Source organism: Sinorhizobium glycinis (assembly GCF_001651865.1).
Classification (GTDB): Bacteria; Pseudomonadota; Alphaproteobacteria; order Rhizobiales; family Rhizobiaceae; genus Sinorhizobium; species Sinorhizobium glycinis.
This window is the reverse complement of the sequence record NZ_LPUX01000055.1, coordinates 57,672-285,788: the sequence shown is the minus strand read 5'-3', so window position 1 is coordinate 285,788 and position 228,117 is coordinate 57,672. Positions and strand designations below refer to the sequence as shown.

At 62.5% G+C, this 228,117-nt stretch carries 211 protein-coding genes, 1 pseudogene and 1 riboswitch (2 of these 213 running past the window's edge); of the genes and pseudogenes, 101 read left to right on the top strand and 111 right to left on the bottom strand.

Annotated features, from left to right (window positions below; genetic code table 11):
- Positions 1-682, bottom strand: partial view of a sigma-54-dependent transcriptional regulator gene (locus tag AU381_RS12760; RefSeq protein ID WP_064242142.1) — the 5' portion only. 662 nt of this gene lie to the left of the window's left edge; 682 of the gene's 1,344 nt are visible here — the first part of the coding sequence; its start codon is at positions 680-682; the stop codon falls past the left edge of the window.
- Positions 679-2,505, bottom strand: a complete 1,827-nt coding sequence (locus AU381_RS12755; RefSeq protein ID WP_064242141.1) for a sensor histidine kinase — start codon at positions 2,503-2,505, stop codon at positions 679-681. The genes AU381_RS12760 and AU381_RS12755 overlap by 4 nt, the downstream gene beginning before the upstream one ends.
- A gap of 232 nt (positions 2,506-2,737) precedes the next feature.
- Here AU381_RS12755 and AU381_RS12750 point away from each other — a divergent pair, with 232 nt between their 5' ends.
- From AU381_RS12750 to AU381_RS12735, 4 genes and pseudogenes are all read left to right on the top strand, one after another.
- Positions 2,738-3,670 (top strand): VOC family protein, encoded by a 933-nt coding sequence (locus AU381_RS12750; RefSeq protein ID WP_064242140.1) that lies wholly within the window; start codon positions 2,738-2,740, stop codon positions 3,668-3,670.
- A 112-nt stretch (positions 3,671-3,782) separates the two neighbouring features.
- Complete coding sequence (locus tag AU381_RS12745; RefSeq protein WP_064242139.1) at positions 3,783-4,385, top strand: alpha/beta hydrolase; 603 nt, start codon at positions 3,783-3,785, stop codon at positions 4,383-4,385.
- 71 nt (positions 4,386-4,456) lie between these two features.
- Positions 4,457-4,696, top strand: coding sequence for a type II toxin-antitoxin system Phd/YefM family antitoxin (locus tag AU381_RS12740; protein ID WP_064242138.1), 240 nt, complete (start codon positions 4,457-4,459; stop codon positions 4,694-4,696).
- Positions 4,693-5,078: pseudogene (locus tag AU381_RS12735) on the top strand (type II toxin-antitoxin system VapC family toxin). Before AU381_RS12740 ends, AU381_RS12735 begins: the two are co-directional and overlap by 4 nt.
- Before the next feature lie 3 nt (positions 5,079-5,081).
- Here AU381_RS12735 and AU381_RS12730 read toward each other — a convergent pair.
- The 8 genes from AU381_RS12730 to AU381_RS12695 all read right to left on the bottom strand — a co-directional run bounded on the left by AU381_RS12730 (position 5,082) and on the right by AU381_RS12695 (position 14,307).
- The gene (locus tag AU381_RS12730; RefSeq protein ID WP_064242137.1) at positions 5,082-6,194 is read right to left on the bottom strand and encodes an ABC transporter permease; all 1,113 of its coding nucleotides are present in this window, start codon (positions 6,192-6,194) and stop codon (positions 5,082-5,084) included.
- Positions 6,195-7,346: an ABC transporter permease gene (locus AU381_RS12725; RefSeq protein WP_064242136.1), complete on the bottom strand. Its 1,152-nt coding sequence runs from the start codon at positions 7,344-7,346 to the stop codon at positions 6,195-6,197.
- Positions 7,343-9,088, bottom strand: a complete 1,746-nt coding sequence (locus tag AU381_RS12720) for an ATP-binding cassette domain-containing protein (protein WP_064242135.1) — start codon at positions 9,086-9,088, stop codon at positions 7,343-7,345. Before AU381_RS12720 ends, AU381_RS12725 begins: the two co-directional genes overlap by 4 nt.
- Positions 9,088-10,092: a secretion protein HlyD gene (hlyD, locus tag AU381_RS12715; protein WP_064242134.1), complete on the bottom strand. Its 1,005-nt coding sequence runs from the start codon at positions 10,090-10,092 to the stop codon at positions 9,088-9,090. The genes AU381_RS12720 and hlyD overlap by 1 nt, the downstream gene beginning before the upstream one ends.
- Positions 10,089-10,790 carry a CerR family C-terminal domain-containing protein gene (locus AU381_RS12710; protein WP_156528587.1) on the bottom strand — a complete coding sequence of 234 codons (702 nt, stop codon included), beginning with the start codon at positions 10,788-10,790 and terminating at the stop codon, positions 10,089-10,091. The genes hlyD and AU381_RS12710 overlap by 4 nt, the downstream gene beginning before the upstream one ends.
- Before the next feature lie 160 nt (positions 10,791-10,950).
- On the bottom strand, positions 10,951-12,090 hold the full coding sequence (locus tag AU381_RS12705) for an HPP family protein (RefSeq protein ID WP_244520056.1): 1,140 nt from the start codon (positions 12,088-12,090) through the stop codon (positions 10,951-10,953).
- Positions 12,091-12,283: 193 nt separating this feature from the next.
- A complete protein-coding gene (locus AU381_RS12700) occupies positions 12,284-13,636 on the bottom strand; it encodes a sensor histidine kinase (protein WP_064242131.1) in 1,353 nt (450 codons plus the stop codon).
- Positions 13,633-14,307, bottom strand: coding sequence for a response regulator transcription factor (locus tag AU381_RS12695; RefSeq protein ID WP_064242130.1), 675 nt, complete (start codon positions 14,305-14,307; stop codon positions 13,633-13,635). The genes AU381_RS12700 and AU381_RS12695 overlap by 4 nt, the downstream gene beginning before the upstream one ends.
- A gap of 366 nt (positions 14,308-14,673) precedes the next feature.
- On the opposite strand from AU381_RS12695, the gene AU381_RS12690 reads away from it, so the two are divergent.
- The 4 genes from AU381_RS12690 (at position 14,674) to AU381_RS12675 (ending at position 18,602) form a co-directional block, all read left to right on the top strand.
- Positions 14,674-16,356, top strand: a complete 1,683-nt coding sequence (locus tag AU381_RS12690) for a phosphoethanolamine transferase (protein ID WP_425288620.1) — start codon at positions 14,674-14,676, stop codon at positions 16,354-16,356.
- 140 nt (positions 16,357-16,496) lie between these two features.
- On the top strand, positions 16,497-16,877 hold the full coding sequence (locus tag AU381_RS12685; protein WP_064242128.1) for a hypothetical protein: 381 nt from the start codon (positions 16,497-16,499) through the stop codon (positions 16,875-16,877).
- 219 nt (positions 16,878-17,096) lie between these two features.
- Positions 17,097-17,756 (top strand): metallophosphoesterase family protein, encoded by a 660-nt coding sequence (locus AU381_RS12680; protein ID WP_064242127.1) that lies wholly within the window; start codon positions 17,097-17,099, stop codon positions 17,754-17,756.
- A 177-nt stretch (positions 17,757-17,933) separates the two neighbouring features.
- Positions 17,934-18,602: an HAD family hydrolase gene (locus tag AU381_RS12675; protein WP_064242126.1), complete on the top strand. Its 669-nt coding sequence runs from the start codon at positions 17,934-17,936 to the stop codon at positions 18,600-18,602.
- 6 nt (positions 18,603-18,608) lie between these two features.
- On the opposite strand, the gene AU381_RS12670 is transcribed toward AU381_RS12675, so the two are convergent.
- Both AU381_RS12670 and AU381_RS12665 read right to left on the bottom strand, forming a co-directional pair.
- Positions 18,609-20,675: an ATP-dependent helicase gene (locus tag AU381_RS12670; RefSeq protein WP_064242125.1), complete on the bottom strand. Its 2,067-nt coding sequence runs from the start codon at positions 20,673-20,675 to the stop codon at positions 18,609-18,611.
- Positions 20,676-20,849: 174 nt separating this feature from the next.
- Entirely contained in the window at positions 20,850-21,761 is a 912-nt protein-coding gene (locus AU381_RS12665) for a hypothetical protein (protein WP_064242124.1), read from the bottom strand.
- Positions 21,762-22,006: 245 nt separating this feature from the next.
- On the opposite strand from AU381_RS12665, the gene AU381_RS12660 reads away from it, so the two are divergent.
- Complete coding sequence (locus AU381_RS12660) at positions 22,007-22,252, top strand: hypothetical protein (RefSeq protein ID WP_064242123.1); 246 nt, start codon at positions 22,007-22,009, stop codon at positions 22,250-22,252.
- A 275-nt stretch (positions 22,253-22,527) separates the two neighbouring features.
- On the opposite strand, the gene AU381_RS12655 is transcribed toward AU381_RS12660, so the two are convergent.
- Positions 22,528-22,761, bottom strand: a complete 234-nt coding sequence (locus AU381_RS12655) for a hypothetical protein (protein WP_064242122.1) — start codon at positions 22,759-22,761, stop codon at positions 22,528-22,530.
- 624 nt (positions 22,762-23,385) lie between these two features.
- Between AU381_RS12655 and AU381_RS12650 the strand changes: the two genes are divergently transcribed.
- Together AU381_RS12650 and AU381_RS12645 are read left to right on the top strand one after the other, a co-directional pair.
- Positions 23,386-24,321 carry a sensor domain-containing diguanylate cyclase gene (locus AU381_RS12650; protein WP_064242121.1) on the top strand — a complete coding sequence of 312 codons (936 nt, stop codon included), beginning with the start codon at positions 23,386-23,388 and terminating at the stop codon, positions 24,319-24,321.
- Between the two features lie 351 nt (positions 24,322-24,672).
- Positions 24,673-26,574: a potassium transporter Kup gene (locus AU381_RS12645; protein WP_064242120.1), complete on the top strand. Its 1,902-nt coding sequence runs from the start codon at positions 24,673-24,675 to the stop codon at positions 26,572-26,574.
- Between the two features lie 30 nt (positions 26,575-26,604).
- On the opposite strand, the gene AU381_RS12640 is transcribed toward AU381_RS12645, so the two are convergent.
- Complete coding sequence (locus tag AU381_RS12640; RefSeq protein WP_064242119.1) at positions 26,605-26,799, bottom strand: hypothetical protein; 195 nt, start codon at positions 26,797-26,799, stop codon at positions 26,605-26,607.
- Between the two features lie 332 nt (positions 26,800-27,131).
- Positions 27,132-28,031, bottom strand: coding sequence for a sulfotransferase domain-containing protein (locus tag AU381_RS12635; RefSeq protein WP_162273422.1), 900 nt, complete (start codon positions 28,029-28,031; stop codon positions 27,132-27,134).
- Between the two features lie 207 nt (positions 28,032-28,238).
- On the opposite strand from AU381_RS12635, the gene AU381_RS12630 reads away from it, so the two are divergent.
- On the top strand, positions 28,239-29,339 hold the full coding sequence (locus tag AU381_RS12630; protein ID WP_064242117.1) for an NAD(P)/FAD-dependent oxidoreductase: 1,101 nt from the start codon (positions 28,239-28,241) through the stop codon (positions 29,337-29,339).
- Positions 29,340-29,436: 97 nt separating this feature from the next.
- On the opposite strand, the gene AU381_RS12625 is transcribed toward AU381_RS12630, so the two are convergent.
- The gene (locus tag AU381_RS12625; protein ID WP_064242116.1) at positions 29,437-30,642 is read right to left on the bottom strand and encodes a ZIP family metal transporter; all 1,206 of its coding nucleotides are present in this window, start codon (positions 30,640-30,642) and stop codon (positions 29,437-29,439) included.
- The gene (locus AU381_RS12620) at positions 30,639-31,766 is read right to left on the bottom strand and encodes a multicopper oxidase domain-containing protein (RefSeq protein WP_082909971.1); all 1,128 of its coding nucleotides are present in this window, start codon (positions 31,764-31,766) and stop codon (positions 30,639-30,641) included. Before AU381_RS12620 ends, AU381_RS12625 begins: the two co-directional genes overlap by 4 nt.
- A 177-nt stretch (positions 31,767-31,943) precedes the next feature.
- Here AU381_RS12620 and mntR point away from each other — a divergent pair, with 177 nt between their 5' ends.
- The 5 genes from mntR to AU381_RS12595 all read left to right on the top strand — a co-directional run bounded on the left by mntR (position 31,944) and on the right by AU381_RS12595 (position 37,518).
- Entirely contained in the window at positions 31,944-32,426 is a 483-nt protein-coding gene (gene mntR / locus AU381_RS12615; RefSeq protein ID WP_064242115.1) for a manganese-binding transcriptional regulator MntR, read from the top strand.
- 354 nt (positions 32,427-32,780) lie between these two features.
- Complete coding sequence (locus AU381_RS12610) at positions 32,781-33,590, top strand: SH3 domain-containing protein (RefSeq protein WP_064242114.1); 810 nt, start codon at positions 32,781-32,783, stop codon at positions 33,588-33,590.
- An 867-nt stretch (positions 33,591-34,457) separates the two neighbouring features.
- Positions 34,458-35,750, top strand: coding sequence for a CmpA/NrtA family ABC transporter substrate-binding protein (locus tag AU381_RS12605; RefSeq protein WP_064242278.1), 1,293 nt, complete (start codon positions 34,458-34,460; stop codon positions 35,748-35,750).
- Positions 35,751-35,812: 62 nt separating this feature from the next.
- Positions 35,813-36,706 carry a nitrate ABC transporter permease gene (gene ntrB, locus AU381_RS12600; RefSeq protein WP_064242113.1) on the top strand — a complete coding sequence of 298 codons (894 nt, stop codon included), beginning with the start codon at positions 35,813-35,815 and terminating at the stop codon, positions 36,704-36,706.
- An 11-nt stretch (positions 36,707-36,717) separates the two neighbouring features.
- Positions 36,718-37,518 carry an ABC transporter ATP-binding protein gene (locus AU381_RS12595; RefSeq protein ID WP_064242112.1) on the top strand — a complete coding sequence of 267 codons (801 nt, stop codon included), beginning with the start codon at positions 36,718-36,720 and terminating at the stop codon, positions 37,516-37,518.
- Between the two features lie 141 nt (positions 37,519-37,659).
- On the opposite strand, the gene AU381_RS12590 is transcribed toward AU381_RS12595, so the two are convergent.
- On the bottom strand, positions 37,660-38,283 hold the full coding sequence (locus AU381_RS12590; RefSeq protein WP_064242111.1) for a hypothetical protein: 624 nt from the start codon (positions 38,281-38,283) through the stop codon (positions 37,660-37,662).
- Positions 38,284-38,523: 240 nt separating this feature from the next.
- Positions 38,524-39,516 (bottom strand): YihY/virulence factor BrkB family protein, encoded by a 993-nt coding sequence (locus AU381_RS12585; protein WP_064242110.1) that lies wholly within the window; start codon positions 39,514-39,516, stop codon positions 38,524-38,526.
- 54 nt (positions 39,517-39,570) lie between these two features.
- On the opposite strand from AU381_RS12585, the gene AU381_RS12580 reads away from it, so the two are divergent.
- Entirely contained in the window at positions 39,571-39,873 is a 303-nt protein-coding gene (locus AU381_RS12580) for a hypothetical protein (RefSeq protein ID WP_244520055.1), read from the top strand.
- A 53-nt stretch (positions 39,874-39,926) separates the two neighbouring features.
- On the opposite strand, the gene AU381_RS12575 is transcribed toward AU381_RS12580, so the two are convergent.
- Positions 39,927-40,145 carry a hypothetical protein gene (locus AU381_RS12575; protein ID WP_064242108.1) on the bottom strand — a complete coding sequence of 73 codons (219 nt, stop codon included), beginning with the start codon at positions 40,143-40,145 and terminating at the stop codon, positions 39,927-39,929.
- Between the two features lie 485 nt (positions 40,146-40,630).
- On the opposite strand from AU381_RS12575, the gene AU381_RS12570 reads away from it, so the two are divergent.
- Positions 40,631-41,887 (top strand): cation:proton antiporter, encoded by a 1,257-nt coding sequence (locus AU381_RS12570; RefSeq protein WP_064242107.1) that lies wholly within the window; start codon positions 40,631-40,633, stop codon positions 41,885-41,887.
- A 23-nt stretch (positions 41,888-41,910) separates the two neighbouring features.
- Here AU381_RS12570 and AU381_RS12565 read toward each other — a convergent pair whose 3' ends face one another.
- On the bottom strand, positions 41,911-42,891 hold the full coding sequence (locus AU381_RS12565) for a LysR family transcriptional regulator (protein WP_064242106.1): 981 nt from the start codon (positions 42,889-42,891) through the stop codon (positions 41,911-41,913).
- 108 nt (positions 42,892-42,999) lie between these two features.
- On the opposite strand from AU381_RS12565, the gene AU381_RS12560 reads away from it, so the two are divergent.
- The 8 genes from AU381_RS12560 to AU381_RS12525 all read left to right on the top strand — a co-directional run bounded on the left by AU381_RS12560 (position 43,000) and on the right by AU381_RS12525 (position 50,720).
- Positions 43,000-43,479, top strand: a complete 480-nt coding sequence (locus tag AU381_RS12560; RefSeq protein WP_064242105.1) for a cupin domain-containing protein — start codon at positions 43,000-43,002, stop codon at positions 43,477-43,479.
- Positions 43,480-43,714: 235 nt separating this feature from the next.
- Complete coding sequence (locus AU381_RS12555) at positions 43,715-44,110, top strand: VOC family protein (protein WP_064242104.1); 396 nt, start codon at positions 43,715-43,717, stop codon at positions 44,108-44,110.
- 54 nt (positions 44,111-44,164) lie between these two features.
- Positions 44,165-44,599 carry a GFA family protein gene (locus tag AU381_RS12550; protein ID WP_064242103.1) on the top strand — a complete coding sequence of 145 codons (435 nt, stop codon included), beginning with the start codon at positions 44,165-44,167 and terminating at the stop codon, positions 44,597-44,599.
- 86 nt (positions 44,600-44,685) lie between these two features.
- Entirely contained in the window at positions 44,686-45,780 is a 1,095-nt protein-coding gene (locus AU381_RS12545) for a branched-chain amino acid ABC transporter substrate-binding protein (protein WP_064242102.1), read from the top strand.
- A gap of 82 nt (positions 45,781-45,862) precedes the next feature.
- Positions 45,863-48,322 (top strand): adenylate/guanylate cyclase domain-containing protein, encoded by a 2,460-nt coding sequence (locus tag AU381_RS12540; protein WP_064242101.1) that lies wholly within the window; start codon positions 45,863-45,865, stop codon positions 48,320-48,322.
- 119 nt (positions 48,323-48,441) lie between these two features.
- A complete protein-coding gene (locus AU381_RS12535) occupies positions 48,442-49,725 on the top strand; it encodes an SDR family oxidoreductase (RefSeq protein ID WP_064242100.1) in 1,284 nt (427 codons plus the stop codon).
- Positions 49,725-50,198, top strand: a complete 474-nt coding sequence (locus AU381_RS12530) for a DUF2269 family protein (protein WP_064242277.1) — start codon at positions 49,725-49,727, stop codon at positions 50,196-50,198. The genes AU381_RS12535 and AU381_RS12530 overlap by 1 nt, the downstream gene beginning before the upstream one ends.
- Positions 50,199-50,234: 36 nt before the next feature.
- A complete protein-coding gene (locus AU381_RS12525) occupies positions 50,235-50,720 on the top strand; it encodes a GNAT family N-acetyltransferase (protein ID WP_064242099.1) in 486 nt (161 codons plus the stop codon).
- Positions 50,721-50,764: 44 nt separating this feature from the next.
- Here AU381_RS12525 and AU381_RS12520 read toward each other — a convergent pair whose 3' ends face one another.
- Positions 50,765-51,673 (bottom strand): NAD(P)/FAD-dependent oxidoreductase, encoded by a 909-nt coding sequence (locus AU381_RS12520; protein WP_064242098.1) that lies wholly within the window; start codon positions 51,671-51,673, stop codon positions 50,765-50,767.
- 110 nt (positions 51,674-51,783) lie between these two features.
- Positions 51,784-53,310, bottom strand: coding sequence for an FAD-dependent oxidoreductase (locus tag AU381_RS12515; protein ID WP_064242097.1), 1,527 nt, complete (start codon positions 53,308-53,310; stop codon positions 51,784-51,786).
- A gap of 262 nt (positions 53,311-53,572) precedes the next feature.
- Between AU381_RS12515 and AU381_RS27710 the strand changes: the two genes are divergently transcribed.
- From AU381_RS27710 to AU381_RS12465, 11 genes are all read left to right on the top strand, one after another.
- A complete protein-coding gene (locus tag AU381_RS27710) occupies positions 53,573-53,746 on the top strand; it encodes a DUF1328 domain-containing protein (protein ID WP_064506655.1) in 174 nt (57 codons plus the stop codon).
- Positions 53,747-53,816: 70 nt separating this feature from the next.
- Positions 53,817-55,829, top strand: a complete 2,013-nt coding sequence (locus AU381_RS12510; RefSeq protein ID WP_064242096.1) for an AI-2E family transporter — start codon at positions 53,817-53,819, stop codon at positions 55,827-55,829.
- Positions 55,830-55,996: 167 nt separating this feature from the next.
- On the top strand, positions 55,997-56,209 hold the full coding sequence (locus tag AU381_RS12505; protein WP_064242095.1) for a hypothetical protein: 213 nt from the start codon (positions 55,997-55,999) through the stop codon (positions 56,207-56,209).
- Between the two features lie 112 nt (positions 56,210-56,321).
- Positions 56,322-57,155 (top strand): N-formylglutamate amidohydrolase, encoded by an 834-nt coding sequence (locus tag AU381_RS12500; RefSeq protein ID WP_064242094.1) that lies wholly within the window; start codon positions 56,322-56,324, stop codon positions 57,153-57,155.
- On the top strand, positions 57,152-59,050 hold the full coding sequence (locus AU381_RS12495) for a flavohemoglobin expression-modulating QEGLA motif protein (protein ID WP_064242093.1): 1,899 nt from the start codon (positions 57,152-57,154) through the stop codon (positions 59,048-59,050). The genes AU381_RS12500 and AU381_RS12495 overlap by 4 nt, the downstream gene beginning before the upstream one ends.
- Before the next feature lie 9 nt (positions 59,051-59,059).
- Positions 59,060-60,106: a glutathione synthase gene (locus AU381_RS12490; protein ID WP_064242092.1), complete on the top strand. Its 1,047-nt coding sequence runs from the start codon at positions 59,060-59,062 to the stop codon at positions 60,104-60,106.
- Between the two features lie 146 nt (positions 60,107-60,252).
- Positions 60,253-61,215: a galactofuranose ABC transporter, galactofuranose-binding protein YtfQ gene (gene ytfQ / locus AU381_RS12485; RefSeq protein WP_064242091.1), complete on the top strand. Its 963-nt coding sequence runs from the start codon at positions 60,253-60,255 to the stop codon at positions 61,213-61,215.
- A 152-nt stretch (positions 61,216-61,367) separates the two neighbouring features.
- Positions 61,368-62,885 carry a galactofuranose ABC transporter, ATP-binding protein YtfR gene (ytfR, locus tag AU381_RS12480; protein ID WP_064242090.1) on the top strand — a complete coding sequence of 506 codons (1,518 nt, stop codon included), beginning with the start codon at positions 61,368-61,370 and terminating at the stop codon, positions 62,883-62,885.
- Positions 62,882-63,907 (top strand): ABC transporter permease, encoded by a 1,026-nt coding sequence (locus tag AU381_RS12475; RefSeq protein ID WP_064242089.1) that lies wholly within the window; start codon positions 62,882-62,884, stop codon positions 63,905-63,907. Before ytfR ends, AU381_RS12475 begins: the two co-directional genes overlap by 4 nt.
- Positions 63,904-64,872, top strand: a complete 969-nt coding sequence (yjfF, locus tag AU381_RS12470; protein WP_064242088.1) for a galactofuranose ABC transporter, permease protein YjfF — start codon at positions 63,904-63,906, stop codon at positions 64,870-64,872. Before AU381_RS12475 ends, yjfF begins: the two co-directional genes overlap by 4 nt.
- Before the next feature lie 21 nt (positions 64,873-64,893).
- The gene (locus tag AU381_RS12465; RefSeq protein ID WP_064242087.1) at positions 64,894-65,637 is read left to right on the top strand and encodes a FadR/GntR family transcriptional regulator; all 744 of its coding nucleotides are present in this window, start codon (positions 64,894-64,896) and stop codon (positions 65,635-65,637) included.
- Between the two features lie 141 nt (positions 65,638-65,778).
- On the opposite strand, the gene AU381_RS12460 is transcribed toward AU381_RS12465, so the two are convergent.
- The 6 genes from AU381_RS12460 to AU381_RS12435 all read right to left on the bottom strand — a co-directional run bounded on the left by AU381_RS12460 (position 65,779) and on the right by AU381_RS12435 (position 72,013).
- The gene (locus AU381_RS12460; protein WP_064242086.1) at positions 65,779-66,930 is read right to left on the bottom strand and encodes an ABC transporter ATP-binding protein; all 1,152 of its coding nucleotides are present in this window, start codon (positions 66,928-66,930) and stop codon (positions 65,779-65,781) included.
- Positions 66,927-67,754 (bottom strand): carbohydrate ABC transporter permease, encoded by an 828-nt coding sequence (locus tag AU381_RS12455; protein WP_064242085.1) that lies wholly within the window; start codon positions 67,752-67,754, stop codon positions 66,927-66,929. Before AU381_RS12455 ends, AU381_RS12460 begins: the two co-directional genes overlap by 4 nt.
- The gene (locus AU381_RS12450; protein WP_064242084.1) at positions 67,751-68,653 is read right to left on the bottom strand and encodes a carbohydrate ABC transporter permease; all 903 of its coding nucleotides are present in this window, start codon (positions 68,651-68,653) and stop codon (positions 67,751-67,753) included. The genes AU381_RS12455 and AU381_RS12450 overlap by 4 nt, the downstream gene beginning before the upstream one ends.
- Before the next feature lie 115 nt (positions 68,654-68,768).
- Entirely contained in the window at positions 68,769-70,001 is a 1,233-nt protein-coding gene (locus AU381_RS12445) for an ABC transporter substrate-binding protein (RefSeq protein ID WP_064242083.1), read from the bottom strand.
- Between the two features lie 67 nt (positions 70,002-70,068).
- A complete protein-coding gene (locus AU381_RS12440; RefSeq protein ID WP_064242082.1) occupies positions 70,069-70,971 on the bottom strand; it encodes a sugar phosphate isomerase/epimerase family protein in 903 nt (300 codons plus the stop codon).
- A 13-nt stretch (positions 70,972-70,984) separates the two neighbouring features.
- A complete protein-coding gene (locus AU381_RS12435) occupies positions 70,985-72,013 on the bottom strand; it encodes a Gfo/Idh/MocA family protein (protein ID WP_162273421.1) in 1,029 nt (342 codons plus the stop codon).
- 133 nt (positions 72,014-72,146) lie between these two features.
- Here AU381_RS12435 and AU381_RS12430 point away from each other — a divergent pair, with 133 nt between their 5' ends.
- The 4 genes from AU381_RS12430 to AU381_RS12415 all read left to right on the top strand — a co-directional run bounded on the left by AU381_RS12430 (position 72,147) and on the right by AU381_RS12415 (position 76,572).
- Complete coding sequence (locus tag AU381_RS12430; RefSeq protein WP_064242080.1) at positions 72,147-73,184, top strand: LacI family DNA-binding transcriptional regulator; 1,038 nt, start codon at positions 72,147-72,149, stop codon at positions 73,182-73,184.
- A gap of 319 nt (positions 73,185-73,503) precedes the next feature.
- Positions 73,504-73,806: a hypothetical protein gene (locus AU381_RS12425; protein WP_064242079.1), complete on the top strand. Its 303-nt coding sequence runs from the start codon at positions 73,504-73,506 to the stop codon at positions 73,804-73,806.
- A 226-nt stretch (positions 73,807-74,032) separates the two neighbouring features.
- Positions 74,033-75,160 carry a site-2 protease family protein gene (locus AU381_RS12420; protein ID WP_064242078.1) on the top strand — a complete coding sequence of 376 codons (1,128 nt, stop codon included), beginning with the start codon at positions 74,033-74,035 and terminating at the stop codon, positions 75,158-75,160.
- Between the two features lie 167 nt (positions 75,161-75,327).
- Positions 75,328-76,572 (top strand): S41 family peptidase, encoded by a 1,245-nt coding sequence (locus AU381_RS12415; RefSeq protein WP_064242077.1) that lies wholly within the window; start codon positions 75,328-75,330, stop codon positions 76,570-76,572.
- A 26-nt stretch (positions 76,573-76,598) separates the two neighbouring features.
- Here the strand turns inward: AU381_RS12415 and AU381_RS12410 are convergent, their stop codons facing one another.
- Both AU381_RS12410 and AU381_RS12405 read right to left on the bottom strand, forming a co-directional pair.
- A complete protein-coding gene (locus tag AU381_RS12410; RefSeq protein WP_064242076.1) occupies positions 76,599-77,597 on the bottom strand; it encodes an ABC transporter permease in 999 nt (332 codons plus the stop codon).
- 29 nt (positions 77,598-77,626) lie between these two features.
- Positions 77,627-78,424, bottom strand: a complete 798-nt coding sequence (locus AU381_RS12405) for an ATP-binding cassette domain-containing protein (protein WP_064242075.1) — start codon at positions 78,422-78,424, stop codon at positions 77,627-77,629.
- 178 nt (positions 78,425-78,602) lie between these two features.
- Between AU381_RS12405 and AU381_RS12400 the strand changes: the two genes are divergently transcribed.
- The gene (locus tag AU381_RS12400) at positions 78,603-79,583 is read left to right on the top strand and encodes an NAD-dependent epimerase/dehydratase family protein (protein WP_064242074.1); all 981 of its coding nucleotides are present in this window, start codon (positions 78,603-78,605) and stop codon (positions 79,581-79,583) included.
- 45 nt (positions 79,584-79,628) lie between these two features.
- Positions 79,629-80,618, top strand: coding sequence for a sugar-binding protein (locus AU381_RS12395; protein ID WP_064242073.1), 990 nt, complete (start codon positions 79,629-79,631; stop codon positions 80,616-80,618).
- Positions 80,619-80,666: 48 nt separating this feature from the next.
- Here the strand turns inward: AU381_RS12395 and eglC are convergent, their stop codons facing one another.
- Positions 80,667-82,064 (bottom strand): endo-1,3-1,4-beta-glycanase EglC, encoded by a 1,398-nt coding sequence (eglC, locus tag AU381_RS12390; protein ID WP_064242072.1) that lies wholly within the window; start codon positions 82,062-82,064, stop codon positions 80,667-80,669.
- 175 nt (positions 82,065-82,239) lie between these two features.
- On the opposite strand from eglC, the gene AU381_RS12385 reads away from it, so the two are divergent.
- Positions 82,240-84,966, top strand: a complete 2,727-nt coding sequence (locus AU381_RS12385; RefSeq protein WP_064242071.1) for a PAS domain S-box protein — start codon at positions 82,240-82,242, stop codon at positions 84,964-84,966.
- The gene (locus AU381_RS12380; RefSeq protein ID WP_064242070.1) at positions 84,963-85,328 is read left to right on the top strand and encodes a response regulator; all 366 of its coding nucleotides are present in this window, start codon (positions 84,963-84,965) and stop codon (positions 85,326-85,328) included. The genes AU381_RS12385 and AU381_RS12380 overlap by 4 nt, the downstream gene beginning before the upstream one ends.
- Before the next feature lie 96 nt (positions 85,329-85,424).
- Here AU381_RS12380 and AU381_RS12375 read toward each other — a convergent pair whose 3' ends face one another.
- Positions 85,425-85,676 carry a helix-turn-helix domain-containing protein gene (locus AU381_RS12375; RefSeq protein WP_064242069.1) on the bottom strand — a complete coding sequence of 84 codons (252 nt, stop codon included), beginning with the start codon at positions 85,674-85,676 and terminating at the stop codon, positions 85,425-85,427.
- Between the two features lie 558 nt (positions 85,677-86,234).
- Between AU381_RS12375 and AU381_RS12370 the strand changes: the two genes are divergently transcribed.
- Positions 86,235-88,055: an ABC transporter ATP-binding protein/permease gene (locus tag AU381_RS12370; RefSeq protein WP_064242068.1), complete on the top strand. Its 1,821-nt coding sequence runs from the start codon at positions 86,235-86,237 to the stop codon at positions 88,053-88,055.
- 97 nt (positions 88,056-88,152) lie between these two features.
- Here the strand turns inward: AU381_RS12370 and queE are convergent, their stop codons facing one another.
- Genes queE through AU381_RS12350 form a run of 4 tightly spaced genes read right to left on the bottom strand, consistent with a single transcriptional unit; the run spans position 88,153 to position 90,302 of the window.
- A complete protein-coding gene (queE, locus tag AU381_RS12365) occupies positions 88,153-88,890 on the bottom strand; it encodes a 7-carboxy-7-deazaguanine synthase QueE (protein ID WP_064242067.1) in 738 nt (245 codons plus the stop codon).
- Positions 88,887-89,243: a 6-carboxytetrahydropterin synthase QueD gene (queD, locus tag AU381_RS12360; protein ID WP_064242066.1), complete on the bottom strand. Its 357-nt coding sequence runs from the start codon at positions 89,241-89,243 to the stop codon at positions 88,887-88,889. The genes queE and queD overlap by 4 nt, the downstream gene beginning before the upstream one ends.
- Entirely contained in the window at positions 89,243-89,953 is a 711-nt protein-coding gene (gene queC / locus AU381_RS12355) for a 7-cyano-7-deazaguanine synthase QueC (RefSeq protein ID WP_064242065.1), read from the bottom strand. The genes queD and queC overlap by 1 nt, the downstream gene beginning before the upstream one ends.
- 55 nt (positions 89,954-90,008) lie before the next feature.
- Positions 90,009-90,302: a hypothetical protein gene (locus AU381_RS12350; RefSeq protein WP_162273420.1), complete on the bottom strand. Its 294-nt coding sequence runs from the start codon at positions 90,300-90,302 to the stop codon at positions 90,009-90,011.
- A gap of 146 nt (positions 90,303-90,448) precedes the next feature.
- On the opposite strand from AU381_RS12350, the gene galE reads away from it, so the two are divergent.
- Entirely contained in the window at positions 90,449-91,429 is a 981-nt protein-coding gene (galE, locus tag AU381_RS12345) for a UDP-glucose 4-epimerase GalE (protein ID WP_064242063.1), read from the top strand.
- 110 nt (positions 91,430-91,539) lie between these two features.
- Here the strand turns inward: galE and AU381_RS12340 are convergent, their stop codons facing one another.
- From AU381_RS12340 to exoY, 3 genes are read right to left on the bottom strand one after another with little or no spacing between them, the layout of a single operon-like run.
- Positions 91,540-92,820, bottom strand: a complete 1,281-nt coding sequence (locus AU381_RS12340; RefSeq protein ID WP_064242062.1) for an O-antigen ligase family protein — start codon at positions 92,818-92,820, stop codon at positions 91,540-91,542.
- Between the two features lie 4 nt (positions 92,821-92,824).
- Positions 92,825-94,090, bottom strand: a complete 1,266-nt coding sequence (locus tag AU381_RS12335; protein WP_064242061.1) for a polysaccharide biosynthesis/export family protein — start codon at positions 94,088-94,090, stop codon at positions 92,825-92,827.
- Positions 94,091-94,144: 54 nt separating this feature from the next.
- Entirely contained in the window at positions 94,145-94,825 is a 681-nt protein-coding gene (exoY, locus tag AU381_RS12330; RefSeq protein ID WP_064242060.1) for an exopolysaccharide production protein ExoY, read from the bottom strand.
- A 216-nt stretch (positions 94,826-95,041) separates the two neighbouring features.
- On the opposite strand from exoY, the gene AU381_RS29685 reads away from it, so the two are divergent.
- From AU381_RS29685 to AU381_RS12270, 13 genes are all read left to right on the top strand, one after another.
- Positions 95,042-95,509 (top strand): hypothetical protein, encoded by a 468-nt coding sequence (locus tag AU381_RS29685; RefSeq protein WP_156528586.1) that lies wholly within the window; start codon positions 95,042-95,044, stop codon positions 95,507-95,509.
- 92 nt (positions 95,510-95,601) lie between these two features.
- Entirely contained in the window at positions 95,602-95,892 is a 291-nt protein-coding gene (gene exoX / locus AU381_RS12325) for an exopolysaccharide production repressor ExoX (RefSeq protein ID WP_064242059.1), read from the top strand.
- A 223-nt stretch (positions 95,893-96,115) separates the two neighbouring features.
- A complete protein-coding gene (locus tag AU381_RS12320; protein WP_064242058.1) occupies positions 96,116-97,141 on the top strand; it encodes a glycosyltransferase family 2 protein in 1,026 nt (341 codons plus the stop codon).
- 27 nt (positions 97,142-97,168) lie between these two features.
- Entirely contained in the window at positions 97,169-97,378 is a 210-nt protein-coding gene (locus AU381_RS12315; protein ID WP_064242057.1) for a hypothetical protein, read from the top strand.
- A 341-nt stretch (positions 97,379-97,719) separates the two neighbouring features.
- Positions 97,720-98,118, top strand: coding sequence for a thermonuclease family protein (locus AU381_RS12310; RefSeq protein ID WP_342028730.1), 399 nt, complete (start codon positions 97,720-97,722; stop codon positions 98,116-98,118).
- A 37-nt stretch (positions 98,119-98,155) separates the two neighbouring features.
- On the top strand, positions 98,156-98,413 hold the full coding sequence (locus tag AU381_RS12305; protein WP_064242055.1) for a hypothetical protein: 258 nt from the start codon (positions 98,156-98,158) through the stop codon (positions 98,411-98,413).
- 824 nt (positions 98,414-99,237) lie between these two features.
- On the top strand, positions 99,238-100,032 hold the full coding sequence (gene exoK / locus AU381_RS12300; protein ID WP_064242054.1) for an endo-1,3-1,4-beta-glycanase ExoK: 795 nt from the start codon (positions 99,238-99,240) through the stop codon (positions 100,030-100,032).
- A 109-nt stretch (positions 100,033-100,141) separates the two neighbouring features.
- A complete protein-coding gene (locus AU381_RS12295; RefSeq protein ID WP_064242053.1) occupies positions 100,142-101,353 on the top strand; it encodes a glycosyltransferase family protein in 1,212 nt (403 codons plus the stop codon).
- A complete protein-coding gene (locus AU381_RS12290) occupies positions 101,350-102,345 on the top strand; it encodes a glycosyltransferase family 2 protein (RefSeq protein ID WP_064242052.1) in 996 nt (331 codons plus the stop codon). The genes AU381_RS12295 and AU381_RS12290 overlap by 4 nt, the downstream gene beginning before the upstream one ends.
- Complete coding sequence (locus tag AU381_RS12285; protein WP_064242051.1) at positions 102,342-103,268, top strand: glycosyltransferase family 2 protein; 927 nt, start codon at positions 102,342-102,344, stop codon at positions 103,266-103,268. Before AU381_RS12290 ends, AU381_RS12285 begins: the two co-directional genes overlap by 4 nt.
- The gene (locus AU381_RS12280; protein WP_082909905.1) at positions 103,265-104,311 is read left to right on the top strand and encodes a glycosyltransferase family 2 protein; all 1,047 of its coding nucleotides are present in this window, start codon (positions 103,265-103,267) and stop codon (positions 104,309-104,311) included. The genes AU381_RS12285 and AU381_RS12280 overlap by 4 nt, the downstream gene beginning before the upstream one ends.
- A 4-nt stretch (positions 104,312-104,315) precedes the next feature.
- Positions 104,316-105,221 carry a UTP--glucose-1-phosphate uridylyltransferase gene (locus tag AU381_RS12275; RefSeq protein ID WP_064242050.1) on the top strand — a complete coding sequence of 302 codons (906 nt, stop codon included), beginning with the start codon at positions 104,316-104,318 and terminating at the stop codon, positions 105,219-105,221.
- A gap of 134 nt (positions 105,222-105,355) precedes the next feature.
- Positions 105,356-107,722 carry a polysaccharide biosynthesis tyrosine autokinase gene (locus AU381_RS12270; protein WP_064242049.1) on the top strand — a complete coding sequence of 789 codons (2,367 nt, stop codon included), beginning with the start codon at positions 105,356-105,358 and terminating at the stop codon, positions 107,720-107,722.
- 48 nt (positions 107,723-107,770) lie between these two features.
- Here AU381_RS12270 and thiD read toward each other — a convergent pair whose 3' ends face one another.
- Positions 107,771-108,589, bottom strand: a complete 819-nt coding sequence (gene thiD / locus AU381_RS12265) for a bifunctional hydroxymethylpyrimidine kinase/phosphomethylpyrimidine kinase (RefSeq protein WP_064242048.1) — start codon at positions 108,587-108,589, stop codon at positions 107,771-107,773.
- Between the two features lie 55 nt (positions 108,590-108,644).
- Positions 108,645-108,748: riboswitch (TPP riboswitch) on the bottom strand.
- 220 nt (positions 108,749-108,968) lie between these two features.
- Here thiD and AU381_RS12260 point away from each other — a divergent pair.
- On the top strand, positions 108,969-109,628 hold the full coding sequence (locus AU381_RS12260; RefSeq protein WP_064242275.1) for a peroxiredoxin: 660 nt from the start codon (positions 108,969-108,971) through the stop codon (positions 109,626-109,628).
- A gap of 117 nt (positions 109,629-109,745) precedes the next feature.
- Here AU381_RS12260 and AU381_RS12255 read toward each other — a convergent pair whose 3' ends face one another.
- From AU381_RS12255 to AU381_RS12245, 3 genes are all read right to left on the bottom strand, one after another.
- Complete coding sequence (locus tag AU381_RS12255) at positions 109,746-110,753, bottom strand: serine hydrolase domain-containing protein (RefSeq protein WP_064242047.1); 1,008 nt, start codon at positions 110,751-110,753, stop codon at positions 109,746-109,748.
- 219 nt (positions 110,754-110,972) lie between these two features.
- On the bottom strand, positions 110,973-111,605 hold the full coding sequence (locus tag AU381_RS12250) for a phosphoribosyltransferase (protein WP_064242046.1): 633 nt from the start codon (positions 111,603-111,605) through the stop codon (positions 110,973-110,975).
- Positions 111,606-111,716: 111 nt separating this feature from the next.
- Complete coding sequence (locus AU381_RS12245) at positions 111,717-112,859, bottom strand: CapA family protein (RefSeq protein WP_064242045.1); 1,143 nt, start codon at positions 112,857-112,859, stop codon at positions 111,717-111,719.
- Between the two features lie 449 nt (positions 112,860-113,308).
- On the opposite strand from AU381_RS12245, the gene AU381_RS12240 reads away from it, so the two are divergent.
- Entirely contained in the window at positions 113,309-114,277 is a 969-nt protein-coding gene (locus tag AU381_RS12240) for an AraC family transcriptional regulator (protein ID WP_064242044.1), read from the top strand.
- Positions 114,278-114,393: 116 nt separating this feature from the next.
- On the opposite strand, the gene AU381_RS12235 is transcribed toward AU381_RS12240, so the two are convergent.
- The 3 genes from AU381_RS12235 to AU381_RS12225 all read right to left on the bottom strand — a co-directional run bounded on the left by AU381_RS12235 (position 114,394) and on the right by AU381_RS12225 (position 118,906).
- The gene (locus AU381_RS12235; protein WP_064242043.1) at positions 114,394-116,403 is read right to left on the bottom strand and encodes a methyl-accepting chemotaxis protein; all 2,010 of its coding nucleotides are present in this window, start codon (positions 116,401-116,403) and stop codon (positions 114,394-114,396) included.
- 468 nt (positions 116,404-116,871) lie between these two features.
- Positions 116,872-117,648, bottom strand: a complete 777-nt coding sequence (locus AU381_RS12230; RefSeq protein WP_064242042.1) for a response regulator transcription factor — start codon at positions 117,646-117,648, stop codon at positions 116,872-116,874.
- 481 nt (positions 117,649-118,129) lie between these two features.
- Entirely contained in the window at positions 118,130-118,906 is a 777-nt protein-coding gene (locus AU381_RS12225) for a helix-turn-helix transcriptional regulator (RefSeq protein ID WP_064242041.1), read from the bottom strand.
- 770 nt (positions 118,907-119,676) lie between these two features.
- On the opposite strand from AU381_RS12225, the gene AU381_RS12220 reads away from it, so the two are divergent.
- The 4 genes from AU381_RS12220 to AU381_RS12210 all read left to right on the top strand — a co-directional run bounded on the left by AU381_RS12220 (position 119,677) and on the right by AU381_RS12210 (position 122,400).
- Positions 119,677-120,495 (top strand): LuxR C-terminal-related transcriptional regulator, encoded by an 819-nt coding sequence (locus AU381_RS12220; RefSeq protein WP_064242040.1) that lies wholly within the window; start codon positions 119,677-119,679, stop codon positions 120,493-120,495.
- Between the two features lie 488 nt (positions 120,496-120,983).
- Positions 120,984-121,559, top strand: a complete 576-nt coding sequence (locus AU381_RS31085) for a cupin domain-containing protein (RefSeq protein ID WP_342028729.1) — start codon at positions 120,984-120,986, stop codon at positions 121,557-121,559.
- On the top strand, positions 121,529-121,957 hold the full coding sequence (locus tag AU381_RS31080) for a helix-turn-helix transcriptional regulator (protein ID WP_342028728.1): 429 nt from the start codon (positions 121,529-121,531) through the stop codon (positions 121,955-121,957). Before AU381_RS31085 ends, AU381_RS31080 begins: the two co-directional genes overlap by 31 nt.
- A gap of 227 nt (positions 121,958-122,184) precedes the next feature.
- Entirely contained in the window at positions 122,185-122,400 is a 216-nt protein-coding gene (locus tag AU381_RS12210; RefSeq protein WP_064242274.1) for a hypothetical protein, read from the top strand.
- A gap of 46 nt (positions 122,401-122,446) precedes the next feature.
- On the opposite strand, the gene AU381_RS12205 is transcribed toward AU381_RS12210, so the two are convergent.
- The 6 genes from AU381_RS12205 to AU381_RS12180 form a co-directional block, all read right to left on the bottom strand.
- Complete coding sequence (locus tag AU381_RS12205; protein WP_064242039.1) at positions 122,447-123,523, bottom strand: ABC transporter ATP-binding protein; 1,077 nt, start codon at positions 123,521-123,523, stop codon at positions 122,447-122,449.
- Positions 123,524-125,446, bottom strand: coding sequence for a glycoside hydrolase family 127 protein (locus AU381_RS12200; RefSeq protein WP_064242038.1), 1,923 nt, complete (start codon positions 125,444-125,446; stop codon positions 123,524-123,526). It abuts the gene before it with no gap.
- A gap of 17 nt (positions 125,447-125,463) precedes the next feature.
- The gene (locus tag AU381_RS12195; RefSeq protein WP_064242037.1) at positions 125,464-126,327 is read right to left on the bottom strand and encodes a carbohydrate ABC transporter permease; all 864 of its coding nucleotides are present in this window, start codon (positions 126,325-126,327) and stop codon (positions 125,464-125,466) included.
- Complete coding sequence (locus tag AU381_RS12190) at positions 126,324-127,241, bottom strand: carbohydrate ABC transporter permease (RefSeq protein WP_064242036.1); 918 nt, start codon at positions 127,239-127,241, stop codon at positions 126,324-126,326. The genes AU381_RS12195 and AU381_RS12190 overlap by 4 nt, the downstream gene beginning before the upstream one ends.
- 63 nt (positions 127,242-127,304) lie before the next feature.
- The gene (locus tag AU381_RS12185) at positions 127,305-128,540 is read right to left on the bottom strand and encodes an ABC transporter substrate-binding protein (protein ID WP_064242035.1); all 1,236 of its coding nucleotides are present in this window, start codon (positions 128,538-128,540) and stop codon (positions 127,305-127,307) included.
- Between the two features lie 72 nt (positions 128,541-128,612).
- Positions 128,613-129,605: a LacI family DNA-binding transcriptional regulator gene (locus AU381_RS12180; RefSeq protein ID WP_244520054.1), complete on the bottom strand. Its 993-nt coding sequence runs from the start codon at positions 129,603-129,605 to the stop codon at positions 128,613-128,615.
- A 278-nt stretch (positions 129,606-129,883) separates the two neighbouring features.
- Between AU381_RS12180 and AU381_RS30305 the strand changes: the two genes are divergently transcribed.
- Positions 129,884-130,045: a Thivi_2564 family membrane protein gene (locus tag AU381_RS30305; RefSeq protein WP_014331478.1), complete on the top strand. Its 162-nt coding sequence runs from the start codon at positions 129,884-129,886 to the stop codon at positions 130,043-130,045.
- A 575-nt stretch (positions 130,046-130,620) separates the two neighbouring features.
- On the opposite strand, the gene AU381_RS12170 is transcribed toward AU381_RS30305, so the two are convergent.
- Together AU381_RS12170 and AU381_RS12165 are read right to left on the bottom strand one after the other, a co-directional pair.
- Complete coding sequence (locus AU381_RS12170) at positions 130,621-130,947, bottom strand: hypothetical protein (protein ID WP_064242032.1); 327 nt, start codon at positions 130,945-130,947, stop codon at positions 130,621-130,623.
- Between the two features lie 385 nt (positions 130,948-131,332).
- Positions 131,333-132,430: a DUF475 domain-containing protein gene (locus AU381_RS12165; protein ID WP_064242273.1), complete on the bottom strand. Its 1,098-nt coding sequence runs from the start codon at positions 132,428-132,430 to the stop codon at positions 131,333-131,335.
- Positions 132,431-132,842: 412 nt separating this feature from the next.
- Between AU381_RS12165 and AU381_RS12160 the strand changes: the two genes are divergently transcribed.
- The 6 genes from AU381_RS12160 (at position 132,843) to AU381_RS12135 (ending at position 136,300) form a co-directional block, all read left to right on the top strand.
- On the top strand, positions 132,843-133,094 hold the full coding sequence (locus AU381_RS12160) for a DUF982 domain-containing protein (RefSeq protein WP_064242031.1): 252 nt from the start codon (positions 132,843-132,845) through the stop codon (positions 133,092-133,094).
- Between the two features lie 200 nt (positions 133,095-133,294).
- On the top strand, positions 133,295-133,564 hold the full coding sequence (locus AU381_RS12155) for a DUF982 domain-containing protein (protein ID WP_064242030.1): 270 nt from the start codon (positions 133,295-133,297) through the stop codon (positions 133,562-133,564).
- 311 nt (positions 133,565-133,875) lie between these two features.
- On the top strand, positions 133,876-134,298 hold the full coding sequence (locus AU381_RS12150) for a low affinity iron permease family protein (RefSeq protein WP_064242029.1): 423 nt from the start codon (positions 133,876-133,878) through the stop codon (positions 134,296-134,298).
- Positions 134,299-134,541: 243 nt separating this feature from the next.
- A complete protein-coding gene (locus AU381_RS12145; RefSeq protein ID WP_064242272.1) occupies positions 134,542-134,919 on the top strand; it encodes a hypothetical protein in 378 nt (125 codons plus the stop codon).
- The gene (locus AU381_RS12140) at positions 134,919-135,701 is read left to right on the top strand and encodes an SDR family oxidoreductase (protein ID WP_064242028.1); all 783 of its coding nucleotides are present in this window, start codon (positions 134,919-134,921) and stop codon (positions 135,699-135,701) included. The genes AU381_RS12145 and AU381_RS12140 overlap by 1 nt, the downstream gene beginning before the upstream one ends.
- 290 nt (positions 135,702-135,991) lie before the next feature.
- Positions 135,992-136,300 carry a DUF6074 family protein gene (locus tag AU381_RS12135; protein ID WP_064242027.1) on the top strand — a complete coding sequence of 103 codons (309 nt, stop codon included), beginning with the start codon at positions 135,992-135,994 and terminating at the stop codon, positions 136,298-136,300.
- Between the two features lie 11 nt (positions 136,301-136,311).
- On the opposite strand, the gene AU381_RS12130 is transcribed toward AU381_RS12135, so the two are convergent.
- From AU381_RS12130 to AU381_RS12110, 5 genes are all read right to left on the bottom strand, one after another.
- Positions 136,312-136,593: a DUF982 domain-containing protein gene (locus AU381_RS12130; protein ID WP_064242026.1), complete on the bottom strand. Its 282-nt coding sequence runs from the start codon at positions 136,591-136,593 to the stop codon at positions 136,312-136,314.
- Positions 136,581-137,078, bottom strand: coding sequence for a CBS domain-containing protein (locus AU381_RS12125; RefSeq protein ID WP_064242025.1), 498 nt, complete (start codon positions 137,076-137,078; stop codon positions 136,581-136,583). The genes AU381_RS12130 and AU381_RS12125 overlap by 13 nt, the downstream gene beginning before the upstream one ends.
- Positions 137,065-137,250, bottom strand: a complete 186-nt coding sequence (locus AU381_RS12120) for a hypothetical protein (protein ID WP_064242024.1) — start codon at positions 137,248-137,250, stop codon at positions 137,065-137,067. Before AU381_RS12120 ends, AU381_RS12125 begins: the two co-directional genes overlap by 14 nt.
- 129 nt (positions 137,251-137,379) lie before the next feature.
- Positions 137,380-137,646 (bottom strand): hypothetical protein, encoded by a 267-nt coding sequence (locus AU381_RS12115; RefSeq protein WP_064242023.1) that lies wholly within the window; start codon positions 137,644-137,646, stop codon positions 137,380-137,382.
- A 75-nt stretch (positions 137,647-137,721) separates the two neighbouring features.
- Positions 137,722-138,000, bottom strand: a complete 279-nt coding sequence (locus tag AU381_RS12110; RefSeq protein ID WP_064242022.1) for a DUF1236 domain-containing protein — start codon at positions 137,998-138,000, stop codon at positions 137,722-137,724.
- Between the two features lie 292 nt (positions 138,001-138,292).
- Between AU381_RS12110 and AU381_RS12105 the strand changes: the two genes are divergently transcribed.
- Entirely contained in the window at positions 138,293-138,814 is a 522-nt protein-coding gene (locus tag AU381_RS12105; RefSeq protein ID WP_064242021.1) for a sigma-70 family RNA polymerase sigma factor, read from the top strand.
- 20 nt (positions 138,815-138,834) lie between these two features.
- On the opposite strand, the gene AU381_RS30300 is transcribed toward AU381_RS12105, so the two are convergent.
- The 4 genes from AU381_RS30300 to AU381_RS12090 form a co-directional block, all read right to left on the bottom strand.
- Positions 138,835-138,993 (bottom strand): hypothetical protein, encoded by a 159-nt coding sequence (locus tag AU381_RS30300; RefSeq protein ID WP_082909899.1) that lies wholly within the window; start codon positions 138,991-138,993, stop codon positions 138,835-138,837.
- Between the two features lie 200 nt (positions 138,994-139,193).
- A complete protein-coding gene (locus tag AU381_RS12100; RefSeq protein WP_064242020.1) occupies positions 139,194-139,382 on the bottom strand; it encodes a DUF3008 family protein in 189 nt (62 codons plus the stop codon).
- 140 nt (positions 139,383-139,522) lie between these two features.
- Complete coding sequence (locus AU381_RS12095; RefSeq protein WP_064242019.1) at positions 139,523-140,848, bottom strand: hemolysin family protein; 1,326 nt, start codon at positions 140,846-140,848, stop codon at positions 139,523-139,525.
- A 209-nt stretch (positions 140,849-141,057) separates the two neighbouring features.
- Entirely contained in the window at positions 141,058-142,398 is a 1,341-nt protein-coding gene (locus tag AU381_RS12090; RefSeq protein WP_064242018.1) for an MFS transporter, read from the bottom strand.
- A 272-nt stretch (positions 142,399-142,670) separates the two neighbouring features.
- Here AU381_RS12090 and cyoA point away from each other — a divergent pair, with 272 nt between their 5' ends.
- From cyoA to AU381_RS12065, 5 genes are all read left to right on the top strand, one after another.
- Complete coding sequence (cyoA, locus tag AU381_RS12085) at positions 142,671-143,831, top strand: ubiquinol oxidase subunit II (protein ID WP_064242017.1); 1,161 nt, start codon at positions 142,671-142,673, stop codon at positions 143,829-143,831.
- Positions 143,832-143,868: 37 nt separating this feature from the next.
- Complete coding sequence (gene cyoB, locus AU381_RS12080; protein ID WP_064242016.1) at positions 143,869-145,872, top strand: cytochrome o ubiquinol oxidase subunit I; 2,004 nt, start codon at positions 143,869-143,871, stop codon at positions 145,870-145,872.
- A 4-nt stretch (positions 145,873-145,876) separates the two neighbouring features.
- Entirely contained in the window at positions 145,877-146,506 is a 630-nt protein-coding gene (gene cyoC, locus AU381_RS12075) for a cytochrome o ubiquinol oxidase subunit III (RefSeq protein ID WP_064242015.1), read from the top strand.
- The gene (gene cyoD, locus AU381_RS12070; RefSeq protein ID WP_064242014.1) at positions 146,503-146,904 is read left to right on the top strand and encodes a cytochrome o ubiquinol oxidase subunit IV; all 402 of its coding nucleotides are present in this window, start codon (positions 146,503-146,505) and stop codon (positions 146,902-146,904) included. Before cyoC ends, cyoD begins: the two co-directional genes overlap by 4 nt.
- A 227-nt stretch (positions 146,905-147,131) precedes the next feature.
- Positions 147,132-147,893 carry an SURF1 family protein gene (locus tag AU381_RS12065; RefSeq protein WP_064242013.1) on the top strand — a complete coding sequence of 254 codons (762 nt, stop codon included), beginning with the start codon at positions 147,132-147,134 and terminating at the stop codon, positions 147,891-147,893.
- Positions 147,894-148,134: 241 nt separating this feature from the next.
- On the opposite strand, the gene AU381_RS12060 is transcribed toward AU381_RS12065, so the two are convergent.
- From AU381_RS12060 to AU381_RS12050, 3 genes are all read right to left on the bottom strand, one after another.
- Positions 148,135-148,665 carry a DUF992 domain-containing protein gene (locus tag AU381_RS12060; protein ID WP_064242012.1) on the bottom strand — a complete coding sequence of 177 codons (531 nt, stop codon included), beginning with the start codon at positions 148,663-148,665 and terminating at the stop codon, positions 148,135-148,137.
- 222 nt (positions 148,666-148,887) lie between these two features.
- The gene (locus tag AU381_RS12055; protein ID WP_064242011.1) at positions 148,888-149,484 is read right to left on the bottom strand and encodes a DUF922 domain-containing Zn-dependent protease; all 597 of its coding nucleotides are present in this window, start codon (positions 149,482-149,484) and stop codon (positions 148,888-148,890) included.
- Positions 149,485-149,574: 90 nt separating this feature from the next.
- Positions 149,575-150,027 carry an Lrp/AsnC family transcriptional regulator gene (locus AU381_RS12050; RefSeq protein ID WP_064242010.1) on the bottom strand — a complete coding sequence of 151 codons (453 nt, stop codon included), beginning with the start codon at positions 150,025-150,027 and terminating at the stop codon, positions 149,575-149,577.
- Positions 150,028-150,159: 132 nt separating this feature from the next.
- Between AU381_RS12050 and AU381_RS12045 the strand changes: the two genes are divergently transcribed.
- Together AU381_RS12045 and ctlX are read left to right on the top strand one after the other, a co-directional pair.
- Positions 150,160-151,209, top strand: a complete 1,050-nt coding sequence (locus tag AU381_RS12045) for an ornithine cyclodeaminase (protein WP_064242009.1) — start codon at positions 150,160-150,162, stop codon at positions 151,207-151,209.
- Positions 151,210-151,222: 13 nt separating this feature from the next.
- Positions 151,223-152,158: a citrulline utilization hydrolase CtlX gene (ctlX, locus tag AU381_RS12040; protein ID WP_064242008.1), complete on the top strand. Its 936-nt coding sequence runs from the start codon at positions 151,223-151,225 to the stop codon at positions 152,156-152,158.
- 35 nt (positions 152,159-152,193) lie between these two features.
- Here the strand turns inward: ctlX and AU381_RS30295 are convergent, their stop codons facing one another.
- On the bottom strand, positions 152,194-152,355 hold the full coding sequence (locus AU381_RS30295) for a hypothetical protein (RefSeq protein WP_082909895.1): 162 nt from the start codon (positions 152,353-152,355) through the stop codon (positions 152,194-152,196).
- A gap of 228 nt (positions 152,356-152,583) precedes the next feature.
- Here AU381_RS30295 and AU381_RS30095 point away from each other — a divergent pair, with 228 nt between their 5' ends.
- The 4 genes from AU381_RS30095 to AU381_RS12020 all read left to right on the top strand — a co-directional run bounded on the left by AU381_RS30095 (position 152,584) and on the right by AU381_RS12020 (position 159,444).
- A complete protein-coding gene (locus AU381_RS30095; protein ID WP_064242007.1) occupies positions 152,584-154,134 on the top strand; it encodes a M10 family metallopeptidase in 1,551 nt (516 codons plus the stop codon).
- Between the two features lie 341 nt (positions 154,135-154,475).
- Positions 154,476-155,084 carry a TetR/AcrR family transcriptional regulator gene (locus AU381_RS12030; RefSeq protein WP_064242006.1) on the top strand — a complete coding sequence of 203 codons (609 nt, stop codon included), beginning with the start codon at positions 154,476-154,478 and terminating at the stop codon, positions 155,082-155,084.
- Positions 155,085-155,124: 40 nt separating this feature from the next.
- On the top strand, positions 155,125-156,264 hold the full coding sequence (locus AU381_RS12025) for an efflux RND transporter periplasmic adaptor subunit (protein ID WP_064242005.1): 1,140 nt from the start codon (positions 155,125-155,127) through the stop codon (positions 156,262-156,264).
- A gap of 27 nt (positions 156,265-156,291) precedes the next feature.
- Positions 156,292-159,444, top strand: a complete 3,153-nt coding sequence (locus AU381_RS12020; protein ID WP_064242004.1) for an efflux RND transporter permease subunit — start codon at positions 156,292-156,294, stop codon at positions 159,442-159,444.
- A 168-nt stretch (positions 159,445-159,612) separates the two neighbouring features.
- On the opposite strand, the gene AU381_RS12015 is transcribed toward AU381_RS12020, so the two are convergent.
- The gene (locus tag AU381_RS12015; protein WP_064242003.1) at positions 159,613-160,059 is read right to left on the bottom strand and encodes a helix-turn-helix domain-containing protein; all 447 of its coding nucleotides are present in this window, start codon (positions 160,057-160,059) and stop codon (positions 159,613-159,615) included.
- 714 nt (positions 160,060-160,773) lie between these two features.
- On the opposite strand from AU381_RS12015, the gene AU381_RS12010 reads away from it, so the two are divergent.
- The 4 genes from AU381_RS12010 to AU381_RS11995 all read left to right on the top strand — a co-directional run bounded on the left by AU381_RS12010 (position 160,774) and on the right by AU381_RS11995 (position 164,460).
- Positions 160,774-161,799, top strand: a complete 1,026-nt coding sequence (locus AU381_RS12010) for an AraC family transcriptional regulator (protein ID WP_064242002.1) — start codon at positions 160,774-160,776, stop codon at positions 161,797-161,799.
- A gap of 198 nt (positions 161,800-161,997) precedes the next feature.
- Positions 161,998-163,353: a TadE/TadG family type IV pilus assembly protein gene (locus AU381_RS12005; RefSeq protein WP_064242001.1), complete on the top strand. Its 1,356-nt coding sequence runs from the start codon at positions 161,998-162,000 to the stop codon at positions 163,351-163,353.
- Positions 163,350-163,880 carry a TadE/TadG family type IV pilus assembly protein gene (locus AU381_RS12000; protein WP_064242000.1) on the top strand — a complete coding sequence of 177 codons (531 nt, stop codon included), beginning with the start codon at positions 163,350-163,352 and terminating at the stop codon, positions 163,878-163,880. Before AU381_RS12005 ends, AU381_RS12000 begins: the two co-directional genes overlap by 4 nt.
- A gap of 10 nt (positions 163,881-163,890) precedes the next feature.
- Positions 163,891-164,460 (top strand): TadE/TadG family type IV pilus assembly protein, encoded by a 570-nt coding sequence (locus tag AU381_RS11995; RefSeq protein ID WP_064241999.1) that lies wholly within the window; start codon positions 163,891-163,893, stop codon positions 164,458-164,460.
- A gap of 699 nt (positions 164,461-165,159) precedes the next feature.
- On the opposite strand, the gene AU381_RS11990 is transcribed toward AU381_RS11995, so the two are convergent.
- The 12 genes from AU381_RS11990 to AU381_RS11935 all read right to left on the bottom strand — a co-directional run bounded on the left by AU381_RS11990 (position 165,160) and on the right by AU381_RS11935 (position 181,101).
- The gene (locus tag AU381_RS11990) at positions 165,160-166,971 is read right to left on the bottom strand and encodes a methyl-accepting chemotaxis protein (RefSeq protein ID WP_064241998.1); all 1,812 of its coding nucleotides are present in this window, start codon (positions 166,969-166,971) and stop codon (positions 165,160-165,162) included.
- Between the two features lie 297 nt (positions 166,972-167,268).
- Positions 167,269-168,291 (bottom strand): capsular polysaccharide export protein, LipB/KpsS family, encoded by a 1,023-nt coding sequence (locus AU381_RS11985; RefSeq protein WP_064241997.1) that lies wholly within the window; start codon positions 168,289-168,291, stop codon positions 167,269-167,271.
- Positions 168,292-168,426: 135 nt separating this feature from the next.
- Positions 168,427-170,598, bottom strand: coding sequence for a hypothetical protein (locus AU381_RS11980; protein WP_064241996.1), 2,172 nt, complete (start codon positions 170,596-170,598; stop codon positions 168,427-168,429).
- Between the two features lie 2 nt (positions 170,599-170,600).
- Positions 170,601-171,599 carry a glycosyltransferase family 2 protein gene (locus AU381_RS11975; protein WP_064241995.1) on the bottom strand — a complete coding sequence of 333 codons (999 nt, stop codon included), beginning with the start codon at positions 171,597-171,599 and terminating at the stop codon, positions 170,601-170,603.
- Between the two features lie 90 nt (positions 171,600-171,689).
- Positions 171,690-172,037 (bottom strand): VanZ family protein, encoded by a 348-nt coding sequence (locus tag AU381_RS11970; protein ID WP_064241994.1) that lies wholly within the window; start codon positions 172,035-172,037, stop codon positions 171,690-171,692.
- 46 nt (positions 172,038-172,083) lie between these two features.
- A complete protein-coding gene (locus AU381_RS11965) occupies positions 172,084-173,430 on the bottom strand; it encodes a glycosyltransferase family 4 protein (RefSeq protein WP_082909893.1) in 1,347 nt (448 codons plus the stop codon).
- Between the two features lie 146 nt (positions 173,431-173,576).
- A complete protein-coding gene (locus AU381_RS11960; RefSeq protein ID WP_064241993.1) occupies positions 173,577-174,821 on the bottom strand; it encodes a glycosyltransferase family 4 protein in 1,245 nt (414 codons plus the stop codon).
- Between the two features lie 9 nt (positions 174,822-174,830).
- Positions 174,831-175,583 carry a polysaccharide deacetylase family protein gene (locus tag AU381_RS11955; protein ID WP_064242270.1) on the bottom strand — a complete coding sequence of 251 codons (753 nt, stop codon included), beginning with the start codon at positions 175,581-175,583 and terminating at the stop codon, positions 174,831-174,833.
- Complete coding sequence (locus tag AU381_RS11950; RefSeq protein ID WP_064241992.1) at positions 175,576-176,907, bottom strand: O-antigen ligase family protein; 1,332 nt, start codon at positions 176,905-176,907, stop codon at positions 175,576-175,578. Before AU381_RS11950 ends, AU381_RS11955 begins: the two co-directional genes overlap by 8 nt.
- A gap of 15 nt (positions 176,908-176,922) precedes the next feature.
- A complete protein-coding gene (locus tag AU381_RS11945; RefSeq protein WP_064241991.1) occupies positions 176,923-178,509 on the bottom strand; it encodes a GumC family protein in 1,587 nt (528 codons plus the stop codon).
- A 134-nt stretch (positions 178,510-178,643) separates the two neighbouring features.
- Positions 178,644-179,792 (bottom strand): hypothetical protein, encoded by a 1,149-nt coding sequence (locus AU381_RS11940; RefSeq protein WP_064241990.1) that lies wholly within the window; start codon positions 179,790-179,792, stop codon positions 178,644-178,646.
- The gene (locus AU381_RS11935) at positions 179,782-181,101 is read right to left on the bottom strand and encodes a lipopolysaccharide biosynthesis protein (protein WP_064241989.1); all 1,320 of its coding nucleotides are present in this window, start codon (positions 181,099-181,101) and stop codon (positions 179,782-179,784) included. Before AU381_RS11935 ends, AU381_RS11940 begins: the two co-directional genes overlap by 11 nt.
- A 272-nt stretch (positions 181,102-181,373) precedes the next feature.
- Between AU381_RS11935 and AU381_RS11930 the strand changes: the two genes are divergently transcribed.
- Positions 181,374-182,018, top strand: coding sequence for a HemK family protein methyltransferase (locus tag AU381_RS11930; protein ID WP_164476186.1), 645 nt, complete (start codon positions 181,374-181,376; stop codon positions 182,016-182,018).
- The gene (locus tag AU381_RS11925) at positions 182,015-183,133 is read left to right on the top strand and encodes a hypothetical protein (RefSeq protein ID WP_064241987.1); all 1,119 of its coding nucleotides are present in this window, start codon (positions 182,015-182,017) and stop codon (positions 183,131-183,133) included. The genes AU381_RS11930 and AU381_RS11925 overlap by 4 nt, the downstream gene beginning before the upstream one ends.
- A 19-nt stretch (positions 183,134-183,152) precedes the next feature.
- On the opposite strand, the gene minE is transcribed toward AU381_RS11925, so the two are convergent.
- The 7 genes from minE to asnB all read right to left on the bottom strand — a co-directional run bounded on the left by minE (position 183,153) and on the right by asnB (position 190,232).
- Positions 183,153-183,413 (bottom strand): cell division topological specificity factor MinE, encoded by a 261-nt coding sequence (minE, locus tag AU381_RS11920; RefSeq protein ID WP_037380620.1) that lies wholly within the window; start codon positions 183,411-183,413, stop codon positions 183,153-183,155.
- Positions 183,410-184,225: a septum site-determining protein MinD gene (gene minD, locus AU381_RS11915; protein ID WP_064241986.1), complete on the bottom strand. Its 816-nt coding sequence runs from the start codon at positions 184,223-184,225 to the stop codon at positions 183,410-183,412. The genes minE and minD overlap by 4 nt, the downstream gene beginning before the upstream one ends.
- 33 nt (positions 184,226-184,258) lie before the next feature.
- On the bottom strand, positions 184,259-185,008 hold the full coding sequence (gene minC, locus AU381_RS11910) for a septum site-determining protein MinC (RefSeq protein ID WP_064241985.1): 750 nt from the start codon (positions 185,006-185,008) through the stop codon (positions 184,259-184,261).
- 422 nt (positions 185,009-185,430) lie between these two features.
- A complete protein-coding gene (nadE, locus tag AU381_RS11905; protein WP_064241984.1) occupies positions 185,431-186,438 on the bottom strand; it encodes an NAD(+) synthase in 1,008 nt (335 codons plus the stop codon).
- Entirely contained in the window at positions 186,435-187,982 is a 1,548-nt protein-coding gene (locus AU381_RS11900; RefSeq protein ID WP_064241983.1) for a class I adenylate-forming enzyme family protein, read from the bottom strand. Before AU381_RS11900 ends, nadE begins: the two co-directional genes overlap by 4 nt.
- Positions 187,983-188,004: 22 nt before the next feature.
- On the bottom strand, positions 188,005-188,268 hold the full coding sequence (locus AU381_RS11895; RefSeq protein WP_064241982.1) for an acyl carrier protein: 264 nt from the start codon (positions 188,266-188,268) through the stop codon (positions 188,005-188,007).
- A 26-nt stretch (positions 188,269-188,294) separates the two neighbouring features.
- The gene (gene asnB, locus AU381_RS11890) at positions 188,295-190,232 is read right to left on the bottom strand and encodes an asparagine synthase (glutamine-hydrolyzing) (protein WP_064241981.1); all 1,938 of its coding nucleotides are present in this window, start codon (positions 190,230-190,232) and stop codon (positions 188,295-188,297) included.
- A gap of 188 nt (positions 190,233-190,420) precedes the next feature.
- On the opposite strand from asnB, the gene AU381_RS30090 reads away from it, so the two are divergent.
- The 3 genes from AU381_RS30090 (at position 190,421) to AU381_RS11870 (ending at position 195,765) form a co-directional block, all read left to right on the top strand.
- On the top strand, positions 190,421-190,696 hold the full coding sequence (locus tag AU381_RS30090) for a hypothetical protein (RefSeq protein ID WP_162273419.1): 276 nt from the start codon (positions 190,421-190,423) through the stop codon (positions 190,694-190,696).
- A gap of 720 nt (positions 190,697-191,416) precedes the next feature.
- On the top strand, positions 191,417-192,601 hold the full coding sequence (locus tag AU381_RS11875) for an efflux RND transporter periplasmic adaptor subunit (protein WP_064242269.1): 1,185 nt from the start codon (positions 191,417-191,419) through the stop codon (positions 192,599-192,601).
- Between the two features lie 53 nt (positions 192,602-192,654).
- Positions 192,655-195,765: an efflux RND transporter permease subunit gene (locus AU381_RS11870; RefSeq protein ID WP_064241978.1), complete on the top strand. Its 3,111-nt coding sequence runs from the start codon at positions 192,655-192,657 to the stop codon at positions 195,763-195,765.
- On the opposite strand, the gene uxuA is transcribed toward AU381_RS11870, so the two are convergent.
- From uxuA to kdpF, 14 genes are all read right to left on the bottom strand, one after another.
- Positions 195,766-196,962, bottom strand: a complete 1,197-nt coding sequence (gene uxuA, locus AU381_RS11865) for a mannonate dehydratase (protein WP_064241977.1) — start codon at positions 196,960-196,962, stop codon at positions 195,766-195,768.
- Positions 196,963-197,031: 69 nt separating this feature from the next.
- Positions 197,032-198,093, bottom strand: a complete 1,062-nt coding sequence (locus AU381_RS11860) for an L-idonate 5-dehydrogenase (RefSeq protein ID WP_425288619.1) — start codon at positions 198,091-198,093, stop codon at positions 197,032-197,034.
- Positions 198,090-199,496 (bottom strand): TRAP transporter large permease, encoded by a 1,407-nt coding sequence (locus AU381_RS11855; protein WP_064241976.1) that lies wholly within the window; start codon positions 199,494-199,496, stop codon positions 198,090-198,092. Before AU381_RS11855 ends, AU381_RS11860 begins: the two co-directional genes overlap by 4 nt.
- 3 nt (positions 199,497-199,499) lie before the next feature.
- Positions 199,500-200,072: a TRAP transporter small permease gene (locus AU381_RS11850; RefSeq protein WP_064242267.1), complete on the bottom strand. Its 573-nt coding sequence runs from the start codon at positions 200,070-200,072 to the stop codon at positions 199,500-199,502.
- Positions 200,073-200,136: 64 nt separating this feature from the next.
- Positions 200,137-201,111: a sialic acid TRAP transporter substrate-binding protein SiaP gene (locus tag AU381_RS11845; protein ID WP_064241975.1), complete on the bottom strand. Its 975-nt coding sequence runs from the start codon at positions 201,109-201,111 to the stop codon at positions 200,137-200,139.
- A 36-nt stretch (positions 201,112-201,147) separates the two neighbouring features.
- The gene (locus AU381_RS11840; protein WP_064242266.1) at positions 201,148-201,894 is read right to left on the bottom strand and encodes a FadR/GntR family transcriptional regulator; all 747 of its coding nucleotides are present in this window, start codon (positions 201,892-201,894) and stop codon (positions 201,148-201,150) included.
- Positions 201,895-202,203: 309 nt separating this feature from the next.
- Complete coding sequence (gene panD / locus AU381_RS11835; RefSeq protein ID WP_064241974.1) at positions 202,204-202,656, bottom strand: aspartate 1-decarboxylase; 453 nt, start codon at positions 202,654-202,656, stop codon at positions 202,204-202,206.
- A 146-nt stretch (positions 202,657-202,802) separates the two neighbouring features.
- On the bottom strand, positions 202,803-203,501 hold the full coding sequence (locus tag AU381_RS11830) for a response regulator transcription factor (RefSeq protein WP_064241973.1): 699 nt from the start codon (positions 203,499-203,501) through the stop codon (positions 202,803-202,805).
- Entirely contained in the window at positions 203,498-206,203 is a 2,706-nt protein-coding gene (locus AU381_RS11825; RefSeq protein ID WP_064241972.1) for a sensor histidine kinase, read from the bottom strand. The genes AU381_RS11830 and AU381_RS11825 overlap by 4 nt, the downstream gene beginning before the upstream one ends.
- 51 nt (positions 206,204-206,254) lie before the next feature.
- Positions 206,255-206,824 (bottom strand): potassium-transporting ATPase subunit KdpC, encoded by a 570-nt coding sequence (gene kdpC, locus AU381_RS11820; protein ID WP_064241971.1) that lies wholly within the window; start codon positions 206,822-206,824, stop codon positions 206,255-206,257.
- A gap of 11 nt (positions 206,825-206,835) precedes the next feature.
- Positions 206,836-208,923 (bottom strand): potassium-transporting ATPase subunit KdpB, encoded by a 2,088-nt coding sequence (gene kdpB / locus AU381_RS11815; RefSeq protein WP_064241970.1) that lies wholly within the window; start codon positions 208,921-208,923, stop codon positions 206,836-206,838.
- Between the two features lie 36 nt (positions 208,924-208,959).
- Positions 208,960-209,130 carry a hypothetical protein gene (locus AU381_RS30290; protein WP_164476183.1) on the bottom strand — a complete coding sequence of 57 codons (171 nt, stop codon included), beginning with the start codon at positions 209,128-209,130 and terminating at the stop codon, positions 208,960-208,962.
- Positions 209,131-209,141: 11 nt separating this feature from the next.
- Positions 209,142-210,845, bottom strand: a complete 1,704-nt coding sequence (gene kdpA / locus AU381_RS11810; protein WP_064241969.1) for a potassium-transporting ATPase subunit KdpA — start codon at positions 210,843-210,845, stop codon at positions 209,142-209,144.
- A 33-nt stretch (positions 210,846-210,878) separates the two neighbouring features.
- On the bottom strand, positions 210,879-210,968 hold the full coding sequence (kdpF, locus tag AU381_RS11805; protein WP_064241968.1) for a K(+)-transporting ATPase subunit F: 90 nt from the start codon (positions 210,966-210,968) through the stop codon (positions 210,879-210,881).
- Between the two features lie 392 nt (positions 210,969-211,360).
- Here kdpF and AU381_RS11800 point away from each other — a divergent pair, with 392 nt between their 5' ends.
- The 5 genes from AU381_RS11800 (at position 211,361) to AU381_RS11780 (ending at position 215,866) form a co-directional block, all read left to right on the top strand.
- Positions 211,361-211,558 carry a heavy-metal-associated domain-containing protein gene (locus AU381_RS11800; RefSeq protein WP_064241967.1) on the top strand — a complete coding sequence of 66 codons (198 nt, stop codon included), beginning with the start codon at positions 211,361-211,363 and terminating at the stop codon, positions 211,556-211,558.
- A gap of 56 nt (positions 211,559-211,614) precedes the next feature.
- Entirely contained in the window at positions 211,615-212,133 is a 519-nt protein-coding gene (locus tag AU381_RS11795; protein ID WP_082909891.1) for a DUF4396 domain-containing protein, read from the top strand.
- A gap of 115 nt (positions 212,134-212,248) precedes the next feature.
- A complete protein-coding gene (locus tag AU381_RS11790; protein ID WP_064241966.1) occupies positions 212,249-214,756 on the top strand; it encodes a heavy metal translocating P-type ATPase in 2,508 nt (835 codons plus the stop codon).
- Positions 214,757-214,828: 72 nt separating this feature from the next.
- Complete coding sequence (gene cueR, locus AU381_RS11785) at positions 214,829-215,314, top strand: Cu(I)-responsive transcriptional regulator (protein ID WP_064241965.1); 486 nt, start codon at positions 214,829-214,831, stop codon at positions 215,312-215,314.
- Positions 215,315-215,392: 78 nt separating this feature from the next.
- Positions 215,393-215,866, top strand: a complete 474-nt coding sequence (locus AU381_RS11780; protein ID WP_082909890.1) for a DUF411 domain-containing protein — start codon at positions 215,393-215,395, stop codon at positions 215,864-215,866.
- 15 nt (positions 215,867-215,881) lie between these two features.
- Here AU381_RS11780 and AU381_RS11775 read toward each other — a convergent pair whose 3' ends face one another.
- From AU381_RS11775 to AU381_RS11765, 3 genes are all read right to left on the bottom strand, one after another.
- Complete coding sequence (locus tag AU381_RS11775) at positions 215,882-216,631, bottom strand: FkbM family methyltransferase (RefSeq protein ID WP_064241964.1); 750 nt, start codon at positions 216,629-216,631, stop codon at positions 215,882-215,884.
- A 94-nt stretch (positions 216,632-216,725) separates the two neighbouring features.
- Entirely contained in the window at positions 216,726-217,190 is a 465-nt protein-coding gene (locus AU381_RS11770) for a cyclic nucleotide-binding domain-containing protein (protein ID WP_064241963.1), read from the bottom strand.
- Positions 217,191-217,282: 92 nt separating this feature from the next.
- Positions 217,283-219,994 (bottom strand): ABC transporter transmembrane domain-containing protein, encoded by a 2,712-nt coding sequence (locus AU381_RS11765; protein ID WP_064241962.1) that lies wholly within the window; start codon positions 219,992-219,994, stop codon positions 217,283-217,285.
- Between the two features lie 321 nt (positions 219,995-220,315).
- Between AU381_RS11765 and AU381_RS11760 the strand changes: the two genes are divergently transcribed.
- Positions 220,316-220,990 carry a class I SAM-dependent methyltransferase gene (locus AU381_RS11760; RefSeq protein WP_064241961.1) on the top strand — a complete coding sequence of 225 codons (675 nt, stop codon included), beginning with the start codon at positions 220,316-220,318 and terminating at the stop codon, positions 220,988-220,990.
- On the opposite strand, the gene AU381_RS11755 is transcribed toward AU381_RS11760, so the two are convergent.
- The 6 genes from AU381_RS11755 to AU381_RS11730 all read right to left on the bottom strand — a co-directional run.
- Positions 220,968-222,134, bottom strand: coding sequence for a glycosyltransferase family protein (locus AU381_RS11755; RefSeq protein ID WP_244520052.1), 1,167 nt, complete (start codon positions 222,132-222,134; stop codon positions 220,968-220,970). The two genes, AU381_RS11760 and AU381_RS11755, sit on opposite strands and share 23 nt — an antisense overlap.
- Complete coding sequence (locus tag AU381_RS11750; RefSeq protein ID WP_064241959.1) at positions 222,131-223,378, bottom strand: glycosyltransferase family 4 protein; 1,248 nt, start codon at positions 223,376-223,378, stop codon at positions 222,131-222,133. The genes AU381_RS11755 and AU381_RS11750 overlap by 4 nt, the downstream gene beginning before the upstream one ends.
- A gap of 7 nt (positions 223,379-223,385) precedes the next feature.
- Positions 223,386-224,600: a glycosyltransferase family protein gene (locus AU381_RS11745; protein WP_064241958.1), complete on the bottom strand. Its 1,215-nt coding sequence runs from the start codon at positions 224,598-224,600 to the stop codon at positions 223,386-223,388.
- Between the two features lie 78 nt (positions 224,601-224,678).
- Positions 224,679-225,854, bottom strand: a complete 1,176-nt coding sequence (locus AU381_RS11740; RefSeq protein WP_064241957.1) for an ABC transporter permease — start codon at positions 225,852-225,854, stop codon at positions 224,679-224,681.
- Positions 225,851-226,849 (bottom strand): ABC transporter permease, encoded by a 999-nt coding sequence (locus AU381_RS11735; RefSeq protein ID WP_064241956.1) that lies wholly within the window; start codon positions 226,847-226,849, stop codon positions 225,851-225,853. The genes AU381_RS11740 and AU381_RS11735 overlap by 4 nt, the downstream gene beginning before the upstream one ends.
- A 1-nt stretch (position 226,850) precedes the next feature.
- A protein-coding gene (locus AU381_RS11730) for an ABC transporter substrate-binding protein (protein WP_064241955.1) crosses the window boundary here: on the bottom strand, positions 226,851-228,117 show its 3' portion. The gene runs 635 nt beyond the window's last position; 1,267 of the gene's 1,902 nt are visible here — the last part of the coding sequence; the start codon falls outside the window, past its right edge; it ends in the stop codon at positions 226,851-226,853.

The following is a 228,117-nucleotide window of genomic DNA, read 5'->3' as shown; positions in this document are numbered from 1 at the left end:
GCCTGAGGGCACCGGGGAACGCCCCGGGTTCATGGCCGAAGAGCTCACTTTCGATCAGGTTTTGCGGCAGGGCGGCGCAGTTGATGGCGATAAAGGGGCTGTTGGCCCGGCTGCTCAGATCATGAAGCGCGCGGGCGACCACCTCCTTGCCGACGCCGGTCTCGCCGATGATCAGCGTATCGGCGTCCGATGCGCCGATCGCGCGCACCCGGTAGCGCAGGTCGACCATGACCTGGCTGCGTCCGGGCAGGCGCTGTTCGATGTCGTCGCGCTTTCCGGCGACGGCGCGCAGGCGGCGGTTCTCGAGCACCAGGCCACGCCAGTCGAGGGCGCGGCGGATGGTGCCGGCAAGCGTCTGCGCCGTGAACGGCTTTTCGACGAAGTCGTAGGCGCCCTCGCGCATCGCCCGCACCGCCAATTGCACGTCGCCATGGCCCGTGACAAGGATCACCGGCACTTCCGGGTCGATCTCGCGGATGCGCTGCAGGAAGGTCATGCCGTCCATTCCCGGCATGCGGATGTCGCTGATGACGACCCCCGAAAAACTGAAGCTGATGAATTCGAGCGCCCGCTCAGCACCGGCGAAGGTATCGACGCGGAAGCCAGCAAGCTCCAGCGCCTGCGCGCTCGAACGACGAAGCTCCTCTTCGTCGTCGACAAGCAGGACGCGGCTTTCGCTCATTCGGCGGCCTCCCGCTCGGATTCGGGAACGACGGCAAGTTCGATGCGGAACACGGCTCCTCCTTCGGCATGGTTCGACACCGTCAGGCTGCCGCCGAAATCCTTGACGATGTTATAGGAAATGGAGAGGCCGAGGCCGAGCCCCTTGCCGACCCCCTTGGTCGTGTAGAAAGGATCGAAGATGCGCTCGGCGATAGCGGGCGCAACTCCCGGTCCGCGATCGCGGATGGTCAGCACCGCCGTGTCGCCTTCGCGCCAGGCGCTGACCGAAATCGTGCGGTCGTCCAGACCTTCGACCGCGTCGGCCGCGTTGGAGATGACGTTGACGAGCACCTGCTGCAGCCGCACCGAACCGGCCCGCACGACGAGCGGTTCGTTCCCGAGGTCGATATCGATTGCCGCGTTCGCCGTCTTCAACCGCGTCGCGACGATCTCCATCGTATCGTGCATCACGTCTTCAAGCGGTACTGGGCCGAGCTTCTCATTCGGTTTGCGGGCGAAATTGCGTAAGTGCCGGCTGATCGCCGCCATGCGGTCGATGAGGCCGGAGATGCGCCTGACATTGTCGCTCGCTTCCGTCGTTCTCCCCCGCTCGATCAGGAGCGCCGCGCTGTCGGCATAGGTCTTGGCGGCGGCAAGCGGCTGATTGAATTCATGCGAGAGGGCGGCCGACATCTGGCCGAGCCCCGCGAGCTTGCCCGCCTGGACGAGGTCGGCCTGCGTCTGGCGCAATTGCTGCTCGGTAAGCCGCCTTTCGGCAATCTCCGCCTCGATCTGCATGTTGACGCGAGCGAGGTCGGCGGTGCGCTCATCGACCCGGCGTTCGAGTTCCTCCTGTGCCTGCGCCTGCATCAGCATGCGCTCGCGCAGCCGCGCCCGCCGCTGGATGAGGATTGCGATCGCCAAACCGGCAAGGCAGAGCAACAGGATGGCGGCCGCGACCGCGGTCAGTGCCTGCGTCCTGACCGAGGCCGTGTCGGTCAGGACGTTCACGGTCCAGTCCGCGTCCGGCATGTAGTGGGACAGGACGAGGTATTCCCGGGCACTGCCGCCGCCTGAGACTTTCATCAGTGCATGGCCGTCGATCTCGCTTCGAACGACCGGCAGCGGGTGGAGGATGGCATTGGCGTATCGCCGCGAGGCTTCCGTCCGGGCAAGCCGCTCTTGGGTCAAAGGCAGAATACCGGCGTAGAGCCATTCCGGATTTCCGCTCATGAAGATGATACCTTCCGGATCGGAGACGAAGATCCGGTATTCGCCTCCCTGCCAGGAGGCCTCGATTGTCTCGATATCGACCTTGAAGACGATGACGCCGCGAATCTCCTCGCCGATGCGTATGGGCGAACCGAAGTAATAGCCGCGCTTGAGCGACGTGGTGCCGAGTGCATAGAACCGGGACTGCTCGCCCCGCAACGCATCCTGGAAATAGGGGCGGTAGCTGAAATTCTGGCCGACGAAGCTCGCCGGACCGTCATAGTTGCTGGCCGCAACCGTGTCTCCGTCAGGGGTGATGACGTAGATGTCGGACGATTTTAGGAGGTCGTTGATCTCTTTAAGATAACCGTTGACAGCTTCCCGCAGCCGACGATCGCGGGGGCGCGTCACGAGTTCCTTGATATCGTCGTGATCGGCGATGAGCGCAGGCAGCGCCTGATAGCGGTTGAGATGGCCGCTGAGTGCGGCGACGGCCAGCCTCAGGGCGGTATTCGCCTGCGCCGAGGCTTCCTGCATGTAGCTGCGGGTCGCAACGACATTCCCCTGGAGCGCGAGCGTCACGACGGCGACCGGCAGGAGCAAGAGCATAAGCAGGAAACGGTATTTCACGGGATGCCCGGGCTCCTCCTCCCGCGCGTTTCGACGTGTTTCGGATCGTAAAAGCCCGCTCGTCCTGTGGCAAGCGGCCGGCGAATGCGGCGCGTCATAAACGATCGGTAAAGTGCGTCAACACAATGTTGACAATGCGTTTGTTGGCCCGGCTCTTTCGCCTTTGGTCGGAACGGAGCATCTATTCGGCATCGACATGCCCGAAGACAGACGGGCAGAAAGGCAGCGACACATGCTCGACCAGATCAAAGGCCTGCACCACGTGACGTCCATGGCGGACGACGGGCGGACCAACAATCATTTCTTCACGAATACGCTCGGCCTGCGCCGCGTCAAGAAGACCGTCAATTTCGATTCGCCGGACGTCTACCATCTTTATTACGGCGACGAGACTGGCACGCCCGGTACGGTGATGACCTATTTCCCCTTTCCGCAGATGCCGCGCGGCCGTCCCGGGACGGGCGAGGTGGGAACGACAGTCTTTTCCGTGCCGATTGGATCGCTCGGTTTCTGGCAGGACCGGTTGGTGCGCCTCGGAGCCGACGGCCTCAAGGCCGAGGAGACCTTCGGCGAGAAGCGGCTGAGCTTCGCCGGACCCGACGGCGACGGCTTTGCTCTCGTGGAGGTCGAGGACGATCCACGCACGCCCTGGACCGAGGGCGGCATTTCCGAGGATCATGCGATCCGCGGCTTTCACTCGGTTGCGATGCGGCTGCGCGACGAGGGGGCGACTGCGGAACTGCTGAAGTTCATGGGCTATGAGGCGCTTGATCGCAAGGATGGCGTCACTCGGCTGATCGTACCGGGCGGCAACGGCGCCGGCCTTGTCGATCTCGAGACATTGCCGAACATCAATCGCGCCGCGCAGGGTGCCGGCTCCGTTCACCACGTCGCCTTCGCCGTCGACAACCGCGAGAAGCAACTCGAAGTGCGCAAGGCGCTGACGGACACCGGCTATCATGTGACGCCGGTCATCGACCGCGACTATTTCTGGGCGATCTATTTCCGCACGCCGGGTGGCGTGCTGTTCGAGATCGCCACCAACGAGCCGGGTTTCGACCGCGACGAAGAGATCGCCCATCTCGGCGAGGCTTTGAAACTGCCGCAGCAGCACAACCATCTCCGGCCGGTTCTCGAAAGCCGTTTGCAGAAGCTCGAGGGATAGAGGCAGCTGCTGCGCTCCGCCCTCCTTCATACTATTAGAAGGAGGGGCAAGCGACATTTGAAGTCGAGTATCTCAAACGCCTGCTGAGTTATTGGCGGCAAAGGAGAATTCAATGGCCGACCATGGCTATGTGCATAAGCTGAAAACCGGCAAACCCGGCAATCCGATACTCTTTGTCCTGCACGGAACGGGAGGCGACGAGAACCAGTTCTTCGGTTTCGGCGCCGAGCTGTTACCGGAGGCGACCATCGTCTCGCCGCGCGGCGACGTGTCGGAATATGGGGCTGCGCGGTTCTTCAGGCGGACGGGGGAGGGAGTCTACGACATGGCAGACCTCGCGCGCGCCACCGAGAAGATGGTGAACTTCGTGAAGACGCTCGCGGCCGAACATCAGGCTTCGGAAATCATCGGGCTTGGCTATTCGAACGGCGCCAATATCCTCGCCAACGTGCTGATTGAAGAAGGTGTCTTCGACAGGACGGTGCTCATGCATCCGCTGATCCCCTTCCGCCCGAAGGACAATCCGGCGCTTGCAGGCAGGCAAATCCTGATCACCGCCGGTGAACGCGATCCGATCTGCCCCGCACCGCTGACGCAGGCCCTCGCCGACTATTTCAAGGCGCAGAAGGCGAACGTGGAAGTCGAATGGCATGCCGGCGGCCATGACATTCGCCAGAACGAGGTCGCGGCGATCGGGCGGTTCTTGAAGGCCTAATATGCCAACAGTCTTGAATAGACACGCCAAATAGACTAAGTTTAGTAAACTAAGTCTATTGGAGGGTCTCGGTGGAGACGGTCAACATTCACGAGGCGAAGACTCATCTGTCGCGGCTGATCGAGAAAGCTGCGAAGGGCGAACCCTTCATTATTGCCAAGGCAGGAAAACCGATGGTGAAGGTGGTCCCGATCGACCAACCCGCAGAGGCAGAACAGCGCCGGCTCGGCTTCATGATGGGCCAGATCGTTGTCCCGGACGATTTCGATCGCATGGGCAGTGACGAGATCGAAGATCTGTTCGGCGTATGAACATTCTTCTGGATACGCACATCCTTCTATGGGCGGCCGGCAATCCCGGCCGCTTGTCGAAGGAGGCACAAGCGCTCATCTCGGACCGTGAAAACACGCTCTATTTCAGCGCGGCGAGTCTGTGGGAAATCGCCATCAAGTGCGGTCTCGGGCGTACGGATTTCGAGGCCGATCCCCGGCTGTTGCGTCGCGGGCTGCGGACAACGGCTATCTGGAACTGCCGGTGAACGGTGCCCATGCAGCGGTACTCGACCAGCTTCCTCCTATCCACAAGGACCCATTCGACCGCATTCTCATCGCTCAATCGATTGTCGAAGGTTTGGTGCTCGTCACCGCCGACGAATTGGTAGGTCGCTATCCTGGTTCCATCCGGCTCGTCTGACCGTCACTCCAGTCGGCGGCGGAACAACCACGCGGCGGAGGAGAGCGTGACGACGGCAATCAGGCACAGCGGCAGTGTCTGATGCATCACTTCGGTGAGCGGAATATCCTTGAGGAACACGCCCTTCACGATCACCAGGAAATAACGTAGCGGATTGATCAGCGTCACCGGCTGCAGCCAGCTTGGCATGTTCTCGATCGGCGTCGCGAAGCCTGACAGCAGCATGGCCGGCACCATGAACAGGAAGGCCCCGAGGATCGCCTGCTGCTGTGTCATCGACAGCGCCGAGATGAACAGGCCGAGCCCGACCACCGCGGCGAGATAGAAGACGGCACTGCCGTAAAGCAGCAGCAGAGAGCCGCGCAGCGGCACGCCGAAGATGAACACCGCGGCTAGAATATAAATCGTGATGTGGAAGAGCCCGATCATCATTGGCGGGATGAGCTTGCCGATGAGGATCTCGTGCGTGCGCAATGGCGAGACGATGAGCTGGTCGAAGGTGCCGAGCTCCCGCTCGCGCGCAACCGACAGCGCGGTGACGATCAACCCGATCAGCAGAGCGATGCTTGCCACCAGATTGGGGACCATGAACCACTGAAAGGTGAGGTTCGGGTTGAACCAGTTGCGCGCCTCGACCCTGATCGCCTCGGAAGCGGCGCGTTCGCCGGCCGGTGTCTCGGCTGCAAGCGTACCGACGATGCGGCCGAGATAGCCGGAGACGATCTGCGAGGCATTGGAGCGTCGCCCGTCCAGGATCATCTGCACCTCGGCAGGCTTTCCCGCCTCGATGTCGCGGGAGAAGGTCGGGCCGATTTCCAGAGCGGCCAGCACATGCTGGTTGTCGATGGCGAGGCGGATCTCGGCGGGGCTGTTGGCGAGCCGGATCGAACGGAAGGTGGGCGAGCCGCCGATCTGCTGGACGAGTTCCTGGCTCCAGTGCCCGTTGTCTCGGTTCAAAACCATGAGGTCGACATTCTTCACCTCGAGTGTGGCGGCGTAGGAGAAGACGAGCAACTGGATGATCGGCGGCCCGATCAGGATCGTGCGGCCCTTCGGATCCCGAAGCACGGCAAGCAATTCCTTGACGATCAGCGCCTTCAGTCGACCCCACCACATCTATCCGATCCTCTTTCTGGTGCTGCGCGCAGCCAGCGCGAAGAAGACGCAGCCAATCAGGAACATCACCGCAATCGCCCGGCCGAACATCGGCCAGATATCGCCGGCGAGAAACACCGTCTGCAGGCTGGGGATGAGATAGCGTGCCGGCACGATGTAGGTGATCCACTGGATGACGGTCGGCATCGAATTGATCTCGAACAGGAAGCCGGACAGCAGGAAGGCCGGCAGGAAGGCGGAGATCAGCGCGAGCTGCGAGGCAAGGAACTGGTTCTTGGTGGCGGCCGAGATCAGTAGTCCCTGTCCAAGCGCCGGCATGAGAAATGTCGCGGACAGCGCGTAAAGCGCGATGACCGAACCTCGGAAGGGAACACCAAAGAGGAAGACGGCGAGAAGCACGCAGAGCGTCATCGAGGCGAGTCCGAGAATGAAATAGGGCAGGAGCTTGCCGGCAAGCAGTTCGGCGGCCGATACGGGGGTCGCCATCATCGCCTCCATCGTGCCGCGCTCCCATTCGCGGGCGACGACGAGCGAGGTCAAGAGCGTGCCGACCAGCGTCATGACGATGGCGATCGAACCCGGTACGAGGAAGTTCCGGCTCGTCAGTTGCGGGTTGAACCAGAAGCGCTGTTCGGCGGCGATCGCCGGCGGCTGGCCCTGGCCCTCCTGGGTGCGCTGACGCTCCCAATTGGCGACCGTTCCCTGCGCATAATTCTGCACGAAATTCGCCGTGTTCGGATCGGATCCGTCGACGATCACCTGGACGGCAGGATCGCGTCCCGCCGCATGGTCGGCCGCGAAGCGGGCCGGAATGACGATAATCCCGCGCACCCGTCCGAGAACAAGGTCGTCCTCGAATTCGCGGCGGTCGCGACCATTGACGACGGCGAAATAGCGCGACGCCTGAAAGCTCGCGGCAAGATCGCGCGTCAGCGGCGTCGCCTCCTCAACCACGAGGCCGATCCTCGTCTGCGTGGTGTCGAGCGAGACGCCATAGCCGAACAGGAAGAGCAGGATCAGCGGCAGCACGAAGGCGATCAGGATGCTGCTCGGGTCGCGCACCACCTGATAGCTTTCCTTGCGCACGAGCGCCGCGAAGCGCCTTGCGCGGCCCGATCGTTCGGCCTCCAGCTTTTTGGGATCGACGCTCATGCCGCCTCCTTCGCCTCCGAGCCCTGTACGAGGGCGATGAAGGCGTCCTCCATGGTCGGATCCGGCAGCTCCTTGCCGGCGACGCGCGCCTTCATCTCGTCCGGCGAACCGAGTGCGATCGACCGGCCGCGATAAATCAGCGAGATGCGGTCGCAATATTCCGCCTCGTCCATGAAATGGGTGGTGACCAGAACCGTCACGCCTTTTTCGACGAGCCCGTTGATATGGGTCCAGAACTCACGCCGGGTGATCGGATCGACACCGGAGGTCGGTTCGTCGAGAAATAGCACCTCCGGCTCGTGCAATACGGCACAGGCGAGCGCCAGGCGCTGCTTGAGGCCGAGCGGCAGGTCCTTCGCCGACATGGCGTGGATCGCGCGGAAATCGAAGATCTCAGTCATAAGCTCGATCCGTTCGCGCTTCTTGGCACCGGAAAGGCCGTAGACGCCGGCGAAAAAATTCAGGTTCTGCAGGACGCTCAGATCGCCGTAGAGCGAGAATTTCTGCGCCATGTATCCGAGCCGGTTACGCGCCTCGGCGGCGTCGCGCCGAAGATCGAAGCCGGCGACGCGGCCTTCCCCGGCGGTCGGCTTCAGAAGACCGCACAGCATCTTGAAGGTGGTCGATTTGCCGGCGCCGTTCGGGCCGAGCAGACCGAAAATCTCGCCTCGCGGGATATCGAAGGTGATGTTGTCGGCAGCGGTGAAATCGCCGAAACGCTTCGTCAGCCCGCGGGCTTCGATCACCGGGCGACCGCCATCGGTGGCAAACGGCCGCTGGGTTTCCGCGAGCCGCGACCGCCCGCCCGGACCGCCGCCCAGCATATCGACGAAGGCGTCCTCGAAGCGCGGCGGCGTGGCAGTGACACGACTGGAGGATGAGCCCTCGATCGGGGGAGGGGTGAGACCCGGCTTCATCACCAGGCGAATGGCTTCGCCCTGGATGACGCCGTCGACGACTTCTTCCTGATCAAGCAGGCGCGCCAGCCGTTCGCGCCGGCGGCCGATCGTGCCGGAGAGGCGGAAAACGCGATTCTCGACGCGCCCGGTCATCTCCTGGGGCGAGCCGGCAAACAGCAGCTTGCCCTGGTTGAGCAGCAGCACGTGGTCGCAGGCTTCCGCTTCGTCGAGATAGGCCGTCGACCAGAGGACGCCTATGCCTTCCGCCGTCAGATTCTCGACCATCTTCCAGAGATCGCGGCGCGAGATCGGATCGACACCGACGCCGGGTTCGTCGAGCAGCAGCAGCCGCGGCTTGCGCAAAAGCGCACAGGCAAGGCCGAGCTTCTGCTTCATTCCGCCGGAGAGCTTACCGGCGAGCCGCGTGGTGAAGCGGGCAAGATCGGTGAATTCGAGCAATTCGGCAAAGGTCCGGCCGCGTTCCGCCAGCGGCAGCCCGCGCAGGTCGGCATAGAGATCGAGGTTTTCCTGGACCGACAGGTCTTCATAGAGCCCGAAGCGTTGAGGCATATAGCCGATCGCCGCCTGAATGCTGGCGGGATCTTTGCGCGTGTCGTAGCCGAGCACTTCGACCGTGCCTTCGTCCGGCAGCATGAGCCCGGTCATCAGCCGGATCAACGTCGTCTTGCCGGCGCCGTCGGGACCGACCAGGCCGGTGATCCGCCCGCCCTTGATATCGCCCTGGATAGCGTCGAGGGCAGGGGAGGCTGCGCCGAACCGCTTGGTGACAGCTGTCAACCGAACGAAAGGTGCGGCACCGATTTCTGCGTCGGAACCGGACATCACGTGCCTGCCTCAGAGCCTGGCAGATGCACGGTGACCGGCATGCCCTGACGCAGGTCCGTCCCTGGTTTTGAGATGACGATCCTTAGCCGATAGACGAGATCGGTTCTGAGTTCGGGCGTTTCGACGGACTTCGGAGTAAACTCCGCCACCGGCGAGATGAAGCCGATCGTTCCCTCATAGCCATGCCGGGGGCTGGTGTCCGAAGTCACCTTGACCTTCATTCCCGGATGGACGCGGCCGAGATCCGGCTCGGCGACATAGGCACGGACCCAGACGGGCTCCGTGAGGGAGAGGACATAGACTGTATCCGCCGGCGAGACGACCGCCCCGACCTCGCGGACGCGAGAGAGAATGACACCGGCGCTCGGCGCCGCAAGTTTTGTATCCCCGAGCGCGGTGCGGGCACTCGCGGCCTTGGCTGTCGCGGCATTCGCCTGCGCTTCCGCAGCGGCTATGTCTTCTACGCGGCTACCCTCTTCGAGCAGAGCCAGCGCCTCGCGCGCCGACGCCACGCGAGCGGCAGCAGCGGCGCGGCTCGCGGTCGCCTGGTCGAGTTCAGCCTGCGAGATCGTACCGGCGGGCCGCAGTCGCTGGGCGCGCTGATAGGCGAGCTCGGCATTCTGGAGCTCGGCAAGCCGTTCCTCATGGGCGGCCCGGGCCTGGGCGATCTCCGTAGGTCGGGCCCCCGCCTTGAGCTTTGCGAGCGTGGAACGGAGCGCCTCGGCATCCGCCTCGGCCGCGTCCAGCGCCTGCTGGAACGGTTCGGCATCGAGGCTGGCGATCACGTCGCCGGGCTTGACGGCATCGCCCTCGTCGACGCGCAGCTCGGCGATGCGTCCGCTGACGCGAAAGCCGAGCGACACCTGACGGATGTCGACATTGCCGTAGAGAACAGTGTTCCTGTTGTCTTCCGCCCAGCCAAGCCGCCCAGGCAGGTCCAGCCACCAGGCGCCGGCCGCGCCTGCCGCAAGCACCAGGGTGATGAGAGCGATCTTCTTCATGGCCGGCCGTCCTTCTCCGCACCGAGTATGGCGACGAGTTCAGCCGCGTGCCGGTGCAGTGTCTCGATCTCCTTCGGCCCGGCGGTATCCCATTCGAGCTGCGCATAGACGGCGGCATGCGCCATGCGGAACACGAGCACGCTGCCAACGAAGGAGAGCGTTCTGAGCCGCATGTGTTCGGACGCTGGATCATCTTCGAGAATGGCACCGATCAAGCGCCGCGCCATCTCGATCATCGGCCGCATGATGCTGCCGTAGAGCCGCGTGAAGGCCTCGGTCGGCTCCATCTGCTCGCGGATAATGAAGCGCGCCCAGCTTTCCGATTGCTTGCTGACGAAGAGAACGATCATTCGCTGAACCATCTGAGTCAGGAAGGCGCGCGCCTCGGCAGAGGGCATCGGCTTGCCTTGTCCCTCGAGCTCGGCAATGCGGCCGAGAATGGTGGCGCGCAGATCGCCGACATGGCCACCGATGAGCGACGCGAGATGCTCCGCCGCGGCGATATAGAGGCCCTCCTTGCCGCCGAAATAATAGGGAATTGCCTGCAGGTTGACGCCCGCCGCATCGGCGAGCTTTCGCGTCGTGGCGCCGTCGAAGCCGTAGCGTCCGAAGATGTCGATCGCCGTGGCAAGAAGCTTCTCTCGCGTCGCGTCGCCGCGTTCGGCCTTGACCTGGGTGGTGGGGTCGCTGTTTCTCATGATCTGCTTAAATTAACTCATCCGTTCGATTAAGTCAATCGAACGAATGAAACTCTCCTCGTGCGACAGTGGACGCCGGACGGGCAAAGTTCAGAGGCGTGCCACGCCTCCCCGCAGCCGCGGCCAAATCGAAGTGAGGGGCTAAACCAGAAAAGCTCTTTCAGGCGACTTGCTGGACGGCATCGAGCCGCCCCTGAAACAGCGCCGCAATGAGGTCCGACTGGGTGACGACGCCGACGATCCGGTTATCAGCGTCCACGATCGGCATATGGTGCAGGCCCATGTCCGCCATCGGCGGCACCAGTTTGGCGATCATCGTCTCCGGCAGGGCCGATTGGACGCGGGTCGTCATGATTTCGGAGACCAGCCGCGGCGATTTCGCCGGCAGGCCGATGATATTGCCGATCCGCTCGCGAAGGCCGATCTGCAGCCGGCCATCCGCCGTCAGCGTCGTGTGCTTCATGAAGTCGGTCTGGGTTAAAAGGCCGACCATGCCGTCCTCTTCGGTCACGACCGGCAACGCCTGGATCCGATGGGCGAGGAGCATCCGCCAAGCCTTGCGCAGCGGAGTGTCCGGCGCAACGGTCAGCACGTCGCGCGACATGATCTCGCCACAGGTGATTTCGCCCGACCTTCGGGTGAAGGCGCGTATCTGCGCCTGATGGATGAAGCTGTCGAGTTCCTCGGGACTGATGTCGACGACCTCGCCATATTGCGCCAGCACCGCCTGGAGATCGTCCGGGACGACACCGAGGCGCTGGCTCGGCAGGGGGTCCTCGGTTCGGTGGGAGTTCGGGGCAGGCGTAAGATGCGGATAGCGGCGGCCGGTGAGATTATTGAAGATGAGCGCCGCCGTCAGGATGACCAGCGAATTGATGGCGACTGGGGAAAGGACGAAAGCGTAGCCGGCCTCACGGATCACCGGACCGCCGAGAACCGCGGTCAGGGCGACGGCGCCGCTCGGCGGGTGCAGGCAGCCAAGAAGCAGCATCGCGCCGATCGCCAAGGCGACGGCGATCGCGGCCGCCACTACCGGGTTGGGAATGAGCAAGGCGCAGGTGACGCCGACCGTCGCGGAAACGACATTGCCGCCCACGATCGACCAGGGCTGGGCGAGCGGGCTCGACGGCGCGGCAAAAAGCAGCACCGCCGAGGCTCCCATCGGCGCGATGAGCAGCGGCAGGCTGGCGTCGGTGCCTACGGCAACCGTGCTGATGAATCCTGTCGACAGAACCCCGATGAGCGCACCGCAGGAGGCGCGCAAGCGCTCCCAGCCGCTGACCGGTACAAGCGAAGGCATGAAACGTCGAAGGAGGGCTGCGGCCTTGGACATGGATGTTCGTGAGCTATGCGGAGGGTGGAAGAGGATGAAGCGCACAGCGCAATAGCATGTGACTGCAGATTGGGCACGCAATCTGTATCCAAGAAATCGGGCCGGATTAAAAAATATGCACTATGCCCAACAAATGCGCGTTCCGAGCGCAGCGCCCATTTCAGGCCGCAGAGGCAAAATCGATTGTGATCCTGGTGCCCCGGTTCGGAGCGGTGTCGAAGGAGACTTTCGCCTTGTGAAGCTCCGCGATGCGATGAACGATCTTCAGGCCCAGACCGAGCTGACCGGAGCGCTTGACATAACCAAGATCCGCATTGAGTTCCGGCAGATCGACCAGCCCCTTGCCGTCATCCTCGACTGAGACCTGCGGGCCGGGTCCGCAGGTCAAGACAATCCGAGTTCCGGGCGGATTGTGCTTCACCGCATTTTCGATCAGGTTCCTCAGCATGTTCTCGACGAGCGCCGGGATCACCGTCACGGGCATTGTCCCATGGTCGATGAATTCGATCGATTTTTCTTGGTCGAAGACGAACGGCGCCGTGGCTTGCGCCACCTCCGCGCCGATCTCGGAGAGGCTTGCCCGCTGGTAGGCGGAGGGATCTACAGCGTCCGCCCGCGCCAGCGAGGTCAGTTGCTCTAGAATGTGCGTCAGAGCGTCGAGGTCCCGCTCGGCATTGCGGGCCCGCGGATCGTCGATGCGGCTCAGTTCCATCTTGGCGATCGAAACGGGCGTGCGTATCTCATGGGCGATCGATGAAGAAAAGACCTTCTGCGATTGAACGAGATCGGCGACGCGGGCAAGCAGGCGATTGACGGCGCTGACGAGGCGCTCGATCTCCTGCGGCATGCGCGTTATCGGCAGGCGGGCGCCGCTGTCGCGCGGGTCGATCCCATCCGCAGCCTTGACCGCCATCGCCACCGGCCTGAGGGCGCTTCGAATCGACCAGATCGTCGCGCAGATGACGAGGCAGAGAAGCAGCGTCATCGGGACGATCATCGAGTCGAACATCTCATGGAGCAGGGCACCGTACACGAAACCGTTTGGATCCTTCAGGACCGCGAGTTCCACGGCCACCGAGTGACCATCACGTTCAAAGGACTGGCCGCCCGCCACACTGAAGGGCTTGCCCGGTTCGATCAGCCGCTTCCAGAAGTTCGGTGCATTGACGCTCAACGGAAGGAAATGCTCCGCGCATTCGGTCGTGCAGTTGGAAAAGAGCACCGAGCCCGATGCGGTGCGCACCCGGACATAGATCGCCCCCCCGCGGCCATCCAGTTCCAGATAGCGTTCCCGGAGTTCGCGATCCGGTTTGAATGTCGGCAGTCCCCCATCGGTCGCGATCGCCCGCGACAGGATCTCCGTTTCCTGCTGCAGCATCAAGACGCTGAGCTTGTCGTCATCAAACCAGTAATCGGCGAAAACCACACCGACCTGCAGGATCATCGCGAGCAGCGAGAAGGCGACGATGCGCCGGGCAACGATGCCGATCAGCGACGGATTGCGTTTCCTCATGCGGTCGTCCGCAGGAGATAACCAAGGCCGCGCACTGTTTCGATCTGCACGCCTGTGTCCAGCGGCTGCAGGCGCTTCCGGACTCTCGAAACGGCAAGCTCCAGCGCATTCGAACTGAGCTCCTGCCCATATTCCGAGAGGGCGGTCTCCAGCCGGCGCTTTGGAACGACGCGCCCGACTTCGCGCATCAGCATCTCGATCAGAGAGCGTTCTCGCGGGGGGAGGGCGACCGCGGCCGCGCCACAGGTCAGCTCTGCGGTGGCGGGATCGAAGCGCAAGGCACCGGCCTCGAGCACCGGCTGAATTGCGTGCGGATTGCGCCTTAGCATCGCCCGGCATCGGGAAAGCAATTCGCGATGGTGGAAAGGCTTGACCAGATAGTCGTCAGCTCCGGCATCGAGGCCCTGGACCCGCTCGTCGACGGAACCGCGGGCAGTGATCACCAAGACCGGCAAGCCGGCGTGCTCCTGCCTTATCCATTTGAGAAGATCCAGGCCGTCGCCATCCGGCAGGCCCAGATCGAGAAGGACGAGATCGTGCTCCCGCTCGGAGATCGCCGCCTCAGCCTCGCTGAGACTCGAGACCGCGTCGAGCCGCCAGCCCGCATCGCGCATGGTCTCGCCCACAAGCTCGATGAGGCGGGGACTGTCTTCGACGAGCAGCAGGCGCATGCGGTTTCCTGATTTCAAGCCTTCTTACGACGGATGCCGCAGACCATAGGAGGTTTTCGGCAAGGTGCCAACGCCGCAAATGCCGGGTGCGCCCGGGGTCGCGGATGTCCTCCGCTTGGCAATCGAATAAACGTGCCTTCGCGTCGGGTCCGCCTTGCGATGTCACGGACACGGCGCACTTCCCGGCGGACTTCAACCATCCTCCCGACAGCACTTCGACAGCTTGCCCGCGGTACTGGCGGAAGCGTCGAGACCGCCGGCGAACCGGTTGTGTCCCTGAAAAGTGTCCATGCCAGCTTTGCCGCAACGGAGCCACTGAGAGCGATGGCTCCCATGATTGGAGGGAAGTATTTGGCCGTCTTCAGAATGCGCCGCCCGGAAATCGGCAGCATCGCGTTGAGCGCGATCGCCACGCTTTACCTGCTTTTCGTCGCCAACAATTCCTTCTGGAGCCACGCGGCAGTCTATTTCGATCACGCCCGGATCGCCATGCTGTCGCTCGGCGCCGCACTCGGTCTCACCACCTTTTCGATCCTGACGTCACTGTCGATGAAATATGTCATGAAGCCGGTGCTGGTCCTGCTGATCGCCATATCGGCAGCGGCCTCATACTTCACCGACACTTTCGGCGTCGTAATCGACAAGGGCATGATCGGCAATGCCGCCGTCACCACGGGGCCCGAGGCAGGCCATCTGCTGATAGGCAGCCTTGCGCTTCATCTGGCGCTCTACGCGCTCATTCCGTCGCTTCTCATCGCCTGGCTCAAGGTGAAGCATCGGCGCTTTTTCGCAAAGGCCGCCGTCAATTTCCTCTTCATTGCTCCGGCGCTCGTCCTCAGCGGCGTGCTGGTCTACGGCAACTTTGCCGGAATCGCCTATGCGCTACGGGAGCATCGCGACCTGATGGTGCGGTTCAATCCGGCCGGGCCGATCACGTCGGCGGTGCGCTACGGTTTGTCGACCTATCGCGAGCGCAATCTGGTCGTCCAGCCGCTCGGGACCGACGCGAAAGAGGGGCAGCGCATCGCCACCGCCGGCAAGCCCGTCGTCGTCGTCGTGGTCGCGGGCGAGACGGCGCGGGCGATGAACTTTTCACTGAATGGCTATCGCCGGGAGACAAATCCGGAATTGAAGGCGCTTGGCGTGGTCAATTACCGCGACACGACGAGCTGCGGCACGGCGACGGCCGTCTCGTTGCCCTGCATGTTCTCCGTCTATCCGCGCAAGCAATACAGCGACTGGAAGGCGCGCTCCAGCGAGAATCTCGTCAACGTGCTGACGCATGCGGGCATTTCCGTCACCTGGTGGGACAACAACACGGGCAGCAAGGGCGTCGCCGACCTCATCAGCTTCGCCAGCATGACGCATAACAGGAACAGCCAGCTGTGCAACAATGGCGAATGTCTCGACGAGATCTTCCTCGACGAACTGGACAAAAAGCTCGGCGCGACCACCAAGGACAGCGTCATCGTGCTGCATCAGCTCGGCAGCCACGGCCCGTCCTATTATCTTCGATATCCCGAAGCGTTCCGCCGATTCACGCCGGACTGCCGCACGCCGGAACTGACGAGTTGCACGACGGACGAAATCGTCAACGCCTATGACAATACGATCCTCTACACCGACCATATTCTCGCAAGCGTCGCCCGACTGCTCGAAAAGCACCAGGACAGCATTGCCGGGGCGATGATCTACATGTCGGATCACGGGGAATCGCTCGGCGAAAACGGGATCTACCTGCACGGCGCGCCCTATGCGATCGCACCCAAGGAGCAGACGCAGGTCCCCTTCATCGCCTGGTTTTCGAAACCTTACCAGTCATCGATGGGCGTAGACACCGCCTGTCTCTCCAAAGGCGCCGGGATCCCGAAGTCGCACGATAACCTCTTCCATACGGTGCTCGGCATGATGGACGTGCAAACGGGGGTCTATAACCGCTCCCTCGACGCATTCGCCACCTGCACACGGCCGCTGGATCGGAAGAAGGAGACGCCGGGTTACCATGCGGCCGAGGGCAGGCTGCGAGCCGAGTCGGGCGGCGTTCTCTGAGCCCGCTGGCGGGGTCACCTGCCGGGCTCCACCGGCTGATGAGCAGCGGCAACGCCAAGGCCAGTATCGAACTGTCAGCAATCCGGCAAATCTGGTAGACTCCATGCAGGAAATAGGTCCTCCCATGGGAGGAGGAACCGATGCAGTTCGTTGGGATACAAGTCTTCCCCGAGCGCGGCGGCAAGACGGGCTTCACCGTTGAATTCGTCGGGGCGACGGGCGAGGTCGTGTCCGTCCTGTGCCCGCAGAACGCGGAGGGCTCCCTCAACAGGATGAATGCCGTTGCACGGGCGAAGGAAATTCTCGCCGCCGCCATCGAGGCGGATGGCGAACCGCTCGGCATAACGGGAACGAGGCGGTCCCCGTCGGTCCCGGAAGGCGCACTCGCGAACGCCCGCCAGGCGCACGACCAGGATGCGATGGAAGAGCAACTGGAAGAGGGGCTCGAGGACACGTTTCCAGCGAGCGATCCCGTCTCCATTACCAGTTCCGCCATTCCGCGGGCAACGCCACGCCGCTGATCTGCGCTGCCGTTCTTGCCGACCAGATTAACCAACATGTTGCAATGCTGCCTTTTCGCGCTGAAAGCGATTTCGGTTGAAAATAGAATGCGGTAGTGCTGTGAGGTGAACCATGTGTTCGCTGCAGCGATTCATCGCTCGGCTCGAGGCGAGTGAAGATCGATTCTCGTCCGCATCCATGGAGAAAGCCGTCTTGGACGCCTACGGAAGCACCGCTTCATGAATGGCCGACGTCTCACGTTTGCCGTCGGCGACATTCACGGCTGTCTCGCAGAGCTCGACGCCCTGTTGGCGGCAATCGAATCTGCCGCGCCCGGGGGCAGGGTCATCTTCCTCGGCGACCTCGTCGACCGCGGACCGGAGAGCCGAGGCGTCGTCGAACGGATCATGGCAGGTCCCGCCAAACCCGGCTGGCAATGGATCACTCTCAAGGGCAACCATGAGGACATGCTGCTCTCTGCCCGCAAGGGCCTGGCCGAAATGAGCTCGTGGCTCATGAACGGTGGCGACGAAACCCTGGAATCCTATGGTGGCGCCATCCCCCTGAGCCACCTGGTCTGGATGGCCGAGCTTCCGTCGATCATCGTCGAACCCTACCGCATTTTCGTGCATGCCGGCGTGGAGGAGACGATTCCGCTCGAGGAGCAAGGCGACGACATCCTGCTCTGGATGCGTATCGAGCCGAACTATTCCGGCTATTACTGGGGCAAGCATGTCTGCCATGGGCATACGCCAAGCCGCAGCAATCCGCGGACCGTCGGCAACAGGACCAATGTCGACTCCGGCGCGGTCTTCGGCGGGGTGCTTTCCTGCGCCGTCTTTGACGACGACGTGCCAGGCGGGCCACTCGATTTTCTCGTTGCGGGCGGGCGTCGCTGAGCGTCCTGTAGAAAAGACGGTTGTGCGCCGGTCCTTCCGGCGATAGTTGTGCAATCCGCTGAAGCGCGTCACGCGTCGCGCTTCAGATCTTTGTTTTGGCGCATGCTGTTGTCCCAACGCCGCTGCACACTTTTGGGCGACATGCTTGGGCGCGAGACCTCATTCTAAGGAGCCCGCTTGGATACCCTGGCGACCGCGATATTCCCGAAGAAGTTCGCTGCCCTGCTGTTCGATATGGACGGCACGCTGCTCAATTCCATGGCCGTCGTCGAGCGTGTCTGGGGCGCATGGGCGGTCCGCAACGGGCTCGACCCCCATGCGCTGATGAAATCGGTGCATGGCGTGCGCGCGTCCGACACGATCCGCAAGCTCGGGCTCGCTGTCGATCCGGACCTCGAGGCGCACGCGCTGGCGGCGGCGGAAATCGCCGACGTGGAAGGCATCGTCGAATTGCCGGGGGCGGCCGCCTTCCTAGACACACTGCCGCCGGAGCGCTGGGCGATCGTCACGTCGGCGCCGCTGGAACTCGCGGTGCGCCGTCTCGCGGCGGCCGGCATCCCCATGCCGCGCCTCATGGTGACCGGCGAGGACGTCACCGCGGGCAAGCCTGATCCGCAGGGCTACCTTCTTGCCGCCGAGAAGCTCGGCGTCCGCGCCGACGATTGCCTCGTTTTCGAAGACGCTCCCGCCGGTATCCTCGCGGGCAGCTCGGCCGGTGCCGAGGTCGCCGTGATCACTGGCGCTCATGCGGCGGCAAACGGAACGCCGCACCTGACTTTGGAGCATTATGTGGATGTTGAGGCCCGGATCGGCAGCGACGGCTGGATTTCGCTCCACCGACGTTAATTTAATTTAGCGCCACATGCCGCGCATTCGGGCGCGGACATCGACGCGCAACTGCTGCGCATCACGCCGGTCGGCTGCCGCCGGCGCGGCAACAGGCCAGGCCGAGCACTCGAAGAATTGCAGGAGCGTTGCGGGAATGAAACGGCTGCGCGAAGCATAGACGTGCCGGTCGCCCTGGGCATTTTGCCCGTGCGTGAAAAAGCGCTGCGGCGTGATGAGGTTCAGGCTGTCTTTGGCACGCGTCATGGCGACATAAAGGAGGCGCCGCTCCTCCTCGACCTCCGCCGTGCTGCCAACCCCAAGGTCTGAGGGAATGCAGCCGTCGACGCAGTTGAGAACGAAGACGGATTTCCATTCCTGCCCCTTGGCCGAGTGGATGGTTGAAAGGATGAGATAATCCTCGTCGAGCAGCGGCGCGCCGGCCTGATCGCTGGTGGCGTCCGGCGGGTCGAGCGTGAGCTCGGTCAGGAAGCGCTCGCGCGACGGATAGCCGGTGGCGATCTGCTCGAGCTGCAAGAGGTCGGCCTTGCGCATCTCGGCATCTTCATGGATCCGCTCGAGATGCGGCTCATACCAGCTGCGTGCGGTGCTGATTTCGGACGGCCAGCCGGACCGGCCGGATCGCAAGATGTGCAGCATGTCGACGAAGGACGTCCAGTGATCGCCCGAGCGCGGCGGGGCGGGGATCTCTGAAAGCGCGGTCAACGGTTCCGGCTCGGCGGCGATCGCATCGAGCACCCGACCGGCCGTCTGCGGACCGACCCCCGGGAGCAATTGCATGAGCCGGAATCCGGCCACCCGGTCGCGCGGGTTTTGGGCAAACCGCAGGGCCGCCAGCACGTCTTTCACATGCGCGCTGTCCAGGAACTTGAGGCCGCCGAACTTAACGAAGGGAATGTTGCGGCGCGTCAGTTCCACTTCAAGCGGGCCGCTATGGTGGGAGGTGCGGAAAAGCACGGCCTGTTGCTTCAACAGCATTCCGCACTCGCGGTTCTGCAAGACCTGCTCGACGACGTAATTGGCCTGATCAGCCTCATCGCGCACGGTCACGAGTCGCGGGCGTTCGGCCGATTCCCGTTCGGTCCAGAGATTCTTGGTGAAGCGTTCGCGGGCGAGTTCGATCACGCCATTGGCGGCGGCGAGGATCGGCTGTGTCGAGCGATAGTTCCGATCGAGCGTGATGATCTCCGCTGCCGGCGTGAATGTCGCCGGAAAATCGAGAATGTTGCGCACCGTCGCGGCGCGGAACGAATAGATGGACTGGGCATCGTCGCCGACGACCGTGAGGCCGCGTCCATTCGGCTTCAATGCCAAAAGGATCGAAGCCTGCAGCCGATTGGTATCCTGGTATTCGTCGACCAGCACATGATCGTAGCGGCCGCCGACCTCCTCGGCGAGAGCGCCATCGCCCATCATTTGCGCCCAGTAGAGCAGCAGGTCGTCATAATCGAGGACGTTCTGCGCCTGCTTGGCCTCGACGTAGGCGCCGAAGAGTTCCCTGAGCTGCTTTTCCCAGGCGCTACACCAGGGAAAATTGTCGCGCAGGACTTCATCCAGCGGCCGTTCCGAATTGACCGCACGCGAATAGATGGCAAGACAGGTTGCCTTGGTCGGGAAGCGGCTTTCGGTCTTCGAGAGGCCAAGCTCGTGTCGGACGATGTTGATGAGATCGGCGCTATCCTCCCGATCGTGAATGGTGAAATCCGGATCGACACCGATTTCCGACGCATGTTCGCGCAGAAGCCGCGCACCGATGCCATGAAATGTGCCCGCCCAGGCAAGCGCGTCGGAAAGAGTGCCTGCCTTACCGCCGAGCACCTGGGCGCAGATGCGTTCGACCCTTCGGCCCATCTCGGCGGCCGCCCGTCGTGAGAAGGTCATCAATAGGATACGGCGGGGATCGGCGCCATTGACGATGAGATGCGCGACGCGATGGGCAAGCGTGTTCGTCTTGCCCGAGCCGGCGCCAGCGATGACGAGAAGCGGACCGCCGGTATGGACGCCCGTTCCGACACCGTGTTCGACCGCACTGCGCTGGCGTTCGTTCAACTTCTCCAGATATGCCGCGCTCATCCAGCCTCGTCCCGCCTCCAGTTGCACTCGCGCGACGTGAACAGGCGCGCCCTGTAAAGGTTGCGGGGTTGCCGCGAATCGAGCGAGAACGGATAAGGAACATAGCCGCAGTTCGAGGGCCTGCAAAGCCCCGCGGCGGTCTTCACCACTCATTTCGGTGCGAAGACCTTTTCGCTATAGGGCGTGCCCGCGGTGCATGGGAGAACCCGCCGGCTTTCTCGCCTGCTGACGTCGCGCCATGGAGCGGGCGTTCTTGCGGGCAATCCGCAACTCGTCCAGTGTCGGCTGCCACCAACCCCTGAACAGCGCCTCCGGCCCCGGCCCGCGGCGGGCAGGCCATGTGGCAATGAGTTCCGAAAGGGTCGGAACGCGCCATTTTCCCCAGACATAGTCAATGGGTCGGTCGGCATGGTTATAGTACGCCGCCAGCACCGCCGCCCCGGCGACTTCGCCGGAGAGTTCCACAAAGACGACGATGCCATACTGCACCGTTGCGACGGGGCGACCGACTGGCGGCAGGTCATCGCTCGCGAGCGGGTAGCGGCGGCGGCGCCGTTCCGCGGCGCGCGCTCTCGCCGCTCTCTGCGCTTCGGAACCTCTTTCCGCCTCCCGGCGGCGTTTCCTTTCTTCAGGCTCGCTTCGTCGCGCGGCCTCCTCGATCCTGGACCAGCGTCGCCTGAGTTCATCATAGGACCGGAAGGGCACGCGCCAGACCCGCAAATCTTCGTCCCAGTGCGCCCAGGGAATCTCGCGCAGCGCTTCAATCACCGAATTCGAAAAAGGCGTTCGAATGCGCAGGTCGTTACCGACTTCGAGATATCGGCTGACGATGGGCTCGAATTCATACGCGTCGCGGCCTTTGACATCCGCGTGGACATCGCTGCGCTCCGCTTCCCGTGCCAGCCATCGCTCGATGCGACGGGCTGCGGTCTTGCCCGGCACGAACCAGCTTTTGCGTTCGTCGTTCCACCGGGCGCGCGGAAAGGCCGCGCGAAACCGCTCGACCGTGCTCCGGTCATAGGGGAAGGCCGCGAATTCGCCCTGTTGATCTTCCTTTCGTCGCCTCCACAGATCGTGCGGAACCATGACCGTCTCCACGCCATCGAGGAAAACGCGGTGCGCGATCGTTTTGTTCGTATTTGATGCAGTTCCCAGCGGGCACACGTATTTCGGAGCGATGTGATGGAACCCGCTCGTCGTCTGCGAGTTTCCTCCTGCACTACTGCATGTTTCCTCAATCGCAGTCGGTTGAGGACAAAAACATGCAATAATTCAAAGTGCTACGGCGAGCTGGCGCGTCTGATAAGACGTGCGGCGCTGTAGGAGGAACGATGCCCAAGTTCACGGACACGACCATTTTCCCCCAGCCAGCGGACCGACGGTTCGAGTGCCAGCGTGCGCTGGAAGAGGATTTTCAGGTCTTCACAAGTCTGGCCGAGGGGGCAGGTTGGTCGTGGCAGGAGATCGCCCTGGCGCTCATGGAACTCACGGAAGACTATGTCATGGCGATGCGCATGAATACGAAGAGTGCCGAGAACAACGCGGTCCCGTTGCCTTTGAACAAAACCCTGCACTGACGCCGATCTTCACGGATCACTCAACTCGCCTCCATGTGGAGTGATTTGCGTTAGAGCCCCCCCGTTAGTGGAACCACCCCGGCTGAAGCGGGCCGCTTAAAAAGCAAAGCAGTGTCCGCAAAGCCCGCGGACACTGCTTGCCAAAGTTGGGGACATTGGGTGCCGCCCCAAAGGGGAACGTGTTAATACACGACAGCTGAAATAGTTCCGCCGAACCTCAGACGCGACATCACGAGTGCGGGCGCCGTTATACGCTGATCGAGCGGTCGCTTATCTCAATGGGGCGTCGGGCGTGGATCATCGGAAGATGAGCGGATGGAGAGCTTCTTCAGCATTTCGACGTCCCGCACGCCGGATTGATAAACGGAAATCAACCTTGCGGCGATTTCGTTTGCCTTCTCGCCGCTACTCGCTACGCCTTTTTCCTCCAGAATCTGTTCGAATATGCTGTGCAGCAGATCCACCTCCGTGGGGCTGAAAGTGCAGCGCCAGTCGCGAGACGGCAACATGGTTCATCTCCTCTCGACGGGCGAGATCTCGCCCGCTGGAAAGCGCCCCGAACGTGTGCCGGGAGCGCCCAGTGTATGCTTGATTGAGGCGATGACGAGTCCCTGCAGGTAGCAGGCGTAGCCGCGGTGCGCACGCGCTGGTTTGCCCCATCGAGCAGTGCCGCGGACACTGCTCGATACCGAGGGGAACGTGATTGCCGCCGCCATGCGAGCGACGCAGCTTGGTGCGTGCCGTGTTGATTTGTGGCGTCAGCCTGTTGCCCGAGCCACAAAAGTTACGCCTTCCCGGGAACTCCGGTAAATGACCGACGTTATCGCTTCGCCGCCCGCCCATCGACGGGCGTTTGTTTGTGTCTTGCAAGCCGAGGGGCGAGATGCGCCTGAATATGCGACAAATACGGGTTCTCAGATTCTTGGTCGCGCTCGCCGCGCCAGCCGCTCTGCTCGCAGCTGCCATCGCGGCGGCCGAGTGGGCCCTGAAGTAGCTTGTAGACTCGCCGTAGTTCCCGGCTGATGTGCCGCCGCAGCCGTTTTCACGACATATTGAGGTGCAGTGATACCGAAAGCCGTTTGAATACCGCCAGCTTAATGCTTGCATTAACGAAGATCGTCTAAAGGCAGGATATGGCGAAGGATAACAGACGACTCTTTGAGCTCTTCGAGACTTCTCCTGTTCTCGTCGCGGCCTATGACGAGTTCGACCGGCTCCGCTACGCCAACGAGGCCTTCCGATCAGCCTATTTCATCGCACCGGACGAGACGCCCCTCTGGCCGGATCTGATGCGGCGGAATTTTCATGCCCAACGGGGAACTGTGATCCGCGTCGGAGACTTCGAGGAGTGGCTTCGCTCGACCCAGTCGCGCCGCGGCAAGGTCGGGTTCAGGGCATTTGAGACCGATCTATTCGACGGGCGCTGGCTTTGGATGACCGAAACCGTCGAGAAGGATGGGTGGATGCTGTGCGTCGCCACCGATGTTACCGGCCTTAAAGCAAAGACGCGGGCGGTACGACAAGACCGGGACATGGCGATAAAGGCGTCCTACACCGATGAACTGACGGGCGTCGCCAACCGCCGGTTCGTGACGGCGAGAATTGAGGACATGTTGCAGCAACAGGGGAGCGACCAAACCTCTCAAGGCTGCCTCTGCGTGCTCGATATCGACCGCTTCAAGAGCATCAACGACCAGTTCGGCCATCAGACCGGCGATATTATCCTCAGAGATTTCGCGATGCGTATTCACAGTCTGGTGCGGCGCACCGACTGCTTCGGAAGGGTGGGTGGGGAGGAATTCGTGCTCACCCTTCCGGCCACTCCCGTTGAGCAGGCAAGGCTGATCCTGGAGAGGATGCTCGCCTTGGTGCGCAAGTCCCGGCCGCTTCAGGAGCGACCCGATTTCGGATATACATTTTCTGCAGGTATCGCCGGCGCTCAGGCTGGCGATACGGCGATAAGCCTCTACGCCCGCGCGGACCGGGCTCTGTACATGGCCAAGCTCGCCGGCCGGGACCGCATTCACCTGGATGACTCAGATCCCGACCGATCTGCAATTGCGGGATAGTCCAGTCGCCTACAGTGCCGTGCGTCTTTTCAGACGCGCTGAAATTGCTGCAGCACTTTGAAGCGCTGCATATGCCGTAGAGCAGGGCAATTTCAGGTGCGGCGTCGTCGATTGGCCGAGGCACACGGCCGCGCCATGGCTGCCTCGAGTTGGGAATTGCCGAGGACGGATTTCTGGTGGGTTCCCCTTCGCGGCGATGGAACTTGGCGCTAGAGTCCTGTACGAAGATCGAAACTTCTCCGTGTTCCGCGCGTTTGCAGAGGAGTTGCAGCCCGCCCGGACTTATAGAATTGCTCGGGTGCGGCACCACCCCGCGTCCGCCACTCGGGGACTTTATGACGTGGAGAACCGATGACCGCCTCCGTCGAGCATGCCCCGGCACGGGCCAATAGCCTGCGCCAGTTTCTCGCCCTCACGCTCGGGTCCGTGGGAGTGGTCTACGGCGACATTGGAACCAGCCCCCTCTATGCGTTTCGCGAGGCATTGCGCCCCTTTGCCGCCGGCGGCGTCGAGCGAGCAGAGATCATCGGCCTCATTTCGCTGGTCATCTGGACACTGACGATCATCGTGACGATCAAATACGTGATCCTGCTGCTTCGCGCCGACAACAATGGCGAGGGCGGCACCTTGGCGCTCCTTGCCCTGTTGATGAAGAAGGGAACGAAATATCCCGTACTGATGTTCTTCACCGGCATTTTCGGTGCGTCGCTCTTCATCGGTGATGCGATGATCACACCGGCGCTGTCGGTGCTCTCGGCCGTCGAGGGGCTGAAGCTCGTGACGCCGGCCTTGCATGACTATGTGCTGCCGATCTCCGCCGCGATCATGGTGCTGTTGTTTGCCGTCCAGTCGCGTGGCACCGGTGCCGTTTCGATCTTCTTCGGGCCGATCACGCTCATCTGGTTTCTGGTCCTGGGCGCCGCCGGTGTCGCCCATATCGGTGACGATCTGGCGATCCTGTCAGCCTTCAATCCGGTACACGCCGTGGTCTTCTTATGGGAGGCCGGCCTCGTCGGGTTCATCGTTCTCGGGGCTGTATTCCTGACGGTGACGGGGGCGGAAGCACTCTATGCCGATCTAGGGCATTTCGGGCGTACGCCGATTCAGGCGGCCTGGATCGCCATCGTGTTTCCGGCGCTGACCTTGAACTATCTCGGACAAGGCGCCTTGGTGCTATCGCATCCCGAGGCCATCTCCGATCCATTTTTCCTGATGTTTCCGAGTTGGGCCTTGCTGCCGGTGGTGATCCTGGCCACGCTGGCGACGATCATTGCCAGCCAGTCGGTGATCACCGGAGCGTTCTCGCTCGTGCGGCAAGCCATTCACCTGGGATTCCTGCCCCGCTTCGAGATCTGCTACACCTCGGAAACGCATACCGGCCAGATCTACCTGCCCTTGGTCAACACCGCGCTCCTGACCGGCGTGCTTGTCCTCATGTTTGTATTCGGCAGTTCCGAATCTCTCGCCCCGGCCTATGGCGTATCGATCACCGGCGCCATGCTGATCGACACGGTTCTCGCCTTCGAGTTCGTTCGCCGCCAATGGGGATGGGCCGTGCTGACCGCAACCGCGGTCCTGCTTCCGCTGTTCCTGCTGGAAACGGTGTTCCTGGGCGCCAACCTCTTCAAGATACACCACGGCGGCTTCGTGCCGATCCTCTTCGCCGGCACAATGATCACGATCATGTGGACCTGGCGGAAAGGCGTGGCGCTTCTGCGCGAGAAGACGGCCCGACTGGAAGTGCCCCTCGACCAGTTCATCGCCGCGGTCGAACGAAAGTCCGAGCACGCTCCGGTCGAAGTGCCGGGAACGGCGATCTTCCTGACCGCCACGCCGGAGACGACTCCATCCGTCCTCCTGCACAACATCAAGCACAATCATGTGCTTCACGAGCACAACGTTATCCTGACCATCAAAACCGCAAGGGTTCCCTATGTCGCGGAGAAGGACCGCTACACGCTGACGAAGCTCTCCGACCGGTTCAGCAGGCTCGAACTGAGATTCGGCTTCATGGACGACCAGAATGTCTCGAGGGCGCTGGCGCGTTGCCGCAAGGAGGGCTTCAAGTTCGAGATCATGTCGACGTCCTTCTATCTCGGCCGGCGCAAGCTTGTCCCGGATCCCGTTTCCGGCATGCCGAAATGGCAGGACAGGCTGTTCATAGCGATGGCGGACTCGGCGATCGACCCGACCGACTACTTCCACCTGCCTGCCAATCGTGTCGTCGAGTTGGGGGAACAGGTGATCATCTAACAGCCGAGATCAGAGACACTCGTCGACCCCTCATGATCTGCCGGGCGGTGTGAGCCTCTCTTGAGTCAAGGGTGCGTAGACCTTGGCGCCGGTCTCGTCGCCCGCGATGCCGGCCGCCAGCACCAGATAGGCGACGATGAGGCCCACCGCCAAAAGCAAGACGCCAACGGCAAAAGCCGATGAAGCCTCGGTCTCATGAGCCCGCCAGTCCTTCCTGCTGAACATGGGAGCCTCCCATTAGATTGGGAAGGGGTGTACCCGTTGTCGAGAACGGATATCTCCAGGGGTAAGTACATCGGATTTGAAATTCAGGGCATTTCGCCTTGTCGCTCGGTCCGGTCGCTCGGTCCGGAGAGCTCGGCCTCCTCTACTTCAAGGCTCGCACAACGGGCTCGGCAGTCAAGGATTAGTGCATGACCCGAATGGGCGAGGGGGAATAGGAAATAACCGGGCCATCATCGTGGACTGCCAGAAGCGAACGCTCCGGCAGGGAGCCGCTCGCTCCGGTCACTTGGCCTATCGATAAAGGCAACTCGGGCCCAGACGAAAGGACCTTTTCATAAGCGGGTTTGTTCGCCGGCGCGACGCCAACTGACCAGTGGTAGGAGCGCCAGGTTTTCAGCCTCGTAGTACTCCCGGATTTCCTGCTTCAGGGAGGGCTCGATCGGAGCTGACCGGTAACCAGTACCACGGTTCAGGCTTCGCAACCGCGTCAGGATGCCGAGCTGTTTCCCCGCGATTTGCGTCACGAGCGTCGAGGTCTTACGCACCCATGGCGCCGGATTTTGCGTCAGTGATGCGACGATTCTGCTCTTGTGGTGCTTGGCTTCGTTGACCGGTGGAAATTCGGTGCGTCCGTCATCCTCCAACCCTAGGAAGTCCAGGATGTCGAGATAGGTCTGGCGTGGATCGGCGATCCAGTCGCGAAAGGCGAGTACCCTGATCTGCTCGGCTGGAAAAACAGCGAAAAAGCGTTCGACCTGCTCGCGGAAGCGGCCCATCGCCTTGTAGTCAAGAAAGCTCGGCTCTCGGCAGCAGGCAGGTATGGTGTCAGCGGAACGGTTGCCGGAGAGCCGCCAGACCTGCTCGAAATTCTCGATCGCCTCGTCTCGATTGTAGAGTTGCTGATTGTGCAGACTTGGGAGGAAATCCTCCTGGCTGCGCAGGAAGATCAGGATCTTTGCAGCGGGATTGAACTTGTGAATTTCCCGCGCGGCCACTCGCGAATAGAGGTACCGGACCGAGCCCTCGCCAACGACAGGTGCATCCCCGCTTTCCTGAAATAATGCGAGATACTCCTGCTGCGTACGGGCCCAGCACCATTTCGGAAAATCATGCGAGAAATGGTGGGGCTCCTTGGCTTTCGAGAAGAAGATGCGCGGATGCGATCCAAGATACTCCACCCATGCGGTGGTGCCGCATTTTGGCGCCCCTACGATAAAGAGATTCGGTCTCACGTGCTTCCCCCAACCGGTCCGTGGACGTTTCGCATGAGGTATCTGCATTGCGATGACACGCCTCAAAATCTACTTTGCTACGTCTGTCGCGGCAATGATATTATAGGTTGCACGACGAAGAGATGCGAATTTCACCAAATACGAGAGGCTGGCCGCCCGCGGGAACGAGTCTTGGCGCGTCCGGCCCTCCTGTACTAAGGGCCTGCCATGTCCCTGGAGCAAGTGGAATGTATCGTCGCGGGAGCCGGCGTTATCGGGCTCGCCGTTGCCCGCGCCTTGGCGCTGGCGGGACGCGAGGTGATCATCCTCGAGGCGGCCGATCGCATCGGAAGTGGAACCTCGTCGCGCAGCAGCGAAGTCATCCACGCCGGTATCTATTATCCGCCGGATAGCCTGATGGCGCGCCTGTGCGTCGAGGGCAAGGGGCTTCTCTATGCCTATTGCCAGGAGCGCGGCATTCCCCACAGGCGGTGCGGAAAGCTGATCGTCGCGACCTCTGGACCGGAATTGGAACAGCTGCCTGCGATCGCCGCCAAGGCGGCCAGGAATGGGGTGGCGGATCTCACGCAAATCTCTGCCGCAGAGGCGTGCTCCCTCGAACCGGCGCTTGTTGCGACCGGCGCGCTCCTGTCGCCTTCGACGGGCATCGTCGACAGTCACGCCTATATGCTGTCGCTGCTTGGAGATGCCGAGAACGCCGGGGCGGTTCTCGTGTGCAACAGCCCCGTCGAGCGGGGCCGGGCAAACCGTGGCGGCATCGTGGTCGATGTCGGCGGCACTGAGCCGACAAGCCTTGGCTGCCGACTGTTCGTCAACGCTGCGGGCCTCGCCGCACCCAGGCTGGCACGCCGCATCGACGGAATGCCGCCGGCGCTCGTGCCGAAGGAATATTTCGCCAAGGGGGATTACTTCTCGCTTGCCGGAAGGGCGCCGTTCTCGCGTCTGATCTATCCCGTTCCTGTCAAGGGAGGCTTGGGGATCCACCTGACGCTCGATATGGCTGGCCAGGCGCGGTTCGGCCCGGATATCGAATGGGTCGACAAGCTGCACTATGAGGTCGAACCGGCAAAGGCTCCGCTTTTCTATGCCGGGGTGCGCCGGTATTTTCCCGACCTGAAGGATGGCGCATTGCTGCCGGCCTATTCCGGTATTCGGCCGAAGATTGTGCCTCCCGAGGTGGCCAGCCAGGATTTCGTTGTTCAGGGGCCTGCCGCGCATGGCATGCCCGGCCTGATCAACCTGTTCGGCATCGAATCTCCCGGTCTGACCTCATCCCTGGCCTTGGCGAAGCTGGTGGCAGAAAGCTGAAAACTCTGTGGCGCGCCATCCGTTCATTACAGCGCCCGCGCGCAGGGGAGGGCGCGCGCCACCGTGTCTTCGAGCGCACTTTTTGCTACTGCTGACGTCAGATCTTGACGAGCATCGCGGTCGCATACATCAGCGCGAGGCCAGCCACGATGCCGCCATAGGCAGCAGGGTTGAGGATCTGCGTGTAGTCGCCACGGCCCTCGTGGCCTCTTGCCACCAGCGCCGTGACTTCGACGATGACCTGCGCGATGGCGCCTGCGCCGATTGCCAGGGCGATCGCGGTCCAGTGGGGCGCAACGGCCAGGCTGCCGAGCCAGATTCCGAACACTGCAGGGCCGCCGGCCAGCAGCGCAAGACCGAGGAAATGGACGACCTTCGGCCGGATATTCAGGATCGGGACGGCGATGCCGATTCCCTCGGTAATGTTGTGAAGCGTGAAGCCGAGCACCAGGAACGTTCCGAGCCCCGCGGCGCCCGCCGCAAAAGCCGCGCCGATGGCAAGACCCTCGCCGAAATTGTGCAGTCCGATACCAATGGCGATGTAGGTGGCGAGCGCAAGCCCCGTCGGGGAGCCACGGCGGCGACCGATCGCGACAAGCGCCAGGAAACTCACAGCCGCGATCAGGACGACCATCACGCTTCCCTGGAAGACCGCGGCCGACTGACTTGCAAAATCCAATGCTTCGATGATGGTGTCGACGAGCAGGAAGGCGAGCAGCCCGACGGTCATCGCCAGCAGGAAGGCCATCGTGTTGCGGCCCGCCCCGCGAAGCGCCGGATAGCACAGCAAGCCGATCGCGACGGGCAGGATACCGACAAAGGCGCCGAGGATGGCTTGGGAGACGAGCCCGCTGCCGCTGACCTTCGGCGTCGGGACGGCGACCGGAATTTCATGGTCGAAGGTCGCGCCCGTGTTGGTGACGAATGTCACCTTGTGGGCCTCGCCGAGAACCCAGGGGAACGGGATCGCCATCCAGGCGGTTTCGCCGCGGGAGATTGGCCCGGAGGGTTCCTGCCGGAACTGCCAGTAGGCGGCGTCGACCTGCACCTGCGCAATCGTCATCGGCTCCGATCCACCGGCGCGCAGCTGCAGCCGCAAACCGCCCTCATCAAGCACGGTTCGTTCGACTGCCAGGTTTTCGACGGGCGGAGCGCCGTTGCTGAAGCCACGCAGCGGATCGACCTGCAACAGCCACAGCACCGCGGCGATCAGGACGATCATCGGCAGGACAAGCCAGAGGAGATGGCGCGGACCCGGCGCCGCGGTGGAGACCGGTGCGAAGCTGCGCGGGTTCTCGTTCATGACAGCGTCTCCACGACATCGAACATGCCCATCCAGCCGAGTTCGGTGAATTCGGACTGATGGGCGTGGAACATGTAATGCCCTGCCTCGTGGTTCCTGTAGGTGAACTCGAGGATACCGCGCTGGGCCTGGCACTGCATGATGAGGTCGACCATGCGCAGGGTAGGCGTAAGCGTCGTTCCCTGGTCGAAATAGTCGAAGAAATTCCCATGAAGATGGAACGAGTTGATCGGATCGAACTCGGTGACGTTCACCAGATAGATACGTACCGGCCGGCCCTTCTCGATCCTGATCGGCTCCTTGGCGTAGCAATGCGCAATCGTGTTGCAGGCATAGAACTCGTTCTCGCCGTCGAAATTGGTGTCGAACGCGTTCATGATCATCGCGATTTCCTGCCACTCGGCGTTTTCCGGCGAGCCGTAGAGGCGGGACTTCGCGACGTTCACATGGTCCGGGTGGCGCTCCGGATCCGGATCGATGACGAACAGGCCGTACATGCCCTTGTGGAGGTGCCGCGCCAACGGCAACGAATGACAGTGATAGAGGTGACAGCCGAAGGGCTTGGCATCGAATTCATAGACGAACTCGTCGCCGGGGGCGATGACGCCCGCGCCGGGCACTCCATCCATGCGGGCCGAGTGAATGCCATGGAAGTGCATTGAGTGTGGATGCGACCCGTAGTTCCTGAAGACAATTCTCAACCGCTCACCTTCGGTGGCGCGGAGCGCCGGACCCGGTACGCGGCCATTGTAGGTCCAGGCGGGAAACATCACGCCGGGCGCGATCTCGATCTCCTTGTCCTCCGCGGTGATTTCGAACGTCCTGAGCTTTCGCCCATCCGGCAGATCGGTAAGGGTCCCTGTATGCCAGTCCGTCAGGAGCCTCGTGGGATCGAACCCGTTGCGCTCGTTGTCCACCGTGCCCACGGTAATCATCGCGCCGTGCGCGGACTGGTGAGTAGGCGCGGCCGCGGCGCTTTGCGCCTCGGCTGCAATGACATGGTTGCCGTGGCCCTCCTGAGCCACCGTTTTGCTCGAGCAAATCGTTGTCGCGCCTATGGTCGCCGCGCCGCCGCCCAAGAGCAGGCTGCGCCTGCTCAATGCCGCCTGTGCCCATCTCAGCATGTTGGCACCCATCGTCAATTTAGCACGTTAGATGAAATAGAGCATGATAGTTGGAATATAGCAACTGCTATACGCTTGCGGGATGGCCAAGTGGGCAATGTTCATAACTGGATTGAAAAATAGCATTGGCTATATTATTTCAGTGAGAGCCATGCTCCAGCACAAGGAAGACCGGGATTGTCGCAGCATGAGAATATCGGGCACGACGCCGAAACGGGTTTGATCGATGCCAACGCTCAGGTCGAAAGCTTCCGGCAGACGCGGAACAATCGCCGCACCGAACTCGTCGAAGACTATGTGGAACTGATCGCCGATCTTCTCGAGGACGGCGGCGAGGCCCGTCAGGTCGATATTGCCCAGCGCCTGGGGGTGGCCCAGCCGACCGTCGCCAAGATGCTGAAAAGACTGGGTGCCGAGGGATACATCCAGCAACGCCGGTACCGCGGCATCTTTCTCACCGACGCGGGCCGGCAGCTGGCGGAGCTTTGCCGCGAACGGCACCAGATCGTCGAATCGTTCCTTTGCTCGATCGGCGTCTCCGCCGAAACCGCGCGCATCGACGCAGAGGGGATGGAGCATCATGCCAGCCCCGAGACGCTTGAGGCGTTCAAGCGCTTCCTTATCCAAACGACCTCATCGCGGATCGCCGGTGAGGCGTGATCCCACTCACAGGCGGTGACGCAGGCGTACATTAAGTCTGCCGGCGGGGTTCCATAATGCGTGTTATGCGATTTTCGTATGTAGGGCTATTTAGTAATGCGACAGTTGGCCAGTTAGAGATGCGACGGTCGTCGCCGCCGCCGTCGCTCTTCCTTGGAGGCAATGATCGAGCGGCACATGGCGTTCAAGCTACGTTCATCCAAAACGCGCTATAAACCATTGAAAGACAAGACGATGGTGGCCTTCTAACAAAAGTCGGGAGGCGCTTCCAATCATGCCCGGGAACCGGAAAAAGCCGGAGTGAGATCAAATACCGGATGTGGCATGACGCCCGCCTCCCAGGGAGTTAAACACGTGAAACGCGCCCTTTTGAAAATTGCCGCGACCGGTATGCTCCTGCTTGCTCCGGCGATCGCTCAGGCGGCAGAAGGCTTCGCGACGGCGAATGTCAATATGCGCGCCGGCCCCAGCACAGCATATCCGGCGATCACTGTAATTCCGGCCGGCGAATCCATCGAAATCTATGGCTGTCTTGCCGACGTGCCATGGTGCGACGTGGAGTTCTACGACGGCCGTGGCTGGGTGCACGGCCGATATATCCAGGCGCTTTATCAACAGCGCCGCGTGTATGTCGGTCCTAGATATTATCGGCCGCTCGGTATTCCCATCGTTGTCTTCAGCTTCAACAGCTATTGGGATCGTCATTACCGCGACTATGATTTTTATCGCGACCGCGATCGCTGGCGCCGCGGACCGGACTTCTATCGCGGCCCGGATCGCCGTGCGGAACCTTACCGTCCCCCCAGCCGCATTCCTGATTTCGAGCCGAGGCCGGTTTCGCCCCCGGAATTCGAGCGGAGATTGGAGCGGAGGCCCGATCTTGGCCGTCCCCCTGAAAGACGTCGGGACTTGGAGGATCGTCCGGGTCGCCTTCCGGATTTCGACCGCGCGCCCAATCGCAGGCCTAACGTCGACAGGCAGCCGGACTTTAACCGTGACCTGCCCGGCGGCGACGATCGCAACCGCCGGAACTTCGAACGTGGGGGCGATGATGGCAATCGCGTCATCCGCCGCGGCGACAACAATCGTGATCGCACCGGTGGTGACCGACGCAGGCCGCAGCGACGTGTCTGCCAACCCGGCGATCCGAATTGCCCGAACTGATTTGGCGGGGCGGCGGGATTTGCCGCCGCCCCGAAGACGGCTACTTTTAATTAATTGTGGCAATCCAACTCCCCGATGCTGATGTCGCGAAACCGACGATCCGATCAATGAGCTGCGCCTCAGGTGGCCATCTTACCTGATGTCATGCAGGAGACGCCGGGCCCTGCCCCGGACTTGTCACATTGTCCCCTGCGGTCATCGCCCCGGGGCAGCAGGCGCTGTCCCGCCTTGATGCGGCCGCATGATCGGCTGCATTCATGGTCTCGAAGCTAAGTCGATGGCGTCCCCCGCGCCCTCCCTTGCAACCGGAACGGCTGGTCAGGTCGGGGCTGGTCGTCGTTTCCTATGGTAGCTCAGAGTGACGTTTCTGCTTTGCCCGACGGCGGACACGTCAACCTGGCCGCCACATTGTGTGTAGCGGCAGAGTTAAAGTGTCCTGATCCCGCATAGCAAGAATGTCACTCTCCCGCCGCCGCGTTCTAAACGGATCGGCTTTCCGCGGGCACTGCCCGATGAGCCGCAACGCTGCTTGTTTAAGCGCACTTGCTTATCCACCATACTGCATCGCACAAAACTTCATCAGCGAACGCTAATGCCCATTTTTCGGGCATCTCCCGAATTGGAAGTTTATCTTTTATTTTCAAGGATGTGCCAATCAAGCTCCAAATTGGCACGGCGCTTGCGTTTCAATATTCGCTTCGGTCAACGGCGATTGAAGCGAGCTCGGGCGCCGACAGCGCCTGTCAAAGACACCGGCGTCGCAAGGTCCTTGCCTCCAAAGGGATTCCTCCCAGTCCCAGGAGCGCAATGCCCAGGCGGCGCTTTTTTGTCGGTTTTCGACCGGCCAACAATTGAGGGAACATGCGCATGACCAAGACTTCGATCGGCGGTTTGACCCGCCGCAGCCTGCTGAAGACGACCGCCACCGCCGCCATGGTCGGCGCGGCAAAGACGCTATTTCCCTCCGGGGCATTCGCCCAGGGCGCCGGTCCGGAGACTGCAAAGGCCGTTCTCGGCTTCATCGCTCTTACCGACTCCGCCCCGCTGATCATCGCCAAGGAAAAGGGCTTCTTCGACAAATACGGCATGACCGAGGTTGAAGTGGTGAAGCAGGCCTCCTGGGGCACGACCCGCGACAATCTGGTGCTCGGCTCGGCCGGAGCCGGCATCGACGGCGCCCATATCCTGACGCCGATGCCCTACCTCATCTCGACCGGCAAGGTGACGCAGAACAACCAGCCGCTGCCGATGGCGATCCTTGCCCGTCTCAATCTCGACGCCCAGGCGATCTCGGTCGGCGCGGCTTACTCCGACCTGAAGGTCGGTCTCGACGCCTCGGCCCTCAAGGAAACCTTCGCCAAGAAGAAGGCCGAGGGGGCCGCCGCCAAGGTCGCCATGACCTTCCCGGGCGGCACGCACGACCTCTGGATCCGCTATTGGCTCGCCGCCGGCGGCATCGATCCGGACAAGGATGTCGAAACCATCGTCGTGCCGCCGCCGCAGATGGTCGCCAACATGAAGGTCGGCACCATGGACTGTTTCTGCGTGGGCGAGCCATGGAATGCGCAGCTCGTCAACCAGAAGATCGGCTACACCGCAGTCAATACCGCCGAGATCTGGGCCAAGCATCCGGAAAAGTCCTTCGCCATGCGCGCCGAATGGGTCGACAAGAACCCGCGTGCCGCCAAGGCGCTGGTCATGGCCGTTGAAGAGGCCGCGCAATGGTGCGACGACATGGCGAACAAGGAAGAGCTCGCCAAGATCGTCGGCAAGCGCAGCTGGTTCAACGTGCCGCCCAAGGACATTGTGGGCCGGCTGAAGGGCGAATACGACTACGGTAACGGCAAGGTCGTTGAGAACAGCCCGCACCTCATGAAGTTCTGGCGCGATCACGCCTCCTACCCGTTCCAGAGCCATGACGCCTGGTTCCTCACCGAGAACATCCGCTGGGGCAAGCTCGCGCCGGACACCGACATCAAGGGGCTGGTCGCCAAGGTGAACCGCGAGGACATCTGGCGCGAAGCGGCAAAGGACCTCGGCATCGCCGACATTCCGGCCTCCACCTCGCGCGGTCCGGAGACCTTCTTCGACGGCAAGATCTTCGATCCCGAAAATCCCGAAGCGTACCTGAAGAGCCTGGCAATCAGCCGCATCGCCTGATGCCGGAATGGCAGCCGGGTCGCTAACCCGGCTGCCTTCGACCAAACCCATAGGAGAACGGCATGTCCGTCACCAATCTCAAGCTCAAACCGCAGGCGACGCTGCAGCCTTCGGCTCAGGTCATCGCTCTCGGACATACAATGAAGCCGGGCATCGACCGCCGGCTGTCGCGCCTTGCCGCCCAGACTGCCACGAACCTCTTGCCGCTGCTCGTCACGCTGACACTATTCACCCTCGCCTGGCAGCTCATCTGCGCGTCGCCCGACTCGAGCCTGCCGGCACCATCGCGCGTGTTCGAGGAGAGCTGGGAACTGATCGCCCACCCCTTCTACACCGGCCAGGGTGTCGACCAGGGCCTGTTCTGGCACGTGCTTGCAAGCCTGCAGCGCGTCGCGCTCGGCTATGCCATGGCCGCCGCCGTCGGCGTGGCGCTCGGCACGCTCGTCGGCCAGAGCGCGCTCGCCATGCGCGGCCTCGATCCGATCTTCCAGGTGCTGCGCACCGTGCCGCCGCTCGCCTGGCTGCCGCTTTCGCTGGCCGCCTTCCAGGACGGCAATCCTTCGGCGATCTTCGTCATCTTCATCACGGCGATCTGGCCGATCATCATCAACACGGCGGTCGGCATCCGCAACATTCCGCAGGATTACCAGAACGTCGCCAGGGTGCTGCGGCTGAACGGCCTCGAATATTTCGCCAAGATCATGCTGCCCGCCGCCGCCCCCTACATCTTCACGGGCCTCAGGATCGGCATCGGCCTCTCATGGCTGGCGATCGTCGCCGCCGAGATGCTGATCGGCGGCGTCGGCATCGGCTTCTTCATCTGGGATGCCTGGAACTCGTCGCTGATCAGCGACATCATCGTGGCGCTGATCTATGTCGGAATCGTCGGCTTCCTCCTCGACCGCATCATCGCGCTCATCGGCCGCGCCATCACCCGCGGCACGGCAAGCGCCTGAAGGAGAGCCCCATGACCAAAAGCTATCTCTCGCTCGAACTCATCGACAAGACCTTCGAACGCGGCGGAACGCGAACGGAGGTCCTGAAGCAGGTCTCCCTTACCGTCGAAAAGGGCGAGTTCATCTCGATCATCGGCCATTCCGGCTGCGGCAAGTCGACCCTGCTCAACATCGTCGCCGGGCTGACGCAGGCGACGACCGGCGTGGTGCTTCTCGACGGCAAGGTGGTCGACGAGCCGGGACCGGACCGCGCCGTCGTCTTCCAGAACCACTCGCTGCTTCCATGGCTGACTGTCTATGAAAACGTCCGGCTCGCCGTCGACAAGGTGTTCTCTGCGACGCGCAACAAGCAGGAACGCCATGAATGGACCATGCGCAACCTCGAACTGGTGCAGATGGCGCATGCCGCCGACAAGCGCCCGTCCGAAGTTTCCGGGGGGATGAAGCAGCGCGTCGGCATCGCCCGGGCGCTCGCCATGGAACCGAAGGTGCTGCTTCTCGACGAACCCTTCGGCGCGCTCGACGCGCTGACCCGCGCGCATCTGCAGGACCAGGTCATGCAGATCCACGCGACGCTTGGAAATACGGTCCTGATGATCACGCATGACGTCGACGAAGCGGTCCTGCTTTCCGACCGCATCGTGATGATGACCAACGGACCGTCGGCGCGGATCGGCGAAGTCCTTGATGTACCGCTCGTCCGGCCGCGCCGGCGCATCGAACTCGCCTCCGACCGAACCTACCTGAAATGCCGCGAAGCGGTGCTCAAGTTCCTCTACGAGCGCCACCGCTTCGTCGAAGCCGCGGAGTGACTGCGCACGTGATATTGTCGCTGGAGGATGTTTCATTCGCGCGCGCCAGCTAAAGGCTTCCATTCCCCTGCCCTCCCGCAGGGGAATTGGAGCCTCTTCACCAGCCTGTGTACCGCGGTCCGGTCCGGCCTCAGCCGGTCCTCAATTGGTCGCGAAGCAATAGAAGAGACCGTCCCCTCCGGTGCTCTTGAATGCCTCCATGGTGCAGCCGCCGCGCGTCGGATGGGAGGAGTTCCACGACTTGGCCGCCGCCGAGTCGTCCAGACCGGTGCGGTCGCTATGACCGACAATTGCAGCACCCTCCGCGCCTCCCATTGTCCAGTTGCCGCAGGTTTCCTCGGCAGCGGTTCCATCAGGCTTGGTGCCCGTCAGGATGTCGTGCCGGTTCGGCGTGTCGCCGCGGCCGTTGATGACTTCACCCTTTTCGTTGAGCGCCGTTTGTTTGGTCAAATTGTTGTTGTCACTGTGCAGCGAGGTGACATCGTCAGCGATCTTTTCGCCCTTGGCGTTGTGCCAAGGCCCCGTACCGATGCGATCCTTGGCACTCTCGCTATCGGTGGAGAGATAGGCCCGCCAGGTCTTGCCGGTTGAGCCGCTGGCGGAGGCCAGCGCGCCGCAATGCGCATCGGCGCCCGCAAGCCCTCCGAGATCACCGCCCTTGCCCGGATTCGTGCTGGTGACGAAGAAGCTCATCGAAGTATCCTGAGCATTGGCTGAGATGACCGAACAGGCCAGGACGGTCGCGATAAGTGCCATGCGTTTCATGGCGAACCTCCCTTGGTTTTTCCGAGGGGATCAGCCTATTGCGCGCAAAAGCGAGCGTAAAATCGAAATCTCGTGAGATGTGCCCGTCGGGAAATGAATCGCCCACTCATAAAGCTCGATCAACGTGCCGACCTGTGCGGTCCTGCCGCCTTGGCGATCCGCTGTTCGATTCCGTCCTTGAGGCTCAACTCGGATGGCGGAAGCTTTGCCACCCGATCACGGGTGCGAAATGCTTCCGGACTAATCCGCAGCCTTTCCGAGCGTATCGGCGACGTAGGCACCGCGTTCGCCCATCGGCAACGGTTCTCCGGTGGTGGAATCGACCGCAGTCTGATGCTCGAGTTCCGCGTTGAGGAGAGCACCCGTGATCAGGATGACCATCGAGATCCAGACCCACATCATGAAACCGACCAGCGCCCCAAGGGCGCCGTATGTCGCGTTGTAATTCGCAAAATTTTCCAGGTAAAAGGAATATATCCACGAGGCGGCGAGCCACAGCAATGTGCTGAATACGGCGCCCCAGTTCAGCCACCGCAGCTTCGCCCGCTCACGACTCGGCCCATAGCGATAGATGAGCACGGTGCCGATTGTGGCGAGGAGCAGAATAGCCGGCCACCTCGCCACTCTGGTCAGGATTTCGATCCAGCGATCCAACCATAGATAGGCGAGCAAGGCCGGAATGACGCCGATCGCCACGATCAGCACGACGGCAAAAAGCAGTGCGGCAAAGGTGAATGCGAGGCACAGGAGCGTTCTGGAAACAATGCCTCTCTTTTCTTTTTCCCCATAGGCGACGTTCATCGCGTCAAAGAGCGCCGCAATGCCGTTGGCCGCACTCCAGAGCGAGACCAACAGGCCGCCAATGAAGCCAAGGCTGAGCGTCGATGTCTTCTGCGTGGTAAGAGACGTCAGCTGATCCGTGATCAGCGCGTAGGAGCCGGGCGGCAAGAGCTCGTCCAGTACGGCCATATGCGCTCCGATGTCGGATGGGTCCGCGATGAACCCGTAAAGCGAGACCAGCGCACCAAGAGCCGGAAACAGCGCCAGCAGGAGGTAGAAGCTTACCCCTGCCGCGATCAGGAAGACGCGCTCCTCGGAAATCTCGGACATCACCCGCCAAAACACATCGCGGATCCCCTTCGCCGGTATCTCTCCCGGCGTGGTCGCGCTGCGCCCCCTCCCGGGCTCGGCGGTTTCCATGGCCTTCGTAAGATCGACGTCTTTCGCGCTCATAGGCGAGCGTCCGGTGTTTTCTGGTGTGTCGCATCCAACGCCCGGGATACTTCCTTGTTCCGGCGCGTCGCTGATTTGAGCCTGTCGCCGCGCGCCGGTCCGGAACAAACACGCCCCCGCCTCGGTTTCGTTCAAGACCGGACGGGAGATAACGACATGACGGGGAAATGGGAGCGATTGGCGCTGATCGGCGCCGCCATCATCATCATCGCCAGCGCGATGTTTTATTTCTACGTCGACCGCTTTCCGACAAGCAGTGCGACGCGGATTGAAGACACGAAGGTCAATGCCGACGGCGTGAAAACGATCGACGAAAACCCGCCGAGCGCCAGCGGAGACAAGAACAATCCATCGTAATGGCGGCCTCTGCGTCCTCGCAACTCGGCCGACGATATAGTCGGAAGTGGCGCTCATTCGTGGAGATGAACGCTGCGCTTCTGTATCAGTCTTGCCTTGTGATGCGGACAGTATTTCCCGGTGGTTTTGGCAGCGCAGAAGAGATACGGGCCGCCACTATTGATGGGCCAGATGCACTCGCCGGGGGACAGTTCCTCGAGGCGCTTCGCGAACGGTAGCCGCTGCACGTCGTACTCGTTCGCTGGGGAGAATTCTCTCAGGTATTCATTCATCGGTGACTTCGGCGCTACCTCAGATACAGGCATCTGGAGGCTTCTGCTATTGGAGAAACGCGCGATCCGGCAAAGTGATCCACGCAACCGCACCAAACACGCCACCCGGCGCCGCTCCCATCGAAGTGGCCCCTCCATGCCGGCTTGGCCGTTGTGTCAGCCGGGAAGCAGCGTGACGACCATTATCGCCGCGACCACGGCAAGCGCAGCGATAAGCACGATCAGTTCGATCATCATGTAACGCTGCATATCACGACGCATGGTGATTTCCTCCACGTAGTTGCGAGGGTGAAATAAAACGCTTCAGGACCGCAAATGTTCACGCCAGCCGGCGCGCCCACATGGAGCGCGGGAACGACACCATCGGCGGACGCGTTTCCGAACGTCATTGCCCGCGTTTTCGCAGCCATCACGCCCGCAAGCCGCGCAGTGATTTTCGGCCTCGATCAAGCTCTCGATGCGTCGAGCCCGGGGGAGAATGAACGGTGGAACGCTACGACATAACACTTGGACTGTTCGGGCTCGTGATCCTGCTCACAGCCTGGATTCCGATGGCCTTTCGCCGCCTGCCGCTTTCTCTGCCCATCTTCTGCATCGCGATCGGGGCCCTGGTCGGACACACGATCCTCAACCCCGTCGCTCATCTCGCCTCGTTCGACAGCCGACTTCTCATCGAGCGCATGACGGAATTTACCGTCATTGTTGCCCTAATGGGCGCCGGACTGAAGATCGATCGCCCCGTCGGCCTGCGCAGCTGGGCTCTCACATGGCGGCTTCTTGGAATTGCGATGCCGTTGGGCATCGCCGTCATGGCCGCCGGCGCTTCCTGGATTCTCGGTCTGGGCGCTGCTTCCGCCGTTCTGCTGGCCGCTTGCCTGGCGCCAACCGACCCGGTCCTTGCGAGCGATGTCCAGGTGGGGCCGCCCCAGACGGGGACAGAGGACGAGGTTCGGTTCGCGCTCACATCGGAAGCCGGCTTGAACGACGGTCTCAGCTTTCCATTCGTATACCTGGCGATTGCGATCGCCCTTGCCTCCGATCAGCCGGACTGGTTCGCCCACTGGTTGCTCTTCGATGTTTTGTGGCGGCTCCTTGCCGGCGTCGTGATGGGATGGATCATCGGCAAGGTGCTCGGCTTTGCCACGTTTCGCCTGCCGAAAGGGGCGGCACTTGTGCGCACCGGCGACGGCTTCGTCGCATTGGGGGTCACCTGCCTCGCCTACAGCCTGACGGAACTCGTCCACGGCTATGGATTCGTAGCCGTGTTCGTCGCCGCGCTCTCGTTCCGCACCGTCGAGCGACACCACGAGTTTCACAAGGAGCTTCACGACTTCTCCGAACAGATCGAAAGACTTCTGATGATGGTGCTTCTCGTCTGCTTCGGAGCCGCCGTCAGCATCGGGCAATTCATTGCCGAACTCGATTGGCGCGTGGTCGCTTTTGCCTTGTTTGTCCTGGCGATCGCCCGGCCTGTCACTGGGTGGATGAGTCTGCCGTCGACCTTGCCCAAGGGAGAAAGGGCCGCGATTGCCATCTTCGGGATCCGCGGCCTCGGCTCGATCTACTATCTCGCATTTGCAACCGGGATGGCCCGCTTCGAAGAGGCGGGCGTCATGTGGTCCGCCGTGGCCTTGATCGTTCTGATCTCCATCGTCACGCACGGGCTGACCGTCACCCCGGCGATGCGCTGGCTCGACAGGCGGCGCAGAATTGTCGGGAAGACGATGCGGGTGAAGTCTTAGAGCGGGGAGAAAACCCACTCGGATCAGCGGGGCAGTCCGGTACCGGTCTGATCTCTCTCGATCCCCTCTTCAGGGAAACCGAGGGCATCGACGGTTTCGAGAATCCGATCTCGCAGCCACCGATGGGATGGCTCGTCATCATGACGGGCATGCCAATACATCCGGATTTCGGGAACGGGAATCGAGAAAGGCGGCCTATAGATGACGATCGGGAGGCTCCTGGCGGCGGCAACTGCAAACTGGCGAGGAACCGCCGCAAGGTAGTTGCCGCTTGCCACCGCCAGCGCAACGGCCTGAAAATGCGGCAATGCCAAACTCACGCGGCGTGTTCGTCCGATCTTGCCCAAAGCCTCGTCGGTGAAGCCCGACATCGAGCCGTCGATCGAGCGGATGGCATGCGGCAGTTCGCAGAAGAGATCGATCGGCAGGACCCCACCCTCTTTGGCCCCCGCCCGGCCGATCACCGCATTGTTCTCGGCTGCAATGATCGCGAAGGGCGAGTGGAAGAGAAGGGCACTGGAGACCCAGTCGGGCACCTCCACCGGGCGCTCGAGCGCCGCATCGATCTCGTCTTCCTGCAGCAGCCTCGCAACGTCGCCGCGCGCGCTGTCGAGAAACCGGAGTGACACGGCGGGCGCTATGCGCGTGATGCGAGCGGCCAGGGAAGGCATCAGCAGCATCGAGAAGAAATCGGCCCCCATGAGGGTAAAGGTGCGTTCAAGCTCTGCCGGTTCAAACCTCTTGGCCGCGTAGAAAACCCGCTCTATCTCGCGCAGCGCCACGCGCACCGGCTCCGCCAGGCTCTCGGCGCGCGGCGTCGGCACCATCTCGTTGCCGCGCCGGACAAACAACTGATCGTTGAGCGCGTGCCGCAAGCGATTGAGTGCCGCGCTGACGGCAGGCTGGCTCAATCCGATCCGATCGCCGGCGCGCGTGACGCTTCTTTCCCGCAGGAGGGCATCGAACACGCGCACAAGGTTCAGGTCCAGAGCATTTAAATTCATCCCGTCAATTCGCCCCATACGATCATTCGATTTCCGTTCAACGCCTGTCTCTCGCTAAATCGCCCGTGACGACGCCACGTCATATCAGGACAAAGGAGCACAGCCGCCATGACAATCACTAGCAGCATGACCGAAGGCAGGGAACTCTTCTGGTTCAACAACACCCTCGTCGCAATCCACGTCTCCTCGAGCAAAGGGAACGACGGCATCTGCGTTGTCGAGCACCACATGCCCTATGGGGATTCTCCGCCACTGCATGTGCATCGCCGGGAAGACGAGGTCTTCCACATCCTGGAAGGCAGTATGCGTTTCCATATCGATGGGCGCGAGCTTACGGCCGGTGCCGGCGAGACGGTCATCGCCCCGAAGGGCCTGGCGCACACCTTCCTTGTCGAATCGAGCGGAGGGGCGCGGTGCTTGACCATCACCCGCGGATCGGATTTCGAAACGCTGCTGCGCCGGATGGGTCGCCCGGCCGATCGGCCGGAACTGCCGCCGCAGTCGGCGCCGACACCGGAACTCATCGCGGCCCTGACACGCTGCTGTACGGAGAACGGCATCGACATCGTCGGCGCGCCGTTGGTCTGATGGCAGTGGGGAGCAGTCGGACTCATCCGCCTCGCTTGGCCCTCGGCTGTGGTCGCACACCCTGCCTCGCGTGGAGGGTCTCGACATGACGATGCCCTCTTCACACCTGCAGCCTTGAAATCCAGCATTCTTTGCGGAAGATTTTACTTCCCTTGTCGGAATGAAGGCCGCAGCTGCGTCTTGGAGTAAGCCGACCGAGCACGTTCAGGTCGGCACCGCCAACTAGGAGGAACTCGTGTCATTGCTTGTTGCGCTCGAAGTCGTGACCCTGTTTGTGGATGATCTCGGCGAGGCAAAGGCCTTTTACAGGAAGGTTTTTGAACCGGAAATCGTATACCAGGATGAAGTCTCCTGCGTCCTGAAGTTCGGGGGCGCCATGATAAATCTGCTTCACGCGTCGCAGGCGCCCGAACTGATCGAACCTTTGCCGGTGGCACCGGCGAATTCGGGCGCCCGTATCCTGCTCACGATCAAGGTCGCTGATGTAGACGCCGTCTGCGCCAGCCTTGAGGATCGAGGCGCGAGGCTGCTGAACGGACCCATCGATCGCCCTTGGGGACGCCGCACCGCCGCTTTCGCGGACCCGTCGGGCCATGTTTGGGAAGTCGCTCAGGAACTTGCGTCCGCTTGATCCGCCTCCCGCTTCAGCTCTCGACGCGAAGTGGCCAAATGCACGAGGAGCGTGATGACAGACCAGAACCTTCGCATGCTCGCCGGGCGGTGCCTCTGCGGCGCCGTTCACTATGTCGTCGCCGACGAATTCCGCTATGCCGCAAACTGTCATTGCACGGATTGCCGGCGGGTGACGGGGGCCGCCTTCAAGCCGTTCGCCGGCATCGAGCGGACTAAGTTCACGGTCACCGGAGGGGCAGACCATCTTCACATCTTCGGCGAAGAGAATGCGCACGATGCCCGCTGCGGCAAATGCGGCTCGTTTCTCTATTCGGCCGTACGTGATGGCGCTTACGTGCATGTGGCGCTCGGTGCGCTCGCCGACGAACCGACGATCCGGCCGGGCGAGCACATTTTTGTCGGCTCAAAGGCACCCTGGTTCGCGATCACCGACGACCTGCCGCAATACTGGGCTCACGTCGCGGACGGGCCGCCGATCAACCGCTGATGTCGCATGCTTGGCCGGGGCATCCGGCACGACATGACACGTAGCCGCCCCGAAACATCGAGAGTATATTGCGGGCGGAGGTGTACATGCGCCGACCTCTCGTCCTTGCTGCCGTCCTGGCCTATGCACTCGGCTTCCCGGTTCAAGCGGAAGTTCTGATCGGCGTTGCGGGCCCGATGACCGGGAAGCTCGCCTGGACCGGCACGCAGCTGAAGCGTGGTGCGGAGCTGGCCGTCGCCCAGATCAATGCTGCCGGCGGCGTCCTCGGCCAGCAGGTCCGGCTGATCGTCGCGGACGATTTCTGCGATCCCCAGCAGGCAGTTGCGGCCGCCCGGAAGCTGGTCGCCGACAAAGCCGTCTTCGTCGTCGGACACTACTGCTCGGGAGCTTCGATCCCCGCATCCGAGATCTACGCCGAGGCCGGCGTTCTGCAGATTTCGCCGTCCTCGACCAATCCGGCCTTGACCGAGCAGGGCCACGCCAACGTCTTCCGGGTGTGCGGTCGTGACGATGCCCAAGGCTTGAAGGCCGGCAACTACCTGGCCGAGCGCTGGGGTGACAAGAAGATCGCTATCCTTCACGACGACACGACCTACGGCAAGGGCCTCGCCGAGGAGACGAAGAAGCAACTGAACAAGCGCGGCGTCACCGAAGCGATCTACCAGAGCTACGAGCCGGGCAAGGACGACTATTCGGCCGAGATCGCGGCCTTGCAAACGGCAGACATCGCGGTGCTCTATCTCGGCGGCTATCATACGGAAGCAGCACTTATGGTTCGCGCCTCGCGCGAGCGTGCCTATCCGGTACAGGTGATCTCAGGCGACGATACGGCGACCGAGGCATTCGGTCTGATCGCCGGCCCCGCCGCCGAAGGGACCCTCTTCACCTTCGTCGCCGACCCCCGTCGCAATTCCGAAGCGGCGGACGTCGTCGAACGCTTCCGGGCCGAGAACTTCGAGCCGGACTCCTGGACATTGCACAGCTATGGCGCTGCCGAGGTCTGGGCCCAGGCGGTTCAGAAAGCGGGATCGCTGGAACCGCAGAAAGTCATCGCGGCGCTGCGGGATCATCAGTTCGATACGGTGCTCGGCCGGATCGACTTCGACGGGAAGGGCGACCTCACTGTTCAGAATTGGGTATGGTATGTTTGGAAGGGTGGCGAGTACGTGCCGCTGGAGTAACCAGCACCGACCGCAGTAGCTCGCCTTCGAGAAGAATCCGTGCGGACGATGTTGACCGCCTCAGCCGAAGCGAGGGGCCGCGATGTTTGATCGTCTCGGCATTCGCGGTCGTCTGCTGTTCGCCTTCTTCGGGATCAGTGCCTTTGCGGTCCTGGCGACCGCAGGCGCCCTGTACGCTTTCCTCCAGCTGAGCCAGGTGGTCGAACGGGTGACGGAGCGCCGGGCCCCGTCCGCGCTTCTGTCGCTCGAACTCTCCCGCCATGCCGAGCGCGTCGCCGCCACCGCGCCCGCCGTCCTCGCTTCGACCAGCAGGGCCCGGCACAGCGAGGTGTCGGCTGCGATCGGCAGCGAGATGTCGCGCCTGGAAGAACTGCTTGCCGCCCTCAAGGGAACGACGCTCAACTCGGCGGTGGTCACCGAAATCGAAGACGCGGCAGTGGGGCTGCGGCGCAACCTGAACGCTCTCGATGGTCTCGTCACCGCCCGTCTGGCCGCGGTCGCGCGGAAGGAGGAACTCGTGCGTCGCCTGTCGACGACAACGAATGCCAGCCAGCGGCTCGTCGCACCCGGCATTCTCGTGATGAACTCCAAGATCCCGCGGTGGCGGACGGCCACGCTCGATCCAGCAACGTCGCCAGAAGCGGAAGCTGCGGCAACGAGAGACCTGGCGCGAGCGATCGCTGCCTATATTCCGCAGCAGACGGCGCAGCGGGAAATCGCCGCCATCAACGACTCGCTTCTGCAGGCCGCGGTCGTGCCGGCGCCGGGCGACCTGTCGCTGCTTGCGTTTCCCTTGCGTCGCTCGGTCGAAGCGCTGGATACGGTAACGCCCGAATTCGATGAGCAATTGCGCAACCGATTCCGCCGGCTGGTGGACGAGTTCAAGGCGCTGATCGACGGCCCGGGAAGCATTCCAAGGGCGCGTTACGACGAGCTCGCAGTCCTGGCTGAAGGCGAGAAGCTGGTGGCGGAAAACGACCGGCTTTCGCGCCAGCTGACGCTTGCGGTGGACCGTCTCGTGGCTGCTGCGCAGAGTGATATTTCGGAGGCGGGCGAGGAAGCCGCAACAGTTCGCCGCTTTGGCACAGGTATCGTGCTCGGCTCCGCTCTTCTCAGCCTGCTGAGTTCGATTCTGATCGTCTGGCTCTATGTCGACCGCAACCTTCTTGCCCGTCTCGCCGGCCTGAGCCACAGCATGCTCGCCATTGCCGCTGGCAATCTTCGGGTGGCGCTGCCGGAGACCGGCGGCGACGAGATCGGCCGTATGGCCAAGGCGCTGCGCGTCTTCCGCGACACGGCGATCGAGGTCGAGGAGAAGAACCTGCGCGACGTGGCCGAAGCCCGCCAGCGCCTGATCGACGCGATCGAGAGCATTTCCGAAGGCTTCGCTCTTTACGACGGCGACGACCGGCTCCTCCTCTGCAACAGCCGATATCGAGAAATTCTCTATCCGGGACTGGATGATGCCGTCGTCTCCGGCAAGAGCTTCGAGGCGATCATCCGCGCGGCGGCGGAGCGTGGCCTGATCGAGGATGCCATAGGCAGGGAGGAGGAATGGATTGCCGAGCGGCTCGAGGCGCATCGCAATCCGGCCGGAACGCTCCTCCAGCAACGCGGCCCGGATCGCTGGGTCCAGATCAGCGAACGCCGGATCTCGGGCGGCGGCACGGTCGCCGTCTATTCCGACGTAACGGAGCTGAAGCGTCGCGAGCAGGACCTTTCCGACAAGTCGGCCGCACTCGAAGCACTGTCGGCCAAGCTTGCAAAATACCTCGCTCCGCAGGTCTATAGTTCGATTTTCAGCGGCCGACAGGATGTCAGTATCGCAAGCCAGCGCAAGAAGCTGACGATCTGCTTTTCCGACATCGCCGGCTTCACCGAAACGACCGACAAGATGGAATCCGAGGAACTCACCCAGCTCCTCAACCAGTATCTGACGGAAATGTCGAAGATCGCCCTCTCCTTCGGCGCGACGATCGACAAATATGTCGGCGACGCCATCCTGATGTTCTTCGGCGATCCGGAGACAAGCGGCGTGAAGGAAGACGCCATTGCCTGCGTATCGATGGCGCTGGCGATGCAGAAGCGAATGGCCGAACTTGGCGAGACCTGGCGCGGGGCCGGGATCGAAACGCCGCTCCGCAGCCGGATCGGTATTCACACCGATTACTGTACCGTCGGCAATTTCGGCAGCGAAGACCGCATGGACTACACGATCATCGGCGGGGCCGTGAACCTCGCCGCGCGGCTGGAGCAGGAAGCGGAGCCTGGATCGGTCCTCATCTCTTACGAGACCTTCGCGCAGATCAAGGACGTGATCCATTGCGACGAGGCAGGGCGAATCCGCGTCAAGGGCCTAGCGTATCCGGTCGCGACCTACAGGGTCGTCGACTTCAGGACCAATCTCACTGCCGCTTGTGACGAAATCCACAAGGAGTTGCCGCATCTCAAGCTGGATGTGGAGCCCGACCTCATGTCCTCCGGCGAGCGTGAAGAGGCCGCGGCAACGCTTCGCGAGGCGCTTAGCAAGCTCTCTCGATAATCCGCTGCTCACCATCCAAGGAACATGATCCATCCAACGCTTGTAGGTGGGCAAAGTGCAAGTCACGCGGGCAATGGCGACACAGTACGGCGTTCTCGCCAACGACCGAAGGAGGAAGGATGCGAGTGCTTGTGGTAGGTGCTTCCGGCCTGATCGGCTCGGCCGTCTGCGCGAAGCTTCTTGAGCGTGGCACGACAGTTGTGCGCGTCGTCCGGCCCGGCTCTTCGTGGTCGGGGGCCGGCGCAGCCGTGGAAATCGATCTTGCGCAGGCTCACCGGCCGGAAGACTGGCTGCCTCATCTGTCAGGCATTGCCGCCGTGGTCAATTGTGCCGGCACGCTTCAGGACGGGCCGGGCGAAGATACGGCCGGCGTCCACGCCCGCGGTCCCGCGGCCCTGTTTCAGGCTTGTGAAAAGGCCGGCGTCCGACGGGTCATACATTTCTCGGCAATGGGAGTCGAAAAGGAGCAACCCTCCTCATTTTCCCGCACCAAGCTCGAAGGCGACAAGGCGCTGATGGCGCGGGATCTCGACTGGGTCATTCTGCGCCCCTCGGTCGTCCTCGGCCCCGGCGCCTTCGGCGCCAGTGCGCTCTTCCGGGGGCTGGCGGCTCTGCCCGTCCTGCCGCTCGTGCCGAATACCGGGCTTCTTCAAGTGGTGCGTCTGGAAGACGTCGTGCGGACGGTCGAGATATTCGTCAGACCAGATGCCCCCAAGCAACTGGTCCTGGAAGTCGCCGGGCCGGAGGCCCTGTCCTTCGAAGATGTCGTGAGAACCTATCGGCGCTGGCTCGGCTGGCGGCCTGCCCGCGTCCTCAACTTACCTGCTGCGCTCGCAGATCTCCTCTACAAGTTCAGCGATCTTGCCGGAGCACTCGGCTGGCGTCCGCCGACCCGAAGCACGGCGCAAAAAGAGATCACCCGCGGCGCCGTGGGCGACATCCGGGCCTGGTCGGAGAACACCCAGATAGAACCGACAGCGCTCTCGGCAGCGCTGGCCGGAACGCCGGTTTCCGTTCAGGAAAGATGGTTCGCGAAGCTCTACCTCCTGAAGCCGGTCATATTCGTCGTGTTGTCGCTATTCTGGATCGGCACCGGCATCATATCGCTGACGGCCGGCTACCAGATCGGCATCGACCTCATGGAGCGCACCGGCGCGGGAGTCCTGGCCGGCCCCAGCGTCATCGCCGGAGCGATCGCAGACATCATCATCGGAATCGCCATTGCGGTTCGTCGAACCAGCCGCGCCGGGCTCTACGGTGCAATCGGCCTCTCGCTTTTCTATGCCGTGGCCGGGACGATCCTGCTTCCCGAATTGTGGAAGGAGCCGCTCGGTCCGCTCATGAAGATCTGGCCGATCATCGGGCTGCACCTCGCCGCCTTGGCGATCCTGGAGGAGCGATGATGCTCTATTTCGTGCTCAAGTACCTGCACATCATCGGCGCCTCCGTGCTGTTGGGCACGGGCGCGGGAATTGCGTTCTTCATGCTTGCGGCGCATCGGACGGGTCGCGCCGGGACGATCGCTGCCGTTGCGCGCATCGTTGTCGTGGCGGACTTCCTGTTCACGGCCACCGCCGTCGTCCTGCAGCCGATAACGGGGGTCGCGCTCGCATGGCATGTCGGCTACTCCCTGACGGAGGGGTGGATCCTGTTGTCGATCCTCCTGTACCTGGTCACCGGCGCGTTCTGGCTGCCGGTCGTATGGATGCAGATGGAATTGCGCGGGCTCGCCGAGACCGCGAGCAAGGGCGGCCAGCCATTGCCCAAACGCTACTATCGACTTTTCCATCTGTGGTTCGCCTTCGGCTTTCCGGCCTTTGGCGCGGTCCTTGCGATTTTCTGGCTGATGATCGCCCGGCCCGCTATAGAGTGGTGAGCGATAGGATGGCGCTTAACGGGAGGGACAGGCCGCATGATTTTGGTACGCCCAGCCGCAAGGGATGAAGCGGATGCCCTTGCTCGGATCGGGCTCTCGGCCTGGTGCAAAGGGATAAGGCCGCTCGTCTCGGCGGAAGTCGCCACGGCGATTGAGCGGGACAACCCGTTCTTGCCGTTTCTCCGGGAAATGGGAACAAGGATCCTGGTCGCCGAAGTCGAGGGCCAAGCTGCCGGGATTGGAGCCTGCGAACACGCAGACGATACGATCAGCGATATCTGGGTGGCTCCGGCTTTCGAGGGGCGAGGCGTTGGATCGGCGCTCGTGAGAGCGCTCGAAGCCCAAATCCTCGAGCGGGGCTACTCCGAAGCTCGCATCGAAGTAGCCGCCGCAAATGAAAGAGCGCTCGAGCTCTATCAACGCCTTGGTTACCGGCAGGCTTGGAGGAAGGTGGTCCTTGATCCGGTGTTGCGTGAGAACCTGGAGAAGATCGGACTGACGCGGCTTCTTTCACCTGCCTGAACGAGCGCGCCCGGCCATCACGTCGTGACGGCCGCCCCGCCCGCTCAAGTGTCACCAAAAGCTTCCGCCAGATCATTGTGAGCCGTGACTGCCGCGATCTCCCCATGCGCCATGGCGACCCCCATCTGGTTGAGGCCCGTCACCACATCGCCGATCGCGTAAAAGCGGCGGACATTGGTACGTTGATGTCGATCGGTCGGTATCCGCCCTTCCTCGTCAAGCTCCGCTCCAATCGCCCGTGCAAGAACGGACTGCGGACTGCAGCCGAGCGCCGAATATACCGCCACTGCTTCCATCGTTACACCATCCGCGAATTCCAACGCGATGCGATCTTCGGGAGCCGGCCTGTGACGTGCCAATCGGGCAGTGACCAGCCGAACGGGCGCCTCGATCTCTGCTGGACCCAGGCCCTCCGGTTCGGCACCCAGCGTCGCCACCGTCACGTCGTCGGTGAACGACAGCAGAAACGCGGCTTCCCTCACCGCCCGCCGGGTATTGCCGATGACGACGACAGGAGCGCCATTGATCTCATACCCGTCGCAAATCGGGCATACCCTGAGATTGCCATTTCGCACGAGTTCCCTTGCATCGGGCCAGGGCGGAAGAACATCGACCAGGCCTGTCGCGCAAATGACCGCACGACCTTGGAGAGCCCGTCCGGCCGCTCTGCACTGAAAGCCGTCGCCTGTCTGCTCCAACAGATCGGCACGCGCGGCGACATGTTCCACCCCAAACCTGCGGGCTTGATCATGCATACGGTCAAGCAACAACTGGCCGGGAACGCCATCCGGAAAAGCCGGATGATTGTAGGAGCGCGGGATGAGCGAAGCGCGGCTGCTCCCCGCGTCGACGACGACCACATGCCGATTGAGGCGCGCCAGATAGACGCTTGCGGCGAGCCCGGCAGGGCCGCCACCCACTACGATGCAATCATATATGAGGTTATCGCGCACGCACCGTCTCGCTGATCCGTCAAACAGCCTCGTGTGAACGGCTCAAGTGGCCAGTTGTTCCCGGAATCCCCCATGCTCGGGAGATGTGATGTGGCCCCGCCGGTCGAGCGCTATTCCTGCGCGACCGCAAGAGGCTTGAACGCGGGCGCGTTGAGAGGCTCGCCATCCACCGAGAAGTGGGAGCCGTGGCATGGACAGTCCCAGCATCTTTCGAAGCCGTTCCAATGCACGACACAGCCCGCATGGGTGCAAGTCGCAGATCGAAGATGGAGCTCGCCGCCGTCGTCGCGATAGGCGGCGAGCTTTGCGGTGCCGCGGCGAACCAGGCCGCCTTCGCCCGGCTTCAACTCGTCGACGGAAGACATTTCTCCGCCGGTGAGATGTTCAGCGAGGTTGGCCGGCATGGTGAGATTTTCCGAGATGTACTCGCCAGCTGCGCTGATCGAGATTCGATTTGGCTGGTAGGCGCCTGCCCAGGCATTGTCCCGCCCGAGGACCAGATCGCGCAAAATCAACGAGCCCGCAACACCGTTCGAAAGCCCCTCCCCGGAATCGCCGGTCACGATAAAGATATTCTCGTTTCCGGGGTTGCGGCCGATATAGGCAAGGTGATCGACCGGCTCCATGACTTGCCCGGACCAGGAATATTCCGGATCGCCCATCGAGGGGTAATGGGCCTTCGCCCATTCGGTTAGTCTCGCGATGCGCTCCGGCTGGTCATTGGCCCGTCCCGTCTTGTGGTCCTCACCGCCGACAATCAGCCAATCGTGCTCGGCGCCCGAAGGTTGCAGGCGCACATAGTGATAAGGATCGAGCGTGTCCCAATAAAGCGCATCGGTCACCGTGCCGCTCGGCACCCGCCCGGCAATCACATAGGTGCGGTATGGCGCCTGCTTCGTGTGGACCGCAATCCAGTCGTTTATCGGTGAATTCGTTGCGATCACCGCCGCCCTCGCACGGATTTCATTGCCGTTCTGGGTTCGGACGATTGTTTCACTGCCCTTCTCTTCGACGCTGACGATCGGCGTCTCCGCGTATAGCCGCCCACCATCCCGTTCGATGCACCGGATCAGTCCCTCAATATATTTGAGCGGATGGAACCGCCCCTGGTTCGGGAACCGGAGACAGCGGTGCTCGCCGCCGTCCTCTGCACCTGGCATTGCATCCCAGGCGACCTCGGAAAAACCCAGGCTGTGACAGGCATCGATTTCCCGCTCCAGCAAAGAAACGTGGTCGTCCGAGGCAGCGAACAGATAGCCGTCGAGGCGCCGGAAATCGCAATCCATCTCTTCGGACTGCTGGATTTGTTCGACGCGATCGAGTGCAGCGCGTTGGCTATCCAGGTAGTGCCGGGCCTCGTCACGGCCCCGTATGCCGATGAGCTTGTGGTAAAAATCGTCGAGGACGGAAGCGAGATGCGCGCTGGTGCGAGCCGTCATGCCCCGGCCGATGGCGCCCCGGTCCACGACGACCACGGATTGCCCTTGGCGGCAGAGTTCATAGGCGGTCGAAAGCCCGGCGATGCCGGATCCCACCACAACCACGTCTGCGCGCTCATCCGTGGTCAGCGGTTGTGCCCGCCACTCGCGGACGGTTGCCATCCAAAGGGATACGCTGCGTTCGGAACTCACATTCATCACGCTAATCTCCTTCAGACGAACCGCGGTCCCGGAGAAATGTTCCTCGGGCAGGCGCGGCAAGCGTGCGGCGAACGCAACTTGCCGTTCGCATTCGAGTCGCAGCCGCGACCGGCAATCGGACGCCCAGCGCGGCCTCCTGGACGTCAACGCGGAGCGGCAGACCTGGCCCGACAAGTAGCTGAGGGGCACGCGCTCCTCTGGGCTTCCTCGATAGCCGCGCTACTTGCTTATCAGGGTTTTTCGCAATCAAGGCTCCGCCATGCTCAAATGGGCTCTTATCTTCCTGGTCATCTCGGTCATAACGGGCTTTCTCGGCTTCTCCGGCATCTCTGCCGCGACGGCAGGAATTGCCAAGATCCTGTTCTATCTGGCGCTGATCATATTCCTGATCTTCCTGATCCTTGCCCTCTTCGCCGGCAGCGCCGTGGTGTAGGCCCATCTTGCCCCAAACCCTTCGGAAAGGCACAAGGGAGGTCTGAACGTGTGGGGGCGCAGGGGATAAGATGCTGAGGTTTTCAAGGAGAGCGGACCAGGGCCAGGCCAAGGCCGCCAGCCAATCGATGCAGATCGCGCTCGCGTCGGGATCCGCAGCGATCGCCCAGCCTTCCCGACTTCCGACGCTTGCCGCCACGGCGGCGACTGTCGCTGTTCTCTATTTCGCCAGCGAAGTGTTCCTCCCCCTGGCAATCGCCATCCTGCTCACCTTCGCGCTGGCCCCCGTAGTCTCGAGGCTGAGGAGGGCGGGTTTGCCGCGCTCGGTCGCAGTGATCGGTACGGTTGCGACAGCCTTTCTGTTTCTCTCCGCATTCAGTGTCATCCTGGCCGTGCAGGTCAGCGAAGTGGCGCAGAACCTTCCCACCTACCAATACAACATCATCGAAAAGATCAGGGTTCTGAAGGAGGCGGGCTCGGAAAGCCAGATCTTCGAGCGCCTCAGCCGCGTGGTGGAACGGATCAGCACGGAAATCAGCCGCCCCAAGCCTGAAACGCGCCTGTCGCCCGCCCCGGATCCCGAGCAGAAGCCGCTTCTCGTGGAGATATTTTCTCCTGAACGCCCGATCGAAACGCTGAGGAATATCATCGATCCCCTGCTCGGGCCTTTGGCCACGACCGGCCTCGTCATTGTCGTCGTCATCTTCATGCTTTTCGAAAGGGAGGACCTGCGCGACCGCTTCATCCGGCTGGTCGGCTATGGCGACCTGCACCGCACGACCGAGGCCCTGCAGGACGCCGGCGCACGGGTGGGTCAGTATCTGCTCATGCAGTTGGTGGTGAACATCACCTACGGGATACCGCTTGCCATCGGCCTCTGGCTGCTCGGGATACCCAATGCCATCCTTTGGGGAATGCTCGCGATCGTGCTGCGCTTCGTCCCTTATATCGGCCCCGTCATCGCCGCGGTCCTTCCGCTGTTTCTCGCCTTCGCCGCGGCTCCGGGTTGGAGCCTGCTGGTCTGGACGGCGGCCCTGTTCATTGTCCTGGAACTCCTCAGCAACAATGTCGTCGAGCCCTGGCTCTACGGCTCGCGGACTGGCCTTTCGCCGCTTGCGATCATCGTCTCGGCGATTTTCTGGGCCTGGCTCTGGGGGCCGGTCGGACTGGTGCTGTCGACGCCGCTGACGGTTTGCCTCGTGGTGCTCGGCCGCCATGTCCCGCAGTTCGAGTTTCTTGAAATCCTGCTGGGCAACGAACCGGTGCTCGATCCCAAGGAGCGGCTCTACCAACGATTGCTGGCCGGCGATCCGGATGAGGCGACCGACAACGCCGAAGAAATGCTCGAGGAGAAATACCTCGTCGAGTTCTATGACACGGTCGCAATCCCCGCCCTGCTTCTTGCGGAACACGACCGCGCCCGTGGCGCGCTGACCGACCCGCAGGTGGCCCAGATTGCCCAGAGCGCGCGTACGCTCGTCGCCAACCTCGAGGAAATCGCCGGCGAAGAGGAAGAGGAGGAAGAGGAAGAGGAAGACGCGAGCGAAGAAGCCGACAATGGAGACGACCATACCGACGACTATGACCTGCCTCTGGGCGAGGGAAAATCCGTGCTCTGCATCGGCGGGCGCGGCGAACTCGACGATGTGACGGCGTCGATGCTGGCCCAGGTCATCGGAGTCCAAGGGGCGGACGTGGCCTCCGCGAGTTACAAGGACTTGAAGCCGGGCGCTATCCGGACGCTTCCCATCGCCGGGCGTAATGCGATTGTCGTGAACTTTCTCGATCAAGAATCCTTGCGACACGCCAAATTCATCGTGCGCCGCCTGAAGCGCCTTGCGCCGACGGCGCGCATCGGCATCGCGCTCTGGCAGGAGGAAGGTGCGCCAAATATCGCTCTGGTCGAAGAGCTGCAGGCAGATTTTGTCGTGTCCGTGATCGCCGGGGCAGTCCGTGAGGCGCTTTCCGACGAGGCCGCCCGGCCATTGAAGGCGGTGCGCGCGAAGATTGCCCCTCGTCACCAGGTGCGCAGACGGACGAGTTCGACAGTGAAATCGGCGCCCGCTGACCAGAACGCGGGATAGAACCGATTGCGCCCCCGTCCCAGCCTTTGCTGCGGGAGGTCGCATCGAAACTCGCATCCGCAGAGCAAAAAGCGTATAAAGTTCATAGCTATGTCCCGGGAGTGTCCAAAGGCCCGGAACGTTCCGACGGCGCTGGCGTTCTCTCGGGAAAGACCTGGAGTGAAGCCATGGAACAGATGAACGCGCGCAGACTTGCAGACGAGTATCTGCGTCTCGGCGGCCACCGTCGCGTGGTGATCGACGATAACGAGACCTCGATCAGGAACTGGGAGCCGGAGCCTGACGAGGCCGAGGCATTCTGGAAGACCTATGTGGAAACGCTCAGCCCCGAGCGGCAGCGGGAAGTAGTGCTCTTCTTGCCCACGATCAATCGTGCGTGAAGACTGCTGTTCCCCAGGATCCTCCTTCAGGCAGTTGGAACCGGAAAACTTCGTTCCGAATTGTAGCTGAACAACCGCGTCCATCGAATGCGATGGATGCGGCGGCGGAACCATGGACATGAACATAGCTCGGGAAGTCATCGGTTTGACGCATCCTGCCGCAGGCGAATGGTGGACGCAGCACCGCGGCCAGTCGCCCGTCGTCGCAACCGCCATTCACAATGGCCACGCGATGCGCGACTCCGTGAATCGCCTCTGCGGGCTTACCGAGGAAGAGCGCCGGCGTGAGGAGGATCCCTTTACCGAGTTCATCATCCGCGATGTGCCGAACCGGATCGTCGTTCACCGGTCGCGTTTCGAGGTCGATATCAACCGGCCGCGCGACGGGGCCATCTATCTGCGGCCGGAACAGGCTTGGGGTCTCAACGTCTGGACGGGCGAACTGCCCGGCGAGATCACCGCGGCGTCGCTCGCGATGCACGACGAATATTATGCGATGCTGCAATCGTACCTCCGAGGCATCGAGCGCTGCCACGGACGCTTCGTCGTCCTCGACGTGCACAGTTACAACCACCGTCGATCCGGCCCCAAGGCGGAGCCGACGATGGCGGCGCAAGCGCCGGACGTCAATATCGGCACGTTCTCCATGGACCGCAGGAAATGGGCGCCGGTGGTCGAACGCTTCGTGGAAGCGGTACAGTCCTTCGAATTTCCCGGCGGCCGTCTCGATGTGCGGGAGAACATCGCCTTCCAGGGCCGGGGCTACCAGGCGCGCTTCATTCACGAGCATTTTCCGGAAACGGGCTGCGCGATCGCGGTCGAATTCAAGAAGATCTTCATGGAGGAATGGACCGGAGAACCCTTCGTCGAAACGCTCCGCGCGCTCAGACAGCTGGTTGCCTCGACGCTGCCCGTGCTCGTCGATGCGTTGGAGTCAGGCCGATGAAACCGGCAAGCGCATGTACCTCTGCCGTTCCCGACGATCCGGATTGGCTAACCGACGTCGTCGCCGCGATTGAAGCGGGCAAGGCGGTACGGAAGGAACTGCCGAACGGGGGGCGCCTCCATGTCGACAGGGCCTTGCCCTTTCTGTGCATCCATGTCGCCGGTCAAGACAGCGCTCCTGTCGCACGCGAGATCACGCAGGCAAATGCTTCCTATCTGATCGCCCCGGACGCGGCCACCGCCACCCCCATCGTGTCGGCCGTCGGAGCGCTGCTCGATCGCCGCTTCGGAGCCTTCATGGTGCTCGAAATGGGCGAACTCGCCCGAGACGAGTTGCTCACCGACAAGGCACCTTTTCTTCCGCCTTTCACAATCGAAGTCACGACGGGAAAAAAGGGCCCCATCCGTGCGGCCGCACAAGCCTTCATCGCTGCCATCGAGGCGATCCAGGTCAAGTTCCGCACGCCGCGAGTCGAATTCCATGAATGGCCGGAGGGCCGGAGAACTGCGGACGAGGCGCTCGAGGTGCCGTTCCCGCTGATGCGCGTGCGCTTTGCACCGGTCTACCGTCAGCGCGATTCGGGCAAGATCTTTCCGGAGCTCCGCGAGCGGTTGATCGCCAGCATCTTCGATGCCGGCCTCCACGCTTTCGCTGCTTTTGCCAAGTCGACGAAGGGCCTCACCATCTCGACGCATCGCGCGCTCGGGCGAAAGGCATTTATCGACGCCGTCGTGCGCACCGACCGCAGCATCGATGAGATCGCGTCCGCCTTCGATTTCCTGCTCGCCGTCACGCCGATCAACGCGGAAGCCGCCTGGAACGAGTTTGCCGCGTCCGACTACGCGCGTGCGCCTCGGTTTCTCTACCGGCCTTTGACGCTGCAGGTGGAGGCGGCGAAGCGAAAGCTCTTCTCGATCCCCTTCGAGCACCTCGAGGATCCGGTGCTCTACCAGCTTTACCGCGAGAAGCAGCAGGAGCTCGATCTGCAGCTATCGATCCTTTCGGCGCGGGAAACGGCAAAGTTCATCGAGTTCGGCCGCGCCCTTTACGGCCCGATAGAGGCCGGCCTCCTGCGGGCGGCAAAGGATGTCCTCGCCCGCATCAACAAAACCACAGGCAAAGCCGGCGGTTCCTCCCCGGCGCCCGTCGAATGCGCGGATTGCGACTTCGTCGAAAGACGGGCGCGTGAGATGATCGCCGAATATGCGCGCCGTTGCAGCGACTTCGCGGCGCGCGTTGAAGTGCGGGACGATCTTCCCCCGGGCTTGCTGGTGTCGGGCCATAGATTGTTGATCGCCCTAAGCACGACCATGCCGGTCGATCGTGTCGAAGCGATCCTCAGCCACGAGATCGGCGTTCACCTCTTGACCTATTTCAACGGCTCGGCCCAGGGCCTGCGCCTCTTTCGCTCAGGCCTCGCCGGATACGAGGGCATGCAGGAGGGGCTGGCGGTCTTTGCGGAATTCCTGGCCGGCGGCATGACGAGCGAGAGGCTTCGCCTGATCGCCGCGCGCGTGGTCGCCTGCGCCGCCATGCTCGACGGCGCGTCCCTCCCGGAAGCCTATCGACTTCTCGCCCACGAGCACGGATTGCCGCAGGCGGATGCCTTCAACGTGGTCCTGCGCGTCTATCGTGGCGGTGGCCTTGTCAAGGATGCCATCTATTTGCGGGGGCTCCTGCAACTGCTCGACCATCTGGCCAATGGCGGCGCGCTCGAACCCTTCTGGATGGGAAAGATCGCGGCCTCGCATTTCGGTGTCATGCAGGAACTGAGTGCCCGCGGCCTGCTCGGCGGGCCTGCGGTGCGCCCCATGTTCCTCGACCACCCGAAAGCACCGATGCGTCTTGAGAGGGCCCGATCGGGGATGACTCCGCTCGACCTGTTGGACAACTAGGAGCAGCAGATGCGCATCGCCTTTCTCGTCAACTCCATCGAGGGCGAGGCCACGTTCTATACGACGACGTCGCTCGCGCTGGCGGCACTCTCCCGCGGTCATGAGGTTTGCTATGTCACACCCGGGGATTTCGTGCTTCGGCCGGACGACAGCTTGCTCATCCGCGCCACCACGTTAAAAGGCCCCAAACCGAAGAAGCCGGAGACATTGCTCAACAGTCTCAAGGGCGACCAGGCGAAGATCACCGGCATGGACATAAGCGAGGTGCAGGTCCTGTTCCTCAGAAACGACCCCGCCGAGGACGCCGATCGGCGCCCCTGGGCAGTCTATGTCGGGACCAATTTCGGACGGCTGGCCGCAGCCCGGGGCGTCATCGTGGTCAACGATCCTGATGGCCTGGCGCTGGCGCAAAACAAACTCTATTTCCAGGGCTTCCCCGAGATCGTCCGGCCAACGACGATGATCTCCAGGAGCATCGAGGAAATCCGCAGCTTCATCGAAGACCACCCGGACGGTGTCATCCTGAAACCGCTGCAGGGGTCCGGCGGCAAGAATGTCTTCAAGATCCAGTCCAAGGACGAAGCCAATCTCAACCAGATCTTCGAGGCGGCGAGCGAGACGGGATATCTGATCGCTCAGAGCTATCTTCCCGAGGCGGTCGGTGGCGACATCCGGCTTTTCCTGATGAACGGGCGTACGCTCGAACGCGACGGCGTCTATGCCGCTTTTCGGCGCGTGCCGGCGAAGGGCGATGTTCGCTCGAACCTGCATGCCAGCGGTACGGCCGAACCGGCGACCGTCACACCAGAAATCCTCGCCATCGCGGATAAATTGCGCCCCAAATTGATCGAGGACGGCATGTTCCTGGTCGGTCTCGACATCGTCGGCGACCGCATACTGGAAGCGAACGTCTTCACTCCCGGGGGTTTCCCCGAGATCGCAGCGATTCACGGTGTTGATTTCAGCGAGGATGTCATCGCCGCACTGGAGGACAAGGTACGATTGCAGGAACTCTACCAGGGAGCGTTACCGAACCGCACGCTCGCTACGCTGTGATGGCACACGCGCGCCGGATCATTACAATTTTTGGATGAATTCTAGTGGATTGAGGCGGGCGACATCAAAAGTGAGTTTACAAAAGTAATATTATATGATTTTTTCTCGACAGCTGCATGGAGAGCAGCTTTCTTTGGGAGGAAATCATGAAATTCGTGAAGGCACTTGCCAGTGCAACGATCCTTGCTGCCTGCACTTTTGGCACCGCTTCGGCCGCGGACCTCGTCGTCGGCTTTTCCCAGATCGGCTCGGAGTCCGGCTGGCGCGCCGCCGAGACGACGCTGACAAAGCAGCAGGCCGAACAGCGTGGCATTGACTTGAAATTCGCCGATGCGCAGCAGAAGCAGGAAAACCAGATCAAGGCGATCCGCTCCTTCATCGCCCAGGGCGTCAACGCCATCCTGCTCGCACCGGTCGTCGCGACCGGCTGGGACGAAGTGCTGCAGGAAGCCAAGGATGCCGAAATCCCGGTGATCCTGCTCGATCGTACCGTCGATGCGCCGAAGGAGCTCTACCTGACGGCCGTGACCTCCGACCTCGTGCATGAAGGCAATGTCGCCGGCAAGTGGCTCGTCGATACGGTGGCGGGCAAGCCCTGCAACGTCGTCGAGCTTCAGGGCACGACGGGCTCGTCGCCCGCCATCGACCGCAAGAAGGGCTTCGAAGCGGCGCTCGCCGGCAAGGACAATCTGAAGATCGTCCGCAGCCAGACCGGCGACTTCACCCGCACGAAGGGCAAGGAAGTCATGGAAAGCTTCCTGAAGGCCGAAGACGGCGGCAAGAACATCTGCGCGCTCTACGCTCATAACGACGACATGGCCGTCGGCGCCATCCAGGCGATCAAGGAAGCCGGCCTGAAGCCGGGCAAGGACATCCTCGTCGTCTCGATCGACGCCGTTCCGGACATCTTCCAGGCCATGGCCGCCGGCGAAGCCAACGCCACTGTCGAACTGACGCCGAACATGGCCGGCCCGGCCTTCGATGCGCTTGCCACCTACCTGAAGGACGGCAAGGAGCCCGAAAAGTGGATCCAGACGGAATCGAAGCTTTATACCCAGGCCGACGATCCGATGAAGGTCTACGAGGAAAAGAAGGGCCTCGGTTACTGATCTCGCTTGCGGCCCGCACGATACACCTGTGCGGGCCGTCTATGTTCCGCAGCGTCGGTTGCTGCGGGAAGACCGCCTGATCCTTGGCGAGGAACGGCGCGCATCCGTCGCAAACGGCGTGTGCGCGGCCTTCCAGTGCAGAGACAGTTTCAATGCAGACCAGCAGCGACAATATCCTTTCGGCTGTCCGGATCGAGAAGGGCTTTCCCGGAACGAAGGCCCTCGACAAGGTCGATTTTCACCTCAGGCGCGGCGAGGTCCACGCGCTGCTCGGGGAGAACGGCGCCGGCAAATCCACGCTCATCAAATGCCTGACCGGCGCCTATCGGCGGGACGGCGGCAGCATCTTGCTCGACGGCGCCGAAGTCGACCCGCGCGACACCTTTGATGCGCAGAGGCTGGGCATCGGGACCGTCTACCAGGAGGTGAACCTCCTGCCGAACCTGACGGTCGCCGAGAACCTCTTCCTTGGACGTCAGCCGCGCCGCTTCGGCATGGTCGATACGCGGACCATGAACCGCAAGGCCCGCGAACTGCTCGCGGAATACGAGCTTGATCTCGATGTGACGCGCGACCTCGCGAGCTTTTCGGTGGCGATCCAGCAGGTCGTGGCGATCGCCCGTGCCGTCGATCTTTCCGGCAAGGTGCTGATCCTCGACGAACCGACGGCGAGCCTCGACGCGCACGAGGTCGCCATGCTCTTCCGCATCGTCCGGCGTCTCAAGGCACGCGGGCTCGGCATCATCTTCATCACCCACTTCCTCGAGCAGGTCTACGAGATTTCCGACCGCATCACCGTGCTGCGCAACGGCCAGCTCGTCGGCACGCGCGACACCTCCGACCTCAGCCGGCGCGACCTGATCGCCATGATGATCGGGCGCGAGCTCGCGGCTGAAATCCATTCGGCGCGCACGGAAGTCGCCGAGGGCCGGCTGCGCTACCGCTTCAGGAATTACGGCCGCCGCGGCCGCATCAATCCCTTCGATCTCGACGTCCGGGCCGGCGAGGTCGTCGGCATCGCCGGCCTGCTCGGTTCCGGACGCACGGAAACAGCCGACGTGCTTTTCGGCGCCCATCGCGCCGACAGCGGTACGGCGGAGATCGACGGCCAGACCGTCGATCTGTCGTCGCCGCGGGCGGCCATCCGCCAGAAGTTCGGCTTTTGTCCTGAGGACCGCAAGACGGACGGTATCGTCGGCGATCTGTCGGTGCGCGAAAACATCGTGCTCGCCTTGCAGGCACGGCGCGGCTGGACGCGGCCGATCTCGCGCGCCGAGCAGAACCGGCTGGCGGACCAGTACATCCGGGCGCTCGATATCAGAACCCCCGACCGCGAGAAGCCGATCAAGCTGCTTTCCGGGGGCAACCAGCAGAAGGCGATCCTCGCCCGCTGGCTTGCGACCGAACCCGAATTCCTGATCCTCGACGAGCCGACGCGCGGCATCGATGTCGGCGCCCATGCCGAGATTGTCAGATTGATCGAAAGCCTGCGCGAGAAGGGCCTGTCGCTGATCGTCATCTCATCCGAAATCGAGGAGCTGGTCGCCTATAGCACGCGGGTCGTCGTGCTGCGCGATCGAACCCACGTCGCCGAACTCGGCGGAGACCGTATTACCGCGCATCAGATCGTCGAAGCGATTGCCGCGGCCAACGAGCGGGAGGCATCGTGACTTCGACCGTGCGGACCTATCTTGGCAGGTTGCTGCCGCAATTGATCGCGTTGACGATCATTATTGCTGCGATTTCAATTATTTTTCCCGGCTTCCTCAACCTTCAAATCCAGAACGGTCGCCTTTACGGCAGCCTGGTCGATATCCTGAACCGCGGCGCGCCTGTCGTGCTGCTGGCGATCGGCATGACGGTCGTGATCGCCACCAAGGGCATCGATCTTTCGGTCGGTGCCGTCATGGCGATCTGTGGAGCGGTGTCTGCTTCCCTGATTACCTCCGGCCATTCGCTTGCTGAGACGCTCCTTATCACCCTCGCCGTGGGCATTCTCTGCGGCATCTGGAACGGCATCCTGGTCGCCGTCCTCGACATCCAGCCGATCATCGCCACGCTCGTGCTGATGGTCGCCGGCCGCGGCATCGCACAGCTCATCACCGAGGGCGCCATCCTCACCTTCAACGATCCCGGTCTCATCTTCATCGGCAGCGGCTCGTTCGCGGGCCTGCCGATGCCGGTCGTCATCTGGCTGGTGTTCGGGGTGCTGGTCGCGCTCGTCGTCCGGCAGACGGCGCTCGGGATGCTGGTCGAGGCGGTGGGCGTCAACAGGGAGGCGAGCACACTGTCGGGCGTCTTCACGCCAGTGCTGCTGATCGCTGCTTATGTCCTTTCCGGCCTGTGCGCGGCAATCGCCGGGGTCATCGCCGCCGCCGACATCAAGGGGGCAGACGCCAACAATGCCGGGCTCTGGCTGGAACTCGATGCAATCCTCGCGGTCGTGGTCGGCGGCACATCGCTTCTCGGCGGACGCTTCAGCATCGCCGCCTCGGTGCTCGGCGCCATCATCATCCAGGCGATCAACACCGGCATTCTCCTTTCGGGCTTTCCGCCGGAGTTCAACCTGATCATCAAGGCGGCGATCATCGTCTTCATCCTGGTGCTCCAGTCGCCGAGGTTCCGCGCCGCCTTCGCATTCGTGAGCATTCCGCGCGTAGCCGGCAAACCGACCGAGCGAGAAGCAAAATGAAGCAGAAATATCTTCCGCTTACGGCAACAATCCTGATCTTTCTTCTGAGCTACGCGCTCTGCGTCGCGCAGTACCCGAACATGCTGTCGACACGGGTGATCGGCAATCTGCTCACCGACAACGCCTTCCTCGGCATTGCCGCGGTCGGCATGACCTTCGTCATTCTTTCCGGCGGCATCGACCTTTCGGTCGGCGCGGTGATCGCCTTTACCGGCGTCTTCCTCGCCGTCGTGCTCGAACAGACCGGCATCCACCCGCTTGCCGCTTTCGCTCTGGTTCTCGCCATCACGACGCTCTTCGGAGCGGTCATGGGAGCGATCATCCACCATCTCGAAATGCCGGCCTTCATCGTCACCCTTGCCGGCATGTTCCTCGCCCGCGGCATGGCCTTCGTGCTGTCGATCGATTCCATCCCGATCAAGCATCCGTTCTACGCGACGCTCAAAAGTCTCTATTTCAAGCTTCCCGGCGGCGGGCGGATCACTCTCATCGGCGGTCTTATGCTGCTCGTCTTCGCCATCGGCATTCTTATCGCGCACCGGACCCGTTTCGGAACGAATGTCTACGCGCTTGGCGGCGGCACGGCGACAGCCAAACTCGTGGGCGTGCCGGTCGCAAGCACGACCGTCAGGATCTACGCACTGTCGGGGCTGCTGGCAGGACTCTCCGGCATCGTATTCTCGCTCTATACCTCGGCCGGCTATTCTCTTGCAGCCGTCGGCGTCGAGCTCGATGCGATCACAGCGGTCGTCATCGGCGGTACGCTCCTGACCGGCGGCTCCGGCTTCGTTGCCGGCACGCTGGTCGGCATCCTCATCCAGGGCCTGATCCAGACCTACATCACCTTCGACGGTACGCTTTCGAGCTGGTGGACCAAGATCCTGATCGGCCTGCTGCTCTTTGCCTTCATCCTTCTTCAGAAGGGAATCATCCGCCTGTCGCGCAACGGCCGGCAACCCGCATGACGAGGTGGAGGAAAGTGTAAAATGCCGTCGTCGGGCTTTGGCAACCAACCGGGCAAGCGGACCAGCCACCGGCTTGTCGTCGACGAGCTTGGCCAGGCGATCGTCTCCGATCGGTTCGCCGTCGGCGATACACTTCCCGGCGATACCGAACTTGCGGCGCGCTTCAACGTCTCCCGCACCGTATTGCGCGAAGCCATGAAGACGCTGGCAGCAAAGGGTCTCGTCGTGGCGCGGGCACGGATCGGCACGCGCGTCATGCCTCGGGCCTACTGGAACCTGTTCGACGGCGATGTGCTCACCTGGCATTTCAGCGCCGGCGTCGACGAGGAGTTCCTGCGCCATGTCAGCGAAGTGCGCCTCGCCCTCGAGCCCTATGCCGCAGGCCTTGCCGCCCGCCGCGCCACGGATGGGGATATCGCCTGGATGATGCGGCTTGCCGTGGCCATGGCGGATGCCGGCCACAGCGCCCAGACGCTGGCGAGAGCCGACCTCGAATTTCACCTGCGGCTGCTGGAAGCCTCGCTCAACCCTTTCATGCGGTCGGTCGGCAGCTTGATCGAAGCCGCGCTGGTCGGCGTCTTCAGGCTCACCAGCCCCTCGGCCGATGACAGCGAAATCGACCGGGTCGCCATGGCGCATATCGGTATCGTCGAGGAAATCGGCCGCCGCAACGAGGAAGGCGCGCGCAGTGCCATGGAGCACGTCATCCGGGTGGGGCAGGAACGGCTGATCCTGAACCTCAGGGCGCAGGAGAACCCGGGTTAGTTCGCTGGCGCGGGTAAGCGGACGCCCCCTCATCCGGCCTGCCGGCCACCTTCTCCCCGCAAGCGGGGCGAAGGGACTCGCGGCATCGCCCTTCGCCAGCATCGAGGGGACTAGGAGCACGCGATTTGCCCCTTCTCCCCGTCAGGACGGGGAGAAGGTCGCGGCAGCGGGATGAGGGGCGGCAAGCGGCGCGAAACGCCCGTCGTTATGCAGTCTTCCGCCTTCGATCCGCTGCCCCGTCTCCGCATCGAACAGATGCAGTTGCTTCGGATTGATCGCAAGGCCGATGACGTCGCCGCTTCTCACGTCGCCGCGCCCGGTCTCGACCACGGTCAGTTCAGGCTGCGTTGCCGAGGCGACATAGGTGGCTGAGCCGGTGGACTCGACGACGCCGACGGGGATATCGAAGGCCCCCTCGCCGGCTGCGACGATCCGGACGTGCTCGGGACGGAGGCCGACCGTCACTCCGAGTCCAGGCGCCAGTCGAACGGCAAGCGCCAGCCGCGCCCGGGTCCGGCCGAAATCGAGGATCACGTCCGCGCCACCCTCGCCGACGATCCCCGGTATGAAGTTCATCGCCGGCGAGCCGATAAAACCGGCGACGAACCTGTTGGCCGGCCGGTCATAGAGATCGAGCGGTCGTCCCTGTTGCTCGATGACGCCGTCGCGCATGACGACGACGTGGTCGGCCATGGTCATCGCCTCGATCTGATCGTGGGTCACATAGACCGAGGTGGAATGCAGCCGATCGTGCAGCGCCCGGATTTCTTTGCGCATATGCACGCGAAGCGCCGCGTCGAGGTTGGAAAGCGGCTCGTCGAAGAGAAAAGCTTTCGGATGGCGGATGATGGCGCGGCTCATCGCCACGCGCTGGCGCTGGCCGCCCGAAAGTTCGCGCGGATAGCGCTTCATCAGGTGCGACAGGCCCGTGGTCGCCGCCACCGCTTCTGCCGCCTTGCGGGCCTCCGCCTTCTTCACGCCGCGGATGCGCAGGCTGTAGGTGAGGTTCTCCTCGACCGTCATATGCGGATAGAGCGCGTAGGACTGGAAGACCATCGCGACGTCGCGCTTGCGCGGCGGAACTTTGTTCATCAGCTGCCCGGCGATTTTCATCTCGCCGGTGGTGATCTTCTCGAGGCCGGCGAGCGAGCGGAGCAGCGTGGACTTGCCGCAGCCGGAGGGTCCGACGAGGGCGACGAAAGTCCCCTCCTCTATCGCGAGGTTGATGTCCTTCAGCGCGTGGAACGCGCCATAATATTTGTTGACGCCGTTGAGCTCGATCTGAAGGGTCATTTGAGGGCTCCCGATGTGAGGCCGGAAACGATGCGGCGCTGCAAGAGGACAAAGACTGCGAGGACCGGCGTCACATAGATCGTGGCGTAGGCCATGATGTTGTTCCATTCATTGGTGTTCGGTCCCATGAAGGAGTTGAGGCCGACGCTCGCCGGTTGCAGTTCCACTGCCTGGATCATCGATTTCGAATAGACGAATTCGCCGAAGGCCTGCATGAAGATCAGGATGGCGCTGACCAGGATGCCGTTACGGGCAAGCGGCAGGACGATGTTGAAGAATGCGCCGATGCGCGAATTGCCGTCGACGAGCGCCGCCTCTTCGAGTTCCATCGGCACGCTCATGAAGGTCGCCCGAACCAGCACGACGAAAAAGGGCATGCTCTTTGCGGCGATCGCCAGAGTGACCGCGAGCCGCGGCGTGTCGAGCAGGCCGAATTGCGAGAAGCCGACGAAGATCGGCGTCACCATCAGCGACGCGGGCAGCACCTGAAGCATGAGGATCAGGAAGAGGCCTACATCCACCCAGACATTGCGGTAGCGCGCCAGCACATAGGCGCAGCCGACGCCGAGCACCGCGATCAACGAAACGGCGCCGGAGGCGATGACCAGCGAGTTCCATAAATAGCGCCCCATATTGCGGCTTTGCCAGACGAATTCGTAGATTCCCCATTGCGGTTCACTCGGCAAGAACTTCGGCGGCGTCGCGAACATCGCCGAACCGGTCTTCAGCGCGGTGATGTACATCCAGTAGAGCGGAAAGAGGTAGATGGCTGCCAGCACGAGCGCGGCGGCGAACATCAGGCGGTTGCGGAACGCGTCACTCATCCTCGGACCTCATGGCGGGTGGAGCGCACATAGACGACGGAAGCGAGCATCACGAAGACGATCATGATCACCGAGATCGTCGCGCCCTTGGCAAAGTCGTACTGGCGGAAGGAGAGGTCCCAGGCCCAGTACTGGGTGACGTTGGACGCGTTGTTCGGTCCGCCGGAGGTGATCGCGGCGAAGAGGTCGAACTGCTGCAGGGTGAAGATCAGGCCGAGCGCGATGATCGCACCGATCGTCGATCGCATCATCGGCAGGGTGATCGTCCAGAACCGCTGGAAGGCGTTGGCACCGTCGAGTTCCGCCGCCTCAAAGAGATCCTTCGGTATGCCCGAAAGCCCGACCGAAAGCAGGATCATGTTGAATGAGGTACCAAGCCAGATATTGGCGATAATCACCGCCCAGAGCGAATAGTTCGGATCGGAGCGCCAGAAGATATTGCCGTCCGTGACACCCATTTCCCGCAAGAGGAAATTGAGGACCCCGAAATCGCCAGAGAGAATCCAGTTCCAGATCGCACCAACGACGAGGCCCGGCATTACCCAGGAGACGAGAAACAGGCCGCGCAGCCAGGAAGCACCCGGAAAATTCATCCAGAAGAACAGGGCAAGGCCGAAGCCGATGACGAATTGGCCGGCAATCGATGCACTGACGAAGAGCGCGGTATTAAGGAGAATTGGGCGGGTTTCGGGCTGCGAGAAGAGGTCCACATAGTTCTTCAAACCGACGAACGGGCGCGAGAAACTGCCGAGGCTGAACATGTCGACCTCCTGGAGACTCATCACCACGTTGTAGACGAGCGGCAGCCCGGACATGATGAACAGGAAGGCGAGCGGCAACAGGACGAGACCGATGTCGAAACCTTTGCCGTCCGTCACGCTGGATAGAATTCTCTTCATGTCGATCCCCGCAGGCGATCCCGGCCGCAGCCGGAGATCGCCTCTCCCGGGAGGAAACTCGGGCGGATGTGATAACCCGCCGGTGAATGCCTGCCGCCGCTTCGAGCGGCAGCCCTCAGCCGAGGACCGCCTTGATCTTCGCGGCAGCCTGATCAAGCGCTTCCCTGGAGGTCATCTGCCCTGTCAGAGCTGCCTGGATCGCGTCCTGGATGGCCTTTGAAATCTTCGGCCACTCCGGGTGCGGACCGCGAGGTTTGGCGTATTTCAACTGTTCGAGGAAAACCTTGAGTGCCGCATCCTTCAAAGGCTCCCCGGTGGGGGGAATGGCTATATCCGAGCGGGCGGGCAACTGGCCGAAATCCTTGAACATTCGGTTGTCCTGCGAGACGAAGTATTCGAGGACCTTGAAGGCTTCCTGCGGATGTTCGGTGCTCGCAAAGATCGCCCAATTGAAATCGCCCATCGCCGAGGACCGTTCAGCGCTGATTTCAGGCACCGGCAGCAGCGTCACACCCCAATCGAACTTGGCTTCCTTGATCATGCGATCGAGTTCCCACGGGCCGGAAATCGCCATCGCGGCATTGCCGGAGTTAAAGGTTCCGGTCGAGTCCCATTGGCCGCGCGTCAGCGAATCCGGCGACGCAAGCTTCTCGCCGATGATCGTCTTCCAGATGTCGAGCGCCTTGACCGCCCCCTCCGAATTGATGCTGTCATAGCCACCGCCGGCCATCTGTGCCCAGGGCAGGAACTGGAAGGTACCCTCCTCGTTCGCCTTGGCGGAAAAGGCGAGCCCGTAGACGTTGGCGGCCGGATCCGTCAGCTCGCGTGCGGCTTCCACCAGCTCATCCCAGGTCTGCGGCGGCTTGTTCGGATCGAGGCCCTTCGCCTTGAACATGTCCTTGTTGTAGTAGAGGGCGATCGTATTGGTCGCCTTCGGGATGCCGTATAATTTGCCGTCCCAAGTCACGGAGGCGAGCGGTCCGGGAAAGTAGTTCTCCGGCTTGACCACCGAGGACTTCGAAATCATGTCGGTGAGATCGAGAAAAGCGCCACGCGAGGAAAACAGCGCGTGCTCCGGATTATCGACGGCGATGATGTCCGGCGCTTGGCCGGTCGAATAGGCGCGCATCGCTTCGCTGACGACGTCGTCGAACTGGATCTGCCGATACTCGACTTTGATCCCCGAATTGAGCTTGTTGAAATCATTGATCAAGTTTGGTGCCGGCTGGATGTCTCTGTCCAGTGACCAGACGCTGATCGTCACATCTTCAGCGCTTGCCGAAAAGGCCGGCAAGGAAAGGCTGACAAGGGCGAATGCGCCCAGCATTGCATATCTGCTGATACCCATGGACTCCTCCTCTCGTAGCTCTCCCGCGGACGGCATCCTCCACGCCGGCCATCGGGCATGTCTCGTCTCAAGCAGGGTTGGCGACGAAATCACCGCCCCGGCAAGTCTTCAAATGATTGAGCGCGTGCACCTGGCCAGTCATCTCCAGCGCGTCGCGGTAGACCGGATCGTGCCAGCCTTCGATATCGATCGAACCGGACCAGCCGGCGAGCCTCAGCTCCGAGATGATGTCGGTCCAGTTGCTGTCGCCGAACCCCGGCGTGCGCATGAAGACGAACTTCTCCCGGCCGAAGATGCCGTGCTCGCGGATGACGTCCCAGCGGATCGTTGCGTCTTTTCCATGCACATGGAAAATCTTGTGAGCCCATTTGCGGATCTGCGGCAGCGGCTCGATCAGGTACACCATCTGGTGACAGGGCTCCCATTCGAGGCCGATGTGGTCGTCCGGCGTCTCGTTGAAAATCAGCTCCCAGGCATCGGGATTGTGAGCGATGTTCCAGTCGCCTGTCGCCCAGTTGCCGTCCATGGCGCAGTTCTCGAAGGCGATCTTGACGCCCCTGTCGGCGGCGCGTGCGGCGAGTTCACGCCAGACCTTCCGGTAACGCGGCAGGCTGTCGGTGAGCGGCCGGTTACGGATCCGCCCAGTAAAGCCCGCCACGCAGGTGGCGCCGAAATGGTGGGCATTGTCGATGCAGTCCTTCCAGCCCTGCAGCGTCTGCAGGTCGATATCGGTCTCCTCGAGCGGATTGCCGAACATGCCGAGCGTCGAGATGGTGATGTCGCGATCGCCGATCGCCTCGCGGCAGCGCTTGCCGAGTTCGGCGAGGTCCTGCCCGTTGGTGGCCTGCCAGAAGAAGGGTTCGAAGCTTTCGAAGCCGAGGTCGGCGATCTCGGCGATGCGCTGCGCCGCCCCGCCCTTGGTGGCGCTGACCATGGTGCCGATGCGGATGGACTTGGCTGGATTGCTCATCGGTTTGCCTCGTTCAGATTGTCACGCGCTGCCGGGTACGGGCGCTCTCGATCGCCGCGAACACCATGGCAAGGCTGTTGATATTGTCGTCGCTCGCCGTCTCCGGCTTCTTGCCGCTGCGGATCGCCGCGATGAAATCGGCAATCACGCTGGCGTGGCCATGCGTTTGTCGCAGGTCGGCGGGCTCCGGGATTTCGAGCGGCACCGGTTCGCGCAGCAAGCCCTCACTGCCCGCAACCGCATTGGCACGGAAGCTCTCGGCCCCATCCCAAAGCAGCGTGCCTCGCGTCCCGGTGACCCGCCATGCGCTTTCCCAGCTCGTGTTGGCGCCCTCGGCGCACCAGGAGCCGCGATACGTGAAGGTCACGTCGTCCGAGAGCTCGAAGATCGCCGTTGCGGCCGCGCCGTGCCGATACCAGGAGCCGCGCGGGTTCTCCTCGTGGCAATAGACGGCGAGCGGCTTCCGGTCGGCGATGAAGCGCGCCGCATCGAAGGTGTGGATCGCCATGTCGAGAAGTAGGACGTGGTCCATCTCTTCGCGAAAGCCGCCGAAATGGGCCCCGATAAAGAAGTCGCAGTGAATGCCGGTCAACTGTCCGAGGCCGCCCTCTTCCACGAAGCGGCGGATGCGGCGCACGCCGGAAATGAACCGGCGGTTCTGCACGACCGCGTGCAGCTTCCCCGCCTCGTCGGCGAGGCGGATCAACTCCCGGCCGGCAGCGAGCGATGCGGCCATCGGCTTTTCGCTGAGCACGTGGCACCCATGCCTGAAACCGGTGGCAACGACGTCGCGACGCGCCGCCGGCACGACGACATCGAAAAGGATGTCCGGTGTCGTTTGCGCGAGCACCGCGTCGAGATCGGACCCGATGACAGCGTCCTGGAGATCGAATTCAGCGGCAAGAGCGAGAGCGGTCTCGGGTTTCACGTCGACGAGGCCGACGATCCGGATCGCCGACCGCAGGTCGGGGTCGGCGGCGATCGCCTTCACCCACCCCCTGGACATAGCTCCGCACCCGCACAGAACTGCGCGCAAGATCACGATTCCCCTCCCGAAACCTACGTTTTTGCCTTGTATTGGTGTTCGTAAACGTTTACGGAACTATGCGGAGTTTCCGAAGCATGTCAATAGGGAATCGGAACCGGCGGGCGGGCAGAGGGAGAAACACTCCGAAATGAAGGGCATTCGGCGTCTTGCGCAGCATCTCGATATATCGATCGGAACGGTCTCCCGGGCGCTGAACGGCCGCCCCGATGTGAACGAGGAGACGCGCAGGCGGGTGCTCGCGGCCGCCAAGGAACTCGGCTATGTGGCGAACCAGTCCGGGCGAAGCCTGCGTCAGGGAACGACCAACATAATCGGCTTCATGATGCAGACCGGAACGGAGATCACCGGCCAGGGCGACACGTTCTTCATGAGCGTTTTCGATGGGGTCCAGGCGGTTTTCGCCAAGCACAAGCTCGATCTCGTCGCCCTGCTCTGTTCATCGCAGGAGGACCCGACCGACTATTTGCGCCGCGTGGTGGCCCGCGGCTTTGCGGACGGGATGATCCTCTCGGCAACGCAACGGCACGATCCGCGCGTCGAGCTCCTTTCCGAGCGCAATATTCCCTTCGTCACGCTTGGCCGAACCCTGACGGATGCCGGCCAGCCCTGGCTCGACCTCGATTTCGAGGGCATGGCACAAGCATCCATCGACCGGCTCGTCGCACACGGGCATCGCCGCATCGCGATCACACGGCCGCATGACGACGTCAATCTCGGCTACGTCTTTGTCGAACGCTGCCGCCAGGCTCTGGCAGCGCACGGCCTCGCCCTTGACGAGGAGCTGATCTTTCGATCCACTCCCAACGAAGCCGGTGGCTACCAAATTGGCCGCGACCTCGTGTCGCTGGACGACCGCCCGACCGCAATCGTGCTCATCAACGAGACGATCGCGATCGGCTTTTACCGGGCCCTGTCCGAGGCCGGCGTCACGCCCGGACGCGATGTGGCGGTCATCGGGCGCTACAGCCCGCAGGCACAGTTTCTCTCTCCGTCGCTCACCTGCTTCCGCCTGTCGCTGCGTGATCTCGGCGTTGCCCTGGCCGAAACGCTGCTGTCGACCATGCCCGCCTTCAGGGATCAATACCCGCATACCGCGACGAACAAGCTCTGGCCTATGGAGCTTGTCGAGGGCGCGAGCGACGCTCCCCACTTCCACCAGTCCTGAGTAGCCACCGCTTCCCGGCTACAATCAACGGGTGTTTCTGGCGCCAAGTGCATCGCCAGGACGTCAATTTGCCGGAATTGAAATGTAACGCCGCTGATGTGGATCAATTTGGATGATCCCGCCGTTTGTAAGCATCAATGAACGCTGTCGGTTCCGGACCGTGTCCCTCGTTCGAGAATTGGCGACCGTTCCTTGTCGATCAGCAAGTTTGTCGTGGGTTCCATGCGAGCACCCACAAAAATACTCGATTCCAAGTAGTTATCGCGGATTTCGAATGTAACGCGTTCTCTTCGACATCCTGCCGTAGAAGGAGATCGCAATGCGCGGAATTCTGTTTTTGCTCGTCGGATTGTCTACGACCACCCTTGCCAACGCCCATGACGCGCCGAGCGGCTGGAAATACCCGAACTCCTGCTGCTCGAATTTCGACTGCCGCCACGTCAACCAGACGGCAGTCAGCGAACGCCCGCAAGGTTATATCATCAACGCGACCGGCGAGGTCCTCCCCTATTCCGACAGAAGAGTGCGCATATCACCCGACGGCGAATACCATTGGTGCTCGGCGGCGGGCGAGGACCACGGAAGAACGATCTGTCTGTTTGTCCCGGCCAGAGCCTATTGAGAGCTCGTCGGGGTCGATAACGGGCCTGCCAGAGTGACGACCCGGGAGCACGCGCGCAACGATCCGGCCGGTCGTCGATTGTGCAGATATCCTCGTTGCGCCGCCGACTGCGCTGGCCGATCGAGGTGATGTCAAAGCCGCCCCCGGCGGCGTACACTCGATCTCGGCAGGACTTGCCGAGCGCCGTGGACGCCCGGGCTGGCGGCACGGCAGGAGCGTTTCGCGCATGGCTTGGTCTTTCAGGATTGGAACGATTGCCGGCACCGCACTTCGCGTGCATGTGACCTTCGCACTGCTGCTCGTCTGGATATGGCTGATGCATTACAGGATCGGCGGTACGCCGGCCGCCCTTGAAGGCATCGCATTCGTCCTGGCGGTCTTCGCCTGCGTCGTTCTGCACGAATTCGGCCATATTGCCGCGGCGCGCCATTTCGGCATCAAGACGCCGGATATCACGCTTCTTCCGATCGGCGGCGTCGCCCGCCTCGAACGGATGCCGGAGGAGCCGGGCGCCGAGTTCGTGATTGCGATCGCCGGACCGCTCGTCAACGTGGCGATCGCCGGCGTCATCATTCTCGTCCTCAGAACCTCCATCGGGATGGAGCAAATTGCCGGCATCGAGGACCCGCGCATGAGCTTTCTGGCGCGGCTTGCCGGGGTGAATGTCTTTCTGGTGCTTTTCAACATGATCCCGGCCTTCCCCATGGACGGCGGCCGCGTCCTGCGCGCCGCGCTCGCCTCGCGCCTGAGCTGGTCGCGCGCAACCCAGATTTCCGCTTTCATCGGCCAGGGTCTCGCCTTCGTCTTCGGTTTCGTCGGCCTGTTCTACAACCCGCTGCTGATCTTCATCGCGATCTTCGTCTATCTGGCGGCGAGCGCGGAGGCGCAGAATGCGCAAATCCGCGAGATCTCTGGCAGCGTTCTCGTGAGCGATGTCATGATCACTGAATTCGCGACGCTCGACCGGACGGCGAGCATCGACGAGGCTATCGAAGCCCTCCTTGCGACAACGCAGCGTGAGTTCCCAATCGTCGATTCCTCCGGCCGTTTCGAGGGCCTTCTGACGCGGGACGATATGATCCGGTCCTTGAAGGAGAAGGGCGCGGCAACGCCGGTCCTCCAGGTGATGCGTCGCGACGTGCCGAGCATCCACTATCGCAAGCGTCTCGAGGAGAGCCTGCGCCTCATGCAGGGGGCGAATTCACCTGCAGTCGCGGTCGTGGACGGCATGGACCGCCTCGTCGGGCTGATGACGCATGAAACCATCGGAGAAATGATGATGGTGCGTGCCGCCGCGGAGGGCCGATTCCGCTTCGGCCATTTGCGGCATCGCAATCCCGAGATGCGAAGCTGAACACAAAGGCGTCCAGCTGGTCCCGGCGGGACGCGGCGTCATCGTTGTTCCGAGACGAGGACAGGACTGGATGGCGCCCCTTCACGGAATGTTGTTGAGGCGAGCCTCGATCCGACCGCGGCTTTGCGGATACTGTTGGCCATGAACGGAAACATGGTTCCGCAACAATGAAGACGTTCGGCCCCCTGCCCTTCGCGCTCCTGCTTTTGCTCATGCCCGGCCAGAGCCTCGCTCTCGATTTGCCCCGTTCCGGCCATGCGGTGTTCGATCGTGCCGTCGAACTCGTCATCGACAATTTCTATGACCCATCTGCGCTCGATCGCTTCAGCGCCGCGGTGCGGCGGCAAGTGGATGAGCGCGGGGCGCTGACGGCAAAGAGCTCGGAGGATCGGGTCGACGCGGCGGTCGAGAGCGTGCTCGCCAGTCTCGGCGTGTCGCATACCGCGCGCTTCACCGCCGACACGATCGACTATTACGAACTGGCCGACATATTCCGCTTCGGCATCCGCAGCGACATCAAACGCCTCTTCCCGCCGGACGGCGAGGTTCGCTATGCCGGCATCGGCATGGTCACGCGCCTTGAAGACGGGCTGCGCTTCGTCAGCGACGTGTATGACGGCGCTCCGGCCGACCGGGCGGGCATCAGGGTCGGCGACGAGGTCCTGTCGGTGGACGGCCTGCCCTACCGGGAGATCGCCTCCTTCCGAGGCAAGGTCGGGCGGACCGTCGACGTGCGGCTGCGCCGCCATCGAGAGGCGCTGCCAATCACCGTCACGGTCGCCGTCGAGCGGCTGCGGCCGCTGCGCACGTTTGAAAAGGCGATCGAGAACAGCGTCACGGTTACCGAACGGGAGGGGCGGCGCATTGGCTATCTGCGGCTTTGGACGCTCTCAACCCGCGACGGCCTCGACATCGTCGCCCGCGAGCTCGCCAGCGGCCGCCTGAAGAACGCCGATGGCGTCGTCGTCGACCTGCGCGGTCGCTGGGGCGGCGGCCCGCCCGATGCCGCGGACCTTTTCGTCGGCGGAGTGCCGACGTTCCGGCTGATCTCGCGGGACGGCAAGGACATGCTCGGGACCGTCCGCTGGCGCCGGCCAGTCGTGGCGATCATCGATGAAGGGTCGCGAAGCGGCCTGGAGCTCTTCGCCCATGCGCTGAAGGTCAATAACATTCCCCTCGTCGGCTCGCGGACGGCTGGCGCCTTGCTCGCCGGCCGCGCTTTTCTTCTTCCCGACGACAGCCTTCTGGAAGTGGCCGTCTCCGATGCCGTGATAGATGAAGGCTTGCGTCTGGAAGGGCGCGGCGTCGAACCAGACATAGCCGTATCCTTCAGTCTGCCCTATGCGGCCGGACGCGACCCGCAGCTCGATGCGGCCATGGATGAAATGCAGCGCATTCTCGTCAAGGGGTGAGCGGCTCGGCGTCCGTCAGCCGCCGCCTACTCGCTCTGTCGGAAACTGCGGATGCGATCGAACAGTACGGCGAGCACCGTTGCCCCGCCGATAAAGGTTCCCTGCCAGAAGGCGTTGATGCCGAGCAGGCCGAGACTGTTGCGGATCACCTCGATCAGCGCCGCACCGATCAAAGCACCGGAAGCGGTGCCAACCCCGCCCGCCAGGTTGGCGCCGCCGATAACCGCCGCGGCGATGACCTGAAGCTCCATACCGGCGCCGATATTGGTGGTGACGGCGCCGAGCCAGCCGGTCTGGATGATGCCGGCAACGCCCGCCGAAAGCGCCGAGATCATGTAGACGGCAACCTTGATCCGGCGGACCGGAACGCCGGTCAGCGTCGCGGCGTGCTCGTTGCCGCCGATCGCGAAGACGTAGCGGCCAAATTTCGTCCAGCGCAGCACGAAGCCGGTGAGCAGCGCCAGCACAATCATATAGATGACCGGATTGGCGATGCCGAAGAACCAGGCGCCGCCGCCGAGCGCAAGCAGCGTGTCGTGATCCGGTCCGAACTGGAAGACGACGGTGTTGTTGGAGGCGACCATCGCCAGGCTCCTGGCGATCGACAGCATGCCGAGCGTGATGACGAAAGGCGGAAAGCCGAGATAGGCGATCATGACGCCGTTGAAAGCCCCGATCACCAGCGCCGTGCCGACCGAAGCGGCAATCCCAACCTCGATGCTGTAGCCGGCATTCATGACCACCGCGAGCACCATGCTGCAGAGACACAGGACCGAGCCGACGGACAGGTCGATGCCGCCCGTGATGATCACAAGCGTCATGCCCAGCGCAATGATCGCCACGAAGGTGAAATTGCGGGTGATGTTGTAAAGGTTCTTCGAGGTCGCGAAGGTATCTGTCGCGACCGACAGGAAGAGGCAGGCCAGAATGACGGCGATCAGCACCCAGAATGTCTGGCTGGACAGAACCGAGGTGACCCAGCCCTGCTGCCTCTGCCCGATCGCCCGATCCAAGGTAATTGCCATGACCGACCTTCGTTTTTTCCTGAGCCCAATTATACCTGCTCGATCGCGCCCGTGATCAGACCAGTGACCTCTTCGGGCGAACTTGTCGCAATCGCCTTGTCGGCGACCTTTCGGCCGCGCCGCATCACGATGACACGATCGGCGACGTCGAAGACGTCCGGCATGCGGTGGCTGATCAGAATGACGGCGATGCCGCGGTCGCGCAAATGGCGGATGAGGTTCAGCACTTCCGCCACCTGGCGGACGGAGATTGCCGCAGTCGGCTCGTCCATCAGCACGATCTTCGCTTCCGAGAGCATGGTGCGGGCGATCGCCACTGCCTGCCGTTGACCGCCGGACATCTGCTTGACCAGATCGCGCGGCCGGGTTTCCGACTTCAGCTCCTTGAAGATCTCGCCGGCGCGCCGGTACATCGATTTGTAATCGAGAACGCGCAAGGGACCGACGCCGCGGTGCAATTCGCGGCCCAGGAAGACGTTCGCGGCCGCAGTCAGATTATCGCAGAGCGCCAGGTCCTGATAGACGATCTCGATGCCGTGCTGGCGCGCTTCGATGGGTCGGTGCATCACAAGTTCGCCACCGTTCATGCGCATGGTACCGTGGCTCGGCCGATAATTGCCGGCGATCATCTTGACGAGCGTGGATTTGCCGGCGCCGTTGTCGCCCATGAGACCGACAACCTCGCCGGCCTGGAGCGAAATCGAAACGTCGTTGACCGCCTGGATGGCGCCGAAATGCTTGGAAATGTTGGCGAGTTCGAGAACCGCCACATCAGCCTCCCGATACCTTGCGTCGCTCCGTGCATGCCCAGCCGGCAAAGAGCCCATACGACCGCCCGGGTCTCCTCCCAAGGGTAATTGTGATCTCCATTTACGCAAATGCGTGGAACAGCGTCAATCGTCCTACAAATAAAGGCGTATATGCACGCAAGCTCATATTGTAATACAAATATCCGTTGACGCGGGAAGCGCGCGGATATTAGCTATCAGCAGGAGGAGAGCATGCATGCTGATCCTTGTCACCGGGGCAACGGGCAAGGTCGGACAGCATCTCATCGCTGGGCTGCTTGACGATCCGCGTTTTTCCAAGGCGCGCATCCGCGCGCTTTGCCACAACCGCCTGTGTGCCGAGACAGACCGTGTCGAAGTGGTCCGTGGAACGATCGCCGAGCGCGACGTCGCCGCGCGGACACTTGTCGGGGTGACGCATGTCGTCCATCTCGCCACCTGCAAGGAAACTCCTGACAGCGTGATGGACGTGACGGTCAAGGGTCTGTTCTGGCTGCTCGAGGCGTTCCGCGCCAGCGAGACCGCCCGGCAGTTCGTCCTCATCGGCGGCGACGCCGGCGTCGGCCATTTCCACTACCGCCACGACGGCCCCATCACCGAGCTGACGCCGCACCGCGCCTATCCGGGCTGCTACGCGCTGTCGAAAGTCCTCGAAGAGGTGATGCTGGAACAATATGGCATCCAGTACGGCATCAACGGCTGCTGCCTGCGCGCGCCGTGGATCATGGAGAAGGACGACTTCAAATATTCTCTGTCCTTCGGCGACGACGTCTTCGGTGGACCGGTCTGGAAAGACCTCGTTCCCGAAGGGGATGCGAAGCGCTATGCGAAGGACGGCACGGTGCCGTTGCTGCTGGATGCCGAAGGGCGACCGCTGAAGCGCAATTTCGTCCATGTCGACGATCTTGTCGCGGCGATCCTGGCGGCAATCGATAACCCCCGCGCGGTCCGGCAGCTCTTCAACATCTCGATGGATCGACCGGTCGACTACGGCGAAGTCGCCGCCTATCTGGCGCGTACCCGCGGTCTTGCCTTCGTGAACATACCGAGCCGCTTCCACTCGAACTGGATGGACAACAGCAAGGCAAAATACCTGCTTGGCTGGCAACCCAGCTACGATTTCAAACGGCTTATCGACTCGGCCTGGCAATACGAGCGCTCGGAGGAGGATCCGCGCATCGTCTGGTATCCCGGCTGACTGGTGTCGCGGACACGGGTGTCCGTGCGTGCAAGGGAGGAAAGCATGAGGAAGGCATTATTGCTTGCCGCAGCCGTCCTGGCGCTCAGCGCCGGAACCGCTCTGGCCCAGAAGAAGCAGCTTGTCATTGTCGTGAAAGGCCTCGACAACCCGTTCTTCGAGGCGATCAACCAGGGCTGCCAGAAGTGGAACAAGGAAAATCCGGATTCGGAATACGAATGCTTCTACACCGGGCCGGCCTCCACCTCGGACGAGGCCGGTGAAGCGCAGATCGTCCAGGACATGTTGGGCAAGGCGGATACGGCGGCGATCGCCATTTCGCCCTCGAACGCCAAGCTCATCGCCCAGACGCTCAAGACCGCCAATCCGACAGTGCCGGTCATGACGCTGGATGCGGATCTCGCTGCCGAAGACTCGGCGCTGCGCAAAACCTATCTCGGTACGGACAATTACCTGATGGGCTTCCGCATCGGCGAATACATCAAGAAGGGCAAACCGAATGGCGGCAAGATCTGCACCATCGAAGGCAATCCCGGCGCCGACAATATCCTGCGCCGCGCCCAGGGCATGCGCGACGCGCTGACCGGCCAGAAAGGCCTGGCGGAGCTCAAGGGCGAAGGCGGCTGGACCGAAGTGGCCGGCTGCCCGGTCTTCACAAATGACGACGGCGCCAAGGGCGTGCAGGCGATGACCGACATCCTTGCCGCCAATCCCGACCTCGATGCCTTCGGCATCATGGGCGGCTGGCCGCTGTTCGGCGCGCCGCAGCCTTACCGCGACCTGTTCAAGCCCATGGCCGACAAGATCGCCAAGAACGAGTTCGTGATCGGCGCTGCCGACACGATCGGCGAGGAAGTGGCCATCGCCAAGGAGGGTCTGGTAACCGCCCTCGTCGGGCAGCGGCCTTTCGAGATGGGCTACAAGGCGCCCTCGGTGATGATGGACCTGATCGCCGGCAAGCCGGTCGAGGATCCGGTTTTTACCGGTCTCGACGAATGCACCAAGGACACGGCCGATACCTGTATCCAGAAATAGGTTGCAGGAGGGAGGCCGGCCGCTCGGTTCGGCCTCCCCAAGCTCGCTTTAGATCTGCCAGTCGGCGTCCAGCTGATAGGCCCTGATATAGTCGATCTTCATCTCGGACCCGTCGACGAGCCCGTCGCTCGGCGTGCCGGCGATGCCGCCGACCGCCAGATTGACGAGCATATACATCGGGTCGTGCATGTCAGAGGGTGTGTCGGCACGCGCGATCGCCGCGTCGTCGAAGTACCAGACGATCTCGTCCTCGGTCCAAAGCACGCCGTATTTGTGATAGCCGCTAGCGTCGGCAACCTTCACCGCGCTCGCAATACTGGTCTGCGACCCGGTCTCGTTGGAATGGACGGTGGCGATCACGGTATTCGGATCCTGTCCGCGCATTTCGACGACGTCGAGTTCCGGCGGCCAGGAGCCATCGGCGGGCAGCAGCCAGAAGGCCGGCCAGGCGCCCTGGTCGTCCGGCATGTCGGCGCGGATCTCGAAATAGCCGTAGGTCTGGGCGAAGGACGAATGGGTCGTCAATAGTCCGGACGTGTAGTCATAGCCGTTGATTTCGGCTTGAATCGCCTCCGATGCGGGCTTGGCGGTAATCGTCAGGACACCGTTGCTGACGGAAAACGGATTGGCGGAAGCGGTCGGTTGGTAGCTCGGATTGATGTACCATTGCAGTTCGCCGTTTCCGGAAAGCGAGCTTCCCTTCTCCGGCGCCCACCAGAATTTGGCATCCCAGACGCCGGTCGTGCCGTCTCGCAGCTGAAGCGTGTTGAATTCGTCCGAAAAAGTCTGCGTAAGAACGGAACGATCCAGACTGAGCCGGAATTGGTGGGCCTGCAGCTGATCGGCAGTGGTGTTGGCGAACACCAGGCTCTCGTCATCTGCGAGGGCGATCCTCAAATTCGAACCCTCCTGGCTCGCATTGGCCAGAATCTGCTGGAAGGAGGTAAATCCATAGCCATCCAGGCGAACAGTGTCGTCGAAGTTGAAATCGGTGACAAGATCGCTTCCATTGCCGCGCGCAAAGACGAAGGTGTCGGCGCCACCCGCGCCGATCAGGACATCGTTGCCGCCGCGACCGTCGATCGTCTGGCTTCCAGAGCCGCCCTTGATGATATTGTCAATGTCATTGCCGAAGGCAAACCGGCCATTGCCGGTGACGGTCAGGTTCTCGAAATTTGCCGGAAGAGTGTAGCTCATCCATGTGCTTATCGTGTCGACGCCTTCGCCCGCGGCCTCGTAGGCGCGGTTGATCCCTGAATAGAGATAATAGATGTCGTCGCCCTTGCCGCCGATCATGGTGACATTGACGGAACTGTCCCCCCACATGGAATCATTGCCGGCGGTTCCATAGAGCTTGGGTCCCGATCCGGTGGCGGAAAACCAGGCCGTCGAGCTTCCGCTATAGTAGAGCGGCGTTCCCACGGCATTCAGCACAGTTCTACTCATCGAATGTCTCCAAGTTTGAGTGACCTCCTCATCCGCTAAGCCCAGGGGCAATGCCCCTCCTCTGCGAACCTACCATCAGCGGCGTGGCTCCACACCCCTACGTCTTTTGGGGGGTTCTGGAACAAAGCTACGATTAGCGGCGTTTTCCGCCGTTATGCAGCATGCGGAGGGAGCAATGTGCAGCGCGGAGACCCTGACCAAGCAGTTGGTGGGCGAGCTTGGCGGCTTGGGCTCACCGGATTTTCGAGCGGCACTCGATGCACTGGCCGTCGCCGTCTACACCACGGACGCGGATGGCTACGTCACCTATTGCAACCCTGCCGCGGCCGATCTCGCGGGGCGTCAGCCGAAACTCGGCCAGGACCGTTGGTGCGTAAGCTGGAAACTTCGCCGGCCCGATGGCTCGCCCTTGCCGCACGGCGAATGCCCGCTGGCAATGGCGCTGAAAGAGCGGCAACCGATCCGGGGGCAGGAACTGGTAGCGGTTCGACCGGACGGCTCGACCGCTCTGCTCCTCCCGCATCCGACTCCGATCTTCGACGAGTCCGGTGAGCTTGCCGGCGCCGTCAATCTCCTCGTCGACATGACCGAGCGCAAGAGCGCAGAACAGGATTCCCGCTACCTCGCGGCAATTGTCGAATCATCGGACGACGCCATCGTTGCCAAGGATTTGAACGGCATCATAACGAGCTGGAACAAGGGTGCGGAGCGGCTGTTCGGATATGCGGCAGACGAGGTCCTGGGCAAATCGATCACCGTTCTCATGCCGCCCGGCTATGAGAACGAGGAGCCCAACATCCTCAGACGCATCCGCAATGGCGAGCGCATCGATCACTATCAGACGACGCGCCGCCGCAAGGACGGCAGCCTTGTCGATATTTCGCTTACGGTCTCACCGGTTCGAGATGCCGCAGGACGTGTTGTCGGCGCGTCGAAGATCGCCCGCGACATCACCGAACAAAGACGGGCCGCCGAGGCGCTGGCCGCCCGCTTGCGCGAGCAGGCCGCGCTCTTTCGCTTGACCGAGAGGCTCCATCGGGCCCTGGACATCGCGGAAGTCTACGAGGCGGCGCTGGATGCCATCCAGGGCGCGCTCGGCTGCCACCGCGCCTCCATTCTGCTTTTCGACAACTCCGCCAAGATGCGCTTCGTCGCCTGGCGCGGTCTTTCGCCACAATATCGGCACGCAGTCGACGGGCATTCTCCCTGGACCTCCGAGGAGCGGGACCCGCAGCCCATCTTTCTCGAAGACATTGCTCAAGCCGAGGCACTGACCGCCCTCCGGCCGACCATCGAGTCGGAAGGTATTGCTGCTCTCGGTTTCATTCCACTCGTCGCCGAAGGCAGACTCATTGGCAAGTTCATGACCTATTATGATCTGCCGCACGCTTTCACCGACAACGAAATCGTCCTGGCATTGATGATCGCGCGGCAGCTCGGCTTCAGCATTCAGCGCATGCGTGTCGAAGAAGCGCGGCGTCTTGCAGAGGAGCAGTTGCGACGCAACGAGGCAAGCGAGAGGGCACGAGCAGCCGAGTTGATGGCGATCATGGAAGCCGTGCCAGCTTCCATCTGGATCGCGCGCACGCCCGATTGCCGGGTCATCAGCGGCAACCGAACCGCCTATGAGCTTCTCCGGCAAGCACCGGATACCAACCTGTCGCTATCGGCCCCGGCCGGCGAGCGCCCCGGCAATTTCCGCGTCTTCTCCATGGGAAAGATGCTAACGCCTGACGAGCTCCCGGTGCAGCGCGCATCGCGCGGCGAGGAGGTGCCGAACTTCGAGGAGGAAGTCCGCTTCGAAGATGGGACGTCGCGTCACCTCTTCGGCAATGCGACGCCGTTGCGGGACGCCGCCGGCGAAGTGATCGGCGCCGTGGCTGCATCGGTGGACATAACCGAGCGAAAGCAGGCCGAAGAAGCGCTGCAGGAAAGCGAACGCCGGCTGCAGATCGCGCTCGAGGCCGGACGCATGGGCGCTTGGGAATGGAACATCGGCACGGGCGAGGTGATATGGTCCCCGGGGCTCGAGGCTCTGCATCATCTCGAACCGGGAACGTTCGGCGGCACGTTCGCCGATTTCAAGCGAGACATTCATCCGGACGACCTTCCCTTTGTCGAGCTGGAAATCGCCAAGGCGGTAGAGACCCGGGAGGACTACCACATCGTTTACCGGATCAGGCTTGCCGGCGGGAAGATCCGCTGGATGGAAGCCTTCGGACAGTTTTCGCCTCAGGGTGCCCTAAAGCCGGGCAAGCTCGCCGGCGTTTGCATGGACATTACCGAGCGCAAGGAAGCCGAATGGCAGCGCAACCTTCTCGTCGCCGAGCTCAGCCACAGGGTCAAGAACACGCTCGCGATCGTAAGCTCGATCGCGCGGCAGTCCTTTTCGGTCAGCCCGGATATTCACGAGGCGCATCGCTCGTTCGATGCTCGCATCAGGGCGCTGGCGCAAACCCACACGCGCCTCGCCGAAGCAAGCTGGTCGGGGGTCTCATTGGAAACCGTGCTGTTGGACGAACTGGCCCCCTATCACGATGACGGCAAGAAGAACGTTACGCTCTCCGGACCGCCGACAATGCTGCCGCCGAAATATGCCCTGACGCTGGGCATGGCGGCCCACGAACTTGCCACCAACGCGGCAAAACATGGCGCGCTTTCGGTGAAGGCGGGCAGCGTCGGCATCGAATGGTCGGCGGACCGGAAAACCGATCGGTTGCGAATCCGCTGGAGAGAATCGGGCGGGCCGCCGGTTCTCGCCCCGGAACGCAATGGGTTCGGCCGCTTGCTGCTGGAACGCGTACTGGCCTCGGATCTCGGCGGCGAGGTCCAACTCGAGTTCGCGCCGCAAGGCCTGGTATGCACGATCGACATCCCCTGCCCTCGCGAAGCCTCCCCATGACAGCCTTCGAGCCATGTCGGGTCCTCGTTGTCGAAGACGAATTTCTCGTGGCCCTGCAAATCGAAGACGATCTAATCGCGGCCGGTTATTTGGTTATCGGACCGTTCACCACCCTCAGCACATCAATCGCGGCCTCACGCGCCGAGAGATTCGACGTGGCGACGCTGGACCTCAACCTGCGCGGAGAGTTCGTCTATCCGCTCGTCGACGAACTGCTCGAACGCAACGTGCCGGTGCTGTTGCTGACGGGCTATGCGGTGTCCGATCTGCCGGAGCGCTTTCGCGCCCTGCCGCGGCTCACAAAACCGTTCGACGGTACGGAGCTTGTCCGTAGAATCAAGGGTCTTGTTCCCGCCGATTGAAACCCGGTTGAGGCGCGGCGGGCTGCCGAAGGCAAATCAAAAAAAGTGGGAACCGAGGCGACCCGGCCGACACATGTCGCCGGCCGGTCACTAAAATCAAATTTCGGCGGGCAGGAAGTCCGAAATCGGCACCTGAAGCGCGATGGCGATTCGTTTCAGTTTTGCTGGACTGTTGTCCATGCCGCTTTCAATTTCGCTTATTTCCACATTGGCAAGGCCGCAGGTGACAGCGAGATCCTCGATGCTGTAGCCAACGGCTTCACGAGCAGCCCGGACCCGGGCGGCAATATCGCCGCCGACTATGGCAGAGGCTTGCTTGTGGCCAATATTGGAGGGTGAAATGGACATAAATGTCTCCTTCTCTTGACATGAAATTCTTTCGAATTCGCTGCTGAGTGTGGGTGAGACGCGCCTTCGGGGACAGCGGTAACGTTTTATGTCAATGCTGTAACATGAACAAGCTAAAATAAGCGCCCGCCCCGCCACCCGCCCGAACCGCTCACGGAATTGCCAGTCCGCAGCCGAATAGAAACCTGTTTCCAGCGGCCTCGGTTACCCTTACACTGGCTCCATGGTTGTTTTTAGTTTGGCTGCGTTTCAGCACCTACGGATATTCAGTCGTACATTTGCATTGAACGGGCTGCTGCCCGACCCTGAATGCGGGCATCGCAACGGCAGTCCCGGACCTTCCCTACGTTCACAGGACGGACGATTGCCGCCGATCCTTGAGCGGGGCATTGCCCTCGCTGACTCGGCATTACTGCGGGCCTGCACCCACGGCAGGACCGTCCGAGATCACGAATCCCCTGAACCGTCTGTTGGTGCGTCGTGCTTGCCGATGGCCTCGGTGTACCGACCGTCGGGTTAGGCGGACAGGCTGTGCCCTTCGAAAGGGAGGAACTGACGATGACGAAACCGACCGGCAAGAAGACTGCGTCCCGATCGCCGGCCGCGCCGCCAGAGGGCAGCAGTCTCTGGCAGCAGTTCGACATGATGCGGCGTGCCTTCGTCGCCTCGCCGGTTCTGAAGCCGATCCTGTGGCTGACGGCCGGCAGTTTCACCGTCATCATCGCCACCGCGATCGGGCAGATCATCCTCAACCGCTGGTACCGGCCTTTCTTCGACGCCATCGAACGGCGCGACCTCAACGCCTTTTTCTATCAGCTCATGGTCTTCCTCGTCATCGCCGGCGTTCTCCTGGTGTTCAACGTCGCTCAACAGTGGCTCAACCAGATGGTGCGGCTGAAGCTGCGCGAAGGCCTGACATTGGACCTGATCGGTGAATGGATGCGGCCGCGGCGCGCATTTCGGCTCGCAAATGCGGGCGCCATCGGAGTCAATCCCGATCAACGGATGCAGGAAGACGCCGGCCACCTCGCCGATCTCACCACCAGCCTCGGCTTCGGACTCGTGCAATCGTCGATCTTGCTCATCTCCTTCGTCGGCGTCCTCTGGTCGCTCTCGGCCGGATTCGCCTTTCAGATCGGCGGCAGTTCCTTGGAGATCCCCGGCTACATGGTCTGGGCGGCGATCCTCTACGCCGGCTCGGCATCCTGCCTGAGCTGGCTGGTCGGACGGCCAATGATCCACTTGAACGGCGAGCGCTATGCGCGGGAGGCCGATCTGCGCTTCTCGCTGATGCATGCCAACGAACATATCGACGGCATATCGCTTGCCGGCGGTGAGGCGGGAGAGCGCCGGCGGCTCGAACTCGATCTCTCCTCGGTGCTCACCGCCATGCGCAACATATTCCGCGCCGAGATCAACCTTGCCTGGGTCCAGGACGGCTATGGCTGGGTCACGGTCGTGGCGCCCATCCTCGTCGCCGCACCCGTCTATTTCGCCGGCAACATCAGCTTTGGCGGCCTGATGATGGCCGTCGGCGCCTTCAACCAGGTGCATACGTCGCTCAAATGGTTCGTCGCCAACGTCAGTGCCATCACCGACTGGCGCGCGACCCTCCTGCGGGTTGCCGCCTTCCGGCGCGCGCTGATCATGGCCGACACGCTGCACGACAAGGAAAAGCGGATAGAATTCGTCGAAAACAATCGGGCAAGCCTGACATTCGACAATCTCGAAGTGGTTTCCCCCTCGGGACGGACGAGGCTCGCCGAACCCCATATCGAGATCGGCGCCGGTCAGCGCGTCATCATCAGCGGCGATCCGCGTGCCGGAAAGACGTTGCTTTTCCGCGCCCTCGCCGGATTGTGGCCCTGGGGAGGGGGCCGCGTGGGCATGCCCGCGGACGATACCGTGGCGTTCATTCCGCGCGCTCCCTATTTCCCGCGCGGCCGGCTGCGGGACGCGCTTGCCTATCCCCGGGCGACCAGCTTTCCGGATGCGGAAATCGTGGCCGCTCTCTCGAAGGTCGGCCTCGAGCAGCTTGCGGAATCGCTCGACCGCGAGGCCCGTTGGGAACGCGAACTCAGCGACGACGACCAGCGCCTCCTGGCTTTTGCCCGGCTGCTCCTGCAACGGCCGCGCTGGGTGATCATCGATGAAGCGCTCGAGACCATGGACAGCGATGCGCTGAAGCGGGCGCTGTCGATCTTCGAGACCGACCTCATGGAAACGGCGGTCGTCAAGATCGGCCCCACGCCGCGCAACGGCGCGCTGTTTTCGCGCGTCATCCATCTCGTCAAGGATGCCGACGCGCCACCGTTGAAACCTGTCCGCCTCGGCGGAGGCATTGCCGAGATGGAAATGGCGGCGCGGAGCGCTTCTTGAAGCACAGGGATGAGGGCGAAAAAGCATCCGCCAAGCCCAATTACGCTACTGTCGCGTACTGTGGCCTCTGATAAGACGCGCGGCGCTTTAGGGGTCGCTACACGCCGCGCCTGTTACCCCAGATCAGCACATGCAGCTGCGGCAGCACGTGGGCCTCGAACCACCGGTCCTCGATGACCTTGTCGACCAGCCAGCGCATCCGCTCCATCACGCCCTCGATATCGATCGGCGCATCGTGGTCATCCGGGGGTGGCGGCGTGTGGTTGCCCGGCTGCAGATAGATGGGCAATTGCGGGTGCCGGGCCGCCGCTGCCCGCGCATAGGCATAGTCGACCTCGTCGAAGACGACGATCTTCAGGAGGACCTGCGGCCTGCCCCCGGCCATCCGGAGACAGGCGTCGAGGGCCTCCCAGTCCGTTTCCATGCCGCTCGACGGCGGCTTGGGGCTCAACACCAGCATGTCTAGTTCGGCGAACCAGTCGCGGGCGACCGATCCCTGCGTCTCGAGGGCGAAACGATAGCCCTTTCGGTGACCGCGCGCGATCAGGTTCCCGAGCGGCTGGATCGCCGGATTGCCGCCGGAAAGCGAGACCATCACCGGCAGGCCTCCGGAAAGCCGGGTGACTTCGCTCCAGACTTCCTCGGTCGTCATCGCCCGCCATGTGTCGCGGTATTCGCTGTCAACGGCGTGCAGGCTGTCGCACCAGGAACAGCGGTAGTCGCAGCCGCCGGTCCGCACGAACACCGTAGGGAGACCGATCAGCGCGCCTTCGCCCTGGATCGTCGGACCGAAAATCTCGCTGACGCGGATCTCGGCAGGTCGCGTGCCGGTCATGGCCGGTATTCCGCCCAGGTCTTCGCGGTCTCGCTGACGCGCACGGCGCTCGTCTCGGGAAGCCGGGCCTTGCACCACACGTAGAAATGCTGCGCCAGGCACTCCGCCGTCACGCGATCATGGCCGAGCACGTCGTTCAGATGCCGGTGATCAAAAACCTCGTCGATATAGCGCTTCAGCGGCGCGAGCTCGTGATAGTCGCGCACGAAGCCGTGTTCGTTCAGCGTTTCGGCCGAAAGCTCCACTTCGACGATGTAGTTGTGGCCATGCAGCCGAGCGCACTGATGCTCGGGTGGCAGACTCGTGAGCTGGTGCGAGGCGGAGAAGTGGAACTCCTTGGTGATGCGGAACATCACTTCACCTCCTCGGCTGCGAAGGCGCGCGTCGCCGCCACCCAGAAATCCGGATCCTCGTACTCGGTCGGGTCGGCCACCCCGGCGAGATGGAAGGCTTCTCGCCGCTCGACGCAAGTACCGCAACGCCCGCAATGGCGCGCGCCACCCTTGTAGCAGGACCAGGTCTCGGCAAAGGGCGTGTCGTGTTTCGCTCCATCGGCGACGATGTCGGCCTTCGAGACATTGACATAGGGCGTATGGAGGGTGACGTCGGCGTAGCCCTCGAGCGCATGGTTCTGCATGGCCTGGAAGGCATCGATGAAGCCCGGCCGACAGTCCGGATAGATGAAGTGATCGCCGCCATGCACGGCGGCAGCGACGGCGTCGGCCTTGCGGGCGGCCGCGACGCCGAAGGCGATCGCCAGCATGATCGCGTTGCGATTCGGCACGACCGTCGCCTTCATCGTCTCTTCCGCATAATGGCCGTCCGGCACGTCGACGTCGTCGGTCAGAGCCGACCCGGTCAGATGGCGGCCGATCTCGCGGATGTCGATGATCTGGTGCGGCACGCCGAGACGCCTGGCGCAGGCGGCGGCGAAGTCCAGCTCCTTGCGGTGCCGCTGGCCGTAGTCGAACGACAACAGGCCGAGAAGCTGATGTTCCGCCGCTATCCTGTGCGCAAGCGAAACGGAATCCAATCCGCCGGAGCAGATTACGATGGTTTTCATGACAGTGTCCTTGTTTTGACCGGGTAGGCTGCGACCGGTATTACCTGCCGGCCTTTTAGGCCAAAGCGGACGCTTTGTGAATGGCCGGGCGGGCAAAGAGGGCGAAAATCCGTTTGCTTGCCAGCCGCACGATTTCGGAGCGCTGCTCCGCCGTCGCTGGGAACGCAGGAGCCAAGGAAAAATATTGTGCCCATCGCCATGCAAGCGCGAAGTGCTGCATGTCCACAGTCCCGCCGCCTTCGCCGATGTCTTCCAAAGCGGACCACCATTGGCCGTTGTGTGAAGTGCCTTCTTTTGCAGAACTTACACACTGTGTTGGAAATTCGCCGCTATTGGTTGCGAAAGCCACTGCATGTTTCCATAAATCGTAGCCGATTTAAGGATAAAAACATGCAGCGATGCAAGGTGCTACAGCGTGCTTTGTGCGTCTGATAAGACGCACGGCGCTGTAGGCCGTTCCATTCCGGTATCTGAAGTTATTCCGAGAGGTTGCCCGTGCAGAACAACAACATCCTCGTCGTCGGCGGTGCCGGCTATATCGGCTCCCACACCTGCCTCCGATTGGCCGAAAAGGGTTATCACCCGATCGTTTACGACAATCTCTCCAACGGCCACGAGGAATTCGTCCGGTGGGGCGTGCTGGAGAAGGGCGACATCCGCGACCGGGGCCGCCTCGACGAGGTACTGGCTCGTCATCAGCCACGGGCCGTCCTGCATTTTGCGGCCATGATCGAGGTCGGCGAATCGGTCAAGGACCCGGTCGCATTCTACGACAACAACGTCGTCGGAACGCTGACCCTGCTGTCGGCGACGCTCGCCGCCGGCATCGAAGCCTTCGTCTTCTCGTCGACCTGCGCCACCTACGGGTTGCCCGACAGCGTACCGATGGACGAAACGCACAAGCAGGCTCCGATCAATCCCTATGGCCGGACCAAATGGGTCTGCGAGCAGGCGCTCAAGGACTACGGCCTCTACAAGGGCCTGCGGTCCGTGATCCTGCGCTACTTCAACGCCGCCGGCGCCGACTTCGAAGGCCGCATCGGCGAATGGCACGAGCCGGAGACCCACGCCATTCCGCTCGCAATTGACGCGGCGCTCGGGCGGCGCGAAGGCTTCAAGGTTTTCGGAACGGATTATGAGACGCGCGACGGCACCTGCGTGCGCGACTATATCCATGTGCTCGACCTCGCCGATGCGCACGTGCGCGCCGTGGACTACCTGCTTGAGGGCGGCGACAGCGTCGAACTCAATCTCGGCACCGGCACGGGCACAACGGTGAAAGAGCTCCTCACGTCCATAGAAAAGGTCTCCAGGCGGCCGTTCAATGTCAGTTATGTCGGGCGTCGTGAGGGCGACTCGACGACGCTCGTCGCCAACAACGACAAGGCCCGGCAAGTGCTCGGATGGGAGCCGCAATACGACCTGGCGGCGATCACCGAGTCGGCCTGGAACTGGCATTCGCGCCGAAACGGCTGAGCAAGCCGGCAGCCGCGCCGGGCCTGTTTGACGCTGGCCCGGTGAGTCCGACGGCTGCCGGCGGCGCCCGTCCGCGCTGCCCGCTTCCCCTCGCCCCTCTGACCGCGATATCACATGCTGAGCCGCGGCCCATAGGGCGCCCTGTGCCCGTCGCCCGGCCAAAGCCAGGTCACCGCCTGTCCGCGGCGCGCTATCGTCAATTTCCCCGCGGTGAAGTACAGCAGGAATGAGCCGACTTGGTACGGGTTCATGATATCGATCTCGACGAAGGAGCGAATGAAGAGGAGCATCGCGATGCCGAACAGCACCATCGCCTCGGCATCCCGGTCCTCGGACAGCAGACGCTTCAATTGACCGAAAACGGCCGTGAGCAGCAGCATGGTCAACAGCATCAGGCCCGCCAATCCCGTTTCGACGGCGGCCTCGATATACGTATTGTGAAAGTGGAAGCCGGAGCGGGCGGTGATGTAGAACTCTTCCCACAGCCGCTCCGCCTCGGAAAATCCCTGGACCCAATAGGCCTGGTAGCCGATGCCGAAGACAGGGGCGGACTGTGCGGCTTCGATACCTTGCTGCCAAAGATAGGTGCGTCCGGTGAGCGTTGAATCCTTGCCGAATGCGCCGAGGACGAGATCGATTGCACCGGCATAGATCAGGGCGACGGCGGCAATGCTGCCGAACGCCGCCACGCCGATGAAGAGACCCTTTCGGCTCGCGGGCCTGAGCGCGGTGATCGCGCGCATGCCGACACAGAGCCCGACGATCGCTGCCGTCGTCAGCACCGACGTGGCCGATTGCGAGGCGAGCAGCGAATAGGCGGCGATGGCCCCCACGCCGCCTGCGGCCATACGCCAAACGCCCCCCTCGCCCAGAACAACGACGGCCATGAAGGCGAAGTAGATGCCGAGCGACGCATAGAAGCCCAGCTGGTTCTTGGAAGCGAATGCGCCGACGAAGCTGTATGTGCCGTCGAGCGGGTCGTAATGGTAGACGCCGAAAAGCAACGAGTAGACCAGTACGATGGCCACCCCGGCAATGGCCCCGCGGGCGAGCGTGCGGATGTCGATCACCCGCATGGCAATGAGCGCGCAGACGATGTGGCTCAAATATTGGATGCTGGTGCGCAGCGTCACGCCCGGCGCGGCCGACCAGAACATGGAAAGGCAGGCAAGGATCACAAAGGCGAAGATCCAGAGGAACTTGCCGTAGTTGCCGAGCACTCTCCGGTAATCGACGAGAACAAGCGGCAGCCACAGGCCGTAATAGAGCAGGACGGAAACCTGCCCGAAACGGGTCGAATAGGCGAACACGAAGAGCGAAAGGGCAACGGCCGCGGTGCCGTAAAGCCCATTCGCGTCAGGATCTATGAGGCTCGCCTTCCGGACCCTCATGCTCTCACCGCATCGCCACTGCAGCATTGACCTTGATCACGTCACCGGGAAGCACCGGCGTGGTCTCGGTCGCCGCGATCTCCGTCGACTTTCCGTCCTGTTCGCGAATGATCGAATAGGTGATGCTTTCGGCTTGCTCCTCCAGTTGCGCCGCGTCTGCCGATTGCATGAGTGCCTCGGTCATCAGATCCCGGCTGGTGCCGAGCTTCAGCGTCAGCGTGTCGAGTTCGGCCTCGGTGTTCTGCAGTTCCTGGGCGAGTTGCGCATCCCAGTCGTTGCGCAGGTTGGATTCGTCCTGCGTCGCCTTGCTCACGTCCTGCTTGGCCTTGAGCGATGTCGTATCGATGTCGAGAAGCTGCGACTGCACGTCGGCCACCCGCTGCTCGAGGGAGAGCTTGCGCTGGCTGAGCGCCAGGCCCTTCTCGGCGAGGCTGTCGACCTTGTCCAGATCCTCGGTGGCGAGTTCGAGCTGGCGCTGTTGCGTCTCGGATTTCTTCGCCAGCGAGTCGATCTCGCTTTGCAGCAGGGACTTGAGATCTGCCAGGGCGTCGAGCTGGCGGTCCTGTCGCTTGTCGCGCGATACCATCAGCGCCGTCTCGCTTTCGAGCAGCTTGTCAACGCCGGCGGCGTTCTTGAGTTCCTCGGGCAGCGTGATCTTGTCATGCTTGGCTATCTCCGCCTGCAGACGGGCACGCCGAATGAGCAGCCGGTTGCGCTCGGCAACCTGGACGGACGAATCGCCATTCGCAGCGATATAGTCGCGGGCGAAACGCTGGCCGCTCGGGCCCCGGCGCAGCCCGCCGCTGAGGCTGATTGCCTTGAGGACCGTCAGATTGGGAGCGTAGGGGTACTCGCCAGGTGTCTCCACCTCGCCATAGAGGTAGACCGGCCGGTACTGTGCCATTTCGACCGAGGCAGACGGCCGGTCGCGCAGACCGAACAGCTTCTGCATCTTGATGCCGATCTCTTCGGCGACCTCCGTCGTCGTCCGGCCCGAGGCGGGCAGATCGCCGACAAAAGGCAGCGAGACGCTGCCCGATGCTCCGACCGTATATTCGCCGCTGACGGCCGACCAATCCCGGACCGCGCCCTCGGCCGTCTGCCATTCGGCAACGCGAATCCGCAATTTGTCCATGACGCCGAGGCGATAGTCGTCCGCCCGGGCGACGGTCGCAGCGGACACGACTAGCGCCGCGCAGAGTGCGAGGCGGGCGAAATGGAAAAGCTTGCGGGAGCCGGTTGGCGCCCCTGGAACTCTGATCAATTGCATTTGGGATTTCCCGTTGCTTGGCGTCGTACTCGGTCGCGAGCGGGCGCCAAGGTTTCAGTAGCTGCCGCGGGAGAGGCAGACGGCGGGGATCGTCTTGAAGACGATGACAAGGTCGGCAAGGAGCGACCAGTTCTGGACATAATGCGTATCGAAGGCCACCCGGGCGGCATAGGATACATCATTGCGGCCGCTGATCTGCCAAAGACCGGTCAGACCGGGGCGGGAGCGCAGATAGAACTCTGCGGCCGAATCATAGAGCTCCAGCTCGTCTTCGACCACCGGACGCGGTCCGACGATGCTCATTTCACCACGAATGATGTTGAGGAGCTGGGGCAGCTCATCAAGGCTGAGCTTGCGAAGGACGCTTCCGACAACGGTGACGCGCGGATCGTCTTGCAGCTTGCGCGTCGTGCGCCATTCTTCGTAGGCGGCAGGATTCGACTTGAAGAATTCCTGCAGGACCCGATCGCCGTTTTCCATCATCGTGCGGAACTTGAGGCACTTGAAGGTCTGACCGTTGTGGCCGATGCGGCGGTGTCCATAGAAAATGCTACCCCCATCCGAGAGCTTAACCAGCGTCATGATGAGCAGGAAAAGCGGACTGAGGGCGACGAGTGCCAGAAAGGCAATGAGAACGTCGAAGCTTCGCTTTGATATCCCGCCGATCGGCCGGATGGCACCGGTCTCCTGGGGGATAAAAAAAGCCGTACTGGCCGAGCGAGTCGCGGACTTCATAGAGGGGACTCCATTTAGGTTGGCGATTGTCGGTCCCGTGGGACGGGGCGTCATCTAGCGCGAGTGTATGGTGAGAATTTGATTTTTGAAGGCGGAATGATGGCGGGCGCTGGAGCCCGCTGCCTCAAAGCATTTTTCGGCAGGGCCGACGTGACACTATTACCGGATTTTAAGCATATCGGTTGGAGGTCACAGCTAAAATAGATCAGCCCTGAATTGTCACATTCAAACATCGGCGCGCGTTCATTATTTGCGATGCCTAAAGTATTGTATTTGGCGCATCAATTTTTCACTCGCCGCGACGACGCCATGTGCTCGCGAAATTTTACAAGCGGTAAATATCGTATGACTTTTTTGCATTGCATCATTTTATTGCGCCGCACATATTCTGAGGCGCCGGCCCGGGACCTTGTAACAAAAGTTGATCCAAAAAATTGTTCGGGCAAAGGCAAAAATAGCAGCAATCAGAACGAGTTCGCATTTTCCCCTGTCAATTTAGGGGCCGCGCCGGCGAGTCATCTTGACCCCCTGATTTCGCGAAAAAATAATCACTTAAAACAGGTGAACATATCAGTGATTGTATCGTTAACGGCAGACCTCATCGAATTTTTCCGTCTACTTAAAGATGACGGAAAGCTTTTCGGAATAGGTACCGTAGCGACAAAGTTGCATTTTGCAGGTTGAAGAGACAAGCGACCGCTAATATAGTTCAAACAGGAGCGAGGCTTGGGAATTCGATGACGGTTCCACCAGAAAATCAGAGAGCGGGGTAGGCGATGTTCGCACCACGCTTCCTTGTGAGCATGTTCGGCGCGCTGGCGGCGTTTGCCATCGCAACCTATTTCCTGACCGGCTCGCTCGCCTCGACGGCTGTTCAGACGCTGATTTGTGCGGTTCTCATACAGGTCGGATATTTTCTCGCCGTGCTTTTCCTGGTGTGGAAGGAGGCGCGCGAGCGCCGAAAGTTATCCCCCGGCAAGCCGCCGGCCGAAGCGACGAGTGACGAAAAGCAGGCGAGCAAGGTTTCCCTGCGGCGTCTGAACCGCCCCCGCCACTTCAATTCCTGACCGAGGTCTCTCGGCCCTTTTCGCGCCTGCAAAAAATCCTGCCCTTTGACGCGTTTGCGACATGATCGCGATGCATGTTCCTGCGTGTCGCTCCACGCCCGTGCGGTTTTCAACGCCCATAAGGCCGCTGTAGCACATGAATTGCCGCATGTTTTGTCCTTCGATCGGCCCCAATCGAAGGCAACATGCACAAGACGCATTGGATGATTCGCTGGAGGCCAGTATGACGTCAGCCGCGCCGACGAATGTCTGCATTATCATTGCCGCCAAGAATGCCGCCGACACGATCGCTAGGGCCATCGGATCTGCGCTCGCCGAACCGGAAGTCGCGGAGGTCGTCGTCATCGACGACGGCTCGACCGATGACACCGCAGCCGCCGCTCGCGCCGCCGACGATGCCAGCGGTCGGCTGCATGTCGTCCGCTTCGAAGAGAACCGTGGACCCGCCGCAGCGCGCAACCACGCGATCGCCGTTTCGAGATCCCCGCTACTTGGCGTGCTGGATGCGGACGATTTCTTCTTCCCGGGGCGGATGGCCCGATTGCTTGCGCAGGACGGCTGGGATTTCGTCGCCGATAATATTGCCTTCATCGACGCCGCGCAGGCAACGGCGGCCGAGCGCAAGATCGAACGTTTCGCGCCCAGTCCTCGCCTGCTCGATCTCGTCGGCTTCGTCGACGGCAACATTTCGCGTCGCGGGGTGCGGCGTGGCGAGATCGGTTTCCTGAAGCCGCTGATGCGGCGCTCGTTTTTGGACGAGTTCCACCTTCGCTATAATGAGACCTTACGCCTCGGCGAGGACTTCGACCTCTATGCCAGGGCGCTCGCGCAAGGCGCGCGCTATAAAATCATCCATAGCTGCGGCTATGCGGCCGTGGTGCGGGGCAACTCACTAAGCGGCAGCCACCGAACGATCGACCTGCGGCGCCTCTATGAGGCCGACCGCGCCATCCTCGCCGGGACAGGCCTGAGCGGCGACGTCGCCGCGGCGCTGCGGCGGCATGAACGCCATATCCGCGGTCGCTACGAGTTGCGGCACTTCCTTGACCTGAAGAACCATGAAGGTTTCGCGTCCGCATTCGCCTATGCCCTCACGCACCCCGCCGCCCTCCCGGCAATCGTCGGCGGCATTGTCGGGGACAAGACCGAGCGCTTCCGCCGTTCCACGTCGCCTGCTCCGGTGGCGCTCGGCGGAACGGGCGATGTCCGCTACCTCCTCGAGGGCCTTGCAGTGGATCGAGCGGAGTAAAGCGCGCCAGCAAACGCTGAAGCGGGAATGCCGCGGGTCGCTGGCTGCTCCCGTGGCCCGTTGTTCCGCGACGATCCGACCGTGTTGCGCCATGCCGGCAGAGGAACGCTTTTCTACGCGCCGCGTTACCTCGGCATGGACAACAACTACCGGGATATTGAAATGAAAGGTATCGTTCTCTGGCTGATGGGTGTTCCCCTGATTGTCATCATCCTGCTCTACATGTTCGTCTTCTGATCAAATGCCGCGGATGATTTTTCGACGTTTCCTGAAGGGGCTGGCTACCCCTTCAGGATCTATCGCCAATATCCACGGATCTCGAACGCGCCCCCTAGTTTTTGAAGGATGCGGTCCGCAACGCCCCTGAGTTAGGTTCATTGCCTCAACGGGGCGGGGATGGACGCATGATCGGCAGTCGGATGGCGGCAACGATCCTCGCCGGAGGACCCCAGCGGCCGCACGCACGATGGTGTGGGGTATCGCCGCGGCTCCCCCCAGGGACCGTACCGATAGCGCTTGTCCTACTGTTGACGGCGGGCCCTGCCGCGGGCACCGGGCCGATCATCGGCGACGCCTTCGTGATCGACGGCGACACCATTGAAATTGCAGGCGAGCGCATCCAACTTAACGGAGTGGATGCACCGGAAGATTGGCAGGTCTGCCTCGACGAATCCGGAGCAGACTACCGGTGCGGCAAGGAATCGTCGCTGGCCCTGGATGCATTTCTTTCGGCGTCCCGTCCCATCCGCTGCGAATTCGCGGGCCGCGACCGTTACGGTCGTTACATCGGCACATGTTTCCGAGCGGACGGGAAAGACGTGAACCGCTGGCTGGTCGAATCCGGCTACGCAATAAACAGGGAAAACCACGACAGGGGACTGTACGCCGCCGCACAGGAAATGGCACGATCACTCCGGGCCGGGATGTGGCGAGGGCAACCCAGAGCAGAAGGCTCCCAACGCGTAGCGGAAGAGTAATCCGAGGGCTTCCCTCGTAGGTGTCAAGTGAGAGTCAATGATCGTCGAGTTCTGGATATTCTGCGCCATCGCGACCGCGGTCGTCGCTGCGGTGAGGGGCGGACACAGTCTTCTTTGGCTGCTGATCGGTTGCGTGCTTGGCCCGATCGGCCTGCTGGCAGCCATCCTGATGCCTTCGCTGAAATCAAGGGAACCGGTCATAGCGGCAGAGCGTCAGGCTGAACTAGACGAACTGAGAAAGCCCTTCCGGGGGAGCAATCCGGACACGATCTCAGCCAAGTCCAAGGACGAGTAGCCCGGCGGCGTGGGCAGCGATGCGCCCGTACCTGTTCGCAAAAAACCCGCCGATTGCGCGGCGGGCTTGCTTTGGTACTGAAAGCACTGAAGTATGCAAATACTATTGTCTTAAGCAGGGCAATTTTCCAGAAACATTTTAGGGGTAATCACCCGTGGGAATGCCCCGCCCTCGGCGCGCGGCAGCGGTCGCCGGACGGCTTCACTAGCCCGCTCGGCGCCGGTCCCGAGTTCTGCGAACGGTCGCTAGTGCGAATCGATTTATCTTGAGCCGCGGCGGCGCTGACTGGAAGCCCCCGCCTCATCCTTGCCGCATTTCCCCTCTGCAACCGCCCGAAACATCGGTTCCAAGTCGGAAAAATCGCGTCCGTCTTGGAAAATTCACAGCCTCTTCTCTCAACTTGCAATTGCCCCCAAATTTTGCGGGGCACAGTTTTCGCAACATGCGAGGAAACAGGGATTTATCCTGAATGGCTGCCCTATGCAGGTAAGGGCTTGCCGTCGAAAACTTCGCCGCTTGGGTGCGATGCAGCATGGCCTCCATCATTTTTCTGCTGCACTGCCATATTTTTTCTCTGCAAATGGCCTAGTTTATTCAATGTGAGCTCAAGTCTGTTCTGTTGAAACGGCGCTGCCAGGCGCCGCCCGATAGGAGTGACGGATATCGTGAATAGGGCGCCTATGTCTCGACGCCGATCGACATCATGCGCGCTGCGCCGCCCTGGAGAACCGCGTTTACGCTCCATCCTGACAACCCACAGTCGAGCCCCGTTCCGTGGCCTCCTGACTTCCCGGCCCGAATTCGTAGTAAAAGGCAGCAAGACGATGAACCCCAACCGTTATGGGCGCCTGTGGCGCCTCGCCCTTTTCACAGCACTTCCCCTCGCCTGCGCCTTGAGCGGTGCCGCGGCACAGGACGGTGCCAATGGCGCCTCGTTCATGGATGATTTCGACAAGCTGGACAGAAAAGTCTGGTTCGTATCGGACGGATGGGACAACGGCGCGCATCAGAACTGCACCTGGTCGAAAAAGCAGGTCAAGATCGTAGACGGCATTCTCGAGCTGGGCTTCGAAGAGCGCAAGGAAGGCAAGCGAAATTTCGCCTGCGGCGAGATCCAGACCCGCAAGCGCTTCGGCTACGGCACTTACGAGGCACGGATCAAGGCGGCCGACGGTTCGGGGCTGAACTCCGCCTTCTTCACCTATATCGGCCCGACCGACAAGAAGCCGCATGACGAGATCGATTTCGAGGTGCTCGGCAAGAACACCGCGAAAGTGCAGATCAATCAGTATGTGTCGGCGAAGGGCGGCAACGAATTTCTGGCCGACGTGCCGGGCGGCGCCAACCAGGGCTTCAACGACTATGCCTTCGTCTGGGAGAAGAACCGGCTGCGCTACTACATCAACGGCGAACTGGTTCACGAGGTTACCGATCCCGCCAAGATCCCGGTCAACGCGCAGAAGATCTTCTTCAGCCTGTGGGGAACGGACACGCTCAGCGATTGGATGGGCACATTCTCCTACAAGGATCCGACAAAGCTCCAGGTCGATCGGGTCGCCTTCACGGCTCCCGGCGACAAATGCCAATTCGCCGAGTCGGTCGCCTGCCGACTGGAATGACCGCAAACTGAGCAAATGACCGCGTTGTGAGCACTTGCAGCAATTTGTTGCGCTGCACAAGAAACTGAACTAAGCTCGGCCCGGGCTGAGCAGGGGAACGGATGTTTTCATGCTGCAGATACTCTACCTGGCACAGGACCTTGCCGACCCCGCCGTGCGGCGCAGGACGCTCACGCTCGTCGCCGGCGGCGCCGATGTCACGCTGGCCGGCTTCCGCCGCGGTGGCAATCCGCTTGCCACCGTGAGTGGCATCGAGCCTATCGAACTCGGGACGACTTCGGACGGCCGGTTCGCGCAGCGGATCGGCGCGGTAGCCGCAGCCTGCCTGTCACTGAAGAGCAGGCTCGGACATGTTCGAAAGCCCGATCTCATCATCGCCCGCAATCTCGAAATGCTCGCCGTTGCGCAACGCGCCATCGCGCTCTTCGGCGGCGAGGTTCCGATCGTCTACGAGTGTCTCGACATCCACCGGCTGATGCTGCGCAGGGACATGGTCGGGCGGGCGCTGCGCGCCGCCGAGGCCCGCCTCGGCCGGGACGCGCGCTCACTGATCACCAGTTCGCCGGCCTTCATCGAGCATTACTTCCGCCCGCTTTCGGGCATCGAGGCGCCGCCGATGCTGCTCGAAAACAAGGTGCTCGAGATCGACGGGAGCGTTGAACCGACGGTAGCTCCCGCGCAATATCCACCGCCCGGCGCTCCCTGGAGGATCGGTTGGTTCGGAGCGCTGCGCTGCCGCAAGTCGCTCGGCCTCCTCGCCGAATTTTCCCGCAAGATGGAAGGCCGTTTCGAGGTGGTTCTCCGCGGCAGGCCTGCCTACTCGGAGTTCACCGACTTCGACGGCTTCGTCCAGAACGAGCCGTTCATGCGGTTTGGCGGTGCCTATCGCAATCCGGAGGACCTCGCCGGGATCTATGGCGACGTCCATTTCACCTGGGCGATCGATTTCTTCGAAGAAGGCCAGAATTCCGCCTGGCTGCTGCCAAACCGGCTTTACGAGGGTTGCCGCCATGGCCGCATCCCGATCGCGATGAAAGGCACCGAGACGGCACGCTTTCTCGCCGTGCGCGGCATAGGCCTCGTGCTCGAGGAAGCCAATCCCGACAGCCTCGCCGCCCTTCTGGGTTCGATGACGCCGGACGACTTCGCCGAGGCAGCCGATCGCATCAGCCGATGTCATCCGGCCACCTGGGTCTTTGATCGGTCGGATTGCGAAACTCTGGTGCGGCGCCTGGCAACGATCGCCGTCGATGCGCCGCAAACGATCATGCCTGCCGCTGCCCTTGCGGAAGCCCGTCACAACGAAAGTGGATTGCTATGACCGCGGACAGCCTGGCATCGAAATCGACCCTCATCGTCATACCCTGCCTCAATGAAGCGCTGCATATCGAGGCGTTGATCGACAAGCTGCGCCCCTCGGTCGACGTCCTCGATGCGAAGGTCGTCATCACCGACGGCGGCAGCACCGACGGTACGCGCGAGATCGCTCGTCGCCTTTCCGAAGAGGATCCTCGCATCCTTTTCCTCGACAATCCGAAGCGGATCCAGAGCGCCGCCGTCAATCGGGCCGTCGCCGAACTCGGTTCGGGCGTCGACTACCTGATCCGCATCGATGCGCATGCGAGCTACCCCGACGATTATTGCGAGCGTCTGGTGGAGGAAGCGCTCGCGACGGGAGCGGACTCGGTGGTTGTCGCCATGCAGACCGTCGGTTTCAGCACCTTCCAGAAGGCGACGGCCTACGCGCAGAATTCCAAGCTCGGCAATGGCGGCTCCAGGCACCGGACGGGCGCGGCCGGCCACTGGGCCGAGCACGGCCATCATGCCCTGATGCGCATTGCCGCTTTCGCGGCGGTCGGGGGTTACGACGAGAGTTTCAGCCACAATGAAGATGCTGAGCTGGATTATCGCCTGGGAAAGGCCGGCTACCGCATCTGGATGACCGATCGGACCAGCATGGTCTACTATCCGCGCGCCAGGATAGTGCCGCTGTTCAAGCAATATTTCGGCTATGGCCGCGGCCGGGCGAAGAACATCCTGAAGCACCGCGCCATGCCCGGCCTCCGGCAGATGCTGCCGCTTGCCGTCGCGCCTGTCGCGTTCGGCGCGTTTCTCGCCATCGTCAATTGGGCGGCGATCATCCCCTTCGGCGTCTGGGCAGCGGCCTGCCTCGGCTACGGCGTCTGGATGGCGCTCGGTGAGCGCAATCCCTACGGACCGCTCGCGGCGATCTCGGCCATGGTCATGCATCTCGCGTGGTCCGCGGGCTTCTGGCGGGAACTTCTCGATTTCAGGCGGCGGGTGACGCAATGAGCGCGACCCTTCAGATCGACATCGGCGTCTGCACTTTTCGTCGCCCCGAACTCGCCGCGACACTTCGGTCGCTGGCGGCGGTGACGGTGCCGGCAAGGGCGACGCTTCGCGTCATTGTCGCCGACAACGATTCCAAGCCGAGCGCCAAGGCGCTTGTCGAGAAACTGCTGCCGGAAATGCCTTTCGAGGTCACCTATCTCCATTGCCCGGCTTCGAACATCTCGATCGCCCGCAATGCCTGCCTGGATAACAGTACCGGCGACCTTCTCGCCTTCATCGACGACGATGAGACCGCCTCGCGCGACTGGCTGGTGTGCCTCCTGGAAGAGGCGCAGGCGAGCGGCGCGGACGCGGTCCTCGGCCCGGTCCGGGCCCACTATGCGCCGTCGGCGCCGGCCTGGATGCGCCGCAGCGACTTCCACTCGACTTTGCCGGTATGGGTGAAGGGCGAAATCCGCACCGGCTATACCTGCAACGCCCTGCTCCGGATCAAAGCCGCGTCGCTCCATGGCCGCCGCTTCAAACTGGCGCTCGGCCGGAGCGGAGGCGAGGACACGGATTTCTTTACCGGCATGCACCAAGCCGGCGGCACGATCGCCTTTGCCAAGGATGCCTGGGTGCATGAGCCGGTGCCCGAAAGCCGGGCGTCGTTTGCCTGGCTTGCCAGGCGCCGCTTCCGCTCCGGCCAGACGCACGGACGGCTGCTGACGGAAAAGGCGCGCGGTTCGGGCCAACCCCTGAACCTTGCGCTCGCCGCCTCCAAGGCAGCCTTTTGCGGGTTCGCCGCGGTTCTCTCCCTGCTTTCGCCGGTCCGTCGAAATCGGTATGCGCTGCGCGCCGTTCTGCATGTCGGCGTGATCAGCGGCCTGCTCGGCCATAAGGAACTCGAGCAATATGGAGCCGCGGAGGTGACCTCCCGATGACCGCGTCCCTCAATGCTCCCGTGCACGCGCCGACGAACGACCCCATCCCGGATGTCACCTTCGTCGTCGCAGCCTATAATTCCGCCGACACGATCACCCGCGCGGTCGGCAGTGCGCTTGCCCAGGAAGACGTCACGGTCGAGGTAATCGTTGTCGACGATTGCTCCTCGGATGACACAGTTGCTCTTGTCACCGCGATCGACGACCCGAGGGTCCGGCTCATTGCGCTCGAACACAATCGCGGCCCGGGCGGGGCCCGCAATGCCGGCTTCGCGGCGGCGCGCGGCCGCTGGATCGCCGTTCTCGATTCGGACGACACGGTGCGCCCCGGACGGCTGGCGCGAATGATCGCCCGCGCCGAAGCGACCGGAGCGCAGGTCGTCGTCGATAATATCGACGTGCTGTCGCTCGACGGGAGCAATGTCCGGATGTTCGAGGATGCGGAACTCGAAGCGCTGTCCGAACTGACGCTGCCGGCCTTCATTGAATCAAATGTGATTTTCCGCTCAGAGCACAATTTCGGCTACATGAAGCCGGTGTTCGATCGCCGCTTCCTCGCCGGACATGGTCTCTCTTTCGACGAGTCGCTGAGGATCGGCGAAGACTACATCCTGCTCGCATCCGCGCTCGCCTGCGGCGGCCGCTGCGCCGTCGAGCCCTCGGCCGGATACACTTATCACATCCGCGAGGGCTCGATCTCACGCGTGCTGAAGCTCGAACACATCGACGCGATGATGGCGGCGGACGAGGCGTTCCTGCGCCGCTACGCGCTGGATCCGCTGTCGCGGAGGATGCAGCGCAAGCGCGCACGTGGCTTCCGCCAGGCGCGTTCGTTTCTGCTCCTCATCGGGCAATTGAAAATGAGATCGTTGGTTGGAGCGCTGAAGATCGCGCTCGCCGACCCGCTTGCGCTTCGGCATCTCAGGATGCCGATCGCCGCGCGATTGCGCCGCCTGGCGGCGCGGGCGCCGCAACCCGCCCCGATCACGGTGGCGGCTGAACGATCCCCGCTGGGCAATGATCCTCACACAAGCAAAGGATGACAAAATGGACCGCATCAGGACCGTCAGGAAAGCAGTGATCCCCGTTGCCGGGAACGGAACGAGGTTCCTTCCCGCCACAAAGGCCGTGCCGAAGGAAATGTTGACGATCGTCGACCGGCCCGTCGTCCAATATGCGGTCGACGAGGCGCGCCAGGCCGGCATCGAGCACATCGTCTTCGTCACCAGCCGCAACAAGCAGGTTATCGAGGACCATTTCGACGACACGCCCGAGCTCATCTCGTCGCTGTCGCGCTCGGGCAAGAATGCGCAGATCTCCGAACTCGAAGCCATGTTGCCGGCGGCCGGCTCGGTCAGCTTCACGCGCCAGCAGGCGCCGCTCGGCCTCGGGCACGCGGTCTGGTGCGCGCGTGACCTGATCGGCGACGAGCCCTTCGCTCTGCTGCTGCCGGACATGGTGTCCTTCGGGGCGCGCGGCTGCATGGCCGGGCTCATGGACCTCTATCGCGAGGTCGGCGGCAATGTTGTCGCCGTCGAGCAATGCGCACCCGAAGAGGCCTCGAAATACGGCATCGTCGGGAAGGGCGAAACGGTGCGGCACGGCTTCTCGGTGACGCAGATGGTCGAAAAGCCGCCGACGGGTCAGGCGCCGTCAAACTATTATCTCAATGGCCGCTATATCCTGCAGCCGGAGATCTTCTCCATTCTCGCCCACCAGTCACGCGGTGCCGGCAACGAGATCCAGCTGACCGACGGCATGCTGACGCTTTCGGCGGCCCAGTCCTTCCACGCCCATCCCTATGAAGGCCGCACCTTCGACTGCGGTTCGAAACAGGGCTTCATCGAGGCCAATGTTGCCTTTGCGCTCGCACGCGCGGATATCGGCGACCTCGTGCTCGAATCCGTTCGCGAGATCGTCTCGTCTCACGAAAGCCGCATCCGGGCGGCATAAGCGCAAAGCTCCGGCGGCTGAACCAGACCGCCGGGACCACAGCGCCGCGCGTCTTATGAGGCGCGCGAAGCCGCTGTAGCACATTGGAATACTGCATGTTTTCAAGAAAGCATGCAGGAGGACCGGAGAAGAAGATGAACAGAACGGCCCCCGTGAAACAGAGAAGCGTACCCTTGAGCATCGTGCCTCGCGACGATCAGTCAGACGGCTTTATCGATCTCGACCGTCTGGTGGCCGTCGTCGTCCGCCGGGCAAGGCTCGTGGCGGCTTTCGTGGTGCTCTTCATCCTGCTGGGGGCCGCCTATCTGTTGTTCGCGACACCATTCTACACGTCGCTCACACAGATCCTCCTCGACGACAATCTGTCGAAATATGCCGAGGAAGAACCGGTGCCGACCAACAGCCAGATGCTCGACACGCAGATTGCCAGCGCGGTCGAGATCCTGAAGTCCGGGGAGTTGGCCTTGCGCGTGACCGACAAGCTCAATCTCTCCGAGAACGACACCCTCCTCAATCCGCCGCGCTCGCCCGTCACAGTCGTCAAGGACTGGTTGAAGACGGCAACGGGTCTGTTTTCCGGCGGGCCGGGCGTCTCCGAGGAAGCGGCGCGCAACGGTCGCCGGCTGAAGGCTGCCGCCCTCCTGCAGCAGTCGCTCTATGTGGAACGCGTCGGCCGCAGTTCCGTGATTGCCCTATCCTACCGCGCGAGCGATCAGCAGCTTGCTGCAAATGTGGTCAGGACTTATGCCGACGCCTATCTGACGGACCAGTTGAACGCCAATTTCGAGGCGACGGAACGGGCCTCGGTGTGGCTGCAGGAGCGGCTTGCCGATCTGCGGCAGCGCTCGCAGGCGGCCGCCCTCGAGGTCGAACAGTTCCGCAGCGAGAACGGCCTGACCGCGGCCCGCGGCGAACTGATGTCCGAGCAGCAGCTCTCCGATCTCAACAGTCAATTGATCGTCGCCCAGGCGGACACGGCCAGCGCCTCGGCACGCTACGAGCAGTTCAAGTCGATCATCGATCAAGGGCCGGAAACCGCCGTCAACAATGCGACCATCTCTCCCAAGGAGGGCGACAATTCGGTGATCCGGGACCTCCGCACCCGCTATCTCGCCGTCGGCAAGCGCGAGCAGGAGGTCGCCCAGAATTTCGGCGAGGACCACCCGCAGGCGGTCTCGCTCCGCGCCGAGCAGGCCGATATCGGCCGGCAGATCTATCAGGAACTGCAGCAACTGACGGCAAGCTACAAGAACGAATTCGAAGTCGCGCGTTCGCGCGAAGCCTCGCTGCGCAAGAGCATCGAAGGGATTGCCGGGAAGAATTCGGATGCCAGCAAGTCGCTCGTGCAGTTGCGCGAACTGGAGCAGAAGGCGGCGGCGCTGAAGACCCTCTATGAATCCTACCTCGGCCGCTACGAGCAGGCGACGCAGCAGCGTTCCTTCCCGATCGCCAAGGCGCGTGTCATCTCCGAGGCCGGCGTTCCGACGGCGCCGTCGAGCCCCAAGAAGACGATGACCTTGGCGCTTTCGGCCGTGCTCGGCTTGATGTTCGGCGGCGCCTATGCCGCATTTCTCGAATTCCGGGAGCGAACCTTCCGGCTTGAAGGCGAAGTGCGCTCGGTCCTCGGCCACCGCTCGCTCGGCTATGTTCCGCTGATCGGCTCACGGCCGAAGAAAACGAGCGAGCTCGTGCGGGCCCGTTTCGGATCGGATCGGCAGCCGCACGACCCGTCCCATGCCGCCACTCCTTTCCAGCGCCTTTCGCGCATCGTGCTCGACGCACCGCGCTCCGCCTTCGCTGAAACGTTCCGCAATGCCAAGCTCGCCTGCGACCACATGCTGCCCGGAAACGAGAGCCGCGTCATCGCGATCGTCTCCGCCCTTCCGGACGAGGGCAAGTCGATCGTCGCGGCAAATTTCGCGGCGCTTCTTGCCTCGAGCGGCAAGCGGACGCTGTTGATCGACGCCGACATCCGCAAGCCGGGGCTCACCCAGATGATCACGCCCGCCCCGCGCACGGGGTTGGTCGAGACGCTCACGGGAGAAGCAACCTGGCCTGCCGGCATCAAGGTCGACCAGCGCACGAAGCTCGCAATCCTGCCGGCCGGTGGCGGGGCGACAGACCGGAGGCACCAGAGCAACGAATTGCTCGCCTCCCCCGCCATGGCGGGGCTGATCGAGAACGCCCGCAATTCCTTCGACTACGTCGTGGTCGATCTCGCCGCCCTTGCTCCCGTGGTAGACGCGAAGGCCTTCACGCCGCTCGCCGACGGCGTCCTCTTCGTCGTGGAATGGGGCCGGACACCATCGAGGCTTGTACGGGACCTCCTCAATTCCGAGCCGCAGATCGATGCGAAGGTTCTCGGCGTGATCCTTAACAAGACCGATATGGACGAACTCGAGAAATACAGCGACTTCGACGGAGCGGAGAAGTACCGGCACCGCTACGGCAAGTACTATATCGAGCAGGGCATCACGGAAGACCGGCACAGCGCCGCCTGACCGGCGAACCAGGCGGTCAACGTTGGTGAGCGAGGGAGAAAGACCGCCTCAGCGAGGCCACCATGCGTGGAAATGGTGTACCGGTCCCCGCCCCTCTCCCACCTTCAGCCTGTCGGCAGCGGATATCGCCTCGTGCAGATAGGCCTTCGCGGCGCCTGCGGCCTCGGGGACCGACTGCCCCTTGGTAAGACCGGCCGCAATGGCCGCAGAAAGCGTGCAGCCGGTGCCATGATCGTTGCGCGTCTCGACCCGCCTCGCCGGGAACCGGACGAGCCGATCGCCATCGAAAAGCAGATCGGTGGCATCGCTGCCCCGCAGGTGCCCTCCCTTGATCAATACCGAGCGCGCACCCGTTCTCATGAGCAATTCGGCCTGGCGGGCCATCTCGGCTTCGTCCTCGGCAATCGCCCGGCCCGTGAGAAGTGCCGCTTCCGGCAGATTGGGTGTGACGACGATGGTCAAAGGCAGAAGCTCATGCGTCAGTGCGGCCATGGCATCCGGCTGCAGCAACGGGTCGCCGGAGGTCGCCACCATGACTGGATCGACGACCGCGCGCCTCTCGAAGCGGCGCAAGCCTTCGGCAATGACGATGATCGTTTCCCGGCGCGAGACCATGCCGACCTTGACCGCCATCACATCGAGATCAGAAAAGACCGCATCGATCTGCGCGGCAACGATCCTCGGCGAGACGTCCTCGACGGCGATCACGCCCTTCGTATTCTGCGCCGTGATCGCCGTCACGACGCTGGCGCCGTAGACGCCGAGGGCCGAAAAAGTCTTGAGATCAGCCTGAATACCGGCCCCGCCGCCCGAATCCGAGCCGGCAATGGTGAGCGCGATCGGCGGGAAGGACGGAAGAAGCGGCATTGGTCGATCTCCTGACGATATCACGGAGATCCAGGTGGAAGCGACGACGCGGGCGAGGGCAGCCTCTTTCCGTTCCTACGCCGGCATGACCCGGATCAGGTTCAAGGGTCCGGCTCACCGCCGTCTCAGCACCGCCTTGGGGCTCCCCTCGGAATGGCGGCATTCTATGCGGCAGCAGTGCTGCGGTGTCAACGTTGCCATCGACCACCGATTCCCGCGGTCGAAGACCGAAATCTGGTTGAGGAAGTTTTTTCTCCGAACCTGCAAAAACGCGCTGCGGCTATTTCCCTTGACGCCGCCGACCGCGCGTTTCCTCCTCGAAAACTCCGTTGATTGCGCTATTCTGTGGGCCATTCCCGCGACCCGAAAGGAGCAAGCCATGAGCCTCCGCATCAACGAAACCGCCCCCGATTTCACCGCCGAAACGACGCAAGGCACCGTCAATTTCCATCAATGGATCGGCGATGGCTGGGCAGTCCTCTTCTCGCATCCGAAGAACTTCACGCCCGTCTGCACGACTGAACTCGGCGCCATGGCCGGGATCGAAGGCGAATTCCGCAAGCGCGGCGTCAAGATCATCGGCATTTCCGTCGATCCCGTCGAAAGCCACGCCAAATGGAAGAACGACATCAAGGTCGCGACCGGCTTCGATGTCGAATATCCGTTGATCGGCGACCGTGATCTGAAGGTAGCCAAGCTCTACGACATGCTGCCGGCCGGCGCCGGCGACACCTCCGAGGGCCGCACCCCGGCCGACAACGCCACCGTGCGCTCGGTCTATGTCATCGGACCTGACAAGAAGATCAAGCTGATCCTTACCTATCCGATGACCACAGGACGCAACTTCGACGAGATCCTGCGCGCCATCGATTCCATCCAGCTCACCGCCAAGCATCTGGTGGCGACGCCGGCAAACTGGAAGCAGGGCGAGGATGTGATCATCACCGCCGCGGTGTCCAACGAGGACGCCATCCAGCGCTTCGGCTCCTTCGATACCGTTCTTCCCTATCTCAGGAAGACCAAGCAGCCGACTGCCTGATGCTTTGGGCGGCTACGCCGGGGCAATCGCGAAAGGCCCATTTCAGCCTTTCGCGACAGCCTCTTGTGCTCTCTTGTGATCCGACGTCACCTGATGCCGGCTCGCCGCAGCTTGGCTTTATCGCGTTTTGACCGCGCCGACGATGTCCGCCAGAACGCCGTGCAATGCGTCGCGGTATCCGTTGCGCGCCGAAGGGCCGCTCTCCTCGGAAGTCATCACGACGGTGAGCTTCAGCGCCGGGACGATGTAGAGCATCTGGCCGCCGTAGCCCCAGGCAAAATGGACGGTCTCGCCGGCGATCTGCCGGGCGAACCAGCCATAGCCATAAGCGTCACCCGAAAAGTAGGAGTTCGTGTGCGGTCGCCACGAAAGATCGATCCAGTCCGCCGGGACGATTTGACGTCCATCGATCGTCCGGCCGCCCCGGCGGTATAGTTCGCCGAAAGCGAGCAGCGATTTTGCGCTCATGGCCATCTGATTGCCACCGAGATAGATGCCCTGAGGATCGCGTTCCCAGGCACCGATCCTGAACCCCTGAACAGGGCCGAGCCAATCGCGCGCGAGAGCGAGCGTCGACTTGCCCGCGGCTTTTGTCAGGATCGCCGAAAGCAGGTGCGTGGACGCTGTCGAATAGAGCATGCGGCCGCCCGGATCGTCGGCGAAAGGCTGCGCGAGCGCGAAACGAACCCAGTTGCGGCTCGACACCCAACGGCCGTAGTTCGGCCCCGACAGGCGGCCAAGTCCGGCCTGCATCGAGAGCAGGTTGGCGATCGTGATGTCGTTGATCCGCGGGTCCGCCGGCGAGGGCAGATCCTCCTTCAGAAGCGGCGCGATCTTCTGCTGCGGCCCTTCGAGGAGGCCCTTGTCGATAGCTATCCCGACGAGCGCCGATATGATCGATTTCGATGCGGATTTGATGTTGGTCGACTCGCCGGGCGAGTGGCCGCGATACCCCTGCTCGGCGATTGTCTCACCGTCGCGAGCGACTATGACGGTTTTGAGGGACTTCAGGTCGTCCCGATCGGCAATCCCCTTCAAGAGTTCCGGAACGCCAGGAGACTGCGCGGCCGCGGCGGAGGAAAGCGACAGCAAGAGCGATAGGACGATTGCCATAAACCTGATCATGTCCTCGACCTACAGCGCCGCGCGTCTTATCAGACGCGCAAAGGTCGCTGTAGCACTTTGAAATTCTGCATGTCTTTGTCCTTAAATCGAGGTCGATTTAAGGACAAAGACATGCAGTAGTGCGAGGGGGCGGTGAAGTCACCACCCGCGCCAACAACTCACGAGGAATTGAAACCGGTTGTGCCTGAGCCGCCCAATCCACCGCCGCTGTCAGGCGCGTTAAGTGGCGAGCAGCCGAATAACCTCCTCATCGCTCAGCTGTTCAAAATCACGATAGAAGTAGCCGATGGCACCCAACATGCGCGGCCGAAGCGGGCATACGACTTCGTCAGCCTCCTTCTCCAGTTCAGCGATGGCGCTCGGCGGTGCGACGGGCACCGCCACGACGATTTTTGCAGGCTTCCGCGTCTTGAGCCCGGTGACGGCCGCCCGCACTGTCGCCCCCGTCGCGATCCCATCATCGACGACGATGGCAATGCGCCCGGCAATCTCCAGCGGCGCGCGACCGGCGAAATATCTGCGGCGGCGGCGTTCGATCTCGGCCAGCTCTTTTTGGCAGATGGCATCGAATTGGCCGTCCGAAATCCCGGCAAGACGGATAGTCTCCTCGTTGCGGACGACCGCCGGCTGGCTGCCGTCGATGACGGCGCCCATCGCGAGTTCAGGCTGCCATGGCACGCCGATCTTGCGCACGAGCAGCAGGTCCACGGGGGCCGCGAGGTGGCGTGCAACCTCCACCGCGACGGGCACGCCTCCGCGGGGCAGCGCAAGCACGACGGCATCCTGCCCACGATAGGAGTCCAGCGCCTTCGCCAATTCCATTCCCGCCTCCGAGCGATTCGAGAAACGCACGGGCCTTGCCTCCCTTCCAGTTCAATTTCATTCGACGTGGCCGATAACCGGGGCACTGCTGCAGCAGGCATAACGGCGCCAGCCGCTTCGCGTTCCAGCCGGTGACCGCGATCACCGTAAGTTGAGCCGCCCGTCCGGTCCCCGTTCCAGGACCGTCCCGAACCGACGGCTCTCGCGGGCGAGCATTTCGCTCACCCATTCGAGGTCCCTTCCGGAGGGACAGACAAGGCTGAAGCGGTGCGCCCGCAACGGCACGATATTCAGGGCTGAAAGATCTCCATTTGCCCGATCTATGTCGGCGAAGTACATCAGACGCAGATCGCTCCTGAATTCCGCATAGCCGGAGATGCCCTCATAGTCGTTGATGAAATCGCCGCATCCATAGAGGATCAGACGGTTGCGGTAGACTTCGATCGCCTTCGGGTGATGCGAGGAATGTCCGTGGACGATCGAGACATCTGCTTCGTCGATGAGCGCGTGCGCGAATCGTCGCTGTGCGGCGGGCACTTCATAGCCCCAGTTGGGGCCCCAGTGGACCGACACGACGACGATGTCCTGCGGCCGCTTCGTGTTGCGGATATGTTCGGCGAGGCAACTTGCGCGAACGGGATCGAGAGACGGCAGAAAGTTCACGCCTGGCCTGCCCTCCTCGGCCGCCCAGCTTGGCGGCACTCCGCTTGTCGGGGTCGCGAACGCGAATAGCAGCACGCGCCCCTCGGCACGCACATCCAAGACCGCGGGCTCGCCGGCCTCGTCCGCGTCGCGTCCGGCACCGGCCGCCACAAGCCGTAGGCGGTCCAGCGTTGTCAGCGTGTCGAAAAGGCCGGCAGGCCCCCAATCCAGGATGTGGTTGTTGGCGAGCACGCAACAATCGACGCCAAAAGCAGCAAGGCAGGAGGCGTTTTCCGGGCTCATCCGATAGTTGATGCCCTTTGGAACGTGATCGCCGCTCCGGGTGATCGCCGTTTCGAGATTGATAATCCGCAGGTGCGGCCGCGCGCGATCGCATTCATCAAGCGCCATGCCCCAGACCAGGGCCGGTTCCATCGGTGCAGATATCGGGCCATTTGCCTTCTCCGCCAGATGGACATAATCGCGCGCCGAGCGAACATGGCCCTCGTACAATATCGGATCGCAGGGCGCCGGCAGGACCTGATCGATTCCCCGTCCGGTCATCACGTCACCGCAGAGGAAGAGGCGGATCGTGCCCTCCCTTGGGCTTGCATCGGAGAAGCGCGCGCTGGTCGTGCTCATTCTTGCCGACCTTTCTGTCCCGCCATTCTACGAAGCCCTTCACCGCAAGGCTACGGCATTCACCGAAGTGCTTCGTATGCCATTCACATTTATTGCCCACAAAAGTCGTGAGTAGTGCCTCCGAGGGATTTCAAGAGCGGTCTGAATGTTACAGCAATTTAACTGGTCTTGCCGACGGCTCGGACGGTAGTGTCCAGTCGTTAGACATGGCAGAGGTTGCATCTTGAGGGCGATCTATCCACCGATATGCGACCCGTTCGTCACCCCAAGACGCCGATCCCGATGTTGTATGAAGCAAGCAGGTCGATCGCGGCCGGACGCAGCGCTGCGATCGTCACATCCGCGGACCACCGCGCTCCAGGAACACGGAGAGGTGCGAAGGGAGGGTGCGCCGAGCTGCCAGGGGCTCATTCCTCTATGGGAATTTGCGATGCAGGGGAACGACAGGGATGAAATTCTCGTATCTCGGCGATGACGCCGAAGAGGTCTCGGATGTTTTGACGCGCTGCATCGGACCCGTGCGGGTACAGAAGCCGCTGAACACGGCTCTGTCCTATCGCTACGAGTTCATCGCCGCCGGACGCGTTGCCTTCAGCCGCGCGACGTCGCAGGGCAGTCTGAGTATCGGCCAGAAGGGCGAAGTGCCTAAGCTCCTGGTGCTGCTCCCCCTTCACGGCGCTGCGCGCGTGAGGATCGGACGCGACGACAGCTTGATTTCCATACCCGGCAAGGCGGCGATCCTAGACGGCAACCGGCTGTCGGAACTACAGATCGAGGAGGCGCGCAGCCACCTGTCATTTGTCATCGACCAGGGGGAGATTTTTCGCCACCTCAGCGCCGCCTTGGAGCGGCCGGTCCATGGCTCGATCGATTTCACGCCCGAACTGGACCTAACAACCGGCGCCGGCGAGATCCTCTTCAAGCTGTCGCAGATCATGGCGACTTGCCTGGGCGACAACGCCGAGATCCAGGAGTTGCCCAGCACGCTTTCCCATCTCTCCGAGGGTATCGTCAATCTGCTTGTCGATACGGTACCGCATCGGTTTTCCGCGGCTTTGACCGAGGGCGAATGGCTGCCGTCCCCGAGGCACGTGAAACGTGCGGTCGATTTCATGCACGCCAATCTCTCTGCGCCAATTTCGATGACCGACATCGCCGAGGCGGCTGGCATCGGCGTCCGGTCGCTGCAAGAGGGCTTCAAGCGGTTCAAGGGAGCGTCGCCGATCAGCTACCTCGCCCAGCTGCGAATGGAGGCCGCCCATCGCGACCTCCTGAATGCTGACCAAAGGCTCTCGGTGGCGGAGATCGCCCGCAAATGGGGCTTCAGGCATATGGGCCGTTTTGCGAACGACTACCGGAAGAGCTATGGTTGCCCGCCTTCCGAGGCAAGAAGGAGACTGCCGCTTTCGGATGCCTGAAAAATCGACGGCGCAGCGGCGCCGCGCCCTCCGAGGATCGAGCGCTTCCTGTTTGCATCCGCTACAGCGCTGTGCGTCCCTACAGACGCACAGCACGAAGAACCGGATTAGGCCCGTCAGAACTCCTCCCAATCCGCGCCGGCCGCCGTCGCGGTCCGGCCGCCGAAAGCCTTGGCGAGCCTGCCGCCGAGCGCCCGGGCCGGAGACGCCGCCGGTTTGCTGTCGTGGCCGGCGATGCGCGCTGCCGCCGCCCCGGCCTCGAGCCGGAAGCGGCCGATCAGCCGGGCGAGATTGGCCGCCTCGTCGGCCAGCCGGTTGGTGGCCGCCGTCGATTCCTCGACCATCGCCGCGTTCTGCTGCGTCACCTGGTCCATCTGGTTGACCGCCGTCGAGACCTCCGACAGGCCGGTCGACTGCTCCTTCGCCGCGGTGGCGATCGAATGCACGTGCTCGTTGATCTTGACGACGTGGCCCTGGATCAGCGACAGCGCCTCGCCGGTCGCCGTCACCAGCTTGACGCCGGCGCCGACCTCCTCGCCGGAACGCGAGATCAGCGCCTTGATGTCCTTCGCGGCGTTGGCGGAGCGCTGCGCCAGCTCGCGCACCTCCTGGGCGACGACGGCGAAGCCCTTGCCGGCCTCGCCGGCGCGGGCCGCCTCGACGCCGGCGTTGAGCGCCAGGAGGTTGGTCTGGAAGGCGATCTCGTCGATGACGTTGATGATCTGGCCGATCTCGCCGGAGGCCTCCTCGATCCGGCCCATCGCCGACACCGCGTCCTTGACGACGGCGCTCGACTGCTCGGTGCTTTTCCGCGCCTCGTCGACCATGTGGCTGGCCTCCAGCGCCCGCTCGGTCGAGCTCTTCACCGCCGCGGTGATCTCCTCGAGCGCCGAGGAGGTCTCCTCGAGCGAGGCGGCCTGCTGCTCGGTGCGCTTCGACAGGTCCCCGGAGGCGATGCGCATCTCGCCGGCGCCGCCATTGATCGTGTCGATCGCGCCGCGCACCTCGCCGAGCACCGAGCGCAGGTTCGTCATCGTCTGATTGACGTTGTCCTTGAGTTCGCCGAAGGCGCCCTGGAACTCGCCGCGCATCGTCTCGGTCAGATCACCCTCGGCCAGTGCCGAGATCACCCGGCGGGTCTCGGCGACGCCGCGGTCGACCGAAGCGACGAGCTCGTTGACGCTGGCCGCGAAGCGGTCGAGGTCGGCATTGTCGTAGCGCTTGCTGATCCGCTGGGTGAAATCGCCGGCAACCGCCGCTGACACCACCTCGCCGATGCTCGACTGCAGGTCGGCGCTCTTCGCCTGCAGCGCCGCTTCCTGGGCGTTCAGCTCGCGAACCTTGATTCCGTTCTCTTTGAACACCCCGACGGCCCGGGCCATTTCGCCGATCTCGTCGCGGCGCTCGGTGAAGGGTACCATGACATTCAGGTCGCCCGAGGCGAGAACGCTCATATTGTCGGTCAACCTGGCTATTGGCCTGGCGATCGCCCGCGCGCCAAACACGGCGGAGGCGATCAGAAGTAGAACCATGGTCACTGCCATGCTGTAGTCGATGATATGCGCAAATTGCTGGGTTTCCTGCCGCTCTTGTACGGTCTCAGCGGCAATGCCTTTGGCAACGTCGACGCCCTCATCGATCAGAGGCGCCATTTCGCCGGCAATCTTGTGCATTTGCCCAACGAGCAGCGCGACTTGATCGTCCGCCTTCGCCTCGAGCCGATTCTCGAGATTTCCCGCGGCGATGTAGTAATCGTCGACAAGTCTCTTGATGGTGATGACCCGCTGCTTGTTTTTCTCGATCACCAGCGGCGCGAAGGCCAGGTCGAGATATTTCACAGCCGAGTTGTGTCGCGCGTTCAAGGAAGCAACGGCCTCTTCGAGTTCCTTCGGCGATTGGGCAAGAAGCATGTCGCGGGCGGCGATCTGCATGCCTCGCGCCGAGGACTTGGCATCTACCAGATCGCGGGAAACCCCCGTTTGGGTCTGGCCCCAGGAGATTGCTTCGTCGACGGACCGATCGATGAACCAACCAGTCACAGTGACGGCCAGCATCAGGAAGATGCCTGCCCCGGACACAAGGGCGAGCTTGGTGCTGATTCGCGAGAGGATCGGCGAGCGTTCCATGGGTGATACTCCTGTTGCATGGACAGGAAGTCATCATGGCTCCTGGCGTACCGTCGTGGGGCTATCCGGCGCGAGTCATTCCGCCGGCCGAAGATGGTTGTTACTGCATGTTTCCTTGAATCGTTGCCGATTTAAGGACCACCGTGGGTACAAATGAAAGCTGGTGTGTCGGCAGCGCTTTACTCGGAAAAGTTTATTGGCGTGACGATGCCGCAGAATGGTTGACGAACCCTAAACATGTAGGTCCGCCATCGATGCAACTTAACGATGCCGTCCCGAACAGGGTGGCGAAAGGGGCCTTGGATCGACGGAAACAAAAAAAGCGGACGTTCCCGGCTTGGCGCACCCGGCGCTGCGAGGGTCAGTTCGATGCGTCGCCGGCGAGAAGCGCAGCGTTACCTCCCTGCAAGCACACAGACCCGCGGTGGGCACGGCTGTGCCGCAATTTCATGAACGGATCTGGCCCGATCAATGGTAGCCCGCATCGCCGGAAAAGAGGTCGTTCAGCTTATATGCCACCTCGGTCCGGTTCGTCGCCTTCAGCTTCTTCATGATGTTGCGAATATGCACCTTCACGGTGCTCTCGCGCAGATTGAGCTCATAGGCGATGATCTTGTTCGCCTTGCCCTTGCGAAGGGCCTGCACGACTTCCGCTTGCCGAAGCGTGAACATCCCCGCCAGCGGCGGGCCTTCCTGCTTTCCCGTCTCGATCAGATGGCGAACCGCGAGAACGCTGCTGGCCGGCAGGAAGATTCCGCCGGCGATCGCCAGTCCGATCGCTTCGATGCAGATCTCCAGGCCCACGGACGTCGGGATGTATCCCCGCGCACCGCATTCGAGCGCCCTTAGGATCTGGGCAATGTCATCGATGTCCGACAGGACGACAACCGGGATAGGCCGGAACTCGGAGGCGAGCTTTGCAATGTCGGCCGCGACATCGGCAACTTTTCGCGCCCCGATATTGAGGAGGACGGCGCCGACCGGTGGGCAGGTGCCCTTGTTCTCCCGCCATTCATCGACCGAACCGAAGGCGGCGACCTCCATGCTGAGAGCATGGTTGGTCAAGGTCCTTGCGAGGCATTCGCGGTCCAACGCCCTGCTATCGAGGACAAGCAGACACGGTTTGTCTATCCCCTCCAACAGCTGCTTTTCCCCATCCTTGCCCAGCTGTGAGATACCGTTCGCGCTGTGCGGCTGCTGCGCAAAGGCTGGCATTTTCTCAAATCTCGATATTAAAGACGCCATTGCAAAATCCCCTTTAACAAAAATGAAGCCTGTAGAGATAAACACCTCAAGAGGAAATGTTCGATGCGTAAAATTTACTCGTATACCGTGTTGATACTACTTTTGAATTACTACCCTTGGCGTCTTTCTTCAGGACCAAACCTTCCTCATCGGCGCCGCTTCATCATGAATAGACATAGAATACACAATAGTCTAATGGAATATCCCCCAAAAATGAAGGGGGTACGCACGAGCACCACGTCGCGTCAATGGGCGACGGCAACCAACCGACCATGCAGCCGGCCCGTGGTACGATCCAAGAATCGGATTAAGTGACGCGGCGTGGCGTTTGACAATTGACGAAATGAGAGGATGGCTACCGCCTTTGACCGTTGGCCGGGTATCTCTGATCCACCTTTCGTAGTGCCCAAATCCGCTCGGGGCGAGCGAATAGCCGACGGTTCCAGAACGGTCACGCTCCGATCGGGCCCGGCCGATCCACTCAGGACGTGGAGCGGGACACCTTGAGCGCCGACGATGCCTTGCGGTCCTGGAAGCTGCGGTATCTGGCCGCGGCCTCGGTCCGGTTATGGGCGCCCAGTTTGGTAATGATGTTGTGCAGATGAATCTTGACGGTATGTTCCGACAACCGGAATTCGGCCGCGATCAGCTTGTTCTGCAGCCCGCGCGAAACCATCTCGAGAATCTGCAGTTCGCGGGCCGTCAGCTCGCCAACGCCGGCTCCACCCGGGCCTGCCGCGACCCCGTTATGGGGCGGCAAGTGCTGATCGCCTCTGCTTGCCAGAAGCATAAACTCCGGTGGAAAATACTCGCCGCCACAGAGCATCAGCCGGATCACCGACAGCCATACATCGAGCCTGACGTTCATGGGCAGCACGCTACGAACCAGGGGCGACCTCAAAATATCGGCCACAGCCGAATTCTGGCCTCGGCCATGCGGTTCGATGAGGGCCGTCAGTGCCTGCGGATGCAAGCGCAGGATGCGGTTCGAAGCGCCCTCAATGTCCTTCATCAGGCCGATGTCGACGAGAATCAGCGACACCGGATGCGAGAAGGTTCGGCACGCCGCATCGACGTCGTCGACCTGATCGACGCGGACCCACGGAAATTCACGCTCCATCGCCTCGATCAACCGCTCCGAGACGCTTCCTACGCTCGACACAATCAGAACGACACGTCGGGGCTCGGTCCGCCGTTTGCCATCCGCAAAGGACCCGAACCCAACTTCGCCGTGCTCAGCCACGTTCCGTAACGCCATGTGCCCCACCCAATCAATCGATCGGCAACCACTGGCCGACCGCATCTGCGCAACCGCGTCCGCTTCAGCGAACTCTAGCCCACGGCGCACGCGGTCGCGACGGTGCAAAAGGTGTGAGCTATCCATTGAAAGTTACGGGCGGCGGAGCTCTGCCTTGCTCTGCTTCATCCAAAGGAACGAGACCGTTACCGCGACAAGATCCATTTTATGATGTCCCCTACAGCGCCGTGCGTCCTTTCAGGTGCACAAAGGACGCTGTAGCCCATTGAATCGCTGCATGTTTTTATCCTTTGCTGCTATCTAAGGAAACATGCCGTAGAAGCTGAACCGCGCGGGATAACAGGGATGGACCGGAAGCCGGGAAATGGAACAACCTGCAGACGCCGATTGAATTCGTGGAACAATCCAGGCAATCGCTCCGGGGTCGATTCGACTTCGGCAGTTGTCTAAGGTGCCCACTATTTAACAGCGGGGCGCAAGGTGGGCAGCCTACAAAAGGCGTAGGTACTCCCACATTCATATACTTCAAAAGCACGAAAGCTTCTGCTCTGTTCACGAAACTGCAAATGGCAGATACTTGAAATTATTGGAAGAGTTGATCGGGCATTTTGAATCGCGCTTCGCTTTTAGTGTCTTATGCATTTTTAAAATTTTTCTTTAATACGTTTCGAGGCAAAAGTGGTTAGCGACGCAGACGCATCAAGCAAATATGCAAACGCATATCTCTCGACCGAAGCGGACGCTGGACGAGCCGGCGAGAGGCAACGGCCATGAGCTCTTCCGGCACCGGGGATAGAGGGGAAGACCAAGCCAGTCCTGTTCCCGAAAACACCGCCGGCGAGCCGCGCGCGGCGGAGGCAGAAGCTCAGCCGCAGCGCGAGCGGCCCCTTGTCATCATCGACAGGCGGCTCCTCTGGCGCGACAGCCTGGCGCGAAACATCGCCGCCGACAATCCAGGCACGCCTATTCTCACCTACGAGTCCTCCGAGGCGTGGGCTCGGCAAAGCGACGAGGGCACGCCGCCGGAGGCGATCCTCTTGAACATCGCGGAAAAGAGGATCGATGATCCGCCTGTTGAACAAGAAATCAAGAGACTCGCGTCCGAGTTCGCCCCCGTTCCGGTGATCGTCATGGCGGACAGGGACGATCTGTCGCAGATCGTCAAGGCGCTGGAATGCGGGGCGAAGGGCTACATTCCTTCCTCCGTGAGCGTGGATGTCTGTATCGAGGCTATCTCGCTTTCTCTGGCGGGCGGCATCTTCGTTCCGGCGAGCAGCGTCTTCGCGATGCGTCACTTGTTCGAAACGGGGGGCGCCGCCGAGCGACCATTGGCCGGTTTGTTCACCGATCGCCAGGCGGAAGTGGTGGAGGCGCTCCGGCGTGGAAAAGCGAACAAGGTCATTGCCTACGAGCTCAACCTGCGGGAAAGCACGGTAAAGGTTCACGTCCGCAACATCATGAAGAAGATCAAGGCCGCCAATAGGACCGAGGTCGCCTACAAGATCAACGATCTTCTTCCCGATCATCCCTCGGCCGACGAAGCATCGAACATCGACGATCCAGATCCCAACGGGAAGCGCCGCGACTAATTTAGGATTTGCACGACCGCTCCGCTCCGCCAAATGTCCGTCCGGCACCGCGCATCCTTAGGGAAGCGCATCGCTTCCAAGGCAAACCTGTCAACTGTGCCGGCCTTTGCCTCAACTACCAAATCGCTACCTGCAATCCACACTTCCATTCAAAGATGTTCCAAGACGATTCGGCCAGGAAAGCACGTGCCGTAAAGTAAATGCGATCGCAGGTAGATCGCATTACCGAGGGGCGGAACGCGATTATCCACTGCGCGCAAATTTTGTCCACACAGCGCCGGGATGTCTTCGCCGCGCGTTATTTTTGTGGAGCTCCAATTCTTCCGGAAGGACGAATAGCCCCGTGCCATTCTTCATTCGCAGAGAATGGCTGGGGCGGGATAGCTTCACGGACCCGGGACATAGGCAGGTGGCGTGGCAGCTACGCCACTTACACTATGGATGTTTTGCCCGTGGTCAGGCCCGCCTCCGCCGAGGGAGGGAGCGAAGTGGACAGGATTTCTATTGCGACCACGTCGTTCCGCGGCCTCGATCCGGACGAACTCGCGGCTGTCTTGTCCACCCCCGTTTCTCCGATCAAGGTCGAGAGGCTGCGCGGCGAACCCCTTGCGTTCGATTGCGAATTCTATTCGACAGGGGTGATATCGTTCGGCAGCTGCGCCTATGAAGGCGAATTGGAATGCAAACGGCAGGCGGCAAGCGACAAGCTGCTGATCTTTCTTCCGACACGAGGAGCCGCGCTGTTTGAATCCGGCGGCAGAGAAATCTGGTCGCGGCCCGGCCAGGGAACGCTCGTCGACGGCGCGCGCAACGAAAGCGTCCGTCTGTTTGGCCCCCGCAAGCACCTCACCTTGTTCATCGACCAGCGCAAGATCGCCAGCCACCTGATCAACATGTTGGAGCGGACGATCAGCGGTGACCTCGAGTTCCACCCGCACATCGATCTCTCTGCTGGACCGGGGCTTGCATTGGCACAACTTGTCGAAACCACATGCAGCGGACTGCGGGGAAACGCCCCCTGCGACAATCCCCGTTGGCCCTCGCTTCGCTCGGCGACGCGGTGACCCATCTCCTGCTGGAAGCCGCTCCGCACCGCTACTCGGACCAGCTTGCAAGCCCGGTGCCCCTGCCGGCACCGCGGCATGTCAAATGGGCGATCGATTTCATGCATGCACATATCGCCGAGCCGATCACCATGGCTGATATTGCCGCGGCGGCGAAGGTGAGCGTCCGCACCCTCCAGCAGGGATTCCGACAGTTCCGCATGACCACGCCCATGGCTTATCTGCACGAATTGCGGCTGACCGCCGCCCATCAGGATCTCATGAATTCACATGAGGCCCTGAGCGTCGCGGATATCGCGCTGAAATGGGGCTTCACCCATCTTGGCCGGTTCGCAGCCGACTACAGGAAGCGCTTCGGCGTCTTGCCTTCGCAAGCAATGCGAGGCGCCAAGAGCTGAGATCAAGGTTACCTGCGCCTGACACTACAGCGCCGCGCGTCCTATCAGACGCGCAAAGGTCGCTGTAGCACTTTGAATTGCTGCATGTCTTTGTCCTTAAACCGAGGCCGATTCAGGGAGACATGCAGAAGGCTGTTACCGAAGGAACGCACACTGCGGCAAAGCGGTCGATAGACAGGAATGGCGCCAATTCGACGCGCAAGCATTCGAACGAAGAACCCTGCCCCATGACGCCCGAACGTTTTGCCGCATGTCTCGCCAGTTTGAGGTGGACGACGATCGATCTCACATCCGCGCTCCAATGCCAGCTCTCGTGGGTCGAGGCCATGGAAAGCGGCCAGGCAGAAATTCCGGAAGACCTGGCTCGCTGGTTGGAAAGCCTTGCCAGATGCCATGAGGTCGCGGGCATTCCGAGCCGCTATCGCGGCCTGGCGCATTTTTGACGCGCGGCGCGTGCGCTTCGACCATGCTTGATGCGTCTTGCCTCGGTCAGCCGATCCGCGCGCCGTTGCCGTCGAAGTACCGCCGACGCTCAGGCGGCGCCGTCAGCCACACCGCCGATCCTGACGGGATGTCGTCGCCTTCCCGCAATTCCACCACGAGATTCTGCGCATCGCCGAGCCGGCAATAGACATAGCGCGTGCCACCGAGATATTCGGTGAACTCCACGGTCGCCTGCACCGCATCGGTTCCGCCGGCGACGATCCTGATATGCTCGGGCCGTATGCCGAAGACGATCCTTTCGCCGGGTCGAAACGAGTCCAGGCAGGCGCCGATCTCGCAGCCGGCAAGCCGCACCTTTCCCGAGCCACTCCATTCCGCATCCAAGAGGTTCATGCGCGGCGAGCCGATGAAGCCGGCGACGAAGGTGTTGACGGGGTTCTCGTAGACGTCGCGCGGCGTCCCCGTCTGCTCGATCCTTCCGTCACGCAGGATGACGATCTGGTCGGCGAGCGTCATCGCCTCCGTCTGGTCGTGCGTCACATAGATCATCGTATTGCCGAGTTCGCGATGAAGGCGGGCGATCTCCGCGCGCATCGAGACACGCAACTCCGCATCGAGGTTGGAGAGCGGCTCGTCGAACAGGAAGACATCCGGCTTGCGCACGATCGCCCGGCCGATCGCCACGCGCTGGCGCTGGCCGCCCGACAATTGTCCCGGCCGTCGGTCGAGCAGATGGTCGATCTTGAGGATCTCGGCCGCTTGCCCGACGCGCTGCTCGATTTCGGTGCGCTCGGTACGCGCCATCTTCAGTCCGAATGCGAGATTGTCGCGCACGCTCATGTGCGGGTAGAGCGCATAGGACTGGAAGACCATGGCGATGCCGCGCTCGGAAGGGTCGAGATCCGTCACGTCGCGCCCCTTGATGGCAATTTCCCCGTCGCTCACCTCCTCGAGCCCGGCGATCATGCGCAAGAGCGTCGATTTTCCGCAGCCCGACGGACCGACGAAGACGACGAAGTCTCCGTCCCTGATCGTCAGGTCGATGCCATGGACGACCTGCAGCGCGCCGAAGCTCTTGCGCACGCCGCTGAGTGCCACACCGATGCCATCCCGTTCGGTCATCTAGGCGCCACGCTTCTCGGCTTGCAGCCAGACGAGCATTTCGCCAGGTGCGCGATTGTCCCAGAGGTGGTAGGGCACCAGGCGCAATTTTGCCTCGTGCCTGGTAGCCGGCTTGGAGCGATACATGGCCTTGCCCCACGCCGCCGTGTCCTCGCGCTCGACCGGCAGTTCGACGGCGACGGCACCTTCGAGATCCTCCAGGATCGTCGTCTTCGTTTCTGGCAGGTCCTCCGGCACGATGAGAGCGTTGAGATCGCCGCCATTGTCGATCTCCTCGGCACAATAGACCAGCGGGCCGCGCATCAGCGCCACACGGCCGGCATCCTGCCGGACCTTCGGATTGGCGTATTGCGGCCGAAGCTTCAACGGAAGGTCGAGCGAAACCTCGTCGCCATCGGACCATTGCCGCTGGATGCGGGCATAGCCGTCAATCGTCACGACATCGAGATCGATGCTGCCGCCGTTGACCGATAGGCTGGCGCCATCCGCCCATTCCGGAATGCGCAAGGACAAGGCGAATTGCCGCGGCTCCTTGAGCTCGAGCCGGATCGAGACCTTACCGTCCCACGGATAATTGGTGATTTGCCGCAACGTGACGTCCGCGCCGCCCAATTCCAGCCGCGCGGTGCTTTCCCCATAGAGATGAACGGCGATCTCTTCGGCTGCGACGCCATACATATAGGCACCCACGGAGGCGACGAGCCGGGCGATATTGGGCGGGCAGCAGGGGCAATTGTGCCATTTCCAGCGATGATGCTTGCCGGTGCTTTCCAGCGGATTGTCATAGAAGAAGGTCTTGCCGTCCAGCGAAAGGCCGGTGAGCGCTCCATTGTAGAGCGCCTGTTCCATGATGTCGGCAAAGCGCCGGTTCGGTCCGCGCCCGAGCATGCGGCTTGCCCAGAAGACCAGGGCGACCGCGGCGCAGGTCTCGGCATAGGCCGTGTCGTTCGGCAGGTCGTAATAGTCGGTGAACCCTTCGTTCTTCGCCGACGGGCCGATACCGCCCGTCACATACATCTGCTTCGTCGTCAGGTCGTCCCACAATGTTTCGAGCGCTGCTGTAAGCGTGTCGTCCTTGTACTCGGTGGCGAGATCGGCCATGCCGGAATACATGTACATGGCGCGGACCGCATGGCCGACCACCTTCTTCTGCCGGCGCACCGGCTCGTGCGACTGGCTGTATTCGTAGGTCTTTTGAATATAGTCCTTCGGCGAACGGCCGTCGCGGATCGCCTCCTCGGTGAAGAAGTGAGGCTCCTGGCCGCGCTCGTCGATGAAGAAGTTCGAAAGCTCGAGATACTTCTTTTCGCCGGTGACGCGCGCCAGCTTGACGAGCGCCAGCTCGATCTCCTGGTGGCCGCAATAGCCGGCGATCTGGCCCTCGCCGTGGCCGAATTTGCCGATCATGTAGTCGGCAAAGCGGCACATGACGTCGAGCAGCTTGCGCTTGCCGGTCGCCTGGAAATAGGCGACGGCCGCTTCGATCAGGTGCCCGGCACAATAGAGCTCGTGATGATCGCGCAGGTTCGTCCAGCGCCGGTCCGGCTGCACCCGCTGGAACCAGGAATTCAGATAGCCGTCCCTGTCCTGCAGCCGTTCATACATGTCGATGATCTCATCGGCTCTGGCCTCCAACTGAGGATTGGGCTTGCGGTAGAGCGAATAGGCAATGGTCTCGATCGACTTCGCCAGGTCGCTGTCCCAGAACATCTGCGTCGTTCCACCCCAGGGCTGGATCGGGATGATGATTCCGGGGCTTGGCCGCCTCACATCGAGCGCCTGCAGCATGCCCGCCTCGACGCAACGGTCGAGCAGGATCTCGGCCGTGGCGTTGCAGACGGCATCCTGCCACTTGCCCCAAAATCCGCCGACCCGGACATCCGGTACGGCCACGGGTCTGAACTGACGGTCCTTTTTGCTCATGACGTGCCTTTCTCTCGTTATTTGACCGCGCCGGCCATCAGCCCGCGCATGTAGTAGCGTTGCAGCAGCAGGAAGACGATAAGGCAGGGCACCACCATGACGGCGACCCCCGCTTGCACCGCACCCCAGTTGATGGCTCCAAGCCGGCCGGCACGCACGGCCATCATCAGGACCGGCAGCGTGTAGTTCTCATTGCTCGACAGCAGCACGAGGGCTGCGAGGAACTCGTTCCAGGCATTGAGGAATGCAAAGATCGACACCGTCGCGACGCCCGGCATGACCAGAGGCAACAGCACCCGCACCAAGAGCTTCAGGTCGCGCGCGCCGTCGATGCGGGCCGCCTCTTCGATCTCCTTCGGCACCGCGTCGAAGGCGTTGCGCATCATGAAGACCGAGAACGGCAGTTGCAGCGTGACGTAGACGAGCATCAGGCCGAAGAGCGAATTGTTGAGACCGAGCCGCGCCAGGATGATGAAAAGCGGCGTCAGGATCGACTGGAACGGGATCATCAGCGTCGCGATGATCAGCACGAAAAGCGCGTTCTTGAAAGGAAAGCGGTAGCGCGAGAAGCCATAGCCGGCGAGTACGCTGACCGCGACGGTCAAGACGACCGTCCCGAGCGACACCACCAGCGAATTCATGGTGTGCTGCCAGACGCCGGAGCCGAAACCGTCGAGGATGCGGTAGGCATCGAAGCTTATGCCCGACAGCGGCCATGGCGGCAGCGGTGGCCAGCCGGATTCGCTGCTCGGCCGAAACGATGCCAGGAAGCCGATCATGAAGGGCGCCAGGAAGAAGAAGGCCGTGCCGATGCCGATCCCGTGATAGGCGATCCGGTCGCGCAGCGCCTTGCGGGCGCGGATTTCACGACGAGTCTTCATGGCCTCTCATCCCCCACTTTGAGCAACCAGAGCTGAAAGATGCTGATTGCGACGAGGATAGCCAGAAGCGCGATGGAGAGCGCGGCCCCATAGCCCAGGTTGAAGGACACGAAGGACTGGTTGAAGATGTAGTAGACGACCGAGATCATCCGGTTCTGCGGGCCGCCGCTGGTCATGATGTAGAACTGGTCGAAGGCGAGGATGGAGCCGGTGACCGAAAGGATCAGCGCCAGCGCCATGGTCCGGCGCATCAGCGGCAGCGTCAGGTAACGGAACCGCTGCCACCGCCGGGCGCCGTCGATACGCGCGGCCTCCGTCAGTTCAGCGGGAATCGCCTGCAGTCCCGTGAGCAGGATGATCATGGTAAAGCCGGCAATCTTCCAGACGACCATGACGATGATGGTGAGAAAGGCCGTATCGAAATCGGCAAGCAGGTTGATGCGGCTACTGGTCAGCCCGAGCCGCTGCATGCGCGGGGCGAAAAGCCCGCTGTCGACATTGGCCAGCCACACCCAGAGCAGCGAGGCCGAGGCGAGCCCGACGACGACCGGCAGAAAGATGATCGTTCTATAGGCGGAAACCAGCGGCCGCTGCTTCTCCACAAAGATCGCCAGCGGAAAGGCCACGGCGAAGATGGCGATGGTGACGATGATCGTATAATGCGCCGTAAAGCCGAGCGCCGTCAGGAAGCGCGCGTCGCTCACAATGCGCACATAATTGCCGAACCCGATCCAGGCGGGCTTGCCGAGCAGCGGCCACTTGTGCAGGCTCATCCAGATGGTGAAGAGCACCGGCAGGATAAAGAAAACGCCGACCAGCGCCATCGCCGGCGCGATGTAGAGCAGACCGCGCCAGCCGGATTGCTTCCTCCTGCGGTGGCGCGGCGGCGGAGATGCGATGCCCGACATCGTCATGGGTGATTTCTTCGATCCTGTTGCGTGTGCTGGAAGGGCAAATTGCCCTCCCAGCGGTACGGGTTATTGGCCCGCGTCGATGATCGACTGCATCTCGGATTGCGCATTCGAGAAGGCGCCGTCCACGTCGTCGCCGTAGATCGCCGCATTGATGAAGGTTGCCCAGGGGCCGTTCGAACTGTTGATCAGGTCGTTGAACTGCAGCGTATAGGGTGTCTTTGCGACCGCAATGGCGTCTATGCCGACCTTGAGGCGGGGGTCGAGGCCTTCGAGAACCTCACCGGCTATATCGCCGCGGGTCGGCAGGCTGCCGTATTTCGCCATGATCTTCTGGCCTTCCATCGAATAGGTGTATTCGAGGAATTTCTTGACCGCCTCCAGCTTCCGCGTGCCCTTGGTGACGACGAAGTTGTCGCCGCCGGCAAAGGACGAGGGTTTGCCGTCGACGCCCGGGATCAGCGTCACGCCGAAGTCGATCTCCGGATGCTGCGTGACCAGCGTGCCGATGGCAAAGGCCCCGATGCTCTGCTGACCGATCTTGCCATTCGTGAAGGTCAGGAAATTCACGCCGTTGTCGCTGGCAGAACCGGCGGGCACCGTGTCCTTCGCGACGAGGTTGCGATAGATGTCGACCGCCTTGCGCATCTCTGGCGTGTCGATTGTTGCCTTCTTGCTGTCTGCCGAGAGGATGTCAGCGCCCGCCCCCCAGGCCAACGGCGTGAAGGTGAAGATCATGCAGCCGCCGCAACCGCCACCGGAGAAATAGAAGCCGTAGGTGTCTCCGCCGAGCGCGCGGATCTTCTCGGCATTGGCCGCAATCTCCTCCCAGGTTTTCGGCGCCTTTTCCGGATCGAGCCCGGCCTTGCGGTAGAGCTCCTTGTTCCAGGCGAGGATCGAGGTCTCGACCGAAAGCGGCAGGCCGTAGATCTTGTCCTCGTAGGTGCCGAGCTTGACATGCGATGGCGAGAGCGAGTTGAAATAGGGAAGCGATTTCGCCCAGTCGCTAAGGTCCTCGAGCTGGCCGGCTGCAGCGAAGGCCGGCGTGTAGATGAGGTCGAGCGATAGCGCATCCGGCGCCTGACCGCCGGCGATGGCGGTGGCATATTTCTGGACAAGCTCGGAAAAGGGGACTTCGGTCAGTTCGACCTTGTCCTCACCGGCAGAATTGTAGGCCTTGACGACTTCCTTGAAGGAGTCGCCAATGCCTGAGCGAACCCACATGCTGATTGTTTCGGCCGAAGCGGTGGATAGCCCCAGCGCGTAGGCGAGCGCCGTTGTGGCAAGCAATCTCTTCAACACTTTCCATTCCTCCTCTTGACCGAGCCGCTTGCGCGCGAGCTCCCTCCTCCTCGTTCAGTCGCACTCGGTCGCTTATTCAGCCGTTCCGGCCCCGCCACAGGATTGCCGCACGACAAGCTTGCAGGGCAGCTTGCGCAAGCCGGGCTCGGCCGGCCGTCCCTCCGCGAGCGCCAGCACCATCAACCCGGCCTCCCTGCCGAGTTCCTTCAGATTCATGTCGATTGTCGTCAGCGGCGGACGCGTCTGTTCGGCAAGGATCTCCCAGTTGTCGAAGCCGATGACGGAGACGTCGTCCGGCACCCTGACGCCGCGCTCCCGGAGCGCGTCGATCACGCCGCGGGCGATCTGGTCGTTGCCGCAAAAGATGCCGTCCGGCAGCCTTCCACCGGCACTCCACAGATCGGCAATGGCCCGATGCCCCCAACTCTCCGACCAGATGCCGTAAAGCACCGGCGCATTCCCGCCCGCCTCCCTTGCGAAGGCGGAGGCGCGCTCGCCAACAGAAACGAAGTCCTCAGGCCCGGTGATATGCACGAGGCTGCGCCGACCGATCTTCTTGAGCCAAGCCGTTGCAAGTGCCGCCCCCTGCGCGTCGTCGGCGGTGAACGTCACGCTTTCCGGCGCCCCGGCGGTGAAGGCATAGACGACGGGCACCGGCAGGCCAGCGAGATCGACCGGGAGAGACCTGTCGATCCGCTTGCCTGTCGCGATGATGCCATCCACCTGCTTGTCCAGCATGGCGTCGACATGAACCTTGCCGAGGGCGGGATCGTCTTCGATCGCGCAGAGGAAGACCGAGACGCCGTGATCGACCAACGCCTCAGAAATTCCCGCCATGACCGGTAGGGTGAAGCGGCCGTAGGTGTCGTTGGTCAGAAGCCCGATGGTGAACGACCGGCTGGAAAGCAGCCCCCGCGCCAGCGCGTTCGGCCGGAAGCCGATTTCGGCGGCGATCCGCTTGATCCGTGCCCGCGTCTCGGCGGCCATGCGGCCATTGTCGTTCAGCGCCTTCGACACCGTCGAGACGCTGACGCCCGATTCACGCGCCAGATCGTGGATGGTCACGCGCCCGCTTCTGGCCCGCTGCGTCGTCAAATCGGCCTCCCAGAAAGATCGGATTGAGAAAACCTTTGCGCAGCGATGAAGTCAATATGAGAAAACGTTTTCTCATCGATTTATCGCGAACAGTGGGAGGGCACAGGCAGCGACAAGCACCGGATCTGGCCTTCCGACGCAGCATCGCCGCAAAGCCACATTGATGCGCCCCTGCCGTTCAGGCCTTTTCTTCCGCTTCCACTCCCATAGGTAAAGCTTCATAAGCCAACACAACGGAGCGGAAATACATGTCCCTGCTGATCAGCGTGCTTGTAACGTTTCTCGTCGTTATTCTCGTGCTCTACCTCGTCAACCGGCTCCCGCTGGACGGACGCACCAAGCAGATCGTCCAAGCCATCGTGATCATCATCGGCGTCTTGTCGCTGCTGAGATACCTGGCGGTTTTCTAGCTCGGCCGGCCCGAACGGCAGTGCCGATTTCAGCCGTCACAGCGTTTGCTGACGGCGCTTACGACACTGGCAAGGAATCAGAATCACGCAACCGGGTTGCGAATCACCCTGTTCAAGGGCGATTATGGGCCGTGTTCACTGATCTCTGATTGCAAAGCATACTGGCCGCTCCAATAATCGAGTCGAGACCGTCAACCCAAGATGGTCTCCAGTATCGGAGGAACTACTCAATGAACAGAAACGTGATCATCGGTATCATAGTGGTCGCGATCGTCATCCTCGCGGTAATTTTCCTGATGCCGGGTGGCACCGAACAGACAGCCGAAACGCCCCCGGCACCGGCCCCAAGCGAACCCGCGCCTGCGGCGCCAGAGCCCGCACCAGCGACACCGGAACCGACTACCCCGGCGCCCGCTACTCCCGCCCCGGCACAATAGTCCGCCGGGGCCATTTTTCGTTCAGGAGGCCTCGCGCCCGCAGGGGCGCGAGTTTCCGCCTTTTTGCTTTTCCCACCCGCGCGCATGAGAACGGCTGCGCATTCGGCGTTCGACTCGGGCGCGCACCACAGGGGCCTGTCAGTCCGTCACCGCGTGGATGCCGAGCAGATGAACGGTCTCCGCCGGCGGCTCTACTTCGACATGACAGTCTTCGATACTGCCACCTCTCCCCCAGCGCGCGGCAAGGCTCATCAATTCCTCCTGCTCTCTCCTGAGACGATGCCATGTCATGATTTCATCGGCATGCGGCGTGTTCAGCCGCGGATCGTAGAAGCGGGTGATTTCCTCGCCGGCATCCTTGCGGGCGGCCTCCAACCGCTGCTTCAACGCGTTCGCCTCGTCCTTCACCAAAAAATAGCGGCGCATCACGGCAATCAGCGCAAGATCGTTCGGGCTGGCGTTCAAGAGCGTTCCTCCGCGTCTTTTCCAGGTGGGGATGTCGCCGGAAGGCGTTCCCGGCGCGCCGAGCCCTTCGCCCGAAACTGTGACCCTTTTCCGGCAGAGAAAAGCATGCGGCGAAATCTCGTTCGCGGAGTTTCTCTTTGCAGAACGACTTCCGTTTACTTCGGCACGCTCCGCCTTGACTTGTGCATTGGCACGTCGGGCTGCTGATGCAATATCTGCCATGTCCATCTCACAAAGACGGCCCGGCAAAGCTTGCCGGGCCGTCCCATTCTGATGAGCGGTGTCAGACCTAAAGCGCGTCGCATCAAATGTATTCACGCGGCGCGCTTTGGGTTCTTATGCATGTCGTTATCCCAAAACCGCTGCGCACTTTTGGCGACATGCATTAGGCGCGCAGCCGCGCGTCCGGTTCTCTCCCGAGGCTCTCCTCTTGCGCCTCGCGCCGGTTGTGGCGAATCGACGACCAGAGCGAAAGGCCGATGAGGCCGGCGCCGCCAAGGCCGGTAATCACTTCGGGAATATGGACGAGCGTCTGGAAATACATCACCACGGAGAGGATCAGGATCGCATAGAAAGCGCCGTGCTCCAGGTAACGGTACTCGCTGAGCGTTCCCTTCTCGACCAGCATCACCGTCATGGAGCGCACATACATCGCGCCGATACCAAGGCCGATGGCGATGATGAACAGGTTCTGCGTCAGGGCAAAGGCGCCGATGACACCGTCAAAGGAGAAGCTGGCGTCGAGCACTTCCAAATAAAGGAACGCGCCGAAACCACCCCTCGCCGCAGCGCTCATGGTCTGCTCCGTGGCGTCCAAAAGACCACCGACGATCTCGACCACGAGGAACGTCAGCAGGCCGTAAACGGCTGCATGGACGAATGCGACCGCCTCTTCGCCCTCGAGCAAGGTCGAGAAGCCGAGGATGAGGGCGAGCACGAAAGCAATTTCGATGCCCCTGACGGTCGCAAAGCGCGCCATCTTTTGCTCGATCCAGGCTATCCAGTGCACGTCCTTCTCATGGTCGAAGAAATAGTTGAGACCGACCATCATCAGGAACGTACCGCCGAAAGCGGCGATCGGCAGATGCGCATCGTGCATGATGCGGGCATATTCCTCCGGACGTGCCGCTGCGAGGATGACGGCGTCGATCGGCCCGATATGTGCCGCGATCACCACGATCAGAAGCGGGAAGACGATACGCATTCCGAAGACGGCGATAAGGATGCCCCAGGTCAGGAACCGCTGCTGCCAGACCGGCGTCATGTCCTTGAGCTTGTTGGCGTTGACGATGGCATTGTCGAAAGAAAGGGAGATTTCGAGAACTGCAAGGACGGCACAGACGAAGAAGACCGTCATCATGCCGCTGAGCGTGCCGGTCGATTGCCAACCGACCCAGGCGCCGAGCACGAGTCCGGCTGCCGTGGTGAGAAAGGCCCATTTGAAGTAATCAAGCGTGGCTGTTTGCGAGCTCGGCTGTGTCATTGGCGAACCTCCCCTGCCCGCGAACTCGTCGCTTTTGCGAAACGGAGGTTTTCGGAGAAAAAAATGCGCACGGCCGAACGGCCACATGCGTGGAGCATGAGTTGAATTTTCATGGTAGCGTTTTCCGCCGGCTGATTTGCTGGCGGTACCGACATCACGAGAGCGCCGTAAAAACTCTCGCCAGAGGGGCCCGGCACCAATGTTCCTCCCGCGATCCGATGTCTGAGAGCGGGAGCGGTTCTTTACTTAGCGACATCGTATCCTGCGTCAAGGGCACAGCGCCGGGCTACCGTCTCCTGCATCTCCTTCACGCGCAGGTGGCGAGCGCCGCGATATCGCCTGTTACAAGGGAACCAAAAGCCGGCTCGATCAGTTTGATTTCCACCGGCAACCAGCTGCGAGGCAAGGCGTCATGCACTGTTTCTGGTGGGATAAATGCGTTGAATTGGAGCTCGGCGACACCGGCGGATACCGTGCCGTCAAGAGCACACGGGAGGCCGTCGAATGCCTGCTGTTGCGCTGGCCGCAGCGAGATGGCCGCGCGCTCGCCGCCGCAAAACGCACTTGCCTCCAAGCACTGGACGGCAAGGTCAGGACGGAGAAAGCCCGCAGAGCCTTCATCAAGGCGGCGGAGGAGGCGCACATCTCGATTCGCAGCCAATAGAGGCGCATAGTTGCAGGAGCGACGCTTCGAAGCCCCGTCGAACGGAACGCCGCCTGCGAACCGGCGGTCCGTGGCATCGAGGTGAGCATCTCCAGACTATTCAGTCGCACAAAGGTTCGCTGTAGTCTTTGAATTTGCTGCATGATCTTTAATCGCCTCCGACTTAGGAAAGATGCAGGAGGGTGCGGAAAGGGACAGCCATGCTTGAGATCCCATGGAACAAGCCCGTCAGCCTCAACATGCTGGACGGCAAATGCCGCACCGTCGTGGGGCCACTCGATGCGATAAAATGCCTGCAAAGCGAGTGGCCGGTACGGGACGGTGCCTATTACGGTTGCGCGGTCCGCGCGTGCAACGCGGCGCTGAAGCACCGGAAGAAACCTGAGGACGCCCGCGCCGCATTCCTCGCCGCCTCCCGCGAGGCCTTCCTGACGATCGCCACGGGTCAGGGGCAGGACGGCGGCAGCTAGGCGTATGGCGCGCCGGGAGTGAACACCTGCCCCTTCTTGGCCGGCTTTTGGACCGACCCCTCCTCCTCCGCCCGAAAGGCTACTGCATGTTGCCCAAGAGTGCGCAGCGGTTTTGGGGACGACATGTAACAAGAACCGCGCGAATACGTTTGAATGCAACGCGCTTAGTCTCCGTCCTCATTCGGGGAACCCTTTTTGGTTTCAGGCATTTACAGCGAACCACCCGGCAGCGGATCCCCGCTTCCGGGTTGCTCAGCCGAAGCGCCGGGACAATTCCATGATCATCGCAATGAAAGGGATGGGTCTCTGGAATGGTAAACAGTTTCAGCAGATTTTCGACAGCCGTCGCCGAATATTCGGGCAGGCCGGTCACGTTCGTGATCGCGGTCGCAACGATCGCTCTCTGGGGTATGACCGGACCGCTTTTCGGTTTTTCGGAGACATGGCAACTCATCATCAACACCGGCACGACGATCGTGACCTTTCTGATGGTCTTCGTTCTCCAGAATTCGCAGAATCGCGACGGCACGGCGCTACAGGCGAAGCTGGACGAGCTTATCCTGACAAGCGAGGCCGAAAACCGGTTCATCGGAATTGAAAATCTGGACGAACGGGAACTGAAGCGCCTCAGCGAAATTCTGAAGGAACATGCGGCGGACGAAGACGATCATCAACTGCACAGGAAGATAAGTGAAGCAGCCGGCCGGCAGCCGAAACGAGCCCGCGCCCGGTAACGCCTATTGCACGTTTCCGTAAATCGTCGCCGATTTGAGGATGATTCAGGGTTTCAAAGCGCTGCAGCGGCCTTGTGCGTCTGAACAGACGCACGGTGCTGCAGGCCCGCAGCCCGTGGAACCAAAAACAACACATGACCGTTTGCCCTGAAGGCAGCGGCTGCGGAAACGCAAGCCGGCTTCCCTTGGTCAACGATGTCGTCATGGACCCGGACCTGGAAGCGCGAGCAGGAGGATGAGCATATGCACGTAGTCGGCACACAAGTTATCCCGGAACAGGGCGGAAGGGCTGGTTTCACGGTGGAATTCGTCGGCGAGGGAGGCGAGATCGTTTCCGTGTCGCTCCGCAACGACGCCTGCCACAGCCTCAATCGCATGAATGCAGTGGATCGGGCTAAAGAGGTGATGATGGAACTCGCCAACACCGACACCAATGTCCTCGAGAACGGCGAAACCGAGACAGGTCAGCCGAATATGCGCCGCAGCGCTCGCGCCAACAAGGATACGGACGAGATGGAACGGCAGCTCGACGAGGGTCTTGAAGACAGTTTCCCGGCGAGTGATCCCATATCGGTCACGGCTTCCACCATCCCCACCGACCGCGCGAAAAAGCACCAGTGATGGCCGGCCGCTCGTCTGTCGCACTGGTCACCGGCGCGGGTTCCGGCATTGGCAGAGCCACGGCACGTGCGCTCGCTGCCGAGGGCGCAAAAGTGGGCGTGCTGGGGCGCACGCGGTCCGAACTCGAAAGCGTCGCCGGGCTAATCAGGGCCGAGGGCGGACAGGCTCTCGTTCTCGAGGCAGACGTCTCCAACGAATTGCAGATGCGCGAGGCCGTGAAGGAGCTCGTTTCCGAGTTCGGCCGGCTCGATATCGTCATTGCAAATGCCGGCATCAACGGCGTATGGGCGCCGATCGACGATCTGAAGCCATTCGAATGGGACGAGACCATTGCCGTCAACCTGCGGGGCACGTTTCTCACCCTGCACATGACCGTCCCCTATCTCAAGCAAAATGGTGGTGGCGCCATCGTGGTCGTCTCGTCGATCAACGGTACGAGGACGTTCACGACGCCGGGCGCCACGGCCTATACGGCCACCAAGGCGGCCCAGGTCGCAATCGTCCAGCAATTGGCTCTGGAACTGGCAAGACACCAGATCCGGGTCAATGCCGTCTGCCCGGGGGAGATCGACACCAGTATCGATGAGAATACGAGCCTGCGTCACGAGCAGGAAACGGCAATCCCGGTCGAGTGGCCGGAGGGACAGGTTCCGATTACCGGCGGCAAGCCAGGACGCAGCGAGGACGTCGCCGCCGTCATCCGCTTCCTCGTCTCGGACGGTGCGCGGCACATAACGGGCAGCCCTGTCTGGATTGACGGCGGACAGGGGCTGCTGCGCTAGCGCGGTATCCCCAAGCTTCCGGGAGGCGCCCCAAAAGAAGCCCCGCCACACGGCGGGGCCCATTTCCGCATCAGCAATAGGGAACGCACGGATCCGTAGGGGCTTGCGGAGAGGGAACTGTTCCGTGCGTTCCGGTGGCTAAACCGGAACTGCTCCGATTTGTTCCCGGATGAGGGGAAAATAATCGTGAACTTCGCCGGCGGATTAGCTGAGCCCGGACGGACCGGACGAAGGAATCGTTAACCATCTTCCCGATAGAGCTTCCCGTGAGGCGAGTGCAGGGTGATTCGATGGAAGCTGACGTGAACGAGCGGACGATTGTGTTCAAAGCCGGCGGGATCGTCGCCTTTCCCCTTGAGGCGCGTACCGGAGAGATCGATCGTTGCGCCCGCGAGCTCGATCGCATCCATGGAGACGCCGCTCTGCAGTTCTGGAAAGCAGAGTGCCGCAAGCTTGCCGATGAGCTTTCGCAGCTTGGCCTCCGGGAAAATGAAATCCGCCGCCAGGTGCTGGCGTTCCAGATGGAGGTCCAGGCCGCGATGGTGCGCCGTTACGAGGCGCCTGCCGCCGGACGAAACCGATCCGACAGCAGAACATGACCACGCCGCCTTTAGGCGCCTTCACGCCCCGTCCAGCTGTGGACCGCGAAGTGCGCCTCCTCGGCCGCCTTGATGAAGGCAGCGCGGGCGACATCCGGTTCGTCCTGCCCCTCGATCACGCGGTCACAGGCGGCGAGTGCATCGCTCCTCGCGCTGCCGTTTCCCTCCGGCGGTGGCCAATGGTTCTTCAGGCAAAGAAGCGCATCACGCGTGCTTTGCACACGAAGCACGCGGTTCGGAGCCTCCAGGATCACAGCTTCGCTCCATAGGCGGTCCTGCGTCAGGCCGGGCATGGCGACATCCCTTCAAGCTGCTGGCTCGCCGGCTCGTGGCGGGACATGCCGTCAAGCACGAGGCCGCCGAGCTCCGGGCTCACGCGAGTGATGTCCGCCAGCGCGATGATGCCGGCGGCGTGACGCTTTTCGTCCACCACGACGAGCTGCCGTATCCTCAGATCATGCATCTTCTGAGCGGCGAGCAGGATGCTGTCTCCTTCCTCGCAGGATTCAGCCGCCACCGTCATGAACTCGAACACCGCCGTCGATGTCGATCGTCCCTGCGCGACGACCGACGTGAGGATGTCGCGATCGGTGACGATTCCGAGGATCGTACCGACCCCGGGAACCTCCACAGGCAATGCGCCCACTCCGGTCTCCTTCATCAGCCGCGCGACGGACTGCGCCGTGTCCGTCGGCGAAACCGTATAGATCTGGCGGGACATCACGTCGCGGACGCGCATCGCCTTATCCATAGGCGCCTTGTCTTCAGGGCCGTCCATCTATGAGGCTCCTGCCGTTGACCGAGGCCGGCACCGCGATTTCCTCATCCGGCGTCTTCTTCAGCGAGAGATCGACCTGATGCGGCACGGTGACCTGCGGTTGCCATGAGTTCCGTGGCGCCTTCTTGCTGGGATTTGGATTTTCCGGCGGCCGAGCAAACCTCGGACGCATTTTCTTCACTCGTTGTCGCACGATTCAATCCCTTCTGTTGACGTGGACCGCCGCGGCAAAAACCGCGGACTTTGAGTTAACGCGCGAACAGAGAGTGCGGTTCCCTACAAATTTTCTCGGCTTTCCTGCTTAAGTGGTCTGATGCGCCTCCGGATCCAGCGCCGCGCGCATCGTGGCGGCCCGAAGAATGGAGGTAATCTCCGCGGTCATGGCATTCTGCTTCGCAAAAGCCTCGGAAGGCACGATCCCCGGATCTTCTTCATGATCCTGCACGATCCGGACCTCGTCGAGGACACGATTGATCTCCGGCCACACATCCTCGTGGCGCACCAGGGCCGAGAGGACGGCGATCAGGATTTCCCGGTGGGCCGCCAGCTGAAATTCGACATTCTGCATGGTTGCCTCACTATCGTTGCGTAAAAGACAAGAAAAAGCGGCATGGAGGTGGTCCGCCATGCCGCCCTCTTGAAGTTACTGGACGACCTCCACCACCGCGCGGGTCTTCGGATTAATGATCACGCGCTTTTCGTTCACGATCGCGTAGGCAAAATCCGGCTGATCGGGAATCGTATGGATCTCGACGGTTTCCGGCAGCGGCTGTCCAACGACGAGCTCGCCCTCAAAAGTCACAGACGGCGTCTTCTGCTCGAGAACATAGGTCCTGACCTCGCCCGGCAGCACGACGGTCGTCTGGGCGATCGCCGATGCAGGGAACATGAGGGCGGCACAAATCAAGACAATTTTCTTCATGGTTTTCTCCTTCCTAACGTCTACCCAACCGGGAGCCAAGGCGTTTGGTTCCCGCGGCCGCTTGGCTGTTCCGAGGAGAACACCTTCGTCAATCAGGAGATAGCGAGATCTCGGCCAAGCAGAAAAGACGCGGGACAAGTGGTGGCAGCCAGTTGGTGTACGGGCGATATCAACGCTGTGTCGGGGCCAACCGCCTTGATTTGTCCGCCTCGCTAGGAACCAAAACCGCGGACAGGCATTTTCCTTCGCGTCACCAAAAAAATACTCACGGGCCAGAAGGGCGATATTCGATATGCCTGCCACCGCCGGTCACGCGTCGCAGCCATCACCGCAAATTGAAGAGCAGGTCGTGGACCTGATACCCGCATTGCGGGCCTTTGCCCGGACTTTTACGTCGGCTTCATTCGAGGCCGACGATCTGGTGCAAGAAACGCTGCTTCGCGCCCTGCGCAGCATCGATCAGTTCGCACCGGGCACCAGCCTCAAATCCTGGCTGTTCACGATCATGCGAAATGCTTTCCGCACCCAATACAAGATCCGCACGCGCGAGGGCCCCGGAAGCACGAACTGCGCGGAACTGCCGATCCCGACAGCTCCCTCCCAGGAGTGGTCCGTGCTCAACGGCGAGCTTCGGACAGCCTTGGGATGTCTTTCTCCCGAACACCGCGAAGTTCTGGTGCTCGTTGCTGGTTTCGGCATGAGCTACAAAGAGGCAGCCGATATTTGCGATTGCGCGATCGGAACGATCAAGAGCCGGCTAAGCCGCGCTCGCGATGAGTTGACCGTGCAGATGCATGGAAACCCCCTGAACTAGAAGATCGGCGCCGTACCCGGTCATTTCTTGCGGGCGTTGAGCGCTTCCTGCAACTGCTGGGCCAGTTCAAGCAGCCGCTGCGGCACCGGCTCCTTCTCGATCTTGCCCAACAGGAATGCGATCCGCTCCTCGACGGCCATGTCTGCGTCCGCATCTGCACGGGCTTTGGTTTCGCTCATTCGTCCGTCCTTCTTACCGAGGTGCCGAACCTAAAATATGGTCCCCGCTTCCCGGTGTAAATCACCAAAACGAAGCCGACGCGAAAACCGTATCCCCTTGTATTTAGAACATCTTTGCCGCCGGCGGCGCCACCGGATCTTCTCCGGCCGAAGATTCGCGACGCCGGGACAGGAGCGGCAAATCGGCCTCAAGGGCGCGCTCAAGACTTCGAAACGTGTTCCTTCTTGCCCTTGCGCTTGGTCGAGGCCATTTCCTTGAGCTCCTTCTCGCTCATGGAATCGGCCATGCTTTTGGACGCTCCCTTGAGTTCGCTCTTCTTCATGTCGCCGCGCTTTGCGGCGAGCGCGGCACCGGCCGCCTTCTGCTGCGCCTTCGATTTTGCCGGCATCTCTCTTCCTCCGTTCATGCGTCCCGGACGGCAGGAAAGAGCCGCCGATCTTGCGACACTCCGCTCCGGCGATCGATGAATGCCTTCGGAACCGGCGAGATTCGATTATGTTCCGCGATCGTCGCCAGGATGTGGGACGTCTATTCCACGTCGGCGAGGCTGGTGGCCAGGATCTTGTCGATCCGTCTGCCGTCCATGTCGATGATCTCGAATCTCCAGCCATCGAATTCGAAGCATTCGCCCACATCGGGCAGATGCCCGAGGATGTGCAGTGCAAAACCCGCAATCGTGTGATAGCCGCCGTCCTGGGGCCGTTCGTGGAGCTTCAGCCTGTCGAAGGCGTCATGGGCCGGCATCATGCCGTCGATGAGGAGAGACCCGTCCTCGCGTTCGACCACCGTCCGCTCTTCCGCCTCCAAATCCGGCAGCTCGCCGGCGATCGCCTCCAGGAGATCCGTCTGGGTGACGATCCCTTCGAGGCTTCCATACTCGTCGACGATCGTCGCGAGGCGAACGGGCGCAGACTTGAACCGCTCGAGGACACGGAAAACCGGCGTTGCCTCATGCAGGATCAACGGTTCGCGAATGACGCCGAACGGATTGACCGGCTTGCCGTCGAGCGATTGATCGAGCAGGTCCTTCTTCAGCACCATGCCGATCGGCTCGTCGATATTGCCCCTGCCGATCAGCAATTGCTCGTGTCGACAGTCCCGGATCGTCCTGAGTATTTCCGCCGGAGGATCGTCGGCATCGATCCAATCGACATCGACGCGCGGCGTCATGAAATCGGAAATCCGGCGATCGCCAATGCTGAAGATACGTTGCACAAGTTCCTGCTGGGCTTCATCGAGGAGCCCGGCCTGATGGCTCTCCGCGACTATGAGCTTGAGTTCCGCAGGGGAGTGCAGCGAGGCCTCGCCCGCTCCAGGACTTAAGCCCGCCAGACGCAGCACCAGATTGCCAAGGCCATTCAGTACAAGGATGGCCGGTCGAAGCAGAAACAGGAAGAGAGCAAGCGGCCGCACGACTGCAAGCGCGGTGCCCTCGCTGCGCTGCAGCGCCAGGCTCTTCGGCGCCAACTCGCCAAGCACGATATGAAGAGCGGTGATGATGACAAAGGAGATCACCACGGCGATCGCGTGCGATCCGGCCGTGGCCCAGAACTGCGGCAGTATGGCGAGCAAAGGCTCGATCAGATGGGCGAGAGCTGGTTCGCCGATCCAGCCGAGGGCGAGCGACGAGATGGTGATGCCGAGCTGCGTTGCGGCGAGATTGGCGTCGAGATTGTCGACGGCGCGTCGAAGAGCGGTCGCATTCATCCGTTTCTGAGTGACCAGTTCCGCGACGCGGCTGCGACGAACCGAAACCAGGGAGAATTCGGCCGCGACGAAGAAGCCGTTCGCAGCAACGAGCAAGAACACCGCCATGATGCCGAGGACATCGAGCAGGCTGTCAGACGAGGGCATGTTCTCCTTTCGGCCGTCAAAGAGGGCCAGCCGTTTCACCGAACCAGGAGTGTAACACGCCCTTTCTGGCCGGGCATGCCGTCAGATCGCGAGCCGCGACGACGGCTGCCTAATACATGTCGCCCAAAACTGTGCAGCGGTTTTGGGACACCGACATAAAAACAAAGACCTAAAGCGCGTCGCGTGAATCCGTTTGAAAGCGACGCGCTTTAGTCGTTGTTGATCTCCAGCGTCTTGCTGAAAATCAGCGCGGCAACGGTGCAGAGGGCGCCGGACAGCAGATAATAGCCTGCAAAGGCCAAGCCAAAGCGGCTGGTCAGACCCAGCGCCACGAGCGGCGCGAAGCCCGCCCCGATCAGCCAGGACAGGTCGGAGGTCAGCGCAGCGCCCGTGTAGCGATAGGCACGGCCGAAGCGTGATGCGACAGCACCGGCGGCCTGGCCGAAAGACAGGCCCAGAAGGCTGAAGCCGACGATCACGAATGCATTCCTGCCGGTGGCGCCGGCCTCAAGCAGCATAGGAGCGATGAAGCTGAAAATCGCGATCAGCACCGCACAGACGCCGAGGTGGTAACGGCGGCCGATCCGGTCGGCAACGAGCCCCGAGGCGACTATGGCGAGGATGCCGCAGAAGGCTCCCACGAACTGGACCATCAGGAACGAGCTCGCGCCATGATCCGTGTAGATCTCAACCCAGCCGAGCGGAAACACAGTGACGAGATGGAAGAGCGCGAAGCTTGCAAGCGGCACGAAGGCGCCGATAAGCACGTTGCGTCCATGCAATCGCAGCACTTCGGTGACGCGCCTTGCCTGCAGCTCGTGCTCCTCCAGGAGCGTTCCGAATTCCTTGGTCATCACAAGGCGCAGCCGCGTGAAGAGGGCGACGACATTGATCGCGAAGGCGACGAAGAACGGGTAGCGCCATCCCCAGCCGAGGAAATCGGCTTCGGAAAGGGACATCAGGAAATAGGCAAAGAGCGCACTCGCCAGCATGAAGCCGATCGGCGCACCGAGCTGCGGGATCATCGCGTACCAACCGCGGTGGTGCTGCGGTGCGTTGAGCGCGAGCAGTGAGGCGAGCCCGTCCCAGGCGCCGCCGAGCGCGAACCCCTGCCCCAGCCGGCAGATCGCCAGCATGACTATCGCCCATCCCCCGAGCGTCTCATAGCCCGGCAGGAAGGCGATCGAGGCGGTCGAGCCGCCGAGCAGGAAGAGGGCGATCGTCAGCTTGACGCCGCGGCCGTAGGTCCTGTCGATCGCCATGAAGACGAGGGAGCCGACAGGGCGGGCGATGAAGGCCAGCGAAAAGATGGCGAAGGAATAGAGCGTTGCGGTCAGTCGGTCGGGCGCGAAGGGAAAGAAAAGCTGCGGGAAGACGACGACGGAGGCGATGCCGTAAACGAAGAAGTCGAAAAACTCGGCGGCGCGACCGATGACGACACCGATCGCGATGTTGCCGGCCGACACGGGCCTGTCGTCGTGAATGCGCCGCGCGTCTCGCTCCATCGAGGAAGACGACGGCCCCAGGGACTGTTGCGTCACGCTGCTCATGAAAAGGCCTCCCACCACTCGGAGCCGCCTCGCCCTGCGGCTCTTCAAGGGGATGTTGATCAATCGCGGGCTCATATCAAGTGTTGAATTGCGAAATTGCGGCTTGCCGTAGTAAAAATCCCGGTCTTCCGGGACAGGACCACCGGTGGCCGACTATCCCGATTTCGCGCCGCAATGCACAAGATTGCTGCGGTGCGACCAAAAACCTCATACCGTTTGAACCACTCCTACTTTAGTCGCAGGGCGATCGTCATCAGAAAGGGCCCAGGGAAGTGCCAGCATTTCTGAAGTTTACCCGCCGCGTCGCCCTCTTGCCGCCGCTCCTGCTGCTTGCGAGCTGCAACATGGTGGTCATGGCCCCCTCCGGTGACATCGCCGCGCAGCAGCGCGATCTCATCGTCATCTCGACGGTGCTGATGCTGTTGATCATCGTGCCGGTGATCTTCCTGACGTTTCTCTTTGCCTGGCGGTACCGCCGAACGAACACCGCTGCCACCTATGATCCGGAATGGCATCATTCGACAGCGCTGGAAGTGGTGATCTGGTCGGCACCGCTTGCGATCATCATCGCGCTCGGCGCCGTCACCTGGATCAGCACGCACAAGCTCGACCCCTACCGGCCGCTCGACCGGCTCGATGCGGCGCGGCCGGTTCCGGCAGACACGAAGCCGCTCACGGTCGAGGTCGTCGCCCTCGATTGGAAATGGCTGTTCTTCTACCCGGACCAGGGAATTGCGACGGTCAACGAGCTCACCGCGCCGGTGGACGTCCCGATCGACTTCAAGATCACCGCGTCCTCGGTCATGAACTCGTTCTATGTCCCGGCGCTGGCCGGCCAGGTCTACGCCATGCCCGGCATGCAGACGAGGCTCCATGCCGTCATCAACAGGCCGGGCGAATACGAGGGCTTCTCGGCAAATTACAGCGGCGACGGCTTCTCGCACATGCGCTTCAAGTTCCATGGCGTCGACCAGCAGGGCTTCGATGCCTGGGTGGCTCGCGTCAAGGCGCAGGGCACCGCGCTCAACCGCGATGGCTATCTGAAGCTTGAGAAGCCGAGCGAGCGGGAACCGGTGCGCTACTTCGCCACCGTGGAAGCGGGCCTCTACGAGGCGATCCTCAACCTGTGCGCCACGCCCGGCAAGATGTGCATGCACGAGATGATGCACATCGACGCGATGGGCGGTGCGGGCAAGGAAAGTGCCGAGAACCGCGAGCGGCTCGAATACGACAACAGGCACGCTCTGGGAGAGGGAGCGCCGGCCGCGACGCATCCGGCGACGGGAACGCCGGCGCGCAGCCAGGAGGAGCCGCAGGGTACCGACGGCGCCAATGAAACGATGCAGCACGAAATGCCAGGAATGGGAGGGCACGAGGGGCATTCCATGCCCGACGGGGACGGCGATCCCGCACCGCCGCAACTCAACCACTGAATCTGGCCCCTTGCGCTAACAAATGAACGGGTTTCCCATGTTCTCCGATACAGATCTCCTGAAGTTCGTCTTCGGCCGACTGACCCTCGAGGCGATCCCCTATCACGAGCCGATCCTCGTCGCGACCTTCGTCGCCGTCGCCGTCGGTGGCATCGGCCTCGTCGGCCTGATCACGTATTACCGGTTCTGGGGCACGCTCTGGCGCGACTGGCTGACCAGCGTCGACCACAAGAAGATCGGCATCATGTATGTCATCCTGGCGCTGGTGATGCTGCTCCGCGGCTTCGCCGACGCGATCATGATGCGTCTGCAGCAGGCAATGGCCTTCGGCGGCTCGGAGGGCTACCTGCCGCCGCATCACTACGACCAGGTCTTCACCGCGCATGGCGTCATCATGATCTTCTTCATGGCGATGCCCTTCGTGACAGGGCTGATGAACTTCGTCGTGCCGCTGCAGATCGGCGCCCGCGACGTGTCCTTTCCGTTCCTCAACAATTTCAGCTTCTGGATGACGACGGCCGGGGCGATCATCATCATGCTGTCGCTCTTCGTCGGCGAATTTGCCCGCACCGGTTGGCTCGCCTATCCGCCGCTCTCCGGCGCCGACTACAGTCCCGGCGTCGGGGTCGACTATTACATATGGGGCCTGCAGGTGGCCGGCATCGGCACGACGCTGTCGGGCATCAACCTCATCGCCACCATCGTCAAGATGCGTGCGCCCGGCATGACGATGATGAAGATGCCGGTCTTCACCTGGACCTCGCTTTGCACCAACGTGCTGATCGTCGCCACCTTCCCGGTGCTGACCGCGACGCTGGCGCTCTTGACGCTCGACCGCTACGCCGGCACGAACTTCTTCACCAACGACCTCGGCGGCAACCCGATGATGTATGTCAACCTCATCTGGATCTGGGGCCACCCGGAGGTCTACATCCTCATTCTGCCGGCCTTCGGCATCTTCTCGGAAGTGGTCGCCACCTTCTGCGGCAAGCGGCTCTTCGGCTACGCCTCGATGGTCTATGCGACGGTGGTCATCACCATCCTCTCCTATATCGTCTGGCTGCATCACTTCTTCACCATGGGTTCGGGCGCCAGCGTCAACGCCTTTTTCGGCATCACGACGATGATCATCTCGATCCCGACAGGCGCGAAGATGTTCAACTGGCTCTTCACCATGTATCGCGGCCGCATCCGCTACGAGGTGCCGATGCTGTGGACCGTCGGCTTCATGGTGACCTTCGTCATCGGCGGCATGACCGGCGTGCTGCTCGCCGTGCCGCCGGCCGATTTCGTGCTGCACAACTCGCTGTTCCTGATCGCCCACTTCCACAACGTCATCATCGGCGGCGTCGTCTTCGGGCTGATGGCCGGCGTCGTTTACTGGTTCCCGAAGGCGTTCGGCTTCAGGCTCGATCCGTTCTGGGGCAAGATATCCTTCTGGTTCTGGCTCACCGGCTTCTACTTCGCCTTCATGCCGCTCTACGTGCTCGGCCTGATGGGCGTGACGCGCCGCGTCAGCCAGTTCGAGGATCCGTCGCTGCAGATCTGGTTCGTGATCGCCGCCTTCGGCGCCTTTCTGATCGCACTCGGCATCCTGTCGATGCTCATCCAGCTCGTCGTCAGCTTCATCAAGCGCGAAGAATTGCGAGATACGACCGGCGACCCCTGGGACGCCCGCACGCTCGAATGGTCGACCTCCTCGCCGCCGCCGGATTACAATTTCGCGTTCACGCCCGTCGTCCACGACCAGGATTCCTGGTGGGACATGAAGAAGCGCGGCCACAGCCGTCCGGTCGGCGGGTTCAAGCCGATCCACATGCCGAGGAACACCGGGACCGGCGTCATACTCGGCGCGATCAGCGTCGTCTTCGCCTTCGGCATGGTCTGGTACATGTGGTGGCTCGCGGGGCTCGCCTTCCTTGCCATGGTCGTGATCGCGATCGGCCACACCTTCAACTACGACCGCGACTTCTACATCCCGGCCAACGTCATCACGCAAACGGAGGGCAAGCGCACCGAACTGCTTGCCAGCGAGGTGTAGGACCATGACCGAGCTTCACACCGATTACATGCAGGAAGGCAAGGCGCCGACCTTCTACCTGGAGGAAGAGCATCATCCCGAGGGCAGCACGATGCTCGGCTTCTGGCTCTATCTGATGAGCGACTGCCTGATCTTCGCCGTGCTTTTCGCCACGCATGCCGTGCTCGGCCGCAACTACGCGGCCGGACCGTCCCCGGCCGATCTCTTCGATCTGCCGCTCGTCGCCGTGAACACGTCGATGCTGCTTTTCTCGTCCATCACCTACGGCTTCGCGATGCTCCAGGTGGAGCGGTACGAGAAGAAGGCGACGTTGTTCTGGATGGCCGTCACCGCGCTCTTCGGGATCGCCTTCGTGTCGCTCGAACTCTATGAGTTCGCGCACATGATCCATGAAGGCGCCGGCCCGCAGCGCAGCGCCTTCCTGTCTTCCTTCTTCACGCTGGTCGGCACGCACGGCCTGCACGTGACCTCCGGCATCATCTGGATGTTCGTGCTGATGGCCCAGGTCGCAAAACATGGGCTGATCCCGGAAAACAAGCGCCGGCTGATGTGCCTGTCGATGTTCTGGCACTTTCTCGACGTCGTCTGGATCGGCGTCTTTTCCTTCGTCTATCTGATGGGAGTCCTTGGATGAGCACGCACGCGCCTACGCATGAGGATGCCTTCGAGGCCCATCATGGCCATAGCCACGGGCACGAGGCTGGCCACGGCACGTTCAAGAGCTATGTGACCGGCTTTGTCCTCTCCGTCATCCTGACCGCCATTCCCTTCTGGCTGGTAATGGCCGAGGTCATCGACAGCCCGGTCTTGACGGCCGTCATCATCATGGCGCTCGGCGCGATCCAGATCGTCGTGCACATGATCTTCTTCCTGCATATGAACACCCGCTCGGAGGGCGGCTGGACGATGATGGCGCTGATCTTCACCATAGTCCTCGTCGCCATTGCGCTCTCCGGCTCGCTCTGGGTCATGCATCACTTGAACGCGAACATGATGCCGATGAGCCCGGAGATGATGAAGAACATGCCGTGACGGGAGCGGATGCCCTCAACTCTCGCCCCTTACTCCAGGCTTCTTGCCCCTCTCCTCGGGTTTAGCCCGAGGACTAACCCTCTCCGCGCAGGCGGTGAGAGGGGATTTGAGCAGGCGCCGCGAGTCTCCTTCGCCCGGCCTGCGGGGAGAAGGTGGCCGGCAGGCCGGATGAGGGGCCGTCTCGACGGAGATCGATCCGTTTCTCACCTGATGCCGAGCGGCGCGCAATGAGCGACGACGGAAACGAAACCACTTCCCCTCCATTTTCTCGGCTTGCCGTTGCCCTCATCAGCGTCATCGGGCTCCTGCTGGTCGCCGGCCTGTTGGCACTCGGGACATGGCAGATCAAACGCCTCTCCTGGAAGCTCGATCTGATCGCCCGGGTCGAGGAACGCGTCGGCGCTGCGCCCGTCCCTCCGCCGTCTCGAATTGACTGGGCGAATGTCGGCGCGGCGCGCGACGAATACCGCCGCGTGCAGGCCCGTGGCCGCTTCCTCCACGACAGAGAGACGCTGATCCATGCCGCGACCGAGCTAGGTGCCGGATACTGGGTGATGACGCCGTTGGCGCTCGACGACGGCACAACGGTGCTCGTCAATCGCGGCTTCGTGCCGACGGAGAGGCGCGCACCGGCGACGCGGTCACAGGGACGAATATCGAGCGAGACGGAGGTCACTGGCCTCATGCGCATGGACGAGCCGAAAGGCTCGCTGCTGCGTTCGAACAAGCCTCAGGAGGAGCGCTGGTATTCCCGCGACGTCGGCGCAATCGCAGCTGCACGCGGCCTCTCCAACGTTGCGCCCTTCTTCATCGACGCGGACGCCACGCCCAATCCCGGCGGTCTTCCTGTCGGCGGTCTGACGCGCGTCGTCTTTTCCAACAACCACCTCGTCTACGCCATCACCTGGTACTGCCTGGCTGCAATGACCGCAGCGATGCTGATCGTCTTCTGGCGCTCGAAGGCACGAGCCGGCCGCGGCGCGCCGTGAGAGCACGGATAAGGCGCGATCCTCACGATCGCTGCAGCAGGTAGAAGACATACCGTAGCTGTCGCCGGCCGGTTTGAAGACCTCAATCTCCTCCAATGTTAGGCCTCGGAAAGCGACCGCAGCGAGCGGCTCTAGAGCATTTTGCAGTCAGGTGGTATCACCTGACGTCGCACAAATGCGGCAAAAACAAAGGCTTAGAGCGGCGGCGCGAACGTATGTGAGCGCATCCCGCTCTAGGAGCTCAATTGGCCGAATTGAGGGTCATCGATGTGCCGGCGGCCGCGACGTTCAGTCCGAGTTGCCCGGTGACGCTGACCGTCTGGAGATGGATCGAACCGGAAGTGCCGCCGACGAGCACATTGGCACCGACACCGGCGCCGATGGTCGCCTCGGCGGTCGCGCCCTTGTAAAGACCGCTGAGCGAACCGTGGTGATATCCGGCCGTCGGCGCGAATACGGCCCAGAGCAACCTGCTGCGCATGGTAAAGCCGATATCGACGCCGAGCTTGCGGATCTCGCCGGTATAGCGATCTTCGATCTCATCACCGCCAAGCGACCGGAAGACGCAATCGATCTCTTTCGACGAGCCCAGAACATAGCCGGCGCCACCGCCGATATCGCATTCGAGATAACCGATCTTGACGCCGTCTTGCTCGTCCAGCACCGGGGGCGGTGCGGGCTCCCGATAAGGCGCAAGGTCTGCAGCATGGGCGGCCATGCCCGCGAGAGACAGCGACGCTGCGCAAAGAGCCGCGACAAGTTTCCTGTTCATGCATACTCCCTTCCCCGGACCGGCGGCCAGGCTCGCCCTTCCGACAACACATTCAGCAATGGATGGCCCGCATCGCCACATACGATGGGCGACGCACGCGTGTAACGCCGCGGCACAGTTCAACTCCAATGAGACAATTCGGGGGCGTGTTTGTGGCCTTCACCAGCTTTTTGCGTGTATCTATCAAGGCCTACAGCGCCCTGCGCCTTCCGGGGAAAGCATCTATCCCCCGTTCACGAGGTCGAGGATCAGCTGGTGAATATTGCCGCCGTCGCTGAGTTCGGCGCGGTCGAAATCCCGGCTCTGCTGGCGCTGCGCGTTGGAAAGCGCGCCGAGCCGCTTGGTCATTTCAGTCTTGATCTTTCGGCATTGCGGGTCAGCCGGGACAGTGAGCCCGACGGTGACGGCCTCGATGTTCTTCACCATCGCCTTGATGAAATCGCCATGCACCAACTCGTGCTTATGGACGCCGCCAATGAAGGTCTCCCAATGGTCCCGTGTCACACCAGCCAGCGAACTGGCTGGTTTCGGCAGGGTGTAGGTGATGGCAAGCTTCGGTCGCGCGGACACGAGAACGCAGGCATCGCCCTGAGCCTCGTATTTTCGCGACCAGGTGAGCTTGAAGCTCGTATGTGCAATGGCGCGCGTTGGCCCCAGCTTCGGGCCCCGCTCGCCGATCGAGGCATAGAGTTCCGGGCCGGATTGCCCGGTGATCGCGTAGGTCTGCACCTTTTCGGTCGCCTGCCAGTCCGCATGGGCTGCCGAAGGCGGAGATGCCAGACAGGCCAGCAGAAGGAAGAAACGATGGCCTGTCTTCACGCGACTTTCCCCGACCGAGCACAGTTGATTGCGGCCGGAAACTAATGGGCACAGGCTTCGCTTTCAATCGCCAGATTTCGCGCAAGCCGCTCAAACGCTGCTCAGTAGAAGGCTGGTTTCGCTGTTGGCCACGCCGTCGATCATCCGCACCTCGCGCAGGATGCGGTCGAATTCGGAAAGGTTCGCGGCGCGAATGTTGGCGACCAGATCCCAGTTGCCATTGGTCGTGTGCAGCGTGTGGATCTCGGGGATGCCGCGCAGCCTGCGGATGACCTGGGTCGTCGACTTGCCGACGACCTCGATCATCATCACCGCATGCACCGTATTGACGTCGTAGTCTTCGCGGACGCGAACCGTGAACCCCAGGAGCGTCCCCGTCTCCATCAGGCGGTCCAGGCGGTTCTGCACGGTACCGCGCGCGACCCCGAGTGCATCGGACAGCTTGGAAAGCGAAGCGCGGCCGTCGACGCGCAGGTGGGCGATGATCCGGCGGTCCAGATCATCCGGCGTGTACTTCGCGATGATCGTATCTCTCGACGCCATCCTGATAAATCGCACAACTGGACTGACAAAATCGCTCAATTCAATGACGAAAATAGCACAGCTTTGCCCTTTCGACCAGCGGCTCCTGTCATTACCCTCCTGGAACAGTCAGCACACGCATGAGGAACCTCGATGCTTTCACCGCTCCCGTCCGCCAAGGCCATGGTGCCCTTCGTCAGCGTCGAGAACATGATGCGTCTCGTCCACCACCTCGGCGTCGAGACCGTGCTGGCGGAGTTGACGGAGGCGATCGAGGCGGATTTCCGCCGCTGGGAGAGCTTCGACAAGACGCCGCGCGTCGCCAGCCACTCGCGGGACGGCGTGATCGAGTTGATGCCGACCTCCGACGGTGCGGTCTACAGCTTCAAATATGTCAACGGCCATCCCAAGAACATCGTCGACGGGCTCCAGACCGTGACCGCCTTCGGCCTGCTTGCCGAGGTCTCGACCGGTTACCCGGTGCTGCTCACGGAAATGACGATGTTGACGGCGCTCAGAACGGCCGCGACCTCCGCTATGGCTGCGCGCCATCTGGCGCCGCAGGGCGCGGGCACCATGGCGATGATCGGCAACGGCGCCCAGGCCGAGTTCCAGGCGCTGGCGATGAAGGCCGTCTGCGGCATAAACACCGTTCGCCTTTACGACATCGATCCTCGCGCAACCGAGAAGACGGCGCGCAACCTAGCAGGCTCCGGCCTTGAGATCGTCACCTGCCCGTCCGCTCAAGCGGCAATCGAGGGCGCCGAGATCATCACCACCTGCACCGCGGACAAGCAGTTCGCGACGATCCTCACCGACAACATGGTCGGCGCCGGCGTCCACATCAATGCGATCGGCGGAGATTGTCCCGGCAAGACGGAGCTGCACCGCGACATCCTCAAGCGATCCGATGTCTTCGTCGAATATCCTCCGCAGACCCGCATCGAAGGCGAGATCCAGCAGATGGCGCCGGATTTTCCGGTGACCGAGCTCTGGAAGGTCGTAACAGGCGCAGCAGCCGGCCGGCGCGATGCAAGGCAGATCACGCTCTTCGACAGCGTCGGCTTCGCCATCGAGGATTTTTCGGCGCTCCGCTACGTGCGCGACCGTCTTTCAGGCACCGACTTCTACCAGAATCTCGACATGATCGCCGATCCGGACGACCCTCGCGATCTGTTCGGCATGCTGCTGCGCGCCAAGTAAGCCGAGAAAAGCGATGACGCCCGCCCGCTCCGCCTATTCCGTTCAGGCTCCCGCCGCGGTCGTTATGGTGCGGCCGCACCATTTCACGGTCAATGCCGAAACAGCGGCCGACAACCGTTTCCAGGAAGGATGGGCCGCAGGCGAGAATCTGGGCCCCCGCGCCTTCCACGAGATCAGTCGCGCCGCCGAGACGCTGAAAAGCCATGGCGTGGAGGTCCATCTCTTCGAGGATACGGGCAGCGAGACGCCGGATTCGGTCTTCCCCAACAATTGGTTCTCCACCCATGCCGGTGGCCATGTGGCGATCTATCCGATGAAGGCGGAAAGCCGCAGGCGCGAACGGCGCAGCGACGTCGTCGAGATGCTGAAGGCCCGGTATAGAGTGCAGGAAGTCATCGATTATTCCGGACTCGAACCGGACGGGCTGTTCCTTGAAGGCACCGGCGCCATGGTACTCGACCACATCGATCGGGTCGCCTATGCAGTGCGCTCCGACCGCACCGACCCGATCGCGCTCGAACGCTTCTCGACCCACTTCAACTTCGAGCCGATGGTGTTCGACGCCCGTGACGGCGACGGCGTCCCCGTCTATCACACCAACGTGCTGATGTGCGTGGCCACCGATTTCGCGATGATCGGCCTCGACATGCTGACGGATCCGGCAAGGCGGCGCGAGATCGTCGCCCGGCTGGAGCGTTCCGGCCGCCGGGTGATCGCGCTTACGAACGACCAGATCGCCCGCTTCGCCGGCAATGCGCTCGAACTCCAGGGGCGGCAGGGCCGCATCCTTGCCTTGTCGACGACGGCGGTCGCTGCGTTGGACGAGGAGCAGATCGGCGCCATAGAAGAAAGCGCGACTCTTGTGGCACTCGATATTCCCACGATCGAAAAGGCTGGCGGATCGGTGCGCTGCACGCTTGCCGGCATCCACTTGACCCCACGCGGATAAGCCGACCCGGAACCTCGCGCGGTTTCAGCCTCGCGCTACTGCTTCCCGAGCCGCGCCAGGGCTTCTCGCGCCTCTTCGACCAGTGGATGACCCGGATGGCGCCGGATGAAACGCTCGTAGGCTTCCACGGTATTTTCCGCCTTCACCCGTTCGAATTCCGACCGGACGGCCGCTTCGTAGTCTGGGGGCTTTTGCATATTCACCCCACTTGCCTTTGTCGCACCTGACGCAGTAGGAGCGGAGCATGTTGCTGCCAGAATCACCGCGGCAAAGCACGACAGCAACCTGAGGAACGGCACGATTCTCTCCAATCTTATCGAGTTCGTTACGACAATCGCAGGCATTCGGAGCCTATCGTCGCCGCCACGATCCGCGTTTTTTGAAGCCGGGGCAATGGCTCCGCGGTTTCTGATGGGAATTTTAGCATGAGCGGCACCGGTAAAACCGTCAACACCGTGAGTACGACCGGCAACGGTCTGATCGACGGCGTGCTGTCGGGTTCGGCGTGGGGCCTCACGATCACCTACGCCTTCCCGGGCTCAAGCAGCAGCTACAGCTACAGCGGCGAGAAGGACAACGGCTTCGCTCAGATTTCATCGGCGCAGATGAATGCCGCAAGATTCGCCATGGAGGAAAAGTACGGTTCGGCCGCCAATGACGGTTTTTCCGTCGAGGGCTTCACCAATGCCAGGTTCGACGAAACAAGCTCAACGACCAGCGCGACGATCCGGTTCGCGCAGTCGACCTTGCCCGAGACGGCCTGGGCCTATCTGCCGGACAGCGGCGCCTGGGGCGGAGACATCTGGTTCGGTACCGAGTATGCCGGGACGGTGAACGACTATCGCAAGCCGGTCGCCGGAAATTATGCCTGGCACACGCTGCTGCACGAACTCGGCCATGCGCTTGGCCTGAAGCACGGGCACGAGAGCGAAACCAACAACGGCGTCACCTATAAGCCTCTACCCACGCAATACGACTCGATCGAATATTCGATCATGACCTATCGCGGCTATGTCGGTGGCTATGGCTATGATTACGAACAATACGGTGCGCCGCAGACCTTCATGATGGCCGACATCGCCGCTCTGCAGGAAATGTACGGCGCGGACTTCAGCACCAACAGCGGCAATACGGTCTATAAATGGACGCCAAGCAGCGGCGCCACGCTCGTTAACGGCTCGGCAGGCATTTCTCCCGGTGCCAACCGGATCTTCGCCACGATATGGGATGGCGGCGGCGAAGACACCTATGACCTCTCGGCCTATACCACCGGCCTCAAAGTCGATCTGCGGCCGGGCAAGGCTTCCACCTTCAGCGCCGACCAACTCGCCTATCTCGGTGGCGGTCCCAACAATGGCTTCGCGGCTGGCAACATCTTCAATGCCCTGCTCTATCACGGCAAGACGGGATCGTTGATCGAGAACGTCAACGGCGGCTCGGCGGGCGACACGATCACCGGCAACCAGGCCGCCAATAAGCTGTGGGGCAACGGCGGCAATGATACCTTGTGGGGGGATGTCGGGAACGACTGGCTCTACGGCGGGGCCGGCGCGGATAAGGTCAACGGCGGCGGCGGCAGCGACAGCCTCTACAGCCATTCCGGCAATGACGCGCTCTTCGGCAGCACAGGCGCAGACAAGCTGACCGGAGGTACCGGAGCCGATACCTTCGTGTTCAAAGCCTTGACGGAAAGCACCGTCGCCGCCTCAAGCCGCGACACGATCTACGACTTTCTCGGCTCTGAATCTGACCGTATCGATCTTTCCGCAATCGACGCGGATACAGTCACCACCGGCGATCAGGCCTTCACCTTCGTCGGAACCGCTGTTTTCGGCGGCAAGAAGGGCGAATTGCGTTACGTCCGCGATGTTTCCGATACCTACATCTACGGCGACGTGAACGGCGACATGACAGCCGATTTCGCTATCCAGTTGGACGATGCCGTCACCCTGCAGAAGGGCTACTTCGTCCTTTAAGGTCATTGACCCGCCCTTACGCCCCGGGGCGACAAGCCCATAGCTGACGTCGTGGTGCGTGAAAGCATCTCTGCTTGATCAGCACCGCTCCGCGCGTTCGGGCCGTGCTTCGACTTGAAGCTGGGACGGCGCCCGGAGCCGTTGCTCACGAACCGGCAGCAACGCTCCCATCATTCGTAGGCTCTCACATATCTCGCGACGCGATCGAGAACTGCCTCTCACTATCCCCGAACGGATTACAACAATCGATTCCGGAAACGGTGACGGTCGATTGACAAATAACGGCTGCCGGCTTATGACTGACGAAATTCAAAATTCGTCACTCATCACGAATGCAGCCCATGAGCGATCCCGCAGACAGCAGCATCGATGCAGCAAGGCAGGAAAACATCGCGCGGATCCTCGAATCCGCCGAGCGGCTTTTCCGGCACTACGGCTACACCAAAACGAATGTCGCCGATATTGCGCGCGACCTCGGCATGTCGCCGGCCAACATCTATCGCTTTTTCGGCTCCAAGACGGAGATCCACCAGGCGCTTTGCGCGCGCATGCTGGAGGCGAGCTACCAGCAGGCTTACGAGATTTCCCGCCTCCCCTTGAGTGCCACCGAGCGCCTGCGGCGCTATGTGCTGGCGCAGCACAAGATGACCGTGGAGACCATGCTCGACGAGCAGAAGGTCCACGAGATGGTCGTGGTGGCGATCGAACAGGAATGGCACGTCATCGAGAAACATCTCGACCGCATCGACAAGCTTCTGGCCGGCATCATCCACGATGGCATCGAGGCGGGCGAATTCGCCGAGCACGATCCGGAGGTAGCCGCCCGATGCTTCGGTGCGAGCATCGTGACCCTCTGCCACCCGCAGATCGTCGCCCAGTGTCTTGCCAAGGAAAATCGCCCTACCCCGGACGAACTGATCGAGTTCGCCCTCAGGGCGCTTAAGAAATAGAGCGGCTCGCCGCCAATTACCTGCATCAGGAGTACGAACGATGTTTTCACCGAGAGCTTTCAACCGGCCGTTCGTTGCCCGTGCCCTGGCCGTGATCGCGCTCGGCGCCGTGCTCTCCGGCTGCTCGGAGGAAAAAACGGAAACGAAGGAGACCATCCGGCCCGTCAAGGTCGTCGAGATTGCCAGCACGGGTGAGGTGCGCCGCCTCGACTATGCCGGGACAGTGAAGGCGCGCACCGAGATGAATCTCGGCTTTCGCGTCGGTGGCAAGATTACCGAGCGGCTCGTCAATGTCGGCGACCGCGTGAAGCCCAGCGACCTTCTCGCGCGCATCGACCCGACCGACTACGAGCTTGCCGTTAGAAGCGCCGAGGCAACCCTCTTTGCCGCCGAAAAGCAGGTGCAGACGACCTCCCTGACGAAAGAGCGGGCCGCGCAGCTCTTCACCAAATCGTTCTCCTCCAAGGCCGAGCTGGACCAGGCCATTCTCCTCTATGATCAGGCGATTTCCACACGCGATGCGGCCGCCTCGAGCCTGAGCCAGGCGAAGAACCAGGTCGCTTATGCCGATCTCAAGTCGGACCAGAGCGGCATCGTGACCGCGATCAACGCCGATATCGGCCAGGTTGTCGGCACCGGCACGGCGGTCGTAACCGTCGCCGTAGACGGCGAGAAGGAAATCGAAGTTGCCGTTCCGGAGCTGGATATTGCCGAGTTCAAGCCGGGCAAAACCGTAAAGGCGCACTTCTGGTCGAACGACATGCTCACCCTCGACGGCCATGTGCGTGAAGTCTCCGGCAGCGCGGAGCGGCAATCCCGGACATTCTCGGTGCGCATCAGCCTGCCCAACGATCCCCGCGTCCTGCTCGGCATGACCGCAACCGTCGAGGCGCCGGCCGCCAATTCCGGGGACCTCGTGGCCATTCCCCTGAGCGCACTTGCGCAGAAGGACGGCAAGAACATCGTCTGGGTGGTCGATCGCAGCGCCTCGACCGTGCATGCCCGCCCCGTCAAGCTCGCCGATTACGCCGGGGATCAGGTACGCATCGCCGAGGGCTTGCGGCCGGGTGATCTCGTCGTCGCGGCCGGCACGCAATTCATGGCCGAAGACTTGAAGGTCAAGCTGCCGCTCCCCGCGCAGCAGTCCGCCCGCGCCGAAACGCGCGAAATCGTCCGCTAAAGCCAATCAGCAGTACGGAAAGACGCCATGCACGCCTCTACCGGGGACAAGAAGCCGTTCAATCTCTCGCGCTGGGCGATCGGGCATCCGAGCATCGCGCGTTTCCTGTTCGGGCTGATCATCATCACTGGCGCACTCGGCCTCGTCCGCATGGGGCAGCGCGAAGATCCGGAATTCACCTTCCGCACCATGGTCGTGCAGGCCGTTTGGCCCGGCGCCTCGATCGAGGAGATGCAGGACCAGGTCGTCAACAAGATCGAGCGCAAGCTGCAGGAAACGCCGCATCTCGATTTCGTCCGCTCCTACACCCGCGCCGGCAGCGCCGTCATCACCGTGCAGATCGAGGGCGACACCGACGCCCAAGATGTCGCCGATTCCTTCTACCAGGCCCGCAAGAAGGTGGGCGATATTGCCAATGACCTGCCGGAAGGCGTCCTCGGTCCTTACTTCAACGACGAATTCGGCGATACCTTCATCACGCTCCACGCGATCAGCGGCGACGGCTACAGCTATCCCGAACTGAAGCGCTTCGCGACCGAGGGCCGCGACATGCTCCTGACGACGCCGGGCGTCGAGAAGGTCGTCATCCTCGGAGACCAGCCGCAGAAGATCTACATCGATGTTTCCTCCAAGCTGCTCGCCGCCCGCGGGCTGACGCTCAACGACCTGCGCAACGCCGTCGCCGGGCAGAACAATGTCGATCCCGCCGGCACCGTCGAGACGGGCGTCCGCTCGGTTCGCATTTCCGTCGACGGTGATGTCAGGCGGGCCGAGGATATCCGCGAGTTGAGGCTGCGCGCCGGCAGCGAGACGATCCGGCTTGGCGACATCGCCACCGTCACCTCGGGGCTCGAAGATCCCTATTCGCGCAAGTTCCGCTTCAACGGCCACGACAGCGTCCAGATCGGCGTGGTAATGGCCAGGGGACACAAGGTTACCGATGTCGGCAAGGCGGTGGAGGCGACCTATGAGCGCTTCGAGTCCGCCCTTCCCTACGGCGTGGCGGTCGAACAGATCTCCAATCAGCCGGAAGTCGTGACCGAGGCGATCAGTGAATTCAGCCATGCGCTCGTCGAGGCATTGATCATCGTTCTGGTCGTCTCCTTCCTTTCGATCGGCTGGCGTTCGGGCCTGGTGATCGCCATCGCCATCCCGCTCGTCCTCGCCGCCACTTTCGCGATCATGTACGAGCTCGGCATCGACCTGCAGCGCATCTCGCTCGGGGCGCTGATCATTGCGCTCGGCCTGCTGGTCGACGACGCGATGATCGTTGTGGAGCTGATGGAACGGAAGCTCGAGGAAGGGCTGGTGAAGATCGAGGCAGCGAGCTTTGCCTATTCCTCCACTGCCTTTCCGATGCTGACCGGCACGCTGATCACGACGGCCGGCTTCATCCCGGTCGGCTTTGCGGAGTCGACGGCGGGCGAATATGTGCGTTCGCTGTTCTACGTCGTCGGCATTGCGCTCGTGGTGTCGTGGTTCGTGGCGGCCTACTTCACCCCCTGGCTCGGCTACATGATCCTGAAGCAGCGCCACCATGCGGGCACCCATCACGACGCGTTCGACACCCGCTTCTACCGGCGGCTCAGGGCAACTGTCGGCTGGGCCGTGCGGCACCGCGTCATCGTGCTCGTCCTGACGCTGGCAACCTTCATGGCGAGCCTCTGGGCGTTCCAGTTCATCCCGAAGAACTTCTTCCCGCAGTCCTCGCGGCCGGAAATCCTCGTCGATCTCTGGCTGCCGGAGGGCACGAGCATCGAGGAAGTCGAGAGGCAGGCCAAGGCGCTCGAGGCGCGCATGATGGACGACGAGGACAAGCGCTTCATCGCCACCTATATCGGCGAAGGCATACCGCGTTTCTTCCTGCCGCTCGACCAGCAGCTTCGCAATCCCAACTTCGCGCAACTCCTCGTCATGGCGAAGAACGAGCCGGCCCGCGAAAGGCTGATCGTCAAGATGCGCACGATCCTCGCCGAAGACTTCCCGTCGGTCCGCGCCAAGGTCGACCGCCTCTTCCTCGGCCCTCCGACCGGCTGGCCGGTGCAGATCCGGGTCATGGGGCCGGATCGCCAGGAGGTGCGCCGCATCGCCGATCAGGTGAAGGCGAAGTTCCAGGAGAATCCGCTGCTCGGAGCCGTCCATGACGACTGGCTGGAGCCTGTGCCGGCGATGAAGCTGGTCATCGACCAGGACCGCGCCCGGGCGCTGGGCGTCACCTCGCAGCGCATCCGCCAGATGCTCCAGGCGGCGATGTCCGGCGTGCCGCTCGACGATTTCCGCGACGGCGAAGAGACCGTCTCGATCGTGGCACGCGAGCCGGATGGCAACCGCCAGCTGCTTTCAGCCGTCAACTCGGTCTATGTGCCGACGGATTTCGGCAGCTTCGTGCCGGTGGCCCAGGTGGCCAAGGTGGTTCCGGTCATGGAGCAGGGCATCGAATGGCGGCGCGATCGCCAGCCGACCATAACCGTGCGCGCAACGCTGCCGGACGGTATCCAGCCGAACGACGTGACCCTGCAGCTCTATAACGAACTTCAGGGGCTGCGGGACGGTCTCGCCCCGAACTACAACGTCGAGATTCAGGGCGGTGCGGAAGACAGTGCCGAGAGCCAGGCATCGATCGCAGCCAAGGCGCCGATCATGCTTCTCGTCATCGTCATCCTCCTGATGGCCCAGCTCCAGCACTTCGGCAAATCGATGCTGGTGCTCGCGACCGGACCGCTCGGCATCATCGGTGCGGCTGCGGCCCTGCTCATCAGCGGCGCCCCCTTCGGCTTCGTCGCCATCCTCGGCGTCATCGCGCTGCTCGGCATCATCATCCGCAATTCGATTATCCTCGTCGACCAGATCGACCAGGACATTGCGGCGGGCATGGAGCGTTCCGAGGCGATCATCGGGGCCGCGGTACGGCGCTTCCGGCCGATCGTGCTGACGGCGCTGACCGCCGTGCTCGCGCTGATCCCGATCTCGCGCGGCGTGTTCTGGGGACCGCTGGCCTATGCGATGATGGGCGGCATTCTCGTTGCGACGGTGCTGACGATCCTGGTCCTGCCGGCTGGCTACGCGCTGTTCTTCGGCAGGGAGCCCAAGGCACGCGAGCCGGAGGGCGAAACCGCCGAGCCCAGCAAGGAGGCTGCCGCGAACCGCGCCCCCTACCCCGCACCGATTGCCGCCGAATGACTTGCAGATAATCCGCACCGCCGCGCCCAAGGTCGCGGCGGCAAGGCCCCCAGCCCAAATTGGAGTCGAAAAAACCTGGCTTGCGGCGCGCAGCCTTTGCGCGTCTGGTAAGACGCGCGGCGCTGTAGGGCAAAGCAATGCTGCATAAGGGCAGCGGACCGGCGACCTTTAGTCTTCGAGGGCCAGCGCTGGAGTCGGTGCGATGTCCGACGGGACGAGGGCTTTGACGAGCGCCACGATCCGTCGCCGAACCTGCGGATCGCTGAGCCGGGCAAACGCGCGATTGAGGGCCACGCCCTCCTCGGTCGCAAGGAACTGCAGCATCTCGTCGCTGGAGGTCACCGCGGCATTCTGCTCCGAACCATTCGAGCTTTCGGGGCCGCCTTCGAAGAAGTAGGAGACCGACACGTTCAGGACCTCGGCAGCACGCTGGAGGCGGCTCGCCCCGACCCGGTTCAAGCCCTTTTCGTATTTCTGCACCTGCTGGAAACTGACGTCGAGCGCCTCGCCGAGTCTTGTCTGACTCCAATCCAAGGCCAATCGGCGCAAACGGATGCGGTTGCCTACATGTATGTCGATCGCTCGGGGTTCTTTCTTATTCGGTCTGACCTGCATTCGTCCTCGTTCCCACCTTTTCGGGCGTCCTGCGTTCAATCACCCAAGCGCCATGGATTGCCCCTCACGACACCACGCTCAGTAGAAGCCGGCGCCGGCGAGAGTAGTTTTCAACTTAAATTTACGACTTCCTTGAATATGTCGGACGGCTTGCAAAAGACATACGGAAACGCACTCTTCAGTATCCGCATAGCGCATGGTGTATCCCGAAGACGACGCTATCCTTCTGGGACGATAGTCGGCCGGCCTGCCAACAATGTTTGCCCGAGAGGCATGAGCATCGCGGCTTGCCGATCGGCCGCCAAAATGAGTCGGCTCTGCTGTGCTGTCGGTCGTCCCATCAAGGCGCCGCGGCAACGCTGCCTTGGATCGGTACGACGCCCGATCGTGTCGAACTTGGCCAAGAACCGTTCGCTCAATTCTCCAGCCCGTTCGCGGGTTGGCCGGCGGAATTTTGCACGCTTGATCCGTTCGGCCAGCGACGTGCGAGCGGGACGATTTCCTCCGCTCATCAATTGTTGCGAAATCTGGCTGCGTTTTTCGTTTTTTGGATAGGCGGGTTTACATAACCGTTTACGACAACACTAATATACGCATATTCGTATGATAATTGGCGGCAAAGAGCCGATGAAAGGGAGGTGGCGTGAACGTGAGACGCAAATATGCCCGACGGTGCGCTACCCTGCCCAGCACCAGCATCTTTTTGGAGTTTAGATGAGGTACGCTCCTCATCGCCCGGCGTTCCGCATAGTCAAAGCAGATGCCGACGAAATGTCCGAGCATTATGCAAAGACATTGTCGCCCGCCAAGGTTGAGCCCCTGGGGCAAGACGGCCGTATCTCGGTCGAGGATCGGCACTATTCTGCCGGGCCTTTCAGCATCTGGGCGGGCATGTGCCATTCCGGCATGAAGGTCACATTCTCGCAGCCGTCCGATGCCTTCGTACTCTATTTGCCCCATTCGAGTGCCATGGAGATCGATGTCGGCCGCAAGCGCCTTCTGTCGACCCCGGGGACCGCGATGGTCGGCAATATGGCGCAATTCGAAAGGCTGACCATTCACGAGAATCGCGGCCATATCGGCATCGCGTTCGAAAAATCGGCGATGGTCGGTCAACTCAGCCAGCTTCTCGACGCCCCCGTTCTGGGGGATATCGACCTTTGTGCGACCCTGGACACGGACTCAGCCGCCGGCTCGCGGCTCGCTGCTCTCGGAAGCTTGCTCTGGGATTGTTTCGACGTGGCGGGTGAAGACCGCGTTTCTGCAACGGCGACCAATCACCTCTTCCAGGCGGCAATGGTCATGATCCTGGAATCGGTCCCCCACAACTACAGCGCGCGACTACACAAACCAATGTCGCCGGCGATGCCGCGAAATCTGAAACGGGCGATTGAGTATATGGTCGCCAATATAGCTCATCCCATGAGCGTTGCGGACATCGCTCGGGAGGCAGGTACGAGCGTGCGCGCCCTGCAGACCGCCTTCCAGCAATTCAAGGATACGACTCCCTTGAACTTTCTGCGCCAGATGCGGCTGGAAGGCGTACGCAGGACACTCTCCGATGAGGCAAATACGCTTTCGATCGCGCAGGTGGCGCGCGCCTGGGGATTTACCCATATGGGCCGGTTTTCAGCGGTCTATCATGATGCCTTCGGCCAGCCGCCGTCCGAAACGGCGAAGCTCCATAGCCGGCGCGGGATCGGCGCTTCGCCGCCACGATCATCCGACACGAACCGCTGAGAGTGATTGGTCGCTGCTCAGCCAAGCGGCACACCTGCACTGCCGGCCGATGCTGCTTGCATCATCAGAGTCGCTTTCCTGCGCAATCCGGATAGGGCCCGCGTTGATTGGCCAGCCGAACACGACGCCGATTTACGCTCGAATAATCTTTTCACAAGCAGGATCAGCGCATAGAAAACTGGGCTGGTCACTAGAAACATGCATCTCCATTTCGGCTCTTTCCGTCAGCTGATTGCCAGGCGAATGGCAAGCATGGTCAGCGACAGGAGCGGCAATGTCGCGCTGACGGTCGCCATCTGCATCATTCCCATGATCCTCGCCATCGGCGCCGGTCTCGACTATACGCGCGCCTACAACGTCCAGAGCAGGATGCAATCGGACCTCGACGCCGCGCTGGTTGCGGCCATCAAGGAGATCGACGAATACGACGAGGACGAAATCGTCGAGAAGATCAAGGAGTGGTTCGACGCCCAGTCGGAGAAGCAAAGCGCCACCTACGATCTGACGGAGATCACGGTCGACAAGACCGGCCACACGATCACCGCCAGCGCAAGCGGGACGGTGCCGACGACGCTTATGACCCTGGCGGATATCAAGACAGTTCCGGTCGGCGTCCTCAGCGCCATCGAGGGACCGGCGACTTCCTATCTTGAGGTCTACATCGTTCTCGACAAATCGCCGTCAATGCTGCTCGCGGCAACGAGCGAAGGTCAGGCTATGCTGCGGGCTGACAAGAATATCACCTGCGAGTTCGCCTGCCACGACACGAAGGATCCCGTGAAGAGGAACGGCTCCGTCATCGCATCGACCTACTACAACTACATTAAGAGTCTCGGTGTAAAGCTCCGAACAGACGTGGCGCTCGACGCCGTCGAAGAGGTGCTCGACATGGTCGACGCCGCGGACAAGGACCATGCGAGGATCAAGGTCGGGCTCTACAGCCTCGGTGAGACGATTTCCGAAGTCCTCGAACCGACCTACTCCACCAGCACAGCACGGAAAAAACTTTCCGACGATAGCAGTGGACTAACCAGCGCGACCTCTATGAGCGCCACCTATTTCCAGACCGCGTTGAAGGCATTGAAGAAAGAGGTTGGGACAGCCGGAGATGGCTCGTCGGCCGCTTCGCCGCTCAAACTCGTTCTCCTGCTTACCGATGGCGTCCAGTCGAACCGGGATTGGGTAATCAAGTGGAGTGGCAAATATTGGGGCCAAGTGACGCCGCTGAACCCGGACTGGTGCGACTACCTCAAAGACAACGACGCAACAATGGCCATTCTCTATACGGAATATCTCGCTATCCCGGCTGACTGGGGCTACAACGCAACCCTCGCCAAATCGATGGCGAATAGCGATTGGGTTTCGACATGGGGCGGCACGCTGCATACTGGCGTGAGCAGCAGCACCACAAGGCACGACTATATCCCGATCGCGCTGCAGGACTGCGCCTCCTCGTCGGATCTCTTCATCTCGGCCGCTTCCGAAGACGAAATCACCGCCGGGCTTTCCACCCTCTTCAATCAATATCTGACCTCGGTCCGGCTCACCCAATGAGGAGGCAGTCGAAGATAACGGTCTTGCGCCGGCTGCTGCGGGACAGGTCGGGCGTCGCCGCCATTGAATTCGCGCTTCTTGCGCTGCCGCTGTTCACCATCATCTTCGGCATTCTCGAATTGGGGGCGATGTTCTTCATCGACTCGGCGCTCGATGCGGCGGTTCATAAGGCCGCTCGCCTCATAAAGACCGGCCGGGCGGCTGAGGGCAATATGACCCTCACTGGCTTCAAGACGGAGGTCTGCGGCAACCTGCTCTATGTGCTCGACTGCGGGGACAAGCTGCTGGTCGCCGTCGATACGCTTACCGACTCTTCCTCTTCCGGCGCGATGAAGGCGATCAACAGCAGCGGCACCGTCTCGATCACCGAAGGTTTCGAAATCGGCAAGGGCAGCGATTACGTGATGGTCCAAGCGTTCCTTCCGTGGAAGCCGATCGTCAACCTCTATTCGCTTTCTAGTTCCACGCTCGCGGACGGCAGTTACCTGATGGGCGCCTCCGTCCTGCTGCGCAACGAGCCGTTCTGAGGACGCCCCCATGAGATCGATCCCGAAAAAGGCGACCACGCTGTTGCGGCATTTCGGCCGGAACCGTGAGGGAGCGTCCGCGATCGAATTCGCTTTCGTGTTTCCGCTGCTGCTGCTGCTGCTGGCCGGGCTGGTAGATCTCGGCCAAGGGCTGACCGTGCGGAGAAAGATCAATCAGATCGCAACGACGAGCAGCGAGATCATCGCCATGCAGAGCACGTGGACCGAGGCTAGCGTCGAGTCGATTCTCGACGGCGTCAACACCATCGTGCAGCCCTACGACTCCGACGAGCTCTCGATTCTTCTTTGTGTTCTCGACATCGACAGCAAGGGCAAGGCCACTGTGAACTGGTCGGCCGCCTATGGGACGACCGCCCTTTCGGCGGGCCAGGATTCACCCGTCGAGGTGCCGGAGGATTTGCGGATGGAGGACGTGCAACTGGTGGTGACGCGTGTCCAGTACAAACTGGATACGGTCTTCTCCAACCTGTTCGAAAGTTTCACCGGCGGCGGCACTTACGAATATGACCAGCACTTCTTCATCCGGCCACGAAACGGCAACTCGATCACCTACGGCTAACTTTCATGCAGATCGCACGGTGTCTGCCTTATTGGGTTGGCTGTATTGAGTATTATCTCCATGGTCGATCCCGACACCAGGCGCCCTCTGGCGCGGCCATTTCCGACAGCGATAGATACGGTCTATTATCTGGACTTATTCCCTGAGCCGCAATACCGACATAAACCAGACACTTTTACGCCTCAACTTTCCCGAATCCAGATCCAATCACACCGTTTAATACATAATAAGAAACTTTGCAGCATATTGTTGATCCTTTACTGTGCGTTTCGCGCTGGCGGCAGGCCCCCGCGCAATTTTGCGTTAACCGTACACCTTCTTCGCAATGCGGATATGGATTTAATTTCAAACTGTAGCCTTGCGCCGGCCAGTCCGCTTACACTCTTTCTCGTGGGTGCAGGGCAGCCTCGGGCATGATGCCCTGGGTATCGTGCCAGCGGCTTGGCTTGCCGCTGGCACGTTGCCGCTTCCAAGGAGCTTGAGAAGCTTTCCGAAGTCCCTCGCGCTTCAGCTTCGGATTGCCTGAGCCGTCGTCTCGGCAATAACAGCGATCCTTCTGACCCTGCCGGACCGCAACCGGCGAAGCCCAGCAGGCTGCTGTCGTGTGGTGCGATCAGACGCGCAAAGGTCGCAGTAGCAGTTTGAATCCCTACATGTCTTGGTCCTTAAAGCCGGCTACGACGAACATGCGGCAAGCAATCAGGCAACGCGGCGCTCGCGCCCGGCATTCATCTTGACCTGAAACCGTTCAGCAATGCTATCGAGATCCAACACCTCCTCGCTCAGTGCGCGGCAGGCGGCATTCGTCTCCTCGACCATCGCGGCGTTCTGCTGCGTGACCTGATCCATCTGCTGCAAAGCGGCATTGATGCCGTCGAGCGCGGAGGATTGCTCGTCGGCCGCGGTGACGATGGCGCCGATCAGGCCGCTTACCTGCAGCATATGCCCTTCAATACCCATCAGTGCCGAGCCGGTCTGGGTGACGAGGTCGACGCCGTCCGCAACCTCACGGGCCGAGGTTTCGATCAGCGACTTGATTTCCTTCGCTGCATTGGCGGAGCGGCCGGCAAGTTCGCGAACTTCCTGCGCGACGACCGCAAAGCCCTTGCCGGCTTCGCCCGCCCGGGCCGCCTCGACCCCGGCGTTCAAGGCGAGGAGGTTGGTCTGGAATGCAATCTCGTCGATGACATTGAGGATTTGCCGGATGCGCGTTGAAGAGCCAGCGATCCGTTCCATCGCCGCAACGGCATCGCGGACGACGGCCGCAGAGCGTTCCGCCCCGTCCTTTGCAGTCCGCATTACCAGGCTTGCTTCCCGCGCGCGCTCCAGCGAGTTGCGCACCGTCGCGGTGATTTCATCACAGGCGGCGGCCGTCTGCTCCAGCGACACAGCCTGTTGCTCGGTGCGCTTTGCCAGATCGTCCGTGGCGCTGGCGATCTCCGACGAACCGGAACGCAGCCGGCCGGTTGCCTGGAGCACACCGGAAATCGCTTCGGCAAGCTGCTCGACGCTGCCATTGAATTCGCAGCGGAGCCGCTCGAATTCCGGGGCGAAGCCGCCGTCGATATGGGCCGTGAGGTCGCCGGTCGAAAGGCGCCCCAGCCCCGCGCTGAGTTGATCGATAACGTTTCTCCGGTCCCTCTCCTCGGATGCCCGCTGCTCGCGGAGAACCGCCTCCTGCTCTTCCCTTCGGCGCCGTTCTTCATCCGCACGCTCGCGTATGCTGCGGCGTTCGATGGCCGCCTCGCGGAAGATGGCAACGGATCTCGCCACCACGCCGATCTCATCCGTACGATCCGAAAAGGGAACGGCCCGGCTGTAATCGCCTCCGGCGAGCGTCTCCATATAGGACGACATCGCAGCCAGCGGCTGGACGGCACGGCGGCGGAAGTACCAGAGGCCGGCGGCGAGCAGGGCGACCGAGATCACCGAGCTTGCGGTAGCCGCCATGGACAGGCGGTCCGTTTCCACGGCTGCGGCGGCTTCTTCGCCTGCCTGGAAGGCGACTGCCATCTGCACCAGTTCGTTCACGGCAACCTCGTGATGATGGAAGCTGCCCTTCAAGGCGCTCAGCGCCTGAGCGGCGCCGGCAAGCTCGTTTGTCTGAAGCGCAGGAAGGAACTCCTTTTCCATCACCTGCCAGAAGAGATCGGCCCTGGCAAGGACCTCGTCCTCCAGCTTTTTCATCAGCACATCGGGCGCGGATGAAGACTTCCAATAGGCCCGGCGCTCGTCATAGGCGCGCTTCAGCGCGGCGATCTTTTCCTGGTTCTTGGCAGCGAGTTCCGGGCTGGAGATCACCTCCATCGCGAGCATGTAGGACTCGACCGTGTACAAGGGCGGCGGAAGGATATCGGCGACGAGATCCTTGCCATAGACGATCTGCGTGTAAACGGGACCGTTCACCCGCAGCTTGTCGAAAGCGTATGTCTTGATGCCGATCGAGATCAACAGCCCGATCGCAATGATTCCGCCAAACACAATCATGCCGCGCGCAATATTGAGTTTCATATGTCTGCCCCGAATATGCCTCCCCGCAGGGACCCCTCGCCAATATGCAGAAATCAACTGGCCGAATGCCGGAAAATCGCAGTCGGCATGCCTGAAACAAGCGTCCCGCACCGCGTATTGTCGCGATGCCAAATGTCCTTGCGGCAGGAACAATCATGCCTGCTGCAATATTTAGTTGCAGCCCATGATTGCGGAATGGTTAAGAGCGCAGCAGGCCCGGATTAAATCGATACAAAATTGCGCAAACTGGATATCGCGGAACTTCTCACGTCTTCCCGAGCCCCTGCGGTCGCGCGATCAGGCCCTGTCGAGCGTGGCAATCAGGAGATCGATCGCCGAAAAGACATCCATCTCTTCCCAGTCCGCCGGGTTGCGGTAGCTCGGATAGAGCCCAAGTGCCGCAGCGGTGATCTGGTCCGCCGTCGGCTTAGCGACGGCGCGGCGCGCCGCTGCGGCCAAAGCCCGGGGGCTTACCCGATCGTCCGTCAGCCCCCATCCGGCGTAAAAGGGCAGCGCATAGCAGCGCACCGGTATTCGCCTCAGCAGGGCATCGAAGCCGACCTGACTGGAAACGGTCCAGACCTCGTCGACGACGTCGAGGATCGAGGCGACCGACACCTTGTCGGCGAGCAGGATCACACCGGGGGTTCGGGCGGCGCGCTCCGTCATGTAACCCTTGCGATGGCCCGCCATCACGTCCGGATGGGTGCGCACGACGCATTGCGCGCCGCTTGCCAGCGCGTCGTCCAGCATTCGATCGAACGAGCGGCGGCTACCGAGGGCGCGCGCCACCGAAACATCTCCGAGGACCTGATCCACGAGGAGTATGCGCCGGCGACTGCTCGGTTCGATCGATGGTTGGCGATGCGGCAGGTTATTGTATTTGGAAAGCCTGTGTTCGACCATCCTCTCCCGGATGCGCTGGCCGAACACGTCATATCCGCCGCCCGCCGCCCCAGCGATCAACAGTTCGAGACGCGACGCCCTGCCGCCATCGACGGGCAATGCCAGGTCGTCGGCAATGATCGAAACCGGGGCCTCTCCATCCTTGCCGAGCCCGACCGAACGCAGGAAACCGTCCTCGAGATGCCAGTGCGGCAGCCGCCGCGCGCGGGCGACCGCCATTGCAGTCGTTGCGGGAATACGCCCGCCCCAGGAGACGATGCCCTCGATGCCGGGCGAGAGCGTCGAGGCAAGCGGCCGACCGCCGAAGTGGTGTCCAAGCCATGGAAATGCCTGACGCACGAAGAACGTCGCGCCGAGGCGGCTGCCCGGCCCCGGCCACCAGGTCTTGCCGGCGATTTCGGGCAAGCTGTCCATTGCGTTGCGACACTCCATGCATCTCACGGCCGATGCGCGTCGTTCGCCCGCCCTGCCGTGCCGGATCAGAAATCAGGTTGAGCCGGGAAATGCAATCGCTAAGTCAGTGCGCTTCGCAGGGTCGTCGCGACGAACTCAGCTCTCCTCGAGTTCCAGGAGGAAATAGGTCGTCGGCCCATAGGGCGTATCGTTCGAGAGGCGGAAGGCGATGGGGCCGGCGCCGGTGCGTACCGGCGGATAGACCCGGCCGTCGAGGCCAACGGGCGATACCTTCCATTTGGCTGCTGTCCGCGAAAGTGCCAGATCGACATAGCTCTTGCGGACAAGCACCGGAAGACTGCCGAAATCCTCGATGACCTTCTCCTCGCTGTCGCGGAAGATCATCCCGCTGTTCTGGGCGTCCGTTGCGAAGATCAGCAGCATGCGACGGCTATGCGCGAGCAAGGGCCGCCGATCGAGCGCCGACAGCGCAACGAGACCGTTTCCATCCGCCTGCTCGATGCGAAGGACGCCGAGATCGATTGGCTCACGAAGCGAGGAGAAGGCCGCCGCTTCGGTTGCGAGCGTTGAGACCCGCAACTGCCCTGCGCGGCGATCAAGCAGGATCTGCCCGGTGTCGCTCTCGTAGATGCCCCTCCCCGTGTCGGTCTGATTGTCCTGAGGAAGCGAGCCGCTATCCCGAAGAGCAGCCAGTATTTCCTCTGCGCCATGTGTCCGCGGCTGCGCAACGCCGACAGCGTCGTCGACACGGTCCGCAGGAACGAGGCCTATGCCGCCGATCAAGGCGAGCTCGGTGAGGCGCTCCGGCTCCCTCGCCTGCATGTCCTCGCCAAGGTCCTCCTCGCCGCGTACGGCAAAGGGGATGTTGATGCCGGAGGTCGCGGCGTCGCCACGCCGGTAAAGAAGGGCCGCCAGCGTTTCGCCGGCGCGCGCGACCGGATCGAGAGCAATCGCATACGGAAGCATCGCCCGCTTGTGCGGGTAGGGCTCGCCATAGGCAAGCACGATCGGTCCATGGCCATGCCGGCAAAGCACCTCCCAGCCCTGCAGCGACGCATAGGCGGGCATGACGACCCCCGCCTCGTAGCGGTAGCGGTTCCAGAACAGGTGGTCGTATTCGCTGACGACGAAGGGCTTTCCAAGCCAGCGAGCCGCGGCGATCATCCGCAGGTAATTGGCGCCGTCGGCAATGGAACTCACCTGCAGGAGGGCGCTGCCCGGCGCATAGCCGCCGACCCAGTCGTGATAGGTGTTCATGGTGACCGCCTCGAGATCGCGGCGGCTCAGCGCCGTCTGTACGGTCGGCCAGTTGTTGTAGGTGCTGATCAGGCCCCTGTAGCCGAGGTCGCGCAGCACCTTGCTCATCCGTGTGGCCGATGTTCGCTCCAGGTCGGTGAAGAATGCCTGCAGATCGCGCATGCGGGGGCTGTCGGCGTAGCGATCGGGCGGAAGCCTCACCGTACCGGCTTCGAGCCTCTCGTCGTCCTCGAGCTCTCCCCAGGCCTGCACGAGCGCGTCGGTGGAACCATAGCGTTTCGCAAGCCCTTCATTGAACGGAGCAGCGAGCACCTTGTCATAGGCGGGTTCGCCGGGACGCTCATGTACGACGCTGTCGAACTCGATGCCGTTTTCGTTGGCGAGGATCACCAGCGCCAAAGCATCGTCGCGGATGGGCGCAACGCCGGTATAGGGATTGACTCGCCCGAGGAACTTCTCCTGCAGCGTTCTCCAATGGGCGAAGGCCTCTTCATCCAGGTGCAGGCGCAGCTTGAGATCGCCGTTTGCGTCCCAGCGGTCGTCAAAACCGCCATAGGCGCCGCGCGGCGACGAGAGCCCGTCGATGATCCAGTAGATGCCGTTGCGCTTCAGCGCCGCGAGCAGGTAGTGGATGCGGTCGAGCGTCTCCGGATTAAAGTCGAAATCCTTCTGCCGGCCGAACATCAGGCTCGCATCGGCAAAATGCAGCCGGGCAATGTTGTAGCCGTGCAGCGCCAGCTGGCGCGCGTAGCGGTCCGCACCGGCATGATCAGGAAACCCGCCCGAGGCCGGGCTCCAGGCGAGCGAGGCACAGAGCATCCGCAGCGGCTTTTCCGGTGATTTCACGTAGGCCAGCCGTCCGCCCTCCCCCGCAACGAGGCGGTGATCCGCGTCGATCGTACCATTGGGCAGAAAGCTGGAAAAATCGAGCGGGCTTCCCGATTGAACCTCGAGCGCGACGTCGCGCACAGGCACCCATTGGTCGGAGGCATTCGCCGACGGCGTGAAGCAGCCAAGGACGAACGCCGCAGCAGCAAGCAGTGGACGCATCGTCACGCCGGATTTACGAGGATTCTGCTCTCGATCGGCTCGTCGGGTGGCCGGCGCCTCCTGAGCATTCCGACCGGCAGCGCCGCCGCGTGGAAGAACCATGCGACGACCGTATAGAGCCCCATGCCGAGGCTGCGTTTCTTGACGCTCGCCAGCACAACGACACCTGCGACCATGGCGAGCACGATGCCGACCGCGACAAGCCTGTCCGGCAGGAAGACGATCAGGCCGAGGCAGAACAACCACCAGAGATGCACGAGCCCCCAAAGCCTGAGCTCCGGCAGCTCGCGCAGAAGCTGGAGGAAATAGGGCTTGCCGAGCGAAGCGCGCAGGAGCTCGCCGATCCCGTAGAGATATTTGCTCCTCCAGCGACGCACCAGCAGCCGGTAGGAATTGACCGTGTGGCCGAAGTGCTGGACGAACCGCCGGTCGAGACGGTGGAGGCCCCAGCCGGCGCTTCTCAGGCGGATGCCGAGATCGAACTCCTCATAGCCGTGCAGGTTGCGATCCGAGAGATAACCGACATCCTCGATGGCACTGCGCCTGTAGAGCCCGCCGCCATTCATGCGGTCGATAGGCCCGGTGCGGTTTTCCGGAGCATTGCGGTTGACGCGTCGCGCAAATTCCAGGTTGGCGACGTGCATCTCCTCGACGTGCCCCGTCACACCGGCGATGGCCGGATTATCGGCGAGGAAGCGGATCGCTTCGTCTAGGAAGCCAGGATCCAGCAGCATGTCGCCGTCGATAAGGCAGACATAATCGTGTCGGGAATATTGAAAGCCAAGTTGCGGCCCGATCCCGCAGCTCGGACGCGCCGGCGGCGTGATCTGCGCTATGACAACCGGGTATTGCGCGGCGATCTCCACCGTGGCGTCCGACGACCCGCTGTCGGCAAGAATGACTTCGCCGCCTTGGCCCTGAAGCGCCGCCAAGGCGCTCTCGATCGTCGCGGCTATCCTCTTCTCTTCATTCAAGGTCTTGATAATGACGGATACTGCCAAAAGAGCCCCCTAGAACGGTTGCGCGGTGTTTCCGCTCGCCACCAGCATGCGCCGCGCAACCTTTCTACCTGCGATGATTTGCGTTTTGGTTTATTCGTACCGGCTCCGCAGGACGAGGGCGAACCAGGCTGCACCGACACCGAACGCTGCACCGGTCATCTTGACCGCAACGTCCTCGACCCTTGCATGGCGATCGGCCGACAGCATCTGCAGCAGTTCGAAAGCGAACGCCGCTCCAAGCACCATGCCAAGAACAACGGGGATCCGCCGCGGATAGGCGGTCGCGAAGAGGAAGCCCAGAAGGCCGTAGGCGCCGAACCGCTCGACGTGAACCCACGTCCCGATATGCGGACGCATGCCGATGGGCGACAGCGTCGAATAGGCGATCAGCCCCAACAGCAGCCATCCGACGACCGCAGCCTTACGCCGGAAGTTCATGACCGATTGTCCTTTTCTATCGGCCATCCCGGCGCATGCCGTGCGCTCATTTGGCGAGCATTCGATAGACTGCCAGGGTCTTCTGCGCGACGCTCGCCCAGCTGTGGGTCGATTCCACATGGGCCATTTGCGACAGGACCTCTTCGTCACTCGGGGGATTTTCGATTTTCCTGGCGATCGCCGCTGCGAGGCCGCTGATATCGCCCAGCGGGAAATAGTCGGAGGCCGGGAGGTCGAGTTCGCGATTGGCGACAATGTCGCTTGCCAGGACCGGCAAGCCATGGGCCATGGCCTCCAGAAGGGCGATCGGCATGCCTTCGTGGCTTGAGGGCAGCACGAAGAGCGCCGCATTGGCGAAGAGTTCCGCCAGCCTGTCGCCCGACTGAAAGCCCGCCAGAACGACGCCGGGCACGCTTCCTGCCAACGCTCTTACCTCATTCGCGTAGGGCGTTTCGAACTCGGCGCTCCCTGCCAGGACGAGTTTGACGCCGGCATCGCCGAGGCTCGCGAAAGCCTGGATGAGGTCGGTCTGGCGCTTTTCCGGAACGAGCCGAGCCGCAAGGAGAATGTAGCGGCGGCGCTTCAGGCCGAGTTCGTCGAGTATGCCCGTTTCGCCCCGCCCCGGCGAAACAGCGACGCCGTTCGGGACGAAATCCACCGGCACTCTGTAGCGCTCGCCCATCCGCTCCACGATCTCCTTCGAAATGGCGATGCGCCCATGCGCAAGGCGCATGCCCATGCGCTCCCCGAGCTTCAGCATGCGCCTGGCGAAAGTGCCCCATTTCTGCCGGTCGTAATCGTAGCCGTGATGCGTGACCACGACCCTCATGCCCAAGAGCCGCGCCAGGGGAACCAGCAATGCCGGGCCGATTGCATGGATATGCAGGATATCGGGCCGGCGCAGCGCGGCGAAACAGACGCCGACGAAGGTGTGGACGATAGCTTCCAGCGCCATCAACCGCGGCGCCCAAAGCGGAAAGACTCGGATGTCGCCCCAGGAATAGGACGAAGATGTCGAGAGATAACGCTGCCGCCCGATGACGTCGACGCTCCAGCCATGGGCCACGAGCCTGGCGGAGAGCATCTCGACATGCTTCTCCACGCCGCCCTGCACGTCCGGTATGCCGCGCAGGCCCAGCATCATCACGCGCGGGCGGGCAGGCGTCTTTGTAATGGACGGGTGAAAGCCGTCGAGCTCTTGCGGCGGCAATGCCGCGCCGCCTATGCCGGGGGACGCCCCGTCGAGCAGCGCAACCGTGAGGCCGGCCTGCCCATGGACGGAGAGCTTTTCAGGAAAACGCTCGGCGCCGCCACGCGCCACGTGGATCGACGTCGCTGAAACCCTCGTCTGCTGCGGACTGTGATCTCGCGCAACTGCAGTCTGACTGCTCATGCTGGCCCTGCCCCGGGAAGTTCCCTTTGGACGGCTTTTACGAGCAGAACACTTTCGTCCGGCGTAAGAAGATCGCTAAAGTTTTAGAAGACTGGCCGAAAACCAGACGTCGGGCGTCCGCGCTTATTGCGCCGCAGCATTGCTGCTCATGCAACGCCGAGCGATCCGTAGAGGTCGAGGGTTCTTGCCCGATAGGCCGCCGCGGAAAATTCGCTGGAGATCCAGGATCGACCCTCCGCCCCCATGCGGCCGCGCGCGCCCGGGGAAAGCGCCGCCATTTTTCGCAGCGCGCCTGCGAGATCTTCCGGCTTCCCCGAGGCCGCCAGCAGCCCCGTTTCGCCTTCCCTCACCATCTCCGGAATGCCGCCGATCGCCGCACCGATGACCGGGCGCTGCAGTGCATAGGTTTCGAGAAGGCTGATCGGTGCATTTTCGTACCATTCCGAAGGAAGCACGAGGGCGCGGGATTCGCCGATGAGGCGGTGCAGTTTCTCGCCGGAGAGATAACCGGCGAAGGTTACGTCGGCGCCGAGCTCCGCCGCCAACTGCCGAAGGCTCGCCTCTTCCGGGCCGGTCCCGGCAACGATCAGCCGCACTCCCGAAAGAGCGATCGCCCTGATCAGGGTCGCCAGCCCCTTTTCCGGCGCCAAGCGGCCGGCGAAGACAAAATAGTCGCCCTCCTGCCAATCGGTGCGAAAGGTGGAAACATCGACGAAATTGGGTATGTGGACCATTTTTTCGCGTGGCCAACCCCATTCGGCGAGTTTTTCCAGGTAGAAGCGGCTCGGCACGACGAGCCGATCCACCTTGTCGCGATAAAGGCCGAGCAGCCGATGCAGCATCGTTTCCGCCAAAACGACTGCACTCAACGGGACGGAGTCCTTTACGCAGCGATGGCGAAGGACGTTGTAGATTTTCCCGCCACGACAGTCTTCGCAGACCTTGCCGTCGCGGAGCATCTTGTAGGAGGGGCAGGCGAGCTTGAGATCGTGAACCGTCATGACCACCGGGATGCCGGCCGACTTAAGGGTCGAGAAGATGGCTGGCGACAGATGGTGGTAGACGTTGTGGGCATGCGCGATCGAAGGGCGCCTGTGTTCGATGAGCCGACGGATTTTGCGTTGAGCTTCGAGCGAATAGATGACGCTCGCCGCCTGCACCGCCTTGCGAAACAGACCCGTTCGCCGGCCATATTCGATCTCGGAGACGAAATAGTCCGACCAGGACGAATGCTCGTTCATATCGTGCCGCATGGCGAAGGGTACGACGTCCCAGCCGATCTCGCCGAACATGTTCATATGATCGAAGAAGACCGCTTCCGCTCCGCCGCGGCGATAGAAATAATTGTTGATCGCCAGCAACCGCTTCCCGGTCGTCTCGAACTCAGGCACCGCAGCCCCCTACCAATTGATCCGGTCGAGCGCCTGGTCGACCGGCAGCACGCGACAGCCCTTCTCGACGGCATAGCGGACGAGAAGATCGAAGGTTTCCGGCGTGCAGCCATAGGGAGTCGGCCGCGGCGCGATGTCATGCGTGAAGAAGATAAGCCAACCGGGTTCGTCCACGACTTCGTCGATCCAGCGGGTTAGCGCCTTGGCATGCTGCTCGGGCTGGCGGATTTCGACGGCCTTCAGCATCAGGGGATCGACGGATCCTCGGTTGATGGCTTCGCCCCCGGCGCGGCAGGATCGATACCGCCGGCGCAGCTCGGGACGCGCCAGGGGCCAGGCGGCGTTGTAGGGAAAGGCGAAATTGGACGCCGGCGCGGCAACGCCGACGCTCCTCAGGTATTCCGCGTTGCGATCGAGATCGGCAGCGAGTCCGCCGGCGCGTATCCTGCGATGCGCAAAGGTGTGGCAGCCGATCTCGTGCCCGCGTGCCAGCAGTTCCCCGCATCCATTCGGGGTGATCAGCGTCCGGTCCTTCTCCACCTGTCCCGCCAGTCCGCCGGCGATGTAGAAAGTCCCGCGAGCGTCATATCGCTCGAGAATAGCCGCCCCTTCGTGAAGCGCGCTATCCGGCACGTCGTCGAAGGTGAAGGAAACGAGCGGGATGTCCGTTTCCACAAGGCGCCTTGTCCGGGCGAGCTGCCAGATTGCCCGGTTGGCCAGCCGGTCGACGAGCGCGCCGATCTTTTCTCCGAGGTCAGGCATGAGCGACATGCTTCCTTTTTTCCGGGACGGCACCTTGCGCCAGAACGGCGCTTGATTGCAGGTGCAGTCCGTAGAGGGCCAATACGAAGGTGAACCAGAGAAAACTGCCGCCTTCGAAGAAGAGGGTTTCGAGACCGGCGTGGAAGATCGTGTAGAGCCAGATGCGGATGTAAAGCCGCGTCAGAGGCGCTTTCTCGCGGTCGGGAGCAATGCGCGAAATGTCGCGAAGCGGCAGCAGGATAAGCCAGGTGAGCGTCAGCAGGAGCCCCGGAAAACCCGTCGTCAGGGCGATATCGAGGTAGGAATTGTGGCCGTTCGCTGCAGCGACCGCCCAGGTCTCGACCGAGCCGCCGCTATAAACCAGCTCCTCCGTCTGCCAGAACGCCCTGAAGCCGTAGCCCGTCAGTGGCTGCTCGGCGAGCGCCGAGAAAGCGAAACGCCAGATGTCCGAGCGATTGGTGAATGTGGCGTCTATGCCAAGACCGCTGATGAACTCGCCGAGCGGCCTGAAAACCGCCGAGCCCACGGCAAACAGATTGAACAGGCCGACGCCGCCGATGACGATCAGAGCACGCAGCGGCCGCAACTTCTCGAACAGCCATCCGAACATCAGGATCGCCGGCAGCATCGCCGTCGAGGTTTTCCCGCCGGTGTTGACGAGGAAAAGGAACGACAACACGAAGATCGCCAATCCAGCGATGCGTGACCAGGCGCTCGCGACGAACAGTCCGAAGAAAGCGGCGAGGACCATCGCGGAGGCCGCGCTGTTCTTGTGCGGGAAATGACCGCGCCACAACCCGGCGTTCATCGGCTCGCGCAGTTCAGCCGCCTGATGGATGGCGAGCGTCGGCTTGAAGAAAACGCCGTAATAGGAAAATCCCAGCATGATCAGGCTGCCGATCCCCAGCATCTTGGCGAAGTGGCGCTCCGACGCGGGGAGCAGCAGATAGATGCTGGCATTCACCGTCATTATCGTCGAGAGAACAATGCCCTTGATGCCGAGCATCGGATGGGCGGAGATCAGCGAGACGAAGAGGAACCAAAAGTTGAGGATGGCCAGGAGCAGGCGCGGCTGCAGGATGATATCCCGCATCGGATGCAGCAGCCCATAGCCGAGCATGCCGGCGGAGAGCAGCAGTGCGAGGATCTGGTTCAGGCGGTTCGAGTTGCCGGCGGAGGGATCAAGGATAGCCTCACCCGTCAGGTCGACAAAAGGCGTGATCGACACCCAAAGAAAGAGAAACATCGCCAAGAAGAGGAAAGCGCCGACGCGCCTCCTGAAGACGTCCGGCGCATTGGTCTCCGCATAGGCGGCGCTGGTCATTGCCGGCATGGCTCCCTAACCGGCCGCGGGGCGCTGACCGCGAACATAACTCCACAGGCCAAGCGCCAAGGCGATCCCGACACCTGCGGCAAGGCCGAGCGCGGCCCCGGCGATAAGCAGGATCGAGGTCCGGGGCGGCCAGCTGCGCGAATTCGGCGGCATGGCGCGCGAGATCACGCGGATATTGGTCGTGTCGATCTGCTGGCGCTCGGTGATCTGCTGGGCGCGCGCCAGATGTGTTTCGTAGATCGCCGCCTTGGTGCGCGCGTCGCGCTCGAGGTCGCGAAGATGGACCTGCGCCTCGTTGTCGGTGAAGACATTCGACTGTTCGTCGTCGGCCTTGGCCCTCAAGGCGACGAGCGCCCAGCGTTCCCGATCGAAATCCGCTTTGGCGCGCTCGGCTATGCGGCGCGCTTCCTGGTTTATGCCGGCCTCGAGCGTCGCACGCTCTGAACGAGCCGCGGCAAGACGGGGATGTTTTTCGCCGTAAGTGAGCTGCATCGAACCGATCTGCTGCTGCAGGGCATTGTATTGCTGGCGCAGGTTCGTCATGTCGGCGGACTCGAAGACCGAGGCGCTGGTCGTCTGTCCTTGCGCGATCGCCGCACTCATCTGCTTGTAGCGCGTCTCGGCCTGGATGAAGCGCTGCTGGGCATCGAGGACCTGGGTGTTGAGCTCGCTCGATAGCTGGTTGCTGACGAGTTCGCCATTGGCGGACAGCAATCCGTTCTCGCGCCGGTAATCCTCTACTTTTCTTTCCGCGTCGGTCACGTTTCGGCGTAGCTCATCGAGCCGTGCATTGAGGTTCTGCGCCACGCGGCCGGCGCTTTCAGCCGACGATTGGAAGAGCTCCGCCTCGAAGGCGTCGACGATCGCGTCAGAGAGGGTCACCGCCTTTTCCGGTTCCTCGCTCCAAACCTCGAGCACGACAACGAAGGAACGCTCCTCGCGACGTGCCTCCACCCTTTCCGACAAAGCGCGAACGGCTGCCAACTCCTTGTCGGCCTTGCTGTCTCCCGATGAGAACAACGCCATCACCGACGCCAGAGGTGACGGTTTGACGAACTCCGGATCGTCCGTCAGCTTGAGCCTGTCGATGACGCGCTTCAGTACGTTTCGCGACGTCAGGATCCTGAGCTTGCTTTCGACCTCCAGCAGCTGCGCATCGCGCTGCGGATTGCTGATAAAGACGTCGTCGCTGACGACGTTGAGATTGGAAGGGTCCACGACGAGGTCGGTATAGACGGTGTATCGCGGCGTGGCCGTAACCGCATAGGCAAACGCACCGGCGACACAAAGGACGAGCGCAAGGGCGATCCACCTTGTCCCGTCGCGCAGCCAGAGGATGACGTCGTCGATGCCGATGCTGGCGAGGCTGTGGAGCCGGGGGAAATACTGGCGGTCAATCGATGGGCCAGGCTGGGCGGCCGGCGCTGGCGGGGCAACATCCGGCAGTCTCGGCGCGACAATGTCGCGATCCTGAGGCGGAGGCGCCGCTTCCTGGTCCGGGACGAGGTCCAGCAGCGAACCGCCGGCGCCGCGCCGCGGATGACGCGTCTCCGGGCGCAATCCTTGCTCTAGGGCCTCGCTTCGCCGATACATCCGTCTTTCCCCACGCATGCCCTCGAAGCCACCGAAGAGCACTGCCCCTGCGTTGCCGCATCGCCTGTCAAGAATTAGGAGCGCAGGGTGAATATTCCGTTAAGACTTGCATGCGGCCAGTAACCTTTGCCGGCTCAAAAATCCGTCAATAACCGGCTCCAGCTCTCGGAAGCCAGGCCGCCGATATAGATGTCGTTGCTGAATGCCGCTTCCTTGATGTCGGCGTGGCGGGTAACCATGCAGAAATAGCCGCGGTGACGAAAGCACAGCCACCGCTGGCGTGAAATCGCATTCATCAGGAAAGGCTGCGCCATGCCGGTGGCGACGGCATAGCCTTCGGCGTCGAGGCAGCCGAACATCGCCGCCGTGACGTCAGCTTCGCGACCTTCTTCGCAAAGCACGTTGAGGACGGTCGCCATGCCCCGGGGCTTTCCGAAGAACAGAAAAGCCCCGACCGCGCGGCCGTCGTCGTCGATGACCTTCCTGCACTGCAGCGTGCCGAGGCCCCTGTTCAACGAAGCGACTTCGACGAGCCAATCGAACTCTGGTCGCGACCAGGTGGGGTGGATCGAGAAACGCTCAAGCATCGGCGCGGCGCAGCGGAGGAATTCATCCAGGCTTGCTGTCTTCGCCTGGCATCCGGGAGCTCCGGCCGGTTTCGTCGACCGGCTCCACCGGCGCAGCACGCCATCGATCAATCGCAGTGCGCCGACCACGGCGCGCGCCCTGAGTATCGGAATGCGCCGTCCGGCAATAACGGCTGCCGCGGCAAGCGGCCGGAAGAAGCGCTGCCACTCGAGGCTCTGGATCGGCAGGACGACACCCCCGCCGGCCACGCAATGATCGGCGCTCACCGGAGAGGAACTGTCGGAAAAGCACAGATCCTGGCGAGCCGCGCGCACGGTGCGGGCAAGACGCGCCGCGCCGGCCGCTCCCGCCTTGCCGTCGACCATGAAGGCGCAAAGGAGCCGCGCCACGACCCGGCGACCATCGACATCGAATTCCATCGGCACCGAAAGAATGGCGCTATCAATGTCGCCGTTGCCGTTCTCATGCACGATGCTGCCCTGTTCAGGGGCATAGAACGGGCTCCCGAAGAAAACGGTCTCGATGTACCGACCCAGTTCCTCCCCGGCCGCCTTGTCGCGGCTGCGGAACACCTTGTTGAACAGTCTTGCGATCACCGGGATATCGCCGCGCGCCATCGCGCGCGTGCCTGCAGGGCACGCCGCTTGGATCTGGCCCGCCGATTGAGGCGCAATCTCCCGCAACTCAATTCCCATGCACTATGCCTGCTTGATATTCGAGTGCCGCCTGCTCCCGGTCGCGCCGCACGAAGCGCAGGAAGACAGTCCAGGTGGCGACCACCATGGCGATCTCGATGACATAGAAGGAGACGAAGGTGCCGGCCGGCGGCGCGTACCAACTCGCCCAGGCGGCAAGGGCGGCCCCGGCAATGCTTCCGAGCCCCATGACCGCCGCACGCGCGGCGTGGTAGCCCGAGGCCCCCAAGGCTTCGACGGCCACCGACCAGATGGCCAGCGGCACGACAACCCAGGAGAGGCTTCGCACGAAGCCAACGAGCGAGACATATTCGTGCCCGAACAGATAGGGCAGAGCCGGCGCCAGCAGGAAGACAGTCAGCGCCGCAGCCAGGCTGATTGCCGTCGCGGCGGCGAGCACCCGAAGCACCCGGACCAAGGCATGGTGCAGGCCGGCCGCGGTAATGCGCGCCGAACCCGGATAGATGATGCGGTTTAGCGCCTCGACGGACAGGAAGCTGCTCTCCAGCATCCGCCGCGCCACGCTGTAGCTCGAGACGATCTCCGCCGTGGTGACGAGGCTCAGGACGAGGAGATCGGCGTTCTGCCTCAAAGCGCGCAGGATGAACGGAATGCTGAAATAGAGGCCCTGGGGCAATTCCTCCCGCACGATACGATAGCGCGGCCGGCCGAGGCCCCGGAGCGCCCAGGCGCAGGCCAGAGCCACCAGAACGTGGCAGACGAATTGCCAGATGGCCCAGGACGCCACTGTCGAGGCGCCGAAGGCGAGGCATGCGAGCGCTGCCGCAATGGTACGCGCCACGGCGAAGCCGACGACCACCTTGTTCGCCGAGGCGAAATCGGAATGGGCGATGAAGATCTGTTCGGCGAGGACGATAACGCGGACCAGGACGATGTTGGTGACGAGCATCAGCGCGATCACTGCAAAATTGGTGATCGCATCCGGCGAAAGCGCAAAGAAGAACGGCAGCGTGAAGGCACCGGCAAGCACGAGGACAAGCCCGCTTGCGACCGTGAGCAGGATGTTGTGGCCGAGCATCTCGGGATAGATCGCGCGTTCCCTCGCAACGCGCCGTACCAGGCATTCCATGGCGCCCAATCCGCAGAGATGGACGGCGATGCTGGCGACGGCGGTGATCGCCACGAAGACGCTGAACTCGTCGACGCCGAGAAAGCGGGCGAGGATCGCGAAGGTGAGAAGCTGCGCCGCGGAGCCAAGGACGAGGCTGCCGCCGGATGCCACATAGGACAGGATCATCGGCAGGAAAGGCTTGTAGCCGCGCGACTCCGTTATGCCTTCCGAAGACATCAGATCTGCCTTGTCGTTTACGCCACAGCTGGTCGGATCCGTCAGGCCGATCTTGCCGCACCCTTTTCAATCCTGGCGCACATTAGCGGGAAGAGATGATTGGGCGGTTAACATACGTCCATCAATTGTATTTCAGCTTCCGTTTACCCGAGTGAGCTAGTGTCTGCGGGCCCCGAAAACATCCGACAACCGAAGGAGCATTCGTGCTGCAGGGCGACAATCTTCCTGACGTCAGCCTGGCGGACGGCCATTCGCCTCGCCTCGTTCGCTTCATGGACATCGAACTCGAACTCGCGCCCGACGTCCTCGTGCCGCGCGAGGAGACGGAGCTGCTCGGCCGGAACGCCGTTCAGCGACTTCGCGACCAGACGGGGCCGCGGACGGTCATCGACATGTGCTGCGGCTCGGGCAATCTCGCCCTCGGGATCGCCGCCGCCGTGCCGCTTGCGCGGGTCTGGGGCGCGGACCTCACCGACAGCACCGTTGCGCTCGCCCGCCGCAATGCCGAGCGCCTGTCGCTGCAGGAGCGCGTCCTGATCCGGCAGGGCGACTTGTTCACGGCCCTCGACGGAGACGGCCTTGAAGACCGGGTCGACATGATCGTCTGCAATCCGCCCTATATATCGACGTCGCGTCTCGCAGGCGACAGCGCGCATCTCCTCGAGAACGAGCCGCGCGAAGCTTTCGACGGCGGTCCCTACGGCATCTCCATCCACCAGCGGCTGATCCGCGATGCCGGCGCCTTTCTGAAACCGGGAGGTTGGCTTCTGTTCGAGTTCGGCGAAGGGCAGGATCGGCAGGCCGCAGCCCTCATCGTCCGAACCAAGGCCTATGAGCCGGTGAGCTTCGCCCACGATGCGCAGGGCAAACCGCGAGTCGCCATCGTGCGCAAGCTGGACGAGGGACGTGTAATATGAGCGACATCCGTCCGCTCACGATTGCCGATATCCCGGCCGTTTCCGGCTTGTTTCAGAAGATCTTCCGCAACAGCGACGAGCCACCGCCGCCGGCGCTCGTCGACTATCTCCGCCACCTGTACCTGGAAGCGCCCGGCTATGACCCCGAGGTCGCGCCGCTGGTCCATGTCGGTGACAGCGGCCGAATTTCCGGCTTCGTCGGCGTCAACGCGCTGCCGATGAGCTACAAAGGCCGGCGGCTGCGCGCCGCCATCTGCGGCTCGCTGATGGTCGAAGACCGCGAGAACGACCCCATGGCCGGCGCCCGGCTCCTGAAGGCCTTCCTCGCCGGTCCGCAGGATCTCTCCTTCAGCGAGACGGCGAGCGAAGTCTCGACGCAGATGTGGACACGGCTGCGCGGCATCATTCTGCCGCAATACAGCCTGGACTGGGTACGCGTCCTTCGCCCCGCCAGCTTCGCGCTCGACCTTGTGGCGCGCCGGATCGGCCCGGTTCGCGCGCTTCGCCCGCTGGCAGGGGCTTTCGACGAGCGCTTCCGTGGAAGAATGGGTCGCGGCGATCTGCGCTGGTCGGGCGTACCCAAAGAGGGCAGCCGGCCCGGAACGCTCCAGGTCATCGACATCGATGTTGGATCCCTCGCCGAGCTCTTCATGCCGTTGACCAGGCAATTTGCCATGCAGCCCGCCTGGGCGGACGGTCAGCTCGAGCACATTCTAAGGCACGCAATTGAAAAGCCGGAATTCGGCGAGCCGCTCATCGCCGCCGTCAAGACGCGCACCGGGGCACCGGTCGGGGCGTTCTTCTACCACTTCAAACCGGGTGGAACCGCGCGGGTTCTGCAGCTGCTCGCCCTACCGGGGCAGGCGGGTTCCGTTCTCGATTGCCTGATCGATCATGCGGCGGCTCGGGGCGCGGCGGCGCTGCGCGGCCGCACCCAGCCGGCACTGCTCGAAGCGATGATGGGCCGGCGCATCGGCTTCGTCCACGCGGCCTCGACCGTCGTGCATTCCCGCGACGAGGAGATCGTCGACGCCTTCCGCAACGCTCAAGGCTTCGTGAATGGCCTCGCCGGAGAACATTGGAGCCGCCTGATCGGCGGCTCCTTCGACAATTAGCCGGATAACCTGCGGCCCTCTAGGCCGCGCGCACCGCGTTCAGCGGGATTTCGATATCGACTTCCAGCGTCGAGACGTTCTCGCCGCGGTCCATCTTGACGGTGACCTTGTCGCCATCCACCTGCACATGCTTGGCGATGACCGCGAGGATTTCCTCGCGAAGCTTGGCCACGAGATCCGAGTGGCCGACCGAGGCGCGTTCGTGAGCAAGCAGGACCTGCAGACGTTCGCGCGCCGTCGGCGCCGACGTCTGCTTGCTGAAGAAACGGAATATGCTCATGCTGCCCTCCGTCCGAACAATTTTCCGAGAAACCCGCGCTTCTCGCCAGGAATGGTCATCGGCACCGTTTCGCCGGCAATCCGGCGGGCGGCGTCGAGATAGGCAAGCGCCGGAGCGCTCTTGCTGTCGGCGAGCGTAACCGGCGCGCCGAGGTTGGAAGCCTTGAGGACATCGGTGCTCTCCGGCACGATACCGACCAGCGGGATCGACAGGATCTCGAGGACGTCGTCGACCTTCAGCATGTCGCCGCGCTCGGCGCGGGCCTGGTCGTAGCGGGTCAGCAGCAGGTGCTTTTCCACCCGCTCGCCGCGCTCGGCGCGTTCGGTCTTGGCGTCGAGGAGGCCGATGATGCGATCGGAGTCGCGCACCGACGAAACTTCCGGATTGGTGACGATGACGGCGATGTCTGCGTGCCGCATGGCAAGCGTGGCGCCGCGCTCGATGCCGGCCGGGCTGTCGCAGATGATCCAGTCGAAATGCTTCTTGAGCTCGGCCATCACCTTCTCGACACCTTCCGGCGTCAGGCTGTCCTTGTCGCGGGTCTGCGAGGCCGGCAGCAGGAAGAGCGTGTCGAGCCGCTTGTCGCGGATCAGCGCCTGCGGCAGCTTGGCATCGCCCTGGATGACATTGACGAGGTCGTAGACGACCCGCCGCTCGGCGCCCATGACGAGATCGAGATTGCGCAGCCCGACGTCGAAATCGACGACGACCGTCTTTTCGTTCCTCTGCGCCAGAGCCGCGCCAAGCGCGGCGGTCGATGTCGTCTTGCCGACGCCACCCTTACCTGATGTAACAACGATTACTTTCGCCATCTTCCCGCTCCTGTATGCTGGCCGGCCGCCGGCTCAGTTAAGTCTCTCTGCCATGATCGAATCGCCTTCGAGCCAGAGCTGCACCGCCTGCCCGCGAAGGTTGGGGGCCATATCTTCCGCCGTCTTGTAGACGCCATCGATCGCCAGCAGCTCCGCTTCGAGCCGGCGGCAGAAGATGCGCGCCGAAGCGTTGCCCACCGAACCGGCCAATGCCCGCCCCCTGAGCGTACCGTAGATATGCACTGATCCGCCGGCGATGATTTCCGCACCCGAGGCGACCGATCCGACCACGGTGACGTCACCCTCGGGAAAGATCACCGATTGGCCGGAGCGCACCGGCTCGCGGATGACGATCGATGAAATAGCCCGCGTCGCTTGCGGCTCCACCTGCACGATCGGCACCGCGGCCTTCGCCGGCGCCGCGCCAACCGGTTCGGCGGTCGTCTCGGCCGGAATCTCGATGTCCGGGGCCGGGCGTCCGCCTTTCATGGCCGGGGGCATTCCCGGTTCGAAAAGCGACGGGCGCCCGCCTTCTATGCCCATGATCCGGACATTGCGCTGGCCAAGCTCGTCGATCAGCTTCTTGAGCCCGGCCCGGTCGATTTCGAGGTCCGCGACGTCGAGAACGACCGGCCTCCCCAGGAAAAACCCCGCGGACCGCGAGGCCAAATCGTCGAGGCGGGTGAGCCAGGCGTCGAGCGGCGGCTCCGGTGAAAGCACCAGTGCCAGGAACGAGCGGCCCTTGATGCGGATCGAGCGGGTGTCTGTTAGCACTTTGGTCATCTACGTTAATTTTTCGTTGCCTAGATGTAGGCGAGTCACGGTTAACAAATAGTTAATTTCGCTACCCTGCCCGGGGCTGGAGAGACGGCTCTGGCGGCTTGGAATTTGCGGGGCCGACAGTCGATCAGCGACAAAGTTCGCCCCAACTTACGGCATGATGAACGTCGAGGGGCCTTGGGCGACAGTGTAGCAAGCGGTAGTTGCGGGGAAGTCACCCCCTCTGGCCTGCCGGCCATCTCCCCCACAAGGGGGGAGACGACTCGCGGCCCGACCTCGCTCCCTCGAAGCGTTCCACCTGCTGAAACCTCCGGCTGTGGCGAGTCGGCAGCCACACATATTCTCCCCCCTTGTGGGGGAGATGGCCGGCAGGCCAGAGGGGGTGTCACTTCGGCATCACGCGTGACCGCGAAAGCCGCCCTTTTTCAGTCGCCGATTTCCGCAACCGGCTGGACGAGCTGTGGCCCGAGGTGCAGATAGCGAGTCGCCTTGCGTTTGGCGGCGATGTCCGCCCAGACGCGCTCGACCTGCGCTGCCGAAAGGTCAGCGGCGCGACCGACCTCTTGGGCGCTCAAACCGTTGTTGAGGCCGTAAAGGCAAAGGTCCATCCGGTCGTAGGGGAGAGAGAAATAGAACTCCTCCTGCGTCTGCTCGAGCGAATAGGTATCGGTGGTCGGCGGCCGTCGGCGAATCTCCTCGGGAACGCCGAGATAGGCGGCGAGCGCATAGACCTGCGACTTGTAGAGATGGGCGATCGGCTTGACGTCGGCGGCGCCGTCGCCGTTCTTGACGAAGAAGCCCTGGTCGTATTCGAGCCGGTTCGGCGTGCCGAGGACGGCGAAGTTCAGCCGGTCGGCGTGATAATATTCGAGCTGCTTGCGGGTGCGCTGCTTCATGTTGGTCGCGGCAACGATGCCTAGATAGACGGAAGGCGGCATGCGCAGCTTCGTCTGTTTGCCCTCGGGGTCCTGCACCACCAACGAGGAGATGTTGTAGCCGTCACCCTCGAGCGCATTGGCGATAACGATCTTCGACGCCCAGCCCGGCCCGTAGTCCGGCACGAGCTCACGGATAAAGGCGTCGCGCCGCTCGTAGCAGCCCATGGCCGCAAGCGTCGGGCCGATGTCCTCGACGATCGCATCGACGCCGAAGGTCTCGGCCACCAGCCGGCCGAGGCTGAGGCTTTCCGGGTCGGAATCGTTCTCCGGCATGAACAGGCAGAAGACGTTCCTGGCGCCGACGGCGCGAACGGCGAGCGCCACCGAGACGCTCGAATCGATGCCTCCCGAAAGGCCGAGCACGAGTCCACGCTTGCGCATGCCGCGCAATTGGGCGCGCAGGCCCGAAACGATGCGCTCTGTCTCCGCCGCTTCGTCGATCTTCATGCTATCGGCGGAGAAAACGAACGTTTCCTTATCGGGGCGGATGTTCATTCCGCGGCCTCCAATGTTTCGGCTGCCAGCCTGCGGCTCACCTTGCCCGTGTCCGTCTTCGGCAGCTCGGCGCGGAATTCGACGATCTTCGGCACCATGAAATCCTCGAGATGACGGGCACAGTGGCGGATGATGTCCTTTACGCTGAGGGCCGGGTCGGAACGGACGACAAGGGCGCCGATCGCGGCCCCAAGCACCGGGTCGGGAACGCCGATGACGACGGCCTCGGCGATCCCCGGATGCGCGTGCAGGACGGTCTCGACCTCCTTTGGCGCCACCTTCTCGCCGCGCGTCTTGATGATGTCGTCCTTGCGCCCGACGAAATAAAGGAAGCCCCCATCGTCGGTGCGGAAGAGGTCGCCGGTGTAGAGCACCTTTTCCCAAGGGTTCGGGCCGGGGCGCAGCATGCGCTCGGTGGCCGCCTCGTTGCGCCAGTAGCCTTGCATGACATGCGGGCCGCGGATGACCAGTTCGCCGGGGACGCCGGGCGGCACGCGCTTGCCTTCGTCGTCGACGACGAAGGCTTCCGTGTTGGGAATGGCGATGCCGACCGAACCGGGCCGGCGATCGAGCTCGTCCGGCGGCAGGTAGGTGCATCGCTTGCACTCCGTCAGGCCGTACATGGAATAGAGCCGGGCGGCCGGGAAGAGCTCGCGCAAGCGGGCGATATGCGCCGGCGGCAGGGCCGCGGCGGTATTGGAGATATAGCGGAGGCTCGGCAGGAAGCCGGGCTCGAGGTCGCGCATCTGCAGGATCATCGCGGCCATCGTCGGGACCAGCGGGAACCCTGTGACGCCTTCGGCTCGGATGCGCTCGAAGATCGCCTGCGGGAAGGCGAAGGATTTTTCGAGGACGAGAGTGGCGCCGAGCCGGATCGCCATCAGCAGCTGGTAAAGGCCGTAGTCGAAGGCGAGCGGCAGGACGTTGAGGATGATGTCGTCCGGCGTGTTACGCAGATATGTGGTGATCGACTCCGACGCGGCATCGATATTGCGATGCGTCATCATCACGCCCTTGGGACGGCCCGTCGATCCGGAGGTGTAGATCAGCATGGCAAGGTCGACGTCGATGCCGCCATGAAGGACGCGCAACGGCTCGGCCTTCAGGCACTCCTCGAAGGATGCCGCGCCTTCCGGCGTGCGGCCGCCAGGAGCCGCGGTCGAGGCAACGAAAAGCGGCCTCGCGGAAGAAAGCGCGCGCGCCTCCGCGACGACCGGCATCAGCTTTGCCTGCGTCAGGATCGCCGCCGCCTCGCAATCGGTAATGATATAGGCGAGCTTTTCTGCCTTCGTGGAGGCGTTGATCGGGCTGAAAGTCGCGCCGGCCTTGAGGATCGCGAAGATCGCCACCGCCGCTTCCCAGCAATTGTCCATGAAGACCAGAACTCGGTCGTTGGCATTCACGCCGCTTGCGGCGAGCGCGGCGGCGAGCCGGGACGAAAGATCGTCCAGCGCCTTGTAGCTCAACCGCTTCCGATCGGTGACGAGCGCCGTCTTTGCCCCGAGGGCCGCGGCGTTCCTGATAAGGAATTGCTCGAACCTCATGTTCGTGATGCCCCGTCCCTGGTTATGCCGTGACCGGCACTGCTTTCGCCTCGATGAAGGCGGAAATCCGCGCCAGCGAATCGAGGTTCGCCGGAACGATGTCGGCATCCGCCATCGCGATCCCGAACTGGTCCTCGATGAAGGCGACGAGTTCCAGGACACCGGTCGAATCGATGATGTCGTTCTCGATCAGCGATGCCGTATCGCCGAGTTCGTAGGAGGTGTCGCCGAAGAGGAAATTCTCGACGATGAAGGCCTTGACCTTCTCCTTGATCGCTTGTGTCACGTGTTTCTCCTTTCCCTGTTTTCGTTTCAGGCCGCTTCCGACTTGCGGATGCTGCTGCCCGTGAATGTCTGCAGCCAGAGCTGCGTCGAGAGAATGCCGACGAAGGCGGCGTTGTCGCGGAAGCCCGCGGCCGGGCGCGAGCGGCACTTCTCGTGAAGCTTCGCCACGGCCTTGGCATTGAAGAGGTTTCCGGCGGCGATCGCCTCCTCGCTCAAGGCGTCGCGCACGTAATCGAGCTCGCCGGAGCCGCTGAAGGAATGGCTGTCGGGCGCGCGATAGGGCTGCTTTACCCGCTTGCCGATCACGGCCGGCAAGAGGTCCTTCGTCGCCTCGCGCAGGATATGCTTCTCCGTAAGGCCCTTGAGCTTCATTTCCGGCGGCAGCTTCGCGGCAAACTCGACCAGTCGATGGTCGAGGAAGGGGAAGCGTCCCTCGATCCCATGCGCCATCGCCATGCGGTCGCCCTGGCTGGAGAGGATGTAGCCGGGCAACAGGAAGCGGCTTTCGAGATATTGCGCCTGATGCAGCGGATGCCATCCGCCAAACTCTGGGGGGAGCCGGCTGATAAGTTCGTCAGCGGCATCGTAGTCCTTCAGCTCTGCGCGCAGGTCGCCGGAGAAGAACAGTTTCGTCGCGGACGTCCCCTTGAGGCGCGGGCGATGCGAGAAGAGCGGGTCGTCGAGCGGCTCTTCGCCGGCGCCGAAGAAGGCGGCAAGGTATTCCGGCGACTGCTGCTTGAGACCCGGGAGATAGGGATAGAGCTTGCGGAAGAGATGCGGCCTGATGCGCGAGCCCGGCTGGCGGCCGCAGAAACGGCGCACCCGGGCTTCCTTGAAGATGTCGTAGCCCGCGAAGACCTCGTCGGCCCCCTCGCCGGTCAGCACGACCTTGAGCCCGGTCTCCCGCACCAGCCCGGACAATTGATAGAGCGGAGCCGGCGCCGTGCGGATGATCGGCCTCTCGGTAAAGCGGATGACGTCCGGAAAGACCCTTGCGATGTCGCCGGTGCGGCTGGCGATCGCGCTGTGCCGCGTGCCGAGCGCCGCGGCCATTTCCAGCTGGAAGGCGCTTTCGTCATGTTCGGCGCTGTCGAAGGTGACCGAGAAGGTCCGAAGCCCCTGCGGCGTCATGCCGGCCGCAAGGGCCGAGACGATCGACGAATCGAGTCCGCCCGACAGATAGGCGCCGACCGGCACGTCGGCCCGCATGCGGATGCGGGTTGCGTCCGTCAGGAGGGCGCGCAGTTCCTCGGCGGCACTTCTTTCGTCCACGTAAGCCGATGGCAGATCCCAATCCGGGTATCGAAGCTGCCAATAAGGTCTCGTCGTGACGCCACGCTGATCCACGATCATCAGGTGAGCCGGTTCGAGTTCAAGGATATTGCGGAAGGGCGTGCGGGGCGCGATCGGCGCCCACAGCGTGAAGATCTGATCGAGCGCGATCGGATCTATCTCCGCCGAGATGCCCGGCACCTCAAGGAGTGCCTTGACCTCGGAGGCGAAATAGAACGTGCCGGCGTGAGCGGCATAAAAGAGCGGGCGCACTCCCATGCGGTCGCGCGCCAGCATCATCCGGCGACGGCGGGCATCCCAGATCGCGAATGCGAAATCGCCATTGAGCAACGACACGCACTCCTCACCCATCTCGTCATAGAGGTGGAGGATGACCTCGGTGTCGCTCGAGGTGCGGAAGCGGCGCCCCTTGGCGCGAAGCTCGTCCCTCAGTTCCACATAGTTGAAGATTTCGCCGTTGAAGGCGATCGTCAGTTCGCCGCTCGCATCCGACATCGGCTGCTGGCCGTCGCCGAGCCCGACGATGGAGAGCCGCACATGGCCAAGCCCCGCTTCGGGCGAGGTGAAAATGCCCTGTTCGTCCGGCCCCCGATGCGCGATCGCGGCCGTCATCCTTCCGAGAAGTGGTCTTCCGTCCCGTATCGAGCCAAAATAGCCGCTGAAACCACACATGCAAAATCGCTCTCAAGCCCGCAATGGCGCTGAATGTATAGTCTGAAAGCGGACAGCAAGAGTTAACTCGAATAGGGTTTCTTCCATGATGGTAAATTAATCGAAAGGGGCGATGCCAAGACGGAAATGGGAATTGGAGCCGCTCAAGACAAACGTATTGCAATTAACTAGAATTTTTCCAAAATGTAATGGAATTTATACTTAAAACATTGTCGGACGATCGAGAGCCGCCAAGCTTTGGGCTGCGTCGCCATCCGGGCATGTGCCGGCGTGGTTTCCTGTTTGTTAAGAAAATCCGTCCAATCTTCACGGTCAAAGCGCAATATCGCTCGGAGCGCATGATGAGCTACGATTGGACCGGCGAACGCACGCGCCGGATGAAGATGATGAGATACGGCATCGCCATCGTGCTGACGGTTGGCCTGGTTCTGGCCGCTACATCCTGGACATTGCAATCCATCTAGGCCGGGCCGTCTTGCTCCGGCTGGCTGGGCCGTGAACGGCCCCATCGGGCACCTTTCCGTCCGCCCGATGTAACTTCTAGCTCGAATTGTGTAAGTTCTAAACCTTGACGAGTGACCCCTCCAGGAGTGGAATCCGTCCTGAGGCGCACGCCTGAGGCCGCCGATTTCGCAGTTCCCTGCGCGGCGGCCTCACCAATTCGAGGGCGATAGGTGAACCCCGCCGCATAACCGATCAGCAGCAGCGCGGGTTCACCTGTTGGCAAATGGGGCGCTTGAATCGCGGCTGCAGGCATTTTCGAGGCTGACGTCAGATCAGCGAAAATTTCCCGCCGCATCCGGAAGATCGCATGGGAACTAAAATTGCGCTTGCGTGTTTCCAGACGCAGCGGTGAGGAGGTCATATATGCAGCCAAGATTCATGTCGACGGAAGTTTTCCTACGCTTCGAAAAGGAATGGCAGCACGTGCGTCGCGCGGTGCACAAATTGGAGATCGAAGCCAGCCGGCCTGACGAACAGAGTTTCGAAGGTTCGGCCGACTCTGAATCGGCAGGCGCACCCGCAGGCCGCATTAAATCTTCGTAACCCATTGAAATAAAACTAGACGCGACCCCCACTTTTTCTAGATGCTTGTTGCGCTGTCGGCGGCCCGCACGGCCCCGATGCTCTCATTGGTCCGAACGAGATCGGCTTTGATCCCGATCGCAAACGGAGCGCGACTGATGTCTAGCCGGATTGTCATCGCTATCGTCGCTGTAGGCTGCACGCTGGCCGGCCTGGCTATCGCCCCGGTCGCGATAAAGTTGTTGCCGGCAATCGCGCTGCTAAACCCAGCGGCCGGCGCGCGCACTGAGCCCATCGCTGGCAGGGGGTCCCATGGAGCGGCCTCCCAGGGTGCCACGGTCCAGGTCGCTGAAGTCAAACAGCAAGACTTTCCGATCGTCATCAGCACATTCGCCAATGTGCAGGCGCCCGAAACCGTTGAAGTCAACGCCCGCATATCCAGCGAGATCACTGGCATTCACGTCAGGGACGGGCAGATGGTGCAGGCCGGCGATCTGCTGTTCTCCCTCGACGACCGCGCCCTGCAGGCCGACCTCAGCCGCGACGAGGCAATATTGGCGAGGGATACGGCGCTGCTCGCCAACGCGGCGGTCGAGCTGGACAGGGCCAAAACGCTGCGCGACGAAAACACCGGCACGCAGCAGGCCTATGATAGTGCCCTCTCGGCGCAGCAGTCCGCCAAGGCCACCGTCGCGGCCGACCAGGCGACGGTGGACGCGGACAAGGTCGCGATCGCCTTGACGCGCATTCACGCCCCGATCAGCGGCCGCCTCGGCGCCATCCAGGTGACCCTCGGCGACCTCGTAGGCACCTCCGGCAGCGCTTCAGAAGCAAGCCTCGTCACCATTACGGCCATCGATCCTATCGAAGTCGCCTTCCATCTGCCGGAGAGCCATCTTCAGGCCTTCAAGACGCGGCTCGACTCCGGCGCCCCGCCTTGCGTCACGGCGCGGCTTGGCGGCACCCGGGAGGTCATCGGCACGGGCGTCCTCGACTTCATCGATTCCGCCGTCGATACGGCGACCGGGACTGTATTGATGCGCGCCAAGTTCGACAATGCAGCACAGAAGCTCTGGCCGGGCCAATATGTCGATGTCGACATCGAGGAGACGACCCTTGCGAAGACGCCCGTCATTCCCGCCGTCGCCGTCCAGGCCGGCCAGAAGGGAGACTTCGTCTACCGACTGAACGCCGACGATGCCGTCGAACTCCGCCCGGTCGTCGTCGCCGCCAATGACGGGCAGGACGCCGCGATCCGCTCGGGGCTCGCCGTGGGCGACCGGGTCGTGACGGAGGGGCAGTTGCATCTCAGGGCCGGCGACAAGGCACGTGTGGTCCAGTAGCCCTCAAGTCGCGGACGAAGTCAGGTTTCGCCGGCAAGCCATGGAAAACGGTCATGTCGATTTTCGAATTCTGCATTCGCCGCCCGGTCGCAACGCTGCTGATGTCGCTGGCGCTCGTCTTCGCCGGCCTCTTTGCCTATGCGGCCCTTCCCGTCGCGGCGTTGCCGCGGACCGAATTTCCGGTGATCAACGTCTCGGCGACTCTCCCCGGCGCTTCGCCGGAGACGATGGCGACCTCCGTCGCAACCCCGCTCATCAAGCAGTTCAACACCATTGCCGGGATCGACAGCATATCGACGAACAATTCGCTCGGCTCGACGTCGATCTCCATCCAGTTCGCGCTCGACCGCGACATCGATGCGGCTGCCGCAGACGTCCAGGCGGCGATCACGCGCACGCTGCGGACCCTGCCGCAGGACATGCCCTCACCGCCGAGCTTCCGCAAGGTCAACCCCGCCGATGCGCCGGTGCTGCTTCTCGCACTGAAGAGCGGTACGGCGCCGCTCACCAAGCTCGATGCCTTTGCCCAGCAGGTGATCTCGCCGTCGCTTTCGACCCTCGAAGGTGTCGCGGAAGTCTCGATCTTCGGCAGCCAGCAATTCGCCGTGCGCATCGAGATCGATCCCGCCGCTCTTGCCGCGCGCGGCATTTCGCTGACGCAGTTGCAAAGCGCTATCGCCGCGGCCAACGACAATTCGCCGCTCGGCACTGTTCAATCGAGGGGCCGGCAGATGACGATCGTTGCCGATACCCAATTGCAGAATGCCGCCGCCTTTTCCAGGCTGATCATCAAGACGGCCGGTGGGAAGCCGGTTCGCCTTGGCGACGTCACGAAGGTGATCGACTCGGTCGCCAACACCCAGACTGCAAGCTGGCATGACGGTTCGCGGGCGATCATCCTCGCCATCCAGCGCCAGCCGGATGCCAATACGGTGGCCGTCGTCGACAGGGTCAAGGCGATGCTGCCGACGTTCCGTCAATCCTTACCGGCCGGGGCGTCCCTGGAGACGCTCAACGACCGCTCGGTCTCGGTGCGCGGTGCGGTCGACGACGTCGAATTCACGCTCGGTCTGACGATCGGTCTTGTGATTCTGGTGATCTTCATCTTCGTGCGCCGACTGTCGGCGACGCTCATCCCTGCCCTCGCCGTGCCGATCTCGATCATCGCCACCTTCGCGGCGATGTATGCACTGGGCCTTTCGATCGACAACATCTCGCTGATGGCGCTGACGCTCTCCGTCGGGCTCGTGGTCGACGATGCCATCGTTATGCTGGAGAACATCGTCCGGCACATGGAGGAAACGGGACAGAGCGCCTTTGAGGCGGCAATCGCCGCCTCATGGGAGATCGGCTTCACCATCATCGCGATTTCCCTTTCGCTGGTCGCGGTCTTCATTCCGGTCCTGCTGATGGGCGGCGTGATCGGCAAGATCTTCAACGAGTTCGCGATTGTCGTCACCATCTCCATCCTCGCCTCCGCTTTTGTCTCCCTTACATTGACGCCGATGCTGGCGGCCCGTTTGCCCCATAAGCCCGCCGAACGCGACCGGCACGGCCTCGACGCGCTGCTGGAGCGTGGTTTCGATGTGCTGCTGCGCGGCTACGAGCGGTTGTTGACATCGTGCATCCGCGCTCGCCTTGTCGTGCTCGTCCTGTTCCTCGCGAGCATCGGCGTGACGGTCTATCAGGTCAGCGCCACGCCGAAGGGGTTCTTCCCGCAGGAGGACATCGGCCAGCTTCAGGTGACGACGCAGGCGCGGACCGACATTTCCTTCGCCGCCATGTCGGCCCTGCAGGCCAAGGTCGAAGACGTGTTCGCTCGGTCACCATATGTCGCACATGTGGCAAGCTCGATCGGCTCGGGTGGCGCCGGATCGTCCGCCCTCAACTCCGGAAGGCTCTTCGTAGAATTGAAACCGAAGAATGAGCGCCCGGCGCTCCCCCAGATTCTTTCCGAACTGCGTCCGGCGCTAGCCGATATTCCTGGCATCCGGGCCTACATAACGCCGGTGCAGAACCTCTCCGTCGGGGCGCGCAGTTCCGCCAGCCAGTACCAGCTCGTTATCCAGAGTCTTGACCAGGCGGCCATGAACGCGTGGGCGGACAAGCTGACCGAGGCGATGCGGGCCGACCGCGCCTTCTTCACCGATGTCAGCACGGATCTCGAGAACAATGCCCCCCAGGCGCGCCTCGTCGTCGACCGCGATAAGGCCGCCGCCCTCGGCATCTCGACCGATGTACTGCGTTCGACGCTTTATGGCGGCTTCGGCTCGGAACAGATCTCGACCATCTACACGTCGGGCGACAGCTACGAGGTCATCATGGAAGTCGATCCGGCCAGAAGCTGGTCTCAAGCCTCGCTTGCCGAACTGCAGGTGCCGACCGTCGACAACAGGCTGGTGCCGCTCGGCGCCTTCGCGCGCGTCGATACGGTTCCAGGTCCGCTGACGGTCAACCAGCTCGGACAATTGCCGGCCGTGACGATCTCCTACAACCTGCCGGCCGGCGTGGCTCTCGGCAATAGCGTCGAGGAGATCGGCCGGCTGAAGTCGCAGATCGGCATGCCGCCGGAGGTGACGACGCGCTTCTACGGGACAGCCCAGCTGTTTCAGGATGCGGTTTCCAATCAGGTCTGGCTGATCCTGGGCGCCGTCCTGACGATCTATATCGTGCTCGGTATCCTCTATGAGAGCTTCATCCACCCGCTGACGATCCTGTCCGGCCTGCCGTCGGCCGCGTCCGGAGCGCTCGTGGCGATCAGCCTCGGCGGATTCGACCTGTCGATCATCGCGGTGATCGGGCTGTTGATGCTGATCGGCATCGTCAAGAAGAACGCGATCATGATGATCGACGTGGCGCTGTCTCTGCAGCGCAACGGCATGCCTGCCGCGGAGGCGATCCACCGGGCCTGCCTGATGCGCTTCCGGCCCATCCTGATGACGTCGCTGGCCGCGCTCATGGGGACACTGCCGATCGCGCTCGGCAGCGGCGCCAGCGCAGAACTGCGCCAGCCGCTGGGCGTCGCCGTCGTCGGCGGCCTGCTCGTCTCGCAGCCGCTGACACTTTTCGTGACGCCGGTGATCTACCTCTACATGGAGAGCCTCGCCCGCGGCATCAAACGGCTGGTCGGCAGGCCGCCGATGCACCAGAACGCCATTCCCTGATCAGGACAGTCCGTACGTAGCGTGCGACAAGGCCCGTTCGATGCCGCGGAGTTCCGCCAGTCCCTTCAGCCGGCCAATCGCCGGGTAGCCGGGCTGGGCGCCGCGGCTGAGATCGTCGAGGATCTCCTGGCCATGGTCCGGGCGCATCGGGATCTGGTGATCCGCCCGCCCGGCGGCCAGACGGCGCTTCTCCTCGGCGAGCAGTTCGGCGATCACCGCCACCATGTCGGTGTCGCCCTCCAGATGCTCATCTTCGTAAAAGGAACACGGCGTCCGCTCCTCCTCACGGCGAACGTTGCGGAGATGGATGAAATGGATGCGCGGCGCAAACTGGCGCACCATTGCCGGCAGGTCGTTGGCGGCGCGGGCACCGAGCGAGCCGGTACAGAAGGTGACCCCGTTCACCGGGCTGTCGACCTCCCGCAGCATGAAGGCATAGTCTTCGGCCGTAGATAGAATGCGCGGCAGGCCGAGCAGCGGCCATGGCGGATCGTCCGGGTGAGCGCAGATATTGATGCCGACCCGCTCTGCGACCGGCGTCACTTCGGCGAGGAAATCGACAAGGTGACGTTGCAGCTTGTCACGGCCAATGCCGGCATAGGTCTCCAAGTGCGCCCGAAGCTGCGGCAGGCTGTAGCCGTCGGCAGAGCCCGGAAGCCCCGCGCCGATGTTGCGCGACAAGGCGACCCGCCGCTCCTCAGTCATTTCGCGAAATCGCCGATCGGCTGCCTCCCGCGTTGCCCCGTCGTAGTCTTCGGCCGCGCCCGGCCGCTGCAGCAGAGAGAGGTCGAAGGCGACAAAATCGATCCGGTCGAAGCGCATGGCCTTGGCGCCGTGGCGGGCGGTCCAGCGCAGATCGGTACGTGTCCAGTCGAGCACGGGCATGAAATTGTAGCAAACCGTGCGAATGCCGGCCGCTGCCAGGCGGCGCAATGTCTCCTGCCAGTTGACAATGTGCTCACGCCAGGGGCCGGTCTGCGTCTTGATGCTCTCCGAAACCGGGACGCTTTCGACCACCTCCCACTCCAGGCCGCCGTCGCGGACCTCTCTCTGCCGCTTCCCGATCTCCTCGACCGGCCAGACGTCACCGGTCGGGATATGATGCAGGGCGCTGACGATACCGTGCGCGCCGGCCTGCGCGGCGTCCTGGACACTCACCCGATCCACCGGTCCGAACCAGCGCCACGTATGTCGCATGTCAACTCCTTCCGAGCGGGATGAGGAAAAGTGTGGGCGGTTTTCCGCCTGCATCCCGCTCCATTAAAACTAGGAATGAAATGTCAGTTGCACCTTGCAGGCAGCCGTGCGGTCGCCGGCCTGCTCGAAGGCCTCAACCGCCTTATCGACCGGGAACGCATGGGAAATGATCGGCCGGACGTCGATCCGGCGCTCCGCGATGAGCGCGACGGCGCGGGGGAATTCATCGTCGAACCTTTGCGATCCGATCCACCGCAACTCCTTGCCGACCAGCGCATTGAGCGGGAGGGTGATGTCGCCCGTCACGCCGACCTGCACGATCAGGCCGCGCGGCCTGACCGCCGCGATGGCGCCACGCAGCGCCGGTTCGGCGGCCGAGCATTCGAACACGACGTCGAACTGGCCCTTCTCGGTCTCATATTCCGCGAGGCCCGCCGAATCGCGGCGGACATTGATCACGCGCGTCGCGCCCATGGCCTTGGCTCGATCGAGCGCCGCGTCGGCGAGATCGGTGACCACGATCGTCTCAGCCCGCGCGTGGCGCGCCGCCGCCACGACGAGCGCGCCGATCGGCCCGGCTCCGGTGACGAGCACCTGCTTCCCGACGAGATCTCCTGCCTGAGCAACCGCGTGCAGGCAGACCGCCAACGGTTCCGCACAGGCCGCCTCGCCAGCGCCGACCAACGTGCCCGCTGCGAAGCACTGGTTGACCGGGACGACGAACCAGTCGCGGAACATGCCCTGCGCGTGGGGCAGGCGCATGGCACTCCCCATGAACTGCATGTTCAGGCAATGGATTGCGAGGCCTTCCCTGCAGAAGCGGCAAGTGCCGCAAGGCTGGCTTGGATTGACCGCCACGAGCGCGCCGATCGCAAGTCCGGAGACGCCGGCGCCGAGCGCCGCGACATGGCCCGAGGCTTCATGGCCGAGAATGATCGGCTCCCGCACCCGGACGGGACCGAAGCCGCCATCCTGATAGTAGTGCAGATCGGAGCCGCAAATGCCGCCGGCCGCCATCTTCAGGAGCACTTCACCTTCGCCGGGCTCGGCAGCCTCCGCGACCTCCATCCGGAGGTCGCGTGGGCCGTAAAGCCGGGCGACACGCGCCTGCCTTGCCGCTCCCGCCATCATCGGATCAGCCCGACCGCACTCGGCAGCCACAGCGTGACCGCCGGGGCGAAGGTAATGAGGATGAGCGCGATGAAGAGCGGCAGGAGCCAAGGCAGGATGGCCATGGTCGTCCGCTCGACCGAGAGCTTGGCCACCCGCGACAGCACGAACAGCACCATGCCGAGCGGCGGGTGGAGGAGGCCGATCATCAGGTTGAGCGTCATGATCAGGCCGAAATGCACCGGATCGATGCCGAACTGGGCCGTCAGCGGCAACAAGATCGGCACGAGGATGGTGATCGCCGCGATCGTATCCAGGAAGCAGCCGACGAACAGCATCAGCAGGTTCACCAGGATCAGGAACACCCATTTGTTGTCGGTGATGGTCAGGATCGCACCCGAGAGCAGCTGGGCCGCCTGGCTCACCGTCAACAGCCAGGCAAAAATCGAGGCGGCGGTGACGATGAACAGCACCGAAGCGGTCGTCTCGATCGTGTCGAAGGTGGCGCGCGCCAGCGTCGACATCGTCATCGTCCGATAGCGCACCAGGCCGAGGAACAGCGACCAGAGGACGGCGGCCACGGCGGCTTCCGTCGGCGTGAACCAGCCCATCGTCATGCCGCCGATCAGGATCACCGGCGTCATCAGCGCCATGACCGCAGAGAAGTCGAAATACCAGTCAAGCGCGATAAGCGCGACGAGCGCGAGGCCGACGGCAACGTTCATCGACAGGCCCGCCGACATGAGAAGATAGATGAGAACCGGCACCGACAGGACGATGACGACCTCGACGGAGGCGGACAGCAGCCGCTTGATCTCGAATGGCGTATCCGAGCCCCATCCCCGCTTGTAGGCGAAGACAGCCACCGTCAGCATCATCAGCACCGTCATCACCACGCCCGGCACAATGCCGGCCATGAACAGCGCGCCGATCGAGACATTGGCCATCATGCCGTAGATGACGAAGGGCAGCGACGGCGGGAAGATCGGGCCGAGCGTCGCCGATGCGGCGGTGACCCCGACGGCGGTCTCCACCGGATAGCCGTGATCCTTCATCGCCTTGATCTCGATCGTGCCGATGCCGGCGGCATCGGCAAGCGCCGTCCCCGACATGCCGGAAAAGATCACCGAGCCGATGATGTTGACCTGCGCCAGGCCGCCTTTCATCCAGCCGACGAGCGCGACGGCGAAGGAATAGATGCGGCCGGTGACGCCGGCGGAGTTCATCAGATTGCCGGCGAGGATGAAGAACGGCACCGCCAGAAGCGGAAAGCTCTCGACGCCGGCGATCATCCGCTGCGCCGCGATGATGTCCGGCGCAACATTGTAGAACACCAGATAGAGGACCGACGCCACGGCCATGGAAATGGCGACAGGCACGCCGATCACCATCAGCACCAGAAACGAACCGACGAGCAGGAGCATGGATCAGCCCTCGACCTTCTGAAATTCCTCGGGCTTTTCGAGAACCGAATAGCCGCGGCGTTGATTGGCGACGAAGACCTGCACCGATCGGACGAGCATCAGCACGAAACCGGCCATCACACTGTAGAAGACGATGTTGCGCGGCAGGTCGACGGTCACCATGCGCTCGTGGGCGACGATCCCGACATAGCGCCACATCAGCCAGCAGGCATAGGCGAAGAAGCCGATGCGCACGAGATCGACGAAAATCGCCATCGCCCGCGCCAAGGGCAGCGAGAAGTAGTGGTAGAGCACGTCGACCTGGATATGCCGCGAGACGCGCACGCACATGACGGAACCCAGGAACACCACCCCGATCAGGCAGTTGGTGGCGATCTCCTCCGTCCACGCATAGGAATCATTGAGCACGTAGCGGGTGAAGAACTGCAGGAACACGCACCCCGCCATGATCCAGAAGATGGCGAGCGTCACCCAATCTTCGATGGCATAGCTCGAAACGTCCGCGGCGGGCGGAGCCTCGTCGAAGGAATGGGCGATTTCCTCCGGCGTCACTTGCATATGGACTTCCTGTGACATGGCGATCATCCGGCAAAGGGTGGGCGGTATGCCGACCGCTCGACGCGCGGCCGGCATCTACGGATCACTTGACGGCGCGGATCGCCTCCCAGTCTTCCTTCTTGTAGCCGAAGTCCTCGAGCGCCACCTTCTCCACGACGTTGGACTCGAAATCGGCCTTGTCGACCTCGGTCACTTCGATACCACGCTCCTTGAAGGTCTTGACGAGAGCCTTCTCACGCTCCTCGATGATCTTGGTGCCGCGCTCTGCAGCCTCCTGCATCACCTCGGTGAAGATCTGCTTGTCGGCATCGGAGAGCTGGGACCACAGCGACTTCGAAACGACCGTGTTCAGATGATCGACGATATGGCCCGTCAGCACGATGTGCTTCTGCACTTCGAAGAACTTCTTCGCCTCGATCGTCGTCAGCGGGTTTTCCTGGGCTTCGACCGTGCCGTTCTGCAAGGCGAGATAGACCTCGGCGAAGGCAATCGGCGTCGTATTGGCGCCGCAGGCCCGCGGCATGGCGAGATAGGCCGGAACGTCGGGCACGCGCATCTTCAAGCCCTGCATGTCCGCGCATTTGGCGATCGGCCGGTTCGAGGTGGTCTGGCGCGTGCCGTAATAGGTAACCGCAGTGATGTGGTTGCCGGAGGCCTCCTCATATCCCGCCGCCAGCCGCTTGAAGACATCGCTCTTGGTATAGGCGATCAGATGGGCCGGGTCGCGGAAGGTGTAGGGGAAATAGGTGACGCCGATCGGCGCGTATTCGCGCGCCGCGAAACTCGAGCCGGAAATGATGATATCGACCGTGCCGAGCTTCAGGCCCTGGTTCAGATCCGCTTCCTTGCCGAGCTGCGAGGCCGGAAAGACATCGATCTTGTAGCGTCCTTCGGTGCGCTTGCCGATCTCCTCGGCAGCCCAGACGGATTCGGTGTGGAACGGCTCCGAGGTCTCGTAGACATGCGCCCATTTGAGCGCCGTCTGGGCCTGTGCGGCGAGGGCCGAACCCAGGATTGCGGCGGTTGCGCCAAGTAGCGTCAACAGTCTGACCTTCATCTTCTTTCTCCTCCCAAAGTGAAGTCACTGCATGCTTTACTGATTGATTTCGGCACGCCTCCATGCGGCTGGTATCGCGCTGTCGGACGGCTCCTCCCCGAAGCTGGCCGACAGGCGAAGCTGAGATCGATCGAGATGCGCGCGCATCGCCGCCCGCGCGGCGGCCGGATCACCCGCGGCGATCGCGTCACGGATGGCCCGATGCTCCTCCATCGCCGCCCGCCAGGTGTCGGTGTTCTCGAAATAGCTGGCGAGCTTCTCGAAATAGGGCGTCATGCGCATGTCGTGGATGCTGCCGACAAAGCGGTTCAGCGTCTGGTTGGCGATGATGCTCGAGACGATGACGTGAAACTCGCGGTCGATCGCCAGCGCCTGGCGCCGATCCTCAAGCGCGGCGGCCATCCGCGCCAGATTGTCATCGAGAACTCCGATATGCTCGGGCCGCGCCAGCCGTGCCGCCTCTTCGGCGATCGCGCATTCGACGACCGCCCTTGCCCGCAGCAATTCGAATGGCCCCTCGAAATCCTCCGGAGGCACATCGGCCGCCGGCGCCTTGGGCGCCGTGACATAGATGCCCGACCCCATGCGGATATCGATGAAGCCTTCGACCTCGAGCACGATCAATGCCTCCCGAACGGTCGGGCGTGACACGCCCAGCTTCTGCGCAAGCTCCCGCTCGGCCGGAAGCCTCGAGCCGGGCGCCAATTCGCCCCGCTCGATCAGGCCTCGCATCTGGTCCGCCACCTGGCGATACAGGCGGCGCGATTCCACGGCAGAGAACATCATATCCTCGCTGCAGGCCACACGGTCGGTCGCGGCTGGTGGCCAAGTGGTCATACCAATTGAGCCAAGAATACTCGCAGCGCTTCCGATGTCAACTGTTGTTGTGTTGTTCAAAGCAGCGCGGTTTGCCCGGCGGCAACCAAATTTGGTCCGCTGAATGCAGGCAAAGTTGGCCCGGGCTTCCTTTCAAGACGGGCTCGCGCCTGTGCCGAGGCGCGCTGCTGGCCGCCGGTCTGGGCGCGACCGAGGATCAGCGCGAAGGTTTCCTCCTAAGCGCCTACGCCGGCCCCACCCGCGCCTTCGTTGCGGCTACGGGCCGGAAACGGCGAGCGGAATCGGCTGCCTCCTATCCTCTTCATCGAGAATGCTGAACGTGTATTTGCCCCGCTCGTCGAATTCGACCGAGTAGGTCAAGCGATCGCGAATGTGGTTGTTCTCGTCGAAGGTCAGCACCTTCGGCTTCAAATCCGTAATGCGGCTCTCGTCGAGATAGACCGAGTTGCAGATGATGACCTGATCGCCCGGCTGGCAGGTCCGGGCCGCCGCGCCGTTGAGGATGCAGCACCGCGAGCCGCGCTCGCCGAGTATGACATAGGTGGAGATGCGCGCCCCGGAGTTCTTGTTCCAGATCTCGACGAACTCCATCGGCAGGATACCCGCCGCCTCGCAGTGATCCGGATCCAAGGTGATGGAGCCATGATAATTGAGGTTGGCCTCGGTCACGTGAATGCCGTGAAGTTTGCCAGCGACCAGTTTTCTCATGTTCCTCCCCGCGCTTCCGTGACGTTCTCATAGAGGAACGGCTGGCGAAGCGAAAGTGACGCCGGTATGACGCATGCTCGCGGGCTGGCGCATCGCATTTGCGGACTTGGTGCCCGGCGACGGCCCCATACCGCCGGACGGCAACCTCAATTCTGTTCCGCTTCGCGAAGGCGATAGCCGACGCCTGTTTCCGTGGTGATGTATTGGGGTTGGTCCGGGATGCGCTCGATCTTCTGGCGTAGCTGGCGCACATAAACCCTCAGATACTGAACATCCGTCGATCCGTCCCAGATCTGGTTCAGGAGGTGCTGGTGCGTGATGACCTTGCCCGCATATTGCACGAGTATGCGCAGGATGTCGTATTCCTTCGGCGACAGCTTGACTTCCGTGTCCGCCACCTTGACGATCCGCTTCACCAGGTCGACGGAAAGGTCGCCGGTCTTGAAGATCGGCCGTTCGCCCTGCTGCTGCAGCCTGTGCCTGAGCGCGACGCGGATGCGCGCGGCAAGCTCCTTCATGCCGAACGGCTTGGTGACATAGTCGTCGGCACCAAGTTCCAGCGCCCTGACGATGCCGGTTTCATCGGTCCGGCTGGAAAGCACGACGATCGGCAGTTCCAACGCGTCGCTTCGCCACTTCGCCAGGAGGTCATGGCCTGCCATATCCGGAAGGCCAAGGTCGAGAAGGATCAGATCCGGCTGCTCTTCAGCAACCTGGCTTATCGCAGCCCTGGCATTGACCGCTTCGAGCACCGCATAGCCTTCGCTCGTCAGGCCGACTCTGAGCAGCTTCCGGATCGCCGGCTCGTCGTCCACGACCAGTATTTTCACGCTCGAGGCTGTCATGTGAGATCTTCCGCATTTGGCGTTCCGGTCGGGATCGGCATCGTGATGGTAAAGACCGCTCCCGGGCAATCCGTCCTGTTCCCCGCCGAGATCGTGCCGCCCATTGCCTCGATAAAGCCCCTGCAGATCGAGAGGCCGAGGCCGGTGCCCGCGCGCACATGATCACCCTTACGGACACGATAGAAGCTGTCGAACACACGCTCGAGATCACCGCTCGGAATACCGGGGCCTTCGTCCATGACCTGAAGAGTAACGGCGCTGTCGTCCACCCAGGCCCGAATCCTGATGGTCGACTCCGGCGGAGCATACTTGGCCGCATTGTCGAGCAGGTTGAACAGCACCTGCTCGAAGAGGACCGGGTCGAGCTTCAGCATCGGCAGATCGGTCGGGATATCAATTGCCGCCTTGTGTCGCGCGATCATCTTGCCGGCCCGGCGCAGAGCCGTACCGACGATATCTCCGACGTCATGGATAGAAGCGTTCGGCTCGGTCGCACCGGACTCGATCCTCGTCATGTCGAGCAGGTTGGCGATGAAGCGGCTGAGCCGCTCCGACTCGTCCACGACCGTCGAAAGCAGGTCGGTGCGGTCGTCCTCCGGCATTGCACCGGAATAGTCGCGCAGCGTGCCGGCCGCTCCCATGATGGCTGCCAGCGGCGTCTTGAGGTCGTGGGAGATCGAGGTGAGGAGGGCGGAACGAAGCCTGTCCGCTTCGGCGGCCAGGTGTGCCCGGTCCACGTCGGCGACCAGTTGCACCCGCTCGATCGCAAGCGCCGCCTGGTCCGCCAGGGCATCGAACAGCCGCTGCTGTTCCGGTGTCAGAAGCGGTCCCTGCCTGTCATTGTCGAGGCCGACGACGCCGATGGCGGTGCGACCGGTCCTGAGCGGTAGATAAAGACGCTTTGCTCCCGGCAGCGTGTCGGCGCCGCGGCCGGCCGGCCGATCGTTTTCCCATGCCCAGCGGGCTGCGGCGATATCCGCGTCGACGAGCGTATCGTCGGGCGGATAGCCCGCCTTGACGGCGATCGAGTCGCCCTCCGGCAGGAGGATCACCACTCGAACCTTGAGCATGGACGCGATCTGGTAGGCAGTTGCCCACAGCACGTCGTCGAGCGTGCCGGTGCTGGCAAGCTTCTTCGAGAAGAGATAGAGGTCCTCGGTGGTCCTGGCGCGCTGGCGCGCCGCCGCCGCCTGGCGTTGAACGCGGGCCGTCAGGTTGCTTGCCGTGACGGCGACCACCAGGAAGAAGACCAGCGCCAGAACGCTCTCCGGGTCCCGTATCGTCAGCGTGTATCGCGGCTCCAGAAAGAAGAAGTTGAAGGCCAGCGCGCTGACGAGGCACGCATAGAGGGCCGGCCCCAAGCCCGCCGTCACGGCCGACGTGAGAACGGCGATCAGGAACACGAGCGCCAGATTTCGGACGTCCAGCACCTGGTCGAGAAGCGAGCCGAAGGCAAGCGCGATCGAGATGTAGAGGGTGCTGAGAAGATAGGGCTGGAGCTTGAACTGTCCTGGCGGCGGCGCGGTCTTCACGCCCCTTGCCACTGGCGCCGCGCGCTCCGCTCCAGTTACCACATGCACGCTGATCTCGCCGGCGTGACGGATCAGGTCATGCGATACCGACCCTTCGATCCATTCCCGCCAGCGCGGCTTGTTCGGTTTTCCCGTCACCACATGCGTGAAATTGTTGGCCGTGGCGTGCCGGAGGATGTCGTGCGCCACGCTCTGCCCGGGAATGGTCATGGCCTCGCCGCCCAATTGCTCGGCAAGCCGCAGATGCGATGCCAGCCGGTCCTTGTCGGCTTCGGGCAGGTTGACGGATCGGGGCGTCTCCACGTGGATCGCGGTCCAGGGTGCCCGCAGCCGGTCCGCCTGTCGCTTCGCGTAACGAACAAGGGCCGCGCCGCGAGGGTCGTGGTCGATGCAGACAAGCACGCGGTCTCCCGCCGCCCAGGGGCCGGGGATCGCTTGCGCCTGCATGTGGCTCAGCAGTTGGTCGTCGACACGCTGGGCGGTCCGCCGCAGCGCCAGCTCTCTCAGCGCCGTCAAATTGCCCGGAGAAAAGTAGTTCTCGATCGCCCGCTTTGCCGTCGCCGGCAGATAGACCTTTCCCTCCTGCAGGCGCTTGATGAGGTCGGCTGGGGTGAGGTCGATGATCTCGACGTCGTCGGCGCGGTCGATGACCGAGTCGGGCACCGTCTCCCGCACCCGGATGCGGGTAATCTGCACGACGATGTCGTTGAGGCTTTCGATATGCTGGACATTCAGCGTCGAATAGACGTCGATCCCCTGGGCAAGGACTTCCTCCACGTCCAGGTAGCGCTTGGCGTGGCGGCTGCCGTCGACATTGGTGTGCGCCAGCTCGTCGACGAGCACCAGTTGCGGACGTCGCGCAAGGATGGCGTCGAGGTCCATTTCCTCGAGGACGTGGCCCTTATACTCGACCTTGCGGCGGGGAACGACCTCGAAGCCGTCGACAAGCGCCTGGGTCTCCTGGCGTCCATGGGTCTCGACGATGCCTATGACGACGTCGATGCCCTCGGATTTCCGCGCCCGGCCCGAGACCAGCATCTCATATGTCTTGCCAACGCCGGGAGCAGCACCCAGAAAGATCTTCAGACGTCCGCGCGCCTCGCGTTCGGCATTCTCGAGGAGCGCGTCGGGCGAAGGCCTTGTGTCGACGTTTGGTCTGTGGCCGGGCATTGATTATCTCTCGCGGTCAACGGCTCGGTGCGTCGCGCCCCAGCCATTTCCTTATTGAGCGGCAGGCCCGTCAAGCGCAAGGTTCAATGCCAGGACATTGACCGTAGGCTCGCCCAGGAAGCCCAGTTCACGGTCCTTGACATAGCCGTCGACCAGCGCCTTGACCGCCCCCTCGTCGAGACCGCGCGCCTTGGCGACCCGGGGCACCTGGAAATAGGCGGCTTCGGGCGAGATATGCGGATCGAGGCCGCTGCCCGACGTCGTGACAAGGTCCATCGGCACCGGGCCAGCGGGGTTCGTCGCCTTCATCGCCTCGGCGTCGGCCTTGATGCGGGCGATCAGTTTCTGGTTCGTCGGACCGAGGTTGGATCCGCTGGAGCCGGCGGCGTTGTAGCCGTCGCCGGCAACGGAAGGCCGCCCGTGGAAATACCGGTCGCTGGTGAAGGCCTGGCCGATCAGTTCGGAGCCGACCACCTTTCCGTCCTTCTCAACCAGGCTTCCGTTCGCCTGATGCGGGAAGAGGGCCTGTGCGATGCCGGTCATTCCGAGCGGATAGGCCAGTCCGGTCAATAGGGTGAGCGCGATGATCATGACGATCGCGGGTCTTACTTGCTTCCACATGCGAGCCATCCTTATGCGAGGCCGACCGTCGTAATGACGACGTCGATCACCTTGATGCCGATGAAGGGAACGATGAGGCCGCCGAGGCCGTAGATCAGCAGGTTGCGCGACAGCAGCGCGCCCGCACCGACCGGCCGGTATTTCACGCCCTTGAGCGAAAGCGGTATCAACGCGACGATGATCAGGGCGTTGAAGATGATCGCCGAGAGAATGGCGCTCTCGGGCGTCGTCAGGCCCATGATGTTCAAGGCGCCGAGCTGCGGATAGAACGCCAGGAACATCGCCGGGATGATGGCGAAATACTTGGCGACGTCGTTGGCGATCGAGAAGGTCGTCAGGGCGCCGCGCGTCATCAGCAATTGCTTGCCGATCTCGACGATCTCGATGAGCTTCGTCGGGTCGGAGTCGAGATCGACCATGTTGCCGGCCTCGCGCGCCGCCACCGTGCCCGTGTTCATCGCAACGCCGACATCGGCTTGCGCGAGCGCTGGCGCGTCGTTCGTGCCGTCGCCGCACATCGCGACGAGCTTGCCCTTCGCCTGCTCCTCGCGGATGAGATTGAGCTTGTTCTCGGGCGTCGCCTGGGCGAGGAAGTCGTCGACGCCCGCTTCCGCCGCGATAGCCGCCGCCGTCATCGGATTGTCGCCGGTGATCATCACGGTGCGGATGCCCATGCGCCGCAATTCGGCGAAGCGCTCCTTGATGCCGCCTTTGACGATGTCCTTCAAGTGGACGACACCGAGCGGCCGGCCATCCCTGACCACGGCAAGCGGCGTGCCGCCCGCCCTGGCGATCTCGTCGGCGATGGCCTGAAGCTCTCGCGCCGCCTGCGGTTCACGCACGGCCACGCTCGCAGTGCCGCCGGTACTCGCGACGGTGGTGCGATCGACATGCCTGAGAACGGCGTCGACCGCCCCTTTGCGGATACTGGAGCCGTCGAAATCGATACCGCTCATCCGGCTTTGCGCCGTGAACGGAACGAAGTGGGCATGCAGGCTTCCCATATCTCGGGCGCGGATGCCGTATTTCTCCTTGGCGAGCACGACGATGGAGCGACCCTCCGGCGTCTCGTCGGCAAGCGACGCAAGTTGCGCGGCATCCGCCAGCTCCTCGTCGGTGACGCCACGAACCGGCTTGAATTCTGTGGCCTGGCGATTGCCGAGCGTGATAGTGCCGGTCTTGTCGAGCAGCAGCGTATCGACGTCGCCGGCCGCCTCTACTGCGCGGCCGGACATCGCCAGCACGTTGAAGCGCACCAGGCGGTCCATGCCGGCAATGCCGATCGCCGACAAAAGCGCGCCGATCGTCGTCGGGATCAGTGTGACGAAGAGCGCGACGAGAATGAGGACCGGGATGTAGCCGCCGGCATAGGTCGCGAAGCTCGGGATCGTCGCCGTCGCCAGGACGAAGATCAGCGTCATGCCGGCAAGCAGGATGTTGAGCGCGATCTCGTTCGGCGTCTTTTGCCGCTCGGCGCCTTCCACGAGTGCGATCATACGGTCGATGAAGGTCGATCCCGACGCCGCGGTGATCCGGACGCGGATCCAGTCGGAGAGCACCTGCGTGCCGCCGGTGACGGCAGAGCGATCGCCGCCGGATTCGCGGATGACCGGCGCGGATTCGCCGGTAATGGCCGCCTCGTTGACCGAGGCGACGCCTTCGATAACTTCGCCGTCGGAGGGGATGATTTCACCGGCTTCGACGAGCACGACATCTCCGACCTTCAGGCTCGTGCCGGGGACGAACTTGAAGTTGTTGATGTCGTCGCCCCTCAGCAGCTTCGCCTGGGTTTCCGTGCGCGTGCGGCGCAGCGATTCCGCCTGCGCCTTGCCGCGGCCCTCGGCCACCGCTTCGGCGAAATTGGCGAAGAGCACGGTGAACCAGAGCCAGACGACGATCTGGAAGGAAAAGCCGATGTTTCCCCCGCCGGCGCTCAGGTCGCGGACAAGCAGGAGAGTGGCCAAGGCGGAAACGGCGGCGACGACGAACATCACCGGGTTACGGGCGAGCGTCCTCGGATCGAGTTTCCGAAAGGCATCGCCGATGGCTGGTACGAGGATGCGAGCGTCCAGGAGGCTCGTGGTTTTGGACTGGCTCATTAGAGACTCCAGCTGAATGTTTGTGAACGCCCGCGATCAGGTCGCGGCGAACAGAGAGGTGAACGCCTTGCCGATGAAGACGAGCAGCGTCATCCCGCCCAGGATCAGGCAGAGGATGGTCGAGACCCGTGGCGGCGCCTCTCCCCGAGCCGGGTACCCGGCGCAGGGGTGGAACTCTTTGCGTGAATGATCGACGAGCTGGGCCATGACACCAACCGTCAGAAGGTTTGTCCGAGGAGCATGGCGAGATGCTCGGCGATCGGGCCGACCGCGAGGGCGGGAAAGAACGTCAGGCCGCCGACGATCAGGATGACGCCGCTGAGCAAACCGACGAAAAGCGCTCCGTCGGTCGGAAACGTGCCTGCGGAAACGGGCACGGTCTTCTTGGCGACGAGCGAGCCGGCGATCGCCAGTGCCGGGATGATGACCAGGAAACGCCCCATCAGCATGGCGATGCCGAGCGTGATGTTGTACCAGGTCGTGTTGCCTGTCAGGCCGCCGAAGGCGGAGCCGTTGTTCGCCGCCGCGGACGTATAGGCGTAGAGGATCTCCGAGAAGCCGTGCGGGCCGGGATTGGCGATCGACGCCACGGCGTCGGGCAGCACCACGGCGATCCCCGTCAGGACCAGCATCGCGAGCGGCAGGCACAGGATGGCGAGGACCGCCATCTTGACCTCCTTGGCCTCGATCTTCTTGCCGAGATATTCCGGCGTGCGGCCGACCATCAGGCCCGCCACGAAGATCGCCAGGATTACGAAGAGCAGGATGCCGTAGAAGCCCGCGCCGACGCCGCCGACGACGATCTCGCCGAGCTCCATGTTGATCAGCGGAATGAGACCGCCGAGCGCCGTGAAGCTGTCATGCATGGCGTTGACGGCGCCGCAGGAGGCCGCCGTGGTGATCACTGCGAAGAGTGCCGACAAGGAAATGCCGAAGCGGACTTCCTTGCCCTCCATGTTGCCGCCTTCGAGGCCCAGCGCGTTGACGAGGGGGTTGCCGGCAGCCTCCGCCCAATAGCAGACGACGACGCCGACGAGAAACAGGACGGCCATGGTCGCGAAGATCGCCCAGCCCTGGCGCTCATTGCCGACCATGCGGCCGAAGACATTGGTGAGGGCCGCGCCGATCGCGAAGATCGAGACCATCTGCATGAGATTGGAGATTGCGTCCGGATTCTCGAACGGATGGGCGGCATTGGCGTTGAAGAAGCCGCCGCCATTGGTGCCCAGCATCTTGATGGCGACCTGCGACGCGACCGGTCCAAGGGCGATCGTCTGCCGCCCGCCCTCGAGCGTCGTGGCCTCGACATAAGCGCCGAGGGTCTGTGGCATGCCGAGATAGACATAGACGAGGGCCAGCACCACCGAGAGCGGCAGCAGAACGTAAAGCGTGGCCCTTGTTAGGTCGACCCAGAAATTGCCTATCGACTTCACCGACGCCCTGGAAAATCCGCGGATTAGCGCGATGGCGATGGCGATACCGGTCGCCGCCGAGACGAAATTCTGCACGGTGAGTCCGGCCATCTGCACGAGATAGGACATCGTGCTCTCGCCGCCATAGTTCTGCCAGTTCGTATTGGTCATGAAGCTGACGGCGGTGTTGAAGGCAAGTTCCGGCGGAACGGCGCCCATGCCGGCCGGATTGAACGGCAAGGCGCCTTGGAGGCGCTGGAGAAAATAGAGCAGCAGGAATCCCGCGAGGTTGAAGAACAGAAGGGCGGCCGCGTAGGTCGTCCAATGCTGCTCCTCCCGTTCGCTCGTGCCGGCGACTGCGTAGAGACCGCGCTCCACCGGACCGAAGATCCGCGAAAGTAGCGTACGCTCGCCGTTGAAGACGCGCGTCATGTGGCCGCCGAGCGGCTTCACCAGCAAGGTCACGACCCCGCAGAAGACAAGAATTTGTATCCATCCGTTGATAGTCATTGGTATGGCTTTCCGAGCATATTGCGTTCGTGGTCAGAACCGCTCCGGGCGAATGAGGGCGCAAGTCAGGTAGACGAGAAGGAAGGCGGTCACTGCGCCACCCAGCATGTATTCGACGAGCATCGTTGATCTCCGCTACTAGAGGTTGCTGCATGCCCTGACATAGGCAAACGACAAGGCGAAGAACACGATGCCTGATGCGAGAACGACAATGTCCATGTCGGCAATTCCTGTGCGTTGGTTTTTACTGACTGCGTGTCACCCGGAGGCAGCGCCGAGCCGCCCGGCAGGTGATCGCGATGACGTGCGCATCCCTGCCGCAACGATCGAGGCGACGCGGCGCGTGGATGAATCTCGGCGGGAAATATGGCTCCGAACCGCATAAAGGTTCGAGAGAGGACCATGAGGAAAGAAATAGGATTCCTATAGGAATTTGCCTACAGCGCCTGCCGCCTCTTGACCTTCCAACGGTGGGAAGCCCTATCTTCCGTTCATACCGATCACGGAGACAGGAAATGCAGCGCTACAAGATCGAAGACATGACCTGCGGCCATTGCGCAAGCACAGTCGAAAGGGCGATTCGCGGAGTCGATCCGACAGCCGCAATCAAGGTGGACCTCGGAACAAAGGAGGTCAGTGTCGAGACCGCAACCAACAGAGCTGCGATCGCTGAGGCGCTCGACGCCGCCGGGTACAAGAGCCTGCCCCTCTAGGACGGACCAAGAAAATCGACTGCTGATGGCCATGGGAGAGAAGGCGGAGTTCGAAAATGCAGGACAAGCACGCTCACCATCATGAACACGCCGCGCGCTCGCATGGCGGCACCGAGCCACCTGAATTGCCGCCTGCGCCACTCAACCGGCTTGCTTTTTCCGCCACCGTGCATTGCCTGACCGGCTGCGCCATCGGCGAGGTGCTGGGGATGGTCATCGGCACGGCGTTTGGTTGGGGCAATGGCGAAACCATCGTGTTGGCGGTGTTGCTGGCATTCCTCTTCGGCTACGGGCTGACGATGTTTCCTCTCCTTCGCGCCGGCCTGCCATTTGCGACCGTGTTCAAGCTGGCGCTCGCCTCCGACACCGCATCGATAACCATCATGGAAGTGGTCGACAACGCGATGATGCTGGCGATTCCCGGCGCCATGGATTCAGGGCTCGGCTCGGCGCTCTTCTGGATCAGCCTGACGGTCTCGCTTCTCGTCGCCGGTGCCGCTGCCTATCCGGTCAATCGCTGGCTGATCGGCCGCGGCATGGGGCATGCCGTCATCCATGCCCATCACCGACATTGATTTCCTCCTCCTCCATCCCTCCCCCAAACATTTCTACAGAAAACCTGAAGGTTCGCCTTGACCTTCCTATCGTTGGAAGCCCCATGTCTAGGCAAACGTCACAAGGGAAATGACCATGGCATCCCCGAGCGCCGCCGAAAATGCAGAAGATACGCAAAGGGTGAGCCTGTCGGTGGAGGGCATGAACTGCGCCTCCTGCGTGGCGCGCGTCGAGAAGGCGATAAGTGCCGTGCCGGGCGTGGTTTCAGCCTCCGTCAATCTGGCGACGGAGCGCGCCGACATCCGCTTCGATCAGACGGCGCAGCCGGCCGAGATTATCAAGGCCATCGAGAATGTCGGCTACGGAGCGGTTGAAGACACGCTCGAGTTCGGCATCGACGGAATGAGTTGCGCCTCCTGCGTGGGGCGTGTCGAGAAGGCGCTGAAGGCCGTTCCCGGCGTCATCGGGGCGAATGTCAATCTTGCCAGCGAGAGAGCCTCGATCCGGCTGGTCAGAGGGCTCGCGTCCACCGATATGCTGTTGCAAGCGGTTCGCGGCGCAGGCTACGAGGCCCATCAACTCGGCAATGAGCGGAATATCGACCGCGAGGCGGAAAAGCGCGAACAGGAGCTGAAACGCCTGCAGCGGGACTTCCTGATCGCCGCTCTCCTGACGTTTCCCGTCTTCGTCCTCGAAATGGGGTCGCACTTCGTGCCGGCGATCCATGATTTCGTGATGAGCCGTTTCGGCATGGAGGAGAGCCGGTACCTGCAGTTCGCTCTCACGACGATCGTTCTCTTCGGCCCCGGGCTCCGCTTCTTCGCGAAAGGCGTGCCTGCCCTGCTGCGCGCCGCGCCCGACATGAATTCGCTGGTGGCGATCGGGACGGCGGCCGCCTGGGGCTATTCCGTCGTCGCGACCTTTGCACCCGGGCTTCTGCCGGCGGGGACGGCCAATGTCTATTATGAAGCGGCAGCCGTGATCGTCACGCTGATCCTGCTCGGACGGCTGCTCGAAGCGCACGCCAAGGGCCGCACGTCGGAGGCGATCAGGCATCTGATGGGCCTGCAGCCGAAGACCGCGCGCGTCCGGCGCGATGGCGAGGAGCTCGAAATCCCGATTGCCGAAGTGCGCTCCGGCGACATGGTGCTGGTGCGCCCCGGCGAGAAGATTGCCGTCGACGGCACGATTGTCGACGGCGATTCCTATGTCGACGAATCGATGATTACCGGCGAGCCCGTGCCGGTTGAAAAGACGAAGGGATCGGAGGTGGTCGGCGGCACGATCAACAAGACCGGCGCCTTCACGTTCCACGCCAACAAGGTCGGTGCCGACACGGTCCTTGCGCAGATCATCAAGATGGTCGAGCAGGCGCAAGGCGCGAAGCTGCCGATCCAGGCGCTCGTCGACCGCGTCACCGCCTGGTTCGTGCCGGTCGTCATGGCTGTCGCCGTGGTGACTTTTCTCATCTGGCTCGTCGTCGGACCGGACCCGGCCCTGACCTTCGCGCTCGTCAACGGGGTTGCCGTGTTGATCATCGCCTGCCCCTGTGCCATGGGCCTCGCCACGCCGACTTCGATCATGGTCGGCACAGGCCGGGCCGCCGAGATGGGCGTGCTTTTCCGCAAGGGCGAAGCATTGCAGACCTTGCGCAGCGCCGAAATCATCGCGATCGACAAGACCGGCACGCTGACCAAGGGCCGGCCGCAATTGACCGACCTCAATACCGCTCCCGGCTTCGATCACCACACCGTCCTGGCTCTGGTCGCCGCGGCCGAGGCACGCTCCGAACACCCGATCGCCGAAGCCGTCGTTTCCGCGGCCAGGGCTGCAGGACTCGCAATAGCGGACCCCGAAAAATTCGAGGCGATACCGGGCTTCGGCACGCGGGTCGCGGTTGCAGGAAAGACCGTTCATGTCGGCGCCGACAGGCTGATGGCGCGCCTCGGGCTCGACGTTTCGGTATTTGCATCGGATGCCGTCCGGCTGGGCGACGAAGGCAAGAGCCCCCTCTACGCCGCGATCGATGACAAGCTCGCTGCCATTCTCGCGGTCGCCGATCCGATCAAGGAGACGACGCCACAAGCCGTCCGGGCGCTGCATGATCTCGGCCTGAAGCTCGCGATCGTCACCGGCGACAACCGCCGGACTGCGGAGGCGATCGCGCGCAAGCTCGGCATAGAAGAGGTTCTCGCCGAGGTGCTGCCCGACGGCAAGGTCGCGGCGGTGAGACGCCTGCAGGCGGACGGCCGCAAAATCGCCTTCGTCGGAGACGGGATCAACGACGCGCCGGCGCTTGCCGCTGCCGATGTCGGGATCGCTATCGGCACAGGAACGGACGTCGCGATCGAGAGCGGCGACGTGGTGCTGATGTCCGGCGATCTCTTCGGCGTGCCGAATGCAATCGCGCTTTCCCGGGCGACGATCCGTAATATCAAGGAGAACCTGTTCTGGGCCTTCGCCTACAACGTGGTGCTCATTCCGGTCGCCGCCGGAGTGCTCTATCCCGCCTATGGCGTGCTGCTTTCGCCGGTCTTTGCCGCCGGTGCGATGGCGCTTTCCAGCGTCTTCGTGGTCGGCAACGCCCTGCGCCTCAAACGTTTCCGGAGTCTCGAGCGGCCGGCGCGCGACGGGCAGCGATGATCGGCGCCATTGGCGTCCGCACCGGGGAATCCTATATTCTGGCTTGACTGCTTCTTGTTGAACGAGGATGACATGAATATCGGCGATCTCGCACGCGCCTCGGGCGTCTCGGCGAAGATGATCCGTTACTACGAGAAGATCGGTCTCATAGCGCAGGCCGACCGGAGCCAGTCCGGCTATCGTCATTACGGAGACAACGACGTCCATACGCTGCGCTTCATCCGGCGGGCTCGCGATCTCGGCTTCACCGTCGAGCAGATGGCGGACCTCCTGGCGCTTTGGCGCGATCGTTCGCGTGCCAGCAGCGAGGTCAAGAAGATCGCCCTCGATCAGGTGGCGATGCTCGACCGCAAGGCGGAGGAACTGAAGGCGATGAGCCGGACGCTCAAGCACCTCGCCGCCCATTGTCATGGCGACGCGCGGCCGGATTGTCCGATCATCGACGATCTCGCCGATGCGGAAAAGCAGCCGGAGAAGCCGCTGGAGCGTGCCAGGTTCGGCCGAGGCGGTGTCGAGCCGGTGCGTGGCGTGCGGCGATCCGGTGCGACGGCGCGCTGACCGTTCCGGGCGCCGGAACGGATGCGATCGACAGCGAACACGCCGCTAACGCGAATGGCGCCGGAAAGGAGTGACCCCATGACGATGCGACGCAGAGATTTCCTGGGCTGTACTCTCGCAGGCGGATTCGTCGTCCTGCTCGGTTGCCGCGTCGCGCTGGCAAATGCGGGGCGCATGGTGATCTACAAGGATCCGCTGTGCGGCTGCTGCGAAAGCTGGACGGCAGCCATGAGGGCAGCGGGCTTCGCCGTCGAAGTCCACAACGAGACCGACATGACCGCTATCAAGCACCGCTTTTCCATCCCGGCAGATATGGAGGCCTGTCACACCGCCATGCTCGACGGCTATCTGATCGAGGGACACGTGCCGCTCGAAGCGATCAGAAAACTAATGGCCGAGCGTCCGGACATTGCCGGCCTCGCCGTGCCCGGCATGCCTGCGGGTTCGCTTGGCATGGGGGACGATCCCCAAGCCGCCTATGAAGTCTATGCATTCAGCAAGATACGCGGCGCGGCGCCGACCGTTTTCCATAGCGTGCGCCCGGCAATCTGACACGCCGTCCGTGGCTTACTTGGCAAGGAAAAGCAGGTCGAAGCCTTTGAGTTCGCGCCGGGCGATCGACTTGCGGATTGCCATCCAGATCGCCGAACGATTGTCCAGGCGAAATCCGCGAAAGCTTCGGATCAGCCGGACCGTCGTCGCCATTGTCCGGATCGCCCGCAGCACGGCAGGGCCGGAAAGCGACGCAGCCAGGATCTGCGGATGCACCGCCAGGAGCACGCCCGCTGTTCGCTTCCGATCGATTGCCCGGAACTGTTCGAGCGCCTTGTATTCGTAACCTTCGATGTCGATCTTGAAGCAGAGGCGCTCGGTCTTCGCCATCGCCTGGAGCTTTTGAATCGTGACAGTTTCGGCGGTAATCGCCATGCCGGTATCGTCGGCGATCAGCGCCGATGTCTCCGAACTGCCGAAACCGCCGCCGACGGAGTTGAGCACCAGGCGCTCGTCCTGCGACAGCGCAGCGTTGACGAGTGCCACCTCGCCGGCGTTGTCAGCCTTCATCTGCGTCAGGATGTCGAAGCAGACCGGATCGGGCTCGACGACGATGACGTTGTCCGCGATCTGAGACGCCCAGTAGGGCGTAACGCCGATCCAGCCGCCGATGTCGATGAATGTCGTCTCTTCGTCAACCAGGCGTGCGATGTTCCGGAACGTGCCGGGCTCCCACTGGCCGGCCTGCAGGCGGGCGAAAAAGCGCTTCTTTTCCGGCTTGTCCGGGAAGTAAACGGTCTTGTCGAAATAGGTAATGGCGCGCATCGCGCCTCTCTACCGCATGATGGCGGAAATCGGAACCGGAATAAATTCACCCGGCCTCTCAAGAGGGCAGACCGCCTATCGGAACGAGGAAAACCTACGCCTCCACCCGTTGGGCGCGGCTGCGGGCTTCGGTGAGCTCGGAGGTCGTTTGGCTGAGCCGGTCGGCGAGCACGCGCATGATCTCCACCGCCATTTCGGGGAAATCGGCGAGCAGCTTCAGGAAATCGTCCTTGCGAATGCGCAGCGCCTCGAGCGCAGTGGTCGTCTTGATGGTTGCGGTACGCGGCGTGTTGCAGAGGATGGCGATCTCGCCGACGATCGAATTTTGCTCGACCTCGGCAACCTTCAACTGGCCGGTCGGTGTCGAGACCAGTACATCGGCCTTTCCGGAAAGGATGACATAGGCCGCGTCGCCGATATCTCCTTGGTGGAACAGGTTTTCGCCGGCGCTGTACATCACCCGGTCGGAGGTGAAAGCGAGAAGTTTGAGTTTCGCAGGCGGCAGGCCGGAAAAAAGTGTAATCCGGCGCAACATTTCCACTTCGTCTTTTAGGAGCATATCAGTCCGCTTCTCCGAATGTATCGCGGGCGCAAACACGTTGCTTCCCGACCGGCCGGGAAACTACGCCTGCCTCCCGATGCTATATTACATCAAGATGCCAGTTCCTTATAGTCGCTGTCTTTCGACGGCGCTTCCACCGTTTCCTCGTGCACCAACCGCCCGTTCTCAAAGTGCACCACCCGGTCGAAGAGTTCCGAAAGGGCCGGATTGGAGAGGACCCATACGATCGCCGGATTGCGGTCCTCGTCATGCAGGAAGGCGAAGACGTTGCGGGTGATCTGGTCCTGCGTGCGCTGATCGAGGGCCAGCAGCGGCTGGTTGACGATATAGAAATCGGAAATCCGGATCAGCGCGCGCGCCAGGTTGAGCTTCTGCCGCTGGCCGGCGGTCAGTCGCTTGCCTCCGGCGCCGACATCGAAATCGAGCCCGAAGGCCAGCACCTTGTTGTAGAGGCCGAGCGATTCGAAGAGATCGCGAACGATCGCCCTAATCTTGTCCGACCCGTCCGTGTGCTTGTGGCCGATACGACCGAAGAGCACGTTGTCGAGGATGCTGGCCGAGGCCATGTAGCGGTTCGGCTGATAATGCTCGATGACGCCGACGAGATCGGCAGGCAGGCCGTCGCTGAATTCGCGCCGCGCCTCGACGATCTTCTGCATCAGATCCTCGGTCAGGAGACCAAAGCGATGCCGCGGCTCGATATAGCCGAAGCACAGCCGGATGATGCGGATCGCGTCCTCCTCCGAGACTTCGTCGAGCGGCCGGCTCCTGACCTTCTGCAGCAGCGCCTCGTAGGCAGGGATCTCCTCGCTGGTCATGAAGGTAAGCTGCTGGAAGAAGGGATGATCCGGCGGCAGGTCGCGGAACAGTTCGACGACGTTCTCGGCGATTTCCAGGCCCATCTCGTAGAAGGTCTCGTGGAGGCCCGCCCTCTTCAGCACGGTCTTGAAGAACGGATGGCTCTCCAGCGCCGCTTCCCACCTTGCCCTGTCGGTGACTGTGCCGAAGAGCAGGTTCTCGCCAACCGTTGCTTCGATATTGTAGGAGCCCGGCTCGAAGAAGACGACGAGATCGCTGAGCTTCTCGGCTTCGAGACGTCGGCGGAGTGCGGCGCGCATCTCCACGATTTCGGTGGCAAAAGCCTCGTGCTCGACGGAATTGATCGTCGAACGGACGGCCAGGGCCAAAATGTCGTTCGTCAGCAGCACGACGTCGAGCGCGGCCCTGATCTTCCCGAAGAGATCTTCCGGGCCCGTGGCCCCGGCAGCGCCGTAGTCGATCCAGTCGCTATTGAGGTCCAGCGAGGGATTGCCGGCGAGCTTCGCTTCGAGCAGTTCCCACCGGCGATGAGCCGCCTTGTCGCCCTCGTAAACCACCTCGGTCAGCGGCGCGTGCTTGAGGCCATAGAGCAAATTGTCGCCGAGACTGCCCTGGAAGGTATAGACCTCGGAGGAGGCATAGGAGATCCGCCGCCCGATGACCGATTCCGGCAGCTCGTGGATATCCTCGTCGCCGACGACGATCCGGCCGCTTACCGGCCAGGCCAGGCGGCCGAAGGCCTCCGCCAGAGCCTCTCCGCCGCCGCCCGTGCCGCCGGTAACGGCAACCGTCTCGCCCGGGCGCACCTGCAAGGACACATGTTCGATCAGCTTGGCGCCGCCGTCGTCGGCAATTGCGAGATTGACGGCAGCAAGCGCGCCAGAGAGCGCCGCAGGCGGAGCAATAGAAACCTCCTGCACCTTCGGGTCGATCAAGGGCTCGACGCTGAACTGCTCGACGACCTGGGTGTATTTGACCTGCACGTCCTGACGCGCCTGGTCCCAATCGATCAGCTCCTTCAGCGGCCCCGGCAGATCCTTGTAGGCGCCGATCACCGCGACGAGCTGGCCGATATCGAGGCGCCCCTGCAGGGCGAAATAGCCGCCGATCGAATAGAACAGGAAGGGCGTGACCTGGGCGAGGAAGTTGTTCAGGAATTTTACCAGGAACTTCCATTGATAGATGTCATAGCGGATCTTGAAGATCCGGCCGAGGCGTGCCGCGATGTCGGCGCGCTCGTAATTGGAGGTATCATGACCGCGGATCGTGCCGATACCGTCGACGATCTCGCTGACCCTTCCCGAGAGCTCGCGCGCCGTCAGTTGGCGTTCGCGCCCGAGGACCAGGAGCCGTCGGCGCATGCGGGGGATGATGAGCGCCTGGACCGCGACAATGACAAAGGCAATAAGGCCCAGCCAGAAACTCTGGATCAGGATGAAGATCAGCGCCGTCAGCGCCTGGCCGCCGAGAAGCGCGGGCTGCACGAAGGCGTCGCCGGTGAAGCCGCCCATGGGCTCGACTTCATCCTTGATCATCGTCGAGATTTCCGCCGGCTTCACACGCTTCAGGTGGTGCGGCGGGAAGCGCAGGACGCGATCGACAAGCTCGAAGCGGATCCGCCTGAGGAGCCGCTCGCCGAGCCGGCCCTTGTAGGTGTTGATGTAGAATTTGAAGAGCCCGTTGATGATCACCAGCAGGAGAAACACGAGACTGAGCGCCAGCAGCGTCCCCTGCCGCCCGAGCTCTATCCCCGAAAAGAGGTTGACCTCGCCAAAGAACGGCAGGCTGAAGGATATCGGCAGGAAGAGCTGGGTTGTCCCGGGCGTTTCGAATCCCTGCCCCTGGATCGGCCCGTTGACGATCTGCTTCGGCAGGTCGAAGGACATGAAATAAGGGATCATCGACAGCGCTACGATCAGGAGGATCCAGAGCTGCTGCTTTCGGGTATGAGTCCAGATGTAGCGGGAAAGACGGGGTTCCATGGGCGGGAATGAGACCTAATCTAAAATTTGGGATCGCAGGGCCGCTCCGGGAGCGGGCGCTGGCCGCAAATGGTTCCTCTCCACCGGATCTTCAATGGCGTGCGCCCCTTCCATGAACTCGTGACTGACTGCCATGAGAGCAGAGGCATGCTCCATGTCAAGCGCTTGATGGGCCAAGCAAACTCCTCCAGCCGGATATCGAACCGTCCCCTGGTTCCGGGGCAAGCGGCAAATTCGTTCACTCGGCTCCTTCGGCAACCCATCAGTCGCGGCTTCCTTGCCCGCCTTGCGCTTGCCGGACCCTGAGCTTACAACAGCCGCATGACCCATGCCAGCCACTCCCCCCACGGTTCCAACGATTGGCACGAAAACGGTTACGACCTCGCGCGAGGGTTGGCCGCTTACACGGGAAGCGTACTCGTCGACGGAATAGCCGGGGTCATCGCAAAGCATCCCGAAGCCAATATCGCCAATGCCTTCAACCACAAGCAGGTTCTGTGCAAGCTCTGGGCTCGCGACGAGCTTTTGAAGAATGCCGGTTCCGCCTATGGCAGGATCGTCGTTCTCGGCGGCTGGTACGGTGTTTTGCCGGCCATGCTTCTCGAAGATCGCCGCTTCACGATTGAGGCAATCGACAGCTTCGACATCGATCCGACAGTCGAACAGGTGGCGCGCACGCTGAATTCCGGTTTCGGCGACCGGTTTCACGCCATCACGGCGGACATGCATGCCATCGACTATCGCAGCTTGCAGGCTGACCTCGTTATCAATACGAGCTGCGAGCATATCGCCGACCTCGGCGCATGGCTCGAACTCGTTCCCTCCGGGACCCGCGTCCTGCTGCAGTCGAACGACTATTTCAGCGAGCCTAGCCACATAAACTGTGTTTCCTCGCTCGAGGAATTTCAAGCCAGGGCCGGCCTTTCCCGCGTCGATTTCGCGGGGGCGCTGCCGATGAAGAAATATACGCGCTTCATGCTGATCGGTAGGGTCTGACGCCTTCCCTCCGCTTCAGATTTTCGTCGATAATCGTCGCCGTCCTGTCGGCGCCATCGATGTCGAGCGGCGGGATATCGGGCTTCGATCGCGCGAGCGCCGTTTCCACCTGCCGTGCAAGGTCCTGCGGCGTGATCCCCTCTTCGGGCAGAACGGCCGCGAGGCCGAGTCTCTCGAGCCGGCTTGCGCGCGTGCTCTGCTCCGTCTCCCCTCCAGCGGTAAATGGAATGAGCAGCGAATTGCATCCGGCCCGGAGTATGTCGCAGACGGTGTTGTAACCGGCCTGTGAGACGGAAAGACGTGCGCCGGCAAGGAGACTTGCAAAGTCCTGCCGGAAACGAAACAGGCTGACGCCGTCCGGTGCCGCGGTGGCGAGCTCGTCAAAATCCGGCTGCGGCAGGTTTGGGCCGGTCACCAGACACCAGCGGAGTTCATTCGGCAGGATTTTCGCCGCCGCGAGTGCAGCGCCGATCAGCTCCTTGCCGACGGCCCCGCCACCCGCGGAAACCAAGATGTCGAAGGTCTCGGCCGGCTCTGCCGGCGGTGGCGGAGCGACAAGGCCGGTATAGGCGACCCGGTCGGCGATCTCGCTTGCGAGCGGAAAGGTCTCCTCGAGCCGGGCGAAGGCCGGGTCGCCATGGACGAGCACGAGGTCGAAATGCGTCTTCACCAGTTCGACCGTCTCCTCGGCTCGCCCCGGCTTGGTCCGCTCCTGCAGGATGTCGCGCAGCGAAGTCGCCACCAGCGGACGGCGATCCATTGCTTCGATCGAGTCAAGCAGCGGCAGGAGTTCGAAGCGCATCTGGCGGCGGCCGAACGGAAAGGCCTCGATGATGACCACATCCGGCTCGGAGAGACGAAGCGCCTCCAGGAGCAGATCCCTGCGATGCTCCTGGAAAGCGGGCGTGACCGGATTGCCCTCGGCATCGGCCAGGCCGGTGAAGCCCTTGTCGCCCGCCGTCACCGGCGGAAGGACAACCGTCATCACATCCTCTCCTGGGAAGCCCGGTACGGGCAGTCCGCCGGTCACCATCGTCACGTCGAAGCCGCGCCTGAGAAGCGCCTTTGCGATACGGCTGGCCCTTGCCAGGTGGCCGATACCGAGCAGGTGCTGCACATAGAAGAAAACGCGACGCTTGTTCATGGATACTTTCTCCATTCACTTTTGAAAAGGCCGCTCAACTGGCTGACGCTCGAGTGATGATCGAAGTCGGCTCGCACGCGCCTTTCCGCCGCGGCGCCAAGCCTCCTGCGCAGGGCCGGGTCGCGGATGAGCCGCTCGAGCGCTGCAGCGAGGGCGCGGGGATCCTCGGGCGGCACCACAAGGCCGTTCTCGTCATTGTTCAGCAATTCCGGAATGCCGGATACCCGCGTCGAAACACAGGCAAGCCGCTGGCTCGATGCCTCGACCAGCACGTTCGGCAGTCCATCGCGATCGCCATCGACCGCGACACGGCAGGCAAGTGCGAAAATGTCGCTCTCGCGATAGCGCGCGAGCACGTCCTTCTGATCGAGCGCGCCGTGCCAGGCGACACGCTCGGCAAGGCCGAGATGGCCGGCGAGCAACCGAAGGTCCTTGGTCAGATCGCCTGCGCCGATATGCTCGAAGCGCCAGCTGAGGTCTTCGGGCAGCAACGACAGCGCCTTGAGGAGAACGTCGTAGCCCTTCTTGGCGACGGCGCGCCCGACGCTGACGATCCGCACCGGATCGCTCGGATCTGATCCGTCGCGGTTGGAATGATCGCCTTCGAAGCTCGGGAAGCGATCGAGATCGAGGCCGTGATAGCTCAGATGCACCCGGCATGTCTCGGCCGCCAGGCTCTTGAGGTGCTCGTAGCCGCTGCGCGTGCAGGTCACCGTCCAGCAGGCGCGCGCGAGCTTTTCCGACAGCTCCCAATCCGAAGAGGTCCAGATGTCCTTGGCGTGCGCCGAGCAGGTCCATGGGACACCGGCCATGATGCTCGCATAGGCCGTAACCGAGGCCGGCGTATGAATGAAATGCGCGTGCAACCAGCGGGCGCCCTCGGGCCACTCGGCGACGAGCACCAGCGCCTGGCCGAAACGGCGGAAGCGGTTGCGCGTCCAGTCACGACGAAGATCCCGAAGGAAGGGAACCAGAGCCTGCCAGAAGCCGGGCTTGGGCAGCGACTTCAACAGCGAACGAAACACCCGCCATGGCTCGTCATGCAGGTATTCCGGCAGATAGAACACCTTGGCGCGGATCTCGTCATGAACGGGGTGGCGCTTCACGTCGGTCGGACGCCGCAGCGCAACGAGGACGAGGTCGTGCCCTGCCCTTTCGAGGCCCAACAGTTCCTGGGCAATGAAGGTCTCGGAGAGGCGTGGATAGCCCTTCAGGACAACGGCGATCTTTCGAGTTTGCGGCACGGGTATTTCAGCTTGTCTGCTTGACGACGCTCAGGTGTTCCTTGGACCGGTGATCGAGCCATGCTCCGACAGTCTCGGATATATGGACAAGGCCTTCGAGCCTCAGGCCGTTTTTGTTGCGCGACGGTGCCGCACGCTGTGGCAGGGCCCTGAGTGCCTCTGCAAAGCGCAACGGATCCTCCGCCTCGTGGGGCAGCAACATGTCGACAAGGCCGAGTTCGGACGCGCGCCGCGCCCGGATCAGCTGTTCCTCGCGTGGCTGCAGGCGCGGCACGATCAGCGCCGGCTTGTCGAAGGACAGGATCTCGCAATAGGTATTGTAACCGCCCATCGATACGACGCCGCGGGCACCCGCGACCAGTTCCTCCATCCGGTTGTCGAACTCGATGATCTTGATGAAAGGGATACGGCTGCCCTTCCGGATCAGCTTGTTGCGCTGCTTGGCGGGCATATAGGGGCCGAGGACCACAAGGGCATCATGCTTGAGGCTCGGATCCTGCTGATAGGCATGGATGACGTTATGGATGAGCTCGGCGCCATCGCCGCCCCCGCCGGTGGTGACGAGAATATAGTCGCCCTCCGGCTTGTGATCGGGCAATCCGTCGTGCGGAACACTTCTCTGCAGGAAGCCTACGAAATTCATTCGATCGCGCACCGCCGCCGGCACGTCGAGGCCGACCAGCGGGTCGTAGAAATCCGGGGGGCCGTAGACCCAGATCGAATCGTAGAACTGCTCGATCTTGCGCATCGTGTCGCGGCGTTTCCACTCTTCTTCGAGCAGGTGCGGCGCATCCATGATTTCCCGAAGCCCTAGAACCAATCTGGTCCCGTGCATCTTCAGATAGGTCAACGTGTCCTCGACCTCGCCGCGCAGGCCCATCGGCTCCTTGTCGACGATGAAGATGTCAGGCTTGAAGGTCTCGGCGGTCGAGCGAATGATCGACTGACGCATCTTCAGCGTCTCATGCAGGTCGATGTGGCGGTCGAGCGACGTGTATTCGCCATTCCTCAGCTTGATGACGCTGGGGATCTTCACGAAATCGACGCGCGCCCGATAGTCGAAGGCGCCGGCGATGGTCGCCCCGGAAATGATCAGCACCTGCAGGCCGCTGTAGTCCTCCACGAGCGCATGGGCGATGGCGCGACAGCGTCTGAGATGACCAAGGCCGAAGGTATCATGGCTGTACATGAGAATCCGGGCATCTTCGAAGCGCCGTACCATACGAAGAACCTTTCTCTCATACGTGGAAACGCCAATTCCGCTGCAGCGCCTGCTTGGGATCGAGCGGCGACACGGGGGCTATTTGTAGGGATCTGCGGCGTCGCGCAACCCGTCTCCCAGGAAGTTGAACGCCAATATTACAAGAATGACTGGTATAGTCGGAAACAGTAGCCATGGATAGAAGGCAATCACGCTGACGCTCTTTGCCTCGGTCAGCAGGATGCCCCAGCTCGTGATCGGCGGGCGCAGCCCGAGGCCGAGAAAGCTGAGCGCCGTCTCTCCGAGAATCATGCCCGGAATCGAGATCGTCGCCGTCGCGATCAGATGCGACATGAAGCCCGGCACGAGATGCCGGCCGATGATGCGGCTGCTTTTCGCGCCCATCAACTGGGCGGCGAGCACGTAGTCCTCTTCCCGGAGCGCAAGGAGCTTCGAGCGGACGGCACGCGCCAGGCCGGTCCAATCGAGAAGGCCGAGGATGACGGTTATGCCGAGATAGATGAGGATCGGGCTCCATGTCGCCGGCATGATCGCCGCCAGCGAAAGCCAGAGCGGAATGCTCGGTATCGACTGGAGAACTTCGATCAACCGCTGCACGACAAGGTCGAACACCCCGCCATGATAGCCGGCAAGGCCGCCGATCACGATGCCGAGCACGAAACTCACGGTAATGCCGAGCAGTCCGATCGTGAGCGAAATCCGCGCGCCGTAGATGATGCGCGACAGCACGTCGCGCCCAAGTCTGTCGCTGCCGAGCAGGAACAGCTGGCCATTCTGCGCAGGGCAGACCAGATGCAGGTCACTTTCGAACAGGCCCCAGAAGCGATAGCCGTCGCCGCGACAGAAGAAGCGGACCGGCTGGATGTCGGCGGGGTTGTCCGAGTAGTTCCGCTTCAGCGTATCCATGTCGAGCTGCATCGTCCGCCCGTAGACGAACGGGCCGACGAAGTCCCCCTCATGGATGAAATGCACCCGCTGCGGAGGCGCGTAGATGAAATCCATGTTGCGCGTGTGCAGGTTGTAGGGCGCCAGGAACTCGCAGATGAGGATCATGCCGTAGAGCACCGCCAGGAAGATGCCGGACACCAGCGCAACCCGATGCCGCTTGAACTTCCACCACATCAGCCGCAGCTGCGACGCCTGATTGACGCGCACCTGCTCCTCCGTCATCACCTCGACGGAATAGGGATCGAAGGGGGCGGTCGACACGTAATGCGGTAGCGGCTCGCCGGGGGCAGGAATCGGTGACGTCACTTGGTGCTCCTGCCTTGCAGGCGGATTCTGGGGTCGAGGACGGCGAGCGCCAGATCGGAAATCAGGACGCCGATCACGGTGAGGAACGCCAGAAACATCAGGAACGAGCCGGCAAGATACATGTCCTGGCTCTGCAGCGCCTTGATCAGCATCGGCCCGGTGGTCTCGAGCGACAGCACGATCGCGGTGATCTCCGCCCCCGAGATGATCGCCGGCAGGATCGAGCCGATGTCGGAGATGAAGAAGTTGAGCGCCATGCGCAGCGGATATTTGACGAGCGTCCGCGTCGGCGAGAGGCCCTTGGCCCTTGCGGTCACGACATATTGCTTCTGCAGTTCGTCGAGCAGGTTGGCCCGCAGCCGCCGGATCATCCCGGCCGTGCCCGCGGCGCCGACGATGATGACCGGAATCCAGATGTGTTCGAGAATCGACTTCGCCTTCTCCCAGCTCATCGGTTCGGAAAGGTATTTCTGGTCCATAAGATGGCCGATCGACGTGCCGAACCAGATATTGGCGAAATACATGAGGATCAGCGCGAGCATGAAGTTCGGGATGGCGATGCCGATGAGACCTATGAGCGAAAGCCCATAATCGCCCCAGCTGTACTGGTTCGTCGCCGCAAAGATGCCGATCGGGAAGGCGATGATCCAGGTGAACATGATCGTGAAGAACGACACCAGGATCGTCAGCCACAGCCGGTCGCCGACGACCTCGCTCACCGGCAGTTCATATTCGAAGGAATAGCCGAAGTCGCCCTGCAGCATGCCGCCGACCCAATAGACGTAGCGCAGCAGCGGCGGCTGGTCGAAGCCGTATTGCTGCCTAAGAGAATCGATCTGCTCCATGTCGACGCCTTCGCCCTGCGCCCTGAGCTCGGCGATGTAGCTTTCGAAATAGTCGCCCGGCGGCAGCTCGATGATGGTGAAGACGAGCGCCGAGATGATGAGCAGGGTCGGCACCATCACCGCGATGCGCCAGAGAATGTACCGCAGCATCTCAGCTATCCTGTTCCAGCCAGAACGTATCCGGCTTGTAGGCGCCGAAGTAACTCGTCGGGTCGAAGCCCCAAAGCGCCTCATCCGGTATGTTGCGCAGCTTCGTCGTGACGAGAATCGGCTGAAACGAACTGTTGACGATGCCGATCGAAAAAACCTGGTCCGTATAGATGGACAGCATCTGCCTCCAGATGTCCGCCCGTTCGGCATCGTCTGCGGAATGCCGCCAGCGCTTGAGCAGGGCGAGCAGCTCGACGACCGGCTCCAGGTCGGGGGTCTCGCCCATCTCCCCATGGGAAATATAGTTCAGGCCCCAGACCGGCCATTGCAGCTGATCGTCGGCTGTCGGCGCGAGTTGCCCTGGGTTCATGTCCGCCGTCGGCACGCCGTTGTCGATGCCGAACCACATGGACATGATGATTTCGCCGCCGACCGCCCGGCTGCGGAAGGTATCGCGCTGCGAGGTGCGTATGAAGAGCGAAATGCCGACCTTCTGCCAGTAGTCGGTGATGAGCTGCAGCACATCCGTATCGAGCGTGCTTTCGCCAGGCGTTTCCACGACGATCTGCGCCCTGCGGCCATCGGGAAGGATGCGGATCCCGTCGCCGTCGCGCTTGGCAAGTCCAGCCTGATCGAGCAGTGCGTTGGCCTGGTCCGGATCATGGGCGATCCAGGCACTCGCGAATTCCGGACGGAACAGCGGACTATCCGGCAGGACCGTGTCGGCGCTCTCCTTCGTCAGCCCGTAGAAGACCGCCAAGTTGATCTCGCGCCTGTCGATCGCCAGCGACAGGGCCCGGCGGACCCGCGCGTCTCTCAAGAGCGCCCGCCAGACCGGATCGGCGCAATTCAGGTTGGGAAGCAGTGCCAGGCGGGAGCCGGACGTTTTCTTCCACAATTTGACCTTCACGGGATAACGCTTCTCGGCGTCTTTCAGGTACGTATAGTCGACGAAGTCGATCCCCGCCGCCTGCAGGTCGCTTTCGCCCGTGCCCGTCTTTGCCGGGATGAGCGCCGATGAACTGACGCTCAACACGAATTTGTCGATGTAAGGCAGCTGCAGGCCGTTTTCGTCGACGCGGTGGAAGTACGGATTGCGCTCGAAGACGAACTGTTCGGCCGGCAGCGGCGTCGTGTTGCGCCACGGATCGAGGGTGGGCAGGTCCGGGTTCTCCGGCCTGTAGGAGCGCGCCATGCGCTGGTGGAGCTGGTGCCACTTCTTGACCCTCTCCTCCTTCATGAGCGCCTTCAGCTTGTCCTCTTCCTGA

What these genes read in the sequence shown, in the direction of transcription:
- AU381_RS12605 (WP_064242278.1), top strand. Translation starts at nt 34,458, where the DNA reads ATGACCAAGACTTCGATCGGCGGTTTGACCCGCCGCAGCCTGCTGAAG.
- AU381_RS12160 (WP_064242031.1), top strand. Translation starts at nt 132,843, where the DNA reads ATGCACTGTTTCTGGTGGGATAAATGCGTTGAATTGGAGCTCGGCGAC.
- AU381_RS12495 (WP_064242093.1), top strand. Translation starts at nt 57,152, where the DNA reads ATGAAACCGGCAAGCGCATGTACCTCTGCCGTTCCCGACGATCCGGAT.
- AU381_RS12165 (WP_064242273.1), bottom strand. Translation starts at nt 132,430, where the DNA reads ATGACACAGCCGAGCTCGCAAACAGCCACGCTTGATTACTTCAAATGG.
- AU381_RS12295 (WP_064242053.1), top strand. Translation starts at nt 100,142, where the DNA reads ATGCTGCAGATACTCTACCTGGCACAGGACCTTGCCGACCCCGCCGTG.
- AU381_RS12125 (WP_064242025.1), bottom strand. Translation starts at nt 137,078, where the DNA reads ATGGACGGCCCTGAAGACAAGGCGCCTATGGATAAGGCGATGCGCGTC.
- AU381_RS11840 (WP_064242266.1), bottom strand. Translation starts at nt 201,894, where the DNA reads ATGTTCTCTGCCGTGGAATCGCGCCGCCTGTATCGCCAGGTGGCGGAC.
- AU381_RS12105 (WP_064242021.1), top strand. Translation starts at nt 138,293, where the DNA reads ATGCCTGCCACCGCCGGTCACGCGTCGCAGCCATCACCGCAAATTGAA.
- AU381_RS27710 (WP_064506655.1), top strand. Translation starts at nt 53,573, where the DNA reads ATGCTCAAATGGGCTCTTATCTTCCTGGTCATCTCGGTCATAACGGGC.
- AU381_RS12225 (WP_064242041.1), bottom strand. Translation starts at nt 118,906, where the DNA reads ATGGCGTTACGGAACGTGGCTGAGCACGGCGAAGTTGGGTTCGGGTCC.
- kdpA (WP_064241969.1), bottom strand. Translation starts at nt 210,845, where the DNA reads ATGACTATCAACGGATGGATACAAATTCTTGTCTTCTGCGGGGTCGTG.
- AU381_RS30095 (WP_064242007.1), top strand. Translation starts at nt 152,584, where the DNA reads ATGAGCGGCACCGGTAAAACCGTCAACACCGTGAGTACGACCGGCAAC.
- AU381_RS30290 (WP_164476183.1), bottom strand. Translation starts at nt 209,130, where the DNA reads ATGGCCCAGCTCGTCGATCATTCACGCAAAGAGTTCCACCCCTGCGCC.
- AU381_RS12045 (WP_064242009.1), top strand. Translation starts at nt 150,160, where the DNA reads ATGCTTTCACCGCTCCCGTCCGCCAAGGCCATGGTGCCCTTCGTCAGC.
- AU381_RS12335 (WP_064242061.1), bottom strand. Translation starts at nt 94,090, where the DNA reads ATGCAATTGATCAGAGTTCCAGGGGCGCCAACCGGCTCCCGCAAGCTT.
- AU381_RS12150 (WP_064242029.1), top strand. Translation starts at nt 133,876, where the DNA reads ATGGTAAACAGTTTCAGCAGATTTTCGACAGCCGTCGCCGAATATTCG.
- AU381_RS12490 (WP_064242092.1), top strand. Translation starts at nt 59,060, where the DNA reads ATGCGCATCGCCTTTCTCGTCAACTCCATCGAGGGCGAGGCCACGTTC.
- AU381_RS12260 (WP_064242275.1), top strand. Translation starts at nt 108,969, where the DNA reads ATGAGCCTCCGCATCAACGAAACCGCCCCCGATTTCACCGCCGAAACG.
- AU381_RS12280 (WP_082909905.1), top strand. Translation starts at nt 103,265, where the DNA reads ATGACCGCGTCCCTCAATGCTCCCGTGCACGCGCCGACGAACGACCCC.
- AU381_RS11775 (WP_064241964.1), bottom strand. Translation starts at nt 216,631, where the DNA reads ATGCGCGCCATTACCTATTTCGACAAGACCGTTTACTTCCCGGACAAG.
- AU381_RS12025 (WP_064242005.1), top strand. Translation starts at nt 155,125, where the DNA reads ATGTTTTCACCGAGAGCTTTCAACCGGCCGTTCGTTGCCCGTGCCCTG.
- AU381_RS12710 (WP_156528587.1), bottom strand. Translation starts at nt 10,790, where the DNA reads ATGAGAAACAGCGACCCCACCACCCAGGTCAAGGCCGAACGCGGCGAC.
- AU381_RS11825 (WP_064241972.1), bottom strand. Translation starts at nt 206,203, where the DNA reads ATGCCCGGCCACAGACCAAACGTCGACACAAGGCCTTCGCCCGACGCG.
- AU381_RS11970 (WP_064241994.1), bottom strand. Translation starts at nt 172,037, where the DNA reads ATGAACTTCCGGCGTAAGGCTGCGGTCGTCGGATGGCTGCTGTTGGGG.
- AU381_RS12720 (WP_064242135.1), bottom strand. Translation starts at nt 9,088, where the DNA reads ATGTCCGGTTCCGACGCAGAAATCGGTGCCGCACCTTTCGTTCGGTTG.
- AU381_RS12385 (WP_064242071.1), top strand. Translation starts at nt 82,240, where the DNA reads ATGTGCAGCGCGGAGACCCTGACCAAGCAGTTGGTGGGCGAGCTTGGC.
- AU381_RS12030 (WP_064242006.1), top strand. Translation starts at nt 154,476, where the DNA reads ATGAGCGATCCCGCAGACAGCAGCATCGATGCAGCAAGGCAGGAAAAC.
- AU381_RS12370 (WP_064242068.1), top strand. Translation starts at nt 86,235, where the DNA reads ATGACGAAACCGACCGGCAAGAAGACTGCGTCCCGATCGCCGGCCGCG.
- AU381_RS12395 (WP_064242073.1), top strand. Translation starts at nt 79,629, where the DNA reads ATGAGGAAGGCATTATTGCTTGCCGCAGCCGTCCTGGCGCTCAGCGCC.
- AU381_RS12290 (WP_064242052.1), top strand. Translation starts at nt 101,350, where the DNA reads ATGACCGCGGACAGCCTGGCATCGAAATCGACCCTCATCGTCATACCC.
- AU381_RS11860 (WP_425288619.1), bottom strand. Translation starts at nt 198,093, where the DNA reads ATGATGGCGGGAGCGGCAAGGCAGGCGCGTGTCGCCCGGCTTTACGGC.
- AU381_RS11980 (WP_064241996.1), bottom strand. Translation starts at nt 170,598, where the DNA reads ATGCGTCCACTGCTTGCTGCTGCGGCGTTCGTCCTTGGCTGCTTCACG.
- AU381_RS12400 (WP_064242074.1), top strand. Translation starts at nt 78,603, where the DNA reads ATGCTGATCCTTGTCACCGGGGCAACGGGCAAGGTCGGACAGCATCTC.
- uxuA (WP_064241977.1), bottom strand. Translation starts at nt 196,962, where the DNA reads ATGCGACATACGTGGCGCTGGTTCGGACCGGTGGATCGGGTGAGTGTC.
- AU381_RS12285 (WP_064242051.1), top strand. Translation starts at nt 102,342, where the DNA reads ATGAGCGCGACCCTTCAGATCGACATCGGCGTCTGCACTTTTCGTCGC.
- AU381_RS12450 (WP_064242084.1), bottom strand. Translation starts at nt 68,653, where the DNA reads ATGAAGAGAATTCTATCCAGCGTGACGGACGGCAAAGGTTTCGACATC.
- AU381_RS12655 (WP_064242122.1), bottom strand. Translation starts at nt 22,761, where the DNA reads ATGTTGCCGTCTCGCGACTGGCGCTGCACTTTCAGCCCCACGGAGGTG.
- AU381_RS12540 (WP_064242101.1), top strand. Translation starts at nt 45,863, where the DNA reads ATGTTTGATCGTCTCGGCATTCGCGGTCGTCTGCTGTTCGCCTTCTTC.
- kdpC (WP_064241971.1), bottom strand. Translation starts at nt 206,824, where the DNA reads ATGTGGAAGCAAGTAAGACCCGCGATCGTCATGATCATCGCGCTCACC.
- AU381_RS12120 (WP_064242024.1), bottom strand. Translation starts at nt 137,250, where the DNA reads ATGCGTCCGAGGTTTGCTCGGCCGCCGGAAAATCCAAATCCCAGCAAG.
- AU381_RS12545 (WP_064242102.1), top strand. Translation starts at nt 44,686, where the DNA reads ATGCGCCGACCTCTCGTCCTTGCTGCCGTCCTGGCCTATGCACTCGGC.
- AU381_RS12750 (WP_064242140.1), top strand. Translation starts at nt 2,738, where the DNA reads ATGCTCGACCAGATCAAAGGCCTGCACCACGTGACGTCCATGGCGGAC.
- AU381_RS12190 (WP_064242036.1), bottom strand. Translation starts at nt 127,241, where the DNA reads ATGACGATGTCGGGCATCGCATCTCCGCCGCCGCGCCACCGCAGGAGG.
- AU381_RS11830 (WP_064241973.1), bottom strand. Translation starts at nt 203,501, where the DNA reads ATGACAGCCTCGAGCGTGAAAATACTGGTCGTGGACGACGAGCCGGCG.
- AU381_RS12680 (WP_064242127.1), top strand. Translation starts at nt 17,097, where the DNA reads ATGAATGGCCGACGTCTCACGTTTGCCGTCGGCGACATTCACGGCTGT.
- AU381_RS11930 (WP_164476186.1), top strand. Translation starts at nt 181,374, where the DNA reads ATGGACATCGAACTCGAACTCGCGCCCGACGTCCTCGTGCCGCGCGAG.
- AU381_RS12010 (WP_064242002.1), top strand. Translation starts at nt 160,774, where the DNA reads ATGAGGTACGCTCCTCATCGCCCGGCGTTCCGCATAGTCAAAGCAGAT.
- AU381_RS12230 (WP_064242042.1), bottom strand. Translation starts at nt 117,648, where the DNA reads ATGGCGTCTTTAATATCGAGATTTGAGAAAATGCCAGCCTTTGCGCAG.
- AU381_RS12620 (WP_082909971.1), bottom strand. Translation starts at nt 31,766, where the DNA reads ATGCTGAGATGGGCACAGGCGGCATTGAGCAGGCGCAGCCTGCTCTTG.
- cyoC (WP_064242015.1), top strand. Translation starts at nt 145,877, where the DNA reads ATGACCGAGCTTCACACCGATTACATGCAGGAAGGCAAGGCGCCGACC.
- AU381_RS11845 (WP_064241975.1), bottom strand. Translation starts at nt 201,111, where the DNA reads ATGAAGGTCAGACTGTTGACGCTACTTGGCGCAACCGCCGCAATCCTG.
- AU381_RS12465 (WP_064242087.1), top strand. Translation starts at nt 64,894, where the DNA reads ATGCCGTCGTCGGGCTTTGGCAACCAACCGGGCAAGCGGACCAGCCAC.
- AU381_RS12650 (WP_064242121.1), top strand. Translation starts at nt 23,386, where the DNA reads ATGGCGAAGGATAACAGACGACTCTTTGAGCTCTTCGAGACTTCTCCT.
- ctlX (WP_064242008.1), top strand. Translation starts at nt 151,223, where the DNA reads ATGACGCCCGCCCGCTCCGCCTATTCCGTTCAGGCTCCCGCCGCGGTC.
- AU381_RS12685 (WP_064242128.1), top strand. Translation starts at nt 16,497, where the DNA reads ATGCAGTTCGTTGGGATACAAGTCTTCCCCGAGCGCGGCGGCAAGACG.
- thiD (WP_064242048.1), bottom strand. Translation starts at nt 108,589, where the DNA reads ATGCCGCTTCTTCCGTCCTTCCCGCCGATCGCGCTCACCATTGCCGGC.
- AU381_RS11760 (WP_064241961.1), top strand. Translation starts at nt 220,316, where the DNA reads ATGACCCATGCCAGCCACTCCCCCCACGGTTCCAACGATTGGCACGAA.
- AU381_RS12145 (WP_064242272.1), top strand. Translation starts at nt 134,542, where the DNA reads ATGCACGTAGTCGGCACACAAGTTATCCCGGAACAGGGCGGAAGGGCT.
- AU381_RS12115 (WP_064242023.1), bottom strand. Translation starts at nt 137,646, where the DNA reads ATGCAGAATGTCGAATTTCAGCTGGCGGCCCACCGGGAAATCCTGATC.
- AU381_RS12705 (WP_244520056.1), bottom strand. Translation starts at nt 12,090, where the DNA reads ATGCCTTCGCTTGTACCGGTCAGCGGCTGGGAGCGCTTGCGCGCCTCC.
- AU381_RS12135 (WP_064242027.1), top strand. Translation starts at nt 135,992, where the DNA reads ATGGAAGCTGACGTGAACGAGCGGACGATTGTGTTCAAAGCCGGCGGG.
- exoK (WP_064242054.1), top strand. Translation starts at nt 99,238, where the DNA reads ATGAACCCCAACCGTTATGGGCGCCTGTGGCGCCTCGCCCTTTTCACA.
- AU381_RS12530 (WP_064242277.1), top strand. Translation starts at nt 49,725, where the DNA reads ATGCTCTATTTCGTGCTCAAGTACCTGCACATCATCGGCGCCTCCGTG.
- kdpB (WP_064241970.1), bottom strand. Translation starts at nt 208,923, where the DNA reads ATGAGCCAGTCCAAAACCACGAGCCTCCTGGACGCTCGCATCCTCGTA.
- AU381_RS12700 (WP_064242131.1), bottom strand. Translation starts at nt 13,636, where the DNA reads ATGAGGAAACGCAATCCGTCGCTGATCGGCATCGTTGCCCGGCGCATC.
- AU381_RS12220 (WP_064242040.1), top strand. Translation starts at nt 119,677, where the DNA reads ATGAGCTCTTCCGGCACCGGGGATAGAGGGGAAGACCAAGCCAGTCCT.
- AU381_RS12375 (WP_064242069.1), bottom strand. Translation starts at nt 85,676, where the DNA reads ATGTCCATTTCACCCTCCAATATTGGCCACAAGCAAGCCTCTGCCATA.
- AU381_RS11850 (WP_064242267.1), bottom strand. Translation starts at nt 200,072, where the DNA reads ATGTCACAGGAAGTCCATATGCAAGTGACGCCGGAGGAAATCGCCCAT.
- AU381_RS12625 (WP_064242116.1), bottom strand. Translation starts at nt 30,642, where the DNA reads ATGAACGAGAACCCGCGCAGCTTCGCACCGGTCTCCACCGCGGCGCCG.
- panD (WP_064241974.1), bottom strand. Translation starts at nt 202,656, where the DNA reads ATGAGAAAACTGGTCGCTGGCAAACTTCACGGCATTCACGTGACCGAG.
- AU381_RS11790 (WP_064241966.1), top strand. Translation starts at nt 212,249, where the DNA reads ATGGCATCCCCGAGCGCCGCCGAAAATGCAGAAGATACGCAAAGGGTG.
- AU381_RS12050 (WP_064242010.1), bottom strand. Translation starts at nt 150,027, where the DNA reads ATGGCGTCGAGAGATACGATCATCGCGAAGTACACGCCGGATGATCTG.
- AU381_RS11935 (WP_064241989.1), bottom strand. Translation starts at nt 181,101, where the DNA reads ATGTCTTCGGAAGGCATAACGGAGTCGCGCGGCTACAAGCCTTTCCTG.
- AU381_RS12270 (WP_064242049.1), top strand. Translation starts at nt 105,356, where the DNA reads ATGAACAGAACGGCCCCCGTGAAACAGAGAAGCGTACCCTTGAGCATC.
- AU381_RS12065 (WP_064242013.1), top strand. Translation starts at nt 147,132, where the DNA reads ATGAGCGACGACGGAAACGAAACCACTTCCCCTCCATTTTCTCGGCTT.
- AU381_RS12730 (WP_064242137.1), bottom strand. Translation starts at nt 6,194, where the DNA reads ATGTGGTGGGGTCGACTGAAGGCGCTGATCGTCAAGGAATTGCTTGCC.
- AU381_RS12240 (WP_064242044.1), top strand. Translation starts at nt 113,309, where the DNA reads ATGAAATTCTCGTATCTCGGCGATGACGCCGAAGAGGTCTCGGATGTT.
- eglC (WP_064242072.1), bottom strand. Translation starts at nt 82,064, where the DNA reads ATGAGTAGAACTGTGCTGAATGCCGTGGGAACGCCGCTCTACTATAGC.
- AU381_RS11870 (WP_064241978.1), top strand. Translation starts at nt 192,655, where the DNA reads ATGTCGATTTTCGAATTCTGCATTCGCCGCCCGGTCGCAACGCTGCTG.
- AU381_RS12275 (WP_064242050.1), top strand. Translation starts at nt 104,316, where the DNA reads ATGGACCGCATCAGGACCGTCAGGAAAGCAGTGATCCCCGTTGCCGGG.
- AU381_RS12550 (WP_064242103.1), top strand. Translation starts at nt 44,165, where the DNA reads ATGACAGACCAGAACCTTCGCATGCTCGCCGGGCGGTGCCTCTGCGGC.
- AU381_RS11765 (WP_064241962.1), bottom strand. Translation starts at nt 219,994, where the DNA reads ATGGAACCCCGTCTTTCCCGCTACATCTGGACTCATACCCGAAAGCAG.
- AU381_RS12320 (WP_064242058.1), top strand. Translation starts at nt 96,116, where the DNA reads ATGACGTCAGCCGCGCCGACGAATGTCTGCATTATCATTGCCGCCAAG.
- AU381_RS12640 (WP_064242119.1), bottom strand. Translation starts at nt 26,799, where the DNA reads ATGTTCAGCAGGAAGGACTGGCGGGCTCATGAGACCGAGGCTTCATCG.
- AU381_RS12200 (WP_064242038.1), bottom strand. Translation starts at nt 125,446, where the DNA reads ATGAGCAAAAAGGACCGTCAGTTCAGACCCGTGGCCGTACCGGATGTC.
- AU381_RS12205 (WP_064242039.1), bottom strand. Translation starts at nt 123,523, where the DNA reads ATGACCGAACGGGATGGCATCGGTGTGGCACTCAGCGGCGTGCGCAAG.
- AU381_RS12560 (WP_064242105.1), top strand. Translation starts at nt 43,000, where the DNA reads ATGACAATCACTAGCAGCATGACCGAAGGCAGGGAACTCTTCTGGTTC.
- AU381_RS12095 (WP_064242019.1), bottom strand. Translation starts at nt 140,848, where the DNA reads ATGCCCTCGTCTGACAGCCTGCTCGATGTCCTCGGCATCATGGCGGTG.
- AU381_RS12500 (WP_064242094.1), top strand. Translation starts at nt 56,322, where the DNA reads ATGGACATGAACATAGCTCGGGAAGTCATCGGTTTGACGCATCCTGCC.
- AU381_RS12210 (WP_064242274.1), top strand. Translation starts at nt 122,185, where the DNA reads ATGACGCCCGAACGTTTTGCCGCATGTCTCGCCAGTTTGAGGTGGACG.
- nadE (WP_064241984.1), bottom strand. Translation starts at nt 186,438, where the DNA reads ATGAACATCCGCCCCGATAAGGAAACGTTCGTTTTCTCCGCCGATAGC.
- AU381_RS12670 (WP_064242125.1), bottom strand. Translation starts at nt 20,675, where the DNA reads ATGAGCGCGGCATATCTGGAGAAGTTGAACGAACGCCAGCGCAGTGCG.
- AU381_RS12645 (WP_064242120.1), top strand. Translation starts at nt 24,673, where the DNA reads ATGACCGCCTCCGTCGAGCATGCCCCGGCACGGGCCAATAGCCTGCGC.
- queE (WP_064242067.1), bottom strand. Translation starts at nt 88,890, where the DNA reads ATGACCGGCACGCGACCTGCCGAGATCCGCGTCAGCGAGATTTTCGGT.
- AU381_RS12585 (WP_064242110.1), bottom strand. Translation starts at nt 39,516, where the DNA reads ATGAGCGCGAAAGACGTCGATCTTACGAAGGCCATGGAAACCGCCGAG.
- minC (WP_064241985.1), bottom strand. Translation starts at nt 185,008, where the DNA reads ATGACCAAAGTGCTAACAGACACCCGCTCGATCCGCATCAAGGGCCGC.
- AU381_RS12155 (WP_064242030.1), top strand. Translation starts at nt 133,295, where the DNA reads ATGCTTGAGATCCCATGGAACAAGCCCGTCAGCCTCAACATGCTGGAC.
- AU381_RS11800 (WP_064241967.1), top strand. Translation starts at nt 211,361, where the DNA reads ATGCAGCGCTACAAGATCGAAGACATGACCTGCGGCCATTGCGCAAGC.
- AU381_RS12510 (WP_064242096.1), top strand. Translation starts at nt 53,817, where the DNA reads ATGCTGAGGTTTTCAAGGAGAGCGGACCAGGGCCAGGCCAAGGCCGCC.
- queD (WP_064242066.1), bottom strand. Translation starts at nt 89,243, where the DNA reads ATGTTCCGCATCACCAAGGAGTTCCACTTCTCCGCCTCGCACCAGCTC.
- AU381_RS12595 (WP_064242112.1), top strand. Translation starts at nt 36,718, where the DNA reads ATGACCAAAAGCTATCTCTCGCTCGAACTCATCGACAAGACCTTCGAA.
- AU381_RS30090 (WP_162273419.1), top strand. Translation starts at nt 190,421, where the DNA reads ATGGAATTTATACTTAAAACATTGTCGGACGATCGAGAGCCGCCAAGC.
- AU381_RS30300 (WP_082909899.1), bottom strand. Translation starts at nt 138,993, where the DNA reads ATGAGCGAAACCAAAGCCCGTGCAGATGCGGACGCAGACATGGCCGTC.
- AU381_RS12430 (WP_064242080.1), top strand. Translation starts at nt 72,147, where the DNA reads ATGAAGGGCATTCGGCGTCTTGCGCAGCATCTCGATATATCGATCGGA.
- AU381_RS12410 (WP_064242076.1), bottom strand. Translation starts at nt 77,597, where the DNA reads ATGGCAATTACCTTGGATCGGGCGATCGGGCAGAGGCAGCAGGGCTGG.
- AU381_RS12195 (WP_064242037.1), bottom strand. Translation starts at nt 126,327, where the DNA reads ATGAAGACTCGTCGTGAAATCCGCGCCCGCAAGGCGCTGCGCGACCGG.
- AU381_RS12405 (WP_064242075.1), bottom strand. Translation starts at nt 78,424, where the DNA reads ATGGGCTCTTTGCCGGCTGGGCATGCACGGAGCGACGCAAGGTATCGG.
- AU381_RS12535 (WP_064242100.1), top strand. Translation starts at nt 48,442, where the DNA reads ATGCGAGTGCTTGTGGTAGGTGCTTCCGGCCTGATCGGCTCGGCCGTC.
- AU381_RS12015 (WP_064242003.1), bottom strand. Translation starts at nt 160,059, where the DNA reads ATGCAGGTCAGACCGAATAAGAAAGAACCCCGAGCGATCGACATACAT.
- AU381_RS12305 (WP_064242055.1), top strand. Translation starts at nt 98,156, where the DNA reads ATGATCGTCGAGTTCTGGATATTCTGCGCCATCGCGACCGCGGTCGTC.
- AU381_RS11795 (WP_082909891.1), top strand. Translation starts at nt 211,615, where the DNA reads ATGCAGGACAAGCACGCTCACCATCATGAACACGCCGCGCGCTCGCAT.
- AU381_RS12130 (WP_064242026.1), bottom strand. Translation starts at nt 136,593, where the DNA reads ATGCCCGGCCTGACGCAGGACCGCCTATGGAGCGAAGCTGTGATCCTG.
- AU381_RS12660 (WP_064242123.1), top strand. Translation starts at nt 22,007, where the DNA reads ATGCCCAAGTTCACGGACACGACCATTTTCCCCCAGCCAGCGGACCGA.
- AU381_RS11780 (WP_082909890.1), top strand. Translation starts at nt 215,393, where the DNA reads ATGACGATGCGACGCAGAGATTTCCTGGGCTGTACTCTCGCAGGCGGA.
- AU381_RS11955 (WP_064242270.1), bottom strand. Translation starts at nt 175,583, where the DNA reads ATGCCTGACCTCGGAGAAAAGATCGGCGCGCTCGTCGACCGGCTGGCC.
- AU381_RS12505 (WP_064242095.1), top strand. Translation starts at nt 55,997, where the DNA reads ATGGAACAGATGAACGCGCGCAGACTTGCAGACGAGTATCTGCGTCTC.
- AU381_RS12665 (WP_064242124.1), bottom strand. Translation starts at nt 21,761, where the DNA reads ATGGTTCCGCACGATCTGTGGAGGCGACGAAAGGAAGATCAACAGGGC.
- AU381_RS11925 (WP_064241987.1), top strand. Translation starts at nt 182,015, where the DNA reads ATGAGCGACATCCGTCCGCTCACGATTGCCGATATCCCGGCCGTTTCC.
- AU381_RS12090 (WP_064242018.1), bottom strand. Translation starts at nt 142,398, where the DNA reads ATGAGCAGCGTGACGCAACAGTCCCTGGGGCCGTCGTCTTCCTCGATG.
- kdpF (WP_064241968.1), bottom strand. Translation starts at nt 210,968, where the DNA reads ATGCTCGTCGAATACATGCTGGGTGGCGCAGTGACCGCCTTCCTTCTC.
- AU381_RS11745 (WP_064241958.1), bottom strand. Translation starts at nt 224,600, where the DNA reads ATGGTACGGCGCTTCGAAGATGCCCGGATTCTCATGTACAGCCATGAT.
- AU381_RS11990 (WP_064241998.1), bottom strand. Translation starts at nt 166,971, where the DNA reads ATGAAACTCAATATTGCGCGCGGCATGATTGTGTTTGGCGGAATCATT.
- exoY (WP_064242060.1), bottom strand. Translation starts at nt 94,825, where the DNA reads ATGAAGTCCGCGACTCGCTCGGCCAGTACGGCTTTTTTTATCCCCCAG.
- AU381_RS12565 (WP_064242106.1), bottom strand. Translation starts at nt 42,891, where the DNA reads ATGAATTTAAATGCTCTGGACCTGAACCTTGTGCGCGTGTTCGATGCC.
- AU381_RS12725 (WP_064242136.1), bottom strand. Translation starts at nt 7,346, where the DNA reads ATGAGCGTCGATCCCAAAAAGCTGGAGGCCGAACGATCGGGCCGCGCA.
- AU381_RS12235 (WP_064242043.1), bottom strand. Translation starts at nt 116,403, where the DNA reads ATGGAACGCTCGCCGATCCTCTCGCGAATCAGCACCAAGCTCGCCCTT.
- AU381_RS12000 (WP_064242000.1), top strand. Translation starts at nt 163,350, where the DNA reads ATGAGGAGGCAGTCGAAGATAACGGTCTTGCGCCGGCTGCTGCGGGAC.
- AU381_RS30305 (WP_014331478.1), top strand. Translation starts at nt 129,884, where the DNA reads ATGTCCCTGCTGATCAGCGTGCTTGTAACGTTTCTCGTCGTTATTCTC.
- AU381_RS12445 (WP_064242083.1), bottom strand. Translation starts at nt 70,001, where the DNA reads ATGGGTATCAGCAGATATGCAATGCTGGGCGCATTCGCCCTTGTCAGC.
- ntrB (WP_064242113.1), top strand. Translation starts at nt 35,813, where the DNA reads ATGTCCGTCACCAATCTCAAGCTCAAACCGCAGGCGACGCTGCAGCCT.
- AU381_RS12005 (WP_064242001.1), top strand. Translation starts at nt 161,998, where the DNA reads ATGCATCTCCATTTCGGCTCTTTCCGTCAGCTGATTGCCAGGCGAATG.
- AU381_RS12440 (WP_064242082.1), bottom strand. Translation starts at nt 70,971, where the DNA reads ATGAGCAATCCAGCCAAGTCCATCCGCATCGGCACCATGGTCAGCGCC.
- AU381_RS12425 (WP_064242079.1), top strand. Translation starts at nt 73,504, where the DNA reads ATGCGCGGAATTCTGTTTTTGCTCGTCGGATTGTCTACGACCACCCTT.
- AU381_RS12695 (WP_064242130.1), bottom strand. Translation starts at nt 14,307, where the DNA reads ATGCGCCTGCTGCTCGTCGAAGACAGTCCCCGCCTCATCGAGCTTGTG.
- AU381_RS12255 (WP_064242047.1), bottom strand. Translation starts at nt 110,753, where the DNA reads ATGATCAGGTTTATGGCAATCGTCCTATCGCTCTTGCTGTCGCTTTCC.
- AU381_RS12745 (WP_064242139.1), top strand. Translation starts at nt 3,783, where the DNA reads ATGGCCGACCATGGCTATGTGCATAAGCTGAAAACCGGCAAACCCGGC.
- AU381_RS12515 (WP_064242097.1), bottom strand. Translation starts at nt 53,310, where the DNA reads ATGAATGTGAGTTCCGAACGCAGCGTATCCCTTTGGATGGCAACCGTC.
- AU381_RS12245 (WP_064242045.1), bottom strand. Translation starts at nt 112,859, where the DNA reads ATGAGCACGACCAGCGCGCGCTTCTCCGATGCAAGCCCAAGGGAGGGC.
- queC (WP_064242065.1), bottom strand. Translation starts at nt 89,953, where the DNA reads ATGAAAACCATCGTAATCTGCTCCGGCGGATTGGATTCCGTTTCGCTT.
- AU381_RS12455 (WP_064242085.1), bottom strand. Translation starts at nt 67,754, where the DNA reads ATGAGTGACGCGTTCCGCAACCGCCTGATGTTCGCCGCCGCGCTCGTG.
- hlyD (WP_064242134.1), bottom strand. Translation starts at nt 10,092, where the DNA reads ATGAAGAAGATCGCTCTCATCACCCTGGTGCTTGCGGCAGGCGCGGCC.
- AU381_RS12630 (WP_064242117.1), top strand. Translation starts at nt 28,239, where the DNA reads ATGTCCCTGGAGCAAGTGGAATGTATCGTCGCGGGAGCCGGCGTTATC.
- AU381_RS11945 (WP_064241991.1), bottom strand. Translation starts at nt 178,509, where the DNA reads ATGTATCGGCGAAGCGAGGCCCTAGAGCAAGGATTGCGCCCGGAGACG.
- AU381_RS12315 (WP_064242057.1), top strand. Translation starts at nt 97,169, where the DNA reads ATGCCGCGGGTCGCTGGCTGCTCCCGTGGCCCGTTGTTCCGCGACGAT.
- cueR (WP_064241965.1), top strand. Translation starts at nt 214,829, where the DNA reads ATGAATATCGGCGATCTCGCACGCGCCTCGGGCGTCTCGGCGAAGATG.
- cyoB (WP_064242016.1), top strand. Translation starts at nt 143,869, where the DNA reads ATGTTCTCCGATACAGATCTCCTGAAGTTCGTCTTCGGCCGACTGACC.
- asnB (WP_064241981.1), bottom strand. Translation starts at nt 190,232, where the DNA reads ATGTGTGGTTTCAGCGGCTATTTTGGCTCGATACGGGACGGAAGACCA.
- ytfR (WP_064242090.1), top strand. Translation starts at nt 61,368, where the DNA reads ATGCAGACCAGCAGCGACAATATCCTTTCGGCTGTCCGGATCGAGAAG.
- AU381_RS11950 (WP_064241992.1), bottom strand. Translation starts at nt 176,907, where the DNA reads ATGACCAGCGCCGCCTATGCGGAGACCAATGCGCCGGACGTCTTCAGG.
- AU381_RS11735 (WP_064241956.1), bottom strand. Translation starts at nt 226,849, where the DNA reads ATGCTGCGGTACATTCTCTGGCGCATCGCGGTGATGGTGCCGACCCTG.
- AU381_RS11900 (WP_064241983.1), bottom strand. Translation starts at nt 187,982, where the DNA reads ATGAGGTTCGAGCAATTCCTTATCAGGAACGCCGCGGCCCTCGGGGCA.
- minD (WP_064241986.1), bottom strand. Translation starts at nt 184,225, where the DNA reads ATGGCGAAAGTAATCGTTGTTACATCAGGTAAGGGTGGCGTCGGCAAG.
- AU381_RS12460 (WP_064242086.1), bottom strand. Translation starts at nt 66,930, where the DNA reads ATGACCCTTCAGATCGAGCTCAACGGCGTCAACAAATATTATGGCGCG.
- AU381_RS30295 (WP_082909895.1), bottom strand. Translation starts at nt 152,355, where the DNA reads ATGCAAAAGCCCCCAGACTACGAAGCGGCCGTCCGGTCGGAATTCGAA.
- AU381_RS12420 (WP_064242078.1), top strand. Translation starts at nt 74,033, where the DNA reads ATGGCTTGGTCTTTCAGGATTGGAACGATTGCCGGCACCGCACTTCGC.
- AU381_RS12140 (WP_064242028.1), top strand. Translation starts at nt 134,919, where the DNA reads ATGGCCGGCCGCTCGTCTGTCGCACTGGTCACCGGCGCGGGTTCCGGC.
- AU381_RS12110 (WP_064242022.1), bottom strand. Translation starts at nt 138,000, where the DNA reads ATGAAGAAAATTGTCTTGATTTGTGCCGCCCTCATGTTCCCTGCATCG.
- AU381_RS12575 (WP_064242108.1), bottom strand. Translation starts at nt 40,145, where the DNA reads ATGAATGAATACCTGAGAGAATTCTCCCCAGCGAACGAGTACGACGTG.
- AU381_RS12020 (WP_064242004.1), top strand. Translation starts at nt 156,292, where the DNA reads ATGCACGCCTCTACCGGGGACAAGAAGCCGTTCAATCTCTCGCGCTGG.
- AU381_RS11770 (WP_064241963.1), bottom strand. Translation starts at nt 217,190, where the DNA reads ATGCTCCTAAAAGACGAAGTGGAAATGTTGCGCCGGATTACACTTTTT.
- yjfF (WP_064242088.1), top strand. Translation starts at nt 63,904, where the DNA reads ATGAAGCAGAAATATCTTCCGCTTACGGCAACAATCCTGATCTTTCTT.
- AU381_RS12590 (WP_064242111.1), bottom strand. Translation starts at nt 38,283, where the DNA reads ATGAAACGCATGGCACTTATCGCGACCGTCCTGGCCTGTTCGGTCATC.
- AU381_RS11965 (WP_082909893.1), bottom strand. Translation starts at nt 173,430, where the DNA reads ATGAGCAGTCAGACTGCAGTTGCGCGAGATCACAGTCCGCAGCAGACG.
- AU381_RS12415 (WP_064242077.1), top strand. Translation starts at nt 75,328, where the DNA reads ATGAAGACGTTCGGCCCCCTGCCCTTCGCGCTCCTGCTTTTGCTCATG.
- AU381_RS12525 (WP_064242099.1), top strand. Translation starts at nt 50,235, where the DNA reads ATGATTTTGGTACGCCCAGCCGCAAGGGATGAAGCGGATGCCCTTGCT.
- AU381_RS11755 (WP_244520052.1), bottom strand. Translation starts at nt 222,134, where the DNA reads ATGAACAAGCGTCGCGTTTTCTTCTATGTGCAGCACCTGCTCGGTATC.
- AU381_RS11940 (WP_064241990.1), bottom strand. Translation starts at nt 179,792, where the DNA reads ATGGGAATTGAGTTGCGGGAGATTGCGCCTCAATCGGCGGGCCAGATC.
- AU381_RS11875 (WP_064242269.1), top strand. Translation starts at nt 191,417, where the DNA reads ATGTCTAGCCGGATTGTCATCGCTATCGTCGCTGTAGGCTGCACGCTG.
- exoX (WP_064242059.1), top strand. Translation starts at nt 95,602, where the DNA reads ATGTTCGCACCACGCTTCCTTGTGAGCATGTTCGGCGCGCTGGCGGCG.
- AU381_RS12060 (WP_064242012.1), bottom strand. Translation starts at nt 148,665, where the DNA reads ATGAACAGGAAACTTGTCGCGGCTCTTTGCGCAGCGTCGCTGTCTCTC.
- AU381_RS12690 (WP_425288620.1), top strand. Translation starts at nt 14,674, where the DNA reads ATGCGCCGCCCGGAAATCGGCAGCATCGCGTTGAGCGCGATCGCCACG.
- AU381_RS12100 (WP_064242020.1), bottom strand. Translation starts at nt 139,382, where the DNA reads ATGCCGGCAAAATCGAAGGCGCAGCAGAAGGCGGCCGGTGCCGCGCTC.
- AU381_RS12340 (WP_064242062.1), bottom strand. Translation starts at nt 92,820, where the DNA reads ATGAGGGTCCGGAAGGCGAGCCTCATAGATCCTGACGCGAATGGGCTT.
- AU381_RS11855 (WP_064241976.1), bottom strand. Translation starts at nt 199,496, where the DNA reads ATGCTCCTGCTCGTCGGTTCGTTTCTGGTGCTGATGGTGATCGGCGTG.
- AU381_RS11995 (WP_064241999.1), top strand. Translation starts at nt 163,891, where the DNA reads ATGAGATCGATCCCGAAAAAGGCGACCACGCTGTTGCGGCATTTCGGC.
- AU381_RS12380 (WP_064242070.1), top strand. Translation starts at nt 84,963, where the DNA reads ATGACAGCCTTCGAGCCATGTCGGGTCCTCGTTGTCGAAGACGAATTT.
- ytfQ (WP_064242091.1), top strand. Translation starts at nt 60,253, where the DNA reads ATGAAATTCGTGAAGGCACTTGCCAGTGCAACGATCCTTGCTGCCTGC.
- AU381_RS11985 (WP_064241997.1), bottom strand. Translation starts at nt 168,291, where the DNA reads ATGGACAGCTTGCCCGAAATCGCCGGCAAGACCTGGTGGCCGGGGCCG.
- cyoD (WP_064242014.1), top strand. Translation starts at nt 146,503, where the DNA reads ATGAGCACGCACGCGCCTACGCATGAGGATGCCTTCGAGGCCCATCAT.
- minE (WP_037380620.1), bottom strand. Translation starts at nt 183,413, where the DNA reads ATGAGCATATTCCGTTTCTTCAGCAAGCAGACGTCGGCGCCGACGGCG.